Genomic DNA, 181,355 nt, shown 5'->3' on the forward strand with positions numbered 1-181,355 from the left:
GACGCGGCGGCGTCATAACCCAACGAGAGCGCGCCGGCCACTTCTGCGGGGGATGGGGCCGGCGCGCTCCCTCATGTCACCGGTAGTTCACGAACTGGAGCGCCACGTCCAGGTCCTTGCCCTTCAGCAGGGTGATGACCTGCTGGAGGTCGTCCTTCTTCTTCGAGGTGACGCGCAGCTCCTCACCCTGGATCTGGGCCTTGATCCCCTTGGGCCCCTCCTCCCGGATGATCTTGCCGATCTTCTTCGCGTCCTCCTGGGCGATCCCCTCCTTGAGGCTCACGCTCAGCTTGTGCACCTTCCCGGACAGCTTCGGCTCACCGGCGTCGATCGCCTTCAACGAGATCTGCCGCTTGACGAGCTTGTCCTTCAACACGTCGAGCACGGCGTTCGCCCGCTCGGCCGTGTTCGCCTGGATCTCGATCGTCTCGCCGGACCATCTGATCCCCGCGTCCACGTTCCGGAAGTCGAACCGGTTGGCCACCTCCTTGGCGGCCTGGTTCAGCGCGTTGTCGACCTCCTGCCGGTCGAGCTTGCTGACGATGTCGAATGACGAGTCCACCTGAACACATCTCCCTCTGCTACTCCCCGGGCCTCCCCGGGGGAGGGAGGCAAGGCCAATGTTTCTCTTCTACTACGAAGACGACGACGAGCAGGAATCGGAGCGCGCCGCGCGGGCGGTGTGGCGTGAACTGCGGGCGCAGTCGGCCGACTGGCTGTTCGTGTGCGCCCTCGCCGTGGCCGTGCTGATCCTGTCCGACCGGATCGGCTAAAAGACTGGCGCCCGTCCTCGGAAGAGGGCGGGCGCCGAGTGCATCGCGGGATAAGCCTACGCTCCGGCCTGATCGTCCGCCGGGAGAATCTCCACCCCGATCGCGAGCACGCCGAGACGTTCCTTCTCCGGCGGGTAGATGCCGCGGATCACGTCGAGAAGATCCTCGCGGCTCTCGCCCAGCTCGCCACCGATCGACCGAGGGTCCTCGGCGTCGAGCATCGCCTCGAACGTCGGATACTCGGTCACCCGCGTGACCCGCGTCCGCAACCGCTTGTCGCCAGAGACGAACGTCAGGTCTTGCCCTTCCCGGATTTTCCGCATGCTGGCGTAGCCGACCCGGACCTCGACCGTCTTGACGCCCTGCTCGATCAGGTCGAGGTAGGGGCGGCGGATGTTGATCTCAGACTTCCCGGTCTCGCTCGTCGTCATCACCTCGCCGGTTGTACGTGCCTGTACATCTCGTGGAAGTCCCGCACCGCCGGGACCTCGGGATGCCGAGCAGCTAGCGCCCGGTCAAGGTCCCCTGCCCGCGACCGCACGGAGTCCACCAGGCGGGGCGAGGCCAGCGCGCGCCGTCCCATGGCCGCGGCCTCCTCGGGTTCGCCGAGCGCGGCGAGCGCAATGCCGAGGTCGACACGGGCGATCGCCTCGCGGCTCGGTGAGCGCGCCGAGTCCGGCAATGCCTGCTGCTCGTCGATGGCGGCCTGGGCGTGCGTGCGGGCCTTGGCGAAGTCGCCGCGGTCGGCGTCGCCGAGCCAGATGTAGGCCGACGCCGGGTAGGACGTCATCGCGAGCGCGGCCAGGTTCCCGGTGTCGACCGTGAAGCGCAACGGCGCGCGGGCGGGAAGCCTGCCGTACACCTCGCCCGCCTCATGCAGCATGTCCTCGCACTCCTCGCGGTCGCCGAGGCGAGCATGAGCGCGGGCGGCCTGCGCGCGGAGGCGGACGGCGAGCGGGTGGGTTTGCGGGGCGCGGGCGATGCCTTGCCGGGCGGCGGCCAGGGCGCGGTCGGGACGATCGGTGTAGATCGCGATCGACGCCATGGCATCGGTTGCCCACGCGCACAGCTCGTCATGGCCCGCCTGGTCGGCGTGCTCGTAGGAGTCGACCGCCCAGGACTCCGCGGCGAACGGGTCGCCCAGGTCGTGAGCGAGCCAGGCCAGCGCCTCGGACAGCCACGCGGCGTAGACGTACAGTTCGCGCGCTTGCTTGAGGGTGTGGGGCCCTTGGATCAGGTCGGCGACGCGGTGCCGGTAGGAGCGCGTCATGGCGAACAGATCGGCGGGGGTGTCGCGGCTGTACGCCCGGTCGATCTCGGTGATGACCGCGTCGAGGTGGGCGAAGGTCCCGGCGCCTACGGAGGTGGCGCCGGCGAGCCGAGTGAACTCCATGGCTTCGGCGGCGGTGCCGCGCAGCACCCGGTGTAGGACCTCGGGCGCGACGGCGGCGACGCCGAGTTTGAGTGCGTCCCGGCGGCCTTGCAGGGGGCCGTCGCTGGTCTTGCGCGCTTGCCGGTCAGGGGCCTCTGCGAATAGTTCGGCCTCTGGCTTGCCGGTCACCTTCGCGTACAGCGGCCGGTAGATCGGGCCGGGGATGTTGTCGCCGCGCTCCCATTGTTTGATCATGTCGGCCAGGCTCTTCACGCCCGGTAGATCATCGGCATCGTCCCCGGCGGCGCTGCGCATCATGAGCGCCCATTTCTCGCGGGACCGGTGGGCTCGGCCGTGCTGGTCGCGTGGTTCTTCGCGCAGCTTGCGCAGGCGTGCGCCGATGATCGTTGCGGCGGACATGTTGCGATGCACCTCTCGCCGGTCGTCAGGAGGAGTTGCCGAGTGGGCGCCCCTCCTCTCCCCTCCTGAGTCTCCCGCTAGTTCTGTGGCGTCCGCCACAGCTTCACTGGACGTGACCGGAACAGTGCATCGCGGCAGGACGGTTTCCCGTGAAGACGATGACGCCCGACGACGTTCAGCAGGCCAAGGAGAAGTTGCGCGCCGAGTTCCCGAAGTGGAACATCATCCGGACCGACACCGGCAAATGGTGGGGAACCCGCGGGCCCCTGACCCGAGAAGACCTGAGCGGCGTCGCGGACGTCTCCGCGGACACCCCTGACGAGCTCGCCGAGGCAATCCGGAAGGTCATCCGCGATGACGGGTGACGTCGTGCTCATGAGCTCGCCGGACGGATACGAGGTCTACGGCGGGAAGGCCGACGGCGTTTACATCATCGCCGAACAGGACGGGCCGGTAGTCGGCGCGTTCTACGCCATGTCCGGCTCGTCCGGCTGGTGGCACGGCCATGCCTTCGGCAAGCCGAGGAAGTTGTGGCAGCCCGGCAACCCTGACCCCCTGACCCTCGCCGAGCGCTTCCTCCGCCGCTGAGCCGTAACGCCGAGGCCGGTATTGGTGCTGAGTTAAATAGCGAGAGATTCTCATCTTTCTAGACGCCGCGGCTCCGGTCTGTGTGCGCGACACGGCCGGGGTCGCGGTCCCCCTCGTGAACCGCCGGCACCACCCGCGCGTCACAGGACCAGCACCCCCGCCGCGCGGCCCCTACCCCTCCGAGACGGGACACCACCATGCACGGCACCCCCAACCCCTACGGCCCGCCCCCGCCGCCGCCCATGCCGGGACGCCCCCCGTCCCACGCCCGGGAGGGGCGCGCCCGAGGATGGGTCATCGTCGCCCTCGCCGTTGTCGCCCTCGCGGTCATCGCCGGGTTAGCCGCCGCCATGGCGCCGGACGACGAGAAGCCGGCCGCCGCCGCCACGCCCCCCGCGAAGGCCACGTCGACCCCGTCCATGGAGACGTGGGAGTACGTCCCCGCGGCACGTCGTACGGCGTTCGTCGCATACCTGCGACGGCTCGACCCGGGCCTCACCCCGACCTCCACGGGCGCGCGGCCCAGGCCGCTACGCCGCGCCGTGTCCGTGTGCTGGGACATCTACGACGGGAAGTCCGCGGCGACCGTGCTCCGCAATACGGCGCTCCGCTACAACGGTGGGCAGGCGTCCGTACCGGAAGGGTCGGAGAAGGCGCGGCGGATCCTCGCCGCGGCGAAACGGTGGATCTGCTCGTCCCCCGAGCTGCGCGCGCAGTACGACGCACGGCACCCGTAGGCACGACGAAACCGCCCCGCCCTCCCGAAGGAGGACGGGGCGCAGTCGTTTACGGGTCTACATGCGGTTCGGGTGCCGCGGAGTGTGCGCGGCGAGCCACCCCGCCGCCGTCGTCCCGGCGCCCGTGATGGCCGTGATGATCGCGGCGTGCAGGTACTCCGACGCGCCCGCGAGGACCGGCGCCTTCGTCACGGCGACGGCGACGACGAAGGACGCGAGCACGCTCGCGAACCCGGCCGCCTTGACCTTCGTCTCCATCGGTTCCTTCCGGGTGACATCTCGCATGGGGGTTCCTCCTCTACTTGACCCGCAGGAGAACGGGCCACGTCTGGGGACCGACCTCGCCGTCGGCGGTCACGCCGCCCCAGCGCTGGACGGCCTTGACGGCAGCCTCCGTCGCGGACCCGAAGTCGCCGTCCAGCGTCACGGGGTGGGACCGGGCGGCCAGGAGACCCTGGACGGTCTCGACGTGCTCGCCGCTCGCGCCGCGCTTGAGAGTGGGGAGTTGCTGCAACATGGCCTCCTGCCAGTCGAGGGACGGGGACGGCGGAACGTACGCCCCGCCCGTGTAGGCGGGGCGCCCGTAGCCGTAGATCCGCGACGATGCCCTCGTGACGGTCTTCCGATACACGCCGTCGCCGTTGTAATAGGCGCCGTTCAGACTCCCCGAGGTGTTGCCACCGATCGTGGTGATGGTCCGCGAGTTGACCGCGATGACTAGCTCGACATGCGTCGTCCCGGCGGGCCCGTAAAACACCCAGTCGCCGACGTGCGGAGTGGAGCTCCACCGGCCGCGGCTCTTGAACCACGAGACAGCGACCGCGCACCCGGCCGTCTTGGGGTAGTCGGTCCCCGCGCGGCCCCCGGCGCGGTCGGCCACCCAGGACTGGAACGACGCGCACCACGGGTAGCCGTAGCCGCCCGCCCCATACCCGCTGATCGTCCCGAGCCACCGGTTGAACTTCGTATCGTTGGTGCCACGCTCGCGGTATCCGACCTCGTTGGACGCTGCGCGGATCGCGGCGTCGATGGTGTACGGCATGGGCCTCCTTACTTGACGGTGAGCGACACGAAAACCCCGACCCCGGTCAACACCGCGGCGATAGCCGAGATGACGAGGGCCCAGATCGTGAGCGCTCGCCGTGCCTGCTCCGCCTGGTGCGCCTGCCGCTTGTCCGCGTCCTCGCGCAAGCGGTTGTCCCGCTGGTCGAGCTCCTCGCGAGTGACGGTCGTCCGGTCGAGGTGGTCGACCCGGTCGTCGAGGCGGTGAACGTCCCGCTGTAGATCGTCGGTGCGGCGCGCGGACTCCTCCTGCGCCTGCCGTACGAGCCGGATCTCGCCCTCGATGCGTGCGAGCGTCGTCATGACCTCCCCGCGCAGCATGGCCAGCTCAACCCCAGGCGTCTCGTCGGCGCCCATCAGGCGGTCCGCCAGACGACGAGACGGCTCCCCGCGGACAGGCCCGTCGCGCCCGCGTTGCTGACGTTCTGCGCCCACTGCAACCGGAGCGTCCCCGCGCTGACGGTGGTGACGATCGCGGTTTCCCGGATCGCGCTCGCCAGGCTCGCCGACTCGGTCCCGTAGCTCACAGTGGTGGTGAGCTGATGGACACTGGCCCTCATCAGGGACGAATCCCGATCGGTGCCGACCGGGCCATAGCAGTACTTGAGGCCGGACGCGCCGGACGGCACCGACCAGGCGGTTTTGAACTGTGCGGCCGCGGGCGAGAACGCGCTGATCTCGAACTCGACGCGGTATTTCGCGTTCGCGGCAAGGGCGATGAAAAGATCGTCATCGTCCTGCAAGGTCAGCGAACTAACGATCGACTCGTCGATCGTTTTCTCAACGATGTTCGGCAGGCCCGATCGCCACAGTTCGGCGGTGAGCCGTTGTCCGGCTCGGACGTCCGGATAGGTGGTCACGGGCGCCTCCTAGATGGCGACATAGGTTGGATCGGCGAGGGCCACGTCCGCGCCGGCGGCGTGCGCCTTGACGATGCCGTTCACGGCGCGGACGACCGTGAACGTTTGCGGGCTGGACGCTCCGGAAATGGCGGTGACGGTGACCCGCTCGCCATCGATCATCACGTCGAACGGGAACTCGTCGAGCGAGGTCGTCCAGATCGGGCCCTGCGTCGTCGCGACGGACAGGCTCGGCGACGAGCTCGACGCGCCTGCTGCGAGCTCCGACCCGGCCGTGTCGAACCGGGCGGCGTCGTCGAGGACGCCGACGTTCCACGGGCCTGCGGGGGAGGCGTTGCAGTCGATCCGCCACCGCAACAGTTCAAGAACCTCGACGTAGCCCTGAACGAGGGCGTCCGCCGGGCCCGGCGGCAGCCACGGCGGCAGATCACCGACGGTGGCGCGGTCCCCGAAGTCCATCGCGACCGCGGCAGCGATCAGGCCCGGCGCCTTGTGCAGCTTCACGCCGAGGGACGGATACCGGGCCTGGTCCCAGGTCCCCGTATGCACCCGCCACCCCGCCAGATCGGGCAACACGTCATCGTCGGCCACGTTCACCGTCTCCTGTAGGTCGTACGTCCCGACGCCGTCCGGCGGGGGCAGCACCGACAAGGGCCCGGACTCGACCACGACCCGCGCGGACGACCCGCCCTCACGGGTGATCGTCGCGTCGTTCACGGTTCCCTGGTCGTCGTCAACGGGCTCGAAAGGCGCGGCAAGCCCCGGCTCACCGTAGGTCAGGGTGAGGGCGGGAACCTGGTTGTAGAGGCTGGCACAGGTGCGGTATTCGAGGCCGATCTCGTCGCGCGCTTCGCCGAGGATCCCCCCGTCCGCGTCCGCGCAGTCCTCCAGCAGATCCAGCAGCGCACCGACCTTTTGCGGGCCCATCGCCGCAGTCTCGGGCGGCTGCCCGACGACGGTCATTGGGACATCGTTCTCGTCGGCGAGGCGGACAAGACGGTCCGCGGCGAGCTCACCCGTGAATGCCTGGAAAGCGTCGTCGGTCACGGTGTTTAGAATCGTGGCCCGGTTGTAGATGGCTATATGCCCGATGCTCGTGTCGCCGAGGTCGGTCGGGTCCCCGACCGTCACGGTACGAATAACGCCCATGGTCGCGCTGACCCCAGCGCCAAAACTCGGCTCCGGGGCCTTTCCCTGTTCCTGGATATAGAGATCCCACGTGCTATTAGTGGTGAACTGCGTCAGGTTGAGCGCTATCCGGAGCAGCTTTCCGTGTACGGCGAGGCCGGATGACTGCTCGTGGATTTTCGCGCCGTCACGGTCGTACACGGTGACGCCCAGCACCCCGCCCAGCGCTGCCGAGTACCACAGATCCCACTGTGCGCCCTGACCCGTGGTCGACAGGGCGAGGAGTCGCCGCGGCCCGTCGAGCGCCGTATCAGGCATGTGCAGCAGCATCACGAGGGATTGCTCGGCGAAGATCTCGGGGATGCTTCCCGGCTGCGGTGTGAACCCTGGAACGGCGCCGGCGACACGGCCAGTGCCCATGCGCGGGATCGGCGCCGACCCGACGAAATCGGAGTCGGAGGCGTAATCGATTCCGTCCCGGGTCACGCGCAGCGGACCAGCGCCGATCATGGCGGACGCGAATTGGCCCCCGGCGTCCTCCATGGGCCAGTACGCAACGAGGCCCTTCTCCTGGGGGATGGACCGGCGAAGGGTCGATTGCACCGCGGCCCGGCCCTGCCCTAGCCGCCGCTTAACCCCCGATCCCTCGATCGGTGTCGTGATCTGGTGCCCGCCCAGAGACCATTTCTGCGGCCACGTCGAGACCTCGCCGTGGAACCGGGCTGGACGCAGGAGGCGGGCGCCGCCGTGCGCCGACCAGGGGAGCCCGTCCGCGGCCGTCCACTCCGTGTCGCCTTCGGCCTGCTCGGTGATGCCCGGATCGGCGATCACCGCCCCGGCAAGGTTGGCGAGCTGGAAGGCATGCAGACGGCCGTGGAACATGCGGAGGTCGGTGAACCCGGACGTCCCGGCGGCGCTCGACCCGATCTCCAACGGTGCCGTGCCGGAGAAGATGCCGCCGGACGCCCCGGCGACGACGTCGCCGAGCTGCGTCCAAGGCCCGGCCAGGGACGGCGCCGTGTAGAAGGTGTACGTTCCCGTGCTCGCGCCGAGGCGGGCGCGGACGGCGAGGCGCCCCGACACGGGGGCGGGAACGGGCACGGTCGAGTTGGCGGCCTTCGCGGTCACGCCGTCCGACGTCCATCGGAGCCGAAGGAGACCGTCCGTTCGGAGGACGAACGCCCACGAGTCTTGAGACCCGTGCCAGTCCCTTTTGCTGGCGAGGGTCATGCCGATGGTGGGCCGCCACGAGTCCGGGGTGATCTCCATCCGGACGTCGACGCCGGTCGTAAGTTCGATGCCTGCGGCGTCCGGGGTAGAGAAGTAGTGCCCATCTCGGCCGGGCATGTAGGCGTAAACGTCGCTGGGCACGTCGGGGTGGTTCACCCGGACGCGGATCGGGGTGTTCCTGCCGATCAGCCCGAAGTAGGGCGAACGGGGGTTGCGGGGGGAGTACTTCCCGCCCGTGTTCCGTAGCGTGAGGGACAGTTTCGAGGGGGCGACTTCGGCGGCCTCGTCGGCGCGGCCCCGCTCGATCGTGATCGGGTTTCCGGTGAGGACATCCCCCGTGATCCGCTCCCACGTGTCGCCGATTTTCAGCTCGACGTCGGTGGCGAGCGGCGCGTCAGGGAACGTCGGCGGGTTCGGCTGGCTGCCGCTGCCGGTGAGGCTCGCGGTCGCGGTGATGGTGCCCGTGCCGGACGCGCGCTTGAACCCGGTCCCCGATGCGGTCGCCGTTGCACTGGCGGTTCCGGTGCCGGATGCGATCTTGCGGCCGGACCCGGTAAGGGCCGCCGTCGCGGTGATGGTGCCCGTCCCAGACCGCGGTGGGGTGACAACCGGCCCGATCTCGGCGGCAGTGTTGGCAACGGCGAACTCGTCCAGCCATAGCCGCCCCCACGTCGGGCTCACCGCTGGCATTCCGAACCGGACGGCTTCCAGCCCGGAGCCGACTCCGAGCCCGGTGGACGACACGGAGGTGAGGACCGTCCCGCCGTTGCCCGTGTAGACGTTGACCACGACCGCGCCGTTGTTGTGGACGCCCTCGATGCGAAGCTCGGTCGAGGTGGGGAGCGCGGCGGCGCTCGTAGAGACCGCCGTCCCGCCGGCGTTGCGCAGCCGCAGCAGCCCGGCCGTCGTCACGTCGACGAACCAGAGCAACGCGTTGCTTGCGGTGTACGCGCTGACGAGCCGGCCGCCGTTCGCGGGCGGGAGCGCGGACAACTCGACGTAGCAGCGCGCCGCCCATGCCGTCAACGACGTCCCGACGACCGCACTGCCCCAGATCAGTTCCGCGGCCGTCGCGGCGGCCTGGTCCATCTGGATGCGCGGAGCGTGCAGGCCGCCGGACGCCTTGACCGTGAAGGCGCTCGCGGTGACGGTGCCGAACGGCGTATCCCCGGTCCCGGCGGTTGACGTGGTGACTGCCGTGCCGTCGGCCAGACCCGCCCCCGACCAGGACGCGAGGATGGCCATCAGGTGATGCTGATCGTCGCGTTAGAGAGCTGGTATTGCCATTGCGCGGGGGACGTCTCCGGCGAACTCAGGGCGCCGCCGCCGTAGAAGGTGCCGCCGGAACTCGCCGACCAGACACCGAAGTACGAGACGGTGACCGAGCCGGGAAGGTCGAACAGCTCAGCAGCCGACAGCGACATGGAGCCCGCCGACGCGGCGCCCCAGACGCAGCCCTGCCGCGCGTAGGCGGGTGACCCGCCCGCCGCCTCACTAGCGCCGGTCGTTCCGGGGTCGGCGGTGTGCAGGCTGACGAACAGCCCGACGCCGCCGATTGCGTTGAGCCCTACGGCTTTTCCTGCGTTGCTCAGGCCCACGTGTTCCTCCTGATCGTCATCGGCCGCGCTGCCCGAACGCGAGCTGCACGTTGCCGCGGCCCTCGACGCGGACCCATTCGCGGATCATCTTTTTGAACTCGGCCGGGCCGCCCCGGACGTCGAGAATCACGGTCACGGCGGTGGAAGATCCGTCGTCGCCCCGTCCCGGCGCCGGAGCGGGGCGCCGGACGGTGAACGCGCTCGCCTGCGCGCTCCGGAGGATCCGGGTTACGCCGGTCACCGCGGACATGATGCGCGGACCGGAATGGGTGATCCCCTCAGCGAGCGTCACGCCGTAGCGTTCGCCGGTCAGCCGCGGGCCGCCCCGGCGCTTGGTGAACGCGGTCGCCTGCGCGGACGTCACGGTCCGGGCGAGGCCCGTGGCCGCCGACGCGACCCGCCCGCGGGACGTCGTGATGCCGGCCGCGAGCATGATCCCGATTTTCTCGCCGGACAACTGCGGGGAGCCGCGCCCTGATAGCGGGCCTTCCTTCGCCGGGGAGAACGGCAAGTAATTGCGGATCTTGCCCGCGATGTTCCGCATCGCGCCGCCCACGTCGCCTACCTTGCTCGTGATTCCGCGAATCAGCCCGGAGATCACGTTTCGGCCTGCGTTGTAGAGCAGGGAATTCATGCCGCCAATCCCGCGGCGGATCCGGCCCGGGAGTCCTCGCATCCATCGCACCAGACCGGCAGCCTTCGAGATGGCGGCCAATGCCATGCGGCCGAAGTATGAGGCCACGCGCCCCGGTAGAACGGCGAGACCGAAGATGGCAGCTAGCACATTCCGGACGCCGGACCTCACGAATCCCTTGACCTTGTCCCAGGCCCATTTCGTTAGCGCCCCGAGCAGCTTTCCAATGAGCCTCATGGGTAGAGTGAAAAGCTTTACGGCACCTTGCAGGATTGACCATACGACTTGTACGGCGCCGCCGACGATACCCTTGATGCCGTCCCAGACGCGGCCCCAGTCGCCGGTAAAGATTCCGGCGAAGACGTCGAATATGCCCTTGATCATCCGGAAGACGCCCGACCAGTAGCCGAGGAAACCGTCGATGAAAGTCGAGAGAATCGTCAGCAGCGGACCGCCGAAGATCGACCAGGCACCCGAGATGATATCTATCGCGCCCGAGATCGTGTCCGCCGCGAGCCCGACAATTTGGCCGATCTTATTCGACCACTCTTCGACCTTGTCCTTATTCTCGTCGAGCCACTTCTTGATGCCGCCGATCGCGTCGCCGACCTTGTCTCCGGCCTTGTCCCAGACGCGCTTTACCTTGTCGACGGTGCCCTGATTGTCCCCGACCCATCTCTGAAAAAATGCGTTCGCCTTGCCGCCGAACTTGGTTAGCCCGGGGAGGACTTTCCCGCCGAACAGGTCGACGACCTTGCCTTTAACGGTGCGCTCGAACGTCGTGAGGTTTTGCGACGCCGTATCGTGGAGCGTCTTCCCCATCCGGTCGGCGGCGCCCGCCGTCTTGCCGAGGCTGTTCTGCGTGGTGTCCAGACTGGCCAAGAACTTCGGGATTTCGCCGGTGTTCAGGTCCTCCAGCGGCGTCCCGAAAAGCGCAAGCGCGGCCTGACTTTGCTTGGCCGGGTCCTTGATTCCGCGCAGCTTGGAAATGATCAGGTCGAACGCTTTGCCGCCGCGCGCGCCGCCCGCGAGAAGATCCTTGGTCATCTTCGACGTGGACAGGCCCAGCGTTTTATAAGCCTCCTGCGTGGACGTCGACATGTCCGTCGACCTGATTGTGAATTCCTTTAGCGCGTCGCCGGTTTTGTCGATGCCATACATGCCCTTAGCGGCACCCTGCGCGAGAAGCTCGAAAGCCTTCTTGCCTTTGATCCCGATTTGATTCATGAAAGGGCCGTACTCGTCGAGCGCGTCGACGACGTCCTCGCGGACGTTTGCGGGAACGCGCTGCAACACGGCGGTCAGGAGGTCGACGCCCTCCGTTGCGTTTTTCACCAAACCGGTTTTGACCATTTGGCCAACGACTTGCATGGACCGGTTGACGTCGAGCTCGAAGACGTCGGCGAGGTCGAGGGCGCGCGCCGTCATCGCCTGCACGGCGGATTCGTTGGCGCCGCGCATTCCGTCAATTGACGTTACGACCGCGCCCACGGCTTCGGTCACCTGGCCCATCTCGGCGCCGTAGCCCTTGTTGTAGAGGCCGCCCGCGATCTTTCCGAGCCGCTCGGCCTCCGGTCCGAAAGCCCCCACCTGGGCCTTGAGTTTCGCGACGGAATCCTGCCGCTCCATTGCCCCGGCGAGGCCGGTCATGAAGACGCCGCCGACGACGGCGCCGGCCGCGAGCCACGGGCCCGCCTTCATTAGCCCGGCGAACTTCCCGGCAAGCCCCTTGAACTTGCCCTTGCCGCCGCGCTCGGCGCCCTCGCCAACTCCCTCGCCCGCGCCCTCGCCCGCATCGCGCCCCGACCGGCTGAACCTGCTACGGCCGTTACGGATGCGGCTTTCCGTCCCGCGGACGAACTCGTCGCCGGCCTTCTTCCCGGCCTGGCCTGCCTCGTCGGCCGCCCGGTCGAGGCCCTGCCCGAGCTCGCGGGCGGCGGCGCGGCCGGTCTGCTCGAAGTCGTCCTCGACCCGGTCGAGGCTGCTCCGGGTCGTCGATTCGAGGCGGTTGATTCCGCGTTCGGCCTGCTGCATGGGCCGCGTGAATCCGCGGTCGTCCAGGCTGATCGTTCCGACCAGCTCGCCGAGGTCGAGGGCCACGAGGCGTCACCCCCTCGCGTGCCTAGTACTGCTCCGGCTGCTGCTCGTCCTTGGCCGGCGGGCGGAACCGGCGGTAGAGCCGCGTGTCGGCGGCAAATAGGCCCTCGATGCGGACTTTCAGCCACCGCCACGTGCGGTCAGCGAGGATCCCCGATTCGGCGTCGATGCCGTACACGTCGTGTAGGTCGGCCTCGATCAGGCGCCATTCGGCGAGGACTTCGGACCAGGTCAGGCCCGCTTCTTTGCCGAACCCTTCCGCGCCCTCGTACCACTCGTAGAGCCCTGTTTCTTCGTCGAACGTGCCGCAGCCGCGGAGGCCCGGCGGGTGGCCCGGTTCGGTGAGCCCGCCGAGCCGTCCGCTTCCGGGAGGTCACCCCCGGCCTTCCAGTACGCCTGGGCGTCCTCGCGGCTGGCGGTCGTCCTGAGGAACATCGTCATTCCGGCGTGCCCGATGCGCTCCCACTCGACGCCGTCCTTGAGCATCTCGTCGAGGGCGGGGCCGAGCATGCGCTCGTAGAGGAGCCGTTCGTCTCCGTCGTTCAGCTTCCCCGCGTCGACGTCGCCGCCGGCCTTGGCCTTGCGGATCTCCTCGACGACCCGTTGCGCCCACAGGCCGTCGAATCCCGAGACGGCCGGGATGCGGTACTTCTTCCCGTTGATCGGCAGCGTGAGGGACGAGTCGAATAGCTCGTCGACGTCCTCGAACTCGTTCTCCGCCATCAGGCGGCCGGGTTCACGATGTCGTTGCGCTTCCCGGACCCGGACAGCTTCGCCGTGACCATGTCGAGCGCCTTCGTGTCGCCGCCGTCCGGCTCCCAGCTCACATTCACGAACCCCTGGTAAGCCTCGGGGCCCCCGTTCCGGTCGTACCATCGGACTTCGACCAGACCGTCCTGCCCGAACTTCGTCGAGGCCGCGCGCAGGATCTCCTGCCCCGGGTCGTAGATGCCGCTGGTGACCCCGATCTTCCGGATGAGCTTCGCCTCGACCGACCATTTGAGTTCGGTCTTGGTCTCCGACGCCCAGCCCTCGCCGTCGTAATCGCTGTCGGTCTCCATGTTCGGCTCGACCGGCGGCTTGAAGTCGGCCATGGCACGGACGTTCGTCCAGTCCGCGACGCCGACCCTGCGGACTTGGAGGATGTACTTGCTCGCCTTGGTGGGGACGAGCTGCTCGTTGCCGGTCGGTGCCGCGTAGGTGAAGCTTGCGGCGAGGGTGACCGCGCCGGGCGAGAGAACGACGTCCTTCGCGCCGACCGTCCCGGCGGGGGCGGTGATCTTCATCAGGGTCTTGGACTGCGCCTGGAACAGGAGCGCGGCGGAGCCGCCGACGGTGACGCCGGAAACGAGGTCCAGGTCGGTCCCGGTGATGTAGTGGACCGTCCCGCCGGTGGTCGGGCCCGTCGGCGGAGTGATGCCGCTGATTGCGATGGCCATGCGTGTTTCTCCTTGCTAGTCGGGCCGGTGGCGGTTCGGCCGGGACGCCTGGATGTAGTAGTTGCAGACGCGCTCGTATCGGCCTGCGGCGTCGGCGCCGAGGACGGCCGTCGAGCGGCGCCGGATGAGGGTCGTCGCGACCATGGCCTCGCCCTCGCCGAGGCGGAGCATTTCGGCGCCGTGGAGCTCGTCCCAGATGGCGTCCGCGAGGTTGTCGGCGGTAACCGGGTCCGTTGTGCCGCGGGTGCGGACCTGGACGGCCTGAACCACGTCGGAGAGGCCCGCGTCCTCGGTCTCCGGGTCGCCGTACGGAGCGAGCGCGACCGCGACGTCCGGAGCGTCGCCCAGCGAGCGGAGGAACACAGGCGGCAGTCCGGTAGGGGCGTAGGCGCCGGTGGGCTGCCAGCGGACGATCCCAGCGGCGGCGAGGTGCGAAGCGAGGCCGACGACGAGGTTCGTCGTCCACCCGTCGGCGGTCACGTGCCCAGGCTCCGGCGGACCTGCGCGGCGACGATCTCCCCGATGGTCCCGGCCTCGTCGTTCATCGGGTCTTCCAAGTACTTCGCCTTGCGGCCGTCGTCGTGGTCGAGGTCGAGGTCTTCGTGTTGGACCACGGCGTAGGGGGTGTCGTAGGAGACTGCGGCGCGTAGCGCGGCGGGGTCGACGCTCGCGACGCCGGACCGTTCGAGGGTCGCCTCCTCGATCGGCACCTGTAGCCGGGAGACCTGTAGGAGGTGTTCGGCGCCGAGCTGGAGCCCGCGGACGGCGCCGGCGCGCTCGGCGTCGGAGAGGTCGCCGAGTTGGAAGCTATTGCGAACGTTGCTCATATGACGACTACCTCGACGTGATCCGGGGTCGGAAGGCCCCCGCCGTCCGCGTCCGTGACGGCGACGGCGACGACCTTCCGGCCGCTGGGAAGGGTGAGCCGAGAGCGAACGGGGCACACCTGGCCAGGTAGGAGAACGACCGTCGTATCGCTGGTCGTGGTCTTCCCGTCGGCCGTCCGGACGGCGGTCGTCTTCGGCACGGCGAGCGCGCGGACGCCGGTGATCGGCGTCCCGTAGACCTCTCCGCGGGCGCCGTCCCCCTCGAACGGCTCGATCGTGACTCGATGCGTGAGCATCCGGCGCGGCATGGCGGGCATCAGCAGCCGCCCGTGTCGGGCGCGTGCCCGGTGAGCCCGGCGTCCTCCAGGGCGAGCCACGCCTGATACGCGATCCCGTTCACCGTTTCCGGGATCGCGCCGGATCCGGCGCCGGCCGCCTGGGTGACGCTGACACCGACGATCGTCGCGGAGGTGACGGCACCGCCCCCGCTGGGGATGCCCTCCTCCTCGCCCCGCCCGACGCGCCATGCCGCGTGTTCGAGCGTCGCCGTCTTCATCGCGGCGAGGGTGTCAGCGTCGGTGGGGAGTCCGGTTTCGTCGACGTCATACCGGGCCGTCTTGGTGGCGCGGCGGACGTCCCGCGACGCCCGGTCGAGCAGCCGCCCCGCGACCGGGTCCGCCGGGGCGGGGTCCGGCGCGAGGAACTCGGCGAGCTCGACGGGCGTCGCGTACGTCGGTGCCACGGCTTACTCCTTCGGGTCGTCGCCGTTGGGGTCGGTCTTCGGGTCGGTCTCCGGCTTCGCCGCGCCGCCGCGGCGGCCCTTCTTCGCGACCTCGTAGCCGTGCCGCTCGAAGTAGCCGAGCACGTGCGGCTCCGGGTCCGTCACCTCGCCGACGCCGCGCGAGAACGCGACTCCGGCGACCTCCCCGGAGTACTCCGGGTTCTGCGCCTTGATCGTGTACGTGGTGGCCACTGTCGGTACCTCCTACTGGACCTTGATGTTCCGGAGCACGGCCGCCGCCTTCGTGGCCATCAGCGCGACGCCGATCGGGCCGAGCTCGACCTCCCCCGTCTTCACCGCACCGGACGTCGTGAAGTCGGGCAGCCACGTCTGGACGAGCTGACCGCCCATGGTCGACAGGCCCTTGAAGCCGTCCTCACCGACCCTGTAGGCGTACAGGTCGGTAAGGCCGGTGATGTTGCCGCCCGCGCCGGCGCCGTCGGTGTCGCGGGTTTCGATCGGGATGATGGGCGAGTTGGATCCGGCCTTGTTGCCGGGGTCGGCGAAGATCACACCGCCGTACGTCTCGCGGGTGATCGGGCGGCCGTTCTGCCCGATCAGGTCGTCGACCGGGTCCTTGGTGTACTGGCCGGCGCGGCGGGCCAGCGCGCGGACGCGCGCGAGCGCCTTGGTGTTTCCCAGGACCAGGGTCGGGGTTCCGTCGAGCATGGACAGCCACTCGTCGAGCAGGTCCAGGGCCTTGAAGGCGGCCCGCTGGTCGGTGTCGAAGTCGGTCCAGTTGATGTAACCGGTCGCGACGCCGTTGTTCAGCGGCAGGTACTCGGTAGACGAGCCGGTGAGGGCCTTGTCGAGACCGTCGAAGCCGTTGGCGTCGACGCCGATGTCGCCGTTGATGACCTCGTCCTGAAACTTGGTCTTGGTCGCCTTGATCTTCTGGTTCAGGTTCAGGGATACCGCGCCGCTGGCGTTCGGGCCGAGCTTCGCGACGACACGGTCGACCTGGAAGGACCCGCCCATCACGGCCAGGTCGGTGGTGTAGCGCTGGGTCGTGACGTTGCTCGCGGTGTACTCGGCGTTGATCGCGCGCGTTGCGGCGGTCGGCTGGGTGACGAGTCGCCGGTACCCGTAGGTCATGGTGGCCTGACCCCCGGCGGGGTTGACGACGTCGTCGAAGATGAGGGAGTCGAGGACGACGGACTCCTTGCGGAACTCGTCGATCACGGCGACGTCAATGTCGTCCTGAACGTTGTTCTTGGCCTCGGCCAGGGACACGGCCATGGCGTCCTCCTACTTCTTGTAGCGGGCCGCCACGGCGGCCTCCAGGGTCTTCGGCTTCTTGGTGGGCGGGCTGCCGCCCATGGGTGCGCCGGACGCTTCCGGCGGGGTGGTGGCGCGGTAGGCCGTGTTGTCCTCGACGGCCTTCGAGATGAGGGCGCCGATCTTCTTGTCGTCGGCCGGGTCGACGCCCTTGAGCTTGTCGAGGAACGACCGGGAGTCGAGCAGCTTGACCGGGTCGGCGCCCTGCTTGATCGCCGACTTGAAGACGGCCAGCTCGACGCGGGCCTCGTTGCCGTCGGTCTGCGACGCGGCGAGTTGCTCGGCGAGCTTGGCCGGGTCGGGGGCGGCGTCGCCGTCCTTGATCAGGCCGAGGGCCTTGCCGATCTGCTGGGCGAGGTCCTGCCTCGCCTCGTCGGCGGCCTGCGCCTTTGCGTTGGTGCGGGCCTTCCCGGCGTCGGCGCGGGCGTCGCGTAGTTCCTTCTGCGCCCATGCGGGGAGTGACGAGACGTCGCCCTCTCCGCCGTTCTGGCCCTGTCCCTGGTCCTGGCCGTTGTCGGGCGGGGTCTGCCCGCCGTCGTTCTGGCCGGTGCCCGGGTCGGTGCCACCGTCGCCGGTTCCGCCGTTGCCTCCTGCGTTGTCGCCGCCGGTGCTTCCGGTGCCGTTGTCGCTCATTGCGGGACCCTCCCGGGGTGCTCGCGGTTGGTGCGGCCGGGCGCCTGGCCTGGCCGTTCTTGCAGTCCCGCACGCCGGGCGCGGGCAGTCTCAGAAATCTTTGTCCGGAAGGTGGACATGGTTGCCTAGTCTCCGTTAACGTTGTCCGTATCGCGGACGACGTTCCCTAACTCCTTAGGAGGAGACATGCAGAACTGGCTGGAGATGGACGCGACGGCCTTCCGGACGCTCGACGAGTTCGCCACGCAGCTCGGACTGTTCGCGCAGGACGGCGACGAGTTCGGCGACTACGACGTGTTCACCGCGATCCGCGAGGCCGAGGAGGAGGCCGCGGCCGCGCGCCGCGCCGCCGAGGAGGCCGCGCCGGTCGTCGCGATGCCGGAGCGCACCGACGGCGCCCTGTTCGGCCTCACGGTGTCCGAGGTCCCCGCCGACGGTGCCCTGTTCTCGGTGGTGGCTGCCTGATGGCCGCAGTTGAGCCGCAGACCGGGCGGCGGCGCGCGCCAGCCGCGCTATACCGAGCGTTCCGTAACCGTCTCGTCCCGGCAGCTTTCGAGGCCGCCAAACAGACCGGGTACTCGCTCGCGACGTACCGCACCAACCGCGATCGGCACTATTCCGCGGTCGACGCGGCCATCGATGCTCAACTCGTCCACGTCGGCGAGAGCCTGCAATCACGTAACGACGACAGCGTCCTAACGGCGTTCCAAAAGCTGCGGCATTCGATGTGGACGCATCGCGACCTTCAGTTTCTCAGCGGAAGCGCTGCCGCCACCGGCGAACGACTCGACGCCGAACACGCCCGCCACTTGGCCGCGCTGCTGCGCATCCTCGCCGACGAGGTCGACGCAATCAGGGCGGGTCTCACGCTACGCGCGGAAGATCACGAGAACGACCAGGCGATCAGCGATTTTGTAGCCCGGTGGGACCGGGAGCGCTCGTGACCGGGTACCTGATCCCCCCTCCGGCCGACCCTCGGCAGCGCGCCGAGTGGGAGGCCGGAGTTGCGGCCCGCCAGCATGCCGGATTGAGTGTGCTCGTGGGAGACGACTACCTGACGGACGGGCGCCCGGCGCCGCTCGGGACCGTGCTGCGCTACCTGACCCGCGACGACATCGGGGCCTGGTTCGGCGTGTCCGGTGACGCCGTGCGGAAGTGGCAGGAACGCTATGCCGACGGCGAGACGTACCGGCCGTTCCCAGCGCCGGACGTCATCCTCGGCGGCACCCCCGGATGGTCGCCCCACCGTGAGGCCGAGATCTACGCCTGGCACAAGGGCAAGCCCGGCAGGGGCGCGGGTGGCGGCCGTCCGCGCAAGGAACGTCAGCCGGAGTAGTCGACCGTGTCCGTACGGGTCTGGGCGTAGCCGCGGAGCCACATCCGGGCCTGCGCCCTTTCCTGCGCGCTTTCGCCGTCCGGATCGTGTGGGCATGCCGTAATCGGCTGCTCGGCCGTCCCGGCGGCCCTTCCCGCGGCGATAGCGCGCAGCATCGGTAGCGCCTGCGCGGCGTCCTCGATGCTCATATCAGGAAGTCTCCCCCACCCTGGTCGCGGAGTCTACGGATCGCGCCGGAATCGTCGAGGAGCTGCGCTTTCCACTCGGCGAACGTCATCCGTCCGTGCTGGTCCCACCAGGCTTTCAGCTCATCGGACGCCCATTTCCTCGCGGTCGCTTCCGGTCCGGAGAAGAGGCGACCGGGGTCGATGCCGCGGGCCTCGCCCGCGCGGTTCAGCAGCGCGCCGCGGGTCGCGCGCTCGGCGGCGAGCCACTGCCGGTGTACGTGGTCCTTGTAGGAGGCACGGGCGAGATCCTCGAACCCTCGCCCGGTGAAGCCCTCCGCGCGGAGGTCATCGATCGCGCGGCGGCGTCGCTGCGTCGCGATGCTGATCCCGTAGACCTCTTCGATTGCCTCTTCTTCCGGGACCCCGGCGCCGAGCAGTTCCTCCATGCGCTCGGCGCGTTCCTCGGCCTGCTGTTCGCGGCGGCGCTCGGCGCGCTCGCGGTTGGCGGCGCGTCGGGCCTCGGCCGCGCGGCGCTCGACGTCCCGGCGGTCGACCTCTTTCGCGAGCCGCTCGAACTCGTCCGGGTCGCGTTCGAGCGCCTCCAGCATGCGGCGTTCGAGGTCGTCGTCGGGCAGGGTCCGCGGGTCGAGCCGCGGCAGGGGCGGCGATTCCAGTTCGGGCTGGTCCGGTGCGGGCTGCCGGTCGAGGGCGGGCGGCTGGTCGCGGTCGTCGACGCGGCGCGTCCGGGACGGCGGGCGCGGCGCCGGGCCGCCGTCGAGGGTCGGCTCGCGCGGCGGACCGAGGTCGCCGGCCGGGCCGCCCTGGGGGCCGCCGCGCGGCGGGGTGTTCCCGGCGCCGGGCTGCTCCCGGTACCTCAACCGCTTGAGCTCGGGGTTGGCTGCGAGGTGGTCGCGTAGATCGGCCTGCGCGCGGCGGACGCGGGCGTTCGCGGCCTTCCGCGCCTCGGGGGTAAGGGCGGCTTCCGCGCGCTCTTTCTGTCGCCGTATGCGCCGTTCAAGCTCGCGCTGCCGCTGCCGGGCCTTGTCCCCTTCGGGGTCGGCGAGCGGTGGCTTAGGGAGCTTGGACACGCCGGGGAGGTAGACCGAGACGGAGTGACGGCAGTTCGGGTGGAACAGGCCCGCGCTCCGCGCCTGGTCTAGCGTCGCGTACGCCTCGACGGTGGTCATCACGCCGTCGCGGGTGGGGTGCTCGACCTGGACGTTCAACGGTCCGTCGTCCGTCCGGAGGATCTTGCCCTCGAACGGTCTGCATAGCTTGCATTCCTGCGGGCTGTTGCTGACGAGTACGAGGTTCACGCCGATGGAGTCGAGCCGGTCGACCTGGCCCGTGGTCGCGGCGCGCTGCACGTTCGTCCGGGCGGCCATCTCCACATAGGAGGACAGGCGCCACCGTCGCCCGGCGCGGTCGGTAAACGACATGATGCCGCGGTCGACGAGGCGTTGCCACGCGGCTTGAGCGGACTGCCGTCGGGTCTCGGCGCCGGTGAGGATGCGTGCCGCGGCGGCGGCCTGAACGCTGCGGTAAGCGTCCTCGACGTTGCGCAGGATGTTCCGGGTGACCCTGCCGAAATCGCCGTGCAGCGCGGCGGCGAGGGCCTCGACGAACCCCGTTCCGCTGCGCTCCTTGGCTGCCTCGCGGGCGGCCTGCCCGATCCCTGACCGGGGCATGAAGCGTTCCGGCAAGCCTGCCGTTGCGTTCGTCCAGCCGTGCCGGTACGAGCGCGCGAGACCGTCCCGGATCGCCGGTCCCGAGTCGGCTTCGAGGCTCGCGATGACGGCCTGGGCGCCGCGGCGAAGCGCGCGGATCGTGCCGAGCCGCTGCTCGGCGGCCGGGGAGTCGAGGCCCTCGGACAGGTGGCGGGCGACGAGGCGGACGAGCGCGGACTCCGACTCGCGGTAGATGTCCGCGATGGATGCGGCGATCGCGTCGACCTGGTCGGCGTCGACCGCCACGGCGGGGGCCTATTCCTCGACGTCGGCCGGGTCGGTGGGGTCGTCGCCCTCGACCGGGTCGCCGTCGGCGCCGGGGTCGTTCTGCCGGATCAGGTTCGTCATGTTCTCGATCGGGTCCGTTGCGCCGCCGCTCTCCTCGCGGATCCGCGCGACCTCGGCCTTAACCGCCGGCTCGTCCCAATCGGGGTGCAAGAGCCGGACGCGCGTCTCGGTCGATGCGGATTCGGCGCGGTTCACGAGCTCGGCGACGGTGGCGAGGGCCTGCATGTCTGGGGCGATGCTGTCGGCCATCACGACCTCGACCGGGTCGGCCGGAACCGACGAGCCGAACACGTTCCGGGCGAGCTGGGCGTTGATCCAGATCATTTCCGCGAGCGGCGGCCGGGTGTAGAGGCCCTTCTTGCCCTGCGTGATCAGGCTCCGGCGTTCCTTCGCGGCGACCTCGGTTGCGGTCATCGCGACGTCACCGCCGAGCCCGAACGACTGGCCGGAGTAGCCGGTGGCGCGGAGGATCACGGCGAGCTGCTCGGCGAGGGTGTCGCGGTGCTCGACGACCCTGATCGCGAACTGATGCGCCGAGATCTCCATCCGGGATTCTTCGCCGAGCGTCTCCAGGCCCTCGTACAGCTCGCGGTCGAGGTCGAACGATGCGCCCTGGCCGGGGCCGTTGCTGCGGAGGTAGTCGGACGGGACGACGAGGCGGCCCTTGCCTAGCCGCAGGTCCCGCATCCATGACGTCCACGTCTCGTCCGCGGCGTCGAAAAAGCCGAGGACGGGACCGGCGAAGTCGCTGCGGCCGAGGTTCCGGCCTACCGGGTGGGTTCGCCAGTCGCGGTTCGGGCGCATGTTGGGGACGTAGACGGCGGTCGGCCGGTCGTTGATGCCGGTCGCGATCTCGTCCTTGAGACGTTCGGTCTCGGGGTGGGCGGTGAGCGGGAGCCGCTCGCCGAGCTTGCCGGGGTCGCCGAGGTAGAGCCCGTTGTAGATCCAGCCGGGTTCGTGGCGCTCCAGGTGGACGAGGCACTTACCCGCCGGGGTCTCCTCGATCGTCCGCCAGAACGTCACCGCCCACAGGCGATCCCAGCGGAATTCAGGGACGGCGGAGTCGGCGTCGACGTGCGAGATCCAGGGGAGCGGCGCGAGCCGGGTGTCCCACACCGACCGGAGGTAGTAGCCGCCGAGCGCGGCGCCGATCTCGGCGCCCTCCAGCAGGGTCGCGTGCAGGGCGGGGAGCTGGGCGTCCAGCGCGGTCTGCTGCTCGGGGGTCTTCGCCTTGACCGTGGGCGGCTCGGATAGCAGCAGGTCAGCGGACATGGTCGCGATGTCCGACGCGATGGGGACGTGCAGCTTCGCGCGCTGCTCGCCCTCGGGGGTGGGCTGCCCCCAAAACCAGCGGGAGAGGCGCCCGACGATCCCGCCGCGGTACTGCGACGGCCGGGCCTTCGGCTGGTTGGCCTTGAGCGCGTCGTACAGGGCGGTGAGGCGGTCGGGGTTGCCCTGATACCACGAGTCGAGGACGTGATAGTCCTCGAAGATCGGGGCGAGTGGTGCGGGCGGCCAGACGCCCCCGTCGGGAAGCGGCATGCGTCACCCCCTCCGGGTCAGCGCGGCGAGCCGCTCGTATTTCTCGTCGGTGGTGTGGCCGTCCCACTTCGCGCGAGGGTCGTCCGGCTCGGCGCCCGGGACGTGGTCGAACAGGTGCCGGTCGTCCGGGGCGATGTGCCAGGACATCTGTCCGGCCGGGGTGGTGATGGTGACGACTGGCCAGTCGGGGGTGCCCGGATCGGAGTAGGCGAGGACGGCCGGGTACAGGCTCGCGAGGTGGGCGACGAGTCGGGCGCGCTCGCGGTAGACCTCGGTCAGGTCCGCAACCGGCGAGGTCTCGTCGTCGAGCCATTCGACGCGGGTAAGTCCGCCGTGCCCGTGAACGTGCATCGCGTGGTCGATGTGGCCCCAGTTCACGGTGGATGGCCTGTCGCCGCGCCACCGGATCGTGGCGGTCTGGTCGGGCCAGAGCACGCCGTCGGCGACGATGCCGGTTCCTGACATGCCGGTGACGTCGACCTCGCGGACGAGGCGGAACCGGCGGGGATCGGGCAGCGGCGCGGGCATGGCGGGTCCTTCCGGTGGAGGGGTGGCCGGCCCGGTCGCGCAACCCCTCCAGGTACGCGGCCGGGCCGGTGAACAGGGGCCGCTAGGCGGCGATGGGGAGGCTGGCGGGCAGCATCGGCCGCCACGCCGAACGGGTGGTGTGGACGCCGTACCGGAGCATGTCCGGGCCGTGGTCGTCGACCTTGAGCGGGGCGTCTTCGCCGCGCGCGCTCGCCTTGTCGTCCCACGAGTACCCGGGCATCTCCCGGGCGAGCTCGATGCACGAGGAGTGGACGCGGAGCAGGTCCAGGGCGAGCAGCGACGAGACGGTCCGGATGCCGTCCAACACGCTGTTGTTGCCGAGACGGGCGGTAACGCCATCGCGCCGGAGTTGGACGCGGAACGACGCGGCGGACGGGTCAACGATCACGTACTCCGGGTCGACGCCGCGGCGGGTCTCCCCCGGCCGGGGAACCGTGGCCATCCACTCGCGGAGCCGCTGGGAGTATTCGACGTCGGAGAGTTGCCGGTGTTCGCGGCGGGCGTCCCAACGCCATTCGCGGGTCAGGTAGAGGCGGCGGTCCTCGCCGACGCCGAGCATTCCCGCGTGGAACGGGTTGGTCGTGCCGTAGTCGAGGGCGGCGCACAGCCAGCGGAGGATCGGGGGGAGGTCGTCGACGACGTGACGGGCTTCGTCCCACATGGAGAAGACGGCGCCCTCGGCGAGGACCCATTCGCCGAGCACGTTCCGGCGGTAGAACAGTCCGACGTTCTCGGCCTTGACCTGCGCGACGTACTCGGCGGGAAGGGTCGGGTTGTCCTCCAGCTTGAACGAGAACCGGTGCAGGTTGAGCCGGTCGTCACCGTTGCTGCGGAGGGTCTCGCCGTCCCTGGTCAGGTGGAGCCGGGCGCGGGATAGGTAGTCCCGCATCAGCCAGTGATTCGACCCGGCCGGGTTCGTCGTTCCGAACCACGCGGCGCCCTCGACGCTCAACCGGGTGAGGAGCATGGCGAACGCGGTCTGCGGGAAGGTCGTGACCTCGTCGCAGTACGCGCCGGCGAGGGTCAACCCCTTGAGTTTCTCGGCGGCGCGTTCGTCGTTCGCTCCGGCGGTGTAGATCAGGCGGCCGAACAGCTCCAGTTCGCCGGCGCCCGCGCGGTAGCGGCATCGGGACTTGCCGACCATTTCGACGATCGGGTCGATGATGTTCCGCTTGAGGGTGCGTTCGGTCTTCCCGATCATCATCAGCGGACCGGGCGGGCCCTGCCGGACGAACTGCAACCACCGGAGGATGGAGCAGACCGTCTTGGACGACCGGACGGCGCCTTCCCAGAGGTTCCCGCGGGCGGTCGCGAGCCGGATCGACTCGGTTTGTTTGCCGACGAGAGGGACGACGGTCACGAGGTGCCGGTGATGTCCCGTAGCCAGGCGTCGACGGCGGCGAGGCCCTGGTGGTCGGCGTCGGCCTCGATGAGGCGTAGGTGGCGGTCGATGAACACGCCGTAGGCGGCGGCGTAGTCGCGGGCGTCTCGGCCGGTGTCGGAGGCGAGTGCGCGGGCGCGCATGGCGTGGGCGTCGTCGAGGGCGAGGTTGGCGAGGTCGGCGCGGCGTTCTTTCGCGTCGGCGACCTTCGCGCGGGTGGCCTCGGCCGTGCGGGCGCGGTCGAAGGTGAGGCCGAGCTCGGCGGCGATCTTCGAGACCGTCGACTGCGCACGGCCGATTTCGCGGGCGATCTGGTTGCGGTTCAGCCCTTGGGCGTGGAGCTCGGCGACGCGGCGCCGGTCGGTGTCGTCGATGGGGCGGCGTGCGGCCATGGCGATCCCCCTCGACGCTAACTAGTCCATGTAGGGAGTGCTATCTAGGCAATGTGGGGAGGCGGATACAGATGTCAACCCCCCACTTTGAACGTCCGCTCCCTAGTAATCGGACGCCATTTCCCTACTTTGAACGTCCGCTCACTAGTAATCGGGGGCCATTTCGCGCCGTGGGGGCAGGCGGGCCTAGGGGAGCGGGACAAGTACGACAAGGATGGACACGAAGACGGCTCCCTGCGGGCACAGGGAGCCGTCGATGGTCGAACCCGAGTCCCCTTCTTGAAGGTCGAGTCCTGTAATGAGATTACGTGTGATGCTCAGTGCTGCTCAGGCGCATGAGGAGGTATCCATCAGCGTCGGCGCCTTGCTGGTGGCATCCATCCTGATCATGGTTGCTGTCGCGGCCTATAAAGATCCGAAGCTCGCGACGGCGATCGGGACGGCCTGCGCGGTCGGCGCGCTGCTGCTCGTCGCCCTGAAAGTGTCGTCCTAGAAATCCGGCTCTGGGCCGCGGTGTCTCGCGCGTTCGAGCGCTTCTCGATACCGGTCTCCCCCGCGGTTCCGGCTCCGGTTGCTGGGGTCGCGGGGGTCGGTGGGATCGCTCGGCGGGTAGCTTCGCGGGTCGAGTCCGCGGCGGGGAACGGCGCGGTAGTCCTGCCCGGGGATGGGGGCGACGTCGTCGGCGGTGACGCGGGCGTGTCGGCCGGTGTAGCCGTCTCCGGCGATCTCGATCCAGAGGAGGCGGGCCCACCAGGTTCGGTCGGGGTGTTTCTCCCAGGCGACGAGGTAGGCGGGTCCGCCGGTTGGACGGTAGGTGACGACGGGCGGGACGCGCATGTTAAGCCGCGGAGGGGTCGAACATGCGTTCCAGTATGCCCGGGTTGGTGTTGGCATGCGAAGGGCCCGCCGTGCGCGATGTCGGCGGGCCCGCTGCGTGCCCGTTTCAGGGCATGCCAAGAACAGCTCTGATCATGGGTTATCCACAGGCCGAGTGTCAAGCCAGGGCGCGGGGCCCTCGCCGACGATCTCGGCGAGCACGGGGCCCGATGGAGGCCGGTCCGTGTCGTAGCTACCGCCGGGGATCTGCACGCGGCCTGTCTTCCCGTCGGGGAACCGAAGCTCGCACGCTCGGGTGATAACGGCCACGAGGCGCCGGTCGTCGCTGGCGAGGGTGCCGCGCCACGAGCGGAGCGCACCGTCTTGGGTGGGCTCGGCCTCGATGGCGAGGTCGGCGGTGACGGGGATCTCGTCGAGGCGGGAGACGAGCGTTGCGGGGCCGTTGTAGGTGTTGGCGGATGCCTGGCCGCGGGCCTGCTCGAACCGGGCACGTTCGCGGGCGGCGGCGGTCTCGTACTCGTCGACGGCATCGGACATTGCGGCGGCGAACCGCGCGGCGGCGTCTGGCTGCTCGGGCATGGGGTCATTCTCCCCCGTCGGCGAGTCCCGCGCGGCGGAAATCGTCGCGGAGGAACCCGGCGCGGAGTTCGCGGCGGAGGATGCCGCGCCACCACTCGGGGTCCCGTCGGAGCTCGGCGCGCATGAACTCGCGCAGCCACGTCTGACCGTGGCGGGTCTCGCGGTCGAGGAAGTCGCGGAGCCAGAGTCCGGCCTCGTCGGCGAGGAAGGAGCGGAGGGTGTCCGGGTGCTGGTCGGCGATGTTGCGGAGGTCGGCGAGGGCGTTGGCTTGCGCGTCGTTGAGGGCCTTGGCCTGGCCCGGCTGCTCGTCGACGCCGTCGCGGATGGCTTGGGCGACGAACGCGGCGAACTGAATCGGGGTCATGGCGTTGAAGTCGGTGCCGTCGGCGTCCTGGACCGCGCGGTAGACGTGGGTTTCGGCGTCGTGGAGGGCGTTGCGCCAGTGGTCGGCGTTCTTGGCGTACCGGGCGGCGTCGGCCTCCCAGCCGTCACGGGCCCGCTCGGCCTGCTCGGCGCGTTTCCGGAGTGCGCGGACTGCGTCGGGCATGCTCGGCCAGTTCTTCGCGCCGATGACCTCGTTCGCCGCGATGAGGTAGCCGGTGAACCGCTTCGTGCACGCCTCCTCGTCGTCGAGGCGCTCGGTGAGGGAGTCGGCGCGGCGGCGGTAGGAGTCCCCGGCGGAACGGGCGTGCGCGAGGTCGGTCTCAGCCTGGCGGAGCGTTCCGCGGGCGTTGTTCCGCTCGGCCTTGAGCACGGCGGCGAGGCGGTCGGCGACGTCGAGGCGGCGCTCCGCGGTCATGGCGCGGGCGCGCTGCTTGGCCTCGGTGCGCTCGACGTCGGCGAGCAGCGCGGCGGCCTCGTCCGCGCGGGCGCGCTGCTGGTCCCGCTCGGCCTCGGCGCGCTGGGCGGTGGTGCGCCAGGCGGCGGCTTCGGCTTCGGCACGCTGGGCGCGGCGCTGCGTCTCGTCGAGGCGGACGCCGAGACTCTTGGCCCGTTCGCCGGTGGCGTTGTTCTCGTCGTCGGCCTTGGATAGTTCGCCGCGCAGGTACCGGACGTCGGCCTCGGCCTGGTCGGCGCGCTGCTCGTCGAGGCGGGCGGCCTGCTCGGCGGCCTCGGCGCGGAACCGCATCGCGTCCCGCTGCTGCTCGGCCTGGACGGCGCGGTCGCGGAGCCCGAACAGCGTCGGGTCGATCGCATCGCGGACGGCACCGAGCATCCCGGCCGGGTCCGGGTGGATGCCGGGTTCGTGCCAGCGGTCGAGGGCTTCGGCGATGCCCTCGTTCAGGGCGGGGAGGTCGAGGACCTCGTCGACGATGACGCCGGTGCAGGATGCGCCGAGCCACTCGTCCGGCTGCCCGTCCTCGTCCTGCTCGTCCTCGCCGGGGTCCCTGCGGAGCCTGCTCGCGTGGATGGCGAGCGCGGTCCCGGCGGCCTCGATGGCGCGTAGCTGCGCGTCGTCGAGGCCGCCGAGGGTCAGCGCGGCGTTGTCGTCGTCGTGGCTGAGGCAGGAGGTCAGGGCCGCGCGGGCGGCGTTGCGGAACCGCATCCGCTCGACGTGCTCGCGGGACTGAGCGATGGCGCGGCGGATCGCTGCGTCGTCCGGGCCGATGTTGATGACGAGCGGCATGGGCTCGGCTTTCGGCTGCTCGTCGTCCGCCTCGACCTCGTCCGGGTCGGGGGTGAGGGTGTACTCGTCCTGGGCGGCGTCGAGGGCGGTCTTGATGCTGCTCCACACGCCGCGGGCGGCGGCGAGGATGTTCTCGCCTATCTCGTTGATCACGGTTTCGAGGTCGGGCGTCTGATCGGTCATGCTGCGGTGCCTTCCGGGTCGGTCGTGCGGTCGGTGGTGAGCGGGACACCGTCGAGCAGCGCGGCCTCGGCGTCCGGGGTGCTGGCGGTCCCTGCGCGGCCCGTGGAGCCCTGGACGGCCGGGAACACGGGCGGGGGCGGGGCGAGGGCGGCGCGGCGAGCGTCGAGCCGGGCGAGGCGGCGGGCGAGCCACGGCCAGTCGCGGAACGGCCAGGCCGGGACGCCCTTCCACCACGTGGTGACGTCCTTCGTCGGCGGGTTGCAGACGCCGGACTCGCACACGATCACGACGAGGCTCAGATCGGTGGTGCTGCCGGGGAGCGCGCGGACGCGCCACGAGTACGAGCCGGCCAACCCGCCGCGGCACCACGGGCAGACGGCCTTGACGGTGTGCCCGTCGACGTTCAGCGCGAGGGCGGCTTCGAGGTCGTCGAGCATGGCGGCGGCCCGGTCCGCGGCGAAGTAGGCGAAGTCCTTGCCGTTCGTCCAGCCGGTGACGGCGGTCGGGAGGTGTTCGCGGGCGGCGCGCAGGTACGGGCGCGGGTCGGCGGCCGGGCCGGCTTCGGGTAGGGCGGGGTGGTAGACGGCGCGGAGGACGTACGCGGCGAGGTCTTGCGCGCGCCACAGCACGCCGGACAGCGCGTCGAGGACGTCCGGGCGGGCGGCGTCGCGGTGCTCGCCCGGGGCGTCCTCCGTCCGGTCGGCGAGCTCGGCGCGGGCTTCGTCGTCGAGCTCGGCGCGCTGGAAGGCGTCGAGGACGACCTCGCGCCACGGCCGTTTCGCCGCCGGGTCACGCAGCAGAGCGAGGAACCCGACCAGGGTCTCGACCTCGCGAAGGTCGTCGAGCGCACGGTCGAGCGCCGACCGCCCCTCGCGCGCGACGCGAACGACCGAGCGCGCGGCCTGCCGGTTGGAGTGGGTCACAGCAGTTCCATCTGTTCGTGTGGGACGGGTGGAGGTTTCGGGACGCCGAGGGCCCGGGCGCGTTCGGTGGGGTCGGTGGTGCGCCAGGCTGCGAGGCGGCAGTAGTCCGCGGACCTGTCGGCGCTGATGCCGTGGCGGCCGTGGACGTCTGCGACGAGAGCGGTGGTGCCGGTGCCGCCGAACGGATCGAGCACGATCGCTGGCTGGGTCGCCGCGGTTGGTTCGGGGCAGGCGCAGGTGTGACCGACGATTCGGTCTGGCTTCGCTATGCGGGCCTCCCACTCGTCCCGCCCGCCGTTGATGGTGGAGCGGCGGCGCCTGTCGGGGTTGTTGTCGCTACCGAGTAGGCCGGGCTTGTCCACCACGGGCCGGCGCCCTTCGCCGCATTCGGTGCAGATGGCGGACGGTGACCAGCCGAGGACGATGGGGCGGATCAGTGCCGGCGGGTACGCGGCGAAGTGGTCGACGGAGAGGTGTTCGGGGGCCTTGAGTGGTTGTGTGGCGACTTCCCACACGGATCTGGGCAGCGCGCCGAGTGGGTTCGGGCCGTGGTAGGCGCCAGTTGTCGAGCGCGGCAGGTTGATGTTCCGGCCGGCCATGGCGGTACGGCCATGGGTGTGGGGTGGGGTGATGTGCGGCTTGCGGATCGAGTCGACGTCTGCGAAGTAGCGCGGTTGCCTGACCAGGTGGAACCACTGCTCGTGTGAGCGTCCGACTCGGTCGGTGACGGATTCGGGGAGTCCGTTGGGCTTGGACCAGACCACTTCCGCGCGCAGGATGAGGCCGAGTTCGTCGATGCAGCCGAGGGCGTAGCGCCATGGCAGGCCCATCAGTGATTTCTCGGGTACGTATCGGCCGGTGTTGAGGTCGGTGATGTTCTCGCGTGGCATGCGGGCGAGGCCGGCGGCACGGTCTCGTTTCCAGTCTTTCGCCAGCTCTGGACGTCCGGGGAAGAGGCCGTCTTGGTGGGACGAGGGGCGATGCGCGACGCGCTGGCTGTACTTGTCACCCAGGTTGATCCACAAGGACCCGGTCGGTTTGAGGACGCGGATCCATTCGCGGGTGCAGTCCAGTAGTGCCGACATGTACTCGGTGGGCGTGGGCTCGGCGCCGATCTGGCCGCGGTAGTGCTTCCCTCCGTCGGTGTAGGACCGTTGGGCGAAGTAGGGCGGGCTGGACACGATGAGGTCTACGGATTCGTCCGGTAGTGGTAGGCGCCGGGCGTCGGCCCGGATGATCGCGGCGGTCATCGGGGCCGCCTGGTTTTGTTGATGAGTTCGCGGACGCGGGTCGGGGACAGGTGCACGCGGCGGCCGATCGCGGTGTCGTCGAGTCCGGCGGCGGACATGTCGGCGAGGGCGCGGGCCCGGTCGGCGGCGGCCTGCTCGCGTTCGGTGTTGGCCTGCTGCCACCGTTGGGTGGCGTAGTGGTACCGGTCGAGGGCGAGGGCTTCGGGTTTCACTGGTCGGTGTCCTGTCGGTGGAGGTGTGCGGGGCCGCGGGACGGGCGGGGTAGGGCGGGGAGTTCGCGGCGGAGGGCCCGCAGGCTCTTGTGGCGGGTGGCGAGGTGGCGGGCGACTTCGGGGCGGCAGGTGGGGCAGGGGCGGGCGACGTCGCTGCGGTCGTCGTTGATCCATCCGTCCGTGCAGCCCACGTGCGTGCATTGGCAGTTGGACCAGGGGCAGGTGGCGTGCGGGTTGTCGTCGAGGTAGCTCACGGCTCGTCGGCCTCCTCGGGTGGCGCGGTGCGGTTGCGGGCTGCGGCGATCGCGGCTTCGACCTGGGCGCGTCCGCGGGCGTTGGTTTCGCCGTTGTCGCGCTCGCCGAGGTTCGGGACGGCCATCCACGGCTCGGCGCGCGGCGGCGTCGGCGGGGCCGGCGGCAGGTAGCGGCCAGGGTTCTCGCGGATGGCCTTCACGACGTAGGGGAGCGGGCGCTCGACGTCGCGGCCGTCGAGGAGTTGCGAGCGGACGGCGGCGGCGTGGTCGGGTGGGCAGGGGCGCCCGGTGTGCTGCTCGACGAGTCCGGCGATGGCCTGGGTGAGGTCGTCGTCCGCGCGCTCGCGCGCGTAACGGTCCGCAGGATGACGACTTACAGAACCCCGTGAAGAACCCCCGTAGGGGGTTCTGTCTGTCTCTGTATCTGTAGTTGTCTCTGGCGATGTTTTGCGATCCGTTTGCGATCGGTTATCCGATGGGGGATCCGATACGTTTCCGCTGGTGGCGGGGTTTTCCACATGGGTTTCGCGTGGTTTGAGACTGGCGTCTCTTTTCGCGATAAGTGATCGCTTATGAGGGGCGTCGTTACCGTTTTGAGACTCGTCCGGGTATCGGTTATGCGATCGGTCTTCCGATCGGTCATGTGATCGGTTGTCCGATCGGGTGCCGGTCGGGTCCTGGTCGGTCGACGGATCGCCCTCCGGGTCGTCGTCCGGGGGCTGCGGGCAGAACGGGCAGCCCGGCTTGACGATCCCGCGGTCCTCATGCCACCTGCGGTGATTACCGAGCGACCCGCCCGACCCCTTAGCGGCCTTCGCCGCGGCGACCTCGTCCGCCGACCGCTGATGCTCCAGATAGTCATGGAATCGAACGGAGTCGTCGTCGAGGAGGACGGCGAGCCCGGCGGCGACCAGCTCCCGCCGGGCTCGGGTCGTGGACCGCTTGCGCCACGTGGCGGCGGGCATGTGCCCGTCGGTGAGATGGCGGGAGCACCAGCACCACGCCTCGACGAGCAGCCGGAACGCCTTGTCGGAGAGGCCGTCGACCTTCGGGTGGTCGGGCATGCCGTCGTGAAGCCGGATGTAGGTCCGGGTGTCTGCCATCTGCGCGCGTCCCTGCTGGTCGTACGGGTAGGGGATGGAGGGGTGGGAGGGGTCAGGTGTTCAGCGCCCGCCGCATCGTGGCCAGGGACCGTTCCGCCTTGAGCGCGCGGCGCTTCCAGGTGTCCCGGTCGGCGGTGAGCTTCTCCAGCTCGGCGACCCTGGCGAGCAGGTCCGAGAGCGGCAGGTCGTACAGACCGGCGGCGGGCTCGGGCTCGGGCTCGCGGTGCACCTTGAGGTGCGGGCGGACCTTGTGGGGGTTGTCGGCGGTGTAATCGCAGTGCACGCACCCGAAGACCTTGGTCTCGTCCTCCAGGAGGAGGGTTCGCGTCTGCCGCCAGTAGATGGGGGCGCCGTTGGGCCCGGTGATCGGGGAGAGCGTCGGCTCGTCGGCCATCACCGCGAGGCCGTTTACCTGCGTGGCGGTCATTGCCGCTCCGTTCGGGTCGGTGGGGAAGGAGGGCGGGCCCGGCCGGTAGGGAGCTCCGGCCGGACCCGCCGCGGGGCGGTCAGGCTGCGGGCGCGCCGCGCATGATGCGGGCGCCGGTGGCCTCCTCGACCTTCGTCACGACCGTCTTGACGGCGTCGCGGATGACGTCCTCCGGCCGGTCGAGGAGGTAGGCGAGGTGCAACGCGGACCCCTGGATCCGGTGCCGGAGACGGGCCTCGATCCGGTAGGGCTCGCAGTCGTCGAACGGAGCGACGCCGATCGCGAACGCGCGCGGAACGTCGAGGTTGCCCTTCGCACCGCCGGAGGTGTCGGTGGTCTCCTCGTACTTGAGGCGGATGTCGCCGGACTCGGCGACCACGCCGGACGAGAACGACACGCGGGTCTTGGCCTGGAACGTGCGGGCAATCTCCAGCATCGCGGCGGCCGGAACGGGCTCGTTGGCGATGTCGGGGAGGTTGTCCTCCAGGAACTCGGCGAACTCGACCTGCGGCCAGTACTTCCGGTCGCGTCCCGTCCACCGCTTCCACGGCTCGGTCGGGGTCAAGACGAGCTTGACGCGGTGCGTGCCCCACCGGGGGAGGTCCGCGTCGGGCTCGTGCGCGTCCAGGACGGCCGTGATCACACCTTCGTCAAGGTCGACGTAGGTCTCGGTGTTCTCGTCGGCGTGCTTCCTGAAGTACAGCGCGAACGAGTCGACGTCACGGACGACCGTCGTCCCCTGCTTGCGGCGGGGCCGCTCGGCCCGGGCGGCGTACCGGTCGTCGTCGAGGTCGACGATCTCCAGCCCGGTCGGGGTGTGGAACACGGCGACCTGCGGCTCGCGGACGTCGAACACCGCGGGCCCGGCGGCCTGCCTCGCCTGCTCGATCGCGGCGTCGTTCTCGGTACGGGTCATCTCGGTCATGCCTGCTTGAACTCCTTGTTGTCGTCGCGTCCCGTCAGCTCGCGGAACGTGAACTTCTCCTGCCGGGGGTCCTCGCGCAGGAGGTTGCCGGGGGCGTCGGCGTAGAAGATCGCCGACGTCGGCTCGGACGCCGGGGCCTTCGCGGTCGCCTGCGCGGACACCACCAGCGCGGCGGCGTCGCCCTTCATCGGCGCGACATCGACCGTGAGCGTCAGGCGGCCCTTCTTCCCGCGCTCCCGGACGGCGTTGACGATGTCCTGCAACATCACGGCGGCCTCGTCGATGACCTGGCCGCGGCCGAGGTCGCGGAGGACGTCAGCGAACGGCCGGACGCGCTCCTCGCCGGTCGTCTCGTCGACGCCGTCGGCGTTCAGAGGGATGGTCACTGCTGCTTTCCCTTTCGGTAGAGGGGTTCGTACTTTGATTTGGCTGTTGCGGGGGTGATGCCGACCCGGGCGGCGGCCATCTCGACCTCGTCGCCGGTGTCGCGCGCGAAGGTGTAGTCCTCTAGGCGGGCGGCGGCCTCGGTCTGCTGCTGGGTGGGTTCGCGGCCGGCGGCCTCGTCGAGTAGCTCGGCGAGGCCGCCGGGGTCTATGCCGGGTGCCCGGCGCGGCGGCCGGGGCGGGGTGGGTTGGAGCCGTTCCGCCTCCAGCGCGCGGACGCGCGCGTCGGTCGGGTCATGTGCCATCGCTCGCCTCCAGGTCGAACAGGGCGTCCATGCCGCTGGTCTGCTGCTCGTGCAGGGTCCGGGCGCGCGTCTGGGCGTGGTGGGCGGCGTCGTAGGACAGGTGGCACGCCTGGCACGCGGCGAACAGGTTGTCGTCGTCGCAGTGCTCGGGGATGTGGTCCCGGTGCGCGACGGTCAGGACGACCGTCGAGCGGGTGTCCGGGTGCGGGTGCCCGTTCCACGCGCGGCAGCGTCCGCGGTGGCCGCGCCCGCACTCCCCGCGGCACTCGCACCGCCCGCCAGCCCGGACGGTCCGGATCCGGAGGGAGATCTCCGGCCAGTCGTCCGGGTAGCGGTCGGCGTCCTCGGCACGGATCGGCATCAGTACGGCTCTCGGCCCGGGTTGGTGACGATCGGGCGAGGGCCGTCGCGGTCGCCGTCCTCGCCGGGCGTCCAGGCGTAGGCGTCGGGGTCAGCGGGCGGCGTGGGTGCGGGCGGGATGGCGGTGAGCTGGTCGAGCTGCTCGGCCGCGCGGCCCATGGCGACCTTGGCGACCGCCGCGGCGAACCCGACGAGGATGACGAGTCCGGCGTACAGGGCGGTGTCATGCATCGCGGGTCGCCTCCCCGGCCTTCGCCGCGCGGGCCTGCTCGACCTGGAGCAGGTCCTCGAACGCCTCGGGGTACCGGGCGGCGAGCAGGTCGAGCGCGCGGGCGCGCGGGTCGGGCCGCGTGGTGTCGAGGGCGGCGTCGATCCGGCAGCCGGGGCAGCCGTCGAGGTGCTCGCCCTCGGGGCTGTTGAACTGGTGGAGTTCGGCGGCGGCCATCCAGACGCGGCGGGCCTGCTCGGCGAGGCCGTCCCGCTCGTCCCCTTCCAGGATCGCGGCGGACAGGGTCATCGCGGCGGACAGGTCCGGGCACAGCCACTCGTCGCCGCACGTGCACATCGCGACGAGGGCGGGCGTTGCGGGGATGTGCCGGTGGCGGGCGGCGAGCCCGGCGAGCAGGGTCGCGAGGGCGTCGTCCTCCGCGGTGTAGGGGTGGCGCTGCTCGATCGCACGGACGGCGGCGTGGATCTGGTGGGCGGGCCCGCCGGGCGCGTCGAGGGCAGGCGGGGCGAGGGTCGCGTCAGCCACGGTCGCCCCCGTTCTGCGTGTGGGTCGGGCAGTCCGGGTGCGGGCCCAGTTCGGGGGCGCGGAACCCGCACTTGCAGGTGTCCCCGTCCTGCTCGTCCTCGCGGTGCACGAGGGTTAGCGGGCCGTGCGTGCGGGAGACGTAGTCGATGCCGTGCCGACCGCAGTCGGTGCCGTTCATCAGCAGGTCACCCCGGTGGGTCTCCACCACGAGGTACAAGGCGCCGTTGCGGTCGCGCCACACGTCCTTGTGGCGGGGCGGCCACTCGGCCGGAGCGACGCGCGTGACCTCGGCCTGCGGCGGCATGCGCCAGCTCGCGCGCTCGGCATCGAAGCAGTCCACGGCGATGATCGAGACGCAGCCGTGCCCGTCCTGCTCGTTGATCCGGACGCCCTTGATGGTGATGTCGACGACCTCGCCGGGCGTGAACGCGGTCACTTGCGTCCGCCCTTCCGGTGACGGTGCGGGCCGCGCTGCTCGGGCTGGGCGTCCGCGTGCGGCTGCGTCACGCCCGGCCCGGCCGTCGCGACCTCGACCCCCGGCGGGACGACCGGCGTCGCGTCCTGCGGCGTCGGCGCCACGATGGGGAACTCTCCGGACGTCCGGAGGGGCTCGACGCCGCGCGGCAGGTTCACCGCCGGGGCCGTCGGGTACCCGCCCGTCGCCGCCGGGGCGGGCGGCTGCTCGGTCGGACCGTCGAGCGGGTCCGGGTACGGGCGCGGCCGGTCGACCAGCGGCCCGGGCGGGCGGTGCTCGATCCGCACGCGCGTCCGCTCGACCAGCCCGGCGAAGAACTCCGCCGCCTCGCCGGCGGCGCGGTGCTCGGCCTCCCGCTCCGCGCGAGCGGTGCGGCTGCGACGGACGTCTTCGAGCTGCCGCAGCAAGTCGGCCTCGGCCCGGTTCAGGTCCTCGGCGGTCGGCCCGTTGGCGAGGTCGGCGGCGAGCCGGTTGGCGTCGGCGGCGTACCGGTCTCGTTCGGCGGCGAACCGCTCGACGGCGCCCGGTGCGGGTGCGTTGGCTATGGTGTTCACGGTCGTTCGGTCCCTTCTAGGTGGGCAGCGGCCACGCGGCGTCCCGGGGTGCATCCCGGGACGCCGACCGCGTTCTTGGTGCGGGCCTGGATCCGCGCGAGCCCGGCCGACAGGTCGGGATGCACGGTGTTCGCCGCGAGGTTCAGCAGGGCCCGCAGCCGCCACCCCTCGCCCGTCACGACTCGGCCTCGTTGAGGAGCTCCATCGCGTAGTCGATGCCCTGCCAGTTGTCGACGCCCGCCCGCTCCATGGCCGCGAGCTTCCGGGAGTCCTCGCGGAGCCGCTCCAACTCGTCCGCGTCGACCTCGGCGGCGCCGTCGGCCTGCTCGACCAGGAACCGGCCCTCCGGCTCGAACGTGATCGCGAATGCGCCCGTCGGCTTGTGGTGGGTCACCTTCGCGATCTCGACCTCCTCGCCGGTCTTCTTGACGACGATCCGGCCGCCGCGCTCGGTGGCCTCCTTCACCAGCGCGGCCCGCCAGACCGGCCGGACGCGGCGAATCAGCAAGTCGAGGCGATGCTTGCCCAGCCACGCGAGGACGTCCGGGTCGGTGAGGGCCTCCGGGTCCGCGACGAGCTCGACCTCGTCCGGCTGGTGCTCCTCTACCGTCGCGAGCAGGGCGGCCTCGTCGACCTCGACCGAGACGGTTCCCTGCTTCACGGTGACGGCCGCGACCTTCCCCGCCCCGGGCAGGAGGACGGCGAGCTTCTCGACGCCTTCCTTCTTGTACGCGGCGGCGAGAGCCTGCTCCGCCATCTCGCGGGCGTCCTTGTACTCGGCCGTCGCGCGCTCGCTTCGCACCTTCGCGAGGACTACCCGGCGGTTGATCTCCTGCAACGACGTCATGCCGCCGTGCCCTCCTCGTTCTCGTCCGGCGGGGTGTTCTGCTCGACGTAGCGCCGAAGCCCCGCAATCACCCGGTCCGCGTCGGACCCGGTCAGTTCCTTACTCGTCGTGATCTGCCGCCCGACGAGCTCGCCCGTGTAGGTGAGCCGGTCGACGCGGTCCTCGAAGTCGCCGGCCTGCTTCCACAGCACGTGCATGTGCCGGTGCTGCGCGTCGGTCGCCGGGCCGTCCTGGGCGGCGCGGGTCTCGGCGAGGGCGCGGAGCAGGTAATGCAGCGCGCCCTCGTTGCCCTGACCGTCCGACACGGTCACGTCGGCGAGGTCGAGCGCGACCGCCTCGCGGTGCAGCTCCCGGAGCCGGTCGACCCCGGTTTCCGGGAGGATCGCCTCGGCGGCGATCTCCGCGGCCGTCCGCTCGGGCGCCGCTGTACGTAGGTCTCGAGTTGTCGCCTCGGATGGCTCGCACTTGAGGACGTCAAAGATCAGCCATTCGAGCGAGAACGAGGGCGCCTTCACGGGCTGGTCGACGCCGGGCCGAACACCCGAATGCACCGACCGCAGCCCGACGACGACCGGCGCCGACTCGCGGGACAGCCGGACCCAAGCGGACGCATCGAACGCGAGGCTCTTGTGGCCCTCGACCTTGTATTCCTTGCGGCCCTCGATCGGCCGTCCGGCGTCGTCGAGGGCGGCGACGTCGCGGCCCCTGGCGGTCATGACGACGATCCCGGGGAAGGTCATCAGGGTTGTCATCAGGCGACGGTGTCGGGCGCCGACCTCGTTCCACAGGTCCATGGAGATCCGGACCTCTTCGCCCTCCGGGACGGCCCGGTTCTTGCGGGCGAGGCGAGCGCGCGCCTTGCGGTCGGCGACGTCCTTGAGCCCGTCCCACTCCGCCGTCATGGAGTCGATGACCAGGACGACCGGCGGGCGCCCGGCGGCGGCCTCCTCGGCGGCCACGGCGCGGACCTCCTCGACCTGCCCGACGATGTCCGGCCAACTGCCGTCGTGGTCGATCACCTGATACCTGGCGCCGGGGATCGCGCCGTACTCGTCGGCCGCGCCCTCGCCGAGGTCCAGCCAGAACGTAGGGCCGACCTTTGGTGACGCGGATAGCTCGGCCGCCGCCCAGCTCTTGCCCGCCTTCTCCCCGCCCTCGACGAGGATCAGCGGCCACGGCACGCGGCCGGTCGGCTTGCGGGTTCGCGGGGCCATCAGCGGCCACCGCCAGCCCGGGCGACCAGGTCCCGCAGCAGCGCGACCGCGTCGTCCTGCGCGAGCTCCTCCATGATCTCGGCGAGGTCGTCCGCCTGCCGGACGGACAGCCCCATCGCGCCATCCCCGACGGAGAAGTAGATCCGCGGGCCGCCGTCCAGGAACCGGCCGCCGTTGGTGAGCGGCTCGGGCCACGACAGCGATGCGTACAGGCCGTGCCGGGGGGCGACACCGCCGCTGTGGTGGTGGCGGTAGTCCGAGGTGTCGGCGTGGTGATCGTCGTTGCACCAAGCCGGGCACGACGCCGTGGCCTTCGCGGGGGCCTTGGTGAGGGTGACGGACAAGGGATTGCTCCTATCCTTGGGGGGATTGCTCCGGGGGTCGTCGCCGTGCAGGGCGGCGGCCCCGCTTTCGGTCGGGGGGTCAGGCCGCGCGGGTGGCGCGGTTCTGGGTGCGCAGCGCGCGGATTTTCGCGGCGAGCTCCTCGCGGGACGGGCCGACGAGGGGGTCGTACGCCGCGTCGGCTGCCTCCTCCGGGGTCATCGAGGAGATCCGGGCGAGGGCCTGCGCGAGGACCCGCCCGGCGGCGCGCATCGCGTCTTCGCGCGGGATCACGTCAGTCATTGCCGGGGCTCCCCACGGGTGCCGACGCTGCCGGTACCTCCGCAGATGGGGCAGGGGATCGGGTCGCCGCCCTCGTCCGACGGGTTCGGGACCGTTGCGCGGCCGTTGCAGTGTCCGCAGAGGGGCACGGGGCGGTGTCCTTCGGGGTGGGATCGGGGTAGGGGAACAGCGCGGTGACGGCCTGGCCGACAGCGGTCGCGACCGCCATGCGGTTCGCGTCGCCGAGGCCCGCGTCCCCGCTCTCGAACCGGGCCAAGTGCGAGGGGTGGATCCCTGTTCGGCGAGCTAGCTCGCGGATTGAGAGCTCCGCCGCCGCCCTGGCCTGGGCGAGCCGTCGTCCCCACTCGGCGCGGAGATCGTTCGTTGGCATGCATGGAGCGTCGCACGACGTGCGACGCGCGTCAAGCGGCATGCGACGTGCGGCCTGCCAGGTTCCAAGAGACCTTAGGTCGCGTGTCGCACGTCATGCGACACTTGACGTATGACCAGTAGCGACAAGGGATCGACCAGCGACGACGCGGGCCGATGGCTACGAGAGCAGCGCGAGAGACGCGGAATCCGAAGCCAAGCCGAACTTGCCCGGCTGCTCGGCTGGGACAAGACCGCGGTGAACAACTACGAGACGCGCGGCACGAAGATGCCCAACGATCGCGCCAAGCAGATCGCCGACTTCTTCCACCTGGACGTCATCACCGTTCGGCGGAACCTGGGCTTGTGGGTGCCCGACGACGACGCGAGCGCCATGGACAACGCCGAGCGGCAACTCGACGAGAACGAGCAACTCGCCGCCGACATCCGCAGCCTTGCCGAGAGTGATCGACAAGCGGTTACGGCCATCGTCGAGTCATTGAAGAAGAATGCCGAAACTCGCGCCAGAGAAGGCGAAGGCAACGGCTGACCTGTTGGTTTACCGCCAACCATGACCGTTTACGGACACTGACAAGGGGGTGACAACGAGTGACAAAAGGTGGTTCTGTGACATCTCACGATCACGACGCCCGGTCTTTCGCGCAGATCGGACGTCCAACTCGCACATGGGGAGTACAGAGCCGTGCCCACCGTGCCCGCACAGCACGCAATCGTCGGAGCCCTCGCCACCGCTGTCACATCTGCAAGCGCTGTCCTGCTCGCCACACACGCCGATCACGACCTCCTGAGGTCGGCCGCGATGATCGGCATCCTCTTCTCCACGGCGGCCGGCCTGTATGTCCTGATCGATCGACGCATCACGCAGGGCATACAGGCGACGACCCGCGTCGAGCACGCAACCAACCGCGTCGTCTCGGTCGAGTCCGACGTGTTGACCGTGCTCCGGCAGCAGCAGCGGAACGCCCAACACCTCAACTAGTACCGCGCGGCGGCCGGCAGCTCCCCACGGCCACACCGCGCACGACATCGGCGCGCCGTCCGGCCCCGCTTTCCGGACGGCGCGCCGTTCCCTTGCCCTGACCCCTCCGCGAAACCTTCGCCATGCCTCCACACACGCCAAAACCAGCGATCGGCTACATCCGAGTCAGCACCGCCCGCGAAGAAATGATCTCGCCCGAAATCCAAGAAAAATCCATTCGGGAATGGGCGACACGCAACAACAGGACCATTGTCGACATCATCGTCGACCTCGACAAGTCCGGCCGGAACTTCAAACGTCGCGTCCAAGAAGCGGTCGAAGGCATCCGTGACGGGCGCGCGAAAGAAATCCTCGTCTACAAATTCAGCAGGTTCGGGCGGCAGCGCCACGGGTGGGCGGTACATCTCGACCTCGTCGAGTCCGCCAAAGGCGAGCTCATCTCCACCACCGAAGAGGTTGACGCCCGAACGGCGGCCGGTAAATTCACGCGCGGCATGCTCGCCGAGGTCGCCGCGTTCGAGAGTGACCGAGCGTCCGAGCAGTGGATCGACACTCTCGAATGGCGGTTGTCGCGCGGCCTCCCGAAAACGGGCGGCCCTCGCTGGGGTTACATCCGTAAAGGTCGGGTGCTCGTCCCCGGCGAGGAGCATCATTACCGCACCGATCCGGACGACCCGCTAGGGGAACGATACGAACCGGACCCCGACCTCGTCGACGCCTACGTCAGCCTCTACGTTCGGTACGTGACCGGCGAGGCGGCCGGGCCAAAACTCGCATCATGGCTCAACCACCACGGGCACGTCACCACGCGGGGAACGGTCTGGTCAGTCCAGACCCTTTACGCGGTCATGGACTCCGGGTTTGCTGCCGGATACCTTTCTGAGCACGACAAGAATTGTCCCTGCCCGCCTAAACGGCGCCAGAGATGCCGAAACCTCATCTATCACCCGGGCGCACATAAAGCCATCATCGATGAGGAACTATGGCAGGCGTACCTACGGAAGCGGAAAGAACGGACGGGGCTCATGCCGCGGGCGCGCGGCGCCATGCGCGCACTTTCCGGGCTGCTCGTTTGCGGCGGCTGCGCGTGGAGCCTCACCGCCATCTCGGGGCCCAACGGTCCCGGTTACGCCTACCGGTGCGGCCGGTGGGGGCAGGTCCCCGCGTGCACGAAGGCGTACGTGCGGCGCGTGGTCGCCGAGGCCGAGGTACGCGACCAGCTCCGCGAGTGGGCTGCCGAGATCGACGCCGCGCGGCAGGCTGCCGCGGCGGACGTGGTCGTCCCGGCGCCGGCCCCGAAAATCGACGTCGACAAGATCGCGGAGAAGATCGCACGTATCGACAAGGCCCTCGCCCGGCTACGCAAGATGCGGGCGCTTGACGACGATGACGACCGTCAGGCCGAGCGGGAGTATCAGGACGCGCGCGCCGAGCTGCTCGACGACCGCGCTGCGCTGGAGGCCCAGCTCGAAGAGGCGCAGCGAGAGCAGGCGCCGCCGACCCAGGAGGAGCTCGGACCGATGATCGCGGGCGTCCTGGAGGGCTGGGACGTGCTGACCGGCGGCGAAAAGAACGCCCTTCTACTGAACATCATCCGCGTGATCCGCGTCCACCGTCAGGAGGAGGGGCCGGCGCGGCTGGACATCGTCCCCGTGTGGGCGCCCGCGGACACCTGACCGACATCCAGACCGACAGGAGGGGTATGTGTTCAGGTTGCAACGTCGAAACTGCTGTCAGCCATCCGCACACACATCCCCTCAGCAGCGTCTTCGCGATCCGTAGAGCCTAGCGACTCCCCCGATCAAGGCCGTCCCGCCTCGATGTCACACCAGCCCCTGCCGTCCGCTATCCTTTCCAGTGCCGTCGCGACAGCGACACCACGGCGGGTTGCCCGAGTGGCCAATGGGAGCGGACTGTAAATCCGTCGGCTTAGCCTACCCAGGTTCGAATCCTGGACCCGCCACACCACGCAGCACAGCCCTTGACCAGGCCCACCCGGTCAAGGGCTGTTCTCATTGCGTCCCGACAGGCCCCACCGGTTCCCGGCTATTGCCGGGTGTCCACGGGACAGAGACGGGACACGGTGCGCGTGGCGTGGCCTGCCTGTGTGGTTGGCGGCTGTCATGCAGTCGTGCCGTCGCCTCGTTTCCGGCTCCGGCGCTTGCCCTATCGAAGTCGGCTGTGCCTCGGGAAGAGCGCCTCCCGGGCATCCTTGGACGATCTCCCACGTGTCCGTGCTGCGACGTAGTCTCCAAGTTCCGCGACGGTTAAGGCGAAGTCGTCCGGGTCCATGACACGGATCCGCTCAATCCTTGCGCTTACTTCGAGTTGGAATCCGTCTCCATTGGGGAACTCGACCTCCACGCCGCAAGGGTGCTCATAGAGCGGAAGCTCGAAGGCCACCGCCAGGCCCTCGGCGGCGACTCTCTCCCTGAGTTGCCCAACCACCTGCTCGGCCCGTCTGACATCGCTGCCCATACGACTCATCTTGCCTCCGCAGGCGCATGCAACGGGCGCATCGTCTCAGGCGACGCGGACACGGAAAGGGCCACACGGTGCCCGTCAGCAGCGGAGCAAGGTTCGGGGACCGGGAGCAAGACGGTCGAGGGCTGTTCTTCTCCGGCCTGGCCGCCAGTCGTGTTCACGGCGTTCTGGGGGCACCTTTCCGAGTAACGCGCCGGGAGAGGTGGGCTGTGACGATGGATCAGGTCTGGTCTTGGGGCGGGGGCTGCTGTTGGATTCTCTAGCGTGGATGGTGCGGTGGTCGCTACGGCAGTGGGGGCGCTCTCTTCGCTGGTGGGGGTCACGTTGGGGGCGCTGGTTGAGCCGTTGAAGCTTGGCGCGGGTGAGCGGGCGCGGACCAGGCGAGATCGGACTGAGCGGTGTGCCGCCTACGTCGAGGCGGCGACCACGGCCCGGGAACGGTTGGTCGAGTTCAATGTGCTCCATCGCTTGAGAGAACGCTCACCCGACGATGCTCGGGCCGACCCGGATAAGTATCTGGCGAGCACGGACGCGTTTTATCAGGCTCGTGCTTCGATGCGCCAGATCTTCGGGCTGCTGGTCATGAGCGGGCCTGAGGAGTTGGTTGAACAGGCCAAGCGGGTGCGCATGGCGGAGATGCAGTTGCATGCTCACCGGCGGGCGGTCAACTCGGACGATGCTTCGAGTGGTGGGCTACCGGCGGAGGTCTTGGCGGCCGTGCGCGCTTTTGATGAGGCGATTGAGGAGTTTGCGAGGGCGGCCCGCAAGCACGCCAAATGATGCAGCCTGTTCGGGGGCGGTGGAATGATGGATTTCTTTCAGGATGCGCGGTCGGACGGCTCTGGGCGGGTGAGTTTGCGGCATCTTGCTGGTCGTGATCAGGACGAGTTTCTTGGGTTGGTGGGTGCCAGTGCGGAGTTGCATCGGCCCTGGGTTTCTCTGCCGTCCACGCCGGAGCAGTTTCAGGATTATGTCAGGCGGTATGCGCGGCCCGATGAGGAGTCGCTGCTCGTTTGTGTGCGGGGTAGTGGAGAGATCGCCGGTGTGATCAATGTCAACAGTATTATTCGGGGGCGGTTTCAGTCTGGGTCTGTTACCTATGCCGCCTTTGCTCCTTCTGCTGGCAAGGGCTATATGAGGGAAGGGCTTGCGCTGGTGGTGCGTTATGCGTTCGAGCAGTTGCGGCTTCATCGGCTTGAAGCTCAGATACAGCCTGGTAATTATGCCTCGATCGAGCTGGTCCGGCGGGTCGGGTTTCGGAGTGAGGGTTACTCGCCGGAGTTGTTGTACATCGACGGGGCTTGGCGAGACCATGAGCGTTGGGCGATCACTAATACGATGATCGATGTCGCTCCTACGCCTCCGCATCCGACTCTGCCGGAGCGGTAGAGCCGCCTGTCGGTGGGGTGATTGGTCGCCTGGTGTGGGGTTGATTGAGAGTGTCTGTGTGGTCGACGAGTTGGGGAGGCAGTGTGGCCAAGGAGACCATTGTTGAGCTTCGGGACTATTTGATCGGGGCTGCTGGGGACTTTCCCGGGGCAGTGCGGGTGGAGGTCGTGGAGGACGAGAACGGCATGTTCAGTGTCGAGTTGGAGAGTGGGGAGGAGTTGTTCGTCGCGATCGCGGCCGTTGTCGTCTAGGGCAAGGGAAAGGCCGGGGCGGTCACCGGCCCCGGCCTTTGGTGGGTCAGCTCTTGCGGGCGGGAAGGAGTCGCTTCACGGCGACGGCCGCTGAGATCAGCGTGAAGAGGGCAAGGCCGAGCCAGACCGCTTTGAGGCCCAGCCAGGGGGACACTACGGCGGCGCCGCCGAGGCCGGCGGCCACTCCGCCTACGGGGGGAGTGTTGTACATGTTTACCATTTCCTTTCTTTGCGCCAGGCGGCCTGCCAGAAGGCGCGTGCCTGGACGAACTGGAGGAAGACGTCGAAGACCATCTCGACGACGATCGTGGCGGCCAGCGCCATTTGTAAGGGGCCGCGGCGACGCACGGTCACCACTCGCTCGACCATGAAGATGACGGTGACCGCGGCCCAGATTGGGCTGATTTTGATGCCGCCCAGCCAGATCGCCGAATAGGCGATCGACGAGAGGTAGGCGATGATGACGATGATGCCGATCAGGGAGAGGAGCTGCCGTCCCCAGTACGGGCGGGTGATCGGCGTCCAGCCGTAGTCGAAGAGGTTCTCCAGCGCGCCGCGTTTCCAGCGGAGTCGCTGCCTGGCCAGGTCTCGCCAGGTCGGCATCACCTCGGTCGTCAGCGTGCATTCCTTGGGGCAGAGAATGCGGAAACCGAGGTGGAGGATCGCCAGGGTGAGTTCGTTGTCCTCGGTCAGGACGCGGACGTCGTACACGTGCGGCAGGCCGGGGAGGCGGCCTGCGCGGCGGGCCGCGACCACCTCCTGGAGGGTGGCCACACGGAAGATCGTCGCGGTGCCGGTCAGGACGAGCGCCTTGCCGTGCAACCGCCGGACATCCCGCGCGTACCGGACGTACTCGTTGCGCTGGAACATGCCGACCGCGCCGCCGCCGGGCTTGCCGGTGAACGTCCCGCCGATGGCGGCGTAGCGGCCCGTGGCCAGGTACTCGACGCCGTTGCGGATGAAGCCGGGGTCGAGGGCCGAGTCGGCGTCCATCACCATGATCGCGTCGTCGGGGCCGGAGATCGGGAGCAGCCGGTCGAGGACCTGGTTCAGCGCGCCCGCCTTCTTGTGCCGGTTCCCGCGCGTCCCGACGACCTCGACGCCGTGGCGCCGGGCGATGTCGGCGGTGGCGTCGGTGCAGTTGTCCGCGATCACGACGATGTGGTCGGGCAAACGCTCCTGCGCGCGCAACGACTCGATCGTCTCGGTGATCTGCTCCGCCTCGTTGTAAGCCGGGATCAGGACCAGCACGCGCATCGCGGCCGCGTCGACGGGGGGCAGGCTGCGCTTTCCGTCTCGCGCTTCCCGGTGAAACCAGGTGCGGAGCGGGGCCGCCTTCCTTGGGAGGGCCGGGCGCGGTGTGTCTTCGTGTTGGACAGCGGAGGGCGGAATTGCGTGCGAAATGGTCGTGGCGGGGGCGGGGATCGAACCGGGGACGGTTGTCGCGGGCGAGGAAACGGAGCCGTGCGCTGTCGCGGACGATAAATGTCCCGAGGCGGGAGCGTTCGGCGGCACCGGCCGTTCGCCGTGTACCGGACGGGCGAGCCGGTCGCGTCCTAACTGGCGCTCGATCGGCGATTGCGGCATTGGAGGGTCGTGTTCGAAGTGGGGGGTCACGTCAGCGTGCCCCCGTGCTGGCGCCGTCCGTCCGAACCAAACGGCCGTAAGCGATGACGTTGTGGGTGTAATCGCCGATCGCGCGGTCGAATCGTCCGGCGCAGGTGATCAATCGGATCGCCGCATAACCGGGATCGCCGTAGACCCGCCCCGTGGGGAACCGCTTCTTGTCGACGCGCTCGATTGAGTCGATCTCGAACACGGCGGTCCGACCGTCGGAACGGAGGACGGTCGCCTGGTCGCCGGGACGCAGCTCCCCGAGCCGGTAGAAGACCGCCGGGCCGCGGGCCGTGTCCAGATGACCGATGATCACAGCGGCCCCGCGGCTGCCGGGCGCGGCGCCGAGCCGGTACCAGCCCGCCTCCTGGGCCCGGTCGGGGGGCGGGGTCTCGACGGTCCGATCGGCGTTCTGCGCGAGTTTCATCAGCGGCGTCCGGACGCCGATCCGCGGCACGTCGAGACGCACCGGGACGGAAGGCGGCAGCGCGTCCGCCCACGGCGCCGGTGCCACGGGAGGTCGCCGCGGATCCTGTGCCGACGAGGCCGGTGCCGGAGGGGCGGCGGCAGGGCGGTCCCCGAACGCCCGGGCGATCAGGAAGCCCGCGACGACCAGCCCGGACAGTCCCACGGCCACGGCCGCGAGAATGCGCGGACGCAGGCGACGATGTTCCACGAACGCTCTCCTTCGAGGCTCAGCCGATTCAGGTCAGGTCGCGCCACGGACAGTGGCGGTGATTGACGGTAATGCCCCAAAGTGAAGGTTCAACCCTTCTGAGAGTTAAGTCCCGGGATAAACAACGCGTGACTGGCGAGTTATTTGTCAGGTTCCAATTTCAGTGCCCATTCCCGGCGCTTATGTGATTGACGATTCATCTGTGTGCTGAGCTGTGGAAACGTCACTCTGAGGGGAGAGGGTCCCCGAGGGACGTTCGACAAGGCGTGCGGCCGACGACGCGCGGCCGTCGTGAAGGTTTACGCAAGCTCTGTCCGGGAGCGGACACGCCACCCTGCCCAGAGAACGTTTTTCCAGTTCAGAGCCTTTACTCTTGGTTCACCGCCCCTGACTTGCATCCATTCCGCCGGCAGGCCGGGCCGTCCGGTGCGGTGCTTGACCTTGACGCTGCGTCAACGTCTGTAATGAAGGCATGCGGATCGGCGAGCTGGCCGCGCTGGTCGGGGTGTCGACCCGGACCGTCCGGCATTACCACCACCTTGGACTGCTGCCCGAGCCGGAGCGCCTGGCGAACGGCTATCGGGAGTACCGGCTGCGGGACGCCGTCCTGCTCGCGCGGGTGCGGCGGCTGGCGGAACTGGGCCTCGCGCTGGACGAGATCCGGGACGTCCTCGCCGACGAGCGCGGCCGGGAGCTGCGCGAAGTCCTGGCCGAGCTGGACTCGGACCTCGCGCGCCAGCAGCAGGCGATCACGGCCCGCCGCGCCCGTCTCGCGACGCTCCTGGCCGATCCCGGGCTGAGCCCCGACTCGGCGGTGTCGCCCGAGATGGCGGACGTCCTCCGCGGCCTGCCAGGCGGCGGAGGGTCGCGGTTCGCTGAGCACGACCGGGAGATGCTCGCGTTCGTCGACACGGTCGCGGGCCCCGCCTCCGGCTTCGCGGACATGCTGCGTCCCCTCGTCGCACACGGCGCCGAGATGTACGCGCGGCTGGACGAGATCGCGGACGCCGCCCCCGACGACCCGAGGGTCGCCGAGATCGCCGAGACCTTCGCGGCGCTTCTGCCCGAGGAATTGGCAGCCGTAATGTCCGCGCAAGGCCCGGACGCCGCCTGGCTGGAGGAGATGTCCGCCGCCCAGGCCGAGGTCTTCCGCCTCACCATCGCGATGTTGAAGGAGCGGAAATGCTGACGCGCGGCCACGCATTCCGGAGCGTCGTGAAACTGGTGCCCTACCCGGTGCGCAGGATCGTGGGATTCGACGCGAAGGGACTGGTCAGCATCGTCCTGCTCGTCGCGCGCCGCCGCCACGGAGTTCCCAAAGGCGCCGTGGCGCTCTCGTACTCGGGTGCGCAGACCACCCTCCAACTGGCCTTCCTTTTCGCCATGCTGCTGGAGACGGTCGTCGTCGAACTCCTGCTGCGGGGCGTCGACGCGCCCGGAGCGCTGCGCGGGGCGGTCCTGATGATCGACGTCTATTCGATCCTCATCGTGGTCGCCGTCATAGCGGCGTGCGTGACCCGTCCGCACGTCCTCTCGGACGGTGAACTGCGCATCCGATACGGCGCCTTCTTCGACCTCCGCGTGCCTCGCGGTTCGATATCTGCGGTGCGGGTCGCGCGCAATTACGACGAGCGCGGAATGGTCAGGATCGGGGACGGGAAACTGTCGGTCGCCGTCGCCGCGCAGACGAATGTGATCGTGGAACTGGACGCGCCGATCACGGTCGTCCGGCCGCTCGGCGGACGGGACACGGCGCGCACGATCCGCTTCTACGCCGACGACCCGGCCGCGTTGGCGACCGCCTTCCCGGAGGCGGCGGGCGCGCCGAAAATACAGGAGGGGGCAGGTCGGCGGGACACGCGGTGAAGGTTTGATCTACCTCTGTCATATTGACAGGGGCACGAGGTAGACCTGCATATGTGCAGGTTAGTTATGTGAGTGAGGCGACACCGGGACGGGAGAACGAGGACTTCGTCGCGGCGGGCCCCGGCTGGGTCGTGCTGCTGGACGGGGCCACGGCCCCGGCGGGGGTGGACAGCGGGTGCCGGCACAACCCGGCATGGCTGGTGCGCATGCTCGGCGGCCGGATCGCGGCGCTGCTCGCGCTGGAGGACGGCAAGCCGCTGCCCGACCTGGTGGCCGAGGCGATCAAGGTGACCGGGGAGGCGCACACGGCGACGTGCGACCTGCGGAACCCGGACAGTCCGTCCGCGACGGTGTCGCTGCTGCGCCGGCGCGACGACGTGGTGGAGTGGTTCGTGCTGGCCGACTCGCCGATCGTGGTGGACGTGGGCGAGGTTCGCGTGTTCCGCGACGACCGCCTCGACCATCTGCCCAGCTACACGCTCGAAGGTGTCCGCAAGGCGCGCAACAGCCCCGGCGGGTTCTGGGTGGCGAGCACCCGGCCGGAGGCCGCGTACGAGGGGCTGACCGGGGAGGTGCCGGTCGCGGGCCTGCGCCGGGCGGCGGTGCTCAGCGACGGCGCGTCCCGGCTGGTGGAGCGGTTCGGCGAGCTGGACTGGGACGGCCTGCTCCGCGTCCTGGACGAGGAGGGCCCGCGCGAACTCGTCCGGCGGACGAGGCGGACCGAGGCGTCCGCGACCAGCCTGCGGGGAAAGCGCCACGACGACGCCACCGCCGTCCTCGTCCGCTTCTGAACCGCGCCGAGGCCTGTCTGGAGGGGGGCGAAAGGAGTTCGCGCCATGTGCTGGGGGCGTGTATGGTTTCACTGCGCGAGCGTCGCAAGCCCCTTTAGCTCAGTCGGCAGAGCGTCTCCATGGTAAGGAGAAGGTCTACGGTTCGATTCCGTAAAGGGGCTCAACGGCACACCGGCCGCCATCCGACGAGGACGGCGGCCTTCGTCGTCCCGGCGCCCGTCCCGGCACACGTTCCGGTCCCAGAGGCCCCGGGGCGCGCGGCAGACCGATTCGCTCCATACCGGGGGCTGTGGTACCGTCCCACCGGTTCCGGCAGGACGTTTCGCAGGTCACCGGCGCACCCGGTATCCTGGACGACGGTCCGCGGAGCACGCGAAACCGATTCCCGATCATCTTCCGGGTTTTCGTGTTTCCGGGGCGCGGTGCGCATCCGGTATCCTTGCAAACCGGTCCACACCGACCAGCACGGCGGGGTAGCTCAGTCAGGCAGAGCAAGCGGCTCATAATCGCTGTGTCGCCGGTTCAAGTCCGGCCCTCGCTACTACCCAAGGCTCTCCACCTCCTCCGGGAGGCGGGCGGCCGCGGGTCGAAAGACCGGCCGCCCACCCGGGCGGCCGCGGTCAGAAGTTCCTGTCCCCAGCTCAGAAAGGCACTCCAACGTGGCTGCCACCGACGTCCGGCCGAAGATCACGCTGGCCTGCCAGGAGTGCAAGCACCGCAACTACATCACGCGGAAGAACCGGCGCAACGACCCGGACCGCCTGGAGATCAAGAAGTACTGCCCGAACTGCAGGACGCACCGTCCGCACCGGGAGACCCGCTAGCCCGCGGCGCGCGGCCGCCGGTGATCCGGCCGGCCCGATCGCCCGCGCACGCCGAGCGGTGACTTCTTCGCACGCTTGCCATACCTGATCAGCCCGTCCCCGTGGGTGAGACCCGCGGGGGCGGGCTGAACGTCATTCTGTTAGCGTCCGTCCGAGACGCGGCGACCCGCGCCGGCACGGCGAGGAGACGCCGCGGCGGCGCGACGCGACGACGAGACGAACGCGAGACACGCGCGGCCAGGGCGGGCCTCGGCGGCCGACCGCCCCGGCCGGGCCGGAGGGACGGGACTGCATGGCACTCAACCGGGACTTCATCGGGCGGACGTTCCCGCCCAGCCAGCCGTACGAGGTGAGCCGGGTGAAGATCCGCGAGTTCGCGGACGCCATCGGCGACCAGAACCCGGTCTACCGCGACCAGGAGGCGGCCAAGGCCGCCGGGCACCCCGACGTGATCGCGCCGCCGACCTTCCCGATCGTCGTGTCCCTCGTCGACAACGGCCTCGCCGACCCCGAGCTGGGCCTCGACTACGCGATGGTCGTGCACGGCGAGCAGCGGTTCGAGTACACGCGCCCGCTCCGCGCGGGCGACGTCATCGTCTGCACCGCGACGGTCACCGAGATCAGGTCGATCGGCAAGAACGAGAAGCTCGTCCTGGAGACGGAGATCAGGACGGTCGAGGGCGAACTCGTCTGCAAGTCCTACAACACCATCGTGGAACGGGGAGTCTGATGGCCGCCACCGTCAAGTACGCCGACGTCGAGGTCGGCACCGAGCTTCCGCTCCGCTCCTTCCCGGTCGACCGGGCGAACCTCGTCCAGTACGCGGGCGCGTCGGGCGACTTCAACCCGATCCACTGGCGCGAGTCCGTCGCGAAGGCCGTCGGGCTCCCGGACGTGATCGCGCACGGCATGTACACGATGGCGCAGGGCGGGCGGTTCGTCACCGACTGGGCCGGCGACCCGGGCGCGGTCGTCGACTACGGGGTACGGTTCTCCTCGCCGGTCGTCGTCCCCGACGAGGGCGGCGCGACGCTGGAGATCAGCGGACGGGTGGAGGAGAAGCTCGACGACGACAAGGTCGTCGTGGCGCTCACCGCCCGCTCGGGCGACCAGAAGGTCCTCACGCGCGCCAAGGCGGTCGTCAAGCTCGCCTGACCGGCACGGCGGACACCACGCGCCGGGCCGTACCCGGGCCCGGCGCGCGGCCCGCGACCGGACGAGGCACGCAGGGGGAGGAAGACGACGTGGCGGTGTTCGCCGAAGACGTGAACCTGGCCGGGTACACCACGCTGCGCCTCGGCGGCCCCGCCCGGCGCTTCGTCGAGGCCACGACCGAGGCGGAGGTCGTCGCGGCGGTCCGGGACGCCGACGACGCGGGCGAACCGGTGCTCGTCCTCGGCGGCGGCTCCAACCTCGTGGTCTCCGACGACGGGTTCCCCGGGACGGTCGTACACGTCGGCACGCGCGGCGCCGAGCGCGTCGCCGCCGAGGGCGGACGGGTGCTCGTCCGCGTCCAGGCGGGCGAGGACTGGGACCCCTTCGTCGCCCGCTGCGTCTCCGACGGCCTCGCCGGGGTCGAGTGCCTGTCCGGCATTCCTGGACGTGTCGGCGCGACGCCCATCCAGAACGTCGGCGCCTACGGGCAGGACGTCAGCGAGACGATCGTCGAGGTCCGCGCCTACGACCGGCACGCCCGCGCGTGCGTCACCCTCGATCACGACGCCTGCCGCTTCACCTACCGGCACTCCGTGTTCAAGGGGAACGACCGGTATGTCGTCCTGGACGTGACGTACGCGCTGCACGAGTCCGAGGAGTCCCAGCCCGTCGCCTACGCGGAACTCGCGAAACGCCTCGGCGTCGCCGCCGGGGACCGGGTGACGCTCAAGGAGGCGCGCGACGCCGTCCTCGAACTGCGGCGCGGCAAGGGCATGGTCCTGGACGCCGCCGACCCCGACACCCGCAGCGCCGGATCGTTCTTCACCAACCCGATCCTGGAGCCGGACCAGCTCGCCGAGCTGGAGCGCCGCGTCGCCGACCGGCTCGGACCGGACGCCGCGTTCCCCCGCTACCCGGAGATCGGCGACCGGGTGAAGACGTCCGCCGCCTGGCTGATCGACCGCGCCGGGTTCGCCAAGGGCCACGCCCTCGGCCCCGCGCGGATCTCCACCAAGCACACCCTCGCGCTCACCAACCCGGGCGGCGCCAGTACGGCCGACCTGCTCGCGCTGGCCCGCGAGGTCCGGCGCGGCGTCCGGGACGCGTTCGGCGTCGAGCTGGTCAACGAGCCCGTCCTCATCGGCGTGACCCTCTGAAGGGGCACCCTGAGCTGTGACGATCCGCACAGCGACGGTCCGGCCGGGGCTTGGTACGGTGGTCGGCGTCGAGGGGGAGTAGTCCTGATCGCGTGATCGACATACTGGCGCCGCCGATGGGCGCCCGGTCACGCGGGCCCCGATCTCTGATCGCGCGGACGAGACCTTCGGCCTGGCAAGGAACGTTTTTCGTCCTCGGTCGGCGCGCGGGACCACGTCGCCGCGACGGGCCGGACGAAAAGTGTTCCCGATGCCGGGCCGAGGTCGCATGCGCAGAGCGCACTCCCGCCCTCCGCTCGGCATCCGAGCGAGAGGGAACCGGTGACCGCCTTCCTCATCAGTCTGGCCGTGATCTTCGTCGCCGAGCTGGGCGACAAGAGCCAGCTCATGGCGATGACCTTCGCCACCCGATTCCGCGCCCTCCCGGTGCTGATCGGCATCACGGCGGCGACCGCGATCGTCCACCTGGCGAGCGTCGCGCTCGGCGCGGCGGTCGGCGCCGCGCTCCCGACCGGTCCGATCTCCATCCTCGCCGGGGTCGCGTTCCTCGGTTTCGCGCTGTGGACGCTCCGCGGCGACGAGCTGGACGACACCGAACGCGACAAGGCCAAGCGCGCGACGGGATCGGCGATCCTCGCCGTCGGCGCGGCGTTCTTCCTCGCCGAGCTGGGCGACAAGACGATGCTCGCCACCGTCACCCTCGCCGCCGACCACGGCGGGTTCCTCGCCCTGACCGGCGTGTGGGCCGGGTCGACGGTCGGGATGGTCGCCGCCGACGCGCTCGCCATCGTCGTCGGGCAGATGCTCGGCCGGAAGCTCCCGGAGCGCGTCATCAAGTACGGCGCGGCGGCCGGGTTCGCGGTGTTCGGCGTCCTCCTCCTCGTCGAGGGCATCGCCGGCTGACGCCCGACCCGGCGGCTAGGGGGTGGTCAGCCAGGCGTCGACGCCGGACAGGAGGCGGCGGCGTATGTCGTCCGGGGCGGCCGAGGCTCTGATCGACTGGCGGGCCAGCTCGGCCAGTTCGGCGTCCGAGAAGCCGTGCTCGCCGCGGACCAGCTCGTACTGCCGGGCGAGCCGGGCGCCGAACAGGAGCGGGTCGTCCGCGCCCAGCGCGATCGTCGCGCCCGCCTCGAACAGCCGCCGGACCGGGACGTCCGCCGCCGTCTCCGCCACGCCGAGCCCGACGTTCGACGCCGGGCACACCTCCAGCGCGACGTCCCGGTCGACGATCCGGTCGAGCAGGCCCGGGTCCTCGACGGCGCGGACGCCGTGGCCGATCCGGTCGGCGCGCAGCGTCTCCACGCACTCCCGGACGCTGCCCGGCCCGAGCAGCTCCCCGCCGTGCGGGACGGACAGCAGCCCGCCCCGCGCCGCGATCCGGAACGCGCCCTCGAAGTCGTAGGCGCGCCCCCGCCGCTCGTCGTTGGACAGGCCGAACCCGACGACCCCGTCCCCCGCGTACCGGACGGCGAGCCGCGCCAGCGTCTTCGCGTCCAGCGGGTGCCGGGTCCGGTTCGCCGCGATCACCACGCCGATGCCGACGCCGGTCGCCGCACCGGCGTCCCGCGCCGCGTCGAGGACCAGCTCGACGGTCGGGGTCAGCCCGCCGAACTTCGCCGCGTACCCGCTCGGGTCGACCTGGATCTCCAGCCAGCCGGAGCCCTCCGCGGCCTCGTCCTCGGCGGTCTCGCGCAGCAGGCGGCGCAGGTCGTCCGGCGTCTGGAGCACCGAGCGCGCGATGTCGTACAGGCGCTGGAACCGGAACCAGCCGCGCTCGTCGGTCGCGTGCAGGCGGGGCGGCCAGTCCTCGACGAGGGCGTCCGGCAGGTGGACGCCGTGCGTCGCGGCCAGCTCGACGAGCGTGGCGTGCCGCATCGAACCAGTGAAGTGCAGGTGCAGGTGCGCTTTGGGGAGCAGGGCCACGTCCGGGCGGACGGAGCCGCGCGCGGCGCGCTCCCCGCGGTCCGGCGGTCGGCTGTCCTCCACCGGACGGGCTGAAACGGTACGGGCCTCCATGAGCCAATGCTGCCGGATCTTCGTCCCGCTCGAACCCCCGGCCCCTCAGGATCACCTGACCGGACTACCTCGCATGACACGCTCCGGCCATCCCGCCCATGGGCATCTTCAAAAAACTTTGGAATCGCGTGCAACCCCGTCCGGGCACCGTGCGTATACGAGGGGCGCCAGAGAGAAACAAGCACACCCCCGCAGAGAGCACGGGCAGAAGGGATACACGATGATCACGCTGAAGGCGGCCTTGGTCGCGGCGTCCGCCATCGGGGCAGTCGCGGCGGGCGGCGGCGCGACGTGGGCGATGACCGGATCCCACCACGACGCGGGCCTCCAGTCGCAGACCGCGAAGGCCCCCGCGCAGCAGCGCCAGGTCCAGGACGTCCCGCCCGCCACCCCGCCGACCTGCCTGCCGGCGAAGCCCCGCCTGCCCGGCGCGAAGGTCCCGGACGCCGGCGCGGCGAAGAAGCAGGTCGAGCAGCGGCTCAAGCAGAACCCGGTCACCAAGGACCTGCCGAAGGGGCAGTTCCCGAAGACCGACAACCTGCCGGGCGCCCCGAACCCGAACGTCCCGAACCCGAACGTGCCGGGCGTCCCGAACGCGAATGTGCCGAAGCCCAACGTGCCCGGCGTCCCCAACGCGGGCGTGCCGAAGGCGGAGCTGCCGAAGGCGGGCGTCCCCGGCGTCAAGGCCCCGGACGGCAAGCTCCCGGCGAACATCCCCACCTGCGTCCCGAACCCGAAGGACCTCGGCAAGAAGGTCCCGGCCGCGCCGAAGCCCGACGCCCGCGTGCCCGGCAAGCCGGCCCTGCCGAACGCGCCGAAGCTCGACTGCGACTCGCTGAAGCCCGCCGTGCGGGTCGGGAGCGCGGTCGAGAAGACGGTCATGCTGGCGAAGGGCCTGCACTACACCTCGGCCGTCCCGGGCGGCGCCGAGCTCGGCAAGCTGAACATCTGCGGCGTCACCCAGAAGTGGACCGGCGCCGCCGGGCAGTGGATCACCGTCGAAACGCTGAAGACCCCCACCGGGATGACGCAGAATCAGCTCCGCCAGGCGCTGCACCTGCCCCAGGGCGGCACCCCGGTCACCCTGTTCGGGTCGGCCGGCTGGGTGGGCCCGGGCGGCAACGGCCTGCTCCTGTTCGACCCGAACGGCTACTCCCTGTTCGTCAACGGCAGCCCGGTCTTCGCGGGCAGCCTCCAGGACGTCACCGGCGCCCTGCGGCAGGCGGGCTGACGGGACGGACCCGGCACGCGCGCGGCCGCGCCGCGCACGTGCCACACGGAAGACGCGGGGCGGGCGGCCTTGGCGCGGAGGCCGCCCGCCCTCGGTACACGAGCCGGATCTGCTCTAGCCGGGACGGAGCACAGTGGGGCGTCGAGACGAGAAGTCGTTCGTGGAGTTCGTGACGGAACGCGGCGATGCCCTGCTGCGCACCGCGGCGCTCATGTGCGGGGCCCGGCAGGACGCCGAGGACATCCTGCAGACCGCGCTGGAGAAGGCCTACCGCCACTGGGGGCGGCTGGAGGCGGGCAGCGATCCCGAACCCTACGTCCGCCGGATCCTGGTCAATCTCGTGATCAGCCGGGCCCGGCGGTGGAAGGTGCTCCGGGAGATCCACATGGCGAGGCTGCCGGAGACGCCGACGAACTCGCCGAACCACTCCGTCGAGCTGAGGGGGACGCTCATGGACGAACTGCGCAAGCTCGGCCCGCGGCAGCGGGCCGTGCTGGTCCTCCGCTTCTGGGAGGACCTGTCGGAGGCGGAGACGGCGGAGGCGCTCGGCTGTTCGGTCGGAACGGTCAAGAGCCAGGCGTCCCGGGGGCTCGCCAGGCTCCGGGAACGCCTCGACAAGAACCTGGCGCCACTGGGGAGATGAGCGATGGAACTGGAGAGCGAACTGCGGAAGGCCATGGCCGAGCAGGTGGCCGGGACGACCGCGACGCCGTCGCTCGTCACCGACGTGAAGCGCCGGCACCGCAGGCGGCGGGCGCGCGTCCAGGCGGCGGCGGGGGCCGTCGCCGCGTCGGTCGCCGCGCTCGCCCTGGTGCCCACCTACCAGTCGTTCCGGGCCGCACCTGCCGGGAACTCCGAGACGGCCCGTCCGAGTAACACCGTCTCGGCGCTCCGGATGCCGGAACGACCGCCTGCCCCGGGCCTTCCCCAGACCCCGTCCGAACGGGGAAGGCCCGGGGCGGGAGCACCGCCGAAGCCGGAGGGACGGCCGCCGCACGGCGGCGGGGGCGGGGGCCCGCGACGCCCCGGCGCCGGGGTCGTGGACGGCCTGCCGCGCTGGATCACCTACCTGCCGTCCGGGCTGGCCGCCGCCGCGCCCTGCGCCGCCACCGAGGCCGCCGGGCGGAAGACGACGACGTGCCGCTGGGTCGGGGACGGCGGCTGGGTGGAGATCGTCCTCGTGAAGGGCGGCGGGTTCACGGGCCCGCAGGACCTCATGAAGACGACCGGCATCCCCGGCCACGCGACCGTGCGCGGGATGCCCGCGCTGACCGGCGACCACGTCGGCTCCGGGCGGCAGGTGTGCTGGCTCGCCCGGCGCGGCGTCGGCGTCACGGTCGCCGCGGGCGGGCGGGCCGCGGACGACCTGATGCGCATCGCCGAAGGCGTCCGGCCGTGAGCCGGGATCGATAGAGCCCCGCTCCGGCGGGGCGTCCCGAGACGGAGAGGGGCCGCTCGCGGGACGTCCCGCCGGACATCCGGGAACGGGTCATTCGAGGCAGCCCCGTTCCGCATAAAGACCGGCCCCGGGCGATGCCGCCCGGGGCCGGTCTTTCGTCTAGCCGGTCTTTCGTATAAGGGTCAGTTGGCTTCGGCGAGCAGCTTCGCGACGCGCGAGACGCCCTCGACGAGGTCGTCGTCGCCGAGTGCGTAGGACAGGCGGAAGTATCCCGGCGTGCCGAACGCCTCGCCCGGCACGAGCGCGACCTCCGCCTCCTCCAGGATCAGCGACGCCAGCTCCACCGACGTCCGCGGGCGCTTGCCGCGGATCTCCCGTCCGAGCAGCTCCTTGACCGACGGGTACACGTAGAACGCGCCCTCCGGCTCGGGGCACACGACGCCGGAGATCTCGTTCAGCATCCGCACGATCGTCTTGCGGCGCCGGTCGAACGCCTTGCGCATCTCCGCCACCGCCGACAGGTCGCCGGTGACCGCGGCGAGCGCGGCGGCCTGCGACACGTTCGCCACGTTCGACGTCGCGTGCGACTGGAGGTTCTGCGCGGCCTTCACCACGTCCGCGGGGCCGATCAGCCAGCCGACGCGCCAGCCGGTCATCGCGTACGTCTTCGCGACGCCGTTCAGGACGAGCGTCCGGTCGGCCAGTTCCGGCACCACGACGGGCATCGAGTGGAACTCGGCGTCCCCGTAGACGAGGTGCTCGTAGATCTCGTCGGTGACGACCCAGAGGCCGTGCCCGTCGGCCCAGCGGCCGATCGCCTCGATCTCGTCGCGGGAGTACACGGCCCCGGTCGGGTTGGACGGCGACACGAACAGCAGCACCTTCGTCCGGTCGGTGCGGGCCGCCTCCAGTTGCTCGACGCTCACCTTGTAGCCGGTGGTCTCGTCGGAGACCACGTCCACCGGGACGCCGCCCGCCAGCTTGATCGACTCGGGGTAGGTCGTCCAGTAGGGCGTCGGGAGGAGCACCTCGTCGCCCGGGTCGAGCAGCGCCGCGAACGCCTCGTACACCGCCTGCTTGCCGCCGTTGGTGATCAGGACCTGGGACGCCTCGACGCGGTACCCGGAGTCGCGCTCGGTCTTCTCGGCGACGGCGGCGCGCAGCTCGGGCAGCCCACCCGCGGGCGTGTACTTGTGGAAGCGCGGCACCCTGCACGCGGTCACCGCCGCCTCGACGATGTAGTCCGGCGTCGGGAAGTCGGGCTCGCCCGCGCCGAACCCGATGACCGGGCGGCCCGCCGCCTTCAGCGCCTTGGCCTTGGCGTCGACGGCCAGCGTGGCGGATTCGGATATCGCGGCGATTCGCTTGGAGATGCGAGGACGGTCGATGCTCATGCCCCTATCGTTACAGACGCCGTTCACCGACCCGAGCGATATATCCGCGCCGGTCGGACGCCATGCCCCCGGAGCGCCGCCCGGGCGCGGGCGGATCGTCCGCCCGGCTGGTTCGACGCGGGGGCCTCCGGCACGTAGACTCACCGTCCTAGTGAAGCGTCACCGGTATACGCGCCTGTCCGCACGCGGACGTTCGTGCAGGCCGTAAGCTGGGACGCGACACGCCCCGGTCCCGTGGCCGGGGGTTCTCCGCAGCCGGAGAATGAAGGGCAGTGGCTCAATTGGTAGAGCTCCGGTCTCCAAAACCGGCGGTTGGGGGTTCGAGTCCCTCCTGCCCTGCGAGGTGCGGTGCGCGCACCCGTACCGGCCGCGTCATGGCGGGTCCGTGGCGCTCCGCGGCACGGGACCGCGCGGCGACCACCCCGGTGGTTGGATCACGACCGATGAGGTGAACGGCGGCAAATGGCGACTGAGACTCGCGACGAGCCCGAGGCCAAGGACGAAGGCAAGGGCAAGAAGGAGAAGTCCCCGTCCAGGCGGACGTCTCCGGCCCTTTTCGTGCGCCAGGTTCTCGCCGAGCTGCGCAAGGTCATCTGGCCGACCCGGCGGGAGCTCGTCACCTACACGACCGTGTCCCTCGTGTTCGTGCTGATCATGGTGGCGATCGTGTCCGGCGTCGACTACGGGCTGCAGAAGGGCGTCTACGCCCTCTTCGGCTGACCGGCCGACCCGGCGACACCGACGACCGCGGCCGCCGAAGACCGGCCCGCCGCCGCACCAACGCAAGTCAATCACCGCAGAGCCGAGAGAAAGAGTCACCGTGTCCGAGTCCTCACAGCCCTACGACGAGGCCGTTGCCGAGGCCCAGTCCGCTGCGGCTGCTGCGGCGGACCAGGCGGCCGAGCCCGTCGACGAGACGGCCGAGGCCGTCGTCTCCGCCGGCGACGCCGAACCCGCGGACACGAAGCTCGAGGGCGAGGGCCCCGAGCCCGACGCCGCCGCGGACGCCGGCGACCTGGCCGACGTCGTCTCCGCCGAGGACGAGTCCGGCGAGGGCGCCGAGGAACCGGACGAGGGCGAGGAGGCCGGCGAGGCCGAGGAGGGCCCCGCCGAGCCGCCGGTCGACCCGCACGCCGAGTTCAAGATGCAGCTCCGGATGCAGCCGGGCGACTGGTACGTCGTGCACTCCTACGCGGGTTACGAGAACCGGGTCAAGACCAACATCGAGACCCGCACCCAGACCCTCAACATGGAGGACTACATCTTCCAGATCGAGGTGCCGCAGCACGAGGTCACCGAGATCAAGGGCGGCAAGCGGCAGAAGGTCAACGAGAAGGTCCTGCCGGGGTACATCCTCGTCCGGATGGAGCTGACCGACGAGTCGTGGGCCGCCGTCCGCAACACCCCGGGCGTGACCGGGTTCGTGGGGCTGCTGAACAAGCCGTCCCCGCTGAGCCTGGACGAGGTCGCCAACCTGCTGGCCCCCGAGCCGGAGGAGGGCGCCGCCCCGGCCAAGGAGGCGGCGAAGGTCGCGGCCACGGTCGACTACGAGGTCGGCGAGTCCGTCACCGTCATGGACGGCCCGTTCGCCACCCTGCCCGCCACGGTCAACGAGATCAACGCCGAGCAGCAGAAGCTCAAGGTGCTGGTGTCGATCTTCGGCCGCGAGACCCCGGTCGAGTTGAGCTTCAACCAGGTCTCCAAGATCTGACAGGCGCACTTCGCCCAGGCCGTATCCTGGACGGGCCGGTCCCGCGCACGTGAGGTTCATCGTGCGTGCGGGGGCGGCCCGGTTCGGTTGCCGGCCGGGCAGGCGATGCTGGTAGTGCTCCCCGCCACGCGGGGTCGTGAGTTTCAGGTGGTCCCCACACGGCGGGTCGTCCCGCCGCCGTGTTGCCCGCGAAGCGGGAGTCGGGATCAACATCAAATGGGACAAAGGGGTTCGTATGCCTCCGAAGAAGAAGGTCGCCGCGCTCGTCAAGGTGCAGCTCCAGGCCGGCCAGGCGACTCCGGCGCCGCCCGTCGGTACCGCGCTCGGTCCGCACGGCGTCAACATCATGGACTTCTGCAAGCAGTACAACGCTGCCACGGAGTCCCAGCGCGGCAACGTCGTCCCCGTCGAGATCACCATCTACGAGGACCGCTCGTTCACCTTCGTCACGAAGACGCCGCCGGCCGCTCAGCTCATCCTGAAGGCCGCGGGCATCGAGAAGGGCAGCGGCGAGCCGCACAAGACCAAGGTCGGCTCGGTCACCCGCGACCAGATCCGCGAGATCGCGACCACCAAGATGCCCGACCTCAACGCCAACGACCTGGACGCCGCCGAGAAGATCGTCGCGGGCACCGCGCGGTCGATGGGCATCGAGGTCAAGTGACCGCACGTCACGGCGCCCCGGCGCCGTGACGGCGAAACGCCCCGCGGAACCGTCCGCGAGGCGGTGGGAGGGCCATCGCGCGGCCCGGACCACGACTCTCACCGAGGCCCCCGTGGGCCCACACCGAAGGAGAGACGATGAAGCGCAGCAAGGGCTACCGCTCCGCGTCCGACAAGATCGACCGGGAGCGCCTGTACAGCCCGGTCGAGGCCGTGAAGCTGGCCAAGGAGACCAAGGTCGTCAAGTTCGACCCGACCGTCGAGGTCGCCATGCGGCTGGGCGTCGACCCCCGCAAGGCCGACCAGATGGTGCGCGGCACCGTCAACCTGCCGCACGGCACCGGTAAGACGGCCCGCGTCCTCGTGTTCGCGGTCGGCGCGAAGGCGCAGGAGGCGGAGGCGGCGGGCGCCGACTTCGTCGGCTCCGACGACCTGATCGAGCGGATCCAGGGCGGCTTCCTGGACTTCGACGCCGTCGTCGCGACGCCGGACCAGATGGGCAAGGTCGGCCGGCTCGGCCGGGTGCTCGGTCCGCGCGGCCTGATGCCGAACCCGAAGACCGGCACGGTCACGATGGACGTGGCGAAGGCGGTCACCGAGATCAAGGGCGGCAAGATCGAGTTCCGCGTCGACCGGCACGCGAACCTGCACTTCATCATCGGCCGCGCGTCGTTCGACGAGCGCCAGCTGGTGGAGAACTACGCGGCCGCCGTGGACGAGATCCAGCGGTTGAAGCCGTCCGCGGCGAAGGGCCGGTACGTGAAGAAGGCGGTGATGACGACCTCCATGGGGCCGAGCATCCCCGTCGACCCGAACGCCGTCCGCAACCTGACCTCGGAGCTGGACGAAGCCTGATCCAGTACGAGCGGCTCATCGAACAGGGCGTCCCCGCCGGGGGCGCCCTGTTCGCGTTCCGGCACCGTACACCGGTGCGCCAACCGAACGACTGGTAGATTCAGGAGTCCGGGAGGTGGAGTGGTGGACGGTTCACGGCATCGGCTCTACGACGTCCTCGACGGTGCGGCGGAGGACGTCCCCGACGCCCCGGCGCTGTCGGTCGGCGCCACGACCTGGACGTTCCGCGAGCTGCGCGCCCGGACGGACGCGCTGAGCGCCCACCTCGCCGCGAACTTCCCGGCCGGGACGCGGGTGGCGCTGCTGTCGCACAACCGTCCCGAATACGTGGCCGCCTACTACGGCGTTCCGCGGGACGGCCGCGTCCTGGTGCCGCTGAACCAGCGGCTGCATCCGCGCGAGTGGGCGGACCAGATCGTCCGCGGCGGGGCGGGCGTCGTCCTCGGCGAGGCCGATCTGCTCGACCGGCTGGCCGCCGACGGCGACCTGCCCGCCGACCGTCCTCCGCTCGTCGACCTGGACGACATCCCCTGGGACGCTCCGCCCGTCGAGCCGTCCCGCGCGGACGGCGAGGTCGCGTGGCTGATGTTCACCAGCGGGACGACGGGCCGTCCGAAGGGTGTGCGGCTCACGCACCGGAGCCTGCTCGCGGGCATCGACGTGGCGGCGGCCGGACGTCCGGTGCGGCCGGGCGACGTGTTCTGCACGCCGTTCCCGCTCTGCCACGTGGCGGGCTACCAGGTCATGCTGCACCACCTGTTCGGACGGCACGCCGTCGTGTTGCGCCGGTTTCGCGCGGACGCCCTGGTCGAGGCGGCGCGGCGGCACGGCCTCACGAGCCTGTCGCTGGCCCCGACGATGCTGGAGGACCTGCTCGCGCACGTCGCGGCGGACCCGGCGGCGGGCGCCGCGCTGCGCGGGACGCTCCGCGTGATCTCCTACGGGTCGGCGCCGATGCCCGTCCCGCTGCTGCGCCGTGCCGCCGACCTGCTCGGCTGCGACTTCAACCAGGGCTTCGGGATGACGGAGCTGTCGGGCAACGCGACGTTCCTCACCCCCGACGACCACCGCGCGGCGATCACGACCCGGCCCGAGCTGGCGGAGTCGGCGGGACGCCCGGTCGGCGGCGTCGAGATCGCGGTCCTCGGGCCGGACGGCGAGCACCTCCCGCCCGGCGCGCTCGGCGAGGTCGCGGTGAAGGGCGCGCAGGTCACGCCCGGCTACTGGGACGATCCCGAGGCCACCGCCGAGGCGTTCGCGGACGGCTGGTTCCGCACCGGCGACGCCGGGCGCGTCGACCCGGACGGCTACCTCTACCTGGTCGACCGCCTCAAGGACGTGATCATCACGGGCGGCGAGAACGTCTCCTCGCGCGAGGTCGAGGACGTGCTGCGGACCGTCCCGGGCGTCGCGCAGGTCGCGGTCGTCGGCCTGCCGGACCCGCGCTGGGGGCAGACGGTGTGCGCGGTGGTCGTCCCGGCGGCGGGCGCCGCCACACCGCCCAGCGCGGACGACCTGATCGCCGCCTGCCGCTCCCGGCTCGCGGGCTTCAAGGCGCCGCGCCGCGTCGAGTTCGCCGCCGACCTCCCGCGCACCGGCACCGGGAAGATCCGCAAATCCGTCCTGCGGGCGCGCCTGCGCTAGTGCCGGGCGGCAGGCGCGGTGCTACGCCGATGGTCGTACCGCGCGGACGCCCATTCGTACCAACGGGTGATGTAGCCGCCGTGGGGGTCCCGCGACACTGGGAACACCAGCAGGCGATCAAGGAGGCTCTACCCTCATGAGCTCGACCCGCATGAACCGACGACTCGTGGTGGCGGCCGGAGGCGCGGCGGTGGGCACCGCGCTCCTCCTGTCCGGATGCAACGGGGACGGCACGGCGAACACCGAGAACATGAAGCTCAGTGCCGGTGAGGCACTGCTGAAGACGTCCCAGAAGGCGGGGCGCGCGGACAGCTTCAAGGCCGACCTCACGGTGACGGGCACCGGCCAGAACAAGGGCGAGGTCCACGCCGACGGACGGTTCCAGCTCCGCCCGACGCTGAAGTTCAGCGCGAAGCTGGACCAGTTCAGCAGCAACGGGCAGACCGTCCCGGGCGCGAAGGGCCAGGCGCTCCTCACCGACAACGTCCTCTACGCGAAGGTGCCGCAGCTCGCCCGGTTCGTCAGCGACGGCAAGCCCTGGGTGAAGATCGACCTCAACCAGCTGGGGCAGCAGACCGGGTTCGACATGAAGAGCGTCGTCGACCAGATCCAGCAGGTCGACCCGGCCGAGCAGACGAAGATGTTCACCGGCTCCAAGGACGCCCGCCGCGTCGGCACCGAGACGATCGACGGCGTGAAGACGACGCACTACACCGGCACGGTGACCGTCCAGGACGCGCTGAACCGCCTCGACGCGGACGCCCGCCAGAAGGTCGAGAAATGGCTGCCCAAGGACCGCGCCAACGGTAAGATCAACTTCGATCTGTGGACGGACGGCGACAACCTCCCGCGCAAGCTCGTCTCGAAGGCGTCCGACAAGCAGGGCGACTCGGGCACCGTGACGGTTCGCTACAGCGACTATGGAACGTCGTTCAAGGTGAACCCGCCGCCGTCCGACCAGGTGGGGCAGCTCTCGCTCAGCGGGATCCTCGGCGGCAACTGAAACCGGGACACACCAGGACGGAGTGAACCAGAGCGGTCTGCCTGACGTCTGATCTAGCATCGGCCCGGACCCCCGGGCGTCATTTCGGAGCGAACCGGGGGCGACCAGACCAAGGAGACCTTCCACGATGATCCGTCGTTTCGCCGTAGGAACGGCGCTGGCGACCGGCCTCGCCCTCTCGTTGACCGGGTGTCTCGGCGACACCGGCGACAAGGTGGACGAGGCCGGCGAGAACCTGAAGCTGACCGCCGCCCAGGTGCTCGGCAAGGCCGCGGAGAAGACCGGCACCGCCGACTCCTTCAAGGCCGAGCTGTCGATGCAGGCGAGCGGTTCGGGCGCCGGCGACGTCTCGGCGACCGGGAGCATGCAGTACCGGACGAAGCCCGACCTCGCCTACAGCATGAACTTCGACACGATGACGGTCGGCGGCAAGTCCACGGGCGGCATGCAGCAGATCCTCGTCGGCCGCACGATGTACATGAAGATGCCGATGCTGTCGCAGCTCGGCGGCGCGACCGGCGCCAAGCCCTGGTTCAAGATCTCGCTCGACGACCTCGGCAAGAAGTCCGGCATGAACCTCGACCAGCTGCTCAAGCAGTCGCAGCAGATGGACCCCGTCCAGAACACGAAGATGCTGACGGCGTCCAAGGACGTCCGCGAGGTCGGCAAGGAGACGGTCGACGGCGTCCAGACGACGCACTACACCGGCACCTACCGCATCGAGGACGCGATCGCGAAGCTGCCGCCGGAGAGCCAGGAGACGGTCCGCAAGAACGCCGGCACCGCGGGCCTCGACGACATGAACTTCGACCTCTGGGTGGACGGCCAGCAGCTCCCCCGGAAGATGGCGCTGAAGTCGAAGCAGACGGCCCAGGCCGGCGCCACGAACCTGACCATGACCTACCGCGACTTCGGCAAGCCGGTGCAGATCAGCGCGCCGCCGGAGAGCGAGGTCACCGACTTCGGCCAGCTCCTGAACGGGCTCGGCGGCGGCGGTGGCATCCCCGGCACCTGATCCCGGCGGGACGGGACGTCCGAGGGCCGCGCCGCGATGACCGGCGCGGCCTTCGCCGTTTCCGATTTGGCTTTGCGCACGAGCGTTACGTATTCTGTTCGATGCCGAAGACCGCCGGTCGTCGCCCCATCCGGGGCGGCCGAAGGACCCGACTCGTGTCGGGCGGCCTGCGCAGGTGAGACGAGAGCTTCCCGCATGGCCTCCGCGCCCTGCCTGTGGACGCCCCGCGCTTATCTGCGCCGGGGCGTTTTTTGGTCGATCCGGGTCCGTCCCCCAGGGGGCGGGCGAGGGTCGTGACCAACCCAGGTAATCGGAAGGAGGCCACATGGCAAAGGCCGACAAGGCCGCGGCGATCGCCGAGCTCAAGAACGAGTTCGAGAGCTCCAACGGCGCCGTGCTGACCGAGTACCGCGGGCTCACGGTGGCGCAGCTCAAGGAGCTGCGCACCAACCTCGGCGAGACCGCGCGGTTCGCCGTGGTGAAGAACACGCTGACCAAGCGCGCGGCGAACGAGGCCGGCGTCGACGAGAAGTTCGGTGAACTGCTCGAAGGCCCGTCGGCGATCGCGTTCGTCCGCGGCGACGTGGTCGAGGCCGCGAAGGGCCTGCGTGACTTCGCCAAGGCGAACCCGCTCCTGGTGATCAAGGGCGGCTTCATCGACGGTCAGTCGATGGACGCCTCCGAGATCTCCCAGCTCGCGGACCTCGAGTCGCGCGAGGTGCTCCTCGCGAAGCTCGCGGGCGCGATGAAGGCGTCGATGTCGAACGCGGCGGCGCTGTTCAACGCCCTGCCGACGCAGGCGGCCCAGCTCGTCGAGGCGCTGCGCGTCAAGCGCGAGGCCGCCGGCGAGACCGCCGAGGCCCCGGCCGACGCGGCTGCGGCCGACGCGGCCCCCGCCGCCGACGAGGCACCCGCAGAGGCGTCCGCCGAGTAGGCACCCGCGGTACCCACACCCCATCCACGTAGCCACAGCGGAGGAAAGATCATGGCGAAGCTCAGCAATGACGACCTGCTCGACGCGTTCAAGGAGATGACCCTCCTGGAGCTGTCGGCGTTCCTGAAGGAGTTCGAGGAGGTCTTCGACGTCAAGGCCGCCGCCCCCGTCGCGGCCGTCGCCGCGGCCCCGGGCGCCCCGGCCGGCGGTGGCGAGGAGGCCGCCGTCCAGGACGAGTTCGACGTCATCCTGGAGGGCGCGGGCGACAAGAAGATCCAGGTCATCAAGGAGGTCCGCGCGCTGACGAGCCTCGGCCTCAAGGAGGCCAAGGACCTGGTCGACGGCGCGCCGAAGCCGCTCCTGGAGAAGGTCAACAAGGAGACCGCCGACAAGGCGAAGGAGGCCCTGGAGAAGGCGGGCGCCTCCGTCACGGTCAAGTAGGACCGTCCAGGACCGTCGTCCTCGCAACGACGCTTCTCGCGAGGCGGTCGTCCCACCGGAAGGTGGGGCGGCCGCCTCGTTCGCGTTCGCGGCGCCCCCGCGCCGGGGCGCCTGCCGGGGCGCGGGATTCCGTCCGCGAGTGACAAACCGCCGTGGAAAACCGTGTGCCGCGGCGGGTTGTGCCGGTCCGCGGACGCGGCGTAGCGTCCCGTCTGGCGCTGGGGCCGCACCAGGCCGTCCCGTTCCCGCGGCCCGGCCGCGGCGTCCCCGGGGTTGATACGCCGGTTCTCGCACCATTAGTCTCATTGCCGCCATAAGTAACGATTGTCTTACGACGTCGCATTTAGCCGCTGATCTGGGCCGGAACCCCTTCCATTTGGACGGGAGGCCGCTACGGTAGTTGAACCCCTCGCGGCTACCGAACGGTAGTAAGAGGGCGGGCACACGGCGTGACAGCAACCGACCCCCGGAGCCGACAGCCGCAGACGGACCGCCGCAGACAGAACAGAGCCTGAGAGCTACTCGCTCATTGGTTCGGGATTTCCCCCCGGCCTGGACGAAAGGTGACGAGTGGGCGTCGAGATCAGAGTCGAGGGCCTGACCAAGTCCTTCGGCCGCCAGGTGATCTGGCAGGACGTGTCGCTGACCATCCCCGCCGGGGAGATCTCCGTGCTGCTGGGCCCGTCCGGTACCGGCAAGTCGGTGTTCCTGAAGTCGCTCGTCGGACTGCTCAAGCCCGACCGGGGCCACATCTGGATCGGCGAGCGCGACCTGCCCCACCTCCCCGAGGCGCAGCTCTACGAGACCCGGAAACTGTTCGGCGTCCTGTTCCAGGACGGCGCCCTCTTCGGCTCGATGAGCCTGTTCGACAACATCGCCTTCCCGCTGCGCGAGCACACCAGGAAGTCCGAGTCCGAGGTCAAGCGGATCGTCCTGGAGAAGATGGAGATGGTCGGCCTGCTCGGCGCCGAGCACAAGCTGCCCGGCGAGATCTCCGGCGGCATGCGCAAGCGCGCCGGGCTCGCCCGCGCGCTCGTCCTCGACCCGGAGATCCTGCTCGTGGACGAGCCCGACTCCGGCCTCGACCCGGTCCGCACGGCGTTCCTCAACCAGGTGTTCATCGACCTCAACGCGCAGATCGGCGCGACGTTCCTCATCGTCACCCACGACATCAACACGGCGCGGACCGTCCCGGACAACATCGGCCTGCTCTACCAGCGGCACCTCGCGATGTTCGGGCCGCGGGAGATGCTGCTGTCCAGCGAGGAGCCGGTCGTCCGGCAGTTCCTCAACGCCAGCAAGATCGGCCCGATCGGGATGTCGGAGGAGAAGGACGAGTCCGAGCTGGAGGCCGAGGCGAAGATGGGCCACGACCCGGGCAAGCTCCCGCCGATCCCGCCGCAGCAGATGCCGAGCAACGGGCTGCTCCGCTCCGGCATGCACGCGCCCGGCGCGTGGTGCGCCGCGCACGGCGTCACCCCGCCGCCCGGCTCGTTCGTCGACGACCTCGGCCGCGACTGGGTGGCGGAGTGGCCGCGGTACGTGGCGTCCATGGCGCCGGTCGGCGCCGCCGGACCGGGCGGGCCCGGCGGCCAGTTCCCCGGCAGTCCGCCGCCGGGGCCGGCCGGAGGCGCGGGCCGCTGATGTCCTCTCCTGACACCGGCATCGGCGCGGGCCGGCGAGGGGGCGACGAGGGCGGCGGCTCCTCCGCGGCGTTCCGCAAGGTGGGCGACGGCGCGGTCAACATCCTGGTGAAGGAGCCGGGCCGGTTCTTCGCCCTCTGCCTGGACACGGGCCGCGCGCTGTTCAAGTGGCCGTTCCAGTGGCGCGAGTTCATCCAGCAGGCGTGGTTCATCGTCAGCGTCACCGTCGTCCCGACGATGCTCGTCGCGATCCCGTTCGGCGGCGTGCTGTCGTTGCAGGTCGGCGGGCTGATCCGGCAGCTCGGCGCGCAGTCCTACACGGGCGCGACGGCGGTGGTCGCGATCGTCCGGGAGGCGAGCCCGCTCGTCACCTCGCTGCTGGTGGCGGGCGCCGCCGGGTCGGCGATGTGCGCCGACATCGGCTCGCGGAAGATCCGCGAGGAGATCGACGCCATGGAGGTGCTCGGCATCAACCCGCTGCACCGCCTGGTGGTGCCGCGGATGCTCGCCTGCGCGTTCGTCGCGCTGTTCCTGAACGGGCTCGTGTCGGTGGTCGGCCTGATGGGCGGCTACTTCTTCAACGTCATGCTGCAGGGCGGGACGCCCGGCGCCTACCTGGCGTCGTTCAACGCGATCGCGCAGCTCCCCGACCTCCTGCAGGCCGAGTTCAAGGCGTTCGTGTTCGGCATCACCGCCGGGCTCGTCGCCGCCTACAAGGGGCTGAACGCCAAGGGCGGACCGAAGGGCGTCGGCGACGCCGTCAACCAGACCGTCGTCATCACGTTCATGCTGCTCTTCCTGGAGAACTTCCTGATCTCCACGCTGTACTTCCAGTTCGTCCCGTCGAAGGGCATGTGATGGCGGCCTCGGGCAGCGGGCGGACGCCGTTCACCAGGTGGCTGAACACGCCCCTCGACCGGCTGGACGACTTCGGCCACCAGATGTCGTTCTATGCCCGCGCGTTCGCGTGGACGTTCCGGGTGTTGCGCCGCTACCGCACCGAGGTTCTCCGGTTGCTCGCGGAGGTCAGCCTCGGCACCGGCGGGCTCGCGGTGATCGGCGGCTCGGTGGCGATCGTCGGCTTCATGACGTTCTTCACCGGCAGCCAGGTCGGCCTCCAGGGCTACGAGTCGCTGAACCAGATCGGCACGGCCGCGTTCACCGGGTTCGTCGCGTCCTACTTCAACACCCGCGAGATCGCGCCGCTCGTGTCGGCGCTCGCGCTGTCGGCGACGGTCGGCTGCGGGTTCACCGCGCAGCTCGGCGCGATGCGGATCTCGGACGAGATCGACGCGCTGGAGGTCATGGCCGTCCCGTCGATGCCCTTCCTCGTCACGACCCGGATGCTCGCCGGGATGATCGCGGTCGTTCCGCTCTACATCGTCGGGCTGCTCGCGTCCTATGGCGCGACGCGCGTGATCGTGACGCTGTTCTACGGGCAGTCGACCGGCACCTACGACCACTATTTCCATCTGTTCCTACCGCCGAACGACATCCTGTGGTCCTTCGGCAAGGTGATCATCTTTTCGGTCCTGGTGATGCTGATCCACTGCTATTACGGCTACCACGCGAGCGGCGGCCCGGCGGGCGTCGGCGTCGCGGTGGGCCGCGCCGTCCGCACCAGCATCGTCGTGATCAACGTGGCGGACCTGCTGCTCGGCATGGCCATCTGGGGCACCGGTACCGGCGTCCGGATCGCGGGGTGAATGGGATGAGCGAAGCGAACCGGGGGGTGTGGGGGGTCGTCCCCCCACGGGAGGCGCGCTCATGAGCCAACGGATCCGGTATCGGCTGCTCGGCACGGGAATGCTTCTCGTGATCGTGCTGCTGCTGGCGCTGACCGTCGCGCTGTACAACAAGTCGTTCACGTCGGTGACCGAGGTGAAGGTGTCCGCGCGGCGCGCCGGGCTGCAATTGCTGCCGCATTCGGACGTCAAAGTGCGCGGCCTGATCGTCGGCGAGGTGCGCGGCACGGACGCGACGGAGAATGGCGCGACATTGCGGCTGGCGCTCGATCCGGGCAAGGCGAAGATGATCCCGGAGAACGTCCAGGCGCGGCTGCTGCCGAAGACGCTGTTCGGCGAGAAGTACGTCGATCTGCAGATTCCGGAGCGGCCGGGGCCGCTCGGGCTGCGCGCGGGCGCCGTCATCCCGGAGGACCGCTCGCAGGCCGCCGTCGAGATCGACAAGGTGCTGGACGACCTGCTCCCGCTGCTCCAGGCGGTGAAGCCGGCGGAGCTGAACGCGACGCTGAACGCCCTCGCCACGGCGCTGCAGGGCCGCGGCGACCAGATCGGCCGGAACCTGGAGCAGGCCGACGCGCTGCTCCGCAAGATCAACCCGCAGCTCGGCACGCTGGTGCACGACCTGGACGGACTCGCGGACGTGTCCGACATCTACCACGCGGCCGCCCCCGACCTGGTGCAGACGCTTCGCAACCTCAACGTCACCAGCCGGACGATCACCGACAAGCGCGACGCGATCGAGCGGCTGATCCCGGCGACGACCGCGCTGGCGCAGGACGGCGACACGTTCATGCGGCGGAACGGCCCGAAGATCATCGGCGTGAACATCGCGAACCGGGACGGGCTGAGCGTCGTCGCGAAGTACTCGCCGTCGCTGCCCTGCGTCCTCGCCGGGATGATGAAGCTGAAGCCCGAGGCCGAGCGGGTGGCGGGCGCGAACGGCTCGAAGACCTTCAACCTGACGATCGAGATCGTCAAGCCGCGGCCGGGCTACAAGTACCCGCTGGACGCGCCCGAGGCGAAGGACCAGCGCAACCCGCGCTGCTACAACCTGCCGAACCCGAAGGTCCCCTTCCCCGACTACCTGGCGCTGGACGGCACCCAGGACGACCTGTGGTGGAAGAACCCCAGCGACCCGAACGGCGGAGGCGGCGGTCGCGGGCGGGCCGTGTCGAACGTGTTCGTCGACCCGGGCTCGATGAGCGAGAAGGACAAGATCAAGAACATCGTCGGCCCGATGACGCGGACGCCCGCCGACGAGCTCTCCGACCTGTCCGTGCTGATGTTCGGCCCGCTGTTCGGCGACGGATCGGTGGTGACGATCAATTGAGGACGACGAGCGCCGCGATCAAACTGGGCATCTTCGTGGTCGTCACGTCGGTGGCCACCGGCATCCTCGCGATGACGATCTCCAACACGCGGTTCCGGGACACCGTCCGGTATAAGGCGATCTTCACGGACGTGACCGGGCTGCTGAAGAACGACGACGTCCGCGTCGCGGGCGTCCGGGTCGGCCAGATCGAGGGCATCAGGCTCTACAAGGGCAGGCAGGCCGAGGTCACGTTCAGCGTCGAGGACGACGACGCGTTCAAGGCGGGCCTGCCGTCGTCCACCCGGGCGCAGATCCGGTACCGGAACCTGATGGGGCAGCGGTACCTCTCGCTCACCGACGGCGCCGGGCAGGTCAACGGCTACCTGCACGAGGGCGGCACGATCCCGGTCGAGCACACCGAGCCCGCGCTCGACCTGACGACGCTGTTCAACGGGTTCCGGCCGCTGTTCACCGCGCTGGAGCCGAACGACGTGAACACGCTCGCGACGCAGATCGTCCAGGTGCTCCAGGGCGAGGGCGGGACGGTCAACAGCCTGCTCGCGCACGTCGCGTCGCTGACCAGCACGCTCGCCGACCGCGACCGCGTCATCGGCCAGGTGATCGACAACCTGAACACCGTCCTCGGCACGATCGACGAGCGGCACACCGAGGTCAACCGGCTGATCACGGACCTCCGCGGGTTCGTGAGCGGGGTCTCCGGCGACCGGCAGGCGATCTTCGACTCGGTCGCGGCGATCAACGACCTGGAGGGCACGACGCGCAGCCTGCTCGCCGACGCCCGTCCCGGCATCGCCGACGACATCGCCGGGCTGCGGAAGCTGACGGCGACCCTCGACGCCAACAAGCGCGACCTCGACCAGGGCCTCCAACGCACCCCGAAGCGGCTGGAGGGGCTCGTCAACATCTCGTCCTACGGCTCCTGGTTCAACATGTACATCTGCGGTCTCGACGCGCGGGTGCGGCTGCCGGGCGGTCCCGTCTACCAGACGCCGGCGATCGTGAACGAGAGCGCGAGGTGCAAGTAGATGAGGGTGTCGTTCCGGGAGCGGAACCCGCTCCCCATCGGCCTCGCGGGCTTCGCGGTCATCGCCGTCCTGCTGGCGCTGGCGCTGAACCTCGACAACATCCCGTTCGTGTCGGGCGGGAAGACGCACACGGCGTCGTTCCGTGAGGCGGCCGGGCTGAAGGCGGGCGAGGAGGTCCGCATCGCGGGCGTCAAGGTCGGCGAGGTCAAGAAGCTGGATCTCGACGGCGACCACGTCAAGGTCACCTTCCGCGTGGACGACGGCGTGCGGCTCGGCGCGACCACCAAGGCGTCCATCAAGATCAAGACGGTGCTCGGCGCGCACTACCTGGAGCTCACCCCGCGGGGGAAGGGGCGGCTCGGCCGCAACATCCCGGTCGCGCGGACCAGCGTGCCCTTCGAGGTCGTCCCGGCGATCAGCGAGTTGAGCAAGACGATCGGCGACATCGACGTCCAGCAGGTCGCGAAGTCGTTCGACGTGCTCTCGGACACCTTCAAGAACTCGCCCGAGGAGGTCCGGGCGTCGTTGCAGGGGTTGCGTCGGCTGTCGAACACGGTCGCGTCCCGCGACGACCAGCTGCACGAGCTGGCGGGCAAGGCCAAGGACGTCTCCAAGCTCCTCGCGGACCGCAACCAGGACTTCGCGAAACTCGTCCAGGACGGCGACAAGGTCCTCCAGGCCGTGCAGGCGCGGCGGGCCGTCATCCACCAGCTCCTGATCAACACGGTGACCCTGTCGCAGCAGGTCAACGCGCTGATCAACGAGAACGAGAAGCAGCTCGGCCCGATGCTCGACAACCTCTCGGAGGTCAACCGGGTCCTGCTGAAGAACCAGGACAACCTCGACCGGATCATCCAGCTGTTCGCGCCGTTCGCCCGCCAGTTCTCGGACGTGACCGGCACCGGGCGCTGGTTCGACTCCTGGATCCAGAACCTCATCCCGATCCCCGCCTCGATCCAGAGCCCCGAGCAGCAGGGCGGCGGGACGTCCCAGACCCAGAAGCCGAATCAGAAGCCGACCCACAAGCCGGGCCAGACCGGCAACCGGCCGGACAACCCGCTCCCCTTCCTCCCGTGAGTCAGCAGGCAGGTCCCATGCGCAACTCCGCGACCATCCTTCGCCTCGGCGGCGCGATCCTCGCCGTCGCAGTGCTGGCTGCCGCGCTCCTGCTGGTGTTCCAGGGGACGGAGCAGCGGCACATGACCGCGTACTTCACGAAGACGGTCGGCCTCTACAAGGGCGCGGACGTCCGCATCCTCGGCATCCCGGTCGGCGAGGTCACGAGCGTCGAGCCGGTCGGCGACGCGGTCAAGGTCGAGCTGAGGTACGACGCCAAGTACAAGGTGCCCGCGAACGCGAGGGCCGTCATCGTCAACCAGACGCTCGTCGCCGACCGCTACATCCAGCTCGCCCCCGTCTACAAGGGCGGGCCGGTGCTGGCGGATGGCGCGACGCTCACCACGAGCAGGACGGACGTCCCGGTCGAGGTGGACGAGGTCGGCGCGAGCCTGAACAAGCTCTCCAAGGCGCTCGGCCCGCAGGGCGCGAACGCGCCGGACGCGGACGGCACCGGCTCCCTGTCGCGGCTGCTCAAGGTCGGCGCCGCGAACCTGGAGGGGCAGGGCGCGGACATCCGGCAGACGATCGCGGACACGTCCAGGGCCCTCGGCACCCTCAGCGCCGACCGCGGCGACGTCGCCCAGACGATCCGGAACCTGCGGATCATCACCGACGCGATGAAGGCGAACGACCAGCAGATCAAGTCGTTCACCGGGCACCTGAACGGGGTGTCCGGGCAGCTCGCGGGGGAGAAGGAGGAGCTGAGCGCGGCCCTCAACACGCTCGCCCCGACGCTGCGGAACGTGCAGCGGTTCGTCAAGGACAACCGGACGGAGCTGGCGTCGAACGTCCGGCAGCTCGCGCAGATCACCGGCGTGCTGGTGAAGGAGAAGGACTCGCTGGCCGAGATCCTCACCGCGGGCCCGCTCGCGATCAACAACCTGGCCCGCGCGTACGACCCGATCAGCGGCACGATCCACACCCGCGACAACTTCCGCCAGTTCCACGACCTCGCCGACTGGATCTGCTCGCTGGCCTACTCGGCCGGGACGCCCGCCAAGCAGTGCCTCGACTTCGTCCGCCCGTACAACGGGATCGGGAAGGCGCTCACCGGGTTCAGCCTCGACCTGTCATGGATCACCGCGCTGACCACGCACTACGAGCCGGTGCCGATCCCGCCGGACGCCTACGGCCCGCAGGGCCCGCCGAAGTCGGGGAAGACGCAGAGCGAGCCGGGCGACCTCTCCGCGCTGCTGCCGGGAGGTGCCCGATGAGAGCACGGCTGAGGGGGCTCGCGGCCGCCGCCGCCGTGGGCACGGTGGCGCTGTCGGGCTGCTCGTTCGACGGGGTGCAGTCGCTTCCGCTGCCGGGCGGCCCCGATCTCGGCTCGCACCCGAAGACCGTGAAGATCGAGTTCGCGAACGTGCTGGACCTCGTCCCGCAGTCGGCGGTCAAGGTCAACGACGTGTCGGTCGGCAAGGTCGAGAAGATCAAGCTGGCCGGACGGCCCGGGCGGGGCGGCTGGCACGCGGTCGTCACGGTCAAGGTGCGCGGCGACACGAAGCTCCCGGACAACGCCTACGCGACCATCGGGCAGACGAGCCTGCTGGGCGAGAAGTTCGTCGAGCTGAAACCGCCGGAGAAGGAGACGCCGGTCGGGGACCTCGGCGACGGCGACCTCATCCCGCTGAACCGGACGTCCCACGGCACCGAGATCGAAGAGGTGCTGTCGGCGATGTCGCTGCTGCTGAACGGCGGCGGTCTCGAACAGGTCTCGACGATCAGCCACGAATTGCAGGCCGCGATGCGCGGCCGGGAGCCGACGATCAGGTCGGTGCTGTCCCAGGTGAACACCTTCGCCGGGACGCTCGACCGCAACCGCGCCGCGATCACCCGCGCGCTGGACAGCATCGACCGGCTCACCGGCAAGCTCTCGGACGAGCGGAAGACGATCCAGGACACCATCGACAGGACGGGCCCGGCGATCTCCGTCCTCAACCGGAACCGCGCCGACCTGACCAAGATGCTCGTCGCGCTGAACAAGCTCAGCCGCACCACGACCTACGTGATCGACAAGTCCAAGGCCGACCTGCTGGCGAACCTCCAGGACCTCGACAAGATCCTGCGGAACCTCAACAAGGCGGGCTCCGACCTGCCGAAGTCGCTGGAGAGCCTGATCACGTTCCCGTTCCCGGCGACGTTCGAGAACGTCATCGAGGGCGACTACGGCAACGTCCGGCTGACCCTCGACCTCGACCTGGAGTCCATCGCCCGGAACCTCCTCGGCGGCACCGACCTTGAGGGGCTGCTCGGCAGCGGACGGCAGATGCGCAACATGCTCCAGGTGCCGAACGTGACGCTGCCGGACACGCCGCTGGGCGTCCTGCCGCAGATGCCGGGCGACACAGGCTCCGGCTCCGGTTCCGGCTCCGGAGGGCTTCCGGGCCTGCCCGGGCTCCCGAGCGGCGGCGCCACTCCGGGGCGTCCGGGCGCGCTCGCGCCGGGGGCCGACGACGGCGGTCTGCGGACCCTGATGGCGGGGGGCCTCTCGTGATCCTGAAACGCGGCGTCATCATCCAGCTGATCGCGTTCGCGGTCATCACGGTCGTCGGCGTGGCGATCGTGTCGGTGAACTACATCGGGATCGGGCGCGACCTGCTCGGCAAGCAGTACGTCGCCTACGTCGACCTCACCGACTCGGGCGGAGTGTTCACCAACGCGGAGGTCACCTACCGGGGCGTCCCGGTCGGACGGGTCGGCCCCATCGAGCTGACCAAGGACGGCATCCGAGTCAAGCTGCTCCTCGAACGCGGCAAGCGCATCCCCAGGGACGGCACCAGGGCGACCATCGCCAACCGGTCGGCGGTGGGCGAGCAGTACATCGACCTTGAGCCCACGAAGAAGACCGGCCCGTACCTGGACGAGGGCGACGCCTACACGATCCCGCGCCAGCGGACGGCGCTCCCCATCTCGACCGCCGAGCTTCTGCGCAACGTCGACTCGCTCGTCGGCTCGGTCGACGCCCGCGACCTCGGCGTCATCGTGGACGAACTCAACAAGGCGTTCTCCGGATCGGCCGACGACCTCCAGTCGCTCTTGGACGACACCGACCGCCTCTTGAAGACCGCTGAGCAGGCTTACCCCGACACCAAGCGGCTCTTGGACAACAGCGTGACCGTCCTGGACACGCAACGCGGGCAGGCCGCCAACATCCGCGGTTTCGCGGCCAACCTGAACGAGCTCACCACGTCCCTGCGCAACGACGACCCCGCCTTGCGTAAGACGATCGACGCTGTCCCCGGCGCGGTGGACGAATCCCACAAGGCCATCAACCAGCTCGCCCCGACGCTGCCCGTCTTCCTGGCCAACCTCACCACCACGGGCCAGATCATCGCGACGCGCAAGGCGGGCCTCCGGTCGCTGTTCATCCTTTACCCGGTGACCATGGCGGGCGCGTTCACCGTCACACCTGGCGACGGCACCCAGCACCTTGGCCTCGCGCTCAACATCGACGCGCCGCCCGCCTGCACCAAGGGCTACGAGAAGGTGAAGCACCGCTGGCCCCAGGACACGTCGAAGAAGAAGCCGCGCCTGGACGCGGGCTGCAAGGCCCCGCACGACGCGCAGACGGCCGTCCGGGGCGGGCGCAACTTCCCGCGCGAGGACCTCGCCCCCGTCCCGCAGGTACCGCCGGGCGCGACGACGGGCGCCGGGTTCCCGGAGGGCGGCGCCGGTCCGCAGGGCGGCGCGAAGTCGCAGGCCAAGGGCACTCCGAAGACGTCAGACGGCTCCGGCGGCGGGCCCGCCGCGGCGGCCCCGACCGGTCAGTTGTCAGATGACCGGCTATACCTCTCGTATCCGGCCGACACAGTCGAATTCGCTGGATACGATCCAACGACCGGCGCCGTCTACGGGCCCGACGGCAAGCGATACGCCATGCCGCGCAGCGCCGGTTCCCGCCAGCTCGGAGAGGATTCCTCGTGGAAGTGGCTCCTGCTCGGACCCCTGAGCCAATGAGGCCGGTGAGTCGATGAAGCCGGGTGAGCCGATGAGGCCGGGTGAGCCGACGAGCCCGGGACGGGCCCGATGAGCCGGCGCGCGTCCCTGGTGACCGTGATCGCGCTCGGCGCGGTCGTGCTCGCGCTCGCCGTCGCGTCCGGCTGGCTCGGCGTGGTCACGCTCCACAACAAGGACGAGGCCGACCAGAAGGCCAAGGCGATCCAGTCGGCGCGGCAGATGGGCGTGAACCTGATGACGCTCGACGCGTCCACCGCCCAGCGCGACATGGACCGCATCGTCGCGGGCACCACGGGCGAGCTCAAGAACAAGCTGGCGTCCCAGTCGAACGCCTTCATGCAGCAGGTCAGCAAGTACAAGGCGAAGTCGACGGTCAGCGACATCGACGCGGCCCTGGTCTCCATCGACGGAGACTCCGCCGAAGTGATGGTCTCCCTGAACGGGACCGTGACCAACGACAAGGTCAAGAACGGCACACCCAAGGGCTACCGGTACCAGATGGACCTCACGCGGGTCGACGACCGCTGGCTCATTTCCGGACTGGAGGTCGTCCCGTGACGACGCTCGGCCGGGGCAAGCGCGAAGCCCCCGACAAGAACGCCCCCGACAAGAGCACGCCCGAGAAGAAGGCCGACAGGAAGTCGGACATGGCGGCGCGGGCCGAGGAGGCGGCGGAGGCCGCCCGGCTCGCCGAGGAGGCCGCCGCGAAGGCCCGCGAGGCCGCGCGGCTCGCCCAGCTCGCCGCCGAAGAGGCCGAGGCCCGAGAGGAGACAGACGGCGAGGACGCCGCCAAATCCCTCCAGAAGCCCGACGAGCCTCAGGATGACCCCGAAGTCGCGTCCGACGGTGACAGTGCGTCAGAGGGCGACTCAGACGCTTCGGAGCCTGCCTCCGCCACCTCGGAACAGGCGGACGACGACGAGGACGAGCCGGACGAGCCGGAGAAGCCCCGCAAGCGGTCGTCCGCCGTCAAGCCCGCCAAGACCGGGAGCGCCCGGTCGCGGCGGCCCCGCTCCTCCCGGTCGGCTGGAAGCCTGACGCTCGTCATCGCCGTCCTGGCCGTCCTGACGGTCGCGCTGGGCGCGGCGACGACGGCGCTCGCCCTGAAGGTCCGCGAGCAGCACGCGACGGAGACGGCGGGCAAGGAGGCGTCGTTCGCCGCGTCCCGCGCCGCGCAGAAGCTCTCGTCGTACGACTACCAGACGCTCGACGCCGACCTGAAGGAGGCGTCCGCCACGACGACGGGCAAGCTGCACACGCAGTACGACAAGCTCGCCGCCGAACTCAGGACGACCGCCATCCAGCGGCAGGCCGTCTCCAACACGACCATCCTGAAGGTCGGAGTGGAGAGCGCCACCCCGGACAAGGTCGTCGCCCTCGTCTACGCCAACCGCTCGTCCGCCACGAAGGACGACAAGCAGCAGAGCCTTCCCGAGTCGCTCCGCATCCGGATGACGATGGTGAAGAAGGACGGGAAGTGGCTCGCGTCAGAGCTCGTCGTCATCTCCTGACCGGGCACGTCAGGGGTCCTGTGACGTTCGGCCACGTCCGGCCGCCGGCGACCCCTAAACTATGGCGTTCCTCACTGCAGGTCAGAGCCCGAAAAGTCCAAGTCCGCTCTTGACTGGAAGGCGTTCAGGGGCGATGCTCCATGGCAACGTGATGCATACTGCGGCGCTAGAGTTGCGAGCAGTGTACCGGTCGGCTACACTGCCCCTTTGCGCTGCCCTCTGACTATCCACGTGTGAGAGCACCCCTGCTTCGGTCCGTTTTGGACCTCTCTGTGCAGGTCTCGGACGTGGATCGTCTGGCGTGCGTGTCACCAGTTACGCCGCGAGCCCTCGGAAGGACCACTCTTGGCAGCCTCGCGCAACGCCTCGAATACCGCAACCGGTCCGAACCGCGTCTCCTTCGCGCGCATCAAGGAGCCGCTCGAAGTCCCGGACCTCCTTGCACTGCAGACCAACTCCGTCGACTGGCTGCTGGGCAACGAGAGGTGGAAGGCCCGGGTCGAGGCGGCCCAGAAGGCCGGAAGTAAGAGCGTCCCGACCCAGTCGGGGCTTGAAGAGATCTTCGAGGAGATCAGTCCCATCGAGGACTTCTCCGGAACCATGTCCCTCTCGTTCCGCGACCACCGGTTCGAGCCGCCCAAGTACTCCGTCGAGGAGTGCAAGGACAAGGACATGACGTACTCCGCCCCGCTGTTCGTCACGGCGGAGTTCATCAACAACACCACCGGCGAGATCAAGAGCCAGACGGTGTTCATGGGCGACTTCCCGCTCATGACCCCGAAGGGCACCTTCATCATCAACGGCACCGAGCGCGTGGTCGTCTCGCAGCTCACCCGGTCGCCCGGCGTGTACTTCGACCGCGCCCTCGACAAGGCGTCCGACAAGGACATCTACGGCTGCCGGGTCATCCCGAGCCGCGGCGCCTGGCTCGAATTCGAGATCGACAAGCGCGACAACGTCGGCGTGCGCATCGACCGCAAGCGCAAGCAGCCCGTCACCGTGCTGCTCAAGGCGCTCGGCTGGGACGAGGCGCGCATCCGCGAGCGCTTCGGCTCGTACGAGTCGATCAACGTCACCCTGGAGAAGGACCACACCTCCGGCCAGGACGACGCCCTGCTCGACATCTACCGCAAGCTGCGTCCGGGTGAGCCGCCGACGCGCGAGTCCGCGCAGACGCTCCTGGAGAACCTGTACTTCAACCCGAAGCGCTACGACGTCGCCAAGGTCGGCCGCTACAAGATCAACAAGAAGCTCGGCCTCGACCTGGACATGCGCCAGGGCACCCTCACCGAGGACGACATCGTCGCGACGATCGAGTACCTCGTCCGGCTGCACGCCGGTGAGGAGGAGGCCACGATCGGCGACGTCGCCGTGCCGATCGAGGTCGACGACATCGACCACTTCGGCAACCGGCGGCTGCGCACGGTCGGCGAGCTGATCCAGAACCAGGTCAGGCTCGGCCTCGCCCGGATGGAGCGGGTCGTCCGCGAGCGGATGACCACCCAGGACGTCGAGGCCATCACGCCGCAGACCCTGATCAACATCCGGCCGGTCGTCGCCTCCATCAAGGAGTTCTTCGGCACCAGCCAGCTCTCCCAGTTCATGGACCAGACCAACCCGCTGGCCGGGCTGACGCACAAGCGCCGCCTGAACGCGCTGGGTCCGGGCGGTCTGTCCCGTGAGCGGGCGGGCATGGAGGTCCGCGACGTCCACCCGTCGCACTACGGCCGCATGTGCCCGATCGAGACGCCGGAAGGCCCGAACATCGGCCTGATCGGCTCGCTCGCCGCGTTCGGCCGGGTCAACCCGTTCGGGTTCGTCGAGACCCCGTACCGCCGGGTCACCGACGGCGTCGTCCAGGAGGACATCGACTACCTCACCGCCGACGAGGAGGACCGCTACGTCATCGCGCAGGCCAACTCCCTGCTGAACGACGACGGCACCTTCGTCGACGACCGGATCCTGGTCCGCCGCAAGGGCGGCGAGGTCGAGCTCGTCCCGGCCCGCGAGGTCCAGTACATGGACGTCTCGGCCCGGCAGATGACCTCGGTCGCCACCGCGATGATCCCGTTCCTGGAGCACGACGACGCGAACCGCGCGCTGATGGGCTCCAACATGCAGCGCCAGTCCGTCCCGCTGCTGCGCAGCGAGGCGCCGCTGGTCGGCACCGGCATGGAGTACCGCGCCGCGACCGACGCGGGCGACGTCATCACGGCCGAGAAGGCCGGCGTCGTCGAAGAGGTCTCCGCCGACTACGTGACCGTCATGAACGACGACGGCACCAGGACGACCTACCGCGTCTCCAAGTTCAAGCGGTCGAACCAGGGCACCTGCTTCAACCAGAAGCCGATCGTCGACGAGGGCCAGCGGGTCGAGCTCGGCCAGGTCATCGCCGACGGCCCGTGCACCGACAACGGCGAGATGGCGCTCGGCAAGAACCTCCTCGTGGCGTTCATGCCGTGGGAGGGCCACAACTACGAGGACGCCATCATCCTCAGCCAGCGCCTGGTGCAGGACGACGTCCTCTCCTCGATCCACATCGAGGAGCACGAGGTCGACGCCCGCGACACCAAGCTCGGCCCCGAGGAGATCACCCGCGACATCCCGAACGTCTCCGAGGAGGTCCTCGCCGACCTCGACGAGCGCGGGATCATCCGGATCGGCGCGGACGTCGTCCCCGGCGACATCCTCGTCGGCAAGGTCACGCCCAAGGGCGAGACCGAGCTCACCCCGGAGGAGCGGCTGCTCCGCGCGATCTTCGGCGAGAAGGCCCGCGAGGTCCGCGACACGTCGCTGAAGGTGCCGCACGGCGAGCAGGGCAAGGTCATCGGCGTCCGGGTGTTCTCCCGCGACGAGGGCGACGAGCTCCCGCCCGGCGTGAACGAGCTGGTCCGGGTGTACGTCGCCCAGAAGCGCAAGATCACCGACGGCGACAAGCTGGCCGGACGGCACGGCAACAAGGGCGTCATCTCCAAGGTCCTCCCCGTCGAGGACATGCCGTTCCTTGAGGACGGCACCCCGGTCGACATCGTCCTCAACCCGCTCGGCGTGCCGGGCCGGATGAACGTCGGCCAGGTCCTGGAGACGCACCTCGGCTGGGTCGCGTCCCGCGGCTGGAAGGTCGAGGGCGACGACGCGGAGTGGAAGCGCGCCCTGCACGAGATCGGCGCGTCCGAGGCCCCGCCGTGGACGAACACCGCCACGCCGGTGTTCGACGGCGCCCGCGAGGACGACGTCACCGGCCTGATCGAGAGCACCCTGCCGAACCGCGACGGCCAGCGCATGGTCGGTCCCGGCGGCAAGGCCAGGATGTTCGACGGCCGGACCGGCGAGCCCTACCGCGACCCGATCTCGGTCGGCTACATCTACATCCTCAAGCTGCTGCACCTGGTCGACGACAAGATCCACGCCCGCTCGACCGGTCCGTACTCCATGATCACCCAGCAGCCGCTCGGCGGTAAGGCGCAGTTCGGCGGCCAGCGCTTCGGTGAGATGGAGGTGTGGGCGCTGGAGGCGTACGGCGCCGCCTATGCCCTGCAGGAGCTCCTGACCATCAAGTCCGACGACGTCCTCGGCCGCGTGAAGGTGTACGAGGCCATCGTCAAGGGCGAGAACATCCCCGAGCCCGGCATTCCCGAGTCCTTCAAGGTGCTCATCAAGGAGATGCAGTCGCTCTGCCTCAACGTCGAGGTCCTGTCGAGCGACGGCATGTCCATCGAGATGCGCGACACCGACGAGGACGTCTTCCGCGCGGCGGAGGAGCTCGGCATCGACCTGTCCCGGCGTGAGCCGAGCAGTGTCGAAGAGGTCTGATCAACTCAAGGGGAAATCTGTTGCTTGACGTCAACTTCTTCGACGAGCTACGCATCGGCCTGGCGACCGCTGACGACATCCGCCAGTGGTCGCATGGCGAGGTCAAGAAGCCGGAGACGATCAACTACCGCACCCTGAAGCCGGAGAAGGACGGGCTCTTCTGCGAGAAGATCTTCGGTCCGACCCGCGACTGGGAGTGCTACTGCGGCAAGTACAAGCGCGTCCGGTTCAAGGGCATCATCTGTGAGCGCTGCGGCGTCGAGGTGACCCGCGCCAAGGTGCGCCGTGAGCGGATGGGCCACATCGAGCTGGCCGCGCCGGTCACGCACATCTGGTACTTCAAGGGCGTCCCGTCCCGGCTCGGCTACCTGCTGGACCTGGCCCCGAAGGATCTCGAAAAGATCATCTACTTCGCGGCCTACATGATCACCAGCGTGGACGCCGAGCGGCGCGACCGCGACCTGCCGACGCTGGAGGCTCACATCTCCGTGGAGCGCCAGCAGATCGAGCAGGCCCGCGACGCGCAGGTCGAGGCCCGCCAGCAGAAGCTCGAGGGCGACCTCGGGGAGCTGGAGGAGGCCGGCGCGAAGGCCGACCAGAAGCGCAAGGTGCGCGACGGCGCGGAGCGCGAGATGAAGCAGCTCCGCGACCGCGCGCAGCGCGAGCTCGACCGGCTGGACGAAGTGTGGAGCCGCTTCAAGAACCTCAAGGTCCAGGACCTTGAGGGCGACGAGCTGCTCTACCGCGAGATGCGCGACCGCTTCGGCAAGTACTTCGAGGGCGGCATGGGCGCCGCGGCCATCCAGGCCCGGCTCCAGAACTTCGACCTCGAAGCCGAGGCCGAGAAGCTGCGCGACATCATCCGCACGGGCAAGGGCCAGAAGAAGGCCCGCGCGCTCAAGCGGCTGAAGGTCGTGTCCGCGTTCCTCAACACCCGCAACAGCCCGCTCGGCATGGTGCTGGACTGCATCCCGGTCATCCCGCCGGACCTGCGCCCCATGGTGCAGCTCGACGGCGGCCGGTTCGCCACGTCCGACCTGAACGACCTGTACCGGCGCGTCATCAACCGGAACAACCGCCTCAAGCGGCTGCTCGACCTCGGCGCGCCCGAGATCATCGTCAACAACGAGAAGCGGATGCTGCAGGAGGCCGTCGACGCGCTGTTCGACAACGGCCGCCGCGGCCGCCCGGTCACCGGGCCGGGCAACCGTCCGCTGAAGTCGCTGTCCGACATGCTCAAGGGCAAGCAGGGCCGGTTCCGGCAGAACCTGCTCGGCAAGCGCGTCGACTACTCGGGCCGTTCGGTCATCGTCGTCGGCCCGCAGCTCAAGCTGCACCAGTGCGGCCTGCCGAAGCAGATGGCGCTGGAGCTGTTCAAGCCGTTCGTGATGAAGCGGCTGGTCGACCTCAACCACGCGCAGAACATCAAGTCCGCCAAGCGGATGGTCGAGCGGGCCCGCCCGGTCGTCTGGGACGTGCTGGAAGAGGTCATCACCGAGCACCCCGTCCTGCTGAACCGGGCGCCGACCCTGCACCGGCTCGGCATCCAGGCGTTCGAGCCGCAGCTGGTCGAGGGCAAGGCCATCCAGATCCACCCGCTCGTCTGCACGGCGTTCAACGCCGACTTCGACGGCGACCAGATGGCCGTGCACCTGCCGCTGTCCGCCGAGGCGCAGGCCGAGGCGCGCATCCTGATGCTGTCGACGAACAACATCCTGAAGCCGTCGGACGGCAAGCCCGTCACCATGCCCACCCAGGACATGGTGATCGGCCTCTACTGGCTGACCACGCAGAAGGACGGCGCCGAGGGCGAGGGCCGCGCGTTCGGCTCGATTGGCGAGGCCATCATGGCCTACGACCGGAACGAGCTGGACCTCCAGGCGAAGATCCAGATCCGGCTCAAGGACGTCCCGCCGCCGCGCGACTGGATCGCGCCGGAGGGCTACGAGCCCGGCCAGCCGTACCGGCTGGAGACGACGCTCGGCCGCGCCATCTTCAACGAGACGCTGCCGGACGACTTCCCGTTCGTGGACGACGAGATCGGCAAGAAGCGGCTCTCGGCGATCGTCAACGAGCTGGCGGAGACGTACCCGAAGGTCGCCGTCGCCAACGCGCTCGACGCGCTGAAGAGCACCGGGTTCCACTGGGCGACCAGGTCCGGTGTGACGATCGCGATCGCCGACGTCATCACGCCGCCCAACAAGCAGGACATCCTGGGCGGCTACGAGCAGCGCGCGGAGAAGGTGCAGCGGGAGTTCAACCGCGGCCTGATCACCGACGACGAGCGCAAGCAGGAGCTCATCGAGATCTGGAACCAGGCGACCGCGGACGTCGCGGTCGACATGGAGAAGGCGTTCCCGAAGGCCAACCCGATCTGGATGATGATCCAGTCGGGCGCCCGCGGCAACCCGCTCCAGCTCCGCCAGATCGCCGGCATGCGCGGCCTCGTCTCCAACCCGAAGGGCGAGACGATCCCGCGTCCGATCAAGTCGTCGTTCCGCGAGGGCCTGTCGGTCGTCGAGTACTTCATCTCGACGCACGGCGCCCGCAAGGGCCTCGCCGACACCGCGCTGCGCACCGCCGACTCGGGTTACCTGACCCGGCGCCTGGTGGACGTCGCGCAGGACGTCATCGTCCGCGAGGAGGACTGCGGCACCGACCGCACGATCCCGTTCGAGGTCGGCGAGCACCTGGCCGACGGCACCCTGGTCAAGCTGGCCACCTCGGAGACCAGCCTGATCGGCCGCACGATCGCCGAGGACGTCGTCGTCGACGGGACGGTCATCTTCCCGGCCGACACCGACCTGTCCGACTCGGTCGTGTCCCGCCTGGTCGAGGCGGGGGTGGAGAAGGTCCGCACCCGCAGCGCCCTGGTCTGCGAGGCCAAGATCGGCGTCTGCGCCGCCTGCTACGGCCGCTCGCTGGCCACCGGCAAGCGGGTGGACGTCGGCGAGGCCGTCGGCATCATCGCCGCGCAGTCGATCGGCGAGCCGGGCACGCAGCTCACGATGCGCACCTTCCACACCGGCGGTGTGGCGGGCGGCGACATCACGCACGGTCTGCCGCGTGTCCAGGAGCTGTTCGAGGCCCGCATCCCGAAGGGTGTGGCCCCGATCAGCGAGGTCGCCGGCCGCGTCAAGATCGACGAGACGGAGAAGGCCCGCAAGGTCGTCATCGTCCCGGACGACGGCTCCGACGAGATCGCCTACCCGATCCCGATGCGGTCCCGCCTCCTGGTCAAGGAGGGCGAGTCCGTGGGCGTCGGCCAGCAGCTCATCGCGGGTGCGATCAACCCGCACGAGGTGCTGCGCATCCTCGGCCCCCGCGCGGTGCAGCTGCACCTCGTCCAGGAGGTCCAGGAGGTGTACCGGTCGCAGGGCGTGTCGATCCACGACAAGCACATCGAGATCATCGTCCGCCAGATGCTCAAGCGGGTGAACATCCTCGAGTCGGGTGACACCGAGCTGCTGCCGGGCGACCTGGTCGAGCGTCCGATCTTCGAGGAGACGAACCGGAACGTCGTCGCCGAGGGCGGGGTGCCCGCCGCGGGCCGCCCGGTCCTGATGGGCATCACGAAGGCGTCGCTCGCGACGGAGTCGTGGCTGTCGGCGGCGTCCTTCCAGGAGACGACCCGGGTTCTCACCGAGGCCGCGATGCACGCCAAGAGCGACCCGCTGCTCGGCCTCAAGGAGAACGTCATCATCGGTAAGCTCATCCCGGCCGGTACCGGCATGCCGCAGTACCGCAACGTCCGGGTCGAGCCGACCGAGGAGGCGAAGGCGGCGGTGTACTCCGTCGGCTCCTACGACGACGGCGCCGAGTACGCCTTCGGGCAGGGCTCCGGCGAGGCCGTCCCGCTGGAGGAGTACGACTTCGGCCAGTACAACCGGTAACGCACGACGAGCAAAGGGCCGCCGCCCCCGCATCCGCGGGGCGGCGGCCCTTCGCTTTGTCCGGGTGGGGCCGAATGGAAAAGTGGCCGTTGACACCTTTTCGGGACGGCTTTACTCTCGCGGTGAACCGGACAAGATCACTGCTCACGTTCCGACCGTCACGGTCACCGGCGCTGACGGAAAAGGCCGCCGGTGTGCGCGGAGGAGGTCGGTGCGGCTTTCCCGCCACCTCGATTCCGGAGACTCCCATGGCGCCTGCCAAACGCAAGGCGATCGCGCTTTTCGGTGCCGTTGTCGCCACGTCCGCGCTCGCGGTTCCCGCGGCCTCCGCGAGCCCGCCGCCACCGGGCGGGGTGACGATCGAGATAGCGAACGTGTCCAACCCGAAATCCTGCCCGCCGCCCGCCGTGGCGGTGGCCGATCCGCTCACCGCCTTCTCCGTCACCTACTCGGGCCTTGAGGCCGTCGCCGGTGGCGATTCGGCTCCGGCCGACCGTCTGAAGAGGTGTCAGCTCAACCTGCGGATACACGTTCCGAGCACCTACACCTACGGGTTCGAGAGGATCGACTACCGCGGCTCCGCCCACCTGCAGACCGACGTCCAAGGCACGGTGAAAGCCCGAGTCTACTTCCAGGGCATGAGCTCGCAATGGCCGCAGCCCACTCTCTCGCTCAAGGGCCCTTATTCCAGCAACTGGCAGGCGGTCGCCCAGGTCCCGCCTGAACAGGTGGTCTACAAACCATGCGGTGAAGAACGCAGTCTTCTGCTCGACAACGAACTCGCGGTGGACCTGGGCAACTCGGACCCGTCCAAGACCAGCTTCATCTCCATGGACAGCCCCGACGGTTCGGTCAAGTCCATCTATCACGTCGTGTGGAAGACATGCCCGTAGCGAACGAGCCGTCCCCGCCGGGCCGGGGACGCCATTTCGGAGACCTCTTATGACGCATGCCGAACGTAGGGCTATCGCGCTTTTCGGCGCCGTTGTCGCCGTGTCCGCACTCACGGCTCCGGCGGCTTCCGCGGCCCCCGCGGGCCCGCCGCCGCCAGGCGGGGTGACCTTCGAGATAGCGAACCTGGTCGGCCCGATGGGCTGCCAGCTTTCCGGGTACGCGTTGGGCGCCGACGCCACCGCTTTCACCGTCACCTACTCGCGCTACCAGGCTCGCGCCGGTGGCGGTTCGCCTTCCGCCGGACGCTGGATGAGATGCGTGACCGCGCTGCGGATACACCCGCCGAGCGGCTACACCTACGGGCTCGAGAGGACCGACTATCGCGGTTCCGCCGATCTCGCGGCCGGGGCCACCGGCACGTTGAAAGCGCGGTCCTACTTCCCGGACCGGGCCGACCTGCCGGTGAGGGACATCCTCGCGCTCAACGGCCCTTACTCCGGTAACTGGACGGCGGCCGACGAGACCCTTCCCGACCAGGTGGTCTACCAGCCCTGTGGCGAGATCCGCAGTCTCTTCCTCCACAGCGAACTCGCGGTGGACTCGGGCAGCTCGGACCCGTCCAAGGTCAGCGTCATGTCGATGGACGGCGCCGACGGCTCGCTCAAGGCGACCTATCACTTCGCATGGAAGACCTGCCCGAAATGAGCACGCCATGAAACGTAAGGCGATCGCGTTATTCGGCACCGCTGCCGTCTTGTCCGCGCTTGGGGCTCCGGCGGCTTACGCGGCCCCGCCACCGCCGCGTGGGGTGACCATCGAGACGGCGGACGTGTCCGGCCCGGAATCCTGCGAAGAGCACGAGCTGGCTTTGAGTGACGACCGCAACGCTTTCACCATCACCTACAGCGACTTCTATGTCGCTGCCGGCGGCCATTTGCCCTGGACCGACCGGAAAAGATGCTCGATCCTGCTGCGGATACTCGTTCCGAGCGACTACACCTTCGGGATCAACAGGGTCGACTACCGCGGCTCCGCCGAGCTGGCGGCCGGAGCCAAGGGCTTAATGAGAGCGAACATCTTCTTCAAGGGCGTGATCGACCCCCCGGAACCGCGGATTCTCGACCTGAAAGGCCCCTATTCCAACAACTGGACGGTGGTCGATGAGATTCCGCCCGACTGGGTAGCCTACCGGCCCTGCGGCGACAGTCGCGGTCTTTACCTCGACAGCGAACTCAGGGTGGAGAGGGGCAGCTCGGACCCGTCCAAGGTCAACGTCATAGCCCTGGACAGCACCGACGGCTCGATCAAGACGACCTATCACTTCGCATGGAAGACCTGTCCAAAGTGAGGGCTCGCCTCGTTCGCCTTGCCTTTATCGGCCGCCCTATTCCGGAGATTTCCATGGCGCATGTGAAACGTAAGGCGATTGCGGTATTCGGTGTCGTCGTCGCGTCGTCCGCCCTCATGGCGCCGCCCGTCTCGGCGGATCCGCCACCCTCCGGCGTGACGTTCACCGTGGCGGGCGTGAACGGCCAGGGCTGCGACCTGCAATCGTTGACGGTGCCGGAGTCCGCGTCCGAGTTCACCGTCCGGTATGGGACCTACCAGGCATGGGGCGGCGGAGGCTCCACCTCGGCCGACTGGGTGAAGAAATGCCAGGTCGTCCTGCAAGCGCACATTCCGCCAGGCTTCACGTACGCGGTCGCCGGGGTCAACTATCGCGGCTACGCGGAGCAGGCGGCCGGAGCCAGAGGCTTGCTCAGAGCGTGGCACTCCATCGAGGGCATGACGCCGAGTGAGCCGTTGAACCACCTGGAGACCGGCCCCAACGTCAAGCACTGGAGCGTGGACACCGTGGTCTCGGAGCCCAACTTGGTCTTCAAGCCCTGCGGCGAGGACCGCCTGCTTTACCTCGACAGCGAGCTAAGGGTCGACGCGGGGCAACCCACCTTCATGGCAATGGGCACCACCGCAGACCCAGCGGCCTCGAACACCGTCCACCTAGCGTGGAAGAGCTGCTGAACCAGCATCGCGGAGACCCCCATGGTGCACTTCAAACGCACGGCTATCACGGTTCTGGGCACCGTTCTCGTCCCGTCCGCCCTGACGGCTTCAACGGATCGGTTCCCGGCCCGCCCATGACCCAACTGAGCGTGGACTCGGGCGGCTCGGACTCGTCCAAGACCAGCGTCCTGGCGATGGAAGATCTCGCCGAGTTCCCCACCACCTACCACTTCGCGTGGAAGCAGTGCCCGCGCTGAGCGAGCGTGGCACCCGTGAAACAACCCGCCTCCTAGGCTGTTGATCCAGCAGCCTAGGAGGAGCAATGACAACGCACCGTGGCCAAGAGGTCTTCGACAGCCCCACCGGCTGGGTCGCCGACCACATTCGGAAATACGTCGAGAGCGAGGGAAGGGAAGGACACTTCTACCAGGGCCACCGTTCGCTGCTGCTCACCACTCGCGGCCGTAAGTCGGGCCTGCTGCGCCGCACCGCCTTGTTCTACGGCGAGGACAACGGCCGCTACCTGCTGGTCGCGTCCAACGGCGGAGCGCACCAGCACCCCGCCTGGTACCTCAACCTCACCGCCGACCCGGACGTGACCGTCCAGGTCGGACCGGACGAGTTCGCCGTGCGCGCCCGGACCGCGACACCGGATGAGAAGCCACCGCTCTGGCGGATAATGGCGTCGAATTTCTCGCTGTACGACACCTACCAGGAGAAGTCCGAGCGCGACATTCCCCTGGTGATCCTGGAGCCGCAAGAAGGGGAGTAGCCCGGCAGCCGTGGTCTCACCCGTGCGGAGGTTGTGCGGGCGGGGACGTCACGGGGTGGTGATCGGGAGGCGGGCGCACTGGCGGCAGGCGCGTGCCGAGGCGGCGATCTTGGCGTGGAAGGCGATGGTGATCACGCCCGCGACCGCGCTCAGCGGCCAGTCCGTCGCCATGACGGAGGCGATGGTGAGGGTGAACGCGCTGAGTGCGAGCGCGGCCGCCGCGGTGGTCCCCGTCCAGGCGACCAGCAGCGGCGCGTGGCGGGGGGTGGGGAGCCTGCGGGCGAGCGCGCCGGTGGCGGCCAGGAACGCCGCCGCCGTGAGCGCGGCGGCGGCCGCTGTGCCGCCCAGATGGGCCGCCAGCAACTGGACCAGATGGGGAAGGCGCCGACCGGTCGAACCGCCTGAGACCTCGACCAGGTACCAGAGCGCGAGCAGGAAGGGGACGGCGAACATCACCGTGCGGGCCGTCAGACGGGCCTGAGCGATGGTGAGCTCACGCTGGAAGCTCGGCGCGATCTCGGCCACGGTGCCGAACTGACGCACCGCCCGGCGGGCGGACTGGCGGTCGGGCCGCTGCTCGGGCGAAAGGTCCGCCGCGGCTTCGATGAGGCCCTCGCGCAGTTCTCCGACCAGGCGGGCCTTGACCCGGTCGGGGCCGCGCAGGGCCGCCCCCAACGCCTCGATGTGAGCCTCGATGGGATCGGCCTCGGCCGTGGACGTCGTCATGTCGCCCGCCGTGGGGCCGGCGCGGACTCCAGGACCGCGCCGATCGCGGCCGTGAACTCCCGCCAGGCCGTCCGCTCGGTGGCCAGGCTGCGCCGTCCGGCGTCGGTGAGTTCGTAGCGCCGCCGGCGTCGTTCGCCCACCGACTCCCATTCGCCGCGCAGCAGCCCGAGCCGTTCCAACCGGTTCAACGCTGGATAGATGGTGCCCTTGCGCAGTTCCAGTGCTCCGTTGCTGCGGTCCTGGACGGCGGTGATGATCGCGTAACCGTGCAGCGGGCCCGATTCCAGGACGGACAGCAGGAGCCCGTCCAGGTGTCCGCGTACCGCATCCGCTCGCATAGTCAGGCAGCCTACCCAAACCCCTCATGGATGTGCTACCTATCGGTTGGCAGCCAATCCATTCATGACGAAGGGGCTCCAGGTGACCGAACTGCTGCTTTCCGTGCATGTTCTAGCGGCGATCCTGGCGATCGGGCCGATCGCCGTCGCGGCCTCGCTGTTCCCCCGCTACGTCCGGCCTCCGACCGGGGACGGCGATGGAGAGGGCGGCCCGAACCGCGGTGTCGCGGGCTTCCTGCACCGCATCTGCCGCGGGTACACCTTCGTCGGCATCGCGGTTCCCGTCTTCGGGCTCGCCACCGGGGCCAAGCTCGGCGTGCTGACCGACGCCTGGCTCCTGGCGTCGATCGCGCTGACGGCGGTCGCCGCGGCCCTGCTCGTCCTGGCGATCCTGCCCGGGCAGCAGCGCCTGCTCGCCCCGCCCGTGGTCGCGGGGGCCGGGAAAGGCGCTGGGGGAGGCGTCGCGGCGGAGGCCGGGGAGGCGGTGCGGGCGGCGGCGGCGCGCCTGTCCATGGTCACCGGCATTTTCAACCTGCTCTGGGCGGTCGTCGTCGTCCTGATGATCGTCAGGCCCGGCTCCACGACGGGGGCGTGAAGCCTTGCTGCGCACTTTGCGGATCGCAGCGGCCGTGGAGGCCGTGTCCCTGGCAGTGCTCCTGGTCAACCTCGTCACCGCGCATGCCGAGGTCATCACCTCCCTCGGCGGCCCGGTCCACGGCACGGCCTACCTGGTCGTCATCGTCGCCACGTGGCTCATTCCCGAGACCGGTTCGGCGGGCGCCAGGTCGCGCGCCCTCATCCCCGCGGTCGGCGGGCTGCTCGTCCTCCAGCGGATCCGCCGGGATGTCCCGGCGGATCCGGCCCCCTGAACAATCTAGGCTGAGAGCGGTATCTGATGATCTTCAGGGCGTCGAGCCCGTCTGGACATCGACGTCTGCCCTAGGAGAGAGAGGGAGTACGCGCGGCATGGGTGAGAACCAGATTTCGTCGAAGGGGTACGGGCCGGACCACCAGTCGCCATTCGGGTTAAGCGTCCACCACGTGCAGATCGCCATCCCACCGGGCAGCGAAGACGAATGCCGCGCCTTCTACGTGGACGCCCTGGGCATGCGTGAAATCCAGAAGCCGCCGGTACTGGCTTCGCGGGGCGGCCTGTGGGTGCGCGCCGACGCGCTGGAGATCCATCTGGGCGTCGAGCGGGACTTCCGTCCGGCCGCCAAGGCGCATCCCGGCATTTACGTCGAAGACCTGGACGGTCTGGCCGCGCGTCTCACCGAGCACAACGTCGAGATCACCTGGGACGAGAACTTCCCCGGCCACCGCCGTTTCTACGCCCAGGACAATTTGGGCAACCGTCTGGAATTCCTCCAGCGCGACGGTTCACCCGCCGACTCGTAAAGCTTCAACGTCGATTACGGTCACGCCCAAAACGCCGACTATGGCCGTCGGGCTGGTGTCGACCCCCGAATGTTAGGGATTCCTGCGCGCCGTGCGGCGGAGCAAGTATGGTCGCGCACGTCAGCGCTCATCACGGGGAGTGACGAGATATGTCGGAAAGTGAGAATGCGGTGGCCGACCAGCCGGGGGGTCCGACCCAGCCGCCGCCACCGCCGTCGCCGCTGATCGAGAGTGCGACCCGGGAGTTGCACAAGGGGACGCTGGTGCCGCTGCGCCTTCCGTCCATCCTGTCGTTCGGGCAGGCGATGGCCAAGCTGGGATTCGTCCAGCGGCTCGGCCTGCGACCAGGAGAGGTCGAGGACGCGGCGCGCCGGCTCCGCGAGATGAGGGCCGAGGCGGGCTCCATGCCGGACGCCACCGCGCTGGAGCTGCTCGGGTCGTTCGAGGAGCCGGGCGTCCCGCACCTGTTGCAGGCGGCGCAGGCGCTGGCCGGTGTTCCGGTCGAGGCGCTCCTCGGGTTCGGCCGGGCCGTGGTGGAGCTGCGACGGGGCGACCTGGAGCGGATCACCGCCGAGAGGGGCGGCGGCGGCGAGGCGGCCGGTGCGGCGCACAACGACCTGCACGGTGCGGTGCTGGCGGTCAAGGGTCTGGAGATCAGCACCGATGCCCACGGAGGGGTCGGGGCGCTGAACCTGGAGCGGCTGGAGATGACGCCCGCCGGGATCGAGCGCGGCGAGCTGGTGGGCACCGTCCCGCTGGCGCCGCTTGAGCAGACCGCGGTGACGCAGAAGGAGTGGTCCGTCCAGAAGAAGGAGTTCACCTCGATCGTCACCGACTCGCTGGAGACGCTGAGTGAGACGGGGGTGACCGACAACACCGAGCTGTCGCAGTCGACGAACTCCCAGCAGGAGCACTCGAACCAGTTCAATGTGACCGGCACCGTGTCCGGCGGTATCCCGGTGATCTCCGGGTCGGTGACGTCGTCGTTCACCGGGCAGGGCAAGGAGTCGGAGTCGGCGACCGAGAGCCGCAAGCACGCGACCGGCCTGACGCAGAAGGCGTCGTCCCGCGCCAAGCAGGAGCACAAGGTCACCATCGCGACGACGACTGTCACCGGGACGTCGCAGACCACGACGCGGACGCTGCGCAATCCGAACGACACCAACCCGATCCGGGTCGACTACTACAGCATGATGCGCAAGTGGCGGGTGCGGCTGTACCGGTACGGGCTGCGCTCGACGTACGACATCGTCCTGCCCGAGCCCGCCTCGTCGATGCGGCGGGCCTACGTCGAGCTCACCGCGCTGAAGGCCCGGCTGGGGCCGTTCGTGTTCGACCTCCCGCACAGCGACATCACGGCCGACATCCGCACGGGCGATCCGAAGCCGCCGGTGACCGACCCGCCCACCCCTGACCAGCCGCATTACCTGGTGCTGGCCGACCGGTACCACGCTCCGGCGCCGCCTCCGCCGCCCGCGCCGACGAAGATCATCAACCTGTCCGCGGACGACCTGAACCTGGGGGTGGGCCGGCACAGCGGAAAGGTCACGGTGAACGTGCCGCCGAACTACCGGATCGCATCGATTCTGATGAACGCCAGCCTGGAGCACGCCGAGCATGATGGACGGTTCACCGTCATGGGCACCAACATCAGCTTCGACCCGTTCGGCCACCACAAGGACTACGTCGACTTCGCTCTCTTCGCCCACGACGGCTCGACCCCGTTCCTCCTGAACGCCACGGAATCCCAGCCCATCCGGATGCTGTTCGAGGACGTCAACTCGGCCACCATCACCTTCACCGTCCGCTGCGTCCCCACCAACGAGTCGATGGACCAGTGGCGCGCGGACGTGTGGAACGGCTTCTACAACGCGGCGCAGGCGCAGTACTTCGCGGAGCAGCAGGACATCGCGGGCAAGATCGCGGCCCTGGAGGAGAGGCTCACGAACGTCGACACCCTCACGCTGCGGCGCGAGGAGAACGACGAGGTGATGAAGGGGGTACTGCGGTACCTGCTCGGCACCCGGTTCCCCACGATGCCGGGCAAGGTCCTCGCGGCGTTCGAGAAGGCCAACGTGGACGTCACGCACGGCACGGCCTTCGAGACGGGCGCCATCAAGCCCGACGCCGAAGAGTGGACCCTGGTGCGGCAGTACGAGGAGATCGTCCGGTTCGTCAACCAGGCGATCGAGTGGGAGAACGTCGTGACGTTCCTCTACTCCTATTTCTGGGACATACCCGCGAGCTGGGACTTCATCAGGCAGCTCGAACACCCCGACGCGACGCGGCAGGCGTTCCTGCGCGCGGGCAGCGCCCGGATCGTGCTGACCGTCCGCCGCGGCTGGGAGACGCGGTGGGCGAACTTCGTCGACCGCGGCCTGCTCGACGACCCGAGGGAGCCGGACCCCGAGTCGCCGTACTGGACCATCGCCCAGGAGATCGCCGCCTACGACGACCGGAACTATCCCGGCATCCCGCCCGCCAACCCCGGAAAGACGGCGACCCGGCTGGAGGACGCGGTGATCACCACGTCCCCCGTCAGCGTCAGCCCCAGCACGGGCCCGGTCGCGATCCAGGTGGCCGCCAGCGCGGGCTTCCTGGTCGGGGCGCAGGTGGTGATCGACTCCGTCCGGGGGCTCGACCACAACCAGGAGGCGCAGACGATCGTCGAGATCCCGGACGCGACCCACATCAAGGTCGGCAAGCTCACCAAGGCGCACACGGGCACGGCGGCCTCGCCGTTCTCGGTCGTCCAGCCCGGGGAGAAGGGCGAGCTGATCGCCGAGTGGAACGAGTACACGCCCACGTCCGGCATCGACATCACCGTCACCTACAACCCGGCGCAGGGCGCCTGACATGCCGCCGAAACCCCCCGGGCCGCCGAAACCGCCCGGGCCGCCGCCGAAGCCGTTCACCACCTGCCAGGAGGACGCGGCCGAGGTCGCGAAGCTCCCGCACCGGCCGGACCCCGACCCGTCGGACCCGAGGCCCAGCGGAAAGCACGACCGGGTGAAGGAGCAGATCACCGGCTGGTACGGCCAGCCGGGGCCGCTGCCGACGATGGGCAACTCCGTCGTCCCGTACATCTACGGCAGATGCGCGTTCCTCGACATGGGCACGGCGCTCGCCGGCGCCACGTCCGCCGACCACCGGATCTACGTCCTCGGCTGGGGCGTCGACAAGGACGCGGTCATGATCGAGGCGGCGGGCGGCTCCCCGGCGGTCAAGTTCGGCGACCTGTTGCAGCGCACCAAGGCCCAGGTCAGAGGCATGTTCTGGGACAACCCCGACGTCGGGGGCGATCCAACGATGAATCCGGCCGGCGGCAACAACGTTCCCATCGCGAACTTCATCAACGGGCTCCCGAACGGCCTGGCCATCCTGGACGGGAAGCTTCCGCGCCTGCGGTACAACGGCGCCTACTTCGATCGGACGGGCGCCGCCCACCACCAGAAGCTGCTGGTCGTGTCCGGCGCGCTCGGCCTGGTCGCGTTCACCGGTGGAATGGACATCAACGGCAGCCGCGTCGGCACCGATCCCTTCCACGACGTCCAGTTCCGCGTCACGGGCCCGGCCGCGGCCGCGCTGCTGCGGGTCTTCCGGGAACGGTGGCTCGACCATCCGGATTCCCGACTGGACGCCGTCAAGTTCAGCATGCCGCGGGCGCAGGTGGAGGCCGACTTCGCGCTGGCCGCCACCAGGCAGGCGCCCGTGCCGCTCCCGTCCAGCACGCTCGGCCGCGGGTCGCGGGGGCCGGGGACGTGTGCGGTCGCCGTCGGCCGCACGTACTCCGACCTGGGCAAAGTGAACAAGTCGCTGGAGCGGTACGGCTTCGCGCCGGCCGGCGAGCGGACCGCCTGGGAGCTGATCAAAAGGGCGGTGAGCCGGGCGCGCCACTACATCTACATCGAGGACCAGTACCTCGTGAGCCGGCGGCTCAAGGCGCTGCTGGTGGACCGCCTCCGCGATCCCGAGTTCAAGTTCCTTCTCATCCTGATGGAGCAGTCGAGGAGCTTCGAGCACGACAACGAGCTCGTCAAAAGGAAGAAGAAGCTGGATGAACACGGCAATGTCATCAGGGACGCCAACGGGGTAGAGGAAGAGGAGATCTCTTTCCCGAACGAGTTTCCCTATCTCATCGGCGCGCGCAACGAGTGGCGGACCGACTTCGCCGCCGCCGATCCCGGCGGACGCAAGTGGCGGATGTTCTCGCTGAAAGCGAGCCAGGACGACGAGCGCCGGAAATGGTGCGGGCCCTACGTCCATGCCAAGACGATCCTCGTCGACGACGAGTTCGCCGTCATCGGGACCGTCAACGTCGACGACCGCGGCTACACCTTCGACACCGAGATCGCCGCGGGCATCACCGACGACCTGTTCGGCAGGATGGGCGGCCGGCGCTTCGCCCGGGACCTGCGCGTCAACCTGTGGCACAAGCACCTCGCCGTCCCACGCGCCCGACTCGCCACCTGGGAGTCCGGCCTGCAGGTCTGGCGCAGGCCGCCGCCCGAGGCGATGGTCGTCGACAGCAGCGCACTGGAGGCCAGCCCGCTCCTCGGCGGGGCCAAGGCCCTGCTCCGGGACAACCAAGACGCGGACCGGGGATGGAGGGAGACCATCGACCCGGACGCCGACCTGCGCCCCTGATCTCCCTGGTGTTTGCGCTGGTGCGGGGACAATGGTGGGGTGGCTCGGTGGGTCCTGCACGTTGATCTGGACCAGTTCATCGCCGCTGTGGAAGTGCTGCGCCGTCCGGAACTGAGCGGGCGGCCGGTCGTCGTCGGCGGGGAGGGTGATCCGACGAAGCGCGGCGTGGTGAGCACGGCTTCTTATGAGGCGCGTGCCCACGGCGTGCATTCCGGGCTGCCGCTTCGGACGGCGGTCAGGCGGTGTCCGGAGGCCGTCTTCCTGCCCGTCGACCGGGATCTCTATGAGGACGTATCGGCCCAGGTCATGGCCGTATTGCGGGGTCTCGGCGCGGTGGTCGAGGTGATGGGCTGGGACGAGGCCTTCCTCGCCGTGGACGGCGACCCGGAGGAAATGGCGCGGCGAATCCGTGAACGGGTGCGCGCGGCGACAGGGCTCGAATGCACGGTCGGCATCGGGCAGAACAAACTCCAGGCGAAACTGGCGACGGGATTCGGCAAACCGGCCGGGATATTCCGGCTCACGGGAGAGACGTGGTCCGAGGTGCTCGGCGACCGTCCGGCCGACGCGCTCTGGGGGATCGGGGCCAAGACCGCCAAACGGTTGAAAGGGCTCGGCATCGGGACGGTCCGGGAACTCGCGGCAGCCGATCCGGGCGCGCTGGCGGACGCGATCGGCCCCACCATCGGGCCCTGGCTGGTGCGGCTCGCGCAGGGGCGGGACGACTCCCCGGTCAGCGACGCGCCCTACGTCCCGCGCTCGCGTGGACGGGAGACCACCTTCCAGCGGGATCTCGACGACTGGGACGACGTCCGCCGCGAGGTCGCCAGGCTGGCGCGCCGGGTCGCCGGGGACGTCGCCGCCGACGGGAGGCAGGTCGCGCGCGTCGTGGTCAAGGTCCGGTACGCCCCGTTCTTCACCCAGACGCACGGTCGGACGCTGGACGCCCCGACCGTCGACCCAGAACGCATCGAGGATGCCGCGCTCGACGTGCTCGACGCGTTCACCGGACGGCGGCCGGTGCGGCTGCTGGGCGTCCGCGCCGAGTTCGCCCGCTGACCCCCAAACCCGAACCCACCCGGCTTGACCTGGAGGTATATGGGATTTCTTGACTCTTTGCCGTGTTTTGCGGTGGCGTGGCCGGGGAGGAACCCGTGCGTTGACCGATGAACGCGACGGGGGAGAAGCACAGATGAAGAAGGTCATGACCGGTGCGTTGATCGTCGCCGTCCTCGGGATCGGCGGAACGACGAGCGCGATGGCGGCTTCGCCGTCCCAGGACGGACAGCAGCCGCGCCAGGACTGCCGCACCTACTCAAGCGTCACCCAGTGTGGCGAGCCGCAGCTCAACCAGACGCAGCAGGCGTGCGTGAACTCGGCGGTCCAGCAGGGCATGACCGAACGGCGTGCGGTGGTGGAGTGCCACACCTTCGCGTAAGACCACACGTAGCGGAAGGGCCCGTCCTCCGGGACGGGCCCTTCCGCGTCCGTCAGGCGGCCGGTGCGGGCGCCGTGCTGAACGCGAAGCCCGACGGCGGATCCGCGCCTCCGCCTAACCCACGCTGTCGTCGTCTACCGGGAGTGGACGTCTTGGGACGGGTGCCGACTGGAGGATCGACGTCGTCGTTCGTGCGTAGGGCGTGAAGCGGTCGAGGATCGGTTCGAGTTCCTCCACGCTGCGCAGGTGCGCGATGAAGAAGAAGCAGTCGTCGCCGGTGATGCGGTGGCATTCCACGATCTGCGGGATCTCGTCGGCGATCTTGGGGATGCGGCTCAGCTCGCGCGGGCTCGGGTTCACCCGGACGAGGATCGTGATCGGAAAGCCCAGCGCGACCGGGTCGACGGTGGCGTGGTAGCCGGTGATCACGCCCGTCTCCTCCAGCCGCTGGACGCGCTCGGCGACGGCAGGGGCGGAGAGGGCGACCCGCCGGCCCAGTTCCGCTAGGGACGCGCGCCCGTCCCTTTGCAGCTCGGTAAGGATCCTTAGGTCGATCGCGTCGAGAGGCTTCGGTTCGTAGGCGCGGCCTGGCCGACCCCTTCTGTTCGCCATTCCACCAACTTACGAAGCGTCCGACGATACGGCCATGTCGTTTCCGCCTTGGACGTACTTCGTCGGCAGTGCGGTGTTCCACTATCTGGGTCCGTCGTTCGCCGTTCTGCTGTTCTCCCGGGTCGCGCCCTTGGGCGTCGCCGGGATACGCATCTGGAGCGCCGCGCTGGTGTTCGTCCTGTGGCGCCGCCCCTGGCATGTGCTCCATCGCGGTACTTGGCGGACGGTCGTGCTCTGGGGCGCCGTCCTCGCCGCCATGAATTCGGCCTTCTATATGGCGATCGCGCGTCTGCCCCTGGCGACCGTCGCCGCGATCGAGTTCCTCCCCGTCATCGGCATCGCCGCCCTGGGAATGCGCACGCGACGCAACGTCGCCGCCCTCGCGGCAGCGGTGACCGGTGTCTACGTGCTGACGGACGTACGGCTGGAGGGGGAGCCGCTCGGTTTCCTCTTCGCATTCGCCAACGCGGGACTGTTCGCGCTCTACGTGGTGATAGCGCACCATGCCGCACAGTCGGACGCGGGAGGAATCGACGGGTTGGCCCTAGCGATGGTGGCCGCGACAGTGTTCGTTCTACCCATAGGTGGAGTACAGGCTGTACCGGTGCTATCGGACGGGGTCGCGTTGGCAGCGGGCCTTGGGGTCGGTATCTCGTCGTCTGTCATTCCTTATGTATGCGACCAGTTGGCCATGGCCCGCCTCAGCCGCGCGACCTACGCGCTGATGGTCGCGCTGCTGCCCGCGACGGCGACCGTGGTCGGGCTCGTCGTCCTGCGGCAGGTCCCGACGACGGCGGAACTGGCCGGGGTCGGTTTGGTGATCGCCGGTGTGGCGTTGCACCGTGGAGAACGGTGAGAGGAGCTGGACATGGAACAGGTACGTCTCGGCACGACGGGCACGAGGGTCTCGCGCGTCTGCCTGGGGATGATGAGCTACGGCGACCCGGCCGTGCGCGCGTGGACGCTCGACGAGGACGGGGCGGAGCCGCTCGTCCGGCGGGCCGTCGAAGGGGGCGTCACCTTCTTCGACACGGCCGACGTGTACTCGAACGGCGTCAGTGAGGAGATCACCGGGCGTCTGCTCCCGAAATTCTTCCCCCGGCGTGACGACTATGTCCTGGCGACGAAGGTCTGCCTCCCCATGGGGGAAGGTCCGAACGACCGGGGCCTTTCGCGCAAGCACATCCTGGCGAGCATCGACGACTCGCTACGGCGCCTTGGCACCGACCACGTCGACCTCTACCAGATCCACCGCTGGGATTACGAGACACCCATCGAAGAGACCATGGAGGCCCTGCACGACGTCGTGAAGTCGGGCAAGGCGCGCTACATCGGGGCGTCCAGCATGTATGCGTGGCAGTTCGCCAAGGCGCAGCACGCCGCCGAATCCCACGGCTGGACGAAGTTCGTCACCATGCAGAACCACTACAACCTCATCTACAGAGAAGAGGAGCGCGAGATGGTTCCGCTCTGCATCGACCAAGGTGTGGGGCTCATTCCGTGGAGTCCGCTTGCCCGGGGGATGCTGGCCGGGAACAGGGAGCGGGGTGGTGAGCGCAAGACCGTACGGTCCCAGAGCGACGCTTACGGGGAGACCCTCTACACCGATGACGACTTCGACGTCGTGGATGCCGTCCGCGAGGTCGCTTCCGAGCGGGGCGTTCCGCCGGCGCAGGTCGCGCTCGCGTGGCTGCTCGGCCGTCCCGGCGTCACTGCCCCGATCGTCGGCGCGACGAAGCTCACCCACGTGGACGACGCGATAGCCGCCGAGGCCCTGGAGTTGGACGAGAAGGAGGTCGCGCGGCTGGAGGCGCCGTACCGTCCGCACCCGGTGCGCGGCCACTCCTGAGCGCCCGCTCGGGGGACCGTTCCCGAGCCGACGACCAGCACGGACGCCCCCGGGGCCGGAACGACCCGGGGGCGTCCCGCGTCTATCAGAGTGGTGATTTGCGATAGCACGGGCGATCGGGGCAGGCTGGTGGCGAGAACGCCCACGCCCGGCAAGATCGCCACGTGGGGGACGAGAGCAGAGGTCCGGAGGCCGCGTTACGCGCCGCGCGCTTCCGGACGTCCGGGATCCGAGGAACCCCGGGACGACGGCGCTGAAGGAGCCCGACGATGACCGAGAACGACGGCACGCAGGGACCGCAGCGGCCGGTGCCGGAGGACGAGGGTCAGTCCAGGACGCCGGAGCCGCCGCAGGAGCCGCCCGCGCGTCCCCTGGGCGACCGCACCGTGGTGTTCGGCGCGCCCCAGCTGGGCGGCGCCCCCGGCGGCGCGACGCCGCCGCCGGAGCCGCCGCGCGAGGACGAGCGTCCCGCGCCGCCTCCGCCGCCCCCGACGATGGTCGAGCAGCCGCTGCAGCAGTTCGGTGAGCAGCAGCCGCCGCCCCCGCCGCGGTTCGGCGGCCAGGAGCAGGCCCCGTACGGGCAGCCGCCCGCCGGGCAACTGCCCTACGGCGCGCCTCCCGGCCCGGGCGGCTTCCCGCCCCCGCCGGAGCAGCAGCAGTGGAGCCAGCCGCAGTACGGCCAGCAGCCCGAGCAATCCCCGTACGGCCAGCCCGAGCAGTCGCCCTATGGGCAGCAGCCTGAGCAGTCGCCGTACGGGCAGCAGGAGCAGGCGCCCTACGGGCAGCAGGAGCAGGCGCCCTACGGGCAGCAGCCTCCCGCGTACCCGCAGCAGCCCATGCACGGCGCGCCGCAGGAGCAGCACCCGCCGCAGTACGGGCAGCCCCAGTTCGGCGGGCAGGGCGGCGCGTTCCCGCCGCCCGAGCCCGCGGCGACCGCCGAGCAGGCGTCGCCCGAGCCGCCGGAGGCGGCCAACGAGCGGACGATGATCGTCCCCGGTCCGTCCTCCGGCGCGCCGGAGAGCGAGCCGCAGCGTCCCGTGGTGGACGACCAGGCGACCCTGCACTGGTCGCCCGGCACCGACATCCCGGTCGCGACCGGGCCCGAGCGCAGGCAGGACCCGCCGGCCGCCGGACCCGGCCAGGGCGAGCCGTGGCAGACGCCGACGCCGCCGGCCACGCCGGAGCCGTGGTCGCCGGAGTCGTCCCAGCCCGGCGGCGCCGGGCAGCAGGGCGGCGGTCAGCAAGGCGGTGGTCAGCAGGGCGGTGGCGGACAGATCGACACCGAGCGGACGATGATGGTGCCCCCGCCCGAGTCCGGCTACGGCGCGGGTCCGGGCGCGCAGGCGCCCGACGACCCGTACCGTCCGCACGCCGAGGGCGGCGTCGAGGACGCGCGTCCGACCGAGGCGTTCGACCCGTCGGCCCACACCCGTCCGGCGGCCGAGCCGCAGGGCCTGGCCGAGCACACCCGGCTCGACATCGGCCAGCAGCAGTGGGGCCAGCCCCAACAGCAGCAGGGCGGCCAGCAGTTCGGCGCCCAGCAGGGCTACGGCCAGGCAGAACAGCAGCAGGGCTACGGCCAGCAGGACCAACAGGGCTACGGTCAAGCCGAGCAGCAACAGGGCTACGGCCAAGCCGAACAGCAGGGTTACGGCCAGCAGGACCAGCAGGGCTACGGGCAGGGCGGCGAGCAACAGCAGCAGGGCTACGGGCAGCAGGGGTACGGCCAGCAGCAGCCCTACGGCCAGCAGGCGTACGGGCAGCAGCAGACGCCCCAGCAGCAGGCGCCGCCCCAGCAGGGCTACGGTCAGCAGCAGCATTACGGCCAACCCGGCCAGTACGGTCAGCAGCAGGGCCAGTACGGTCAGCCGCAGACCTACGGTTCCGGCGCCGATGAAGGCAAGGGCGGCAAGAACACGCTCATGCTCGTCGTCGGCGGCATCGTCGCCCTCATCGTCGTCATCGTGGTGGTCTACGTCGCCTTCCTCCGGTAGGAGGGCGCGGTGACGCACACCACGGTCGGGACGGCGTAAAACCTGTTCCACCTCTTCCCCAAACGCGGGGACCTGGGACACAATGCCGACGGGTCGTTCCCCCGGGAACATCCGTCGGCACCAGGCCGTTCACCGTCAAGGGAGCAAGGGTCTCCCGCGACCTCTCCACCGACCCGCCGGAACCGCGGACTTGCGCCGGAAGGCGCCCGCGCGGTAGTGCACTCTGGATTTTGCACTTTGGCCCAGGGCTCGGTAACCTTCTCACTTGTGCCCGCTGTGTGCGGGCCGCTGTGCGTGCGCGTCGGCGAGGCCGTCAGGCCCGGCTCCAGCGCCGCATCGGATGAGTCCGTTCCGCCTTCGGCGGGCACGGTGGCCGCGAGGTTCTCGGGCCATCGGCCGCGCGGGGCGAAAGGGGCTCGACTCCCCGGCTTGATTCGGCCCTCATACGGGCCGGGCGGTCTGTGTCGGAATCTCGCGGGTGTATTTCCGTGGGGTGGCGACACGCCCGACCGCGTGGGTCGGAGAGGTCGGGAAACCGGCAGGTCACAGCCTCGCCTGAGGTGGTGATTGCAGCAATAAGACTTACCGGCTCGGTACGAGGAAGACGGAGACGCGGTGCCCACGATCCAGCAGCTGGTCCGCAAGGGCCGCCAGGACAAGGTGACCAAGAACAAGACGCCCGCGCTCAAGGGCAGCCCCCAGCGCCGGGGTGTCTGCACGCGCGTCTACACGACGACGCCCAAGAAGCCGAACTCGGCGCTTCGCAAGGTCGCCCGTGTCCGCCTGTCGAGCGGGATCGAGGTCACGGCCTACATCCCCGGCGTCGGCCACAACCTGCAGGAGCACTCGATCGTGCTCGTCCGCGGCGGCCGTGTGAAGGACCTCCCGGGCGTTCGGTACAAGATCATTCGCGGCACGCTGGACACCCAGGGCGTCCGGAACCGCAAGCAAGGCCGCAGCCACTACGGCGCGAAGAAGGAGAAGGGCTGATGCCGCGCAAGGGCCCCGCTGGCAAGCGCCAGCTGATCGCTGACCCGGTGTACAACTCGCCGCTGGTCACCGCGCTCATCAACAAGGTTCTCCTGGACGGTAAGCGCTCCATCGCGCAGACCATCGTCTACGAAGCGCTGGAGGGCGCTCGCGAGAAGACCGGCAACGACCCGGTCGTCACGCTGAAGCGCGCGCTCGACAACGTCAAGCCCACCCTGGAGGTCCGCAGCCGCCGCGTCGGCGGCGCGACCTACCAGGTCCCCGTCGAGGTGCGGCCGGCCCGCAGCACCACGCTCGCCCTGCGCTGGCTGGTGCTCTACGCCCGGCAGCGCCGCGAGAAGACCATGACCGAGCGGCTGATGAACGAGCTGCTCGACGCGAGCAACGGCCTCGGCGCGTCGGTGAAGAAGCGCGAGGACACCCACAAGATGGCGGAGTCCAACAAGGCATTCGCCCACTACCGCTGGTAACCCCGGCGAACTGCAACGACGAGACGACGCGAGGACGAAAGTGGCTACCAAAACCGGTGTAGACCTGGCCAAGGTCCGCAACATCGGGATCATGGCCCATATCGACGCGGGCAAGACCACGACGACCGAGCGCATCCTGTACTACACGGGGATGAGCTACAAGATCGGCGAGGTCCACGACGGCGCCGCCACCATGGACTGGATGGAGCAGGAGCAGGAGCGGGGGATCACCATCACCTCCGCCGCCACCACCTGCGAATGGCCCGTCGACGAGGTCAAGCACACGATCAACATCATCGACACCCCGGGACACGTCGACTTCACCGTCGAGGTGGAGCGCAACCTGCGGGTGCTCGACGGCGCAGTCGCGGTGTTCGACGGCGTGGCCGGAGTGGAGCCCCAGTCCGAGACGGTGTGGCGGCAGGCCGACCGCTACGGCGTGCCCCGCATGTGCTTCGTCAACAAGCTCGACCGCGTCGGCGCGGAGTTCCACCGCTGCGTCGACATGATCGAGAACCGTCTCAACGCGACGCCGCTCGCGTTGCAGCTTCCGATCGGCGCCGAGTCGGACTTCAAGGGCGTGATCGACCTCGTCACGATGAAGGCCCTCGTGTGGAACGAGGAGGCCAAGCTCGGCGAGATGTACGACACGCTCGACATCCCCGACACGCACGTCGAGGCCGCCCGCGAGTGGCACGACAAGCTGGTCGAGACCCTCGCCGAGAACGACGACGAGATCATGGAGCTGTACCTGGAGGGCGACGAGCCCACCGCGGAGCAGCTCCACGCCGGCATCCGCCGCGCGACGATCGCCGCGAAGCTCACTCCGGTGCTGTGCGGCACGGCCTTCAAGAACAAGGGCGTGCAGCCGCTGCTGGACGCGATCGTCCGCTACCTGCCGTCGCCGCTGGACGTCGAGGCCATCGAGGGCCACGCCGTCCGCGACGAGGAGAAGGTGCTCTCCCGCAAGCCGAGCGAGGAGGAGCCGTTCTCCGCGCTGGCGTTCAAGATCATGAGCGACCCGCACCTCGGCAAGCTGACCTTCGTGCGCGTCTACTCGGGCGTCATGGAGTCGGGCGCGAACGTGATGAACTCCGTCAAGGAGCGCAAGGAGCGCATCGGGAAGATCTACCGGATGCACGCCAACAAGCGCACCGAGATCGAGCGCGCGGGCGCGGGCGACATCGTCGCGGTGATGGGCCTCAAGCAGACCACCACCGGTGAGACGCTCTGCGACGACAAGGACCCGATCGTCCTGGAGTCGATGAACTTCCCGGCGCCGGTCATCCACGTCGCGATCGAGCCGAAGACCAAGGCCGACCAGCAGAAGCTCGGCACCGCCATCCAGCGGCTCGCCGAGGAGGACCCGTCCTTCCAGGTCCGCACGGACGAGGAGACCGGGCAGACCGTGATCTCCGGCATGGGCGAGCTCCACCTGGAGATCCTCGTCGACCGGATGAAGCGCGAGTTCAAGGTCGACGCCAACGTCGGCCGCCCGCAGGTCGCCTACCGCGAGACGATCACGAAGAAGGTCGAGAAGGTCGAGTACACCCACAAGAAGCAGACGGGTGGCTCCGGCCAGTTCGGCCGCGTGATCATCGACCTGGAGCCGCTCGGCGGCGGGTCGGACGGCTACGAGTTCGAGAACAAGGTCACCGGCGGCCGCATCCCGCGGGAGTACATCCCGTCGGTCGACGCGGGCTGCCAGGAGGCCGCCGAGTTCGGTGTCCTCGCCGGCTACCCGATGGTGGGCGTCAAGGTCACTCTGCAGGACGGCGCCTACCACGAGGTCGACTCGTCGGAAATGGCGTTCAAGGTCGCCGGTTCCATGGCGTTCAAGGAGGCCGCCCGCCGGGCGACCCCCACGCTGCTGGAGCCGATGATGTCCGTCGAGGTCACCACGCCCGAGGACAACATGGGCGACGTGATCGGCGACCTCAACAGCCGCCGCGGCCAGGTCCAGTCCATGGACGAGCGGCACGGCATGCGCGTCATCAAGGCGCTCGTGCCCCTGTCCGAGATGTTCGGCTACGTGGGTGATCTGCGCAGCAAGACCCAGGGCCGGGCTGTCTTCACGATGCAGTTCGACTCCTACGCCGAGGTTCCGGGGAACGTCGCGCAGGAGATCATCGCCAAGGCGCGGGGCGAATAGCCAATAAGCCCCAGCCGGGCCGTAGTCAGATCACAAGACGTAACTCGAAGCGGTCGTCAAGGCGGCCGAGGATCGCAACAAGGAGCAACCAGTGGCGAAGGCCAAGTTCGAGCGGACCAAGCCGCACGTGAACATCGGCACCATCGGACACATCGACCACGGTAAGACCACGCTTACCGCGGCGATCACCAAGGTGCTCCACGACAAGTACCCGGACCTCAACCCCTTCACGCCGTTCGACGAGATCGACAAGGCGCCGGAGGAGCGCGAGCGCGGCATCACCATCTCGATCGCGCACGTCGAGTACCAGACCGAGGCCCGGCACTACGCGCACGTCGACTGCCCGGGGCACGCCGACTACATCAAGAACATGATCACCGGCGCCGCGCAGATGGACGGCGCGATCCTGGTGGTCGCCGCCACCGACGGCCCGATGCCGCAGACCAAGGAGCACGTGCTCCTGGCCCGCCAGGTCGGCGTCCCCTACATCGTCGTCGCGCTGAACAAGTGCGACATGGTGGACGACGAGGAGATCCTCGAGCTCGTCGAGCTTGAGGTCCGCGAGCTGCTCACCGAGTACGAGTTCCCGGGCGACGACGTCCCGGTCGTGCGCGTCTCCGCGTTCCAGGCCCTCCAGGGCGACGAGAAGTGGGCCGCCTCCATCGGCGAGCTCATGGACGCCGTCGACGAGAACGTGCCGGAGCCGGTCCGCGACATCGACAAGCCGTTCCTGATGCCGATCGAGGACGTCTTCTCGATCACCGGCCGCGGCACCGTCGTGACCGGCCGCATCGAGCGCGGTGTCGTGAACGTCAACGAGACCGTCGACATCATCGGCATCAAGAACGAGAAGACCACGACGACCGTCACCGGCGTCGAGATGTTCCGCAAGCTGCTCGACCAGGGCCAGGCGGGCGACAACGTCGGCCTGCTGCTGCGCGGTGTCAAGCGCGAGGACGTCGAGCGCGGCCAGTGTGTCATCAAGCCGGGCACCACGACCCCGCACACCGAGTTCGAGGCTCAGGTCTACATCCTGTCCAAGGACGAGGGCGGCCGCCACACGCCGTTCTTCAACAACTACCGTCCGCAGTTCTACTTCCGGACCACGGACGTCACCGGCGTGGTGAACCTCCCCGAGGGCACCGAGATGGTCATGCCGAGCGACAACACCGAGATGCGCGTCGAGCTGATCCAGCCCGTCGCCATGGAGGAGGGCCTGAAGTTCGCCATCCGCGAGGGTGGCCGGACGGTCGGCTCGGGTCGCGTCACCAAGGTCATCAAGTAACACCCCTCATGAGAGCGGCGGCCCGGCCGCCACGGCGGGGCCGCCGCTCTCATGAACCGAAGTAAACAGCGGCACTACAGCAAAGGACACCGAGGCCACCATGGCGGGACAGAAGATCCGCATCCGGCTCAAGGCCTACGACCACGAGGTCATCGACACCTCCGCGAAGAAGATCGTTGAGACGGTGACGCGGACGGGCGCCAAGGTCGCGGGCCCGGTGCCGCTGCCGACCGAGAAGAACGTGTACTGCGTCATCCGCTCGCCGCACAAGTACAAGGACAGCCGCGAGCACTTCGAGATGCGCACGCACAAGCGGTTGATCGACATCATCGACCCGACGCCCAAGACGGTCGACTCGCTGATGCGGCTCGACCTTCCGGCCGGCGTTGACATCGAGATCAAGCTCTGAGGGACGCACCGACAATGAGTACGCAGAGGAAGGGCGTCCTGGGCGAGAAGCTCGGCATGACCCAGGTCTTCGACGATGAGGGCCGGATCGTCCCGGTGACCGTCGTCCAGGCCGGGCCGTGTGTCGTCACCCAGCTCAAGAGCCAGGAGAAGGACGGCTACAGCGCCGTCCAGATCGGGTTCGGGCAGATCGACCCGCGCAAGGTGAACAAGCCGCGCACGGGTCACTTCGAGAAGGCCGGCGTCACGCCGCGCCGCTACCTCGTCGAACTGCGGGCGGACGACACCACCGAGTACGAACTCGGCCAGGAGATCACCGCCAGCGTCTTCGAGGCCGGCCAGAAGATCGACGTGACCGGCACGAGCAAGGGCAAGGGCACCGCGGGTGTCATGAAGCGCCACGGGTTCAAGGGCCTCGGCGCCTCGCACGGCACCCAGCGCAAGCACCGCTCCCCGGGTTCGATCGGCGGCTGCGCGACCCCCGGTCGCGTCTTCAAGGGCCTCCGCATGGCGGGGCGGCACGGCAACGCCCGCACCACCGTGCAGAACCTGACCGTCCACGCCGTCGACGCGGAGAAGAACCTGCTGCTGATCAAGGGCGCGGTTCCCGGTCCCAACGGCGGCGTGGTGCTGGTCCGCGACGCAGTGAAGGGGACGGGCAAGTGACGACCAAGCTCGACATCGACCTGCCCGCGGAGGTCTTCGACGCGAAGACCAGCGTGCCGCTGATCCACCAGGTCGTGGTGGCCCAGCTGGCCGCGGCCCGGCAGGGCACGCACGCCACGAAGACGCGCGGCGACGTGCGCGGCGGCGGCAAGAAGCCGTACCGGCAGAAGGGCACCGGACGCGCCCGCCAGGGCTCGACCCGCGCGCCCCAGTTCGCCGGCGGCGGCGCCGTCCACGGCCCGCAGCCGCGCGACTACTCGCAGCGGACGCCCAAGAAGATGAAGGCCGCCGCGCTCCGCGGCGCGCTGTCCGACCGCGCCCGGTACGGCCGGGTCCACGTGGTCGACCAGCTCATCGAGGGCGACACCCCGAAGACGAAGACGGCGCTGACCGCGCTGCGCGAGGTCACCGAGGCCAAGCGCGTCCTCCTGGTCCTGCACCGCGACGACGAGCTGACCTGGAAGAGCCTGCGCAACGAGCCGAGCGTGCACGTGCTCGTCTCCGACCAGCTCAACACCTACGACGTGCTGGTGAACGACGACGTGGTCTTCACGAAGACGGCGTACGACGAGTTCATCTCGCGCGCGGCGAAGAAGTAAGGAGGGTCGAATGAACAAGATCGCCGACCCCCGCGACATCATCATCGCGCCGGTCGTCTCGGAGAAGAGCTACGGGCTGCTGGACGAGAACAAGTACACGTTCATCGTGCGCCCGGACGCCAACAAGACCCAGATCAAGCAGGCGGTCGAGAAGGTGTTCGGCGTCAAGGTGACGAACGTGAACACCCTCAACCGGCAGGGCAAGCGCAAGCGCACCCGGTTCGGCTACGGCAAGCGCAAGGACACCAAGCGCGCCATCGTCAGCCTGGCCGAGGGCGAGCGGATCGACATCTTCGGCGGCACGGCCTGACGGCCGCGTCCCGAAGCAGACAAGGGATGAACGAATAAGATGGGCATCCGTAACTACAAGCCGACGACTCCGGGGCGTCGCGGCTCCAGCGTGGCCGACTTCGTCGAGATCACGCGCAGCGAGCCGGAGAAGTCGCTGCTGCGTCCGCTCCCCAAGAAGGGCGGCCGCAACAACCACGGCCGCATCACGACCCGGCACCAGGGCGGCGGGCACAAGCGCGCCTACCGCGTGATCGACTTCCGCCGGCACGACAAGGACGGCGTCCCGGCGAAGGTCGCGCACATCGAGTACGACCCGAACCGCACCGCGCGGATCGCGCTGCTGCACTACGTGGACGGCGAGAAGCGCTACATCCTCGCCCCCCGCGGCCTGAAGCAGGGCGACCGGGTGGAGAACGGGCCGAGCGCGGACATCAAGCCGGGCAACTGCCTGCCGCTGCGCAACATCCCGACCGGTACGGTCATCCACGCCATCGAGCTTCGCCCCGGCGGCGGCGCCAAGATCGCCCGCAGCGCGGGCGCGGGCGTCCAGCTGCTGGCCAAGGAGGGCAAGTACGCGACGCTGCGCATGCCGTCCGGCGAGATGCGGATGGTGGACGTGCGCTGCCGCGCGACGGTCGGCGAGGTCGGCAACGCCGAGCAGTCCAACATCAACTGGGGCAAGGCGGGCCGCATGCGGTGGAAGGGCAAGCGCCCGACCGTCCGCGGCGTCGCCATGAACCCGATCGACCACCCGCACGGTGGTGGTGAGGGCAAGACCTCCGGTGGTCGGCACCCGGTGAACCCGGCCGGCAAGAAGGAAGGCCGCACCCGCAAGGCGAACAAGCCGAGCGACCGGCTCATCGTCCGTCGTCGCAGCAAGAAGAAGCGGTAGGAGACGCTCGTCATGCCACGTAGCCTCAAGAAGGGCCCCTTCGTGGACGACCACCTCATGAAGAAGGTGGACGTCCAGAACGAGAAGGGGACCAAGAACGTCATCAAGACGTGGTCGCGGCGCTCCATGATCGTGCCGGACATGATCGGTCACACGATCGCCGTGCACGACGGCCGCAAGCACGTCCCGGTGTTCATCACCGACGCCATGGTGGGGCACAAGCTCGGCGAGTTCGCGCCGACGCGGACGTTCCGCAGCCACGTCAAGGAAGACCGCCGCAGCCGTCGCGGCTGACCAGGCAGAGCAGAGAGGGAACAGCGATGGAAGCCAGGGCCCAGGCGCGGTTCATCCGCGTCACGCCCAGGAAGGCCCGCCGCGTGGTGGACCTCATCCGCGGCCTTTCCGCCGCGGAGGCTCAGGCGGTGCTGCGGTTCGCCCCCCAGGCTGCGAGTGAGCCGGTGGGCAAGGTGCTGGCGAGCGCCATCGCCAACGCCGAGCACAACTTCAAGCTCGACTCGGACACGCTCGTCGTGAGCCGTGCGTGGGTGGACGAGGGACCGACGCTCAAGCGGTTCCGTCCCCGCGCCCAGGGCCGGGCTTACCGCATCAACAAGCGCACGAGCCACATCACCGTTGTCGTGGAGTCGCGGGACGAAGCCGCCTCCGCGTCCGGTGGCGGTCGGAAGACGAGGAGGGCCCGCTAGTGGGTCAGAAGATCAACCCGCACGGGTTCCGGCTCGGCATCACCACCGACCACAAGAGCGTGTGGTTCGCCGACAAGCTCTACAAGGACTACGTCAAGGAAGACGTCCAGATCCGGCGCATGCTGCAGAAGGGCATGGACCGGGCGGGCATCTCCAAGGTGGAGATCGAGCGGACCCGTGACCGTGTCGAGGTCAACATCCACACGGCCCGGCCGGGCATCGTCATCGGCCGCCGCGGCGCGGAGGCCGAGCGCCTGCGCGGCGACCTGGAGAAGCTGACCGGCAAGCAGGTCCGGCTGAACATCCTCGAGGTCAAGAACCCCGAGATCGACGCGCAGCTCGTCGCGCAGGGCGTGGCCGAGCAGCTGTCCAGCCGCGTCGCGTTCCGCCGCGCCATGCGCAAGGCGATCCAGTCCGCGATGAAGTCGGGCGCCAAGGGCATCAAGGTGCAGTGCGGCGGCCGTCTCGGCGGCGCCGAGATGTCGCGGTCGGAGTTCTACCGCGAGGGCCAGGTCCCGCTGCACACGCTCCGCGCCGACATCGACTACGGCTTCTACGAGGCCCGGACGACGTTCGGCCGCATCGGCGTCAAGGTGTGGATCTACAAGGGCGAGGCCGCGGCGACGCGCGCCGAGCGCGAGCAGAAGGCCGCGCAGCAGCGCGCCGCCGGCGGCGGCGGTGGCCGTGAGCGCCGCGGCGGTGGCGGCGGCGAGCGCCGCGGCGGCGGCGGTCGCGGTGGACGCGGCGGTCGCGGCGGTGGCGGCGGCGAGCGCGGCGGCCGCGGCGGCGGCGAGCAGAAGCAGCAGCAGGGTTCCGAGCAGCAGGCCCCGGCGGCCGAGGCTGCTCCGCAGGGTGAGGGGAGCTGAGTAACCGATGCTGATCCCTCGCAAGGTCAAGCACCGCAAGCAGCACCACCCGAGGCGCCGTGGCATGGCCAAGGGCGGCACGCGGGTGGCTTTCGGCGAGTACGGCATCCAGGCCATCGAGAGCGCGTACGTGACCAACCGGCAGATCGAGGCCGCGCGTATCGCGATGACCCGCCACATCAAGCGCGGCGGCAAGGTGTGGATCAACATCTTCCCGGACCGCCCGCTGACCAAGAAGCCCGCCGAGACCCGCATGGGCTCCGGCAAGGGCTCGGTCGAGTGGTGGGTGGCCAACATCAAGCCGGGCCGCGTGCTCTTCGAGATCTCCTACCCGAACGAGCAGGTCGCTCGGGAGGCGCTCACGCGCGCGATCCACAAGCTGCCCATGAAGTGCAAGATCGTGAAGCGAGAGGTGGGTGAGTCCTGATGGCCAAGGGTCTTACCGCCGACGACCTGCGGACCGAGCCCGAGGACGTCCTGCACACCAAGCTGAAGGAGGCGAAGGAGGAGCTGTTCAACCTGCGCTTCCAGGCCGCCACCGGCCAGCTTGAGAGCCACGGGCGGCTGCGTGCCGTGAAGAAGGAGATCGCCCGCATCTACACGGTGCTGCAGGAGCGCGAGCTCGGCATCGTCACGGTCAAGGACGCCGAGGAGAGCGAATGACCGAGCAGCAGACCGCGGCGCGGAGCAGCCGCAAGATCCTTGAGGGCCTCGTGGTCAGCGACAAGATGGACAAGACCGTCGTCGTGTCCGTCGAGGACCGCGTGAAGCACGCGAAGTACCACAAGGTGATCCGCCGCACGAAGAACTACAAGGCGCACGACGAGGCCAACGAGTGTGGCGTCGGCGACCGCGTCCGTCTCATGGAGACCCGGCCGCTGTCCGCCACCAAGCGGTGGCGCGTGGTCGAGATCCTCGAGAAGGCCAAGTAATTACCGGTTCCACCAGGCTGATCGCCCGCGGCCGTGGGCCAACGCGATCAGAACCGGTGTGACGAACAGGAGTCAACGTGATCCAGCAGGAGTCGCGACTCAAAGTCGCCGACAACACGGGTGCCAAGGAGATCCTTTGCATCCGCGTTCTCGGCGGCTCGGGTCGGCGCTACGCGGGAGTCGGCGACATCATCGTCGCGACGGTGAAGGACGCCCTTCCCGGCGCGGGCGTGAAGAAGGGTGACGTCGTCAAGGCGGTCGTGGTGCGCACCCGCAAGGAGCGCCGGCGTCCGGACGGCTCCTACATCCGCTTCGACGAGAACGCCGCCGTCCTGATCAAGGACGGTGGAGACCCCCGGGGCACCCGAATCTTCGGCCCGGTGGGCCGTGAACTGCGCGAGAAGAAGTTCATGCGCATCATCTCGCTCGCGCCGGAGGTGCTCTGATGAAGATCCGCAAGGGCGACGAGGTCATCGTCCTCGCCGGCAAGGACCGGGGCGCGACCGGCAAGGTCCTGCGCGTCATCCCGCGCGAGGACCGGGTCGTCGTCGAGGGCGTCAACCTCATCACCAAGAACATCAAGGCCGACCAGCAGCGCGCGGGCAAGGAGAGCGGCCGCGTCACGGTCGAGGCGCCGCTGCACGTCAGCAACGTCGCGCTCGCCGAGAACGGGCAGCCGGTCCGGATCGGCTACGAGTTCGACGAGGACGGCAACAAGGTCCGGGTCACGCGCCCGCACAAGAGCCGGGCCAAGGCGTCCGGCAAGGCGAGCAAGGCCAAGTCGTCCGCCAAGCCCGCGAAGGCGGCCAAGCCCGCCGAGCCGGCCGAGAGCGACGAGTCGGCCGAGGCCGCGAAGGAGCCCGCTTCCGATGACTGAGACCGTGACCGAGCGTCCCGTCCCGACGCCGAGGCTCAAGGTCCGCTACCGCGAGGAGATCGCGGGCGCGATGCGCGAGCAGTTCGGCTACGCCAACGTGATGCAGATCCCCACGCTGACCAAGATCGTGGTCAACATGGGCGTCGGCGACGCGGCGAAGGACGCCAAGCTCATCGAGGGCGCGATCCGCGACCTGTCGCTGATCACCGGCCAGAAGCCGGCCGTGAACCGGGCCCGCAAGTCCATCGCGCAGTTCAAGCTGCGCGAGGGCATGCCGATCGGCGCGCACGCGACGCTGCGCGGCGACCGCATGTGGGAGTTCCTCGACCGGCTGCTCGCCACGGCGCTGCCCCGCATCCGTGACTTCCGCGGCCTGTCGCCGAAGCAGTTCGACGGCAACGGCAACTACACGTTCGGGCTGACCGAGCAGGTCATGTTCCACGAGGTCGACCCCGACAAGGTCGACCGGCAGCGGGGCATGGACATCACGGTCGTCACGACCGCGAAGACCGACGAGGAGGGCCGGGCGCTGCTGAAGCACCTGGGCTTCCCCTTCAAGGAGAACTGAGCGCATGGCGAAGAAGTCGATGATCGCCAAGGCCGCGCGGAAGCCGAAGTTCGGCGTGCGCGCGTACACTCGATGCTCGCGCTGCGGCCGTCCGCGTTCCGTCTACCGGAAGTTCGGCCTGTGCCGGATCTGCTTCCGGGAGATGGCGCACCGCGGCGAGCTGCCCGGCATCACGAAGTCGAGCTGGTGAACCGCCGTCCCGGGCCCGCGGCGTTGCCGCCCCGGGACGCGGACACCGGCCAGTAATGACCGACCGGGCATCCGACCAGGATGCCCATGACCGCGCCAAAGGTCCACGGGCCGAGCGGGCCGAGGAAACCGTGGCGAGGGAGGGCCAGTAGGCCATGACGATGACCGACCCGATCGCAGACATGCTGACACGTCTGCGGAACGCGAATTCGGCGTACCACGACTCCGTGGCGATGCCGTACTCGAAGATCAAGGCGCACATCGCCGAGATCCTCCAGCAGGAGGGCTACATCTCGGGCTGGAGCGTGCAGGACGCCAAGGTCGGCAAGGAGCTCATGATCGAGCTCAAGTTCGGACCGACCCGGGAGCGTTCGATCGCCGGCATCAAGCGCGTCTCGAAGCCGGGTCTGCGCGTGTACGCGAAGAAGGACAACCTGCCGAAGGTCCTCGGCGGCCTGGGCGTCGCGATCATCTCGACGTCCTCCGGGCTGATGACGGACCGGCAGGCGGGCAAGCGCGGCGTGGGCGGCGAAGTCCTCGCCTACGTGTGGTGAGGGGGTTCTGACCAATGTCTCGAATCGGACGCAGCCCCATCACCGTGCCCGGCGGTGTCGAGGTCACCCTGGACGGCCGTGAGGTCGTCGTCAAGGGGCCGAAGGGCACGCTGTCGCACACCGTCGCCGACCCCATCGAGGTCAAGCAGGAGGACGGCTCGATCGTCGTCTCCCGGCCGAACGACCTCAACAAGGTCCGCGGTCTGCACGGGCTCACCCGGACGCTGATCAACAACATGGTCGTCGGCGTGACCGAGGGCTACAAGAAGACCCTGGTGATCCAGGGCGTCGGTTACCGCGTGGTGGCCAAGGGCAAGAACCTGGAGTTCTCGCTCGGGTACAGCCACCCGATCGTCGTCGAGCCGCCCGAGGGCATCAACTTCACGGTGGAGCGCCCGACCCAGCTGATCGTCGAGGGCATCGACAAGCAGAAGGTCGGCGAGGTCGCCGCGAACATCCGCAAGCTGCGCAAGCCCGACCCGTACAAGGGCAAGGGCGTGCGGTACGAGGGCGAGCAGATCCGCCGCAAGGTCGGAAAGGCTGGTAAGTAGTCATGGCTGGCACGAAGACCCTGGCCGGCAAGGCCACGTCGGCGCGGGCCAAGTCCCGCAGGCGCCGGCACCTGCGGGTCCGCAAGAGGGTCCTCGGCACCGCCGAGCGTCCCCGCCTGGTCGTGACGCGGTCCACCCGGCACGTGTTCGTCCAGGTCATCGACGACGACAAGGGCCACACGCTGGCCAGCGCGTCCACGATGGAGGCCGACCTGCGCGCCGACTCCGGCGACAAGACGGCCAAGTCCCGCAAGGTCGGCGAGCTCGTCGCCGAGCGGGCGAAGCGGGCCGGCGTGTCCGCGGTCGTGTTCGACCGCGGCGGCAACAAGTACCACGGGCGCATCGCCGCGGTCGCGGACGGCGCCCGCGAGGGGGGCCTCGAGCTCTGATGGCCCTTACCAAGGTGAACGAGAGGAACCACTGATGGCAGCGCAGAGGCGTGGAGGCGGTCAGGGTGGCGACCGTCGCGACCGCCGCGACGACCGCCGCGGTGGCGCCGACAAGGGCCAGTCGTACATCGAGAAGGTCGTGGCGATCAACCGTGTCGCCAAGGTCGTCAAGGGCGGGCGTCGCTTCAGCTTCACCGCCCTGGTGATCGTCGGTGACGGCAACGGCACCGTCGGCGTCGGCTACGGCAAGGCCAAGGAGGTGCCCGCGGCGATCGCCAAGGGCGTCGAGGAGGCCAAGAAGCACTTCTTCAAGGTGCCGCGGATCCAGGGCACCATCCCGCACCTGGTGCAGGCGCGGGACGCGGCGGGCGAGGTCCTGCTGCGTCCGGCGAGCCCCGGCACCGGCGTGATCGCGGGTGGCCCGGTGCGCGCCGTGCTGGAGTGCGCGGGCATCCACGACGTGCTGAGCAAGTCGCTGGGCAGCGACAACGCGATCAACATCGTGCACGCGACGATCGCGGGGCTGAAGGCGCTGAAGCGTCCGGAGGAGATCGCGGCCAAGCGCGGCCTGCCGATCGAGGACGTCGCCCCGGCCGCGATGCTGCGCGCCCGCGCCGCGGGCAGCGAGCCCAGGGCGGAGGCGGCGGCGTCATGAGCCAGCTCAGGATCACGCAGAAGAAGTCCGTGATCAGCGAGAAGCAGAACCAGCGTGACACGCTGCGCACCCTCGGCCTGAAGAAGATCGGGCAGAGCGTGGTCCGCGAGGACCGCCCCGAGGTGCTCGGCATGATCCGGACGGTGGCGCACCTCGTCACCGTCGAGGAGGTCGACTGAGATGGCTGATCTCTCCAAGCAGGACGCCCCGGAGGCGGAGGGCACTCCGCTGAAGGTGCACGACCTGCGTCCGGCCCCCGGCGCCAACCGCAAGAAGACCCGCAAGGGCCGCGGCGAGGCGTCCAAGGGCAAGACGGCGGGACGCGGCACCAAGGGCACGAAGGCCCGCGGCACCGTGCCCGTCGGCTTCGAGGGCGGCCAGATGCCGCTGATCCGCCGGGTTCCGAAGCTCAAGGGCTTCAAGAACCCGAACCGGGTCGAGTTCCAGGTCGTGAACCTGGACAAGCTCGCCGCGCTCTACCCCGAGGGCGGCGAGGTCACGGCGGACGATCTGGCGGCCCGTGGCGCGGTGCGCCGCGGGCGTCCGGTCAAGGTTCTCGGCACCGGCGAGATCTCTGTCGCGGTTCGGGTGAAGGCTCACGCTTTTTCCGGATCCGCGAAGGAGAAGATCGCCGCCGCCGGTGGAACCGCCGACGAGCTGTAAAAAGGATCACTTCCGATGCCGGGGCCGTGCTCGCGAGACCCCCGGGGCCGAGAGGCCGCGGGGTCGCGTGGGGCGGCCCCGGTCGCATCTGCTGTTAGAGTCACTGCGGCGAAGGTGTTCGCGTGAGATTGCACACTCCCACCTCTCACCCGGTATCCTCCGCCCGAACTCATGGAGTTTGTTAACCGGCCCTCGGCGGCCATGAACTCGCCAGTCACGCAGGAGGAATGGTGCTGACCGCGTTCGCACGGGCTTTTCGTACGCCTGACCTGCGTAAGAAACTGTTCTTCACGCTGTTCATGATCTTGGTGTTCCGGCTCGGTTCCATCATGCCGACGCCGAACGTCAACGTGGAGGTGTTGAAGGAGACCGCGGACGCGGCCAAGAAGAGCAACCAGCTCTACGGGCTCGTCGACCTGTTCAGCGGCGGAGCGCTCCTGAAGCTCTCGATCTTCGCGCTGGGCATCATGCCGTACATCACGGCGAGCATCATCCTTCAGTTGCTCACGGTGGTGATCCCGCGCCTTGAGGCCCTCAAGAAGGAGGGCCAGGCCGGCACCACGAAGATCACCCAGTACACCCGGTACCTGACGGTCGGGTTGGCGATCCTCCAGGCGACCGGCATCGTCGCGATGGCGAGCACCGGGCAGCTCTTCCAGAGCGTGTCCGGCAAGGGCGAGATCCTCTACGACACCGGCATCTTCCCGATCGTCACCATGGTGATCTGCATGGTGGCGGGCACGACGGTCATCATGTGGCTGGGCGAGCTGGTCACCGACCGCGGCGTCGGCAACGGCATGTCGATCCTGATCTTCACCCAGGTCGTCGCGGTGTTCCCCGCCCAGTTCTGGAGCATCTACAAGTCCAAGAACGGCTTCGTCTTCGCGCTGGTGCTCATCGTCGGCCTCGCCATCATGGCGGGCGTCGTGTTCGTCGAGCAGGCGCAGCGCCGCATCCCCGTCCAGTACGCCAAGCGGATGGTCGGACGGCGCATGTACGGCGGCACGTCGACCTACATCCCGCTGAAGGTCAACCAGGCCGGCATCATCCCGATCATCTTCGCGTCGTCGCTGCTCTACCTACCGGTGCTCGCGACGCAGCTGTGGCCGAACACGAAGTGGCTGCAGAAGGTCCAGCCGTACCTCCAGCAGGACAACGCCTGGCACATGGCGATCTTCTTCGTCTTCATCATCTTCTTCACCTACTTCTACGTGGCGATCACGTTCAACCCCACTGAAGTAGCCGACAACATGAAGAAGTATGGTGGATTCATCCCAGGTATCCGTCCTGGTCGGCCGACCGCCGAATACCTCGACTTCGTGCTGACTCGGATCACCACACCCGGTGCGCTGTACCTGGGGCTGGTGTCGCTGATCCCGATGGTCGCGTTCGCACTCCTGAACGCGAGCCAGGACTTCCCCTTCGGCGGCACGAGCATCCTCATCATCGTCGGCGTCGGACTGGATACCGTGAAGCAGATCGAGAGTCAGCTCCAGCAGCGCAACTACGAGGGCTTCCTCCGGTAGTGCGTATCGTCCTGGTGGGCCCCCCGGGTGCGGGCAAGGGGACACAGGCCCAGTTCATCGCGTCTCATCTGTCCGTCCCGAAGATCTCGACAGGTGACATCTTCCGCGCCAACGTGAGCGGGGGCACGGAGCTCGGCCGGCAGGCGAAGCAGTACATGGACCGCGGCGACCTCGTCCCGGACGAGGTCACGATCGCCATGGTCCGCGACCGGCTCGGCGAGGACGACGCCCGCGACGGTTTCCTGCTGGACGGCTTCCCCCGCAACGTCCCGCAGGCGGAGACGCTGAAGAAGATCCTGGCCGAGTGGAGCACGCGGCTCGACATCGTCCTCGAACTCGTCGTGGACGAGGACGAGGTCGTCCGCCGGCTGTCCGGCCGCCGCACCTGCGACCGCTGCGGCCGGATCTGGCACGTCGACTTCGACGACAAGCAGGACGACATCTGCGACGACTGCGGCGGGCACCTGTTCCAGCGCGACGACGACAAGGAAGAGGTCGTCATGCATCGCCTGGAGGTGTACCAGCACGACACGGCGCCGCTGGTGCAGTTCTACGCCGACGAGGGCATCCTCGTCGGCATCGACGCCACGGGGCCCGTCGAAGAGGTCACGAAGCGCGCGCTGTCGGCGCTCCGCCCGCTCGAAGACTGACGGGACATGTTCAGAGGACGCAAGCCCGCGATCCAGATGAAGACCGCGGAGCAGATCGAGCTGATGCGTGCGGCGGGCCTGCTGGTCGGCCGCACGCTCGAGCTCCTGCGCGACGCCGTGAAACCCGGGATCAGCACCCTCGACCTCGACACGCTGGCCGAGCGGCACATCCGCGACAACGGCGGCGTCCCGTCGTTCAAGGGCTACTACGGATTCACCGGGACGATCTGCGCGTCGATCAACGAGGAGATCGTCCACGGCATCCCGCGGCCCGACAAGACGCTGCGGGACGGCGACATCATCTCCATCGACTGCGGGGCGATCGTCGAGGGCTGGCACGGCGACGCGGCGATCACCGTCCCGGTGGGGGAGATCACCGCCGAGCGGCGGCGGCTCCTGGAGGTGACCGAGGCGTCCCTGTGGCACGGCCTGGCGGCCGGAACGGCGGGAGCCAGACTCTCGGACATGTCTCACGCGATCGAGGCTCACATCCGCTCTCAGGGCCCCTACGGCATCGTTGAGGGGTACGGCGGGCACGGCATCGGCACCGAGATGCACATGGACCCGCTGATCCCGAACCACGGCCCGGCCGGGCACGGGCCCGTGCTGCTCCCGGGGATGTGCTTCGCGGTCGAGCCGATGGTGAACCTAGGCGGCAAGGACACCGCCGAACTGGACGACGGTTGGACGGTCGTCAGCGTCGACGGCAGCGTCTCGGCGCATTTCGAGCACACCTTCGCGGTGACGGAGGACGGTCCGCGCGTCCTCACCGCCCTTGACGAGGGCCGGGAGTGGCTGGAAAGGCTCCGCGTCGCGGAGAATGAAGGAAACGTCACGTCCTGAGGAGCGGAGGTAGCGATGGCGCCGAACCCTGACATCCGGGCGTCGGACGCCGACCGCGACCGGGTGGCGGAGAGCCTGCGGGAGCACTGCGCCGAGGGCCGCATCAGCATGGACGAGCTGCAGGAGCGGCTCGAGGCCGTGTACGGCGCGAAGACCCTCGGGCAGCTTCAGGAGGTCACCCACGACCTGCCGGAGGAGGACCTGTACCAGCTTCCGGTCCCGGCGTCGCAGCCGAAGAGCACCGCGTCGGTGGCGCGGCCGCCGTCCCGCGACCTCGAACCGCGCCGGGCGCCGCAGATGTGGGCGGCGTGGGCCGCGATCAGCGGGCTGAACCTGGCGATCTGGCTGATCATCGTGGTGTCGTCCGGGATGGTCTACCCGTGGTGGGTGTGGATCGCGGGCCCGTGGGGCGCGCTCCTGCTCGTCCGGACGGTCCTCGGCGGGCGCCGGGACTACTGACCCGCCCTCGTCACTCGACGTCGACCCTTCGTCACTCGACGTCGACGTCCATCAGCGGGCGGTAGTTGCCGGTCGGCGCGAAGTGCGTGGTGGCGGTGCCGTCCGTGCCGATGAGGTGGATGGCGAACCCGGCCGGCTCCCCGGTGACGGCGGCGCGCCCCTGCTTGGTGAGGTCGAGGAAGAGCTGCCGGTAGGTGCTCGGGCAGGTGGTGCTGACCGTCCCGGCGACCGACCCGACCGAGGCCCGGTGGACGTGCCCGGAGATCACCCGCACCACCTGCGGATGCCGGGAGATCACCGACGCGAACCCGGCCGGGTCGACGAACCGCAGGTCGTCGATGAAGCGCATGCCGATGGGGAACGGCGGGTGGTGCGTGGCGACCACGGTCGGCGTGTCGGGCGCGTCGCGCAGGACGGCGTCCAGCCAGGCGAGCCGCTCCTCGCTGAGGTGCCCGTGGGCGTGGCCGTCCACGGTGGTGTCGCAGCAGACGAGCCGGACGCCCGCGACGTCGGCGGCGTACTGGACGGGCGCCCGCGCCGACGTCCCGGTCGCGGCGATCACCGGGTGGTCCTTGAACGCCCTGCGCATCTCGTCGCGGTCGTCGTGGTTGCCGCACATCGGGTAGACGGCCATGGGCAGCGGGGACAGCAGCGCGTGCAGCCGGGCGTACTCGGCGGGCTTCCCGGCGTCGGCGAGGTCGCCGGTGAGGACGACGGCGTCCGGCCGCGCGGGCAGCGACAGCAGGCTGGACACGGCGGCCCGCAGCGCGCGCACCGGGCCCGAGCCGTCGTCCACCTCGCCGTCCCGTCCGGCCGCCAGGTGGATGTCGCTCAGTTGCGCGATGATCGCCATCGATCCCTCTCCCCTAGCCCAAGCACACCACGGCGTCCCAGGTCCGGACACCCCGCGGCCCGGGCGCCGGGACGATCTTCGCGCCCGCGCGCCCGCACTGTCGACTCAGGCCCCCGGCCGGTTCGCTCAGGCGGGTCGGCCGCGCGCAGTCGGCTCAGGCGAGTCGCCTGTGGGGGGATCCCCACGCCCCCGCCCGGTTCGTCGCCTGAGCGCCGCCCTCCAACTCCGCTGGCGCTCCGTTCCGGGCGCCGCTCAGGCGACGTGGGGGATCACCAGGGAGAGCGCCGAGGTGACCTCCTCGGGCGCGGGCGCGACGTCCGGGACGACGTCGCGCAGCGCGAGCCACCCGTTGATCGCCTGGACGGTCGGCTTGGCCTCGACGAGCTGCGGGTCGTCCAGCCCGTAGTAGGCGGCGACCTTGGACCAGCGCCACAGCCGGTGCCCGGCGGTCGACATCTCCGACGGCGGGAAGCCCGCCGCGCCGCGGGCCCCGGTGATCGCGTGCCGGACGGAGTCGAGGGAGCGGCCGACCCGTTCGGCGATGTCGCGGATGGTGAGCAGCGGGTCGGCCTCGACCTGGAGGACGTGCAGGCCGGGCGCGCTGGCCTCGACGTGCTCGACCACTTCCATGATCGCGACGGCGAGGGTGCGGCCCGTCCAGGAGCAGGACGCGTTGCCCGGCCGCTCGGCGTGCTGCGGCTCGCTGATGATCGAGACGGTGACCGCCCCGTTGGTGCGGTCGAACAGCGGGTCCAGCTCGTCCTCGTAGAGGGGACGGCTGAGGATCAGCGCGAAGTCATAGCTCGGCATGCTGACCCTCCTCCGACGTATCTCTCCCCGAAGGTACAACGCGCCGGCGATGTATGCTTGGCTCGGGAGCGGTCTCCGGTGCCGTGTCATGCGCTGATTTCGCATTGGACGCCCGGTTGACGTAGACTCCCTTGTCGGTCCGTCGTCGACCGCTCGATTCCCCTTCCTGACGCCTTCCGCGTCGCGGTGTGGACTGCGGTCGATTCTCCTCCGGAGAGCCGGGCCGAGTCCAATGAGCCGATCAGCGAAGCGCGGAGGACATGCCCAAGAAAGAAGGGGCCATCGAGATCGAGGGCACCGTCATCGAGTCCCTCCCGAACGCCATGTTCCGGGTGGAGCTCGACAACGGGCACAAGGTGCTCGCCCACATCAGCGGCAAGATGCGGATGCACTACATCCGGATCCTGCCGGACGACCGCGTCGTTGTGGAGCTGAGCCCCTACGACCTCACGCGCGGTCGGATCGTCTACCGCTACAAGTAGCACCCACTGGGGTTGCCTTCCCCGTGCGTGGCGGCGCGGGGGTGACCCTGAGCATTAGGAGACCCAGTGAAGGTCAAGCCGAGCGTCAAGAAGATCTGCAAGAACTGCCGGATCATCCGGCGGCACGGCCGGGTCATGGTCATCTGCACCGACCCGCGCCACAAGCAGCGCCAGGGCTGAGCCCGGGCGCGGCGACACAGAAAAGCGCATCGCAGTCTTCACGCGGGTAGCCGTACGAGCCTGGGACGGTTCGTACGGCACAGCCGTGTGAGGGCCCACCCCCGGACCGCGCGAGGCCGGGGCCGCCACCCGGGCAGGGTGTGTGCGGACGCGGTGCGTCCATACCTCCGCAGAATGAAGGGAACTGCCCACATGGCACGCCTCCTCGGCGTCGACCTCCCGCGCGAAAAGCGCCTGGAGGTCGCTCTCACCTACATCTTCGGCATCGGCCGGACGCGGGCGCTGGAGACCCTCGCGGGCACCAGCATCAGCGGCGACCTGCGGGTCCACCAGCTCGGCGACGACGAGCTCGTGAAGCTCCGCGACTGGATCGAGGCGAACTACAAGATCGAGGGTGATCTTCGCCGCGAGGTCCAGGCGGACATCCGCCGCAAGATCGAGATCGGGTGCTACCAGGGCATCCGGCACCGGCGCGGGCTTCCCGTGCACGGCCAGCGCACGCAGACCAACGCGCGCACCCGCAAGGGCAAGAAGAAGACCGTCGCCGGCAAGAAGAAGGCCGGCAAGAAGTAGTCCGCCGGACCCCCGGCACCAAGCCGAGTTCGGTCCTCCGGATCGATGACCTCGAAAGTGAGAGCAGATGCCTCCTAAGAGCCGTGTAGGCGCGAAGAAGGTGCGCCGCAAGGAAAAGAAGAACGTCGCTCACGGGCACGCCCACATCAAGAGCACGTTCAACAACACGATCGTCTCGATCACCGACCCCAACGGCAACGTGATCTCCTGGGCCTCGTCCGGCCACGTCGGCTTCAAGGGCTCGCGCAAGTCCACCCCGTTCGCCGCGCAGCAGGCCGCCGAGGCCGCCGCCCGGCGCGCGATGGAGCACGGCATGCGCAAGGTCGACGTCTTCGTGAAGGGCCCGGGCTCGGGCCGCGAGACCGCCATCCGTTCGCTGCAGGCGACCGGCCTTGAGGTGGGCTCGATCCAGGACGTCACGCCCGTTCCGCACAACGGCTGCCGCCCGCCCAAGCGTCGTCGGGTCTGAGGCAGGGGAGATCTAGACAAATGGCTCGTTACACCGGTGCGGACTGCAAGCTCTGCCGCCGCGAGAAGATGAAGCTGTTCCTCAAGGGCAGCAAGTGCGAGGGCCCGAAGTGCCCGATCGAGATCCGTCCCTACCCGCCGGGTGAGCACGGACGCGGTCGGCCGAAGGAGACCGAGTACCTGCTGCAGCTTCGCGAGAAGCAGAAGGCGCGGCGCATCTACGGCGTGCTGGAGCGGCAGTTCCACAACTACTACGTCGAGGCGAACCGCCAGCAGGGCAAGACGGGCGACAACCTGCTCGCCCTCCTGGAGCGGCGGCTCGACAACGTCGTCTACCGGGGCGGCTTCGCCAAGTCCCGCGACATGGCCCGCCAGCTCATCCGGCACGGCCACATCCGGGTCAACGGCAAGAAGGTCAACATCCCGTCGGCGCTCGTCGGCGAGTCCGACATCGTCGACGTCAAGCCGAAGTCGCTGGAGATGACGCCGTTCCAGGTCGCCAAGGCCGAGGTCGGCGACCGTCCGGTCCCGGCGTGGCTCGGCGTGGACGGCGACAAGATGCGGATCTTCGTGCACTCGCTGCCCGTCCGGCAGCAGATCGACGCTCCCGTCCAGGAGCAGCTGATCGTCGAGCTTTACTCGAAGTGAGTGATTTTCGTCCTGCGCGCCAGAGCTGAACTGCACGGCACGTCCTGGGACGAAAATTACTCATCAAGGCTCACGCGCCCCGCCGGGGTCCTCGCGTGGGATTCCGGCGGGACGGGGAACACTCACGAACGCGGTAGTCAAATAGCGGGCACCGCGGGAAGTAGGTACCACAATGCTCATCGCTCAGCGTCCGACTCTCACCGAAGAGCAGGTCGACGAGTACCGGTCGCGGTTCACCATCGAGCCGCTGGAGCCGGGCTTCGGCTACACGATCGGCAACTCGCTGCGTCGTACCCTGCTCTCCTCGATTCCCGGTGCGGCCGTCACCAGCATCCGGATCGAGGGCGTCCTCCACGAGTTCTCCACCGTTCCGGGGGTGAAGGAGGACGTCACCGACATCATCCTGAACCTCAAGGAGCTCGTCGTCTCGTCCGAGCACGACGAGCCGGTCGTCATGTACCTGCGCAAGCAGGGCCCGGGCGAGGTGACCGCGGCCGACATCGCGCCGCCCGCGGGCGTCGAGGTCCACAACCCCGACCTGCACATCGCCACCCTGAACAACAAGGCCAAGCTGGAGATGGAGCTGACGGTCGAGCGCGGCCGCGGCTACGTCTCGGCCGCGCAGAACAAGCAGCCCGGCCAGGAGATCGGCCGGATCCCGATCGACTCCATCTACTCGCCCGTGCTCAAGGTGACCTACAAGGTCGAGGCGACCCGAGTCGAGCAGCGCACCGACTTCGACCGCCTGATCCTGGACGTGGAGACCAAGCAGGCGATGCTGCCGCGCGACGCGGTCGCGTCCGCCGGCAAGACCCTCGTCGAGCTGTTCGGGCTGGCCCGGGAGCTGAACGTCGAGGCCGAGGGCATCGACATGGGCCCGTCCCCGACGGACGCCGCGCTCGCCGCGGACCTGGCCCTGCCGATCGAGGAGCTGAACCTCACGGTCCGCTCCTACAACTGCCTGAAGCGCGAGGGCATCCACTCGGTGGGCGAGCTCGTCGCCCGCTCCGAGCAGGACCTTCTCGATATAAGGAATTTCGGCGCCAAGTCGATCGAAGAGGTCAAGCAGAAGCTCAACGACATGGGCCTGTCGCTGAAGGACTCCCCGCCCGGGTTCGACCCGAGCGCGGCGGCCGACAACTACAGCGACGACGACCAGAGCTACGCCGAGACCGAGCAGTACTAGAAACCCGATCCGCGGCGGCCGGGGACGCGTTCCCCGGCCGTCCGCGGACCAGCTGACACCGGTACCTGGTACGGCCGGTGCAGGAAGGAACCGCAATGCCCAAGCCCACCAAGGGCCCCCGCCTCGGCGGCAGCCCCGCCCACCAGCGCCTCATCCTGGCGAACCTGGCGACGGCGCTGTTCGAGCACGGCCGCATCACCACCACCGAGGCCAAGGCCCGGCGGGTGCGTCCGCTGGCGGAGAAGCTGATCACCAAGGCCAAGAAGGGCGACCTGCACAACCGTCGCCTGGTCGCCCGGACGATCCGCGACAAGTCCGTCGTGCACGGGCTCTTCACCGAGATCGCGCCGCGCTTCGAGAACCGTCCGGGCGGCTACACCCGGATCACGAAGCTCGGGCCGCGCAAGGGCGACAACGCCCCGATGGCGGTCATCGAGCTGGTCCAGGAGGAGATGCCGGCCGTCTCGACCGCCAAGGCCGCCCCGGCCAAGGCGACCGAGGACGAGGCTCCCGCCAAGGCGGAGACCGAGACCGAGGCCGAGGAGACCAAGGCCGAGGACACGGCGACCGACTCGGCGACCGACACGGCCGCCGAGTCCGAGGACGGCGACGCCAAGTAGGACTTGGCAATCGCATTTACGGTTTCGGCCGACATGATGAACGGGCCCGCCGCTCCCCTCCGGGACGGCGGGCCCGCATCTTTGCCACACTTGATCGCATGGTCATGCCAGTAGCGGAGCGAGCGCTCAGAGGAGAACGGAACGGCCACCGTGCAGAAGGACAGCTCGGCTGACATGACCGCACTGGTACGACTGCGGCTCGACATCTCCTATGACGGGTCCGACTTCGCGGGCTGGGCGAGACAGCCGAACCAGCGGACCGTCCAGGGCGTCATCGAGGACGCCCTGGCCCGCATGCTCCGCCTGGACCCGCCGCCCATGCTCACCGTCGCCGGCCGGACGGACGCGGGCGTCCACGCGCAGGGCCAGGTCGCGCACCTCGTGGTGCCCGTCGCGGCCTACTCGGCGATCAACGGGACGATGCCGCGCCGCCTCGCCGGGCTGCTGCCCCCGGACGTCCGGGTGTGGCGGGTGTCGGTCGCGCCGGAGGGGTTCGACGCGCGGTTCTCGGCGCTGTCCCGCCGCTACGTGTACCGCGTGTGCGACAACCCGTTCGGCGTTGAGCCGCTGCGGCGGCACGACGTGCTGTGGCACCCGCGTCCGCTGAACCTGGACCGGATGAACGCCGCCGCGCGCCTCCTGGTCGGGGAGAACGACTTCGCCGCGTACTGCCGGAAGCGGGAGGGCGCGACGACCATCCGGGAGCTGCTGCGCTACGAGTGGACGCGCGACGACCGCGACCCGTACCTGGCCTTCGCGACCGTGCAGGCGGACGCCTTCTGCCATTCGATGGTGCGCGCGCTGGTCGGCGCGCTGCTGATGGTCGGGGACGGCCGCCGCGACATCGAGTGGCCCGCCGAGGTGCTCGCCGCCCGCGTCCGCGACTCGGGGGTGAACGTCGCGCCCGCGCACGGCCTGTCGCTGGAGGAGATCCGCTACCCGGACGACGACAGCCTCGCCAAGCGCGCCCAGGAGACCCGCCGCGTCCGGACCCTGAACGCCGCCGCCGCCGTCCAGGCCGCCGCCGAAGCCGCCGCGCGAGCGGAACCCGAGGAGCTGGGCGAGACCCCGGAGAACGCCGCCTGGCGCGGCGCCTCCTGATCAGCGGCGACGCAGGTCGCGGGCGAGGCGGCAGGGACCGGGGTGGGTCAGCCGCCTGCGCGGGCGAGGATGGGGCGTAGGTCGTAGTCCAGGAACTGCTGGGCCGCTTCCTTGATCACGGGGTCGCCGGGCTTGGCCTGCTTGCCGTCCGCCCACTGCACGTAGGCATAGGCGACGTAGCGTCCGCGTACCGTGGCGGCCGCGTAGCCGCCCGCTCGGTCCAGGTCGGGGGCGTGCTTGCCGCCCATGCCGCGGAACCACTCGTACTTCGCGGGGCTTCCGGCCTTGCTGATGCGGAGCGCGGCGTCCTTCGTCGGCAGCACCGCGATCCCGGACGTGACGGCGAGCGCCCTGCCCTTGTCGATGTACGTCGCGCGGACGATCTTGCGGCACTGCTCCTGGAGGAGGGCGCGCAGCATCGAGCCGCGCGCCGCGTACGACACGTCCCGGTTGAGGGACCAGCGCTCGCGGGAGTAGGTGCGCCCGCCGAGCTGGATCACCTGTGTGGGGAACACGTCGCGGAAGGTGAGGTCCTGGGTGTCGGTCTTCTCGTCGCTGATGTCCACGGGCGCCCGGGTGGCGGACGACGGCGTCACCGCCGGGGCCGCCTGCGTGGCGGGCGACCCGGAGGTTTTACCGTTCTTTCCACCGCCGGAGTCGGCGCCGATCGCGAAGAGGCCGACGGCCGCGGCGAGGATGAGCGCCGCGCCGCCGCCGATCAGCACGATGCGGCTCTTGTTGCCGCCGTCGCCGCCGCGCGGCGTCCGGCGCGGCGGGGCGCCCGGGGGCGGCGGCGTGTCGATCGGGACGCCGCCCTCGGCGTGGTAGACGGGCGTGATCACGGTGTGCTGCTCGGCGGTGACCGCCGCGGGCTCCCCGCCGGTGGGGAACGGGCCGCTGCCGGTGGGCGGGACGACGCCGGGCGGCAGGATCGCGTCCGGCACCAGGACGGGCGCCAGCGAGGCGGACGACTCGTCCTCCGCGCGCCGGGCCTTCTCGAAGGCGGACTCGTCCACGGCGGTGTCGTCGACGGCCGTCTCCTCGACGCCGGGAGCCTCCGCCGGGGAGGGCTCGGCCTGGGCCACCCGGGTTTCCGAACTTTCCGGGGGCGCTGGGGCGGGCTCGTCCGCGAGGACGTCGTCCGTGGCGTCGTCCTGCGGGCGGACGGCCGGGAAGCCGTCCGGGTCGGTCTCGCCGAACGCGGGCGGCGGCTTCACGAGCGGCAGGGCGGGCACGGCGCGGCGCGAGTCGACGCTGGGCACGCCGAGCCCGGCGACGAGCGTCCCGGGCGGCGGCGCGGCGGGTCCGGCGGTTCCGGGGGCGCTCGGCGTCTCCGCGGCGGCCTGAACGCCGTCGCTGCCCGCATCCGCGCTGCCCGCGTCCGTCGCGGTCGCGTCCGTACCGGGCGCGTCCGTGCTGCCTGCGGCGGTGCCGGTCGCGTCCTCGCCGGTTGCGTCCGTTGCGGGCGCGTCGTCGGCGGGCGCGTCGTCGGCGGGCGCGGGCTCGGCGGTCGCGTCGTCGGGGGCGGGACGCGGGGCGGGCGGGGTCGCGGGGGCGCCGGTGAGCGGGACGGTGTCCGCCGCGGACTCGGCGGCCCACCAGGGAGCCTCCAGGCCGAACGCGGGCGGCCTGAGGGAGGCGGGCGCCGCGGACTCCGCCGGGGCGGCGGGGACGGTGGGCGTCCCCGCGGGCTCGGCGGTGTCCCGTGTGTCTCTAGGTGCAGACATAGGCAGAGAGAGTATTCAAGCCGGTTACTTTTGGAGGGGTTTGCCTTCGGTTTCCCTGTAGTGCAGGGCGAGCGCGAGGTTGCTGCCCTTCACCATCTGGGTGCCGAAGACGCGGACGGCGGCATGGTACTTGGCGGCGATGCGCTTGCCGTCCGGCCGCTGTACCCAGGTCATGATCAGGTAGTGGCCGCGGGCCTCGGAGGTGCCGAGCGCCTCGCCCTTGCCGTTGGTCTTGGAGACGCCCTTGCCGGGCAGCGCCAGCAGGAAGGCGTCCTTGGCGGCGGCGGCCTTGACGGCCTTCTTGGCCGCGGCCTCGGTCTCCAGGTTGAACACGCCGACCGTGCCGATCAGCGAGCCGTTGCTCAGCGCGTACGTGGCCCGGAGCACCTGCGTGCAGGAGCCGCCCTTGAGGGCCTTGTCGAGCGCCGCGCCGCCCGCGATCGCGGTGCAGCCCTTCTGGGCGTTCGCGGCCGTCCGCACGTACTGGTACTTGCCGACCTTGAACTTGCCGTTGCCGAAGACCTCCTTGAGGGTCAGCGGCTTCGGGTCGGTGGTGCGGCTCCGCAGCTTCACCGGCGCGAGGACGGGCTGCGTCGGGCTCGGCGTGGCCTGCGGCTGCGCCGCCGCCGTGGAGGGCGTCGGCTTCTTCGGCTTGGAGTCGTCCTTCAGGACGGACGACAGCGCGACGCCGCCGCCGATGAGGAGCAGCCCGGCGACCGCCGCGCCGCCGATGATCAGGGGCGTTCTGCGGCGGCCCGTCCCGCCGGACCCCGATCCGGACGACTCCGGGAGCGGGCCGGACGGCGGCGGCTCGAAGCCGCCGTAGGGGTCGGGGGAGCCGAAGGGGTCGTCCCCCTGGCCGTGCGCGCTCCCGGCCACCGGCTGGTCGGACCAACCGCCGCCGGGGTGCTGGTTGGACCAGCCGGAGTCGCCCTCCTGACCGGACCAGCCGGACTCGGTCTTCTGGTCAGACCAGCCGGATTCGGTCTTCGGGTCGGACCAACCGGAGTCGGTTTTCTGGTCGGACCAGGCGGAGCCTGCCTGCTGCTCGGCCCAGGGGGAGGCGGACGGCTGCTCGGACCACGCGGGGGTCTCGTCCGTCCACGACGAGGTCTGAGCGGCCGGACCGGCGAACGGCTCACCGCCGTACTGCTGCTGCCCGCCGGGCCCCTCGTCGCGGGGCGCGAAGGAGGACTCGTCGCGGTAGCCGGACGCGGCCTCACCGCGGGGCGGGAAGGGGTCGTCGTTGTCGGTGCCGTACGGCGGCGCTTCGGCTCCGGGTCCGTACGGCGCGTGCGGCGGCCGGCCCGGAGGCCGGTCGCCGGGCTTGCCTTGATCGCCCGGATAACCCATGGCTTGGACCTTACCGTTCCTCGTTCAGGGCTCTGGACCTTCGAGACACCCACCATGACATGGGGGCGAACCGGGCGCGCGTGGTTCGCCGAAGGTCACCGCCCGGAGCGCGACGATCACTTCCAGCCGAAGTCCTGCGTCCACACGAGGCCGCCGGAGCCGGACGCCCGCCCGACGCCGATGGCCCGCAGGTCGCAGTTCAGGATGTTGGCGCGGTGGCCCGGGCTGTTCATCCAGCCTTCCATGACGGCCTGGGCCGTCGGGTAGCCCTTGGCGATGTTCTCCGCGCCGGGGCTCGGGTACCCGGCGTCCTCCATCCGCTGCCACGGGCTGTCGCCGTTGCGGGACGTGTGGTCGAAGTAGTCGTTGGCGGCCATGTCGGCGGAGTGCTTGCGGGCGGCGGTGGCGAGCCGCTCGTCCACGCGCAGCGGCCTGCACTTGGCCTTGGCGCGCTCGGCGTTGGTGAGCGCGACCACGGCGGTCTCCGGGCCGGACGGTCCCGTCGTCCCGCCGCCGGGGGTGCCGGTGTCGGCGGGCGGCTTGTCCGGGGTGGACGGCGCGTCCGGCTTCGACGGCTTCACGGCCGAGCCCGGCGCGCGCATCGGCTTCAGCGGGGGCGCCTGCTCCTGCGAGGCGGGGGCGGGGGTGCTGCCGGGCTTCGTCCCGCCGCCCGGCGCGCCCGTGCCCGTCTCCGCGCCGGTGGTGGTGGTCTCGTCGCTCTGCGGGCCGGGCGAGACCAGCGCGGACGGTCCCGAACCGGGCCCGGACGCGCCCGTCCGCTCCGACCTCAGCCCTGGCAGGACGGCCCGGTCGAGCAGGACGCCCGTGCTCACGGCGAGCCCGGACGCGGTGACGGCCACCACGATCGCGGTGACGCGCCTGCCACGGGACCGCTCGCGTCCGCGCCTGCCCGGCCGGGGGCCGCCGCCCGGCGGCGGGGCGGAACGGCCCGGACGAGGCGTGCCGCCATGGGACGCGACGTGCTGGGACGCGGTGCGGCGCGGCCCTCTGGCGACGAGCATGTCCTGGGGGAGTGAGGCGCGGCGGGCGGCGGCGGGCCGGGACGCGGCGTCGCGCGGCCCGGGGTAGGCGGGCGGGCGGCGTCCGGCGGGGTCACCTGGTCTGCGGGGAGTGGACAGCGGGGGCTCCCGGGTGCGGGCCGGCCTGAGCCGGCGTGGACCGGTCGCCCGGCACCATATCCCGGCATACACCCCCTGTTATGAAAGATCGTCTGAAAAGTGTTGAACAACTACGACGGGTAGTCTGGAGGGCGCTGACCGTTCCCTTTCCAGGACGGGGGCCGTCGCGCGGGAGGCGCGTGCGGGACGACTCGCCGTCCCGTTTTGACCCTCGGGCGCGCGGGCGAGTATCCTGCGTGTTTGTTGTGTGCGTCGACGCGCGCCGTCCGGCGGGCGGGAGACGACGCGACGACGTGCCGGTGTTTCCCCGTGGTGTCCGCGTCTGCCGGCGTGGCCGCCGGTCCGGGCCCCGGCTCCCGGAGCGCCGGATCGGACGATCCTCTGATCGGCGCGAGCAGGAATTCCGCTGATGGCGCCCGTCCGCTGGGCCGGGCGAGGATCGAAACCGCTGAAAGTCGACGAGAAACGAAGGCTGACGACCGTGCGCACGTACACCCCTAAGCCCGCCGACGTCCAGCGTCAGTGGTACGTCATCGACGCGACCGATGTCGTGCTGGGCCGTCTCGCCAGTCAGGTCGCGCAGCTGCTCCGGGGCAAGCACAAGCCGATCTACGCTCCGCACCTCGACACCGGTGACTTCGTCGTCATCGTGAACGCCGACAAGGTGTCGCTGTCCGGCAACAAGCTGGAGCAGAAGAAGGCGTACCGGCACTCCGGCTACCCGGGCGGCCTCCGGTCGGTCAAGTACGCCGACCTCATGGCGAAGCACCCCGAGCGGGCCGTCGAGAAGGCGATCAAGGGCATGCTGCCCAAGAACTCCCTCGGCCGGAAGATGTTCGGCAAGGTGAAGGTCTACGCCGGGCCCGACCACCCGCACCAGGCGCAGAAGCCGGTCCCGTTCGAGATCACCCAGATCAGCCAGATCCAGAAGTGAGCCCCGCGCCTCCGGGCGCACCCTTGAAAAAGTGGCCGCCGGGGCGCCCGTCCTCACGGGTCCGCCGCCCTGGCTAGAAAACCGAGGAGAACCGTGGACGACATCACCGAGACGGGCGCAGAGCTCGACTCGTACGAGGACGCCCCGTCCGAGTACAGCACCGAGACCCCCGAGGCCGCCGGCGAGAGCTACCTCGGCCAGCCGGTCGCCACCGGCCCGGCCGCCGGCACCGGCCGCCGCAAGCAGGCCATCGCGCGGGTCCGCATCGTCCCCGGCAGCGGCAAGTGGAAGATCAACGGCCGCACCCTGGACCAGTACTTCCCGAACAAGGTCCACCAGCAGATCGTGAACGAGCCGTTCGTGCTGCTCGGCCTCGAGGGCCAGTTCGACGTCCTCGCCCGCGTCGGCGGCGGCGGCACCACCGGGCAGGCGGGCGCGCTGCGCCTCGGCATCTCCCGGGCCCTCCAGTTCGCGAACATCGAGCACCGCCCGGCCCTGAAGAAGGCCGGATTCCTGACGCGCGACGCCCGCGTCCCCGAGCGCAAGAAGGCCGGCCTCAAGAAGGCCCGCAAGGCGCCCCAGTACAGCAAGAGGTAATTCCCAGGGGGGCTGTGTTTACCCAGGGGGGCGACCCCCTGGAACCCCCGTCACGAACGGCGGGGCCGTGTTTTCCCAGGGGGCGACCCCTGGAACCCCGCCGTTCGGCGTGTTGGGCGGCCTTCGGCGCTGGGGCGCCGAAGGCCGCCCAACACGTGTCTCCGGCTTGGGTCCCGTCTAAGAGGCGTAGGTGTTGCACGTCCAAGTGGGGTGGGGCGTCTTTGTCGCGGGTGGGACTTTGTCCGGGTGGGGGTGTTCGGTTGGTGGGGTGTAGGGGAGGGGTTTCGTAGGGTGGTTGGTTCTCACGGTGGGGTGCGGCTCCTACTAGATTTGTGCGGGCGGAGCGGGCGGGGTTCGTCCGCGCGGTTGTCGTTGAAATCCGGGAGTTGAACTGTGGCTCGTCTGTTCGGGACCGACGGCGTGCGAGGGCTCGCCAACCGCGACCTGACCGCACCGCTCGTCATGGACCTGTCCGTCGCGGCGGCGCGGGTGCTCGGCGAGCAGGGGGCGTTCCGGGGGCACCGGCCGCTGGCGGTGGTCGGACGGGATCCGCGGGCGTCCGGCGAGTTCCTGGAGGCGGCCGTCGTCGCGGGTCTCGCGAGCTCCGGGGTGGACGTGCTGCGCCTCGGCGTCCTGCCGACGCCCGCCGTCGCGTACCTGACGCACGAGCTGCACGCCGACCTCGGCGTGATGCTGTCGGCGTCGCACAACCCCGCTCCCGACAACGGCATCAAGTTCTTCGACCGCAGCGGCCACAAGCTGCCGGACGAGCTGGAAGACCGCATCGAGGCCAGGCTCGGCGAGGAGTGGGAGCCGCCGACCGGCGCCGGGGTGGGACGGGTCAGGGACGCGCACGGCGCCGTCGAGCAGTACGTGGCGCACCTGCTGTCGACCGTCCCGGTGTCGCTGGCCGGCCTGCGCGTCGTGGTCGACTGCGCGAACGGCGCGTCGTCCGACGTGGCGCCGGAGGCGCTGCGCCGCGCCGGGGCCGAGGTGATCACCATCGGGACCGCGCCGGACGGCCTGAACATCAACTCCGGCTGCGGGTCCACGCACCTGGAGGCGTTGCAGGAGGCCGTCAAGGAGCACGGCGCGGACGCGGGCATCGCGAACGACGGCGACGCCGACCGGTGCCTCGCCGTGACGTCGTCCGGCGAGGTCGTGGACGGCGACCAGATCATGGCGATCCTGGCGCTCGAACTGCGCGAGGCGGGCGCGCTCGCGGCAGACACGGTGGTCGCGACCGTGATGTCGAACCTCGGGTTCAAGCTCGCCATGCGCGAGGCCGGGATCACCGTGGTGGAGACCGCGGTCGGCGACCGGTACGTGCTGGAGGCGATGAAGGAGGGCGGGTTCGCGTTCGGCGGCGAGCAGTCCGGTCACGTGATCATGCTGGACCACGCGACGACCGGCGACGGCGTTCTGACGGGCCTGCACCTGCTCGCCGCGATGGTGCGGCGCGGCAGCTCGCTGGACGAGCTGACCAAGTCGATGACGCGCCTCCCGCAGATCCTCATCAACGTGAAGGACGTCGACAAGGCGCGGGCCAAGACGTCGGCGGAGCTGGCGGCGGCGGTGGCCGCGGCGGAGGCCGACCTCGGCGACACCGGGCGCGTCCTCATCCGGCCGAGCGGGACCGAGCCTATGGTCCGCGTGATGGTCGAGGCGGCGTCGGAGGGGCAGGCGCGGTCCGTCGCCGAGCACCTCGCGGGCGTCGTGCGGACCGTGCTCGGCTAGCTCTCGGCTAGCTCTCGTCGATCTCCAGGCGGCCGACCTTCAGGTGCTTGATCTCCACGGTCCCCGCCTGGAGGTGGCCGACGACGGCGCGCTTCACGACGAGCTTGCCGATCGCGAGCGCGCCGAGGGCCAGGGCGCCGACCGCCATGCACCCGACGGCGACCGAGCCGAGACCGGTGCCGCCCCGCACCGTCAGCCCGGTCGCGGACGCTCCCGTGACCTCGGCGCCCGTCGCCCGCGCGCCGACGCCGCGTTCGGTCCTGACGCGGGAGAGCTCGTCCTCGGTGAGGTTCTCAGCGGCGTTCTCGTCGACGTTCTCAGGGTGTTCGCTGGTCATGCGACGAGCCTACGCGCGGCGTCAGCAGCGGCCGAGGAAGGTCTGGAGCGCGTCGTGGTCGGGGTCGGTGACCGGCAGCGAGTACTTCTTCGCGACGGCGATGTACTTCACGGCGTAGGCGCACTGGAAGTCTTTCTGAGGTTTCCACTCGCCCGGTCCCGAGTCGCTCTTCTGCCGGTTCGGGACGCCCCACACGGCCAGCAGGTTGGCGTGGTCGTTGGCGAACCGCTCGCGCTGGTCCTCGCTCCACCGGGACGCGCCCATCCGCCACGCGAGCGCGAGCGGGTAGACGTGGTCGATCTGCACCTTGGCCGCGTCCTTCTTCTCGAAGGTGATCGTCTTTCCGCTGTAGGGGTCGTGCAGGACGCCCGCGAGCACCACGCACTTGCCCTTCTTCTCCACGTCCTGGAGGTCGCGGGCGAGGACGTCGTTGCGCTGGTCGCAGCCGTTGTGGTCGGTGTCCTTCCAGCGCGTCCCGAACTCGTCGCGGGCGTAGCCGGTGCTACGGCCCTCGGACGCGATCTTCAGCCCGGAAAGGTCGGCGCGGGCCCGCCTGCCGTCGCCGGACCCCGGTTGCCTGGGGGTTGAGCTCGCCTCGGAGAGGCCGACGTCGCCTTCGCAGCCCGCCGGCGCGACCAGCGCCACGGCGAGCGCCGCCGCCGGGACCAGGCGTCCACGTCCAGGGGTCCGTTTCGTCCCGTCCACCCGCATCCCCTCACCGCCCGCAATTTATGACGATATATACCTACTTGGGACGCGCCACGCGATCAACCGCACCGCTGGTGATCGCTTACGTGGCCGGATGCGGCACCATGTCTGACGTGCTACACCTGAGAGCGATCGTCCCGCCGGACCGCACCGACACCGTCCTGAAGGCCCTCGGCGACTGCGCGGGCGCGACCAACGTCGTCGTCTTCCCCGGCGCCGCCCGGTCCCCGCAGGGCGACCTGGTGAACAGCGACGTCGCCCGCGAGTCCGTGAACGAGGTGCTGGACGCCCTGCGCGCGCTCGGCGTCGACCGGGACGGCTCGATCGCCCTGGAGAAGATCGACCTGTCGCTGTCGGAGACCGCCGAGGAGGCGATGGAACGCGCCCCCGGGTACGGCGACGACGCCGTCGTCTGGGAGCAGCTCGACAACCAGGTCGCCGAGGGGACGGCGCTGAGCTTCTCGTTCATCGCGTTCCTGGCGTTCGCCACCCAGCTCGCCGGGATCGCCGCGCTGATCGACTCGCCGGTGCTGGTGGTCGGCGCGATGGTGCTCGGGCCGGAGTTCGGCGCCGTCGCCGCGATCTGCTACGGGATCGTGCGGGGGCGGCCGTGGCACATCGTCCAGGCGCTGCGGGCACTCGCCGTCGGGTTCGCCGTCGCCATCCTGATCACCTACGTGTGCGCGCTGGTCAGCAGGTGGACGGGCGTGATCGAGCTCGACCGGCTCCCGACGGACCGTCCGCTCACCGCGTTCATCTACAGCCCGGACCGCTGGTCGTTCATCGTCGCGCTGCTCGCCGGGGCGGCCGGGGTGCTGTCGCTGACCGCGGGCAAGTCGTCCGCGCTGGTCGGGGTGTTCATCTCGGTGACCACCGTGCCCGCCGCCGGGAACTTCGCGGTGGCCGCCGCGCTGCGGCACGGCAGCGAGATCCGCGGCTCGGCGCTCCAGCTCGGCGTCAACATCGTCGGGATGGTCATCGCCGGGACGGCGACGCTGCTCGTCCAGCGGGCGGTGTGGGCGATCATCCTGCGGCGCGGCGGGCGCCCGCGGATCGCGGGCGCCGATGGCCGGACGACCCTCCGCGGGCGTACTTAGGTCGACCGAGATATGGCCGAATGGCTGAGACGGATGGCACCTCAGGGTGACGTGCCGCGCCGTCCCGGCCACTAGGTTCGGAACATGCCGATCATCGCCACCCAGGGGCTGACGATGAGGTTCCCCCGGGTGACCGCCCTGGACGACCTCTCCGTGGCCGTCGAGCCGGGCGTCGTCGGACTGGTCGGCGCCAACGGCGCCGGCAAGTCGACGCTCATCAAGATCCTCCTCGGGCTGCTGCCGCCGACCTCCGGCACCGCGACCGTCCTCGGCCTCGACATCGCGCGCGAGGGCCTGCGGATCCGGGAGACCGTCGGGTTCATGCCCGAGTACGAATGCCTGCCGCCGGACGTGTCCGCGACGGAGTTCGTCGTCCACATGGCCCGGATGTGCGGGCTTCCGCCCACCGCGGCCCGCGAACGCGCCGCCGACACGCTCCGGCACGTCGGCCTGTACGAGGAGCGCTACCGTCCCATCGGGGGCTACTCCACCGGGATGCGCCAGCGGGTGAAGCTCGCGCAGGCCCTCGTCCACGACCCGAAGCTCGTCTTCCTGGACGAGCCCACCAACGGCCTCGACCCGGCCGGACGCGACGAGATGCTCGACCTGATCCGGCGCATCGGCGCCGAGTTCGGGATCAGCGTCCTCGTCACGTCCCACCTGCTGGGCGAGCTGGAGCGGGTCTGCGACCACGTCGTCATCATCGACGGCGGCAAGCTGCTGCGCTCGCAGGCCGTCGAGGCGTACACGACCGCGAGCGGCGTCCTCACCGTCGAGGTGGACGAGGGACGCGACACCCTCGGCCAGCACCTCTACGACAAAGGCGTCGCCGTCCACCCGGAGGGCCGGTTCCTCGTCGTCGACATCGCCGGTGAGAACACCTACGACCTGATCCGGGACGGCGTCGCCGACCTCGGGCTGCGGCTGATCCGGATGGAGCAGCGCCGCCACCACATCGAGGAGGTCTTCCAGACCGGCCCCGAGCCGCCCGGTGGGCCGCCCGCGACCGGAGTCGTCCCGCAGGAGGCGTCCCGATGAGCATCAGCACGATCCATGACATCGGGTACCGGCACTACGAGGGGCGGCGGAGCGGCCGCGCCTACGTGCTGCGGTCCCTGTACGTGCACAACCTGCGCGCCGCGTTCGGCCTCGGCAGGCCCGCCCGCGCCAAGATCATGCCGTTCCTGGTGGCGGCGCTGATGCTGCTGCCCGCGATCGGGTCGGTCGCGGCGTTCGCGGTCACCGACCAGGAGGACGCGCTGATCCGCTACGCCTCCTACGCGAACATCATGCAGGTCATCGTGGCGATCTTCCTGGCGACGCAGGCGCCGGTGCTGGCCTCGCGGGAGATCCGGTTCCACGTGATCCCGCTGTACTTCTCGCGTCCGGTGGGGCATCTCGACTTCGTCCTCGCGAAGGCCGCCGCGCTCGCGACCGCGCTGTTCGCGCTGATGGCCGTGCCGGTCACCGTCCTGTACGTCGGCGGGCTCGTCGCGAAGGCGCCCGACTCCGGCGAGCAGCTGCTCCGGTACCTCGGCGCGCTCGTCGGCTGCGTTTTGTACGCGCTCGTCCTCTCGGCGATCGGGATGGTGGTCGCGGCGTTCACGCCCCGGCGCGGGTTCGGCGTCGCCGCCGTCATCGCGGTCTTCATGCTGAGCACCGCCTTCGTCGGCGCCGTGCAGGGCATCGCGGAGGCGAACACGAACTTCACCCTCCAGGGCTGGATCGGGCTCGGGACGCCGTTCAACCTGGTGGACATCGTCCAGGTGCGCCTGCTCGGCGCGCGGTCGTCCTCGCCCGGCATCGCGCCCGGCGTCGCCGGCGGCGTGGTCGCGCTGGCGGAGTGCGCGGTCATCGTCGTCGGCTCGGTCGCGGTGCTGTACCGCAGGTTCCGGAAGGCGGGCCTCTCATGAATGAGCGAAGCGAACCGGGGGGTGTGGGGGGTCGTCCCCCCACGGGTGGAAAGAGTGAGTTGATCCTCGACAAGGTGTCCCGCTGGTACGGGAACGTCGTCGCCGTCAACGGCGTGTCGATGCGGGTCGGGCCCGGCGTCACCGGGCTGCTCGGGCCGAACGGCGCGGGCAAGTCGACGCTCATCCACATGATGGGCGGGTTCCTCGCGCCGTCGTCCGGCTCCGTCACCCTGGACGGGACGCCGATCTGGCAGAACCCGGACGTGTACCGCCGGCTCGGGCTCGTCCCGGAGCGGGAGGCGGCCTACGACTTCCTCACCGGCGAGCAGTTCATCGTCGCGATGGCGAAGCTGCACAAGTTGCCCGACCCGGCCGCCGCGGCGCGCCGCGCCATCGGGCTCGTCGAGATGGACTACGCGGCCGGGCGCCCGATCGGGAACTACTCCAAGGGCATGAAGCAGCGGATCAAGATGGCGTCCGCGCTGGTGCACGACCCGCCCGTCCTGCTGCTGGACGAGCCGTTCAACGGCATGGACCCGCGGCAGCGCCTCCAACTCATGGACCTCATCCGCCGGATGGCCGACGAGGGCCGCACCATCCTGTTCTCCTCGCACATCTTGGAGGAGGTGGAGCGGCTCGCCAGCCACATCGAGGTGATCGTCGCGGGCCGGCACGCCGCGTCCGGCGACTTCCGCAAGATCCGGCGGCTGATGACCGACCGGCCGCACATCTTCCTCGTCCGCTCGTCCGACGACCGCGCGCTCGCCGCCGCGATCATCGCGGACGGGTCGGCCCGCAGCGTCCAGCTCACCGACAAGGGCCTGCAGATCGAGGCGGTGGACTTCCAGCGCTTCACCTGGCTGCTCCCGCGCGTGTCGCGGGACGCCGACGTCCGGCTGTGGGAGGTCTCCCCGGCGGACGAGTCCTTGGAAAGCGTCTTTTCTTACCTGGTGGCGCGATGAATGCGACGATTGCGATGATCACGTTCCGGGCGATGCTCGGGCGGAGGCGGGCGCTGCTGCTGCTCGGGCTGCCGCTCGTGATGCTCGTCCTGGCCGTCGTGCTGCGCGCGACCGGGAACGACGACCTGGACGTGTCCACGGAGGTCCTCCAGAAGGTCGCGCTCGCGGCGCTGCTGCCGCTGCTCGCGCTGATCGCCGGGACCGGGGTGATCGGGCCGGAGATCGACGACGGCCAGATCATGTACGTGCTGACGAAGCCGATCCCGCGCCAGGTGGTCGTGCTGACCAAGCTGGCGGTCGCGATCGTGCTGGTGACGGCGTTCGCGGTCGTCCCGACGCTGCTCGCGGCGTTCGTCCTGACCGGCACCACGGCGGGGCTGACGCCCGCGTTCACGATCGGCGTCCTGGTCGGCGGCGTCGCCTACAGCGCGGTGTTCGTGGCGCTCGCGGTCATGAGCCGCAACGCCGTCACGATCGGCCTGCTCTACGCGCTCGTGTGGGAGTCGCTGCTCGGCAGTTTCGCGCCGGGCGCCAAGCAGGCGTCCATTCAGCAATGGGCGATGTCGGTCACCGACAAGCTGACGAGCGCCTCGCCGGTCGAGTCGACGGTGAGCCTGCCGGTGGCGATCACGCTGCTGGTGGCCGTCACCGTCGTCGGGACGTTCCTCGCCGCCTTCCGGCTCCGCTCCCTGACCGTCGCGAGCGCCGAATAGAAAAAAGGGCATGCCGAATTCGGCCGATCTCCCCCTCCGGAGGTCGGCCGAATTCATTTCCGGTTCACTCTCCGGGGATCAGATCTTCGTGGCGGAGTAGGACACGAACGTGTGCCAGGGGGCGTTCAGCGTGAAGTAGCCCACCGTCCGGTCCTGGCAATTGCTGTAGACGTGGTAGACGTAGCCTTTCGCCTGCTGCATCTCCCAGCCCTGGGACGCGGTCATCTTGTAGCCCTTGCGGATCTTGACGGTGTCCGCGTACCCCTTCTTGACCGTGGACTCCTTGTCGAGCCCGGCGTTCACCTTCGCCTTGACCTCGCCGAAGACGAAGGCGTTGAAGGACGCCTCGATCCCGCCCGAGACCGAGTACTTCAACTTGGTCGTCCGCTCGAAGTGGACCTTGCGCGTGATGGTGTCGCGCGTGCGGTTGTAGAGGACGTCGGTCTCGTTGACCTTCTTGAACTTCTTCTTCGTGACGATCTTGGCGACGTTGTGCGGGTCGCAGACGGGGCCGGAGTGCCGGGCCGGGGCCGCCGGCGCGGCGGAGGCGGAGGGGACGGCGACGGCGAACGTCGACAGGGACATTCCGGCGGCGACCACCACTGCCATTGCCTTGGTATGCATATTCACCTTTCCAGGACTGCGGGTTCCGGGGGTATTCCCGGTCCCTGACTAACTGACGGCGTCAGGATAACCACGCGTTCGAGCAAAAAGAAAGGGCTCCGAGCACAGACCCAAACTGGGTATGCAAAGGGTTGACGAGCGAATAATTCAATCTTCAACGAGACATTCAACAAAGGTGTCCCATTGTGGCGGAGAAATGTCCTTTTAGAGCGCGCCAAATGCATCGGGCAGATTGCTTTTCCAGGTGGACTGGGGGCCTTAGGGGTGGCGGCGGCGGCCTGCGGTGGGCCGCCGCCGCGATGAATTTTTTTCTGCCCGCCGCCGTGCTCAGGTGAAGAGGTCGATGTCCAGCGCGTAGGCGACCAGGCTCATCGGGTTCGCCAGCGAGAAGGCCGGCGTACCGGCGAACAGCAGGCCGACGGGCTCCCTGTCCTGCCACGTCCAGACGCAGGAGCCGGAGTCGCCGCCGGCGCCGAACGGGCCGTCCCCGAGTGGCTCGACGACCACCTGATCGGCGAAGAACGCCTGCCCGGCGGTCCCGTAGTCGATCACGCCCGACCAGCGCACGCCCGTGACGATGCCCCGGGTGAGCTGTGTCGTCCGGCCCGTCTTGCCCACGATCATGCCGAGCGCGGGCGTCTCGATCTCCGAGCCGATGCGGAACCGCCGGACCCCCTCGGCGGTCTGGACGCCGAGCTCGGGCGTCACCCGGTCGGGCCAGCACCAGGCCGTGGCGCAGTCCACGAGGTTCGTGCCGCCCGCGAAGTCGATCGGCACGAAGCTCTCCAGGGCGGCGATCTGGTCGGCCGGGCACGTCCCGCCGTCGGCGGGCGCGGGCTGGCAGACGCAGTCCCCGCCCGCGGCGCGGTTCGAGTCGGCGAACACGTGGTTGTTGCCGAGGGCGAGGAGCATGTCGTCGCGCGGCTGCTCCCTGCCGGTGGCGAGGCAGCCGAGGGTGCCGTCCAGGACGGCGGGGTGCGCGGCCGAGAACCCGCCCGGCGCCGGACGGACGAGCGCCCGGTTGGACAGCGCGTCCACGACCCCGCCCGCGACGACGCGCATCGGCACGTCGGCGGCGGCGCGGACGCCCATGCCGTCCACGACCGCCGTCCGCACCCGGTCGGCCGACGCCGGCTCCGCGACGTACACGGTGAGGATCGGCTCGCCGGGCGTCCCGCCGTCGTGCGGGTCGCCCAGCCCGATCGCCACGCCCTGCACGTTCCCGGCGTCCCCGGTCCCGCCGGGCAGCGCGTTCCAGGACGCGGCCCGGTCCTGGACGCCGCTCCGGATGGCCGCGCCGATCTCGTCGCGGACGTCCAGGACGGCCCCGGAGACGGCGGCGGCCCCGGACGCGGCCCCCGGCGGCGGCTGGAAGTACACCCTGGGATCCTCGGCCGCGAAATCCGTGCGCATGCCTTCCGGCGGGGGGATGAACCCCCGGCCGCCCGAACTGTTATTGCTCATGATTCAACGCCTTTCTCAAATATGTGGGATCCCGGCCTACGGGACGATGATGTAGACGCAACCGGGATCGCTGCTCGCGCTCAGCCTCAATGCGTTCTGCACGGCGGCGGTCACCGAGTCGGCCCGCCGGCGCGGATCGTCGTCCCGGTCGTCGGAATTCAGGCTGTCCGCGACGCACACCACCGCGTAGGTCGCGTTTCCGCCCTTGGCGGCCAGTTGCCGTCCGCGCCCATAATTCGTGCCGACGTTGTCGACGACGTCGAAGCCGGTCCCCTGGTTGTCTATGCGGACGGGATTGCGTCCGGTCGGCGGGATCACGTTTCCGCCGTCCCGCCACAGGTCCGCGAACTCGATGTCCGCGGCCTGGTCGTTGATCTGCCGCCGGACGGCCCGGTTCGTCCGGTCGAGGGTGTGCGGCCTGCCTTGCAACAACTGCACCATCGCGTTTCTCCTTTTCAGGCTGTGCTCGTGCCGGGGGAGCGTGCGTCCCCGCGCGGGCGCGCGGGGACGCCGCCCGGTCAGTGCCGGTCAGTGCTGGTCAGTGCTGGTTAGCGCCCGCCGAAGGCGGTCACGGCCGCATCACCGCGGCGAGATCGGCCTCGGTGCTGCGCGAGACGTGCCAGTTGTTCTCGTCGTCCAGGACGGCGGTCAGGTCGGCGACGCCCGTCGCGTACGACAGGACCTCGGTCTGCGTGAGCGTGGCCACGTCGACCATCTGGCTCTGCTTGAGGCTCCCGGCGACGATGTAGTAGGTGGGGTGCAGGGTCGCGATGTACTGCAGGTTCGGGCCCGCGTCGACGACGCAGGCGGGCAGCCCGTTCAGGGTGATGCCGAGCGAGCTCGGCTGGACGCTCGGCTTCGGGACCGCCCGCGTGCTCTCGATGTAGAGCTGGTCGTGGTTCGGCGCGGGCGTGTGGGTCGCGTACGAGAGCTCGAAGTCGCCGTTGGTGTAGTCGAAGGTGGCGGCGCACAGGGACGACGAGGTCGGGTCGGCGGGGATGCCGCCGTTCGCGCGCCACTGGTAGTCCTTGGCGATGCCGCTCGCCGACCACGCGAAACCCCAGGTGACGTCCCAGGTGAAGGTGTACCGGTTGCCCGGGTGGATCACCTGGGTGAGCCACGCGGTGCTGAGGGCGCCGCCGGCCCTCGCCTCGGGCAGTTCCGCCACGACCGAGAACGCCGGGCTGCCCTTCGCCAGCTCGGAGTCGTTGACGACGGTCAGACTGTAGGTGGCCATCAGTTCGCCTTTCTCGTGAGCGCGGCGACAGAGCGCCTTTGTGCGTCTCCAGGTGATCGTCCGCGCGGGCGCAGGCGCGGTTATTTCATGCGTTATTGCGTGCTCCGCGAATTGCGCCGGGCTTTTCAGCCGGTCCTCACGGTACGCAGCGGATTCCATTGTGGAGAACCAGGGGACGGTAAAGTAATGGCCATGGCAGTTCCGGCCGGTCCGGCTCCGGGATGATGTGACAGGGAATATTCAATTCCCTGTCGTAAGCCGCCGCAAAATGTCCGGAGACGGGGTCGCGATGTGTCGTCGCAGCCATTTCCCGGTGTCCGAGGTTTCCTCCGGTGAGGGGCCGGGCACGCTTTCACGACGGTGACCTCGGCCGCCCGTGCGGGCTTTATCGGCGAGGTCCCTTTTCGTCACGACCCGGAGGTGGAGCGGTGTGCCCGACGGCGGAGACGAGCACGCCCGCGGGCGTCTCGGTGGCGGCCGGCGTCTCGGTGGAGGCGGCGGCGGAGCGGTTCCTGCGCCGCCGCGACCTCGACCCCGACACCCTGCGGACCTATGCGCAGACGATGCGGTGGCTGCGCCGCGAGTTCGGCGACGGCGCGCCGCTCCGCCGGATGACCGCCGACCGCGTCGCCGCCGCGTTCCACGCCGCGTGGGGCGGCGCCGCCGCCCGGACCTGGAACCGGCACCGCGCCGCGCTGCGCTCGTTCACGACCTGGGCGGCGCGGCGCGGCTGGGACCTCGGTGACCCGGCCGCCGGGATCGCGCGGCGGCCCGAGCCGCGCGGCCGGGCCCGCGTCCTCGACCGGCGGCACGTCGCCGCGCTGCTGGAGCGGCCCGACGTCCCGCCGCGCGACCGGACGCTCTGGCGGGTGCTGTACGAGTCGGCGGCGGGCGCCGACCGGGTCCTCTCGCTCGACGTCACCGACCTCGACCTGGCCGCGAACCGCGCCCGCGCCACCAAGGACGGCGTGCTCCGCTGGGTGCGCTGGCAGCCCGCCACCACCCGCCGGCTGGCCGAGCTGGCGGCGGGCCGTCCGTGCGGGCCGCTGTTCCTCACCGCGCGGCGGCCCGCGCCCGCCCGCATGCCGGACCCCGCCGACCTGTGCCCGGTGACGGGCCGCGCCCGGCTCTCCTACGAGCGGGCCGCGTACCTGTTCAAGCGGGCGACGCGCGACCTCGACCCGGACGGGCGCGGCTGCACGCTCCACCAACTCCGCCACTCACGACTCACCCACCTGGGCGAGGACGGCTGGACGGCGGCGATGCTCATGGACCTCTCCGGCCACGACGACATCCGAAGCCTCGCCCCCTACGCCGACCGGCCGCAGTAGCGACCCTGGAGTCCCTCGCCGGCCCCGTCGGCGCGCACAGCCGTGTGCAGGGACGACGGCGCCGGGCGTCAGGCGTCGCTGTCCGGTGCCGCGTTCCGGCGCTCCTCGATCTCGCGGGCGCGGGGGGTCTGCGGGGTGCCGTCGCGGTCCCGGCCGAGCCTGCCCGACGCGACCGACGACGCCAGCACCTCGCAGATCAGCCGGACGCCGAGGAGGCTCGTCACGTCCGACTGGTCGTAGGGCGGCGACACCTCGACGACCTCCATGCCGAGGAGCCCCTCGGCGGCGAACCGGCGGACGAGTTTCAGCACCTCGCGCGGGTAGAGGCCGCCGGGCTCCGGCCAGCCCGTCCCCGGCGCGAAGCCGGGGTCGACGGCGTCGATGTCGAACGACAGGTACACGCCCTCGGCGCCGCCGCCCCAGGCGACCTCAAGGGCGAGGTCGGCGGCCCTCTCCACGCCGAGCCGCTCGACGTCCTCGGCGGTCATGACGAGGGAGCCGCCGTCGCGGGCGGGGCCGACGCCGGGCCGCGGGACCTGCCAGCCGCCGATCCCGATCTGGACGAGGTTCCCGAGGTCGAAGTGGTGCTCGTGCGCGGCCCAGTACCAGGGCGTGGTGTGCATCCGCTCGTCCAGGTCGCGCCTCTGGGTGTCCAGGTGCCGGTCGAAGTGCAGGACGCCGATCTTCCTGCCGAAGGCGTTCATCACGCCCCTGGCCGTGGGGAAGCCGATCGAGTGGTCGCCGCCGAGCACCACGGGGAACGTCCCGTGCGCGACGAGGTGCTCGACGCCCTTGGTGATCTGGTCGAACGCCTTCTCGATGTTCGCCGGGGTGATGAAGACGTCGCCGACGTCCACGATGTCGAGCTGTTCGCGGAGATCGATGCCCTTCTCGAAGTAGTAGGGCGAGTAGAGGGAGGAGATGCGCCGCATCGCCTCGGGCCCGAACCGGGGCCCCGGACGGTACGTCGCGCCGGTGTCGAGCGGCGCGCCGACGACGGCGACCTCGTGTTCGCCGACGCGGTTGACGTCCTCCAGATACGGCGCCTTCAGGAACGTGTTGATGCCGGAGAAGTGCGGAAGCTCGCCCCGCTGGAAGGTGGAGGCGAGCTCCTTGTCCTCGATGGAGTCGGCCGGGGGCAGGCCGAGCCGGTGCATGCGGCGGAGCTCCTCCCGGTAGCGCTTGTCGGTGAGCTTCGCCTCCAGGTGCTTGGCCTTCTCGCCCTCCAGCCCCGCGCGCGGGTCGTCCTCGCCGCCGCCCATGGCACCGCCTCCCGCTCGGGTGATCGCGCTCCAGCGCCGTACTGCCCGATGGGCGTGCCGCTAGAGCAAAGAGCGAGTAGGGCTTTCCCAGGTCAGAGGCCGGGTCAGATGCGGTGCCGGGTCAGATGCGGCGGAGGCGGACGCGCTGGACGGCGTGCTCGCGGTCCTTGTGCAGGACGAGCGTCGCCCGCGCCCGCGTCGGCAGGATGTTGGACACGAGGTTGATCTCGTTGACGTCCCGCCACACGCCGTGGGCGAACGCGGCGGTCTCGTCCTCGTCCAGCTCGTTCGCGTACTTGTGGAAGTAGGAGCGCGGGTCGGTGAACGCGGTGCGGCGCAGCGCGAACAGCCGGTCGACGTACCACTGCCGGATGTCCTCGACCCGCGCGTCCACGTAGATCGAGAAGTCGAAGAAGTCGGACACGCCGAGCGTCCCGGGCGGCGGCGCCTGGAGCACGTTCAGCCCCTCGACGATCAGGATGTCCGGCCGCGCGACGGTCTGCTCCGCGTCCGGGACGATGTCGTACTCCAGGTGCGAGTACACCGGGATCCGCGCGTGCTCCGCGCCCGACTTGATCGACGACACGAACCGGACGAGCGCCCGCCGGTCGTACGACTCGGGGAAGCCCTTCCGGTCGAGGATGCCGCGCTCGGACAGCACGGAGTTCGGGTAGAGGAAGCTGTCGGTGGTCACGAGTTCCACGGACGGGTGCTCGGGCCATCGGGCGAGCAGCGTCCGCAGCAGCCGCGACGTCGTCGACTTGCCGACCGCGACGCTGCCCGCGACCCCGATGATGAACGGGGTGGGGCGCACCTCGCCGCCGAGGAAGTCGCTGACGGTGTCGCGCAGCCGTCCGTCCGAGAGGAAGAAGAGGTTCAGCAGCCGCGACAGCGGCAGGTAGACCTCCTCGACCTCGGCGATGTCGATCGGGTCGCGCAGGCCGCGCAGTGCGTCCAGCTCACCGGGGGTGAGCGGGAGCGGCGTGTTCTCGCGCAGCCCCCGCCACGCCTCACGCGAGAGCTCCACGTAGGGGCTCGGGACGCTGTCCCATCCGCTCGTCATGATCTGACAGTAACGGGGTGTCCGGCCGGTCACGGGGTTTTAACCCGCCGTCCATCTCCGTGCCATCCGGCTACGTCCCTTGCGGGTGGGCCCTGGACGGGACACCGAATAGAGTTGCGGCCATGTGCGGAATCGTGGGGTACGTAGGTGCGAAGCCGGCGCTTGACGTGGTCGTCGAGGGTCTGGCGCGGCTTGAGTACCGCGGCTACGACTCGGCCGGGGTGGCCGTGCTGGCCGACGGGAAGCTGGCGACGGCGAAGCGCGCGGGCAAGCTCGGCAACCTCCGCGGCGCGCTGGAGGAGGAGCCGCCGCCCGCCGGGACGCTCGGCATGGGCCACACCCGGTGGGCGACGCACGGCCCGCCGAACGACCGCAACGCGCACCCGCACGTCGACTGCACCGGCTCCGTCGCGGTGATCCACAACGGGATCATCGAGAACTTCGCCGAGCTGCGCGCCGAGCTGGAGGAGGCCGGGCACGGGCTCGGCTCCGACACCGACACCGAGGCCGTCGCGCACCTGCTGGAGGACGAGCTGAAGGCGGGCGGCGGCCTCGCCGAGGCGCTGCGCCGCGTCTGCCGCCGGCTGGAGGGCGCGTTCACGCTGGTCGCGGTGCACACCGGCGACCCGGACGTCGTGGTCGGCGCCCGCCGCAACTCGCCGCTCGTCGTCGGCGTCGGGGACGGCGAGAACTTCCTCGCCAGCGACGTCTCCGCGTTCATCGCGCACACCCGCGACGCGATCGAGCTCGGCCAGGACCAGGTGGTCGAGCTGCGCGCGGGCGGCGTGCAGGTCACCGACTTCGAGGGACGTCCCGCCGAGGTGCAGGAGTACCACGTCGACTGGGACGTCTCCGCCGCGGAAAAAGGCGGCTACGACTACTTCATGCTCAAGGAGATCGCGGAGCAGCCGCGCGCGGTCGCCGACACGCTGCTCGGCCGGATCGGCTCGGACGGCCGCCTCCGCCTGGACGAGATGCGCATGTCCGACCGCGAGCTGCGCGAGGTCGACAAGATCATCGTGGTGGCCTGCGGGACGTCCTACCACGCCGGGCTGATCGCCAAGTACGCGATCGAGCACTGGGCCGGGCTGCCCTGCGAGGTGGAGCTGGCGAGCGAGTTCCGCTACCGCGACTCGATCCTGTCCCCGACGACGCTGGTCATCGCGATCTCCCAGTCGGGCGAGACGATGGACGCGCTGATGGCCGTCCGGCACGCCCGCGAGCAGAAGGCCAAGCTGCTCGGCATCTGCAACGTGAACGGGTCGACGCTGCCGCGCGAGTGCGACGGCGTCCTGTACACGCACGCCGGGCCGGAGATCGCGGTCGCGTCCACGAAGGCGTTCCTGACGCAGCTCGTCGCCGTCTACCTCATCGCCCTCTACATCGCGCAGGTGCGCGGCACCAAGTGGGGCGACGAGGTGTTCGCCATGGTGCAGCTCCTGGAGCGGATGCCGGAGAAGGTGGAGAAGGTCCTCGAGACGATGGAGCCCGTCCGGGAGCTGGCGCGGTCGCTCGCTGGCGAGCGGTGCGTGCTGTTCCTCGGGCGGCACGTCGGGTTCCCGGTCGCGCTGGAGGGCGCGCTGAAGCTCAAGGAGCTGGCGTACATGCACGCCGAGGGCTTCGCCGCCGGGGAGCTGAAGCACGGGCCGATCGCGCTGATCGAGAAGGACCTGCCGGTCGTGGTGGTCGTCCCGCCGCGGGCGCGGGCCGTCCTGCACGACAAGATCGTGTCGAACATCCAGGAGATCCGGGCGCGCGGCGCGCGGACGATCGTGATCGCCGAGGAGGGCGACGAGTCGGTCGGCCCGTACGCGGACACGCTGATCAGCGTCCCGGCGGTGCCGACGCTGCTGCAGCCGCTGGTGACGACGGTGCCGCTGCAGGTGTTCGCGTGCGAACTGGCCACGGCGAAGGGCCACGACGTGGACCAGCCGCGCAACCTGGCAAAGTCGGTAACAGTCGAGTAGCCCTGAGAAAAGCAGGCCCCTCCCACCCGGGGGCGGACCCGCTACCTCCATCGTCAACCCCCCCCGCTCAGCCCGTGAACCCGAACCCGGGAATGTGGATAACCCCGGAACTTTCCGTCCGCCGGGATCGTCCGATGAAGATCGGAACGGGCCCCGGGAGGCGGCGTGGCGGGAGACGATGACTGGGCGGGGAGCGGGGATCTCGGGGTCGAGGCGTACGGGGTCACGCGGAGCTTCGGCTCGGTGCAGGCGCTCGGCGGCCTCGCCATCACCGTCCCGTACGGGCAGGTCACGGCCCTGGTCGGGCCGAACGGCGCGGGCAAGACGACGCTGCTGCTGATCCTCGCGACCCTGCTCAAACCCGATTCCGGGACGGTGCGGATCGCGGGCCACGACGCGCTCATGTACCCGGCGCGGGCCCGCGACGCGCTCGGCTGGATGCCCGACACGTTCGGCGTCTACGACCAGCTCACCGTCGACGAGTACCTCGCGTTCTTCGCCGACGCCTACGAGCTGCCGAAGGACGAGGCCCCGCGCCGCATCCGGGCGCTGCTCAGCCTCGTCCACCTGGAGGACAAGCTCGGGCAGCCCGTCCACGCGCTGTCGCGCGGGCAGAAGCAGCGCCTCGGCCTGGCGCGGGCGCTCGTGCACCGGCCCCGCGTCCTGCTGCTCGACGAGCCCGCGTCCGGCCTCGACCCGCGCTCCCGCATCGAGCTGCGCGACCTGCTGCGCTCGCTCGCAGCGGACGGCGTCGCCGTGCTCGTGTCGAGCCACATCCTCAGCGAGCTGGAGGAGATCGCAGACCGGGTCGTCCTGGTCGACCGGGGCCGCACTGCCGGCGACCACGCGATGGCGGACCTCGCGGCCGCGGCGGCGCGCGTCCGCTGGCGGGTCCGCTCCCTGGACCCGGACGGGCTGGCCGACGCCCTCGCCACCGCGCTGGACGGCCGGACGGGCCTCGAACCCGCCGCCGACCTGCCCGGCGCCATCGAGGTCGGCCCGCTCACCGAGGCCGAGGCGGCCGGGCTGCTCGCCGAGCTGGTCGCCAAGAAAGTGCCGGTCTGCGGGCTTACGCCCGCGGGCAGCGCGCTGGAGTCGGCGTACCTGGCGATGACCGAGAGTCGGAGGTGACCTCGCGATGACCGCGCGCGGAGCCGGGCTGGTGGCCCGGCAGGAGATCAGGACGCGGCTGCGGACCGGCCGCTGGAAGACGCTGCTCGCCGTCTGGTTCGTGATCGTCAACGGGCTCGGGCTGCTGTTCCGGCTCGCGCTGGAGGCGGACGGGACGTCCGACTTCGGCTCGGAGGGCGTGCCGATGTTCGGCGGCGTCCTGCTCGGCGTGCTGGTGCTGACGCTGCTCGTCACCCCCGCGCTGAGCGGCCAGTCGATCAACGGCGACCGGGAGCGCGGGACGCTCGCCGCCCTCCAGGTCACCCGGCTCACGCCCGGCGACATCGCGCTCGGCAAGCTCGCCGCCGCCTGGGGGACGGGCCTGCTCACCCTCCTGCTGACGCTGCCGTGCGTGCTGTTCCCCGTGGCGGAGGGCGCGGTCGGGCCGGGCCGCGCGGCGGTCGTCCTCGCGGTCATGGCGCTGCTGATCGGCGTGGTGTGCGCGGTGTCGCAGGCGTGGTCGGCGCTGGTGGCGCGCAGCGTGACGTCCGTCCTGCTGTCGTACCTGACGGTGTTCGCGCTGCTGGTCGGGACGCCGCTGCTGTACGCGATCAGCCTCCCGCTCACCGCCGAGCACAGCGGCTCGGGCGACTCCGAAAGCACGGTGCACCACAGCGAGTGGGTCTGGTGGCTGCTGGCGCCGAACCCGGTGGTGGTGCTCGCCGACGCCGCGCCGCGGCTGCCGAAGCGTAAGATCATCGTCGGCGACCAGGTGTACGAGCGGGCGCCGGCGTCCGACCCGCTCGGCGAGCTGAGCCACGACGTGCGCGACGCCCGCAGGGGCCCCAATTACGGTTACTCGGATGAGGAGCGCGGCGGGAGCAGCGTCTGGCCGTACGGTCTGCTTTTCGACCTCGCGCTCGCCGGCGGGGCGTTGCGGCTGACCGCCGCCCGGCTCCGCACGCCCCTTTACCGGGTGCCGCGAGGCGTTCGCGTCGCGTGAAATGCGCACGCCATTGTGCGCAATTCTCGACCGTCTTGAGAATCTCAGTCCAGATGCAATTTGCAGAGAATGTTTCGGGGACGACCCGGCGGTGGGGTCAGGACTGGTCGAAACGTCCGCCCTTGGCATCCTCGATGAACTTGCGCCATTCGCCCAGGCCGAACGACAGATGCTCGGTGATGTCCTCGGTGTCCCGGACGGATATCGCGCCGACGTCGAGTCTCGCGACCTCGACACACCCATTCGTCGCGCCGCATCGGGCGCTCTTTCGCCATCGGGCGGGCGGTCTTCCCTGGAAACTCATGGCGGCTCCTGCCTCGAAAGTTGCATTGCCCGCGGCCGCGCTGCCGGTGCCAAGCACACGGTAACAAGATCGCAAAAAACTTCTGATCACACGCGGTCTGCACGGTGCACCTGTGGCGGAAGTGACGAAGAAGCAGCAGAGTTTCCGGTGTGCAGACCACGAGCCGAGTCCGATGCGGACCCGGCCCGTTCGCTGCGGCGTCCCGGGCGCCCTCGTGAGGCGTCAGACGGGACGAATCAGGCTCTCATCAGCCCAAATCGAATTCGCCTTTCTTGGCTCGATCGACGAACTCCCGCCACTCTCCCTGGGAGAACGACAGGACCGGGCTCTGCGCTCCGTGCTTGGCGTCGCGCGCCCCAATCGAATGGGACGAACCCGCCAATGTTGCGACTTCTACGCAGGTGTTGCTCGCCCCGCAGTGGGCGCTTCTCCGCCAACGCGGAGCAGAAGTGGCGAAAGGGGACACCAGGTGCCTTTCACAAGGATTGAGCCCCTTTGCGGACGCCTCACCAGGCGTCTCTGGCCTCGACCATGCGCCGCCGGGATTCGGTGGTGTCCAAGGCCTGGTCCGCCAGGCTTGTATAGGCGAGCCTGTACATATACGTAACAGCCTCCTCCGCAAAGTGGCTGATCGTCAGTGATTCGGTGTGCACGATATCAGGGAAAACGATGTCGTGCACCGGTGAGAATTCCAGCAGGATAAACGATTCGGCCAACACCGAGTGCGCGACGTCCAAGGGCAGGATCTGTACCGTGACGTTCGGAAGGTCGGTCATCCGGCAGAGATAGTCGAGCTGCTCCCGCATGACCTTGCGATCGCCGATCCGGCGCTGCAGAACGGCCTCGTCGAGAACGACGGACAGTTCCAGCGGACGCGCCTGGCGGAGCAGGTCGCGACGGCGCATTCGGACGTCCAGCCTGCGTTCGAGTTCCTGCGGCGGCAGTGTCGCGAGGTCGCTCCAGCCGCCGATCACATTCCGCGCGTACTCCTCGGTCTGGAGCAGACCGGGGAACACCGTGCTGTCCCATTCCCGCACGGCCGTGGCCTCGGCCTCCAGCGCGATGAAGTCGGCGAGCTCGCTCGGCAGATCGCGATATTCCTCCCACCAGCCGCGCTGCGCCGCGTCGTGCGCCAGCGATATCAGATCCTCGCGGCGGCCGCCGTCGATCTGGTAAAGGTCGAGAAGGCGCAGCACATCGCCGATCTTCGCGCCGGTGCGCGCGTTCTCGATGCGCGACACCTTCGCGGTGGACCAGGCCAGCCGGTCGGCGACCTCGTCCCCGGTGAGCCCCCGTCGCTCGCGCATCCTGCGCAGCTCGGCGGCCAGCCGCCGCTGCCGGACGGAGGGACCTCGGGAAGTGCTCATTGGCTGGGGCCTCTCCAGTCCCGACGGACTGATCTGGGCGCATTCTGCCGCACCTGAGTGCCGCAGTGCGAATACATCGGACCGACTGTGGAAGATTCTACGACCGATGATTCTTTCGCGCACATGACACCGAAAGTTGCAGCGCAACGTGCGAATTGCGGGAGCGGCCACCGGGAGAGGCGGGTTGGACGGGACGTGTGCGTGGGACGCTGAGAGTGTGATCTACGTGGGGAGCCGCCGATGAGGTACGCGCACGAGGTCGGGAAGGTGCGGGCCGCGGAGGGGGCGCTGATGGCCCGGCTCCCGGACGGCGCCCTCATGCAGCGCGCCGCCGCCGGGCTCGCCGCGGTGTGCGCCCGGCTGCTGCCCGCCGTGTACGGGGCGCGGGTCGTCCTGCTGGTCGGCGGCGGCGACAACGGCGGGGACGCCCTCTACGCGGGGGCGCGGCTCGCCCGGCGCGGCGCCCGGGTGCGGGCCGTCCAGGCGGGCTCCAAGATCCACGAGGGCGGGCTGGCGGCGCTGCGCACGGCGGGCGGACGCCTGGTAGAGGCGCCGGACGCCGAGGCCGCCATCGCCGCCGCCGACCTGATCGTCGACGGCCTCACCGGCATCGGCGGGACCGGCGGCCTCCGCGACCCGCACGCCCGGTACGCCGCGCTCGCGTCCGGATCGCCCGGCCTCGTCGTCGCGTGCGACGTGCCGAGCGGCGTGGACGCCAGCACCGGCCGCGTCGACGGAGCCGCGGTTCAGGCCGACGTCACGGTCACCTTCGGCACGTACAAGCCGGGCCTCTTGATCGACCCGGGCGCGTCGTACTGCGGCGTGGTCGAGCTGGTCGACATCGGGCTCGGCCCCGACCTGCCCGACCCGGACGTCGTCGCCGCCCGGCCGGCGGATGTCCAGCCGCCCGAGCCCGGCCCCGAGTCCGACAAGTACCGGCGCGGCGTCGTCGGGATCATCGCGGGCGGCGACGCGTTCACCGGGGCCGCCGTGCTCAGCACCGGGGGCGCCGTCCACGGCGGCGCGGGCATGGTGCGGTTCGCGTCGGTGGCGCATCCGGTGGAGCTGGTCCGGCAGCGCTGGCCGGAGGCCGTCACCACGGTCCTGCCGCCCGGCCCGCACGAGCCGAAGGTCCTTGAGCGCGTCGGGCGCGTGCAGGCGTGGGTGGTCGGGCCCGGGCTCGGCACCGGGGACGCCGCCGAGTCGCTGGTGGAGGCCGCGCTCACGACCGACCTGCCCGTCCTCGTGGACGCCGACGGGCTCACCGTCCTCGCCCGCCGCCGCGACCTGCTGCGCCGGGCCGCCCCGACCGTCCTCACCCCGCACGCGGGGGAGCTGTCCCGGCTGGTCGACGCCGGACGCGACGACATCGAGGCCGCGCGGCTCGACCACGTCCGGCGGGCGGCGGCGGAGCTGTCGGCGACCGTTCTGCTGAAGGGGTCCACCACGCTGGTAGCGGAGGCGGACCGGCCCGTCCGCGTCAACCCGACCGGCACCCCGCGGCTCGCGACGGCGGGGACGGGCGACGTCCTGTCCGGGCTGATCGGGGCGCTGCTCGCGGGCGGCATGCCCGCCCTCGACGCCGCCGCCGCGGGCGCCTACCTGCACGGCCTGGCGGCCCGCCTCGCCTCCGCCCCCGTCCCCGGCCCGGAGAGCCCGATCAGCGCGTATGACGTGATCACAGCCCTCCCAGACGCGTTCCGTGTCTCCCAGGGAGGCGCCCCCCTGGAACCCCCGTGACGCGCGGAGGGCCGTTTCACGAGCCGCGGGCACGTCTCGTGAAACGGCCCTCCGCGCGGCGGGTCGCGCGGCCTCCGGCGCTGGGCGCCTCCGGCCGCGCGACCTATGGCTCCGGTCGGGCTCCGGGCGGGGGGGGCTCGGTGGGTGGCGCGGCGGGGTTGAACCTGGGGGCTGGTATTCGTGTCTTATTGGACGAGAGGGTCAACTTCGGCGCTCTTGGAACGGACGAACCGGCCATGAGCTGGGCGATGGTGCTCCGGGCATGGCCGCTAGGACGGCACACTTGGTGTTCATGAAGGTTCCAGCGGAGGCGCGCGTCGATCTCGGCGCCATCGCCGACAACATCCGGCTGCTGCGCGAGCGCGCGGCGGGCGCCGAGGTCATGGCCATGGTCAAGGCCGAGGCGTACGGGCACGGGCTGGCCGAGGCCGCGCGGGCGGCGCTCGCGGGCGGCGCGACCTGGCTCGGCGTCGCGAAGCTGGGCGAGGCGCTGCGGCTGCGCGACGCGGGCATCGCCGTCCGGACGCTGGCCTGCGTCGGCGTGCCCGGCGAGCCGTACGAGGAGGCCGTGGCCCGCGACGTCGACCTGATGGTCGGCGCGATGTGGACGCTCCGCGAGGTCGCCCGGGCCGCCGAGCGGGCGGGACGTCCCGCGCGGATCCATCTGAAGGCCGACACCGGCATGTCCCGGGGCGGGGCGCGCGGCGGCGACGACTGGGAGGAGCTCGTCGACGCGGCCCTGACGGAGGAGGCGCTCGGCCACGTGCGCGTGGTGGGCGTGATGTCGCACTTCGCCTGCGCGGACGAGCCCGGCCACCCGTCCATCGCGGCGCAGATCGGCGTCTTCGCCGACATGACGGATCACGCGGAGAAGGCGGGCGCGCGGTTCGAGGTCCGGCACCTGGCGAACTCGGCGGCCGCGCTGACGGTGCCGGAGGCCCGGTTCGACCTGGTCAGGCCGGGGATCGCGATCTACGGGCTGACGCCGATCCCGGGGCTCGGGACGTTCGGGCTGCGCCCCGCGATGACCTTGGTCGCGGACGCGGCGCTGGTCAAGCGCGTCCCGGCGGGCAGCGGCGTGTCGTACGGCCACACCTACACCACCGCGCGGGACACGACTCTTGCCGTGGTGCCCGTGGGGTATGGGGACGGGATACCCCGGCACGGGTCGAACCTGCTGGAGGTCCTGGCGGGCGGCCGCCGGCGGACGATCGCCGGCCGCGTCTGCATGGACCAGTTCGTCATCGACCTCGGCGACGACCCGCTGTCGGCGGGGGACGAGATCGTCCTGTTCGGCCCGGGCGACCGGGGCGAGCCGACGGCGCAGGAGTGGGCGGACGCGCTGGGAACGATCTCGTATGAGATCGTCACCCGCATCGGGTCCCGGGTACCGAGGGCGTACCCGGGAGGGGCGCTGTAGGGGGCGCGTGGATGGGCACGATCAGCAGGCGCGGGCTCGGCCTCGCGGGCGCGGTGGCGGGCGCGGGCGCGGCGGGCGTGGGCGCGGCCGTCGGGCTGCGGCACATCGCGGTCGGCCGGGTGCGGCTGCGTCCCGACCCGGACGCGGGCGAGCCGTTCGGCGAGCTGCGCGGCGAGGTCGTCCCGGTCGAGGCCGACGACGGCATTCCGCTGCACGTCGAGGTGGACGGCCCCGAGGACGCCCCCCTCACCGTCGTGTTCGGCCACGGTTACACCCTCAACCAGGACTCCTGGCACTACCAGCGCCGCGACCTGCGGGGCTCGCTGCGGATGGTCTTCTGGGACCAGCGCAGCCACGGCCGCTCCGGGCGCAGCGCCCCCGAGCGGGCGACGATCGAGCAGACCGGCGAGGACCTGCGCGCCGTGCTGGAGGCGACCGTCCCGCCGGACCGCCCGGTGGTCCTCGTCGGGCACTCCATGGGCGGCATGTCGATCATGGCGCTGGCGGACCGTCATCCCGACCTGTTCGAGCGGCAGGTGAAAGGGGTCGTGCTGGTCAACACGTCCTGCGGGGACATGGCGGAGATGACGCTCGGGCTGCCGCTGGCGCTCGCGAAGCTCGTCCGGCCGCTGGCCCCGCGGACGCTGCGCGGCCTCGGCCGCCGCGCCGAGCTGGTGGAGCGGGCCCGCGGGCTCGGCGCCGACCTCGCGTTCGTCGTGACGCGCAAGATGGCGTTCGCCGACCCGCACGTGAGCCCCACCGTCGTCGGCTTCCTGGAGGAGATGATCAGGGGGACGCCGATCGACGTGATCGCGGAGTTCTACCCGGCGCTGATCGCGCACGACAAGGAGGCGTGCCTCGGCGTCTTCGGGGCGGCGCCGACGCTGATCCTGGCCGGTGGGCAGGACAAGCTGACCCCGGCCGTCCACTCGCGCCGGATGGCCGAGGCGCTTCCGGACGCCGAGCTGGTGGAGGTGGAGGACGCCGGGCACGTCCTGCCGCTGGAGTACCCGGGCGTGGTCACGGGCGGGCTGCGGCGGCTGATCGAGGGCGTCGCCCCCGGCGCCGCGACCGCGAAGCCCGCGAAGCCGGCGAAGAGCGCGAAGCCTGCGAAGAATGTGAAGGGTGTGAAGGGCCGCCGCTCCCCGCGGAAACGGCCCCGCTACGACGAGGAGGAGCGCACCGCGTGAAGGCGACGACGGTCACCGTGCCCACGGCGGAGGCGATGCGGGAGCTCGGCGTCCGGCTCGCCGGGCTGCTGCGTCCGGGCGACCTGGTGGTGATGACGGGACATCTCGGCGCGGGCAAGACGACGCTGACCCAGGGCATCGGCGAGGGCCTGAAGGTGCGCGGCCCCGTCACCTCGCCCACGTTCGTGATCGCGCGGGTGCATCCGTCGCTCGCGGCCGGTCCGCCGCTGGTGCACGTGGACGCCTACCGGCTCGGCGGTTTCGCGGAGTTGGACGATCTCGATCTGGACGCATCTCTCGACGAATCCGTGACGATCGTGGAATGGGGAGAAGGGCTCGCCGAGGGCCTCGCCGACGACCGCCTGGAAATGATCATTTCACGCGGGGACGGACCCGGTGAAGAGCGCGAAGTAAAGATCGTCGGAGTGGGTCGCCGCTGGTCGGACCTGGATCTTCACGCGGGTTGACCCCTTCTGGCTAAACCACTTTACGGCGACATGTCGTACTCTTTGCCGGAACGAACCTCACTTTCGCGACATATCGATTTCCGCTAAGCAGGAGTGGGATCCGGTGAGTGGTAGCCATCGCAGCGGCGAGTACCGTACGGGGAGCCACCGGGTCGTCCGGGAGCGGCGGGGCGGGCGGCGGCTCGCGGCCATCCTGGGCGTCGTCGGGGTGGGCGTCGGCATCTGCGTGCTCGCGGCGTACGCCGTCCTGAGCGGCGTGGGCGCGAGCGGCGGCGACGACGCCGGGCGGGTCGTCGGCAGCGGCGCGACCGAGCGCACGCCCGCGGCCAAGGGGGAGCGGACCGCCGTCCCCGACTCCTGCGCGATCGTCGGGCAGGGCCTCGTCGACCGGCTCGCGCCGAAGGCCGAGCGCACCGAGGCCGACAACTACCAGAGCGACGACCACCAGAACCAGTGCGTGTGGGGCACCTACGCGGGCGCCGCGAAGCGGCAGCTCACCGTCGAGCTGCGCGCGATCACCGACACCGGCGGGGCCCGGACGCCCACGGACGCGGCACGGGGGACGTTCGCGTCCGAGCGGACGGCCGACGAGTCCGGCAAGGGCCTGCTCGCGGGCCAGGAGCTGGCCGAGAAGACCCGGTTGAGCGGCGTCGGCGACGAGGGCTACGTCGTCTACAGCGTGGACGACAAGCAGGGGTCCGGCGAGGCGATCGGGAACGTCCGGACCGGGAACGTCCTGATCACGATCCACTACTCCGGTTCGGACCGCGGCGACCCGCTGTCGTCGCGGGCGGCGACGGACGGGGCCGTCGAGGTCGCGAAGGCGGCCCTCCGGGGTCTCGACCAGTCGTGACGCGACCGGCCGCGCGGCCGGTAGGCTTTCAACCCGTGCTGGTCCTGGCTTTCGACACCGCTACCGCCGCGATCACCGTGGCGCTGTACGAATGGACGCCCGGCGAAGGGGCGGTCCCCCGCGCCGTGGCCGAGACCGTCGACCGCCGAAGGCACACGGAGCTGCTCACGCCATCCATCGCGAAGGTGATGGCGGTGGCGGGCGCCGCGCCGGACGACCTCAGCGCCATCGCCGTCGGGGTCGGCCCCGGCCCCTACACCGGGCTGCGCGTCGGGCTGGTCACCGCGCGGTCGATGGGGGAGGCGCTCGCCGTCCCCGTCCACGGCGTCTGCACGCTGGACGTGATCGCCTGGGCGAGCGGACGCGAGGAGCCGTTCGCCGTCGCGACGGACGCCCGCCGCAAGGAGGTCTACTGGGCGCGGTACGACTCGTGCCGCGTGCGCGCGACCGGTCCGGCGGTGGGCCCGGCGTCCGCCGTGCTGGACGGGGTTCCGGCCGGGCTGCCGGTCATCGGTGAGGGCGCCGACCTGTACCCGGACGTCCTCGGCGGTTCCGGGCACGAGCCGCTGCTGCCCTCCGCGGGCGCGCTCGCGGAGCTGACGGTCGCCCGGCTCTCCGGGCGGAAGGGCCCGGCCCTCCTGCCGCCCGAGCCGCTGTATCTCCGCAGGCCGGACGCCAGGGAGCCAGGGCCGCGGAAGAAGGTGACCCCGGTATGAGCGAAGGGCTGGCTCCCGGCGAGGTGCAGATTTGAGTCCGCGCGACGTCGTTCTGCGCGCGATGGGGCGTGCGGACCTGCCCGCCGTCCACGAGCTGGAGAAGGCGCTCTTCCCCGAGGACGCCTGGAGCACGGAGCTGCTCAACGGCGAACTCGACGAGCAGCCGCGGACGCGGCACTACGTGGTCGCGGTGGAGCCCGGCGGCGAGATCGTCGGCTACGCGGGGCTCGCCGCGGCGGGCGGGCAGGCCGACGTCCAGACGATCGGCGTCCGCGCGGACCGGCGCCGGTCCGGCGTCGGCGCGCTGCTGCTCACCGAGCTGCTGGACGAGGCGGCCCGGCGCGGCAGCGAGGCCGTCTTCCTGGAGGTCCGCGCCGACAACGACGCGGCCCGGCGGCTCTACCACCGGTTCGGGTTCGACGAGGTCGGGGTCCGCAGACGCTACTACCAGCCCGCGAACGTGGACGCGGTCGTCATGTGCCGCCAGCTCCGCGAGCGTCCGCCGATGGGTTTCAACAAGGAGGCGCTGTGACCGCCGCGACGCGGAGGCGCCTCCCGCTGGAAGGTGGGAACACGTGATTCCGGACGAGCCGCTGGTGCTCGGCATCGAGACGTCCTGCGACGAGACCGGTGTCGGCATCGTGCGCGGGCACACGCTGCTGGCCGACGCGATCGCGTCCAGCGTGGAGGAGCACGCCAGGTTCGGCGGGGTGGTGCCGGAGGTGGCGTCCCGCGCGCACCTGGAGGCGATGGGGCCGACGATCGAGCGGGCCCTCGCCGACGCCGGGGTGGCGTTCACCGACGTCGACGCGTTCGCGGTGACGGCCGGGCCCGGCCTGCCGGGCGCGCTGATGGTGGGCGTGGCCGCCGCGAAGGCGTACGCGCTGTCGCTCGGCAAGCCGCTGTACGGCGTGAACCACCTGGCCGCGCACGTGTGCGTCGACCAGCTCGAACACGGGCCGCTGCCGAAGCCGTGCGTGGCGCTGCTGGTGTCGGGCGGGCACTCGTCGCTGCTGCTCGTCCCGGACGTGGCGGGCGACGTCCGGCCGCTCGGCGCGACCGTGGACGACGCGGCGGGCGAGGCGTTCGACAAGGTCGCCCGCGTCCTCGGGCTCGGGTTCCCGGGCGGGCCGATCATCGACCGGTCGGCCCGCGACGGCGACCCGGCCGCGATCCCGTTCCCGCGCGGCAAGTACGACGACGGCACCTACGACTTCTCGTTCTCGGGTCTGAAGACGGCGGTGGCGCGCTGGGTCGAGGCTCGGGAGCGGGCGGGCGAGGCGGTCCCGATCGCGGACGTGGCGGCGTCCTTCCAGGAGGCCGTGGTGGACGTCCTCACCCGCAAGGCCCTCAAGGTCTGCAAGGACAACGGCGTCCACGACCTGCTGATCGGCGGCGGGGTGGCGGCGAACTCGCGGCTGCGGGCGCTGGCCAAGGAGCGCTGCGACGCGGCGGGGGTGCGGCTGCGCGTCCCGCGCCCGAAGCTGTGCACCGACAACGGCGCGATGGTCGCCGCGCTCGGCGCCGAACTGGTGGCCACCGGGGCGGCTCCGTCCGACCTCGAACTTCCGGCGGACTCGAGCCTCCCCATCGAGTCCATCACCCTCTGAGCCTCGTACTGGGAATTCAGTAGTCCGAATGCCTTGACGGGCACGACGACGCGGCAGGGGGTCTCCGGAAAGCCTGGTGTGGTTCCCGACACCAGTTACGGAGACCCTCCATGGCGACTTTCTTGTACCGGCTTGGGCGCGGAGCCTTCAGATGGCGCCGCTGGGTGGTGCTGCTGTGGCTCGCCGCCCTGGCCGCCGCGTTCGTCGGCGCGCAGAGCGCGGGCAAGGCCCCGTCCGACTCGTTCTCGATGCCGGGGATCGAGTCGCAGCGGGCGTTCGACCACGTCAGCGAGAAGTTCCCGGGCGCGGCGGCGGACGGGGCGGACGCCCGGGTCGTCTTCACCGCCCCGCCGGGGCGGAAGATCACTGGGAACCGCGCGCCGATCGACGCGCTGGTGGCCAGGGTGGCGAGGGGCCCGCAGGTCGCCGGCGTGGAGAGCCCCTTCGAGGAGGGGGCGGTGAGCGAGGACGGGTCGACGGCGTTCGCCACGGTCGCCTACAGGGTGACGACCGACGACCTCACCGAGGCGAGCAGGGACGCGCTGCGGGACGCCGTCGAGCAGGCCCGGGGGACGGGCCTCACGGTCGAGGTCGGCGGGTCGGCGCTGGAGGCCGACCCGGCGGGCGGGGCCGGCGAGATCCTCGGCATCGGCGTCGCCGCCGTGGTCCTGCTGATCACCTTCGGGTCGCTGGCCGCCGCCGGGCTGTCGCTGGTCACCGCGATCATCGGGGTGTTCGTCAGCCTCATGTCGATCACCGCGCTGCAGAACGTGTTCGACCTGTCCCCGTCGACGGGCGAGCTGGCCATGATGCTCGGGGTGGCGGTCGCCATCGACTACGCCCTGTTCGTGGTGTCCCGCTACCGGGAGGAGCGCGGCAGGGGCCACGAGCCCGGGGAGGCGGCCGGGCTCGCCGCGGGCACCGCCGGGACCGCCGTCGTGTTCGCCGGGCTCACCGTCGTCATCGCGCTGATCGGGCTGTCGGTGGTCGGCGTCCCGATGCTGACCAGGATCGGGATGGGCGCGGCGGGCGCGGTCGCCGTCGCCGTGCTGGTCGCGTTGACGCTGGTCCCGGCGCTGCTCGGGTTCCTGCCGGACTCCGTCCTCGCGCGCCGTGTCCGCAGGGGGCGGGGTGCCGGACGAGGCGAGGGGCTCGGGGCGCGCTGGGCGCGGTTCGTCGTGCGGCGGCCGGTGCCGGTGCTGCTCGTCGCGGTCGCCGTGCTGGGCGCTCTGGCGGCGCCGTCGCTGAACATGCGGCTCGGCATGCCGGGGGACGAGGCCAAACCCACGTCCACCAGCGAGCGGCGCGCCTACGACGCGCTCGCGAAGGGCTTCGGCCCCGGATTCAACGGGCCGCTGACCGTCGTCGTGGACGCGGAAGACGCCCGCGACCCGAAGGCCGCCGCCGCGACGATCGGCGCGAGGCTCGCCGCGACCGAGGGCGTCGTGTCGGTCTCCCCGCCCCAGTTCGACAAGGCGGGGACGACCGCCGTGCTGACCGCGACGCCCGCCACGGCGCCCACCGCCCAGGAGACGAAGGACCTCGTCCGGGACATCCGGGCCGGGCGCCCCGCGATCGAGTCCGCCGCCGGCGCGACCTTCGAGGTCACCGGCACCACGGCGCTGAACATCGACGTCGGCGCGAAGATGCAGAAGGCGCTGCTCCCCTACCTCGCGACGATCGTGGGGCTGGCGTTCCTGCTCCTGCTGCTGGTGTTCCGCTCGGTGCTGGTGCCGCTCAAGGCCGCGCTCGGCTACCTGCTGTCGGTCGGCGCGGCGTTCGGCGCGCTCGTCACGGTGTTCCAGAACGGGCACGGGGCCGGGATCTTCGGCGTCGACCAGCCCGGACCGGTCATGAGCATCCTGCCGATCTTCCTGGTCGGGATCAGCTTCGGGCTGGCCATGGACTACCAGGTCTTCCTGGTCTCGCGGATGCGGGAGGCGCACGTCCACGGGGAGGCGCCGGGCCGGGCCGTCGTCACCGGGTTCCGGCACAGCGGCCGGGTCGTGGCGGCCGCCTCACTGATCATGATGGCGGTGTTCAGCGGGTTCATGACCGGCGCCGGAATGATGATCAAGATGGTCGGCTTCGGCCTCGCCGCCGCCGTCCTGTTCGACGCCGTCGTCGTGCGGATGGTGATCGTGCCCGCCGTCCTCGCCCTGCTCGGCGGCCGGGCCTGGTGGCTGCCGGGCTGGCTCGACCGGCTGCTGCCGCGCGTTGACGTGGAGGGCGAGTCGCTGCATGACCGGGTGCCGCCGCGCACGGCCGTCCCCGAGAAGCGGACCGCGCGCGTCTGACGCTCGGCGGTGGGGGCCGTCCCTCGTGGACGGCCCCCACCGCTCCGTGCCCCACCATGGGGAGTACAGGAATCCGGGAGACGACCTCATGACCACGAGTTGGCGGCGGTTCGCCGACCAGCATCCCCGCGTCGCCGAGGCGGGCCTCCTGCTGCTCGTGTACGTGATCACCATCGGGCAGTACCTCGACACCGCCACGGGCTGGTGGCCCGGGACGCTCCCCGCGACCGCCGCCTGCCTCTCCCTGGTGTGGCGCAACCGCCACCCGGGCGCCGTCGCCTCGTTCGTCGTCTTCTGCACGGTCGTCACCGGCGGCACGGGCTATCCGATCAGCCACAAGTACATGCTTCCGCTGGTCGTCGCGTTCTGCGCGCTGGGCGTCCGCGCTCCCGAGCGGGTCGCGCGCGTGTACGGCGTGATCGCCATCGTGGCGTTCGCCGTCGCGGCGCAGCGGGCCGTCGAGGACGACCAGGCCCAGAAGGTCGCGACGTTCGCCCCCGCGTTCTGGGTCATCGTGGCGCTCGTCTCCGGCGCGGCCGTCCGGGGCAGGCGGGCCTACCTGGACGCCGTCCACGCCCGCGCCGAGCACGCCGAACGCACCCGCGAGGAGGAGGCCAGGCACCGGGTCGCGGAGGAGCGCGTCCGCATCGCGCGGGAACTGCACGACGTCGTCGCCCACCACATGGCCCTCGCCAACGCGCAGGCGGGCACCGCCGCGCACATCGTCCGCACCGACCCGGAGCAGGCCGGGGAGATCCTCGGCGAGCTGAGCCGCACCACCGCCGCCGCGCTCCGCGAGCTCCAGGCGGCCGTCGGCCTGCTGCGCCGATCCGGCGATCCCGAGTCGCTGGAGCCGTCCCCCGGCCTCGGGCGGCTGGACGAGATGGTCTCCGCGTTCGACTCGGCCGGGCTCCACGCCACCGTCACGGTCGACGGAGAGCGGCGGCCGCTCTCACCCGGCGTCGACCTGGCCGCGTTCCGCATCGTGCAGGAGGCGCTCACCAACGTCGCCAAGCACGCCGGTGCGGACACCGCCGAGGTGACGCTCTCGTACGACGCCGACACGCTCACCGTCACGGTCAGCGACGACGGCGGCGCCGGGCCCGGTCCGGCGGCCTCCGGCGGCGGGTTCGGCCTGATCGGCATGCGGGAGCGCGCCCAGTCGGCCGGGGGACGCCTCCGGGCGGGCCGCCGTCCCGAAGGCGGCTTCGCCGTCACAGCCGAACTGCCCATCCATTCTTGAGGAACCCGATGACCATCCGCGTCCTGCTCGCCGACGATCAGACCCTGCTGCGGGCGACCTTCCGGATCCTGATCGACTCGTCCGACGACATGGCGGTCGTCGGCGAGGCCGCGGACGGCGGGCAGGCCGTCGAGCTGGCGCGCGTCCACCGTCCCGACGTCGTCGTCATGGACATCCGCATGCCGGGCTCGGACGGCCTCGCCGCGACCGAGGCGATCTGCGCCGACCCGGACCTCGCGTCCACCCGCGTCCTGATCCTCACCACGTTCCAGACGGACGAGCACGTCGCCCGCGCGCTGCGCGCCGGGGCCAGCGGGTTCCTCGGCAAGGACGTCTCCGCGGACGGCCTGCTCGCCGGGATCCGCACGGTCGCCGCCGGCGACGCGCTGCTGTCCGGCGCGGCGACCCGCTCGCTGATCGGCCGGTTCCTCGCCGCGCCGGAGCCCGGCGCGGGCCTCGGGTCGCCGGACGAGGTCGCCGCCCTCACCGCGCGCGAACGCGAGGTGACGCTGCTCGTCGCGGACGGGAAGTCCGACGCGGAGATCGCCGCGGAGCTGTTCATCAGTCCGCTGACCGCGCGCACCCACGTCCAGCGCGCCAAGATGAAGCTCGGCGCCCGCGATCGCGCGCAGCTCGTCGTCATCGCCTACCAGACGGGCCTCGCGCGCGCTCGGCGCTAGGAGTGGGCGAGGAGGTTGGAGAGGTAGTCCTCGTAGAGGGGGACGTGGGCCTCGTCCATGACGCGGTCGCCGTCCTCCGGGAGGAGGTCGAGGACGCTGCGGACGTCCCAGTACGGGTCGTGCGGGTGGCCGCCGGAGACCTGGTCGAACGCGGCGAGGAAGCGGTCGGCGACGGACGTGCCGTAGCGCAGGGCGAGGCCGCGGCGCATGCGGGCGATGTCGACGGCGATGGGCCCGGACGAGGCGTCCGACCAGTCGACGACGCCGGTCAGCTTGCCGTAGGACCAGAGCGTGTTGTCGGCGTGGTAGTCGCGGTGGATGAACCGGGCGGGCGCCTCCGGCGCGGGCCGGGACGCGATCTCGAAGGCGCGCTCCCACAGCCGCGGGCGGAGCGCGTGCCGCGGCGGGACGCGGGCGTCGAGCCGGTTGTGCGGGACGTAGGGCGGCATCGTGGCCGCGCCGTTCAGCGCGTGCACCGCGAGCAGCGCGGCGGCGAGCTGGATGAGGTATTCGGGCAGGTCGTCCGGGGACGGCCGGGGCGGGTGCCCGCCCAGCCGGGTGATCAGCAGCGCGGGGACGTCGCAGTAGGCGCCCGCCGGGTCGGCCGCGACGAGGGCCGGGGTCGGGATCTCGCACCCGGCGAGCAGCGCCAGCGCGGCGATCTCGCGTTCCGGGGAGAACTCGGAGCCGTGCCGCCGCGCGGGCGCGGGCTCGCGGGCCGTCCAGCGGCGCAGCACGAGCCGGTGCGCCTCGCCGGAGCGGCTCTTCACGAGCAGCGCGTGGTTGGCGTGCGCGGCGCCGCCCGCGAGCGGCCGCACCATGCGGACCTCGGCGCCCCGGCCCAGACACTCCTCGACCCAGCGCAGCGTGCTGCGTCCGGGTGGAGCGCCGGTCGGCAGGCAGGGAGCCGGTGTATGCGTCACCTGATCCATGAAAACGGATTCCGAAGGGTATTGGGAGTGATTTTGCGAAGACGGAACGTAACAAATTGCACGTCATCGCGGTGCCGTGACGGAGTACTTTCGGCGGTCTCACCAGATTGCCGGACAAACGTCGCGGATCCCGGTGGGTATCGACGGCACGGATTCCGTGGTCCCGGTGACGCGCGTCCGGGCGGAGCCGCCTGAGCGGCCCCGCCCCGATCGTCGCGCCGGGCTCCGGCCGGTCAGTCCTTGGTGTCGCGGCGGGGCCGCAGGAGCGCCTCGGCGAGCGCGAGCATCGTCTCCTCCAGGTTGGACAGGCGCTTCAACACGTCCTCGTGCACCGCGTTGACCTGCTTCGACACGTCGTCGTGGACGCCGTCGACCTTGCGGCCGACCTCGTCCTCGACGTGCGAGACCCGCTTGGCGAACTCGGCCTGGGCGGCGTCGGCGCGGCGGCCCGCGTCGTCCTGCATGCCCTCCACGCGGCGCGCGAAGTCCTCCTGGACGCCGCCGACCTGGCGGGCCACGTCCTCCTGCATGGCGCCGACCTGCTTCGCGACGTCCTCGTGGATGACGCCGACCTGCCGGGTGACGTCGGCGTGGATGTCGCCGATCCGCTTGCCGACCGTGTCGTGGACGCCGCCGACCTGCCGCGTCACCTCCTGGTGCACCGACTCGACCTGCTTCGCGACGTCGGCGTGCACCGACTCGACGCTGCGGGACACGAGGTCGACCTGCGCGGTGAACTCCTCCAGCGCGCCGTCGATCCGCGTCGCGACCTGCTCGTGGATGCCCTCGATCCGCTTGCGGACGTCGTCGTGCACGTCCTCGAAGCGGCGGGAGAACTCGTCCATGCGGCGCGCGACGTCGCTGTAGGCGGACTCGGCGATCTCCGACATCGTGGCCTTGACCTCGTCGCGGTCCGGCCGGGTGCGCAGCTCCTCGATCAGCGGGTCGACGGCGTCGGCGAGGTGCTTCTCCAGGGCGTCGAACCGGTCGCCGTAGTCGGCCGCCGGGCGCCGCGCCAGCTCGCCGAGCAGCCGGTGCAGCTCCGCGATCTCCAGGGTGGCGGGGAGCCGGTTGATCCGCTCGGTGACGCCGTCGAGCCGGCCGTCGATGCCCTCGAACCTGCCGTCCAGGCCGTCGAGCTTGCCGGACACGCCTTCGAGGCGTCCGTCGACGCCGTCGAGCCGTCCGTCCAGGCCGTCGAGGCGGCCGCCGACGCCCTCGACGCGCCCGCCGATCGCGTCGAGGCCCTGCTCCATCCGCTCGGCCATCTCGCCGAGCGCCTGGTCGACCCGGGCCGTCACGCCGTTCACGGAGTGTTCGAGCCGCTCGGAGCGGTGGCCGAGCTCGGCGAGCGACTTGTCGAGCCGGTTGAAGCGGACCGACGCGGCCTCCATGCTGCCCTGGAGCTTGTCGAGCCGCTTCGTCATCTCGTCCATGCGCGCGGACGCCTGCTGGGTGGCGTCCGTGATCGCCTGCGCGGAGTCGAGGACGGCCTGGATCCGGGTGAGCCCCTCGTCGACGTTCTCGGCGACGACGCCGACGTCGGCCCACAGCGCGGGCAGCTCGGCGACGGGCTTGACCCGCTCGCCGAACGTCTCGATGTGCTCGGCGAGCCCCTCCGCCCACTCGGGGGGTTTGCCGACCATCTCGTCCACCTGCCCGCGGACGGTGTCGACCTGGCCCCGGACGGTGTCGAGCTGCCCGGTCAGCCCGGTCAGCTCCCGCTCCCGGACCTCGCGCAGCAGCCACTCCATGCCTTCGAGCCGCTGGCGGATCTCGTCCAGGACCTGGCCCTGTGAGCGCTGTTCATAGACGTGGTCCTGCGCCGCCCGGGCGAGCAACTCCCGCATCCGATCCGAGACCGGTTGACCCCCCGTCTGCAGGAAGTTGTGATTCGTTTCCACCCGACGCTCCTTCGTGTGCCGGCGCGACGAATTGACGCACGGCAATGAATCTGGAGAGGCCACTGTAGTGCGTGCGGAGGGCGCCGATAACGGCTAGCAGAGAACATTGTGAGTTCAGTGGAATGCGCCTGTTATCCGGCAGAGGCGGTTGGTGAGTCTTGGTGATGGATCAGCCTTATTCCCGCTTCGCGGCTATTGCGGTGATTGATGGGGTTATGTCCCTAGATGGGGGGTGGACGGGACGGCCCCTCGACGGCGATCTATCCGTACATCTCGTCCAACGTCGGTCGTTCGCGGGGCGCCGGGGGATGCGCGCGGCCGGGCGGGCGTCGGCGGGCGGAGCCGCCGCGCGGCGGGTCCCGGCCATTTTCGGCGGCGCATTCGGGGACGCCGGAGTCCCGCCGCTGAACCTGCCTTGGTGTTTCCCGCTCCGGCCGATCCCGGCGCGCCGATTCCCGGGCCCGGCGGACGCCTTGCCCGCCGCCCGCAATCACCGGCGAACACAATGCCGAAAAGGCCGAGGATTTGCCCGCGCATGGCGCGTCGCCCGGCCCCGCTTGGCGTGCTCCGGCCGCGGGGAGATCTTTGGACTTGATCGGCGCCCGGCCGCCGCTCCGGGCGGGTCAGCCCGGCGGCGCCTGCGCCGCCGGGCGCGCCAGGAGCGCGACCGGGTCGCGCCCGACCCGCGTGACCACCAGCGTCAGCTCGGCCGCGCCGTGGCCGGGACGCCGCCCGCCGAAGCCCAGGTCGCGGCGCAGGCGGTCGACGTCCACCGCCGACCCGCGCTTCTTCACCGTGAGCACGCCGACCTCGCGGCGGCGCAGCTCCGCGCGCAGCCGCTTGACCGAGAAGGGCAGCACGTCCTCGATCTCGTACGCGGATGCGAAAGGTGTGGGGCGCAGCGCGTCGGACGTGATGTACGCGATGTGCGGATCGGCTAGCCCGCCGTCCACCGACTCGGCGACTTCGCCTACGAGATGGGCGCGAATGACGGCTCCGTCTGGCTCGTACAGATAACGGCCCCAATCGCGTACGTCGGGGACGTCCTGTCCAGACGGAGTCAGCGTCCACACCTGTGGATCGACGTCGGACGTGAGCAGCGTGGCTCGGCGCCCCACGTCCCCGGCCAGTTCGCCCAGCCACAGGGCCGCCTCCTTGACGTCGCCCCCGACCGACACCCATTCCGCTTCGGCGCCGTCCGGGACGGCCTCGTGCGGTATCCCCGGAGCGACCTTCACGCAGGCCGCCCTCACCCGCCCGGCCTTTTCCAGGACGGCGTCCAAGGGCGGCTCATAGGAACGCGGGTCGAAGACCCTGCCCCGCGCAGTGCGACGTCCGGGGTCGGCGAACACGGCGTCGTATCCGTCCGGGTCTTCCTTGGTCGCATCCCCCACGCGGACGGACGCGAGACCGTCCAACCCCAGCGCGGACACGTTCGCCCTTGCGACCTCAGCCGTCAGCGGGTCGATTTCCACACCTTCGCCTGGGAGACCGTCCCGTGCCCGTGCGATGAGGTCCGCGCCTATGCCGCACCCCAACTCCAGGACGCGCGCCCCAGGAAGACGGTCGGCGAACCGCCGCGCACGGTGCGAGGCCACGCTCGCGCGGGTCGACTGCTCCAGTCCGGTCTGGGTGAAGTACATGCGGTCGGCGTCCGCGCCGAACTTGACCCGCGCGCGCTGACGCAGCCGCACCTGGGTCAGCGCGGCGGCCACGAGCGCGGGGTCGTGCCGCTCGCGCAGCCGGGACGCCGTCGCGAGGAGGCCGCCCTCGCTCACGTCCGCCCCGGCGGCCTCCGCGAGGACCGCCCGGCCGGACGGCCCGCGCAGGGCCGCGAACAACGCGATGTCCATGCGCCGAAGTTAGCGGCCGGTGAACGCGCAGGAACGGCTGACGTGTGGGTCCGTGTCCATGTTGACGGGTTACCGGGCACGGAATAGTCTCCATGACTGGCACTCTCCATACGAGAGTGCCAATACAGCGACGAAGGTCGGTCTGGCACCCGCGACGGCAGGCCGGTCCAGGGTCGCCTCTTCTGTCACATGTGCTGGCCGGCCCGATGTGGTCGGCCGAGGACCAATCGAAGGGGAGGTCAGATCGTGACGACCGCCACCAAGGTTGTTCTCAAGCCGCTTGAGGACCGTATCGTCGTCCAGCCGCTTGAGGCCGAGACCACCACCGCTTCCGGCCTGGTGATCCCGGACACCGCGAAGGAGAAGCCCCAGGAGGGCACCGTCATCGCGGTGGGCCCGGGCCGAGTCGACGACAAGGGCGAGCGCGTCCCGGTCGACGTCAAGGTCGGCGAGGTCGTGCTCTACAGCAAGTACGGCGGCACCGAGGTCAAGTACAACAACGAGGAGTACCTCGTCCTCTCGGCCCGCGACGTGCTCGCGGTCATCGAGAAGTAATCACCGAGAACGTGATGCACCCGCCCCGGTCGGCGCCGCCTTCGGCGGGGCTGCCGGGGCGGATCGCGTGAAAGAGGAGTATCCGCATGGCGAAGATCCTGGAGTTCGAGGAGGACGCTCGCCGGGCTCTTGAGCGCGGCGTCAACGCTCTCGCGGACGCCGTCAAGGTGACGATCGGCCCGCGCGGCCGCAACGTCGTCATCGACAAGAAGTTCGGCGCGCCGACGATCACCAACGACGGCGTCACGATCGCCCGCGAGGTGGAGCTGGAGGACCCGTACGAGAACCTCGGGGCCCAGCTCGCCAAGGAAGTGGCGACCAAGACCAACGACATCGCGGGCGACGGCACCACCACGGCGACCGTCCTCGCGCAGGCGCTGGTCCGGGAGGGCACCCGCAACGTGGCGGCGGGCGCGTCCCCGCTCGCGCTGAAGCGCGGCATCGACGCCGCCGCCCAGTACGTGTCCGACCAGCTCCTCAAGTCGGCCCGCGAGGTCGAGGAGAAGGGCGAGATCGCGCACGTCGCGACCATCTCCGCGCAGGACCCGAAGATCGGCGAGCTGATCGCCGAGGCGTTCGAGAAGGTCGGCAAGGACGGCGTCATCACCGTCGAGGAGGCCCACACCATGGGCCTCGAGCTGGAGTTCACCGAGGGCCTCCAGTTCGACAAGGGCTACCTGTCGCCGCACATGGTGACCGACGCCGAGCGCATGGAGGCCGTCCTGGAGGACGCCTACGTCCTCATCGTCGACGGCAAGATCTCCAACGTGCAGGAGTTCCTGCCGCTGGCCGAGAAGGTCGCCCAGACGAAGAAGCCGCTGCTCGTCGTGGCCGAGGACGTCGAGGGCGAGGCCCTCGCGCTGCTCGTCGCGAACAAGATCCGCGGCACCTTCCTGTCCGTCGCCGTCAAGGCGCCGGGCTTCGGCGACCGCCGCAAGGCGATGCTCGGCGACATGGCCACCCTCACCGGCGGCCAGGTCGTCAGCGAGGCGATCGGCCTCAAGCTCGACTCCATCGGGCTGGACGACCTCGGCCGCGCCCGCCGCATCACCGTCGACAAGGACGCCACCACCATCGTCGACGGCGAGGGCTCCGCCGACGACGTCAGCGCCCGGATCAACCAGATCAAGGTCGAGATCGAGAACTCCGACTCCGACTGGGACCGGGAGAAGCTGCAGGAGCGCCTCGCCAAGCTGGCCGGGGGCGTCTGCGTGCTGCGCGTCGGCGCCGCCACCGAGGTGGAGCTGAAGGAGAAGAAGCACCGCCTGGAGGACGCCATCTCGGCGACCCGCGCGGCCATCGAGGAGGGCATCGTCTCCGGCGGCGGCAGCGCGCTCGTGCACGTCGCCAAGGAGGGCTTCGAGACGCTCGGGCTGTCCGGCGACGAGGCCACCGGCGCGGAGGCCGTCCGCAAGGCGCTCGCCGAGCCGCTGCGCTGGATCGCCGAGAACGCCGGCCAGGAGGGCTACGTCGTCGTCTCCAAGGTGCAGGCGCTGAAGCCGGGCAACGGCTACAACGCCGCCACCGACGAGTACGGCGACCTGGTCGCCCAGGGCGTCATCGACCCGGTTAAGGTGACCCGCTCCGCGGTGACCAACGCCGCCTCGATCGCGGGCATGCTCCTCACCACCGAGGCGCTCGTGGTCGACAAGCCGGAGGAGGAAGAGGCCACCGCCGGCGGCGGTCACGGACACGGCCACGGGCACGGCCACTGATCCGCTTCTGATCGCCCCGCCGGGCGCGGGCGAGCGGCTCGCCCCGCCTGGTGATCATCGACAGGCCCCCGTCCCATGGACGGGGGCCTCGTCATTTCTGTGGGCGACCTGTGGATAACCGGGCACGGGGCGCAGCGGACAGACCGCGATGCGTAGTATCCCCAGGGTTCGTCCAGCACTGTGACCATTCTGTTGTACTCGGCGGTGGAGACACGCCCGGGACTGCTGGGCATCATGCTTGACGTGACCGAGGGAAGCTACGCCGGGACCATGACCGCGCGCACTGCCGAACCCTCGGGAGGGCTCGCCCCTCCAGCCCACGACACCGGCCGTGGGATTCGGGTGCTGCGCGCGGCGAAGGCCGCCGACGGCGATCTCAGGGAATTGACCAACCTCGCCGTCCAGGGCGACCCGGGGGCCATCGAGGCGCTCATCGGCGAAGTGCGGCCGATGATCGTCCGGTACTGCCGGGCCCGGCTCGGCCGGGTCTCCGGGCAGTACCACATCGCGGACGACGTGGCCCAGGAGGTCTGCATCGCCGTCCTGTCCGCCCTGCCCCGCTACCGGGACATGGGGCGGCCGTTCGCGTCCTTCGTCTTCGGCATCGCCGCCCACAAGATCGCGGACGCGCTGCGCAGCGCCGTCCGCGCGGCCGTGCCCACCGAGGACCTCCCGGACGGGCCGGACGACCGGCCCGGGCCGGAGGAGACGGTCGTCCGCTACATCGAGGCGCAGCGCGCCCGCGACCTGCTCACCCGCCTGCCCGAGCACCAGCGCGAACTCGTGCTGCTCCGGGTGGTGGCGGGCCTGTCCGCCGAGGAGACGGGGAACGTCCTCGGCATGTCCGCGGGGGCGGTACGGGTCGCGCAGCACCGGGCCCTCGCCCGGCTCCGGGCCATGGCCAGAGAGGAGTCGATCGCTTGACGGAGCGAGGCCCCCGAACCGGCTCAGGGGGCGCCCCGGGTCCGGCCGGGCCCTCGACCTCCGGCGGCCCCCCGGGCGCGGCGACACTCCCCACCGCCGACCTCAGCGCGGTACGGCGCAGCGACGCGATCATCGAGTCCCTGGCGGCGTGGCGGCTCACCGTCCCGTCGGCGACGGTTCCTGAAGCGCCCTCACCTGCGGAGACGTCCGAATCCCCGAGCCCGTGCGGTGCTTCGGCCCCGGCGCCGCTGGAGCCCGCGGGTGCCGCGGGCGCCGCGGCGGAGCGCTCCGGGAGCGAGTGCGGGCGAGGACGGCAGGCCGACGAGCGGGGACGGCAGGCCGACGAGCCCGATCCCGCCGTGCGGCTGCTGCGGGCGCTGATCATCGACGTGGACGACCAGGGCTCGGAGTCCGAGCCCGCGCCGCCGCCGCCGTCCGGTCCCGGGACGGGGCCGCGGCGGCGCGGCCCCCGCACGATCGTGGCGCTCGGCGTCGCCGGGGCCGTCCTCGCGGGCAGCGGGGTCGCGGCGGCGGGCGGCGCGGCCGCCGACCACCCCGCCGCGTCGTCGTCGCAGGCCCCGCGCGTGACCGGGGTCGCCGACGGGGCGGAGAAGCAGGCCGGCGGCGACATCGAGGCCGTGGCCGAGCGGCGGCGGCCCCCGGTCGTCCGCCCCCTGCCGGAACGGCCCGCGACGCGCAAGCCGGCGCGGGAGTACGACCCGATCAGGACGCGCCCGCGGTACCCGTTCCCGGACCGTCCGCGCTTCCGCCGTCCGGCCGACGACGACCGTCCCCCGCCCCTCGGGACCTTCCCGATGCGCGGTTCGGACGACCCGTACCCCGGCGGCAACGGCTGGCCCGGCTTCGCCGACCCGAACGAACGTCCCCAGAAGCGCTTCGACCAGTACCGCGACCCTTACTCGGACCCGTACTCCGGCCGCGACTGACCTCCGCCCCGGCAAAGGCCGCCCCGGCATAGCCCTCCTGGCGGAGGCGTCCCGGCGGAGGCCGTCCTGGCATAGGCCGTCCTGGCGGAGGCCGTCCTGGCGGAGGCCGTCCCGGAACGAGTCGTCTAGGCAGAGTCTCCAGGCTCAGCGGGCAGGTCGCCTGGGCGGGGCGCCGGGACGCCGCGCGGATACGTCCGCGCGGTCAGTTGTCGTCGTGGCCCTCTTCGCTGTCGATCACGCCGTCGACGTAGCCGCGGGCGTACTCCCAGCTCACGTAGTCGACCGGGTCGGGGGCGAGGGCGGGCTCGTGGACGCGGGGGAGCCCCTGGTCGAGCAGGTGGCGCAGGTTGCCGTGCAGCAGCTCCCAGTCGATGTAGTGGAGCTTGCCGCAGTCTCCGCAGTCGACGGTCAGCCCGCGCACGCCGAGCGGCTCCAGCAGGGCACGGAAGACCTCCAGGTCGGCGAGGTCGGCCAGCACGTCCTCCCGCTCCGTCACGCTGAGCGGAGCGGTGTCGTCGCCGAGGTCGCCGAGCGCCGCCGCCGGATCCTCCGGGTCTCCGGCGAACGGGTCGATCGGAGCGTCGTCGTGCACACCCCCACGCTACTGCTCCGCGCCCGGAGTGGTGCACCCCCCTGTCTCCTCTGTGCGCGAACAATCACGCGGAGTCAACGCCGGGAGGGGATGGACGGGGGAATCGACGGGAGCGTCCCGCGTGTTGGGAGATGTCACGAAGACCACGCGGCCGTGCCGCGCAACGGGCCGTCCCGGCGCGGGGTGAGCCCCTACCATGGGAACAGGGTCCACCATGACCTGGCCCGATGCCGCCACCACCACGGGAAGGTAGTCATGAACCCCGCCGCCGAGTCCGACAAGTTCCTCCCCCAGGGCCTGACCTTCGACGACGTGCTCCTGCTCCCGGGGTACTCCGATCTCCAGCCCGGCGAGGCCGACACGTCGACCCGGCTCACCCGCCGGATCTCGCTGCGCATCCCGCTCGTCTCCGCGGCCATGGACACGGTGACCGAGGCCCGCACGGCGGTCGCGATGGCGCGCCAGGGCGGCATCGGCGTGCTGCACCGCAACATGCCGATCGAGGAGCAGGCCGACCAGGCCGACCGGGTGAAGCGCTCCGAGGCCGGGATGATCACCAACCCGGTGACCTGCCTGCCGGACGCGACGCTCGCCGACGTCGAGGAGCTGTGCGCCCACTACCGGATCTCCGGCGTCCCGGTGACCGACGTCCGGGGCGTGCTGGTCGGCATCGTGACCAACCGGGACATGCGCTTCGAGTCCGACCCGGCCCGTCCCGTCCGCCAGGTGATGACGCCGATGCCGCTGGTCACGGCCCCGGTGGACGTGACGCGCGACGAGGCGTTCCGGCTGCTCGCGGGCAACAAGGTCGAGAAGCTCCCGCTGGTGGACGCCGACGGACGCCTCAAGGGCCTGATCACCACCAAGGACTTCACCAAGAGCGAGCAGTACCCGCACTCCACCAAGGACGCCGACGGGCGCCTGCTCGTCGCCGCCGCGGTCGGCGTCGGCGAGGACGCGATCAAGCGCGCCCGCGCGCTCATCGAGGCGGGCGCCGACGTGATCGTCGTGGACACGGCGCACGGCCACTCCAAGGGCGTCGCCGACACGATCGCCACGATCAAGGCGAGCGCGCGGGTCGAGGTCGTCGGCGGCAACATCGCCACCTACGCGGGCGCGAAACTGCTGGTGGACGCGGGCGCCGACGCGGTCAAGGTCGGCGTCGGGCCGGGCTCGATCTGCACCACCCGGATTGTCGCGGGCGTCGGCGTCCCGCAGCTCACCGCGATCTCCGAGGCGGCCCGCGCGGCGCGGGAGGCGGGCGTCCCGGTGATCGGCGACGGCGGCCTCCAGTACTCGGGCGACATAGCGAAGGCCCTGGTCGCGGGCGCCGACACGGTGATGCTCGGGTCGCTGCTCGCCGGGGTGGAGGAGTCGCCGGGCGAGCTGATCTTCGTCCACGGCAAGCAGTACAAGTCGTACCGGGGCATGGGCTCGCTCGGCGCGATGCGCAACCGGGAGCGCGGCGCGTCGTTCTCGAAGGACCGGTACGCGCAGGCCGACGTGTCCGCCGAGGAGAAGCTGATCCCGGAGGGCGTCGAGGGCCAGGTGCCGTACCGCGGGCCGCTCGCCAACGTCGCGCACCAGCTCGTCGGCGGGCTGCACCAGTCGATGTGGTACGCGGGCACCCGCACGATCCCCGAGCTCCAGGAGCGCGGCCAGCTCATGCGCATCAGCGCGGCCGGCCTGCGCGAAAGCCACCCCCACGACATCCAGATGACCGTAGAGGCCCCCAACTACCAGGGCCGCTAAGCCCCAAGCCCAGGCCCGGTAAGGCCCCAGGCAGGCTGACGCGTCCAATCGCCGGAGCGGTTGAGGTCCCAAGCGCCTTCGCGCGGCTTCGCGGCGTCGACCGGTCGTTCGTCCGGGGGAACGCGGTAGCCCGGTGTGTCCGGGGCTGACGTAAGCTCGTCCGGGGCTCGTTCCCGCCGCCTGCGGGAACACCGGACCACGTGGAGGAAGGGCGCAGTGGCTGCTGAGGTGGAGATCGGCCGGGGCAAGAGCGGCCGGCGGGCGTACGCCTTCGACGACATCGGCATCGTGCCGTCGCGGCGGACGCGCGACCCCGAGGAGGTCAGCGTCGCCTGGCAGATCGACGCCTACCGGTTCGACATCCCGCTGGTCGTCGCCCCGATGGACAGCGTCGTCAGCCCGGCCACCGCGATCGCGGTCGGACGGCTCGGCGGGCTCGCCGTCCTCGACCTCGAAGGGCTGTGGACGCGCTACGAGAACCCCGAGCCGCTGCTCGCCGAGATCGCCTCGCTGGACACCGTCCGCGCCACCCAGCGCCTCCAGGACATCTACACCGAGCCGATCAAGGAGGAGCTGATCGGCCGCCGGATCGCCGAGGTCCGCGAAGCCGGGGTGACCGTCGCGGCGCGGCTGTCGCCGCAGCGCACCGCCCAGTTCCACAAGGCCGTGATCGACGCGGGCGTCGACCTGTTCGTCATCCGCGGGACGACCGTGTCCGCCGAGCACGTGTCGAGCCGCGCCGAGCCGCTGAACCTCAAGCAGTTCATCTACGACCTGGACGTCCCCGTCATCGTCGGCGGCTGCTCCACGTACACGGCCGCGCTGCACCTGATGCGCACCGGCGCGGCCGGGGTGCTCGTCGGGTTCGGCGGCGGGTCCGGGCACACGACGCGGACCGTCCTCGGCGTCGCCGTCCCGATGGCGACCGCCGTCGCCGACGTCGCCGCCGCCCGCCGCGACTACATGGACGAGTCCGGCGGACGCTACGTCCACGTCATCGCCGACGGCGGGATGGTCAACAGCGGCGACATCGCGAAGGCGTTCGCGTGCGGGTCCGACGCGGTCATGGTCGGCTCCCCGTTCGCCCGCTCCACCGAGGCGCCGGGACGCGGCTACCACTGGGGCAGCGAGGCGCACCACGGCGACGTCCCGCGCGGCACCCGCCTCGAACTCGGCACGATCGGCACGATGGAGCAGATCCTGTTCGGCCCGTCCCGGGTCGCGGACGGCTCGATGAACCTGATAGGCGCGCTGCGCCGCGCGATGGCGACATCCGGATACACGGAGCTCAAGGAGTTCCAGCGGGTGCAGGTCGTGGTGGCCCACCGCAAGTCGAGCGACTGAGAGCGAACCCACCCAGAATTGGTCGTTCCGAGTGTGGGGCCTTCCCTACTCTTGGGTAGGTAACGCTCGGAAACCGACCGCTGTGGGGGGAATCGCGATGACGGGATCACCTGTGACGGGGCTGGGCACCTCCCGGCTGGGTCCGGCCGAACGGGCGGCGTCGCTCGATCGGATGGCCCGCGAGGAGTTCGACGTCGTCGTGGTGGGCGGCGGCATCGTCGGAGCGGGCGCGGCGCTCGACGCGGCGACCCGGGGCCTGTCCGTCGCGGTGGTCGAGGCACGGGACTTCGCCTCGGGGACGTCGTCGCGGTCGTCCAAGCTGATCCACGGCGGGCTGCGGTACCTGGAGCAGTACAACTTCGACCTCGTCCGGGAGGCGCTCACCGAGCGCGGCCACCTGCTCCAGCAGATCGCGCCGCACCTGGTGCGTCCCGTCCCGTTCATCCTGCCGACCACGCACCGCGTGTGGGAGCGCGCGTACTTCGGCGCGGGCGTGGCGCTGTACGACGTGCTGGCGTTCCAGATGGGGAACACGCGGGGCGTCCCGCACCACCGGCACCTGAGCCGGCGCGGCGCGCTGCGGCTCGCGCCGTCCCTGCGCAAGGACGCCTTCGTCGGCGCCATCCAGCTCTGGGACGCGCAGGTCGACGACGCCCGCTTCGTCATGACGGCGCTGCGCACGGCCGCCGAGTACGGGGCGCAGATCGCGTCCCGCACCCAGTGCCTCGGCTTCCTGCGCGAGGGCGAGCGCGTGACTGGCCTGCGCATCCGCGACCTTGAGGGCAACACGACCAGCGAGGTGCGCGCCAAGCAGGTCGTCAACGCCACCGGCGTCTGGACGGACGACATCCAGCAGCTCGTCGGCGGGCGCGGGCAGATCCACGTGAAGGCGTCCAAGGGGATTCACCTCGTCGTCCCGAAGGACCGCATCCACTCCGCGACCGGCATCCTCCTGCGCACGGAGAAGTCGGTCCTGTTCGTGATCCCGTGGGGACGGCACTGGATCATCGGCACGACCGACACGGCCTGGGACCTCGACAAGGCCCACCCCGCCGCGTCGAAGGCCGACATCGACTACGTCCTGGACCACGTGAACTCCGTCCTCACCACGCCCCTCACTCACGACGACGTCGAGGGCGTGTACGCGGGGCTGCGGCCTCTGCTCACCGGCGAGACCGAGGAGACGTCGAAGCTCTCCCGCGAGCACGTCGTCGCGCACCCCGTGCCCGGGTTGGTCCTGGTGGCGGGCGGCAAGTACACGACGTACCGGGTCATGGCCAAGGACGCCATCGACGCCGTCGCGCACGGTCTCGACGGGAAGATCCCCGAGTCGTGCACGGACCGCGTCCCCCTCGTCGGCGGGGACGGCTTCCAGGCCATGTGGAACGCGCGGCACCGGCTGGCGTCCCGCTCGGGCCTGCACGTCGCCCGCATCGAGCACCTCCTCCGCCGCTACGGGACGCTCGTGGACGACCTCCTCGCCCTGATCGCCGAGAAGCCCGACCTCGGCAAGCCGCTCGCCGGGGCCGAGGACTACCTGCGCGCCGAGATCGTCTACGCCGCGTCGCACGAGGGCGCCCGGCACCTGAACGACGTCCTCGCCCGCCGGACCCGCATCTCCATCGAGACCTGGGACCGCGGCGTCGGCGTCGCGCAGGAGGCCGCCGACCTGCTCGGCCCCGTCCTCGGCTGGTCCAAGAAGCAGCGCGACCGCGAGATCGAGTACTACCGCAAGCGCGTCGAAGCCGAACGCGCCTCCCAGACCCAGGAAGACGACCAGGAAGCCGACGCCCGCCGCCGCGGCGCCCCCGACATCGTCCCCACCACGGCCCCCTAACCCACCGCCGACCATCGGGCCAGAACTGGTGACCACGCCTCCGTAGCTCTGAGCCGATCGCCGGGCAGCCGGGCTGGTGACCACAGCCCGCCCTATGGTTCTGGGTCGATCGTCGGGCTGGGACTGGTGACCATGACCCCGTAGCTCTGGGCCGATCGTCGAGCGGCCGGGCTGGTGACCACAGCCCGCCCTATGGTTCTGGGTCGATCGTCGGGCTGGGACTCGTGGCCACGGCCCCGTGGCTCTGAGTCGATCGCCGGGCGGCCGGGCTGGTGACCACAGCCCGCCCTATAGCTTTGGGCCGATCGTCGGGCTGGGACTGGTGACCATGACCCCGTAGCTCTGGGCCGATCGTCGAGCGGCCGGGCTGGTGACCACAGCCCGCCCTATGGTTCTGGGTCGATCGTCGGGCTGGGACTCGTGGCCACGGCCCCGTGGCTCTGAGTCGATCGCCGGGCGGCCGGGCTGGTGACCACAGCCCGCCCTAT

General features: G+C 70.3%; 207 protein-coding genes, 4 tRNA genes and 1 pseudogene. 134 read left to right on the forward strand and 78 right to left on the reverse strand.

Annotation, left to right across the window (positions count from 1 at the left end; genetic code table 11):
* Window positions 1-76: 76 nt before the first annotated feature.
* Entirely contained in the window at window positions 77-562 is a 486-nt protein-coding gene (locus tag FXF68_RS25385) for a YajQ family cyclic di-GMP-binding protein (RefSeq protein WP_148763353.1), read from the reverse strand.
* Window positions 563-620: 58 nt separating this feature from the next.
* Between FXF68_RS25385 and FXF68_RS42545 the strand changes: the two genes are divergently transcribed.
* The gene (locus tag FXF68_RS42545; RefSeq protein WP_187438100.1) at window positions 621-773 is read left to right on the forward strand and encodes a hypothetical protein; all 153 of its coding nucleotides are present in this window, start codon (window positions 621-623) and stop codon (window positions 771-773) included.
* Window positions 774-829: 56 nt separating this feature from the next.
* Here FXF68_RS42545 and FXF68_RS25390 read toward each other — a convergent pair whose 3' ends face one another.
* Together FXF68_RS25390 and FXF68_RS25395 are read right to left on the reverse strand one after the other, a co-directional pair.
* Window positions 830-1,204 (reverse strand): ASCH domain-containing protein, encoded by a 375-nt coding sequence (locus FXF68_RS25390; protein WP_148763355.1) that lies wholly within the window; start codon window positions 1,202-1,204, stop codon window positions 830-832.
* Window positions 1,204-2,565, reverse strand: coding sequence for an NsdA family TPR-like regulatory protein (locus FXF68_RS25395; RefSeq protein WP_148763357.1), 1,362 nt, complete (start codon window positions 2,563-2,565; stop codon window positions 1,204-1,206). The genes FXF68_RS25390 and FXF68_RS25395 overlap by 1 nt, the downstream gene beginning before the upstream one ends.
* A gap of 149 nt (window positions 2,566-2,714) precedes the next feature.
* On the opposite strand from FXF68_RS25395, the gene FXF68_RS25400 reads away from it, so the two are divergent.
* From FXF68_RS25400 to FXF68_RS25410, 3 genes are all read left to right on the forward strand, one after another.
* Entirely contained in the window at window positions 2,715-2,930 is a 216-nt protein-coding gene (locus tag FXF68_RS25400; protein ID WP_148763359.1) for a hypothetical protein, read from the forward strand.
* On the forward strand, window positions 2,920-3,153 hold the full coding sequence (locus FXF68_RS25405) for a hypothetical protein (protein WP_148763361.1): 234 nt from the start codon (window positions 2,920-2,922) through the stop codon (window positions 3,151-3,153). Before FXF68_RS25400 ends, FXF68_RS25405 begins: the two co-directional genes overlap by 11 nt.
* A 197-nt stretch (window positions 3,154-3,350) precedes the next feature.
* On the forward strand, window positions 3,351-3,890 hold the full coding sequence (locus tag FXF68_RS25410) for a hypothetical protein (protein ID WP_148763363.1): 540 nt from the start codon (window positions 3,351-3,353) through the stop codon (window positions 3,888-3,890).
* Between the two features lie 57 nt (window positions 3,891-3,947).
* Here the strand turns inward: FXF68_RS25410 and FXF68_RS25415 are convergent, their stop codons facing one another.
* Genes FXF68_RS25415 through FXF68_RS25495 form a run of 17 tightly spaced genes read right to left on the reverse strand, consistent with a single transcriptional unit; the run spans window position 3,948 to window position 17,457 of the window.
* The gene (locus FXF68_RS25415) at window positions 3,948-4,175 is read right to left on the reverse strand and encodes a holin (RefSeq protein ID WP_148763364.1); all 228 of its coding nucleotides are present in this window, start codon (window positions 4,173-4,175) and stop codon (window positions 3,948-3,950) included.
* Window positions 4,176-4,188: 13 nt separating this feature from the next.
* Complete coding sequence (locus tag FXF68_RS44065) at window positions 4,189-4,932, reverse strand: C40 family peptidase (RefSeq protein WP_246178927.1); 744 nt, start codon at window positions 4,930-4,932, stop codon at window positions 4,189-4,191.
* 8 nt (window positions 4,933-4,940) lie between these two features.
* Window positions 4,941-5,309, reverse strand: a complete 369-nt coding sequence (locus FXF68_RS25425; RefSeq protein ID WP_148763366.1) for a hypothetical protein — start codon at window positions 5,307-5,309, stop codon at window positions 4,941-4,943.
* Window positions 5,309-5,812: a hypothetical protein gene (locus FXF68_RS25430; RefSeq protein WP_148763368.1), complete on the reverse strand. Its 504-nt coding sequence runs from the start codon at window positions 5,810-5,812 to the stop codon at window positions 5,309-5,311. The genes FXF68_RS25425 and FXF68_RS25430 overlap by 1 nt, the downstream gene beginning before the upstream one ends.
* Window positions 5,813-5,821: 9 nt before the next feature.
* The gene (locus FXF68_RS25435; protein ID WP_148763370.1) at window positions 5,822-9,415 is read right to left on the reverse strand and encodes a hypothetical protein; all 3,594 of its coding nucleotides are present in this window, start codon (window positions 9,413-9,415) and stop codon (window positions 5,822-5,824) included.
* Window positions 9,415-9,768, reverse strand: a complete 354-nt coding sequence (locus FXF68_RS25440) for a phage tail fiber protein (protein ID WP_148763372.1) — start codon at window positions 9,766-9,768, stop codon at window positions 9,415-9,417. Before FXF68_RS25440 ends, FXF68_RS25435 begins: the two co-directional genes overlap by 1 nt.
* Window positions 9,769-9,784: 16 nt before the next feature.
* Window positions 9,785-12,502: a phage tail tape measure protein gene (locus FXF68_RS25445; RefSeq protein WP_148763374.1), complete on the reverse strand. Its 2,718-nt coding sequence runs from the start codon at window positions 12,500-12,502 to the stop codon at window positions 9,785-9,787.
* Window positions 12,503-12,524: 22 nt separating this feature from the next.
* Complete coding sequence (locus FXF68_RS25450; protein WP_222870082.1) at window positions 12,525-12,677, reverse strand: hypothetical protein; 153 nt, start codon at window positions 12,675-12,677, stop codon at window positions 12,525-12,527.
* A gap of 53 nt (window positions 12,678-12,730) precedes the next feature.
* A complete protein-coding gene (locus FXF68_RS25455) occupies window positions 12,731-13,222 on the reverse strand; it encodes a DUF7426 family protein (protein ID WP_148763382.1) in 492 nt (163 codons plus the stop codon).
* Window positions 13,222-13,938, reverse strand: a complete 717-nt coding sequence (locus tag FXF68_RS25460) for a phage tail tube protein (protein ID WP_148763384.1) — start codon at window positions 13,936-13,938, stop codon at window positions 13,222-13,224. The genes FXF68_RS25455 and FXF68_RS25460 overlap by 1 nt, the downstream gene beginning before the upstream one ends.
* Before the next feature lie 15 nt (window positions 13,939-13,953).
* Window positions 13,954-14,418: a minor capsid protein gene (locus FXF68_RS25465; protein ID WP_148763386.1), complete on the reverse strand. Its 465-nt coding sequence runs from the start codon at window positions 14,416-14,418 to the stop codon at window positions 13,954-13,956.
* Window positions 14,415-14,765: a hypothetical protein gene (locus FXF68_RS25470; RefSeq protein WP_148763388.1), complete on the reverse strand. Its 351-nt coding sequence runs from the start codon at window positions 14,763-14,765 to the stop codon at window positions 14,415-14,417. Before FXF68_RS25470 ends, FXF68_RS25465 begins: the two co-directional genes overlap by 4 nt.
* The gene (locus tag FXF68_RS25475) at window positions 14,762-15,082 is read right to left on the reverse strand and encodes a hypothetical protein (RefSeq protein WP_187438101.1); all 321 of its coding nucleotides are present in this window, start codon (window positions 15,080-15,082) and stop codon (window positions 14,762-14,764) included. The genes FXF68_RS25470 and FXF68_RS25475 overlap by 4 nt, the downstream gene beginning before the upstream one ends.
* The gene (locus tag FXF68_RS25480) at window positions 15,082-15,507 is read right to left on the reverse strand and encodes a head-tail connector protein (RefSeq protein ID WP_148763392.1); all 426 of its coding nucleotides are present in this window, start codon (window positions 15,505-15,507) and stop codon (window positions 15,082-15,084) included. The genes FXF68_RS25475 and FXF68_RS25480 overlap by 1 nt, the downstream gene beginning before the upstream one ends.
* A gap of 3 nt (window positions 15,508-15,510) precedes the next feature.
* Window positions 15,511-15,738 (reverse strand): hypothetical protein, encoded by a 228-nt coding sequence (locus FXF68_RS25485; protein WP_148763394.1) that lies wholly within the window; start codon window positions 15,736-15,738, stop codon window positions 15,511-15,513.
* A gap of 12 nt (window positions 15,739-15,750) precedes the next feature.
* Window positions 15,751-16,785: a major capsid protein gene (locus FXF68_RS25490; RefSeq protein WP_148763396.1), complete on the reverse strand. Its 1,035-nt coding sequence runs from the start codon at window positions 16,783-16,785 to the stop codon at window positions 15,751-15,753.
* A 9-nt stretch (window positions 16,786-16,794) separates the two neighbouring features.
* Window positions 16,795-17,457 carry a hypothetical protein gene (locus FXF68_RS25495; RefSeq protein WP_148763398.1) on the reverse strand — a complete coding sequence of 221 codons (663 nt, stop codon included), beginning with the start codon at window positions 17,455-17,457 and terminating at the stop codon, window positions 16,795-16,797.
* A gap of 186 nt (window positions 17,458-17,643) precedes the next feature.
* Here FXF68_RS25495 and FXF68_RS42550 point away from each other — a divergent pair, with 186 nt between their 5' ends.
* The 3 genes from FXF68_RS42550 (at window position 17,644) to FXF68_RS25510 (ending at window position 18,793) form a co-directional block, all read left to right on the forward strand.
* A complete protein-coding gene (locus FXF68_RS42550; protein WP_187438102.1) occupies window positions 17,644-17,922 on the forward strand; it encodes a hypothetical protein in 279 nt (92 codons plus the stop codon).
* Window positions 17,922-18,401 carry a hypothetical protein gene (locus FXF68_RS25505; protein WP_148763400.1) on the forward strand — a complete coding sequence of 160 codons (480 nt, stop codon included), beginning with the start codon at window positions 17,922-17,924 and terminating at the stop codon, window positions 18,399-18,401. The genes FXF68_RS42550 and FXF68_RS25505 overlap by 1 nt, the downstream gene beginning before the upstream one ends.
* Before the next feature lie 83 nt (window positions 18,402-18,484).
* Window positions 18,485-18,793, forward strand: coding sequence for a hypothetical protein (locus FXF68_RS25510; RefSeq protein WP_222870083.1), 309 nt, complete (start codon window positions 18,485-18,487; stop codon window positions 18,791-18,793).
* Here the strand turns inward: FXF68_RS25510 and FXF68_RS25515 are convergent.
* From FXF68_RS25515 to FXF68_RS25540, 6 genes are all read right to left on the reverse strand, one after another.
* Window positions 18,781-18,981: an Rmf/CrpP fold protein gene (locus tag FXF68_RS25515; RefSeq protein ID WP_148763402.1), complete on the reverse strand. Its 201-nt coding sequence runs from the start codon at window positions 18,979-18,981 to the stop codon at window positions 18,781-18,783. The genes FXF68_RS25510 and FXF68_RS25515 overlap by 13 nt on opposite strands.
* The gene (locus FXF68_RS25520) at window positions 18,978-20,933 is read right to left on the reverse strand and encodes a phage minor capsid protein (RefSeq protein WP_148763404.1); all 1,956 of its coding nucleotides are present in this window, start codon (window positions 20,931-20,933) and stop codon (window positions 18,978-18,980) included. Before FXF68_RS25520 ends, FXF68_RS25515 begins: the two co-directional genes overlap by 4 nt.
* Before the next feature lie 9 nt (window positions 20,934-20,942).
* On the reverse strand, window positions 20,943-22,517 hold the full coding sequence (locus tag FXF68_RS25525) for a phage capsid protein (RefSeq protein ID WP_187438103.1): 1,575 nt from the start codon (window positions 22,515-22,517) through the stop codon (window positions 20,943-20,945).
* A 3-nt stretch (window positions 22,518-22,520) separates the two neighbouring features.
* Window positions 22,521-23,045, reverse strand: a complete 525-nt coding sequence (locus tag FXF68_RS42555; RefSeq protein WP_187438104.1) for a WDGH domain-containing protein — start codon at window positions 23,043-23,045, stop codon at window positions 22,521-22,523.
* 82 nt (window positions 23,046-23,127) lie between these two features.
* Window positions 23,128-24,426 carry a PBSX family phage terminase large subunit gene (locus tag FXF68_RS25535; protein WP_148763406.1) on the reverse strand — a complete coding sequence of 433 codons (1,299 nt, stop codon included), beginning with the start codon at window positions 24,424-24,426 and terminating at the stop codon, window positions 23,128-23,130.
* Window positions 24,423-24,839: a helix-turn-helix domain-containing protein gene (locus tag FXF68_RS25540; protein WP_148763408.1), complete on the reverse strand. Its 417-nt coding sequence runs from the start codon at window positions 24,837-24,839 to the stop codon at window positions 24,423-24,425. Before FXF68_RS25540 ends, FXF68_RS25535 begins: the two co-directional genes overlap by 4 nt.
* Before the next feature lie 313 nt (window positions 24,840-25,152).
* On the opposite strand from FXF68_RS25540, the gene FXF68_RS25545 reads away from it, so the two are divergent.
* Window positions 25,153-25,332: a hypothetical protein gene (locus FXF68_RS25545; RefSeq protein ID WP_187438105.1), complete on the forward strand. Its 180-nt coding sequence runs from the start codon at window positions 25,153-25,155 to the stop codon at window positions 25,330-25,332.
* Here FXF68_RS25545 and FXF68_RS25550 read toward each other — a convergent pair.
* From FXF68_RS25550 to FXF68_RS44810, 23 genes are all read right to left on the reverse strand, one after another.
* Entirely contained in the window at window positions 25,329-25,676 is a 348-nt protein-coding gene (locus FXF68_RS25550; RefSeq protein ID WP_148763412.1) for a hypothetical protein, read from the reverse strand. The two genes, FXF68_RS25545 and FXF68_RS25550, sit on opposite strands and share 4 nt — an antisense overlap.
* A gap of 132 nt (window positions 25,677-25,808) precedes the next feature.
* Window positions 25,809-26,255 carry a hypothetical protein gene (locus FXF68_RS25555; RefSeq protein WP_148763414.1) on the reverse strand — a complete coding sequence of 149 codons (447 nt, stop codon included), beginning with the start codon at window positions 26,253-26,255 and terminating at the stop codon, window positions 25,809-25,811.
* A gap of 4 nt (window positions 26,256-26,259) precedes the next feature.
* Complete coding sequence (locus tag FXF68_RS25560) at window positions 26,260-28,065, reverse strand: coiled-coil domain-containing protein (RefSeq protein ID WP_148763416.1); 1,806 nt, start codon at window positions 28,063-28,065, stop codon at window positions 26,260-26,262.
* Entirely contained in the window at window positions 28,062-28,988 is a 927-nt protein-coding gene (locus FXF68_RS25565) for a hypothetical protein (RefSeq protein ID WP_148763418.1), read from the reverse strand. Before FXF68_RS25565 ends, FXF68_RS25560 begins: the two co-directional genes overlap by 4 nt.
* A complete protein-coding gene (locus FXF68_RS25570) occupies window positions 28,985-30,238 on the reverse strand; it encodes a DNA-methyltransferase (protein WP_148763420.1) in 1,254 nt (417 codons plus the stop codon). The genes FXF68_RS25565 and FXF68_RS25570 overlap by 4 nt, the downstream gene beginning before the upstream one ends.
* A complete protein-coding gene (locus FXF68_RS25575; protein ID WP_148763422.1) occupies window positions 30,235-30,450 on the reverse strand; it encodes a hypothetical protein in 216 nt (71 codons plus the stop codon). Before FXF68_RS25575 ends, FXF68_RS25570 begins: the two co-directional genes overlap by 4 nt.
* Complete coding sequence (locus tag FXF68_RS25580; protein ID WP_148763424.1) at window positions 30,447-30,704, reverse strand: hypothetical protein; 258 nt, start codon at window positions 30,702-30,704, stop codon at window positions 30,447-30,449. The genes FXF68_RS25575 and FXF68_RS25580 overlap by 4 nt, the downstream gene beginning before the upstream one ends.
* A complete protein-coding gene (locus tag FXF68_RS25585; RefSeq protein WP_148763426.1) occupies window positions 30,701-31,807 on the reverse strand; it encodes a hypothetical protein in 1,107 nt (368 codons plus the stop codon). Before FXF68_RS25585 ends, FXF68_RS25580 begins: the two co-directional genes overlap by 4 nt.
* A gap of 52 nt (window positions 31,808-31,859) precedes the next feature.
* A complete protein-coding gene (locus FXF68_RS25590) occupies window positions 31,860-32,234 on the reverse strand; it encodes a hypothetical protein (protein WP_148763428.1) in 375 nt (124 codons plus the stop codon).
* Window positions 32,235-32,313: 79 nt separating this feature from the next.
* Window positions 32,314-33,159 carry a DUF2303 family protein gene (locus tag FXF68_RS25595; RefSeq protein WP_148763431.1) on the reverse strand — a complete coding sequence of 282 codons (846 nt, stop codon included), beginning with the start codon at window positions 33,157-33,159 and terminating at the stop codon, window positions 32,314-32,316.
* On the reverse strand, window positions 33,156-33,545 hold the full coding sequence (locus FXF68_RS25600; protein WP_148763432.1) for a hypothetical protein: 390 nt from the start codon (window positions 33,543-33,545) through the stop codon (window positions 33,156-33,158). Before FXF68_RS25600 ends, FXF68_RS25595 begins: the two co-directional genes overlap by 4 nt.
* Window positions 33,542-33,847: a hypothetical protein gene (locus FXF68_RS25605; RefSeq protein WP_148763434.1), complete on the reverse strand. Its 306-nt coding sequence runs from the start codon at window positions 33,845-33,847 to the stop codon at window positions 33,542-33,544. Before FXF68_RS25605 ends, FXF68_RS25600 begins: the two co-directional genes overlap by 4 nt.
* Entirely contained in the window at window positions 33,837-34,208 is a 372-nt protein-coding gene (locus FXF68_RS25610; protein WP_148763436.1) for a hypothetical protein, read from the reverse strand. Before FXF68_RS25610 ends, FXF68_RS25605 begins: the two co-directional genes overlap by 11 nt.
* Window positions 34,208-34,438 (reverse strand): hypothetical protein, encoded by a 231-nt coding sequence (locus tag FXF68_RS25615; RefSeq protein ID WP_148763438.1) that lies wholly within the window; start codon window positions 34,436-34,438, stop codon window positions 34,208-34,210. Before FXF68_RS25615 ends, FXF68_RS25610 begins: the two co-directional genes overlap by 1 nt.
* On the reverse strand, window positions 34,431-34,961 hold the full coding sequence (locus FXF68_RS25620; protein ID WP_148763440.1) for a hypothetical protein: 531 nt from the start codon (window positions 34,959-34,961) through the stop codon (window positions 34,431-34,433). Before FXF68_RS25620 ends, FXF68_RS25615 begins: the two co-directional genes overlap by 8 nt.
* Window positions 34,954-35,397 (reverse strand): hypothetical protein, encoded by a 444-nt coding sequence (locus tag FXF68_RS25625; protein WP_148763442.1) that lies wholly within the window; start codon window positions 35,395-35,397, stop codon window positions 34,954-34,956. Before FXF68_RS25625 ends, FXF68_RS25620 begins: the two co-directional genes overlap by 8 nt.
* On the reverse strand, window positions 35,394-35,990 hold the full coding sequence (locus tag FXF68_RS25630) for a hypothetical protein (protein ID WP_148763444.1): 597 nt from the start codon (window positions 35,988-35,990) through the stop codon (window positions 35,394-35,396). Before FXF68_RS25630 ends, FXF68_RS25625 begins: the two co-directional genes overlap by 4 nt.
* Window positions 35,987-36,169 carry a hypothetical protein gene (locus tag FXF68_RS25635; protein ID WP_148763445.1) on the reverse strand — a complete coding sequence of 61 codons (183 nt, stop codon included), beginning with the start codon at window positions 36,167-36,169 and terminating at the stop codon, window positions 35,987-35,989. The genes FXF68_RS25630 and FXF68_RS25635 overlap by 4 nt, the downstream gene beginning before the upstream one ends.
* The gene (locus FXF68_RS25640; RefSeq protein WP_148763447.1) at window positions 36,166-36,837 is read right to left on the reverse strand and encodes a hypothetical protein; all 672 of its coding nucleotides are present in this window, start codon (window positions 36,835-36,837) and stop codon (window positions 36,166-36,168) included. The genes FXF68_RS25635 and FXF68_RS25640 overlap by 4 nt, the downstream gene beginning before the upstream one ends.
* Window positions 36,834-38,051, reverse strand: a complete 1,218-nt coding sequence (locus FXF68_RS25645; protein WP_222870084.1) for an AAA family ATPase — start codon at window positions 38,049-38,051, stop codon at window positions 36,834-36,836. The genes FXF68_RS25640 and FXF68_RS25645 overlap by 4 nt, the downstream gene beginning before the upstream one ends.
* Window positions 38,051-38,395, reverse strand: a complete 345-nt coding sequence (locus FXF68_RS42560) for a DUF6907 domain-containing protein (protein WP_187438106.1) — start codon at window positions 38,393-38,395, stop codon at window positions 38,051-38,053. Before FXF68_RS42560 ends, FXF68_RS25645 begins: the two co-directional genes overlap by 1 nt.
* A 79-nt stretch (window positions 38,396-38,474) precedes the next feature.
* Window positions 38,475-38,675 carry a hypothetical protein gene (locus FXF68_RS25650; protein ID WP_148763449.1) on the reverse strand — a complete coding sequence of 67 codons (201 nt, stop codon included), beginning with the start codon at window positions 38,673-38,675 and terminating at the stop codon, window positions 38,475-38,477.
* Window positions 38,668-39,087 (reverse strand): helix-turn-helix domain-containing protein, encoded by a 420-nt coding sequence (locus FXF68_RS44810; protein WP_148763451.1) that lies wholly within the window; start codon window positions 39,085-39,087, stop codon window positions 38,668-38,670. Before FXF68_RS44810 ends, FXF68_RS25650 begins: the two co-directional genes overlap by 8 nt.
* Before the next feature lie 69 nt (window positions 39,088-39,156).
* Here FXF68_RS44810 and FXF68_RS25660 point away from each other — a divergent pair, with 69 nt between their 5' ends.
* From FXF68_RS25660 to FXF68_RS25675, 4 genes are all read left to right on the forward strand, one after another.
* A complete protein-coding gene (locus tag FXF68_RS25660; RefSeq protein WP_148763453.1) occupies window positions 39,157-39,573 on the forward strand; it encodes a helix-turn-helix domain-containing protein in 417 nt (138 codons plus the stop codon).
* A 153-nt stretch (window positions 39,574-39,726) separates the two neighbouring features.
* Entirely contained in the window at window positions 39,727-40,023 is a 297-nt protein-coding gene (locus tag FXF68_RS25665) for a hypothetical protein (RefSeq protein ID WP_148763455.1), read from the forward strand.
* A gap of 122 nt (window positions 40,024-40,145) precedes the next feature.
* The gene (locus tag FXF68_RS25670; RefSeq protein WP_148763457.1) at window positions 40,146-41,699 is read left to right on the forward strand and encodes a recombinase family protein; all 1,554 of its coding nucleotides are present in this window, start codon (window positions 40,146-40,148) and stop codon (window positions 41,697-41,699) included.
* Window positions 41,700-41,904: 205 nt separating this feature from the next.
* Window positions 41,905-41,986 (forward strand) — tRNA-Tyr (locus tag FXF68_RS25675).
* A 203-nt stretch (window positions 41,987-42,189) separates the two neighbouring features.
* Here FXF68_RS25675 and FXF68_RS25680 read toward each other — a convergent pair.
* The gene (locus FXF68_RS25680) at window positions 42,190-42,501 is read right to left on the reverse strand and encodes a hypothetical protein (protein ID WP_148763459.1); all 312 of its coding nucleotides are present in this window, start codon (window positions 42,499-42,501) and stop codon (window positions 42,190-42,192) included.
* Between the two features lie 270 nt (window positions 42,502-42,771).
* Here FXF68_RS25680 and FXF68_RS25685 point away from each other — a divergent pair, with 270 nt between their 5' ends.
* From FXF68_RS25685 to FXF68_RS42565, 3 genes are all read left to right on the forward strand, one after another.
* A complete protein-coding gene (locus tag FXF68_RS25685) occupies window positions 42,772-43,287 on the forward strand; it encodes a hypothetical protein (protein ID WP_148763461.1) in 516 nt (171 codons plus the stop codon).
* A 27-nt stretch (window positions 43,288-43,314) separates the two neighbouring features.
* Entirely contained in the window at window positions 43,315-43,896 is a 582-nt protein-coding gene (locus FXF68_RS25690) for a GNAT family N-acetyltransferase (protein ID WP_187438109.1), read from the forward strand.
* Between the two features lie 83 nt (window positions 43,897-43,979).
* Window positions 43,980-44,147, forward strand: coding sequence for a hypothetical protein (locus FXF68_RS42565; RefSeq protein WP_187438110.1), 168 nt, complete (start codon window positions 43,980-43,982; stop codon window positions 44,145-44,147).
* Between the two features lie 46 nt (window positions 44,148-44,193).
* On the opposite strand, the gene FXF68_RS42570 is transcribed toward FXF68_RS42565, so the two are convergent.
* The 3 genes from FXF68_RS42570 to FXF68_RS25700 form a co-directional block, all read right to left on the reverse strand.
* A complete protein-coding gene (locus FXF68_RS42570; protein WP_187438111.1) occupies window positions 44,194-44,358 on the reverse strand; it encodes a hypothetical protein in 165 nt (54 codons plus the stop codon).
* A 2-nt stretch (window positions 44,359-44,360) separates the two neighbouring features.
* A complete protein-coding gene (locus FXF68_RS25695; RefSeq protein ID WP_148763465.1) occupies window positions 44,361-45,404 on the reverse strand; it encodes a glycosyltransferase family 2 protein in 1,044 nt (347 codons plus the stop codon).
* Between the two features lie 361 nt (window positions 45,405-45,765).
* Window positions 45,766-46,437: a class F sortase gene (locus FXF68_RS25700; protein WP_148763467.1), complete on the reverse strand. Its 672-nt coding sequence runs from the start codon at window positions 46,435-46,437 to the stop codon at window positions 45,766-45,768.
* A 472-nt stretch (window positions 46,438-46,909) separates the two neighbouring features.
* On the opposite strand from FXF68_RS25700, the gene FXF68_RS25705 reads away from it, so the two are divergent.
* The 10 genes from FXF68_RS25705 (at window position 46,910) to FXF68_RS25750 (ending at window position 53,133) form a co-directional block, all read left to right on the forward strand.
* Window positions 46,910-47,626 (forward strand): MerR family transcriptional regulator, encoded by a 717-nt coding sequence (locus FXF68_RS25705; protein WP_148763469.1) that lies wholly within the window; start codon window positions 46,910-46,912, stop codon window positions 47,624-47,626.
* Entirely contained in the window at window positions 47,620-48,303 is a 684-nt protein-coding gene (locus tag FXF68_RS25710) for a hypothetical protein (protein ID WP_148763471.1), read from the forward strand. The genes FXF68_RS25705 and FXF68_RS25710 overlap by 7 nt, the downstream gene beginning before the upstream one ends.
* A 68-nt stretch (window positions 48,304-48,371) precedes the next feature.
* On the forward strand, window positions 48,372-49,094 hold the full coding sequence (locus tag FXF68_RS25715) for a PP2C family serine/threonine-protein phosphatase (protein ID WP_246178928.1): 723 nt from the start codon (window positions 48,372-48,374) through the stop codon (window positions 49,092-49,094).
* Between the two features lie 88 nt (window positions 49,095-49,182).
* A tRNA-Thr gene (locus tag FXF68_RS25720) sits at window positions 49,183-49,255 on the forward strand.
* A 306-nt stretch (window positions 49,256-49,561) separates the two neighbouring features.
* Window positions 49,562-49,635, forward strand: a tRNA-Met gene (locus FXF68_RS25725).
* Between the two features lie 118 nt (window positions 49,636-49,753).
* Window positions 49,754-49,918: a 50S ribosomal protein L33 gene (gene rpmG / locus FXF68_RS25730; RefSeq protein WP_026404241.1), complete on the forward strand. Its 165-nt coding sequence runs from the start codon at window positions 49,754-49,756 to the stop codon at window positions 49,916-49,918.
* Window positions 49,919-50,210: 292 nt separating this feature from the next.
* Window positions 50,211-50,648 carry a MaoC family dehydratase N-terminal domain-containing protein gene (locus tag FXF68_RS25735; protein ID WP_148763475.1) on the forward strand — a complete coding sequence of 146 codons (438 nt, stop codon included), beginning with the start codon at window positions 50,211-50,213 and terminating at the stop codon, window positions 50,646-50,648.
* A complete protein-coding gene (locus FXF68_RS25740; RefSeq protein ID WP_148763477.1) occupies window positions 50,648-51,073 on the forward strand; it encodes a MaoC/PaaZ C-terminal domain-containing protein in 426 nt (141 codons plus the stop codon). Before FXF68_RS25735 ends, FXF68_RS25740 begins: the two co-directional genes overlap by 1 nt.
* An 89-nt stretch (window positions 51,074-51,162) precedes the next feature.
* A complete protein-coding gene (locus FXF68_RS25745) occupies window positions 51,163-52,230 on the forward strand; it encodes a UDP-N-acetylmuramate dehydrogenase (RefSeq protein ID WP_148763479.1) in 1,068 nt (355 codons plus the stop codon).
* A 321-nt stretch (window positions 52,231-52,551) separates the two neighbouring features.
* Window positions 52,552-53,133 (forward strand): TMEM165/GDT1 family protein, encoded by a 582-nt coding sequence (locus tag FXF68_RS25750; RefSeq protein ID WP_148763481.1) that lies wholly within the window; start codon window positions 52,552-52,554, stop codon window positions 53,131-53,133.
* A 15-nt stretch (window positions 53,134-53,148) separates the two neighbouring features.
* Here FXF68_RS25750 and FXF68_RS25755 read toward each other — a convergent pair whose 3' ends face one another.
* The gene (locus tag FXF68_RS25755; RefSeq protein ID WP_425458615.1) at window positions 53,149-54,216 is read right to left on the reverse strand and encodes an adenosine deaminase; all 1,068 of its coding nucleotides are present in this window, start codon (window positions 54,214-54,216) and stop codon (window positions 53,149-53,151) included.
* 250 nt (window positions 54,217-54,466) lie between these two features.
* Here FXF68_RS25755 and FXF68_RS25760 point away from each other — a divergent pair, with 250 nt between their 5' ends.
* The 3 genes from FXF68_RS25760 (at window position 54,467) to FXF68_RS25770 (ending at window position 56,876) form a co-directional block, all read left to right on the forward strand.
* A complete protein-coding gene (locus FXF68_RS25760) occupies window positions 54,467-55,477 on the forward strand; it encodes a hypothetical protein (RefSeq protein ID WP_148763485.1) in 1,011 nt (336 codons plus the stop codon).
* Between the two features lie 133 nt (window positions 55,478-55,610).
* Window positions 55,611-56,120: a SigE family RNA polymerase sigma factor gene (locus tag FXF68_RS25765; protein ID WP_148763487.1), complete on the forward strand. Its 510-nt coding sequence runs from the start codon at window positions 55,611-55,613 to the stop codon at window positions 56,118-56,120.
* Between the two features lie 3 nt (window positions 56,121-56,123).
* A complete protein-coding gene (locus tag FXF68_RS25770; RefSeq protein ID WP_148763489.1) occupies window positions 56,124-56,876 on the forward strand; it encodes a hypothetical protein in 753 nt (250 codons plus the stop codon).
* A 182-nt stretch (window positions 56,877-57,058) separates the two neighbouring features.
* Here the strand turns inward: FXF68_RS25770 and FXF68_RS25775 are convergent, their stop codons facing one another.
* Window positions 57,059-58,270, reverse strand: a complete 1,212-nt coding sequence (locus FXF68_RS25775) for a pyridoxal phosphate-dependent aminotransferase (protein ID WP_148763491.1) — start codon at window positions 58,268-58,270, stop codon at window positions 57,059-57,061.
* Between the two features lie 266 nt (window positions 58,271-58,536).
* Between FXF68_RS25775 and FXF68_RS25780 the strand changes: the two genes are divergently transcribed.
* The 29 genes from FXF68_RS25780 (at window position 58,537) to FXF68_RS25915 (ending at window position 90,245) form a co-directional block, all read left to right on the forward strand.
* A tRNA-Trp gene (locus tag FXF68_RS25780) sits at window positions 58,537-58,609 on the forward strand.
* Window positions 58,610-58,732: 123 nt separating this feature from the next.
* Window positions 58,733-58,990 (forward strand): preprotein translocase subunit SecE, encoded by a 258-nt coding sequence (gene secE / locus FXF68_RS25785; protein WP_148763493.1) that lies wholly within the window; start codon window positions 58,733-58,735, stop codon window positions 58,988-58,990.
* 100 nt (window positions 58,991-59,090) lie between these two features.
* Window positions 59,091-59,981, forward strand: coding sequence for a transcription termination/antitermination protein NusG (nusG, locus tag FXF68_RS25790; RefSeq protein WP_148763495.1), 891 nt, complete (start codon window positions 59,091-59,093; stop codon window positions 59,979-59,981).
* Between the two features lie 235 nt (window positions 59,982-60,216).
* Complete coding sequence (rplK, locus tag FXF68_RS25795; protein ID WP_148763497.1) at window positions 60,217-60,645, forward strand: 50S ribosomal protein L11; 429 nt, start codon at window positions 60,217-60,219, stop codon at window positions 60,643-60,645.
* Window positions 60,646-60,782: 137 nt separating this feature from the next.
* Window positions 60,783-61,499 carry a 50S ribosomal protein L1 gene (gene rplA / locus FXF68_RS25800; RefSeq protein ID WP_148763499.1) on the forward strand — a complete coding sequence of 239 codons (717 nt, stop codon included), beginning with the start codon at window positions 60,783-60,785 and terminating at the stop codon, window positions 61,497-61,499.
* Between the two features lie 123 nt (window positions 61,500-61,622).
* On the forward strand, window positions 61,623-63,143 hold the full coding sequence (locus FXF68_RS25805; protein ID WP_187438112.1) for a class I adenylate-forming enzyme family protein: 1,521 nt from the start codon (window positions 61,623-61,625) through the stop codon (window positions 63,141-63,143).
* A gap of 136 nt (window positions 63,144-63,279) precedes the next feature.
* Window positions 63,280-64,146, forward strand: a complete 867-nt coding sequence (locus tag FXF68_RS25810) for an SCO4651 family lipoprotein (RefSeq protein WP_246178930.1) — start codon at window positions 63,280-63,282, stop codon at window positions 64,144-64,146.
* A gap of 127 nt (window positions 64,147-64,273) precedes the next feature.
* Entirely contained in the window at window positions 64,274-65,161 is an 888-nt protein-coding gene (locus FXF68_RS25815) for an SCO4651 family lipoprotein (RefSeq protein ID WP_148763503.1), read from the forward strand.
* A gap of 325 nt (window positions 65,162-65,486) precedes the next feature.
* Complete coding sequence (rplJ, locus tag FXF68_RS25820; RefSeq protein ID WP_148763505.1) at window positions 65,487-66,095, forward strand: 50S ribosomal protein L10; 609 nt, start codon at window positions 65,487-65,489, stop codon at window positions 66,093-66,095.
* Between the two features lie 51 nt (window positions 66,096-66,146).
* Window positions 66,147-66,536: a 50S ribosomal protein L7/L12 gene (gene rplL / locus FXF68_RS25825; RefSeq protein ID WP_148763506.1), complete on the forward strand. Its 390-nt coding sequence runs from the start codon at window positions 66,147-66,149 to the stop codon at window positions 66,534-66,536.
* A 570-nt stretch (window positions 66,537-67,106) separates the two neighbouring features.
* Window positions 67,107-68,180 carry an ABC transporter ATP-binding protein gene (locus FXF68_RS25830; protein WP_148763507.1) on the forward strand — a complete coding sequence of 358 codons (1,074 nt, stop codon included), beginning with the start codon at window positions 67,107-67,109 and terminating at the stop codon, window positions 68,178-68,180.
* Entirely contained in the window at window positions 68,180-69,037 is an 858-nt protein-coding gene (locus tag FXF68_RS25835) for an MlaE family ABC transporter permease (protein ID WP_246178931.1), read from the forward strand. The genes FXF68_RS25830 and FXF68_RS25835 overlap by 1 nt, the downstream gene beginning before the upstream one ends.
* The gene (locus tag FXF68_RS25840) at window positions 69,037-69,885 is read left to right on the forward strand and encodes an MlaE family ABC transporter permease (RefSeq protein ID WP_148763508.1); all 849 of its coding nucleotides are present in this window, start codon (window positions 69,037-69,039) and stop codon (window positions 69,883-69,885) included. The genes FXF68_RS25835 and FXF68_RS25840 overlap by 1 nt, the downstream gene beginning before the upstream one ends.
* A gap of 61 nt (window positions 69,886-69,946) precedes the next feature.
* Window positions 69,947-71,254, forward strand: coding sequence for an MCE family protein (locus FXF68_RS25845; protein ID WP_148763509.1), 1,308 nt, complete (start codon window positions 69,947-69,949; stop codon window positions 71,252-71,254).
* Complete coding sequence (locus FXF68_RS25850; protein ID WP_148763510.1) at window positions 71,251-72,282, forward strand: MCE family protein; 1,032 nt, start codon at window positions 71,251-71,253, stop codon at window positions 72,280-72,282. The genes FXF68_RS25845 and FXF68_RS25850 overlap by 4 nt, the downstream gene beginning before the upstream one ends.
* Window positions 72,283-73,359, forward strand: a complete 1,077-nt coding sequence (locus FXF68_RS25855) for an MCE family protein (protein ID WP_148763511.1) — start codon at window positions 72,283-72,285, stop codon at window positions 73,357-73,359.
* Window positions 73,356-74,615, forward strand: a complete 1,260-nt coding sequence (locus FXF68_RS25860; protein WP_246178932.1) for an MCE family protein — start codon at window positions 73,356-73,358, stop codon at window positions 74,613-74,615. The genes FXF68_RS25855 and FXF68_RS25860 overlap by 4 nt, the downstream gene beginning before the upstream one ends.
* Window positions 74,612-75,895 carry an MCE family protein gene (locus tag FXF68_RS25865; protein ID WP_148763513.1) on the forward strand — a complete coding sequence of 428 codons (1,284 nt, stop codon included), beginning with the start codon at window positions 74,612-74,614 and terminating at the stop codon, window positions 75,893-75,895. The genes FXF68_RS25860 and FXF68_RS25865 overlap by 4 nt, the downstream gene beginning before the upstream one ends.
* Window positions 75,892-77,358 carry an MCE family protein gene (locus FXF68_RS25870; RefSeq protein WP_148763514.1) on the forward strand — a complete coding sequence of 489 codons (1,467 nt, stop codon included), beginning with the start codon at window positions 75,892-75,894 and terminating at the stop codon, window positions 77,356-77,358. The genes FXF68_RS25865 and FXF68_RS25870 overlap by 4 nt, the downstream gene beginning before the upstream one ends.
* A gap of 69 nt (window positions 77,359-77,427) precedes the next feature.
* Window positions 77,428-77,916 carry a nuclear transport factor 2 family protein gene (locus tag FXF68_RS25875; RefSeq protein ID WP_148763515.1) on the forward strand — a complete coding sequence of 163 codons (489 nt, stop codon included), beginning with the start codon at window positions 77,428-77,430 and terminating at the stop codon, window positions 77,914-77,916.
* The gene (locus tag FXF68_RS25880) at window positions 77,913-78,869 is read left to right on the forward strand and encodes a hypothetical protein (protein ID WP_148763517.1); all 957 of its coding nucleotides are present in this window, start codon (window positions 77,913-77,915) and stop codon (window positions 78,867-78,869) included. The genes FXF68_RS25875 and FXF68_RS25880 overlap by 4 nt, the downstream gene beginning before the upstream one ends.
* A gap of 345 nt (window positions 78,870-79,214) precedes the next feature.
* The gene (gene rpoB, locus FXF68_RS25885; protein ID WP_148763519.1) at window positions 79,215-82,682 is read left to right on the forward strand and encodes a DNA-directed RNA polymerase subunit beta; all 3,468 of its coding nucleotides are present in this window, start codon (window positions 79,215-79,217) and stop codon (window positions 82,680-82,682) included.
* A gap of 20 nt (window positions 82,683-82,702) precedes the next feature.
* Window positions 82,703-86,575, forward strand: a complete 3,873-nt coding sequence (locus FXF68_RS25890; protein ID WP_148763520.1) for a DNA-directed RNA polymerase subunit beta' — start codon at window positions 82,703-82,705, stop codon at window positions 86,573-86,575.
* Between the two features lie 248 nt (window positions 86,576-86,823).
* A complete protein-coding gene (locus FXF68_RS25895; protein WP_187438113.1) occupies window positions 86,824-87,468 on the forward strand; it encodes a DUF4360 domain-containing protein in 645 nt (214 codons plus the stop codon).
* Between the two features lie 163 nt (window positions 87,469-87,631).
* On the forward strand, window positions 87,632-88,174 hold the full coding sequence (locus tag FXF68_RS25900; protein ID WP_187438114.1) for a DUF4360 domain-containing protein: 543 nt from the start codon (window positions 87,632-87,634) through the stop codon (window positions 88,172-88,174).
* A 7-nt stretch (window positions 88,175-88,181) separates the two neighbouring features.
* Entirely contained in the window at window positions 88,182-88,817 is a 636-nt protein-coding gene (locus tag FXF68_RS25905) for a DUF4360 domain-containing protein (protein WP_148763527.1), read from the forward strand.
* Window positions 88,796-89,491 carry a DUF4360 domain-containing protein gene (locus FXF68_RS25910; RefSeq protein ID WP_148763529.1) on the forward strand — a complete coding sequence of 232 codons (696 nt, stop codon included), beginning with the start codon at window positions 88,796-88,798 and terminating at the stop codon, window positions 89,489-89,491. Before FXF68_RS25905 ends, FXF68_RS25910 begins: the two co-directional genes overlap by 22 nt.
* A gap of 116 nt (window positions 89,492-89,607) precedes the next feature.
* The gene (locus FXF68_RS44530) at window positions 89,608-89,730 is read left to right on the forward strand and encodes a hypothetical protein (RefSeq protein ID WP_281292231.1); all 123 of its coding nucleotides are present in this window, start codon (window positions 89,608-89,610) and stop codon (window positions 89,728-89,730) included.
* A gap of 65 nt (window positions 89,731-89,795) precedes the next feature.
* The gene (locus FXF68_RS25915; protein ID WP_148763531.1) at window positions 89,796-90,245 is read left to right on the forward strand and encodes a nitroreductase family deazaflavin-dependent oxidoreductase; all 450 of its coding nucleotides are present in this window, start codon (window positions 89,796-89,798) and stop codon (window positions 90,243-90,245) included.
* A gap of 48 nt (window positions 90,246-90,293) precedes the next feature.
* Here FXF68_RS25915 and FXF68_RS25920 read toward each other — a convergent pair whose 3' ends face one another.
* The gene (locus FXF68_RS25920; protein WP_148763533.1) at window positions 90,294-90,971 is read right to left on the reverse strand and encodes a permease prefix domain 1-containing protein; all 678 of its coding nucleotides are present in this window, start codon (window positions 90,969-90,971) and stop codon (window positions 90,294-90,296) included.
* Window positions 90,968-91,309: a helix-turn-helix transcriptional regulator gene (locus tag FXF68_RS25925; RefSeq protein WP_148763535.1), complete on the reverse strand. Its 342-nt coding sequence runs from the start codon at window positions 91,307-91,309 to the stop codon at window positions 90,968-90,970. The genes FXF68_RS25920 and FXF68_RS25925 overlap by 4 nt, the downstream gene beginning before the upstream one ends.
* A gap of 64 nt (window positions 91,310-91,373) precedes the next feature.
* Between FXF68_RS25925 and FXF68_RS25930 the strand changes: the two genes are divergently transcribed.
* The 7 genes from FXF68_RS25930 (at window position 91,374) to FXF68_RS25960 (ending at window position 98,792) form a co-directional block, all read left to right on the forward strand.
* Window positions 91,374-91,904: a hypothetical protein gene (locus FXF68_RS25930; protein ID WP_246178933.1), complete on the forward strand. Its 531-nt coding sequence runs from the start codon at window positions 91,374-91,376 to the stop codon at window positions 91,902-91,904.
* Window positions 91,905-91,920: 16 nt separating this feature from the next.
* Window positions 91,921-92,178 (forward strand): DUF3817 domain-containing protein, encoded by a 258-nt coding sequence (locus FXF68_RS25935; protein ID WP_281292232.1) that lies wholly within the window; start codon window positions 91,921-91,923, stop codon window positions 92,176-92,178.
* 97 nt (window positions 92,179-92,275) lie between these two features.
* Window positions 92,276-92,707: a VOC family protein gene (locus FXF68_RS25940; RefSeq protein WP_187438115.1), complete on the forward strand. Its 432-nt coding sequence runs from the start codon at window positions 92,276-92,278 to the stop codon at window positions 92,705-92,707.
* 170 nt (window positions 92,708-92,877) lie between these two features.
* Entirely contained in the window at window positions 92,878-95,562 is a 2,685-nt protein-coding gene (locus tag FXF68_RS25945) for a hypothetical protein (protein ID WP_222870086.1), read from the forward strand.
* A 1-nt stretch (window position 95,563) separates the two neighbouring features.
* A complete protein-coding gene (locus FXF68_RS25950; RefSeq protein WP_148763537.1) occupies window positions 95,564-97,354 on the forward strand; it encodes a phospholipase D family protein in 1,791 nt (596 codons plus the stop codon).
* 39 nt (window positions 97,355-97,393) lie between these two features.
* Window positions 97,394-98,413: a DNA polymerase IV gene (locus FXF68_RS25955; RefSeq protein WP_148763538.1), complete on the forward strand. Its 1,020-nt coding sequence runs from the start codon at window positions 97,394-97,396 to the stop codon at window positions 98,411-98,413.
* 100 nt (window positions 98,414-98,513) lie between these two features.
* Window positions 98,514-98,792, forward strand: a complete 279-nt coding sequence (locus FXF68_RS25960; RefSeq protein ID WP_148763540.1) for a hypothetical protein — start codon at window positions 98,514-98,516, stop codon at window positions 98,790-98,792.
* 114 nt (window positions 98,793-98,906) lie between these two features.
* Here FXF68_RS25960 and FXF68_RS25965 read toward each other — a convergent pair whose 3' ends face one another.
* Entirely contained in the window at window positions 98,907-99,404 is a 498-nt protein-coding gene (locus tag FXF68_RS25965; RefSeq protein WP_148763542.1) for an Lrp/AsnC family transcriptional regulator, read from the reverse strand.
* A gap of 34 nt (window positions 99,405-99,438) precedes the next feature.
* Between FXF68_RS25965 and FXF68_RS25970 the strand changes: the two genes are divergently transcribed.
* From FXF68_RS25970 to FXF68_RS26130, 32 genes and pseudogenes are all read left to right on the forward strand, one after another.
* Complete coding sequence (locus tag FXF68_RS25970; protein ID WP_148763544.1) at window positions 99,439-100,260, forward strand: EamA family transporter; 822 nt, start codon at window positions 99,439-99,441, stop codon at window positions 100,258-100,260.
* 12 nt (window positions 100,261-100,272) lie between these two features.
* The gene (locus FXF68_RS25975) at window positions 100,273-101,253 is read left to right on the forward strand and encodes an aldo/keto reductase (RefSeq protein ID WP_148763546.1); all 981 of its coding nucleotides are present in this window, start codon (window positions 100,273-100,275) and stop codon (window positions 101,251-101,253) included.
* Window positions 101,254-101,522: 269 nt separating this feature from the next.
* Entirely contained in the window at window positions 101,523-103,247 is a 1,725-nt protein-coding gene (locus FXF68_RS25980; protein WP_148763548.1) for a hypothetical protein, read from the forward strand.
* Window positions 103,248-103,862: 615 nt separating this feature from the next.
* On the forward strand, window positions 103,863-104,237 hold the full coding sequence (gene rpsL / locus FXF68_RS25985; RefSeq protein WP_067889275.1) for a 30S ribosomal protein S12: 375 nt from the start codon (window positions 103,863-103,865) through the stop codon (window positions 104,235-104,237).
* Complete coding sequence (gene rpsG, locus FXF68_RS25990) at window positions 104,237-104,707, forward strand: 30S ribosomal protein S7 (protein WP_148763550.1); 471 nt, start codon at window positions 104,237-104,239, stop codon at window positions 104,705-104,707. The genes rpsL and rpsG overlap by 1 nt, the downstream gene beginning before the upstream one ends.
* A gap of 40 nt (window positions 104,708-104,747) precedes the next feature.
* Entirely contained in the window at window positions 104,748-106,859 is a 2,112-nt protein-coding gene (gene fusA / locus FXF68_RS25995; RefSeq protein WP_148763552.1) for an elongation factor G, read from the forward strand.
* A gap of 91 nt (window positions 106,860-106,950) precedes the next feature.
* On the forward strand, window positions 106,951-108,144 hold the full coding sequence (gene tuf / locus FXF68_RS26000; RefSeq protein WP_148347478.1) for an elongation factor Tu: 1,194 nt from the start codon (window positions 106,951-106,953) through the stop codon (window positions 108,142-108,144).
* A gap of 100 nt (window positions 108,145-108,244) precedes the next feature.
* Window positions 108,245-108,553 (forward strand): 30S ribosomal protein S10, encoded by a 309-nt coding sequence (rpsJ, locus tag FXF68_RS26005; protein WP_018657599.1) that lies wholly within the window; start codon window positions 108,245-108,247, stop codon window positions 108,551-108,553.
* Between the two features lie 14 nt (window positions 108,554-108,567).
* A complete protein-coding gene (rplC, locus tag FXF68_RS26010) occupies window positions 108,568-109,218 on the forward strand; it encodes a 50S ribosomal protein L3 (RefSeq protein ID WP_148763554.1) in 651 nt (216 codons plus the stop codon).
* Complete coding sequence (gene rplD, locus FXF68_RS26015) at window positions 109,215-109,817, forward strand: 50S ribosomal protein L4 (protein ID WP_148763556.1); 603 nt, start codon at window positions 109,215-109,217, stop codon at window positions 109,815-109,817. The genes rplC and rplD overlap by 4 nt, the downstream gene beginning before the upstream one ends.
* 10 nt (window positions 109,818-109,827) lie before the next feature.
* A complete protein-coding gene (rplW, locus tag FXF68_RS26020) occupies window positions 109,828-110,127 on the forward strand; it encodes a 50S ribosomal protein L23 (protein WP_067889250.1) in 300 nt (99 codons plus the stop codon).
* A gap of 39 nt (window positions 110,128-110,166) precedes the next feature.
* A complete protein-coding gene (gene rplB / locus FXF68_RS26025) occupies window positions 110,167-111,000 on the forward strand; it encodes a 50S ribosomal protein L2 (protein ID WP_067889247.1) in 834 nt (277 codons plus the stop codon).
* Window positions 111,001-111,012: 12 nt separating this feature from the next.
* On the forward strand, window positions 111,013-111,294 hold the full coding sequence (gene rpsS, locus FXF68_RS26030; RefSeq protein WP_067807019.1) for a 30S ribosomal protein S19: 282 nt from the start codon (window positions 111,013-111,015) through the stop codon (window positions 111,292-111,294).
* A gap of 26 nt (window positions 111,295-111,320) precedes the next feature.
* Window positions 111,321-111,704, forward strand: coding sequence for a 50S ribosomal protein L22 (gene rplV, locus FXF68_RS26035; protein ID WP_067889241.1), 384 nt, complete (start codon window positions 111,321-111,323; stop codon window positions 111,702-111,704).
* On the forward strand, window positions 111,704-112,570 hold the full coding sequence (gene rpsC / locus FXF68_RS26040) for a 30S ribosomal protein S3 (RefSeq protein ID WP_148763558.1): 867 nt from the start codon (window positions 111,704-111,706) through the stop codon (window positions 112,568-112,570). Before rplV ends, rpsC begins: the two co-directional genes overlap by 1 nt.
* A gap of 7 nt (window positions 112,571-112,577) precedes the next feature.
* Window positions 112,578-112,997, forward strand: a complete 420-nt coding sequence (rplP, locus tag FXF68_RS26045) for a 50S ribosomal protein L16 (RefSeq protein ID WP_148347472.1) — start codon at window positions 112,578-112,580, stop codon at window positions 112,995-112,997.
* Window positions 112,997-113,233: a 50S ribosomal protein L29 gene (rpmC, locus tag FXF68_RS26050; protein WP_148763560.1), complete on the forward strand. Its 237-nt coding sequence runs from the start codon at window positions 112,997-112,999 to the stop codon at window positions 113,231-113,233. The genes rplP and rpmC overlap by 1 nt, the downstream gene beginning before the upstream one ends.
* Window positions 113,230-113,502 carry a 30S ribosomal protein S17 gene (rpsQ, locus tag FXF68_RS26055; protein ID WP_067889229.1) on the forward strand — a complete coding sequence of 91 codons (273 nt, stop codon included), beginning with the start codon at window positions 113,230-113,232 and terminating at the stop codon, window positions 113,500-113,502. The genes rpmC and rpsQ overlap by 4 nt, the downstream gene beginning before the upstream one ends.
* Before the next feature lie 77 nt (window positions 113,503-113,579).
* Window positions 113,580-113,948 (forward strand): 50S ribosomal protein L14, encoded by a 369-nt coding sequence (gene rplN / locus FXF68_RS26060; protein ID WP_021596728.1) that lies wholly within the window; start codon window positions 113,580-113,582, stop codon window positions 113,946-113,948.
* A pseudogene (gene rplX, locus FXF68_RS26065) lies at window positions 113,948-114,235 on the forward strand (50S ribosomal protein L24); the annotation flags it as partial. The gene rplN and the pseudogene rplX, both read left to right, overlap by 1 nt.
* 136 nt (window positions 114,236-114,371) lie before the next feature.
* The gene (gene rplE / locus FXF68_RS26070; protein ID WP_067889226.1) at window positions 114,372-114,947 is read left to right on the forward strand and encodes a 50S ribosomal protein L5; all 576 of its coding nucleotides are present in this window, start codon (window positions 114,372-114,374) and stop codon (window positions 114,945-114,947) included.
* 4 nt (window positions 114,948-114,951) lie between these two features.
* Entirely contained in the window at window positions 114,952-115,137 is a 186-nt protein-coding gene (locus FXF68_RS26075; RefSeq protein ID WP_067889223.1) for a type Z 30S ribosomal protein S14, read from the forward strand.
* A gap of 154 nt (window positions 115,138-115,291) precedes the next feature.
* A complete protein-coding gene (gene rpsH, locus FXF68_RS26085) occupies window positions 115,292-115,690 on the forward strand; it encodes a 30S ribosomal protein S8 (RefSeq protein WP_067889220.1) in 399 nt (132 codons plus the stop codon).
* 14 nt (window positions 115,691-115,704) lie between these two features.
* Window positions 115,705-116,241 (forward strand): 50S ribosomal protein L6, encoded by a 537-nt coding sequence (gene rplF / locus FXF68_RS26090; protein WP_148347466.1) that lies wholly within the window; start codon window positions 115,705-115,707, stop codon window positions 116,239-116,241.
* Between the two features lie 2 nt (window positions 116,242-116,243).
* Entirely contained in the window at window positions 116,244-116,630 is a 387-nt protein-coding gene (rplR, locus tag FXF68_RS26095) for a 50S ribosomal protein L18 (protein WP_148763564.1), read from the forward strand.
* A 34-nt stretch (window positions 116,631-116,664) separates the two neighbouring features.
* Window positions 116,665-117,285: a 30S ribosomal protein S5 gene (gene rpsE / locus FXF68_RS26100; protein WP_021596721.1), complete on the forward strand. Its 621-nt coding sequence runs from the start codon at window positions 116,665-116,667 to the stop codon at window positions 117,283-117,285.
* Window positions 117,282-117,464 carry a 50S ribosomal protein L30 gene (rpmD, locus tag FXF68_RS26105; RefSeq protein ID WP_148347464.1) on the forward strand — a complete coding sequence of 61 codons (183 nt, stop codon included), beginning with the start codon at window positions 117,282-117,284 and terminating at the stop codon, window positions 117,462-117,464. The genes rpsE and rpmD overlap by 4 nt, the downstream gene beginning before the upstream one ends.
* A gap of 1 nt (window position 117,465) precedes the next feature.
* Window positions 117,466-117,948, forward strand: coding sequence for a 50S ribosomal protein L15 (gene rplO, locus FXF68_RS26110; RefSeq protein WP_148347463.1), 483 nt, complete (start codon window positions 117,466-117,468; stop codon window positions 117,946-117,948).
* A 230-nt stretch (window positions 117,949-118,178) separates the two neighbouring features.
* Window positions 118,179-119,474: a preprotein translocase subunit SecY gene (secY, locus tag FXF68_RS26115; protein ID WP_148763769.1), complete on the forward strand. Its 1,296-nt coding sequence runs from the start codon at window positions 118,179-118,181 to the stop codon at window positions 119,472-119,474.
* On the forward strand, window positions 119,474-120,124 hold the full coding sequence (locus FXF68_RS26120; protein ID WP_067889203.1) for an adenylate kinase: 651 nt from the start codon (window positions 119,474-119,476) through the stop codon (window positions 120,122-120,124). Before secY ends, FXF68_RS26120 begins: the two co-directional genes overlap by 1 nt.
* 6 nt (window positions 120,125-120,130) lie before the next feature.
* Window positions 120,131-120,967: a type I methionyl aminopeptidase gene (map, locus tag FXF68_RS26125; protein ID WP_148763566.1), complete on the forward strand. Its 837-nt coding sequence runs from the start codon at window positions 120,131-120,133 to the stop codon at window positions 120,965-120,967.
* A 15-nt stretch (window positions 120,968-120,982) separates the two neighbouring features.
* Window positions 120,983-121,426, forward strand: coding sequence for a DUF1707 SHOCT-like domain-containing protein (locus tag FXF68_RS26130; RefSeq protein WP_148763568.1), 444 nt, complete (start codon window positions 120,983-120,985; stop codon window positions 121,424-121,426).
* Window positions 121,427-121,457: 31 nt separating this feature from the next.
* Here FXF68_RS26130 and FXF68_RS26135 read toward each other — a convergent pair whose 3' ends face one another.
* Together FXF68_RS26135 and FXF68_RS26140 are read right to left on the reverse strand one after the other, a co-directional pair.
* Complete coding sequence (locus FXF68_RS26135; protein ID WP_148763570.1) at window positions 121,458-122,279, reverse strand: phosphodiesterase; 822 nt, start codon at window positions 122,277-122,279, stop codon at window positions 121,458-121,460.
* A gap of 252 nt (window positions 122,280-122,531) precedes the next feature.
* Window positions 122,532-123,089, reverse strand: coding sequence for a hypothetical protein (locus FXF68_RS26140; RefSeq protein ID WP_148763572.1), 558 nt, complete (start codon window positions 123,087-123,089; stop codon window positions 122,532-122,534).
* 260 nt (window positions 123,090-123,349) lie between these two features.
* On the opposite strand from FXF68_RS26140, the gene infA reads away from it, so the two are divergent.
* The 8 genes from infA (at window position 123,350) to truA (ending at window position 128,347) form a co-directional block, all read left to right on the forward strand.
* The gene (gene infA, locus FXF68_RS26145) at window positions 123,350-123,571 is read left to right on the forward strand and encodes a translation initiation factor IF-1 (RefSeq protein ID WP_018657567.1); all 222 of its coding nucleotides are present in this window, start codon (window positions 123,350-123,352) and stop codon (window positions 123,569-123,571) included.
* A gap of 66 nt (window positions 123,572-123,637) precedes the next feature.
* Complete coding sequence (gene rpmJ / locus FXF68_RS26150) at window positions 123,638-123,751, forward strand: 50S ribosomal protein L36 (protein ID WP_019632585.1); 114 nt, start codon at window positions 123,638-123,640, stop codon at window positions 123,749-123,751.
* Window positions 123,752-123,943: 192 nt separating this feature from the next.
* Window positions 123,944-124,324 carry a 30S ribosomal protein S13 gene (gene rpsM, locus FXF68_RS26155; RefSeq protein WP_067889188.1) on the forward strand — a complete coding sequence of 127 codons (381 nt, stop codon included), beginning with the start codon at window positions 123,944-123,946 and terminating at the stop codon, window positions 124,322-124,324.
* 67 nt (window positions 124,325-124,391) lie between these two features.
* A complete protein-coding gene (rpsK, locus tag FXF68_RS26160; protein WP_021596710.1) occupies window positions 124,392-124,793 on the forward strand; it encodes a 30S ribosomal protein S11 in 402 nt (133 codons plus the stop codon).
* A 20-nt stretch (window positions 124,794-124,813) separates the two neighbouring features.
* On the forward strand, window positions 124,814-125,440 hold the full coding sequence (gene rpsD, locus FXF68_RS26165; protein WP_148763574.1) for a 30S ribosomal protein S4: 627 nt from the start codon (window positions 124,814-124,816) through the stop codon (window positions 125,438-125,440).
* A 172-nt stretch (window positions 125,441-125,612) separates the two neighbouring features.
* Window positions 125,613-126,626 (forward strand): DNA-directed RNA polymerase subunit alpha, encoded by a 1,014-nt coding sequence (locus tag FXF68_RS26170; protein ID WP_089324443.1) that lies wholly within the window; start codon window positions 125,613-125,615, stop codon window positions 126,624-126,626.
* Between the two features lie 95 nt (window positions 126,627-126,721).
* Window positions 126,722-127,246, forward strand: coding sequence for a 50S ribosomal protein L17 (rplQ, locus tag FXF68_RS26175; protein WP_148763576.1), 525 nt, complete (start codon window positions 126,722-126,724; stop codon window positions 127,244-127,246).
* A 174-nt stretch (window positions 127,247-127,420) separates the two neighbouring features.
* Window positions 127,421-128,347, forward strand: a complete 927-nt coding sequence (truA, locus tag FXF68_RS26180) for a tRNA pseudouridine(38-40) synthase TruA (protein ID WP_187438116.1) — start codon at window positions 127,421-127,423, stop codon at window positions 128,345-128,347.
* A gap of 47 nt (window positions 128,348-128,394) precedes the next feature.
* On the opposite strand, the gene FXF68_RS26185 is transcribed toward truA, so the two are convergent.
* The 3 genes from FXF68_RS26185 to FXF68_RS26195 form a co-directional block, all read right to left on the reverse strand.
* Window positions 128,395-130,074, reverse strand: a complete 1,680-nt coding sequence (locus FXF68_RS26185) for a hypothetical protein (RefSeq protein ID WP_148763578.1) — start codon at window positions 130,072-130,074, stop codon at window positions 128,395-128,397.
* 24 nt (window positions 130,075-130,098) lie between these two features.
* Window positions 130,099-131,427, reverse strand: coding sequence for a hypothetical protein (locus tag FXF68_RS26190; RefSeq protein WP_148763580.1), 1,329 nt, complete (start codon window positions 131,425-131,427; stop codon window positions 130,099-130,101).
* 116 nt (window positions 131,428-131,543) lie between these two features.
* On the reverse strand, window positions 131,544-132,449 hold the full coding sequence (locus FXF68_RS26195; RefSeq protein WP_148763582.1) for a CAP domain-containing protein: 906 nt from the start codon (window positions 132,447-132,449) through the stop codon (window positions 131,544-131,546).
* A gap of 598 nt (window positions 132,450-133,047) precedes the next feature.
* On the opposite strand from FXF68_RS26195, the gene rplM reads away from it, so the two are divergent.
* The 3 genes from rplM to glmM all read left to right on the forward strand — a co-directional run bounded on the left by rplM (window position 133,048) and on the right by glmM (window position 135,834).
* On the forward strand, window positions 133,048-133,500 hold the full coding sequence (gene rplM / locus FXF68_RS26200; protein ID WP_067889167.1) for a 50S ribosomal protein L13: 453 nt from the start codon (window positions 133,048-133,050) through the stop codon (window positions 133,498-133,500).
* A gap of 93 nt (window positions 133,501-133,593) precedes the next feature.
* Window positions 133,594-134,097: a 30S ribosomal protein S9 gene (rpsI, locus tag FXF68_RS26205; protein ID WP_148763584.1), complete on the forward strand. Its 504-nt coding sequence runs from the start codon at window positions 133,594-133,596 to the stop codon at window positions 134,095-134,097.
* A gap of 393 nt (window positions 134,098-134,490) precedes the next feature.
* Complete coding sequence (glmM, locus tag FXF68_RS26210) at window positions 134,491-135,834, forward strand: phosphoglucosamine mutase (protein ID WP_148763586.1); 1,344 nt, start codon at window positions 134,491-134,493, stop codon at window positions 135,832-135,834.
* A gap of 7 nt (window positions 135,835-135,841) precedes the next feature.
* On the opposite strand, the gene FXF68_RS26215 is transcribed toward glmM, so the two are convergent.
* Entirely contained in the window at window positions 135,842-136,171 is a 330-nt protein-coding gene (locus tag FXF68_RS26215) for a hypothetical protein (protein ID WP_148763588.1), read from the reverse strand.
* A gap of 21 nt (window positions 136,172-136,192) precedes the next feature.
* Window positions 136,193-136,876: an HNH endonuclease family protein gene (locus FXF68_RS26220; protein ID WP_148763590.1), complete on the reverse strand. Its 684-nt coding sequence runs from the start codon at window positions 136,874-136,876 to the stop codon at window positions 136,193-136,195.
* A 107-nt stretch (window positions 136,877-136,983) separates the two neighbouring features.
* On the opposite strand from FXF68_RS26220, the gene FXF68_RS26225 reads away from it, so the two are divergent.
* The 5 genes from FXF68_RS26225 to FXF68_RS26245 all read left to right on the forward strand — a co-directional run bounded on the left by FXF68_RS26225 (window position 136,984) and on the right by FXF68_RS26245 (window position 141,564).
* Window positions 136,984-137,976 (forward strand): DUF389 domain-containing protein, encoded by a 993-nt coding sequence (locus tag FXF68_RS26225; RefSeq protein ID WP_246178935.1) that lies wholly within the window; start codon window positions 136,984-136,986, stop codon window positions 137,974-137,976.
* Between the two features lie 84 nt (window positions 137,977-138,060).
* Entirely contained in the window at window positions 138,061-139,014 is a 954-nt protein-coding gene (locus FXF68_RS26230) for an ABC transporter ATP-binding protein (RefSeq protein WP_148763594.1), read from the forward strand.
* The gene (locus FXF68_RS26235) at window positions 139,011-139,889 is read left to right on the forward strand and encodes an ABC transporter permease (protein ID WP_148763596.1); all 879 of its coding nucleotides are present in this window, start codon (window positions 139,011-139,013) and stop codon (window positions 139,887-139,889) included. Before FXF68_RS26230 ends, FXF68_RS26235 begins: the two co-directional genes overlap by 4 nt.
* Entirely contained in the window at window positions 139,886-140,851 is a 966-nt protein-coding gene (locus FXF68_RS26240) for an ABC transporter ATP-binding protein (RefSeq protein WP_148763598.1), read from the forward strand. Before FXF68_RS26235 ends, FXF68_RS26240 begins: the two co-directional genes overlap by 4 nt.
* Entirely contained in the window at window positions 140,848-141,564 is a 717-nt protein-coding gene (locus tag FXF68_RS26245) for an ABC transporter permease (protein WP_148763600.1), read from the forward strand. Before FXF68_RS26240 ends, FXF68_RS26245 begins: the two co-directional genes overlap by 4 nt.
* Before the next feature lie 78 nt (window positions 141,565-141,642).
* Here FXF68_RS26245 and FXF68_RS26250 read toward each other — a convergent pair whose 3' ends face one another.
* The 4 genes from FXF68_RS26250 to FXF68_RS26265 all read right to left on the reverse strand — a co-directional run bounded on the left by FXF68_RS26250 (window position 141,643) and on the right by FXF68_RS26265 (window position 144,889).
* Window positions 141,643-142,188 carry a hypothetical protein gene (locus FXF68_RS26250; protein ID WP_148763602.1) on the reverse strand — a complete coding sequence of 182 codons (546 nt, stop codon included), beginning with the start codon at window positions 142,186-142,188 and terminating at the stop codon, window positions 141,643-141,645.
* Window positions 142,189-142,515: 327 nt separating this feature from the next.
* Window positions 142,516-143,601 carry a hypothetical protein gene (locus FXF68_RS42575; RefSeq protein WP_187438118.1) on the reverse strand — a complete coding sequence of 362 codons (1,086 nt, stop codon included), beginning with the start codon at window positions 143,599-143,601 and terminating at the stop codon, window positions 142,516-142,518.
* An 87-nt stretch (window positions 143,602-143,688) separates the two neighbouring features.
* Window positions 143,689-144,093, reverse strand: coding sequence for a hypothetical protein (locus FXF68_RS26260; protein ID WP_148763604.1), 405 nt, complete (start codon window positions 144,091-144,093; stop codon window positions 143,689-143,691).
* A 127-nt stretch (window positions 144,094-144,220) separates the two neighbouring features.
* Entirely contained in the window at window positions 144,221-144,889 is a 669-nt protein-coding gene (locus tag FXF68_RS26265) for a hypothetical protein (RefSeq protein ID WP_148763606.1), read from the reverse strand.
* Window positions 144,890-145,317: 428 nt separating this feature from the next.
* Here FXF68_RS26265 and FXF68_RS26270 point away from each other — a divergent pair, with 428 nt between their 5' ends.
* A complete protein-coding gene (locus tag FXF68_RS26270) occupies window positions 145,318-146,220 on the forward strand; it encodes a tyrosine-type recombinase/integrase (RefSeq protein ID WP_187438119.1) in 903 nt (300 codons plus the stop codon).
* A 68-nt stretch (window positions 146,221-146,288) separates the two neighbouring features.
* On the opposite strand, the gene FXF68_RS26275 is transcribed toward FXF68_RS26270, so the two are convergent.
* Together FXF68_RS26275 and coaA are read right to left on the reverse strand one after the other, a co-directional pair.
* Window positions 146,289-147,482, reverse strand: a complete 1,194-nt coding sequence (locus FXF68_RS26275; RefSeq protein ID WP_148763610.1) for an agmatinase family protein — start codon at window positions 147,480-147,482, stop codon at window positions 146,289-146,291.
* A 121-nt stretch (window positions 147,483-147,603) separates the two neighbouring features.
* Window positions 147,604-148,545 carry a type I pantothenate kinase gene (coaA, locus tag FXF68_RS26280; RefSeq protein ID WP_148763612.1) on the reverse strand — a complete coding sequence of 314 codons (942 nt, stop codon included), beginning with the start codon at window positions 148,543-148,545 and terminating at the stop codon, window positions 147,604-147,606.
* A 122-nt stretch (window positions 148,546-148,667) separates the two neighbouring features.
* Between coaA and glmS the strand changes: the two genes are divergently transcribed.
* The 3 genes from glmS (at window position 148,668) to FXF68_RS26295 (ending at window position 152,625) form a co-directional block, all read left to right on the forward strand.
* Entirely contained in the window at window positions 148,668-150,512 is a 1,845-nt protein-coding gene (gene glmS, locus FXF68_RS26285; protein WP_148763614.1) for a glutamine--fructose-6-phosphate transaminase (isomerizing), read from the forward strand.
* A 165-nt stretch (window positions 150,513-150,677) separates the two neighbouring features.
* The gene (locus tag FXF68_RS26290) at window positions 150,678-151,643 is read left to right on the forward strand and encodes an ABC transporter ATP-binding protein (protein WP_148763616.1); all 966 of its coding nucleotides are present in this window, start codon (window positions 150,678-150,680) and stop codon (window positions 151,641-151,643) included.
* 7 nt (window positions 151,644-151,650) lie between these two features.
* Window positions 151,651-152,625 (forward strand): ABC transporter permease, encoded by a 975-nt coding sequence (locus FXF68_RS26295; protein WP_148763618.1) that lies wholly within the window; start codon window positions 151,651-151,653, stop codon window positions 152,623-152,625.
* 97 nt (window positions 152,626-152,722) lie between these two features.
* On the opposite strand, the gene FXF68_RS26300 is transcribed toward FXF68_RS26295, so the two are convergent.
* From FXF68_RS26300 to FXF68_RS26310, 3 genes are all read right to left on the reverse strand, one after another.
* Entirely contained in the window at window positions 152,723-152,986 is a 264-nt protein-coding gene (locus FXF68_RS26300) for a DUF397 domain-containing protein (RefSeq protein ID WP_246178936.1), read from the reverse strand.
* A 190-nt stretch (window positions 152,987-153,176) separates the two neighbouring features.
* Entirely contained in the window at window positions 153,177-153,395 is a 219-nt protein-coding gene (locus tag FXF68_RS26305; RefSeq protein ID WP_148763621.1) for a DUF397 domain-containing protein, read from the reverse strand.
* A gap of 40 nt (window positions 153,396-153,435) precedes the next feature.
* The gene (locus FXF68_RS26310; RefSeq protein WP_148763623.1) at window positions 153,436-154,296 is read right to left on the reverse strand and encodes a helix-turn-helix domain-containing protein; all 861 of its coding nucleotides are present in this window, start codon (window positions 154,294-154,296) and stop codon (window positions 153,436-153,438) included.
* A gap of 240 nt (window positions 154,297-154,536) precedes the next feature.
* Here FXF68_RS26310 and FXF68_RS26315 point away from each other — a divergent pair, with 240 nt between their 5' ends.
* The 11 genes from FXF68_RS26315 (at window position 154,537) to FXF68_RS26365 (ending at window position 166,512) form a co-directional block, all read left to right on the forward strand.
* Entirely contained in the window at window positions 154,537-156,036 is a 1,500-nt protein-coding gene (locus FXF68_RS26315) for an NAD(P)H-hydrate dehydratase (RefSeq protein WP_148763625.1), read from the forward strand.
* A gap of 292 nt (window positions 156,037-156,328) precedes the next feature.
* On the forward strand, window positions 156,329-157,456 hold the full coding sequence (alr, locus tag FXF68_RS26320; protein WP_148763627.1) for an alanine racemase: 1,128 nt from the start codon (window positions 156,329-156,331) through the stop codon (window positions 157,454-157,456).
* Between the two features lie 11 nt (window positions 157,457-157,467).
* Window positions 157,468-158,646: an alpha/beta fold hydrolase gene (locus FXF68_RS26325; protein WP_148763629.1), complete on the forward strand. Its 1,179-nt coding sequence runs from the start codon at window positions 157,468-157,470 to the stop codon at window positions 158,644-158,646.
* Window positions 158,643-159,113, forward strand: coding sequence for a tRNA (adenosine(37)-N6)-threonylcarbamoyltransferase complex ATPase subunit type 1 TsaE (gene tsaE, locus FXF68_RS26330; protein WP_281292233.1), 471 nt, complete (start codon window positions 158,643-158,645; stop codon window positions 159,111-159,113). Before FXF68_RS26325 ends, tsaE begins: the two co-directional genes overlap by 4 nt.
* 103 nt (window positions 159,114-159,216) lie before the next feature.
* Window positions 159,217-159,966, forward strand: coding sequence for a hypothetical protein (locus tag FXF68_RS26335; RefSeq protein WP_148763631.1), 750 nt, complete (start codon window positions 159,217-159,219; stop codon window positions 159,964-159,966).
* Between the two features lie 35 nt (window positions 159,967-160,001).
* Entirely contained in the window at window positions 160,002-160,682 is a 681-nt protein-coding gene (gene tsaB / locus FXF68_RS26340; RefSeq protein WP_148763633.1) for a tRNA (adenosine(37)-N6)-threonylcarbamoyltransferase complex dimerization subunit type 1 TsaB, read from the forward strand.
* 61 nt (window positions 160,683-160,743) lie between these two features.
* Window positions 160,744-161,214 carry a ribosomal protein S18-alanine N-acetyltransferase gene (rimI, locus tag FXF68_RS26345; RefSeq protein ID WP_148763777.1) on the forward strand — a complete coding sequence of 157 codons (471 nt, stop codon included), beginning with the start codon at window positions 160,744-160,746 and terminating at the stop codon, window positions 161,212-161,214.
* A gap of 43 nt (window positions 161,215-161,257) precedes the next feature.
* A complete protein-coding gene (gene tsaD / locus FXF68_RS26350; RefSeq protein ID WP_222870088.1) occupies window positions 161,258-162,292 on the forward strand; it encodes a tRNA (adenosine(37)-N6)-threonylcarbamoyltransferase complex transferase subunit TsaD in 1,035 nt (344 codons plus the stop codon).
* 110 nt (window positions 162,293-162,402) lie between these two features.
* On the forward strand, window positions 162,403-164,589 hold the full coding sequence (locus FXF68_RS26355; protein WP_148763635.1) for an MMPL family transporter: 2,187 nt from the start codon (window positions 162,403-162,405) through the stop codon (window positions 164,587-164,589).
* Window positions 164,590-164,677: 88 nt separating this feature from the next.
* On the forward strand, window positions 164,678-165,832 hold the full coding sequence (locus FXF68_RS26360; protein ID WP_148763637.1) for a sensor histidine kinase: 1,155 nt from the start codon (window positions 164,678-164,680) through the stop codon (window positions 165,830-165,832).
* A gap of 8 nt (window positions 165,833-165,840) precedes the next feature.
* A complete protein-coding gene (locus FXF68_RS26365; protein WP_148763640.1) occupies window positions 165,841-166,512 on the forward strand; it encodes a response regulator transcription factor in 672 nt (223 codons plus the stop codon).
* Here the strand turns inward: FXF68_RS26365 and FXF68_RS26370 are convergent.
* The 3 genes from FXF68_RS26370 to FXF68_RS26380 form a co-directional block, all read right to left on the reverse strand.
* On the reverse strand, window positions 166,509-167,444 hold the full coding sequence (locus FXF68_RS26370) for an aminoglycoside phosphotransferase family protein (RefSeq protein WP_148763642.1): 936 nt from the start codon (window positions 167,442-167,444) through the stop codon (window positions 166,509-166,511). The two genes, FXF68_RS26365 and FXF68_RS26370, sit on opposite strands and share 4 nt — an antisense overlap.
* Before the next feature lie 233 nt (window positions 167,445-167,677).
* Complete coding sequence (locus FXF68_RS26375; protein WP_148763644.1) at window positions 167,678-169,348, reverse strand: apolipoprotein A1/A4/E domain-containing protein; 1,671 nt, start codon at window positions 169,346-169,348, stop codon at window positions 167,678-167,680.
* Window positions 169,349-169,971: 623 nt separating this feature from the next.
* Complete coding sequence (locus FXF68_RS26380; RefSeq protein WP_148763646.1) at window positions 169,972-171,201, reverse strand: class I SAM-dependent methyltransferase; 1,230 nt, start codon at window positions 171,199-171,201, stop codon at window positions 169,972-169,974.
* Window positions 171,202-171,447: 246 nt separating this feature from the next.
* On the opposite strand from FXF68_RS26380, the gene groES reads away from it, so the two are divergent.
* The 4 genes from groES to FXF68_RS26400 all read left to right on the forward strand — a co-directional run bounded on the left by groES (window position 171,448) and on the right by FXF68_RS26400 (window position 175,342).
* The gene (groES, locus tag FXF68_RS26385; protein ID WP_067629509.1) at window positions 171,448-171,756 is read left to right on the forward strand and encodes a co-chaperone GroES; all 309 of its coding nucleotides are present in this window, start codon (window positions 171,448-171,450) and stop codon (window positions 171,754-171,756) included.
* An 86-nt stretch (window positions 171,757-171,842) separates the two neighbouring features.
* Window positions 171,843-173,471, forward strand: a complete 1,629-nt coding sequence (gene groL, locus FXF68_RS26390; RefSeq protein ID WP_148763648.1) for a chaperonin GroEL — start codon at window positions 171,843-171,845, stop codon at window positions 173,469-173,471.
* 336 nt (window positions 173,472-173,807) lie between these two features.
* Window positions 173,808-174,395 carry a sigma-70 family RNA polymerase sigma factor gene (locus FXF68_RS26395; RefSeq protein ID WP_067889770.1) on the forward strand — a complete coding sequence of 196 codons (588 nt, stop codon included), beginning with the start codon at window positions 173,808-173,810 and terminating at the stop codon, window positions 174,393-174,395.
* Window positions 174,392-175,342, forward strand: coding sequence for a hypothetical protein (locus tag FXF68_RS26400; RefSeq protein ID WP_148763650.1), 951 nt, complete (start codon window positions 174,392-174,394; stop codon window positions 175,340-175,342). The genes FXF68_RS26395 and FXF68_RS26400 overlap by 4 nt, the downstream gene beginning before the upstream one ends.
* Window positions 175,343-175,544: 202 nt before the next feature.
* Here FXF68_RS26400 and FXF68_RS26410 read toward each other — a convergent pair whose 3' ends face one another.
* The gene (locus FXF68_RS26410; RefSeq protein WP_148763652.1) at window positions 175,545-175,934 is read right to left on the reverse strand and encodes a DUF5319 domain-containing protein; all 390 of its coding nucleotides are present in this window, start codon (window positions 175,932-175,934) and stop codon (window positions 175,545-175,547) included.
* Between the two features lie 255 nt (window positions 175,935-176,189).
* Between FXF68_RS26410 and guaB the strand changes: the two genes are divergently transcribed.
* From guaB to glpD, 3 genes are all read left to right on the forward strand, one after another.
* Window positions 176,190-177,686 (forward strand): IMP dehydrogenase, encoded by a 1,497-nt coding sequence (gene guaB / locus FXF68_RS26415; RefSeq protein WP_148763654.1) that lies wholly within the window; start codon window positions 176,190-176,192, stop codon window positions 177,684-177,686.
* Between the two features lie 228 nt (window positions 177,687-177,914).
* Entirely contained in the window at window positions 177,915-179,030 is a 1,116-nt protein-coding gene (locus FXF68_RS26420) for a GuaB3 family IMP dehydrogenase-related protein (protein WP_067888974.1), read from the forward strand.
* 97 nt (window positions 179,031-179,127) lie between these two features.
* Window positions 179,128-180,867, forward strand: a complete 1,740-nt coding sequence (gene glpD / locus FXF68_RS26425; RefSeq protein ID WP_148763655.1) for a glycerol-3-phosphate dehydrogenase — start codon at window positions 179,128-179,130, stop codon at window positions 180,865-180,867.
* Window positions 180,868-181,355: the final 488 nt, after the last annotated feature.

Source organism: Actinomadura decatromicini, from assembly GCF_008121305.1.
GTDB lineage: Bacteria > Actinomycetota > Actinomycetes > Streptosporangiales > Streptosporangiaceae > Spirillospora > Spirillospora syzygii.

Bases quoted from the DNA above. Each gene is read 5' to 3' on its own strand.
- glmS (WP_148763614.1), top strand. From the start codon at position 148,668: ATGTGCGGAATCGTGGGGTACGTAGGTGCGAAGCCGGCGCTTGACGTG.
- FXF68_RS25840 (WP_148763508.1), top strand. From the start codon at position 69,037: ATGGCGGCCTCGGGCAGCGGGCGGACGCCGTTCACCAGGTGGCTGAAC.
- FXF68_RS25650 (WP_148763449.1), bottom strand. From the start codon at position 38,675: ATGACTGACGTGATCCCGCGCGAAGACGCGATGCGCGCCGCCGGGCGG.
- FXF68_RS25540 (WP_148763408.1), bottom strand. From the start codon at position 24,839: ATGGCCGCACGCCGCCCCATCGACGACACCGACCGGCGCCGCGTCGCC.
- FXF68_RS26315 (WP_148763625.1), top strand. From the start codon at position 154,537: ATGAGGTACGCGCACGAGGTCGGGAAGGTGCGGGCCGCGGAGGGGGCG.
- FXF68_RS25570 (WP_148763420.1), bottom strand. From the start codon at position 30,238: ATGACCGCCGCGATCATCCGGGCCGACGCCCGGCGCCTACCACTACCG.
- FXF68_RS25910 (WP_148763529.1), top strand. From the start codon at position 88,796: ATGGAAGACCTGTCCAAAGTGAGGGCTCGCCTCGTTCGCCTTGCCTTT.
- FXF68_RS25915 (WP_148763531.1), top strand. From the start codon at position 89,796: ATGACAACGCACCGTGGCCAAGAGGTCTTCGACAGCCCCACCGGCTGG.
- FXF68_RS26325 (WP_148763629.1), top strand. From the start codon at position 157,468: ATGGGCACGATCAGCAGGCGCGGGCTCGGCCTCGCGGGCGCGGTGGCG.
- map (WP_148763566.1), top strand. From the start codon at position 120,131: ATGTTCAGAGGACGCAAGCCCGCGATCCAGATGAAGACCGCGGAGCAG.
- FXF68_RS25895 (WP_187438113.1), top strand. From the start codon at position 86,824: ATGGCGCCTGCCAAACGCAAGGCGATCGCGCTTTTCGGTGCCGTTGTC.
- rplQ (WP_148763576.1), top strand. From the start codon at position 126,722: ATGCCCAAGCCCACCAAGGGCCCCCGCCTCGGCGGCAGCCCCGCCCAC.
- FXF68_RS25930 (WP_246178933.1), top strand. From the start codon at position 91,374: ATGACGAAGGGGCTCCAGGTGACCGAACTGCTGCTTTCCGTGCATGTT.
- FXF68_RS42550 (WP_187438102.1), top strand. From the start codon at position 17,644: ATGCAGAACTGGCTGGAGATGGACGCGACGGCCTTCCGGACGCTCGAC.
- FXF68_RS25525 (WP_187438103.1), bottom strand. From the start codon at position 22,517: ATGCCGCTTCCCGACGGGGGCGTCTGGCCGCCCGCACCACTCGCCCCG.
- guaB (WP_148763654.1), top strand. From the start codon at position 176,190: ATGAACCCCGCCGCCGAGTCCGACAAGTTCCTCCCCCAGGGCCTGACC.
- rpsG (WP_148763550.1), top strand. From the start codon at position 104,237: ATGCCGCGCAAGGGCCCCGCTGGCAAGCGCCAGCTGATCGCTGACCCG.
- FXF68_RS26360 (WP_148763637.1), top strand. From the start codon at position 164,678: ATGACCACGAGTTGGCGGCGGTTCGCCGACCAGCATCCCCGCGTCGCC.
- FXF68_RS42555 (WP_187438104.1), bottom strand. From the start codon at position 23,045: ATGCCCGCGCCGCTGCCCGATCCCCGCCGGTTCCGCCTCGTCCGCGAG.
- rplF (WP_148347466.1), top strand. From the start codon at position 115,705: ATGTCTCGAATCGGACGCAGCCCCATCACCGTGCCCGGCGGTGTCGAG.
- FXF68_RS26140 (WP_148763572.1), bottom strand. From the start codon at position 123,089: ATGCCGAGCTATGACTTCGCGCTGATCCTCAGCCGTCCCCTCTACGAG.
- FXF68_RS42575 (WP_187438118.1), bottom strand. From the start codon at position 143,601: ATGCGCACGGATTTCGCGGCCGAGGATCCCAGGGTGTACTTCCAGCCG.
- FXF68_RS26230 (WP_148763594.1), top strand. From the start codon at position 138,061: ATGCCGATCATCGCCACCCAGGGGCTGACGATGAGGTTCCCCCGGGTG.
- truA (WP_187438116.1), top strand. From the start codon at position 127,421: ATGACCGCACTGGTACGACTGCGGCTCGACATCTCCTATGACGGGTCC.
- FXF68_RS25670 (WP_148763457.1), top strand. From the start codon at position 40,146: ATGCCTCCACACACGCCAAAACCAGCGATCGGCTACATCCGAGTCAGC.
- FXF68_RS26130 (WP_148763568.1), top strand. From the start codon at position 120,983: ATGGCGCCGAACCCTGACATCCGGGCGTCGGACGCCGACCGCGACCGG.
- FXF68_RS25710 (WP_148763471.1), top strand. From the start codon at position 47,620: ATGCTGACGCGCGGCCACGCATTCCGGAGCGTCGTGAAACTGGTGCCC.
- rplA (WP_148763499.1), top strand. From the start codon at position 60,783: ATGAAGCGCAGCAAGGGCTACCGCTCCGCGTCCGACAAGATCGACCGG.
- FXF68_RS25555 (WP_148763414.1), bottom strand. From the start codon at position 26,255: ATGCCCGAGCAGCCAGACGCCGCCGCGCGGTTCGCCGCCGCAATGTCC.
- FXF68_RS25590 (WP_148763428.1), bottom strand. From the start codon at position 32,234: ATGACCGCCACGCAGGTAAACGGCCTCGCGGTGATGGCCGACGAGCCG.
- FXF68_RS25980 (WP_148763548.1), top strand. From the start codon at position 101,523: ATGACCGAGAACGACGGCACGCAGGGACCGCAGCGGCCGGTGCCGGAG.
- FXF68_RS25875 (WP_148763515.1), top strand. From the start codon at position 77,428: ATGAGCCGGCGCGCGTCCCTGGTGACCGTGATCGCGCTCGGCGCGGTC.
- FXF68_RS25770 (WP_148763489.1), top strand. From the start codon at position 56,124: ATGGAACTGGAGAGCGAACTGCGGAAGGCCATGGCCGAGCAGGTGGCC.
- FXF68_RS26225 (WP_246178935.1), top strand. From the start codon at position 136,984: ATGTCTGACGTGCTACACCTGAGAGCGATCGTCCCGCCGGACCGCACC.
- FXF68_RS25965 (WP_148763542.1), bottom strand. From the start codon at position 99,404: ATGGCGAACAGAAGGGGTCGGCCAGGCCGCGCCTACGAACCGAAGCCT.
- FXF68_RS26075 (WP_067889223.1), top strand. From the start codon at position 114,952: ATGGCGAAGAAGTCGATGATCGCCAAGGCCGCGCGGAAGCCGAAGTTC.
- groL (WP_148763648.1), top strand. From the start codon at position 171,843: ATGGCGAAGATCCTGGAGTTCGAGGAGGACGCTCGCCGGGCTCTTGAG.
- FXF68_RS25975 (WP_148763546.1), top strand. From the start codon at position 100,273: ATGGAACAGGTACGTCTCGGCACGACGGGCACGAGGGTCTCGCGCGTC.
- FXF68_RS25925 (WP_148763535.1), bottom strand. From the start codon at position 91,309: ATGCGAGCGGATGCGGTACGCGGACACCTGGACGGGCTCCTGCTGTCC.
- FXF68_RS25835 (WP_246178931.1), top strand. From the start codon at position 68,180: ATGTCCTCTCCTGACACCGGCATCGGCGCGGGCCGGCGAGGGGGCGAC.
- FXF68_RS44530 (WP_281292231.1), top strand. From the start codon at position 89,608: ATGACCCAACTGAGCGTGGACTCGGGCGGCTCGGACTCGTCCAAGACC.
- FXF68_RS25545 (WP_187438105.1), top strand. From the start codon at position 25,153: ATGCTCAGTGCTGCTCAGGCGCATGAGGAGGTATCCATCAGCGTCGGC.
- FXF68_RS25560 (WP_148763416.1), bottom strand. From the start codon at position 28,065: ATGACCGATCAGACGCCCGACCTCGAAACCGTGATCAACGAGATAGGC.
- FXF68_RS25455 (WP_148763382.1), bottom strand. From the start codon at position 13,222: ATGGCGGAGAACGAGTTCGAGGACGTCGACGAGCTATTCGACTCGTCC.
- FXF68_RS26365 (WP_148763640.1), top strand. From the start codon at position 165,841: ATGACCATCCGCGTCCTGCTCGCCGACGATCAGACCCTGCTGCGGGCG.
- FXF68_RS25405 (WP_148763361.1), top strand. From the start codon at position 2,920: ATGACGGGTGACGTCGTGCTCATGAGCTCGCCGGACGGATACGAGGTC.
- FXF68_RS26275 (WP_148763610.1), bottom strand. From the start codon at position 147,482: ATGGGCGGCGGCGAGGACGACCCGCGCGCGGGGCTGGAGGGCGAGAAG.
- FXF68_RS25390 (WP_148763355.1), bottom strand. From the start codon at position 1,204: ATGACGACGAGCGAGACCGGGAAGTCTGAGATCAACATCCGCCGCCCC.
- FXF68_RS25640 (WP_148763447.1), bottom strand. From the start codon at position 36,837: ATGACGTCGTTGCAGGAGATCAACCGCCGGGTAGTCCTCGCGAAGGTG.
- rplL (WP_148763506.1), top strand. From the start codon at position 66,147: ATGGCGAAGCTCAGCAATGACGACCTGCTCGACGCGTTCAAGGAGATG.
- rpsK (WP_021596710.1), top strand. From the start codon at position 124,392: ATGCCTCCTAAGAGCCGTGTAGGCGCGAAGAAGGTGCGCCGCAAGGAA.
- secE (WP_148763493.1), top strand. From the start codon at position 58,733: ATGGCGACTGAGACTCGCGACGAGCCCGAGGCCAAGGACGAAGGCAAG.
- FXF68_RS25495 (WP_148763398.1), bottom strand. From the start codon at position 17,457: ATGAGCGACAACGGCACCGGAAGCACCGGCGGCGACAACGCAGGAGGC.
- FXF68_RS25475 (WP_187438101.1), bottom strand. From the start codon at position 15,082: ATGCCCGCCATGCCGCGCCGGATGCTCACGCATCGAGTCACGATCGAG.
- FXF68_RS25415 (WP_148763364.1), bottom strand. From the start codon at position 4,175: ATGCGAGATGTCACCCGGAAGGAACCGATGGAGACGAAGGTCAAGGCG.
- rpsD (WP_148763574.1), top strand. From the start codon at position 124,814: ATGGCTCGTTACACCGGTGCGGACTGCAAGCTCTGCCGCCGCGAGAAG.
- FXF68_RS26370 (WP_148763642.1), bottom strand. From the start codon at position 167,444: ATGGATCAGGTGACGCATACACCGGCTCCCTGCCTGCCGACCGGCGCT.
- FXF68_RS25435 (WP_148763370.1), bottom strand. From the start codon at position 9,415: ATGGCCATCCTCGCGTCCTGGTCGGGGGCGGGTCTGGCCGACGGCACG.
- FXF68_RS25660 (WP_148763453.1), top strand. From the start codon at position 39,157: ATGACCAGTAGCGACAAGGGATCGACCAGCGACGACGCGGGCCGATGG.
- rplO (WP_148347463.1), top strand. From the start codon at position 117,466: ATGGCTGATCTCTCCAAGCAGGACGCCCCGGAGGCGGAGGGCACTCCG.
- rplC (WP_148763554.1), top strand. From the start codon at position 108,568: ATGAGTACGCAGAGGAAGGGCGTCCTGGGCGAGAAGCTCGGCATGACC.
- FXF68_RS25425 (WP_148763366.1), bottom strand. From the start codon at position 5,309: ATGGGCGCCGACGAGACGCCTGGGGTTGAGCTGGCCATGCTGCGCGGG.
- FXF68_RS25760 (WP_148763485.1), top strand. From the start codon at position 54,467: ATGATCACGCTGAAGGCGGCCTTGGTCGCGGCGTCCGCCATCGGGGCA.
- FXF68_RS25845 (WP_148763509.1), top strand. From the start codon at position 69,947: ATGAGCCAACGGATCCGGTATCGGCTGCTCGGCACGGGAATGCTTCTC.
- FXF68_RS25490 (WP_148763396.1), bottom strand. From the start codon at position 16,785: ATGGCCGTGTCCCTGGCCGAGGCCAAGAACAACGTTCAGGACGACATT.
- rplP (WP_148347472.1), top strand. From the start codon at position 112,578: ATGCTGATCCCTCGCAAGGTCAAGCACCGCAAGCAGCACCACCCGAGG.
- rpsH (WP_067889220.1), top strand. From the start codon at position 115,292: ATGACGATGACCGACCCGATCGCAGACATGCTGACACGTCTGCGGAAC.
- FXF68_RS25775 (WP_148763491.1), bottom strand. From the start codon at position 58,270: ATGAGCATCGACCGTCCTCGCATCTCCAAGCGAATCGCCGCGATATCC.
- FXF68_RS25705 (WP_148763469.1), top strand. From the start codon at position 46,910: ATGCGGATCGGCGAGCTGGCCGCGCTGGTCGGGGTGTCGACCCGGACC.
- FXF68_RS25735 (WP_148763475.1), top strand. From the start codon at position 50,211: ATGGCACTCAACCGGGACTTCATCGGGCGGACGTTCCCGCCCAGCCAG.
- FXF68_RS26380 (WP_148763646.1), bottom strand. From the start codon at position 171,201: ATGGACATCGCGTTGTTCGCGGCCCTGCGCGGGCCGTCCGGCCGGGCG.
- FXF68_RS25865 (WP_148763513.1), top strand. From the start codon at position 74,612: ATGAGAGCACGGCTGAGGGGGCTCGCGGCCGCCGCCGCCGTGGGCACG.
- FXF68_RS25950 (WP_148763537.1), top strand. From the start codon at position 95,564: ATGCCGCCGAAACCCCCCGGGCCGCCGAAACCGCCCGGGCCGCCGCCG.
- rpmD (WP_148347464.1), top strand. From the start codon at position 117,282: ATGAGCCAGCTCAGGATCACGCAGAAGAAGTCCGTGATCAGCGAGAAG.
- FXF68_RS26185 (WP_148763578.1), bottom strand. From the start codon at position 130,074: ATGTCTGCACCTAGAGACACACGGGACACCGCCGAGCCCGCGGGGACG.
- rpsE (WP_021596721.1), top strand. From the start codon at position 116,665: ATGGCAGCGCAGAGGCGTGGAGGCGGTCAGGGTGGCGACCGTCGCGAC.
- rpsM (WP_067889188.1), top strand. From the start codon at position 123,944: ATGGCACGCCTCCTCGGCGTCGACCTCCCGCGCGAAAAGCGCCTGGAG.
- FXF68_RS25645 (WP_222870084.1), bottom strand. From the start codon at position 38,051: ATGGCCCCGCGAACCCGCAAGCCGACCGGCCGCGTGCCGTGGCCGCTG.
- FXF68_RS25585 (WP_148763426.1), bottom strand. From the start codon at position 31,807: ATGGCAGACACCCGGACCTACATCCGGCTTCACGACGGCATGCCCGAC.
- rpsS (WP_067807019.1), top strand. From the start codon at position 111,013: ATGCCACGTAGCCTCAAGAAGGGCCCCTTCGTGGACGACCACCTCATG.
- FXF68_RS26240 (WP_148763598.1), top strand. From the start codon at position 139,886: ATGAATGAGCGAAGCGAACCGGGGGGTGTGGGGGGTCGTCCCCCCACG.
- FXF68_RS44065 (WP_246178927.1), bottom strand. From the start codon at position 4,932: ATGCCGTACACCATCGACGCCGCGATCCGCGCAGCGTCCAACGAGGTC.
- FXF68_RS25460 (WP_148763384.1), bottom strand. From the start codon at position 13,938: ATGGCCATCGCAATCAGCGGCATCACTCCGCCGACGGGCCCGACCACC.
- FXF68_RS25515 (WP_148763402.1), bottom strand. From the start codon at position 18,981: ATGAGCATCGAGGACGCCGCGCAGGCGCTACCGATGCTGCGCGCTATC.
- FXF68_RS25970 (WP_148763544.1), top strand. From the start codon at position 99,439: ATGTCGTTTCCGCCTTGGACGTACTTCGTCGGCAGTGCGGTGTTCCAC.
- FXF68_RS42545 (WP_187438100.1), top strand. From the start codon at position 621: ATGTTTCTCTTCTACTACGAAGACGACGACGAGCAGGAATCGGAGCGC.
- FXF68_RS25595 (WP_148763431.1), bottom strand. From the start codon at position 33,159: ATGACCGAGATGACCCGTACCGAGAACGACGCCGCGATCGAGCAGGCG.
- FXF68_RS26135 (WP_148763570.1), bottom strand. From the start codon at position 122,279: ATGGCGATCATCGCGCAACTGAGCGACATCCACCTGGCGGCCGGACGG.
- FXF68_RS25410 (WP_148763363.1), top strand. From the start codon at position 3,351: ATGCACGGCACCCCCAACCCCTACGGCCCGCCCCCGCCGCCGCCCATG.
- alr (WP_148763627.1), top strand. From the start codon at position 156,329: ATGAAGGTTCCAGCGGAGGCGCGCGTCGATCTCGGCGCCATCGCCGAC.
- FXF68_RS42570 (WP_187438111.1), bottom strand. From the start codon at position 44,358: ATGTACAACACTCCCCCCGTAGGCGGAGTGGCCGCCGGCCTCGGCGGC.
- rplW (WP_067889250.1), top strand. From the start codon at position 109,828: ATGAACAAGATCGCCGACCCCCGCGACATCATCATCGCGCCGGTCGTC.
- FXF68_RS25395 (WP_148763357.1), bottom strand. From the start codon at position 2,565: ATGTCCGCCGCAACGATCATCGGCGCACGCCTGCGCAAGCTGCGCGAA.
- FXF68_RS25605 (WP_148763434.1), bottom strand. From the start codon at position 33,847: ATGGCACATGACCCGACCGACGCGCGCGTCCGCGCGCTGGAGGCGGAA.
- FXF68_RS26245 (WP_148763600.1), top strand. From the start codon at position 140,848: ATGAATGCGACGATTGCGATGATCACGTTCCGGGCGATGCTCGGGCGG.
- rpsQ (WP_067889229.1), top strand. From the start codon at position 113,230: ATGACCGAGCAGCAGACCGCGGCGCGGAGCAGCCGCAAGATCCTTGAG.
- FXF68_RS26170 (WP_089324443.1), top strand. From the start codon at position 125,613: ATGCTCATCGCTCAGCGTCCGACTCTCACCGAAGAGCAGGTCGACGAG.
- FXF68_RS26250 (WP_148763602.1), bottom strand. From the start codon at position 142,188: ATGCATACCAAGGCAATGGCAGTGGTGGTCGCCGCCGGAATGTCCCTG.
- FXF68_RS25940 (WP_187438115.1), top strand. From the start codon at position 92,276: ATGGGTGAGAACCAGATTTCGTCGAAGGGGTACGGGCCGGACCACCAG.
- FXF68_RS25695 (WP_148763465.1), bottom strand. From the start codon at position 45,404: ATGCGCGTGCTGGTCCTGATCCCGGCTTACAACGAGGCGGAGCAGATC.
- FXF68_RS25855 (WP_148763511.1), top strand. From the start codon at position 72,283: ATGAGGGTGTCGTTCCGGGAGCGGAACCCGCTCCCCATCGGCCTCGCG.
- FXF68_RS26235 (WP_148763596.1), top strand. From the start codon at position 139,011: ATGAGCATCAGCACGATCCATGACATCGGGTACCGGCACTACGAGGGG.
- FXF68_RS25740 (WP_148763477.1), top strand. From the start codon at position 50,648: ATGGCCGCCACCGTCAAGTACGCCGACGTCGAGGTCGGCACCGAGCTT.
- rpsJ (WP_018657599.1), top strand. From the start codon at position 108,245: ATGGCGGGACAGAAGATCCGCATCCGGCTCAAGGCCTACGACCACGAG.
- rplR (WP_148763564.1), top strand. From the start codon at position 116,244: ATGGCTGGCACGAAGACCCTGGCCGGCAAGGCCACGTCGGCGCGGGCC.
- FXF68_RS44810 (WP_148763451.1), bottom strand. From the start codon at position 39,087: ATGCCGCTTGACGCGCGTCGCACGTCGTGCGACGCTCCATGCATGCCA.
- FXF68_RS25610 (WP_148763436.1), bottom strand. From the start codon at position 34,208: ATGCCGATCCGTGCCGAGGACGCCGACCGCTACCCGGACGACTGGCCG.
- rplB (WP_067889247.1), top strand. From the start codon at position 110,167: ATGGGCATCCGTAACTACAAGCCGACGACTCCGGGGCGTCGCGGCTCC.
- FXF68_RS26260 (WP_148763604.1), bottom strand. From the start codon at position 144,093: ATGGTGCAGTTGTTGCAAGGCAGGCCGCACACCCTCGACCGGACGAAC.
- rplE (WP_067889226.1), top strand. From the start codon at position 114,372: ATGACTGAGACCGTGACCGAGCGTCCCGTCCCGACGCCGAGGCTCAAG.
- FXF68_RS25905 (WP_148763527.1), top strand. From the start codon at position 88,182: ATGAAACGTAAGGCGATCGCGTTATTCGGCACCGCTGCCGTCTTGTCC.
- FXF68_RS25690 (WP_187438109.1), top strand. From the start codon at position 43,315: ATGGATTTCTTTCAGGATGCGCGGTCGGACGGCTCTGGGCGGGTGAGT.
- coaA (WP_148763612.1), bottom strand. From the start codon at position 148,545: ATGACGAGCGGATGGGACAGCGTCCCGAGCCCCTACGTGGAGCTCTCG.
- rimI (WP_148763777.1), top strand. From the start codon at position 160,744: ATGGGGCGTGCGGACCTGCCCGCCGTCCACGAGCTGGAGAAGGCGCTC.
- FXF68_RS26265 (WP_148763606.1), bottom strand. From the start codon at position 144,889: ATGGCCACCTACAGTCTGACCGTCGTCAACGACTCCGAGCTGGCGAAG.
- FXF68_RS26310 (WP_148763623.1), bottom strand. From the start codon at position 154,296: ATGAGCACTTCCCGAGGTCCCTCCGTCCGGCAGCGGCGGCTGGCCGCC.
- FXF68_RS26190 (WP_148763580.1), bottom strand. From the start codon at position 131,427: ATGGGTTATCCGGGCGATCAAGGCAAGCCCGGCGACCGGCCTCCGGGC.
- FXF68_RS25810 (WP_246178930.1), top strand. From the start codon at position 63,280: ATGAGCTCGACCCGCATGAACCGACGACTCGTGGTGGCGGCCGGAGGC.
- FXF68_RS25920 (WP_148763533.1), bottom strand. From the start codon at position 90,971: ATGACGACGTCCACGGCCGAGGCCGATCCCATCGAGGCTCACATCGAG.
- rpmC (WP_148763560.1), top strand. From the start codon at position 112,997: ATGGCCAAGGGTCTTACCGCCGACGACCTGCGGACCGAGCCCGAGGAC.
- FXF68_RS26215 (WP_148763588.1), bottom strand. From the start codon at position 136,171: ATGACCAGCGAACACCCTGAGAACGTCGACGAGAACGCCGCTGAGAAC.
- FXF68_RS26295 (WP_148763618.1), top strand. From the start codon at position 151,651: ATGACCGCGCGCGGAGCCGGGCTGGTGGCCCGGCAGGAGATCAGGACG.
- infA (WP_018657567.1), top strand. From the start codon at position 123,350: ATGCCCAAGAAAGAAGGGGCCATCGAGATCGAGGGCACCGTCATCGAG.
- rplK (WP_148763497.1), top strand. From the start codon at position 60,217: ATGCCTCCGAAGAAGAAGGTCGCCGCGCTCGTCAAGGTGCAGCTCCAG.
- FXF68_RS25680 (WP_148763459.1), bottom strand. From the start codon at position 42,501: ATGGGCAGCGATGTCAGACGGGCCGAGCAGGTGGTTGGGCAACTCAGG.
- FXF68_RS26355 (WP_148763635.1), top strand. From the start codon at position 162,403: ATGGCGACTTTCTTGTACCGGCTTGGGCGCGGAGCCTTCAGATGGCGC.
- FXF68_RS25470 (WP_148763388.1), bottom strand. From the start codon at position 14,765: ATGAGCAACGTTCGCAATAGCTTCCAACTCGGCGACCTCTCCGACGCC.
- rplV (WP_067889241.1), top strand. From the start codon at position 111,321: ATGGAAGCCAGGGCCCAGGCGCGGTTCATCCGCGTCACGCCCAGGAAG.
- FXF68_RS25505 (WP_148763400.1), top strand. From the start codon at position 17,922: ATGGCCGCAGTTGAGCCGCAGACCGGGCGGCGGCGCGCGCCAGCCGCG.
- rplJ (WP_148763505.1), top strand. From the start codon at position 65,487: ATGGCAAAGGCCGACAAGGCCGCGGCGATCGCCGAGCTCAAGAACGAG.
- FXF68_RS25815 (WP_148763503.1), top strand. From the start codon at position 64,274: ATGATCCGTCGTTTCGCCGTAGGAACGGCGCTGGCGACCGGCCTCGCC.
- FXF68_RS26195 (WP_148763582.1), bottom strand. From the start codon at position 132,449: ATGCTCGTCGCCAGAGGGCCGCGCCGCACCGCGTCCCAGCACGTCGCG.
- FXF68_RS25550 (WP_148763412.1), bottom strand. From the start codon at position 25,676: ATGCGCGTCCCGCCCGTCGTCACCTACCGTCCAACCGGCGGACCCGCC.
- FXF68_RS25615 (WP_148763438.1), bottom strand. From the start codon at position 34,438: ATGCATGACACCGCCCTGTACGCCGGACTCGTCATCCTCGTCGGGTTC.
- glpD (WP_148763655.1), top strand. From the start codon at position 179,128: ATGACGGGATCACCTGTGACGGGGCTGGGCACCTCCCGGCTGGGTCCG.